198 protein-coding genes, 2 tRNA genes and 2 rRNA genes (2 of these 202 running past the window's edge) are annotated in these 230,686 nt (G+C 32.8%); 102 read left to right on the forward strand and 100 right to left on the reverse strand.

The features are described 5' to 3' along the window. The 4 genes from NNH57_RS08025 to NNH57_RS08040 form a co-directional block, all read right to left on the reverse strand. Positions 1 to 1,332, reverse strand: a 23S ribosomal RNA gene (locus NNH57_RS08025) (it extends 1,495 nt beyond the left edge of the window). A 230-nt stretch (positions 1,333 to 1,562) separates the two neighbouring features. After that, positions 1,563 to 1,636, reverse strand: a tRNA-Ala gene (locus NNH57_RS08030). A 217-nt stretch (positions 1,637 to 1,853) separates the two neighbouring features. Further along, positions 1,854 to 1,927 (reverse strand) — tRNA-Ile (locus tag NNH57_RS08035). 164 nt (positions 1,928 to 2,091) lie between these two features. Beyond that, a 16S ribosomal RNA gene (locus NNH57_RS08040) occupies positions 2,092 to 3,614 on the reverse strand. The 16S and 23S rRNA genes sit together here with 2 tRNA genes alongside, the layout of an rRNA operon. An 813-nt stretch (positions 3,615 to 4,427) precedes the next feature. Between NNH57_RS08040 and thrS the strand changes: the two genes are divergently transcribed. The 11 genes from thrS (at position 4,428) to NNH57_RS08095 (ending at position 17,540) form a co-directional block, all read left to right on the forward strand. Next, complete coding sequence (gene thrS / locus NNH57_RS08045; RefSeq protein WP_108807851.1) at positions 4,428 to 6,374, forward strand: threonine--tRNA ligase; 1,947 nt, start codon at positions 4,428 to 4,430, stop codon at positions 6,372 to 6,374. A 76-nt stretch (positions 6,375 to 6,450) separates the two neighbouring features. Further along, positions 6,451 to 6,960, forward strand: coding sequence for a translation initiation factor IF-3 (gene infC / locus NNH57_RS08050; protein ID WP_074408604.1), 510 nt, complete (start codon positions 6,451 to 6,453; stop codon positions 6,958 to 6,960). A 60-nt stretch (positions 6,961 to 7,020) separates the two neighbouring features. Beyond that, a complete protein-coding gene (rpmI, locus tag NNH57_RS08055; RefSeq protein ID WP_024771193.1) occupies positions 7,021 to 7,218 on the forward strand; it encodes a 50S ribosomal protein L35 in 198 nt (65 codons plus the stop codon). A gap of 141 nt (positions 7,219 to 7,359) precedes the next feature. After that, positions 7,360 to 7,704 carry a 50S ribosomal protein L20 gene (rplT, locus tag NNH57_RS08060; protein WP_108807850.1) on the forward strand — a complete coding sequence of 115 codons (345 nt, stop codon included), beginning with the start codon at positions 7,360 to 7,362 and terminating at the stop codon, positions 7,702 to 7,704. Positions 7,705 to 7,898: 194 nt separating this feature from the next. After that, positions 7,899 to 8,288 carry a hypothetical protein gene (locus NNH57_RS08065; RefSeq protein WP_254504141.1) on the forward strand — a complete coding sequence of 130 codons (390 nt, stop codon included), beginning with the start codon at positions 7,899 to 7,901 and terminating at the stop codon, positions 8,286 to 8,288. A 6-nt stretch (positions 8,289 to 8,294) separates the two neighbouring features. After that, a complete protein-coding gene (locus NNH57_RS08070) occupies positions 8,295 to 11,060 on the forward strand; it encodes a hybrid sensor histidine kinase/response regulator (protein WP_074408606.1) in 2,766 nt (921 codons plus the stop codon). Positions 11,061 to 11,111: 51 nt separating this feature from the next. Beyond that, the gene (locus NNH57_RS08075; RefSeq protein ID WP_108807849.1) at positions 11,112 to 11,921 is read left to right on the forward strand and encodes a TrmH family RNA methyltransferase; all 810 of its coding nucleotides are present in this window, start codon (positions 11,112 to 11,114) and stop codon (positions 11,919 to 11,921) included. Between the two features lie 94 nt (positions 11,922 to 12,015). Further along, entirely contained in the window at positions 12,016 to 13,248 is a 1,233-nt protein-coding gene (locus NNH57_RS08080) for a M48 family metallopeptidase (protein WP_108807848.1), read from the forward strand. A gap of 168 nt (positions 13,249 to 13,416) precedes the next feature. Then, positions 13,417 to 15,624 (forward strand): RelA/SpoT family protein, encoded by a 2,208-nt coding sequence (locus tag NNH57_RS08085; protein WP_074408609.1) that lies wholly within the window; start codon positions 13,417 to 13,419, stop codon positions 15,622 to 15,624. A gap of 177 nt (positions 15,625 to 15,801) precedes the next feature. After that, complete coding sequence (locus NNH57_RS08090) at positions 15,802 to 16,269, forward strand: Fur family transcriptional regulator (RefSeq protein ID WP_024771200.1); 468 nt, start codon at positions 15,802 to 15,804, stop codon at positions 16,267 to 16,269. Beyond that, positions 16,269 to 17,540: an adenylosuccinate synthase gene (locus NNH57_RS08095; RefSeq protein ID WP_074408610.1), complete on the forward strand. Its 1,272-nt coding sequence runs from the start codon at positions 16,269 to 16,271 to the stop codon at positions 17,538 to 17,540. The genes NNH57_RS08090 and NNH57_RS08095 overlap by 1 nt, the downstream gene beginning before the upstream one ends. A gap of 81 nt (positions 17,541 to 17,621) precedes the next feature. Here NNH57_RS08095 and NNH57_RS08100 read toward each other — a convergent pair whose 3' ends face one another. Together NNH57_RS08100 and NNH57_RS08105 are read right to left on the reverse strand one after the other, a co-directional pair. Then, complete coding sequence (locus NNH57_RS08100) at positions 17,622 to 18,326, reverse strand: hypothetical protein (RefSeq protein WP_132065942.1); 705 nt, start codon at positions 18,324 to 18,326, stop codon at positions 17,622 to 17,624. 88 nt (positions 18,327 to 18,414) lie between these two features. Further along, positions 18,415 to 19,776, reverse strand: a complete 1,362-nt coding sequence (locus NNH57_RS08105; RefSeq protein ID WP_108807847.1) for a PD40 domain-containing protein — start codon at positions 19,774 to 19,776, stop codon at positions 18,415 to 18,417. A 490-nt stretch (positions 19,777 to 20,266) separates the two neighbouring features. Between NNH57_RS08105 and NNH57_RS08110 the strand changes: the two genes are divergently transcribed. The 7 genes from NNH57_RS08110 (at position 20,267) to NNH57_RS08140 (ending at position 30,244) form a co-directional block, all read left to right on the forward strand. Further along, positions 20,267 to 22,042: an OstA-like protein gene (locus NNH57_RS08110; RefSeq protein ID WP_108807846.1), complete on the forward strand. Its 1,776-nt coding sequence runs from the start codon at positions 20,267 to 20,269 to the stop codon at positions 22,040 to 22,042. A 64-nt stretch (positions 22,043 to 22,106) separates the two neighbouring features. Beyond that, on the forward strand, positions 22,107 to 23,297 hold the full coding sequence (locus tag NNH57_RS08115) for an aspartate aminotransferase family protein (protein WP_074408614.1): 1,191 nt from the start codon (positions 22,107 to 22,109) through the stop codon (positions 23,295 to 23,297). A gap of 332 nt (positions 23,298 to 23,629) precedes the next feature. After that, positions 23,630 to 25,021, forward strand: a complete 1,392-nt coding sequence (locus tag NNH57_RS08120; protein WP_074408615.1) for a tetratricopeptide repeat protein — start codon at positions 23,630 to 23,632, stop codon at positions 25,019 to 25,021. Positions 25,022 to 25,108: 87 nt separating this feature from the next. Next, positions 25,109 to 26,074 (forward strand): DUF368 domain-containing protein, encoded by a 966-nt coding sequence (locus tag NNH57_RS08125; RefSeq protein WP_074408616.1) that lies wholly within the window; start codon positions 25,109 to 25,111, stop codon positions 26,072 to 26,074. Positions 26,075 to 26,077: 3 nt separating this feature from the next. Further along, positions 26,078 to 27,103 carry a DUF368 domain-containing protein gene (locus NNH57_RS08130; protein ID WP_108807845.1) on the forward strand — a complete coding sequence of 342 codons (1,026 nt, stop codon included), beginning with the start codon at positions 26,078 to 26,080 and terminating at the stop codon, positions 27,101 to 27,103. Beyond that, positions 27,100 to 27,831, forward strand: coding sequence for a shikimate dehydrogenase family protein (locus NNH57_RS08135; protein ID WP_108807862.1), 732 nt, complete (start codon positions 27,100 to 27,102; stop codon positions 27,829 to 27,831). The genes NNH57_RS08130 and NNH57_RS08135 overlap by 4 nt, the downstream gene beginning before the upstream one ends. Positions 27,832 to 27,970: 139 nt before the next feature. After that, positions 27,971 to 30,244 carry a DUF349 domain-containing protein gene (locus NNH57_RS08140; protein ID WP_082994929.1) on the forward strand — a complete coding sequence of 758 codons (2,274 nt, stop codon included), beginning with the start codon at positions 27,971 to 27,973 and terminating at the stop codon, positions 30,242 to 30,244. A 343-nt stretch (positions 30,245 to 30,587) separates the two neighbouring features. On the opposite strand, the gene NNH57_RS08145 is transcribed toward NNH57_RS08140, so the two are convergent. From NNH57_RS08145 to mazG, 7 genes are all read right to left on the reverse strand, one after another. Then, positions 30,588 to 32,027, reverse strand: coding sequence for a RagB/SusD family nutrient uptake outer membrane protein (locus NNH57_RS08145; RefSeq protein ID WP_074408618.1), 1,440 nt, complete (start codon positions 32,025 to 32,027; stop codon positions 30,588 to 30,590). 20 nt (positions 32,028 to 32,047) lie between these two features. Beyond that, positions 32,048 to 34,819 (reverse strand): SusC/RagA family TonB-linked outer membrane protein, encoded by a 2,772-nt coding sequence (locus tag NNH57_RS08150; protein WP_254504143.1) that lies wholly within the window; start codon positions 34,817 to 34,819, stop codon positions 32,048 to 32,050. Continuing rightward, the gene (locus NNH57_RS08155) at positions 34,716 to 35,090 is read right to left on the reverse strand and encodes a carboxypeptidase-like regulatory domain-containing protein (RefSeq protein WP_254504145.1); all 375 of its coding nucleotides are present in this window, start codon (positions 35,088 to 35,090) and stop codon (positions 34,716 to 34,718) included. Before NNH57_RS08155 ends, NNH57_RS08150 begins: the two co-directional genes overlap by 104 nt. A 1,030-nt stretch (positions 35,091 to 36,120) precedes the next feature. After that, positions 36,121 to 37,470 carry a RagB/SusD family nutrient uptake outer membrane protein gene (locus NNH57_RS08160; protein ID WP_074408621.1) on the reverse strand — a complete coding sequence of 450 codons (1,350 nt, stop codon included), beginning with the start codon at positions 37,468 to 37,470 and terminating at the stop codon, positions 36,121 to 36,123. A 13-nt stretch (positions 37,471 to 37,483) separates the two neighbouring features. After that, a complete protein-coding gene (locus NNH57_RS08165; RefSeq protein ID WP_082994931.1) occupies positions 37,484 to 40,522 on the reverse strand; it encodes a SusC/RagA family TonB-linked outer membrane protein in 3,039 nt (1,012 codons plus the stop codon). A 570-nt stretch (positions 40,523 to 41,092) separates the two neighbouring features. Beyond that, positions 41,093 to 42,592 carry a helix-turn-helix domain-containing protein gene (locus NNH57_RS08170; protein WP_159099214.1) on the reverse strand — a complete coding sequence of 500 codons (1,500 nt, stop codon included), beginning with the start codon at positions 42,590 to 42,592 and terminating at the stop codon, positions 41,093 to 41,095. A gap of 437 nt (positions 42,593 to 43,029) precedes the next feature. Next, positions 43,030 to 43,803, reverse strand: coding sequence for a nucleoside triphosphate pyrophosphohydrolase (gene mazG, locus NNH57_RS08175; protein ID WP_074408624.1), 774 nt, complete (start codon positions 43,801 to 43,803; stop codon positions 43,030 to 43,032). Between the two features lie 99 nt (positions 43,804 to 43,902). Here mazG and NNH57_RS08180 point away from each other — a divergent pair, with 99 nt between their 5' ends. After that, positions 43,903 to 45,195, forward strand: coding sequence for a glycosyltransferase (locus NNH57_RS08180; RefSeq protein ID WP_159099213.1), 1,293 nt, complete (start codon positions 43,903 to 43,905; stop codon positions 45,193 to 45,195). Positions 45,196 to 45,204: 9 nt separating this feature from the next. Here the strand turns inward: NNH57_RS08180 and NNH57_RS08185 are convergent, their stop codons facing one another. The 8 genes from NNH57_RS08185 to ruvX form a co-directional block, all read right to left on the reverse strand. Beyond that, a complete protein-coding gene (locus NNH57_RS08185) occupies positions 45,205 to 46,149 on the reverse strand; it encodes an NAD(P)H-dependent flavin oxidoreductase (RefSeq protein ID WP_074408625.1) in 945 nt (314 codons plus the stop codon). 27 nt (positions 46,150 to 46,176) lie between these two features. Then, complete coding sequence (gene mnmA, locus NNH57_RS08190; protein WP_074408626.1) at positions 46,177 to 47,364, reverse strand: tRNA 2-thiouridine(34) synthase MnmA; 1,188 nt, start codon at positions 47,362 to 47,364, stop codon at positions 46,177 to 46,179. A gap of 112 nt (positions 47,365 to 47,476) precedes the next feature. Next, a complete protein-coding gene (locus NNH57_RS08195; RefSeq protein ID WP_074408627.1) occupies positions 47,477 to 48,166 on the reverse strand; it encodes a toxin-antitoxin system YwqK family antitoxin in 690 nt (229 codons plus the stop codon). Positions 48,167 to 48,313: 147 nt separating this feature from the next. Beyond that, a complete protein-coding gene (gene yidC, locus NNH57_RS08200; RefSeq protein WP_074408628.1) occupies positions 48,314 to 50,200 on the reverse strand; it encodes a membrane protein insertase YidC in 1,887 nt (628 codons plus the stop codon). Between the two features lie 91 nt (positions 50,201 to 50,291). Then, positions 50,292 to 51,932, reverse strand: a complete 1,641-nt coding sequence (locus NNH57_RS08205) for a CTP synthase (RefSeq protein WP_074408629.1) — start codon at positions 51,930 to 51,932, stop codon at positions 50,292 to 50,294. A gap of 205 nt (positions 51,933 to 52,137) precedes the next feature. Then, positions 52,138 to 52,560 (reverse strand): DUF5606 family protein, encoded by a 423-nt coding sequence (locus tag NNH57_RS08210; RefSeq protein WP_074408630.1) that lies wholly within the window; start codon positions 52,558 to 52,560, stop codon positions 52,138 to 52,140. Positions 52,561 to 52,766: 206 nt separating this feature from the next. After that, positions 52,767 to 53,357 (reverse strand): peptide deformylase, encoded by a 591-nt coding sequence (def, locus tag NNH57_RS08215; protein ID WP_108807843.1) that lies wholly within the window; start codon positions 53,355 to 53,357, stop codon positions 52,767 to 52,769. A 24-nt stretch (positions 53,358 to 53,381) separates the two neighbouring features. Then, positions 53,382 to 53,792, reverse strand: a complete 411-nt coding sequence (gene ruvX, locus NNH57_RS08220; RefSeq protein ID WP_025667265.1) for a Holliday junction resolvase RuvX — start codon at positions 53,790 to 53,792, stop codon at positions 53,382 to 53,384. 127 nt (positions 53,793 to 53,919) lie between these two features. Between ruvX and NNH57_RS08225 the strand changes: the two genes are divergently transcribed. The 7 genes from NNH57_RS08225 to NNH57_RS08255 all read left to right on the forward strand — a co-directional run bounded on the left by NNH57_RS08225 (position 53,920) and on the right by NNH57_RS08255 (position 61,882). Then, a complete protein-coding gene (locus NNH57_RS08225) occupies positions 53,920 to 54,735 on the forward strand; it encodes a 2,3,4,5-tetrahydropyridine-2,6-dicarboxylate N-succinyltransferase (RefSeq protein ID WP_074408632.1) in 816 nt (271 codons plus the stop codon). Between the two features lie 76 nt (positions 54,736 to 54,811). Continuing rightward, positions 54,812 to 55,873 carry a glycosyltransferase family 9 protein gene (locus tag NNH57_RS08230; protein WP_074408633.1) on the forward strand — a complete coding sequence of 354 codons (1,062 nt, stop codon included), beginning with the start codon at positions 54,812 to 54,814 and terminating at the stop codon, positions 55,871 to 55,873. A 37-nt stretch (positions 55,874 to 55,910) separates the two neighbouring features. Then, on the forward strand, positions 55,911 to 56,678 hold the full coding sequence (locus tag NNH57_RS08235) for a glycosyltransferase family 2 protein (RefSeq protein ID WP_074408634.1): 768 nt from the start codon (positions 55,911 to 55,913) through the stop codon (positions 56,676 to 56,678). A 154-nt stretch (positions 56,679 to 56,832) separates the two neighbouring features. Further along, positions 56,833 to 59,208 (forward strand): TonB-dependent receptor, encoded by a 2,376-nt coding sequence (locus NNH57_RS08240; RefSeq protein WP_108807842.1) that lies wholly within the window; start codon positions 56,833 to 56,835, stop codon positions 59,206 to 59,208. Between the two features lie 12 nt (positions 59,209 to 59,220). After that, complete coding sequence (locus tag NNH57_RS08245) at positions 59,221 to 60,090, forward strand: DUF4249 domain-containing protein (protein WP_074408636.1); 870 nt, start codon at positions 59,221 to 59,223, stop codon at positions 60,088 to 60,090. A gap of 11 nt (positions 60,091 to 60,101) precedes the next feature. Next, the gene (locus NNH57_RS08250; RefSeq protein WP_082994933.1) at positions 60,102 to 61,139 is read left to right on the forward strand and encodes a sensor histidine kinase; all 1,038 of its coding nucleotides are present in this window, start codon (positions 60,102 to 60,104) and stop codon (positions 61,137 to 61,139) included. Further along, positions 61,136 to 61,882 carry a LytR/AlgR family response regulator transcription factor gene (locus NNH57_RS08255; protein ID WP_082994934.1) on the forward strand — a complete coding sequence of 249 codons (747 nt, stop codon included), beginning with the start codon at positions 61,136 to 61,138 and terminating at the stop codon, positions 61,880 to 61,882. The genes NNH57_RS08250 and NNH57_RS08255 overlap by 4 nt, the downstream gene beginning before the upstream one ends. Before the next feature lie 16 nt (positions 61,883 to 61,898). Here NNH57_RS08255 and NNH57_RS08260 read toward each other — a convergent pair whose 3' ends face one another. The 3 genes from NNH57_RS08260 to NNH57_RS08270 all read right to left on the reverse strand — a co-directional run bounded on the left by NNH57_RS08260 (position 61,899) and on the right by NNH57_RS08270 (position 64,777). Beyond that, complete coding sequence (locus tag NNH57_RS08260) at positions 61,899 to 62,678, reverse strand: protein kinase family protein (protein ID WP_074408638.1); 780 nt, start codon at positions 62,676 to 62,678, stop codon at positions 61,899 to 61,901. A gap of 97 nt (positions 62,679 to 62,775) precedes the next feature. After that, positions 62,776 to 63,831, reverse strand: coding sequence for a glycosyltransferase family 4 protein (locus NNH57_RS08265; RefSeq protein WP_074408639.1), 1,056 nt, complete (start codon positions 63,829 to 63,831; stop codon positions 62,776 to 62,778). A gap of 4 nt (positions 63,832 to 63,835) precedes the next feature. Then, positions 63,836 to 64,777 carry a WaaS/CpsH family glycosyltransferase gene (locus NNH57_RS08270; protein ID WP_108807841.1) on the reverse strand — a complete coding sequence of 314 codons (942 nt, stop codon included), beginning with the start codon at positions 64,775 to 64,777 and terminating at the stop codon, positions 63,836 to 63,838. A gap of 108 nt (positions 64,778 to 64,885) precedes the next feature. Between NNH57_RS08270 and NNH57_RS08275 the strand changes: the two genes are divergently transcribed. Together NNH57_RS08275 and NNH57_RS08280 are read left to right on the forward strand one after the other, a co-directional pair. Next, positions 64,886 to 65,548 (forward strand): class I SAM-dependent methyltransferase, encoded by a 663-nt coding sequence (locus NNH57_RS08275; protein WP_074408641.1) that lies wholly within the window; start codon positions 64,886 to 64,888, stop codon positions 65,546 to 65,548. 179 nt (positions 65,549 to 65,727) lie between these two features. Next, a complete protein-coding gene (locus NNH57_RS08280) occupies positions 65,728 to 66,369 on the forward strand; it encodes a class I SAM-dependent methyltransferase (RefSeq protein WP_074408642.1) in 642 nt (213 codons plus the stop codon). Positions 66,370 to 66,537: 168 nt separating this feature from the next. Here NNH57_RS08280 and NNH57_RS08285 read toward each other — a convergent pair whose 3' ends face one another. Further along, positions 66,538 to 67,488 (reverse strand): hypothetical protein, encoded by a 951-nt coding sequence (locus NNH57_RS08285; RefSeq protein ID WP_108807840.1) that lies wholly within the window; start codon positions 67,486 to 67,488, stop codon positions 66,538 to 66,540. A 208-nt stretch (positions 67,489 to 67,696) separates the two neighbouring features. On the opposite strand from NNH57_RS08285, the gene NNH57_RS08290 reads away from it, so the two are divergent. The 7 genes from NNH57_RS08290 to NNH57_RS08320 all read left to right on the forward strand — a co-directional run bounded on the left by NNH57_RS08290 (position 67,697) and on the right by NNH57_RS08320 (position 73,677). Further along, positions 67,697 to 68,266, forward strand: a complete 570-nt coding sequence (locus NNH57_RS08290; protein ID WP_074408644.1) for an L-threonylcarbamoyladenylate synthase — start codon at positions 67,697 to 67,699, stop codon at positions 68,264 to 68,266. 7 nt (positions 68,267 to 68,273) lie between these two features. Beyond that, complete coding sequence (locus tag NNH57_RS08295) at positions 68,274 to 69,716, forward strand: CCA tRNA nucleotidyltransferase (RefSeq protein WP_074408645.1); 1,443 nt, start codon at positions 68,274 to 68,276, stop codon at positions 69,714 to 69,716. 72 nt (positions 69,717 to 69,788) lie between these two features. Then, on the forward strand, positions 69,789 to 70,805 hold the full coding sequence (locus tag NNH57_RS08300; protein ID WP_074408646.1) for a COX15/CtaA family protein: 1,017 nt from the start codon (positions 69,789 to 69,791) through the stop codon (positions 70,803 to 70,805). Positions 70,806 to 70,852: 47 nt separating this feature from the next. After that, positions 70,853 to 71,371, forward strand: coding sequence for an IS1096 element passenger TnpR family protein (locus NNH57_RS08305; protein ID WP_074408647.1), 519 nt, complete (start codon positions 70,853 to 70,855; stop codon positions 71,369 to 71,371). 43 nt (positions 71,372 to 71,414) lie between these two features. Then, a complete protein-coding gene (locus NNH57_RS08310; RefSeq protein ID WP_199915413.1) occupies positions 71,415 to 71,798 on the forward strand; it encodes a four helix bundle protein in 384 nt (127 codons plus the stop codon). A gap of 18 nt (positions 71,799 to 71,816) precedes the next feature. Continuing rightward, positions 71,817 to 72,875, forward strand: a complete 1,059-nt coding sequence (locus tag NNH57_RS08315) for a nucleoid-associated protein (RefSeq protein ID WP_074408648.1) — start codon at positions 71,817 to 71,819, stop codon at positions 72,873 to 72,875. A gap of 28 nt (positions 72,876 to 72,903) precedes the next feature. Next, the gene (locus NNH57_RS08320) at positions 72,904 to 73,677 is read left to right on the forward strand and encodes a sulfite exporter TauE/SafE family protein (protein WP_074408649.1); all 774 of its coding nucleotides are present in this window, start codon (positions 72,904 to 72,906) and stop codon (positions 73,675 to 73,677) included. 339 nt (positions 73,678 to 74,016) lie between these two features. Here NNH57_RS08320 and NNH57_RS08325 read toward each other — a convergent pair whose 3' ends face one another. After that, positions 74,017 to 74,892: a hypothetical protein gene (locus NNH57_RS08325; protein WP_132065935.1), complete on the reverse strand. Its 876-nt coding sequence runs from the start codon at positions 74,890 to 74,892 to the stop codon at positions 74,017 to 74,019. Positions 74,893 to 75,309: 417 nt separating this feature from the next. Between NNH57_RS08325 and NNH57_RS08330 the strand changes: the two genes are divergently transcribed. After that, entirely contained in the window at positions 75,310 to 76,194 is an 885-nt protein-coding gene (locus NNH57_RS08330) for a tail fiber protein (protein ID WP_074408651.1), read from the forward strand. Between the two features lie 83 nt (positions 76,195 to 76,277). On the opposite strand, the gene NNH57_RS08335 is transcribed toward NNH57_RS08330, so the two are convergent. Further along, positions 76,278 to 77,342 (reverse strand): hypothetical protein, encoded by a 1,065-nt coding sequence (locus tag NNH57_RS08335; protein ID WP_074408652.1) that lies wholly within the window; start codon positions 77,340 to 77,342, stop codon positions 76,278 to 76,280. Between the two features lie 364 nt (positions 77,343 to 77,706). Here NNH57_RS08335 and NNH57_RS08340 point away from each other — a divergent pair, with 364 nt between their 5' ends. The 9 genes from NNH57_RS08340 to NNH57_RS08380 all read left to right on the forward strand — a co-directional run bounded on the left by NNH57_RS08340 (position 77,707) and on the right by NNH57_RS08380 (position 90,081). Further along, positions 77,707 to 78,606 (forward strand): ABC transporter ATP-binding protein, encoded by a 900-nt coding sequence (locus NNH57_RS08340; RefSeq protein ID WP_074408653.1) that lies wholly within the window; start codon positions 77,707 to 77,709, stop codon positions 78,604 to 78,606. A 4-nt stretch (positions 78,607 to 78,610) separates the two neighbouring features. Next, positions 78,611 to 79,447: an ABC transporter permease gene (locus tag NNH57_RS08345; protein ID WP_074408654.1), complete on the forward strand. Its 837-nt coding sequence runs from the start codon at positions 78,611 to 78,613 to the stop codon at positions 79,445 to 79,447. A gap of 25 nt (positions 79,448 to 79,472) precedes the next feature. Further along, positions 79,473 to 82,298, forward strand: coding sequence for a T9SS type B sorting domain-containing protein (locus tag NNH57_RS08350; protein ID WP_132065933.1), 2,826 nt, complete (start codon positions 79,473 to 79,475; stop codon positions 82,296 to 82,298). A 72-nt stretch (positions 82,299 to 82,370) separates the two neighbouring features. Further along, positions 82,371 to 84,854: a T9SS type B sorting domain-containing protein gene (locus NNH57_RS08355; protein WP_108807838.1), complete on the forward strand. Its 2,484-nt coding sequence runs from the start codon at positions 82,371 to 82,373 to the stop codon at positions 84,852 to 84,854. A 440-nt stretch (positions 84,855 to 85,294) separates the two neighbouring features. Beyond that, positions 85,295 to 85,765: a DUF6438 domain-containing protein gene (locus NNH57_RS08360; protein ID WP_074408656.1), complete on the forward strand. Its 471-nt coding sequence runs from the start codon at positions 85,295 to 85,297 to the stop codon at positions 85,763 to 85,765. 179 nt (positions 85,766 to 85,944) lie between these two features. Further along, positions 85,945 to 87,951 (forward strand): excinuclease ABC subunit UvrB, encoded by a 2,007-nt coding sequence (gene uvrB, locus NNH57_RS08365; RefSeq protein ID WP_074408657.1) that lies wholly within the window; start codon positions 85,945 to 85,947, stop codon positions 87,949 to 87,951. Between the two features lie 57 nt (positions 87,952 to 88,008). Next, positions 88,009 to 89,028, forward strand: coding sequence for an adenosine deaminase (locus NNH57_RS08370; RefSeq protein WP_175392711.1), 1,020 nt, complete (start codon positions 88,009 to 88,011; stop codon positions 89,026 to 89,028). A 50-nt stretch (positions 89,029 to 89,078) separates the two neighbouring features. Then, entirely contained in the window at positions 89,079 to 89,423 is a 345-nt protein-coding gene (locus NNH57_RS08375; protein ID WP_074408658.1) for a 5-carboxymethyl-2-hydroxymuconate Delta-isomerase, read from the forward strand. 142 nt (positions 89,424 to 89,565) lie between these two features. After that, the gene (locus tag NNH57_RS08380; RefSeq protein WP_074408659.1) at positions 89,566 to 90,081 is read left to right on the forward strand and encodes a flavodoxin family protein; all 516 of its coding nucleotides are present in this window, start codon (positions 89,566 to 89,568) and stop codon (positions 90,079 to 90,081) included. 175 nt (positions 90,082 to 90,256) lie between these two features. Here the strand turns inward: NNH57_RS08380 and NNH57_RS08385 are convergent, their stop codons facing one another. Continuing rightward, a complete protein-coding gene (locus tag NNH57_RS08385) occupies positions 90,257 to 91,504 on the reverse strand; it encodes a TonB-dependent receptor domain-containing protein (protein ID WP_254504147.1) in 1,248 nt (415 codons plus the stop codon). Then, positions 91,437 to 92,642, reverse strand: coding sequence for a TonB-dependent receptor (locus tag NNH57_RS08390; RefSeq protein WP_254504149.1), 1,206 nt, complete (start codon positions 92,640 to 92,642; stop codon positions 91,437 to 91,439). The genes NNH57_RS08385 and NNH57_RS08390 overlap by 68 nt, the downstream gene beginning before the upstream one ends. Positions 92,643 to 92,913: 271 nt before the next feature. Between NNH57_RS08390 and NNH57_RS08395 the strand changes: the two genes are divergently transcribed. The 3 genes from NNH57_RS08395 to NNH57_RS08405 are packed head-to-tail and all read left to right on the forward strand — an operon-like array spanning position 92,914 to position 95,388. Further along, complete coding sequence (locus NNH57_RS08395; RefSeq protein WP_074408661.1) at positions 92,914 to 93,993, forward strand: sensor histidine kinase; 1,080 nt, start codon at positions 92,914 to 92,916, stop codon at positions 93,991 to 93,993. A 1-nt stretch (position 93,994) separates the two neighbouring features. Continuing rightward, on the forward strand, positions 93,995 to 94,753 hold the full coding sequence (locus tag NNH57_RS08400; protein WP_074408662.1) for a LytR/AlgR family response regulator transcription factor: 759 nt from the start codon (positions 93,995 to 93,997) through the stop codon (positions 94,751 to 94,753). Between the two features lie 11 nt (positions 94,754 to 94,764). After that, positions 94,765 to 95,388, forward strand: coding sequence for a DUF2306 domain-containing protein (locus NNH57_RS08405; RefSeq protein WP_199915412.1), 624 nt, complete (start codon positions 94,765 to 94,767; stop codon positions 95,386 to 95,388). Positions 95,389 to 95,459: 71 nt separating this feature from the next. Here NNH57_RS08405 and NNH57_RS08410 read toward each other — a convergent pair whose 3' ends face one another. The 4 genes from NNH57_RS08410 to NNH57_RS08425 form a co-directional block, all read right to left on the reverse strand. Continuing rightward, positions 95,460 to 95,639 (reverse strand): type II toxin-antitoxin system antitoxin, encoded by a 180-nt coding sequence (locus NNH57_RS08410; protein WP_074408664.1) that lies wholly within the window; start codon positions 95,637 to 95,639, stop codon positions 95,460 to 95,462. A 3-nt stretch (positions 95,640 to 95,642) separates the two neighbouring features. After that, a complete protein-coding gene (locus NNH57_RS08415) occupies positions 95,643 to 96,497 on the reverse strand; it encodes an SPFH domain-containing protein (RefSeq protein WP_074408665.1) in 855 nt (284 codons plus the stop codon). A 198-nt stretch (positions 96,498 to 96,695) separates the two neighbouring features. Continuing rightward, a complete protein-coding gene (locus NNH57_RS08420) occupies positions 96,696 to 97,133 on the reverse strand; it encodes an Hsp20/alpha crystallin family protein (RefSeq protein ID WP_025667553.1) in 438 nt (145 codons plus the stop codon). Positions 97,134 to 97,971: 838 nt separating this feature from the next. Further along, positions 97,972 to 98,373, reverse strand: coding sequence for a hypothetical protein (locus NNH57_RS08425; protein ID WP_074408667.1), 402 nt, complete (start codon positions 98,371 to 98,373; stop codon positions 97,972 to 97,974). A gap of 116 nt (positions 98,374 to 98,489) precedes the next feature. Between NNH57_RS08425 and NNH57_RS08430 the strand changes: the two genes are divergently transcribed. The 3 genes from NNH57_RS08430 to NNH57_RS08440 all read left to right on the forward strand — a co-directional run bounded on the left by NNH57_RS08430 (position 98,490) and on the right by NNH57_RS08440 (position 101,185). Next, a complete protein-coding gene (locus NNH57_RS08430) occupies positions 98,490 to 98,756 on the forward strand; it encodes a DUF1456 family protein (protein ID WP_025667551.1) in 267 nt (88 codons plus the stop codon). Between the two features lie 79 nt (positions 98,757 to 98,835). After that, a complete protein-coding gene (locus NNH57_RS08435; RefSeq protein ID WP_108807836.1) occupies positions 98,836 to 100,440 on the forward strand; it encodes a class I SAM-dependent methyltransferase in 1,605 nt (534 codons plus the stop codon). A 22-nt stretch (positions 100,441 to 100,462) separates the two neighbouring features. After that, positions 100,463 to 101,185, forward strand: coding sequence for a hypothetical protein (locus NNH57_RS08440; RefSeq protein ID WP_074408669.1), 723 nt, complete (start codon positions 100,463 to 100,465; stop codon positions 101,183 to 101,185). Between the two features lie 142 nt (positions 101,186 to 101,327). Here the strand turns inward: NNH57_RS08440 and NNH57_RS08445 are convergent, their stop codons facing one another. The 4 genes from NNH57_RS08445 to NNH57_RS08460 all read right to left on the reverse strand — a co-directional run bounded on the left by NNH57_RS08445 (position 101,328) and on the right by NNH57_RS08460 (position 104,388). After that, complete coding sequence (locus NNH57_RS08445) at positions 101,328 to 101,660, reverse strand: hypothetical protein (RefSeq protein WP_074408670.1); 333 nt, start codon at positions 101,658 to 101,660, stop codon at positions 101,328 to 101,330. Positions 101,661 to 101,810: 150 nt separating this feature from the next. Beyond that, a complete protein-coding gene (locus NNH57_RS08450; RefSeq protein WP_074408671.1) occupies positions 101,811 to 102,317 on the reverse strand; it encodes a cupin domain-containing protein in 507 nt (168 codons plus the stop codon). 89 nt (positions 102,318 to 102,406) lie between these two features. Next, positions 102,407 to 103,600: an ADP-forming succinate--CoA ligase subunit beta gene (gene sucC / locus NNH57_RS08455; RefSeq protein WP_108807835.1), complete on the reverse strand. Its 1,194-nt coding sequence runs from the start codon at positions 103,598 to 103,600 to the stop codon at positions 102,407 to 102,409. A 152-nt stretch (positions 103,601 to 103,752) separates the two neighbouring features. Next, positions 103,753 to 104,388, reverse strand: coding sequence for an LON peptidase substrate-binding domain-containing protein (locus NNH57_RS08460; protein WP_108807834.1), 636 nt, complete (start codon positions 104,386 to 104,388; stop codon positions 103,753 to 103,755). A 153-nt stretch (positions 104,389 to 104,541) separates the two neighbouring features. On the opposite strand from NNH57_RS08460, the gene lysA reads away from it, so the two are divergent. Together lysA and NNH57_RS08470 are read left to right on the forward strand one after the other, a co-directional pair. Beyond that, on the forward strand, positions 104,542 to 105,771 hold the full coding sequence (lysA, locus tag NNH57_RS08465) for a diaminopimelate decarboxylase (RefSeq protein WP_074408674.1): 1,230 nt from the start codon (positions 104,542 to 104,544) through the stop codon (positions 105,769 to 105,771). A 126-nt stretch (positions 105,772 to 105,897) separates the two neighbouring features. Then, positions 105,898 to 106,479 carry a hypothetical protein gene (locus NNH57_RS08470; protein WP_108807833.1) on the forward strand — a complete coding sequence of 194 codons (582 nt, stop codon included), beginning with the start codon at positions 105,898 to 105,900 and terminating at the stop codon, positions 106,477 to 106,479. Positions 106,480 to 106,604: 125 nt separating this feature from the next. Here NNH57_RS08470 and NNH57_RS08475 read toward each other — a convergent pair whose 3' ends face one another. Then, positions 106,605 to 108,173 carry an amidohydrolase family protein gene (locus NNH57_RS08475; protein WP_074408676.1) on the reverse strand — a complete coding sequence of 523 codons (1,569 nt, stop codon included), beginning with the start codon at positions 108,171 to 108,173 and terminating at the stop codon, positions 106,605 to 106,607. A 200-nt stretch (positions 108,174 to 108,373) separates the two neighbouring features. Here NNH57_RS08475 and NNH57_RS08480 point away from each other — a divergent pair, with 200 nt between their 5' ends. Next, the gene (locus NNH57_RS08480; RefSeq protein WP_074408677.1) at positions 108,374 to 108,886 is read left to right on the forward strand and encodes an SRPBCC family protein; all 513 of its coding nucleotides are present in this window, start codon (positions 108,374 to 108,376) and stop codon (positions 108,884 to 108,886) included. Here the strand turns inward: NNH57_RS08480 and NNH57_RS08485 are convergent, their stop codons facing one another. The 4 genes from NNH57_RS08485 to guaA form a co-directional block, all read right to left on the reverse strand. Continuing rightward, entirely contained in the window at positions 108,887 to 109,111 is a 225-nt protein-coding gene (locus NNH57_RS08485; protein ID WP_074408678.1) for a DUF3820 family protein, read from the reverse strand. Positions 109,112 to 109,132: 21 nt separating this feature from the next. Continuing rightward, positions 109,133 to 109,669 carry a DUF922 domain-containing protein gene (locus tag NNH57_RS08490; RefSeq protein ID WP_074408679.1) on the reverse strand — a complete coding sequence of 179 codons (537 nt, stop codon included), beginning with the start codon at positions 109,667 to 109,669 and terminating at the stop codon, positions 109,133 to 109,135. A 429-nt stretch (positions 109,670 to 110,098) separates the two neighbouring features. After that, positions 110,099 to 112,264: a LysM peptidoglycan-binding domain-containing protein gene (locus tag NNH57_RS08495; protein ID WP_108807832.1), complete on the reverse strand. Its 2,166-nt coding sequence runs from the start codon at positions 112,262 to 112,264 to the stop codon at positions 110,099 to 110,101. A 50-nt stretch (positions 112,265 to 112,314) separates the two neighbouring features. Continuing rightward, positions 112,315 to 113,844 carry a glutamine-hydrolyzing GMP synthase gene (guaA, locus tag NNH57_RS08500; RefSeq protein WP_074408681.1) on the reverse strand — a complete coding sequence of 510 codons (1,530 nt, stop codon included), beginning with the start codon at positions 113,842 to 113,844 and terminating at the stop codon, positions 112,315 to 112,317. Positions 113,845 to 114,081: 237 nt separating this feature from the next. Between guaA and NNH57_RS08505 the strand changes: the two genes are divergently transcribed. Both NNH57_RS08505 and NNH57_RS08510 read left to right on the forward strand, forming a co-directional pair. Next, complete coding sequence (locus tag NNH57_RS08505; protein WP_074408682.1) at positions 114,082 to 114,408, forward strand: hypothetical protein; 327 nt, start codon at positions 114,082 to 114,084, stop codon at positions 114,406 to 114,408. Positions 114,409 to 115,069: 661 nt separating this feature from the next. After that, positions 115,070 to 116,947, forward strand: coding sequence for a tetratricopeptide repeat protein (locus NNH57_RS08510; protein WP_207948634.1), 1,878 nt, complete (start codon positions 115,070 to 115,072; stop codon positions 116,945 to 116,947). A gap of 16 nt (positions 116,948 to 116,963) precedes the next feature. On the opposite strand, the gene bshC is transcribed toward NNH57_RS08510, so the two are convergent. Next, positions 116,964 to 118,559 (reverse strand): bacillithiol biosynthesis cysteine-adding enzyme BshC, encoded by a 1,596-nt coding sequence (bshC, locus tag NNH57_RS08515; protein ID WP_074408684.1) that lies wholly within the window; start codon positions 118,557 to 118,559, stop codon positions 116,964 to 116,966. 216 nt (positions 118,560 to 118,775) lie between these two features. Between bshC and NNH57_RS08520 the strand changes: the two genes are divergently transcribed. The 10 genes from NNH57_RS08520 to NNH57_RS08565 all read left to right on the forward strand — a co-directional run bounded on the left by NNH57_RS08520 (position 118,776) and on the right by NNH57_RS08565 (position 132,230). Continuing rightward, entirely contained in the window at positions 118,776 to 121,262 is a 2,487-nt protein-coding gene (locus tag NNH57_RS08520) for a M14 family zinc carboxypeptidase (RefSeq protein WP_108807830.1), read from the forward strand. 11 nt (positions 121,263 to 121,273) lie between these two features. Further along, complete coding sequence (locus NNH57_RS08525) at positions 121,274 to 123,448, forward strand: M3 family metallopeptidase (protein WP_074408686.1); 2,175 nt, start codon at positions 121,274 to 121,276, stop codon at positions 123,446 to 123,448. A gap of 157 nt (positions 123,449 to 123,605) precedes the next feature. Then, positions 123,606 to 124,406: a hypothetical protein gene (locus tag NNH57_RS08530; RefSeq protein WP_108807829.1), complete on the forward strand. Its 801-nt coding sequence runs from the start codon at positions 123,606 to 123,608 to the stop codon at positions 124,404 to 124,406. A gap of 15 nt (positions 124,407 to 124,421) precedes the next feature. After that, positions 124,422 to 125,489 carry a ribosome small subunit-dependent GTPase A gene (rsgA, locus tag NNH57_RS08535; protein ID WP_074408688.1) on the forward strand — a complete coding sequence of 356 codons (1,068 nt, stop codon included), beginning with the start codon at positions 124,422 to 124,424 and terminating at the stop codon, positions 125,487 to 125,489. 17 nt (positions 125,490 to 125,506) lie between these two features. Then, entirely contained in the window at positions 125,507 to 126,217 is a 711-nt protein-coding gene (locus tag NNH57_RS08540) for a hypothetical protein (RefSeq protein WP_074408689.1), read from the forward strand. Positions 126,218 to 126,270: 53 nt separating this feature from the next. Next, a complete protein-coding gene (locus NNH57_RS08545) occupies positions 126,271 to 126,747 on the forward strand; it encodes a hypothetical protein (RefSeq protein ID WP_108807828.1) in 477 nt (158 codons plus the stop codon). A gap of 6 nt (positions 126,748 to 126,753) precedes the next feature. Beyond that, a complete protein-coding gene (locus NNH57_RS08550) occupies positions 126,754 to 127,446 on the forward strand; it encodes a hypothetical protein (RefSeq protein ID WP_074408691.1) in 693 nt (230 codons plus the stop codon). Positions 127,447 to 127,496: 50 nt separating this feature from the next. Further along, positions 127,497 to 130,364, forward strand: coding sequence for a M16 family metallopeptidase (locus NNH57_RS08555; RefSeq protein ID WP_108807827.1), 2,868 nt, complete (start codon positions 127,497 to 127,499; stop codon positions 130,362 to 130,364). Between the two features lie 354 nt (positions 130,365 to 130,718). Then, a complete protein-coding gene (locus NNH57_RS08560; RefSeq protein WP_074408693.1) occupies positions 130,719 to 131,498 on the forward strand; it encodes a hypothetical protein in 780 nt (259 codons plus the stop codon). Between the two features lie 18 nt (positions 131,499 to 131,516). Then, a complete protein-coding gene (locus NNH57_RS08565; protein WP_074408694.1) occupies positions 131,517 to 132,230 on the forward strand; it encodes a pirin family protein in 714 nt (237 codons plus the stop codon). 693 nt (positions 132,231 to 132,923) lie between these two features. On the opposite strand, the gene NNH57_RS08570 is transcribed toward NNH57_RS08565, so the two are convergent. Next, positions 132,924 to 133,775 (reverse strand): M57 family metalloprotease, encoded by an 852-nt coding sequence (locus NNH57_RS08570; RefSeq protein WP_074408695.1) that lies wholly within the window; start codon positions 133,773 to 133,775, stop codon positions 132,924 to 132,926. A 547-nt stretch (positions 133,776 to 134,322) separates the two neighbouring features. Here NNH57_RS08570 and NNH57_RS08575 point away from each other — a divergent pair. After that, positions 134,323 to 134,826 (forward strand): hypothetical protein, encoded by a 504-nt coding sequence (locus NNH57_RS08575; RefSeq protein WP_132066095.1) that lies wholly within the window; start codon positions 134,323 to 134,325, stop codon positions 134,824 to 134,826. Here NNH57_RS08575 and rimO read toward each other — a convergent pair. Continuing rightward, the gene (gene rimO / locus NNH57_RS08580; protein WP_108807861.1) at positions 134,823 to 136,124 is read right to left on the reverse strand and encodes a 30S ribosomal protein S12 methylthiotransferase RimO; all 1,302 of its coding nucleotides are present in this window, start codon (positions 136,122 to 136,124) and stop codon (positions 134,823 to 134,825) included. The genes NNH57_RS08575 and rimO overlap by 4 nt on opposite strands. 151 nt (positions 136,125 to 136,275) lie before the next feature. Between rimO and NNH57_RS08585 the strand changes: the two genes are divergently transcribed. Beyond that, the gene (locus tag NNH57_RS08585) at positions 136,276 to 137,379 is read left to right on the forward strand and encodes a serine hydrolase domain-containing protein (protein ID WP_108807826.1); all 1,104 of its coding nucleotides are present in this window, start codon (positions 136,276 to 136,278) and stop codon (positions 137,377 to 137,379) included. 8 nt (positions 137,380 to 137,387) lie between these two features. Here NNH57_RS08585 and NNH57_RS08590 read toward each other — a convergent pair whose 3' ends face one another. The 3 genes from NNH57_RS08590 to NNH57_RS08600 all read right to left on the reverse strand — a co-directional run bounded on the left by NNH57_RS08590 (position 137,388) and on the right by NNH57_RS08600 (position 141,401). Then, positions 137,388 to 139,943, reverse strand: a complete 2,556-nt coding sequence (locus NNH57_RS08590) for a TonB-dependent receptor plug domain-containing protein (protein WP_159099211.1) — start codon at positions 139,941 to 139,943, stop codon at positions 137,388 to 137,390. Beyond that, entirely contained in the window at positions 139,900 to 140,817 is a 918-nt protein-coding gene (locus NNH57_RS08595; protein WP_074408698.1) for a FecR family protein, read from the reverse strand. Before NNH57_RS08595 ends, NNH57_RS08590 begins: the two co-directional genes overlap by 44 nt. Before the next feature lie 65 nt (positions 140,818 to 140,882). After that, positions 140,883 to 141,401 (reverse strand): RNA polymerase sigma factor, encoded by a 519-nt coding sequence (locus NNH57_RS08600; RefSeq protein WP_074408699.1) that lies wholly within the window; start codon positions 141,399 to 141,401, stop codon positions 140,883 to 140,885. Positions 141,402 to 141,503: 102 nt separating this feature from the next. Between NNH57_RS08600 and NNH57_RS08605 the strand changes: the two genes are divergently transcribed. The 4 genes from NNH57_RS08605 (at position 141,504) to NNH57_RS08620 (ending at position 147,808) form a co-directional block, all read left to right on the forward strand. Continuing rightward, the gene (locus NNH57_RS08605; protein WP_074408700.1) at positions 141,504 to 142,556 is read left to right on the forward strand and encodes a hypothetical protein; all 1,053 of its coding nucleotides are present in this window, start codon (positions 141,504 to 141,506) and stop codon (positions 142,554 to 142,556) included. Positions 142,557 to 144,086: 1,530 nt separating this feature from the next. Further along, entirely contained in the window at positions 144,087 to 144,995 is a 909-nt protein-coding gene (locus NNH57_RS08610) for a glycosyltransferase family 2 protein (RefSeq protein ID WP_159099210.1), read from the forward strand. 9 nt (positions 144,996 to 145,004) lie between these two features. After that, positions 145,005 to 146,324 (forward strand): hypothetical protein, encoded by a 1,320-nt coding sequence (locus NNH57_RS08615; RefSeq protein WP_074408701.1) that lies wholly within the window; start codon positions 145,005 to 145,007, stop codon positions 146,322 to 146,324. A 260-nt stretch (positions 146,325 to 146,584) separates the two neighbouring features. Then, positions 146,585 to 147,808, forward strand: coding sequence for a hypothetical protein (locus NNH57_RS08620; RefSeq protein WP_074408702.1), 1,224 nt, complete (start codon positions 146,585 to 146,587; stop codon positions 147,806 to 147,808). Between the two features lie 90 nt (positions 147,809 to 147,898). On the opposite strand, the gene NNH57_RS08625 is transcribed toward NNH57_RS08620, so the two are convergent. The 11 genes from NNH57_RS08625 to NNH57_RS08675 form a co-directional block, all read right to left on the reverse strand. Next, complete coding sequence (locus NNH57_RS08625; protein WP_108807824.1) at positions 147,899 to 149,572, reverse strand: amidase family protein; 1,674 nt, start codon at positions 149,570 to 149,572, stop codon at positions 147,899 to 147,901. A gap of 189 nt (positions 149,573 to 149,761) precedes the next feature. Further along, positions 149,762 to 150,715 carry a signal recognition particle-docking protein FtsY gene (gene ftsY / locus NNH57_RS08630; RefSeq protein ID WP_025667521.1) on the reverse strand — a complete coding sequence of 318 codons (954 nt, stop codon included), beginning with the start codon at positions 150,713 to 150,715 and terminating at the stop codon, positions 149,762 to 149,764. Positions 150,716 to 150,840: 125 nt separating this feature from the next. After that, the gene (locus NNH57_RS08635; protein ID WP_074408704.1) at positions 150,841 to 150,993 is read right to left on the reverse strand and encodes a DUF4295 domain-containing protein; all 153 of its coding nucleotides are present in this window, start codon (positions 150,991 to 150,993) and stop codon (positions 150,841 to 150,843) included. A gap of 6 nt (positions 150,994 to 150,999) precedes the next feature. After that, entirely contained in the window at positions 151,000 to 151,182 is a 183-nt protein-coding gene (rpmG, locus tag NNH57_RS08640; RefSeq protein WP_024771295.1) for a 50S ribosomal protein L33, read from the reverse strand. 26 nt (positions 151,183 to 151,208) lie between these two features. Further along, on the reverse strand, positions 151,209 to 151,448 hold the full coding sequence (rpmB, locus tag NNH57_RS08645) for a 50S ribosomal protein L28 (protein ID WP_074408705.1): 240 nt from the start codon (positions 151,446 to 151,448) through the stop codon (positions 151,209 to 151,211). 354 nt (positions 151,449 to 151,802) lie between these two features. Beyond that, positions 151,803 to 152,549, reverse strand: a complete 747-nt coding sequence (locus tag NNH57_RS08650; protein WP_159099209.1) for a dienelactone hydrolase family protein — start codon at positions 152,547 to 152,549, stop codon at positions 151,803 to 151,805. Positions 152,550 to 152,708: 159 nt separating this feature from the next. Further along, complete coding sequence (locus NNH57_RS08655) at positions 152,709 to 153,956, reverse strand: CinA family nicotinamide mononucleotide deamidase-related protein (RefSeq protein WP_074408707.1); 1,248 nt, start codon at positions 153,954 to 153,956, stop codon at positions 152,709 to 152,711. Positions 153,957 to 153,958: 2 nt separating this feature from the next. Beyond that, positions 153,959 to 154,297 carry an Hpt domain-containing protein gene (locus NNH57_RS08660; RefSeq protein ID WP_074408708.1) on the reverse strand — a complete coding sequence of 113 codons (339 nt, stop codon included), beginning with the start codon at positions 154,295 to 154,297 and terminating at the stop codon, positions 153,959 to 153,961. Then, positions 154,298 to 154,909, reverse strand: a complete 612-nt coding sequence (locus NNH57_RS08665) for a fumarylacetoacetate hydrolase family protein (RefSeq protein ID WP_074408709.1) — start codon at positions 154,907 to 154,909, stop codon at positions 154,298 to 154,300. A 24-nt stretch (positions 154,910 to 154,933) separates the two neighbouring features. Next, positions 154,934 to 155,713, reverse strand: a complete 780-nt coding sequence (locus tag NNH57_RS08670; protein ID WP_074408710.1) for a 3'-5' exonuclease — start codon at positions 155,711 to 155,713, stop codon at positions 154,934 to 154,936. Positions 155,714 to 155,794: 81 nt separating this feature from the next. After that, complete coding sequence (locus NNH57_RS08675; protein ID WP_074408711.1) at positions 155,795 to 156,481, reverse strand: metal-dependent transcriptional regulator; 687 nt, start codon at positions 156,479 to 156,481, stop codon at positions 155,795 to 155,797. A 51-nt stretch (positions 156,482 to 156,532) separates the two neighbouring features. Between NNH57_RS08675 and NNH57_RS08680 the strand changes: the two genes are divergently transcribed. The 8 genes from NNH57_RS08680 (at position 156,533) to NNH57_RS08715 (ending at position 165,155) form a co-directional block, all read left to right on the forward strand. Then, positions 156,533 to 158,758, forward strand: coding sequence for a TonB-dependent receptor (locus tag NNH57_RS08680; RefSeq protein ID WP_074408712.1), 2,226 nt, complete (start codon positions 156,533 to 156,535; stop codon positions 158,756 to 158,758). 12 nt (positions 158,759 to 158,770) lie between these two features. Further along, positions 158,771 to 159,250 (forward strand): thioredoxin family protein, encoded by a 480-nt coding sequence (locus NNH57_RS08685; RefSeq protein WP_074408713.1) that lies wholly within the window; start codon positions 158,771 to 158,773, stop codon positions 159,248 to 159,250. Next, complete coding sequence (locus tag NNH57_RS08690; RefSeq protein ID WP_108807822.1) at positions 159,240 to 160,157, forward strand: metal ABC transporter solute-binding protein, Zn/Mn family; 918 nt, start codon at positions 159,240 to 159,242, stop codon at positions 160,155 to 160,157. Before NNH57_RS08685 ends, NNH57_RS08690 begins: the two co-directional genes overlap by 11 nt. 48 nt (positions 160,158 to 160,205) lie before the next feature. Then, positions 160,206 to 160,946, forward strand: a complete 741-nt coding sequence (locus NNH57_RS08695; protein WP_024771305.1) for a metal ABC transporter ATP-binding protein — start codon at positions 160,206 to 160,208, stop codon at positions 160,944 to 160,946. A gap of 9 nt (positions 160,947 to 160,955) precedes the next feature. Continuing rightward, positions 160,956 to 162,086 carry a metal ABC transporter permease gene (locus tag NNH57_RS08700; RefSeq protein WP_108807821.1) on the forward strand — a complete coding sequence of 377 codons (1,131 nt, stop codon included), beginning with the start codon at positions 160,956 to 160,958 and terminating at the stop codon, positions 162,084 to 162,086. Then, complete coding sequence (locus NNH57_RS08705; protein WP_074408716.1) at positions 162,079 to 163,239, forward strand: metal ABC transporter permease; 1,161 nt, start codon at positions 162,079 to 162,081, stop codon at positions 163,237 to 163,239. The genes NNH57_RS08700 and NNH57_RS08705 overlap by 8 nt, the downstream gene beginning before the upstream one ends. A 100-nt stretch (positions 163,240 to 163,339) precedes the next feature. Next, positions 163,340 to 163,714, forward strand: coding sequence for a hypothetical protein (locus NNH57_RS08710; protein ID WP_074408717.1), 375 nt, complete (start codon positions 163,340 to 163,342; stop codon positions 163,712 to 163,714). A gap of 178 nt (positions 163,715 to 163,892) precedes the next feature. Further along, entirely contained in the window at positions 163,893 to 165,155 is a 1,263-nt protein-coding gene (locus NNH57_RS08715) for an MFS transporter (RefSeq protein ID WP_074408718.1), read from the forward strand. 87 nt (positions 165,156 to 165,242) lie between these two features. Here the strand turns inward: NNH57_RS08715 and NNH57_RS08720 are convergent, their stop codons facing one another. Continuing rightward, on the reverse strand, positions 165,243 to 166,577 hold the full coding sequence (locus NNH57_RS08720) for a dihydrolipoamide acetyltransferase family protein (protein ID WP_074408719.1): 1,335 nt from the start codon (positions 166,575 to 166,577) through the stop codon (positions 165,243 to 165,245). A 138-nt stretch (positions 166,578 to 166,715) separates the two neighbouring features. Beyond that, a complete protein-coding gene (gene recR / locus NNH57_RS08725) occupies positions 166,716 to 167,336 on the reverse strand; it encodes a recombination mediator RecR (RefSeq protein WP_074408720.1) in 621 nt (206 codons plus the stop codon). A gap of 265 nt (positions 167,337 to 167,601) precedes the next feature. On the opposite strand from recR, the gene NNH57_RS08730 reads away from it, so the two are divergent. The 5 genes from NNH57_RS08730 (at position 167,602) to secA (ending at position 172,771) form a co-directional block, all read left to right on the forward strand. Next, positions 167,602 to 167,769, forward strand: a complete 168-nt coding sequence (locus NNH57_RS08730) for a hypothetical protein (protein ID WP_159099208.1) — start codon at positions 167,602 to 167,604, stop codon at positions 167,767 to 167,769. A 14-nt stretch (positions 167,770 to 167,783) separates the two neighbouring features. Further along, complete coding sequence (locus NNH57_RS08735; protein WP_074408721.1) at positions 167,784 to 168,218, forward strand: GNAT family N-acetyltransferase; 435 nt, start codon at positions 167,784 to 167,786, stop codon at positions 168,216 to 168,218. A gap of 30 nt (positions 168,219 to 168,248) precedes the next feature. Beyond that, positions 168,249 to 168,824, forward strand: coding sequence for a cob(I)yrinic acid a,c-diamide adenosyltransferase (locus tag NNH57_RS08740; RefSeq protein ID WP_074408722.1), 576 nt, complete (start codon positions 168,249 to 168,251; stop codon positions 168,822 to 168,824). Between the two features lie 138 nt (positions 168,825 to 168,962). Beyond that, complete coding sequence (locus NNH57_RS08745) at positions 168,963 to 169,184, forward strand: DUF2795 domain-containing protein (RefSeq protein ID WP_008272287.1); 222 nt, start codon at positions 168,963 to 168,965, stop codon at positions 169,182 to 169,184. A gap of 230 nt (positions 169,185 to 169,414) precedes the next feature. Beyond that, positions 169,415 to 172,771, forward strand: coding sequence for a preprotein translocase subunit SecA (gene secA / locus NNH57_RS08750; RefSeq protein ID WP_074408723.1), 3,357 nt, complete (start codon positions 169,415 to 169,417; stop codon positions 172,769 to 172,771). 73 nt (positions 172,772 to 172,844) lie between these two features. Here the strand turns inward: secA and NNH57_RS08755 are convergent, their stop codons facing one another. Beyond that, entirely contained in the window at positions 172,845 to 173,717 is an 873-nt protein-coding gene (locus tag NNH57_RS08755) for a type IV pili methyl-accepting chemotaxis transducer N-terminal domain-containing protein (protein WP_074408724.1), read from the reverse strand. Between the two features lie 850 nt (positions 173,718 to 174,567). On the opposite strand from NNH57_RS08755, the gene NNH57_RS08760 reads away from it, so the two are divergent. Next, on the forward strand, positions 174,568 to 178,329 hold the full coding sequence (locus NNH57_RS08760) for a M43 family zinc metalloprotease (RefSeq protein WP_159099207.1): 3,762 nt from the start codon (positions 174,568 to 174,570) through the stop codon (positions 178,327 to 178,329). 136 nt (positions 178,330 to 178,465) lie between these two features. Here NNH57_RS08760 and NNH57_RS08765 read toward each other — a convergent pair whose 3' ends face one another. Next, positions 178,466 to 178,861 (reverse strand): hypothetical protein, encoded by a 396-nt coding sequence (locus tag NNH57_RS08765; protein ID WP_074408726.1) that lies wholly within the window; start codon positions 178,859 to 178,861, stop codon positions 178,466 to 178,468. Further along, on the reverse strand, positions 178,845 to 179,432 hold the full coding sequence (locus NNH57_RS08770; RefSeq protein WP_074408727.1) for an RNA polymerase sigma factor: 588 nt from the start codon (positions 179,430 to 179,432) through the stop codon (positions 178,845 to 178,847). Before NNH57_RS08770 ends, NNH57_RS08765 begins: the two co-directional genes overlap by 17 nt. A gap of 151 nt (positions 179,433 to 179,583) precedes the next feature. On the opposite strand from NNH57_RS08770, the gene NNH57_RS08775 reads away from it, so the two are divergent. Then, positions 179,584 to 179,931, forward strand: a complete 348-nt coding sequence (locus NNH57_RS08775; RefSeq protein ID WP_074408728.1) for a DUF6249 domain-containing protein — start codon at positions 179,584 to 179,586, stop codon at positions 179,929 to 179,931. Between the two features lie 305 nt (positions 179,932 to 180,236). On the opposite strand, the gene NNH57_RS08780 is transcribed toward NNH57_RS08775, so the two are convergent. The 4 genes from NNH57_RS08780 to NNH57_RS08795 all read right to left on the reverse strand — a co-directional run bounded on the left by NNH57_RS08780 (position 180,237) and on the right by NNH57_RS08795 (position 183,802). Beyond that, on the reverse strand, positions 180,237 to 180,878 hold the full coding sequence (locus tag NNH57_RS08780) for a hypothetical protein (RefSeq protein WP_132066043.1): 642 nt from the start codon (positions 180,876 to 180,878) through the stop codon (positions 180,237 to 180,239). A 504-nt stretch (positions 180,879 to 181,382) separates the two neighbouring features. Then, positions 181,383 to 182,732, reverse strand: a complete 1,350-nt coding sequence (locus tag NNH57_RS08785) for a hypothetical protein (RefSeq protein WP_074408730.1) — start codon at positions 182,730 to 182,732, stop codon at positions 181,383 to 181,385. Beyond that, positions 182,716 to 183,327, reverse strand: a complete 612-nt coding sequence (locus tag NNH57_RS08790) for a hypothetical protein (RefSeq protein WP_108807818.1) — start codon at positions 183,325 to 183,327, stop codon at positions 182,716 to 182,718. The genes NNH57_RS08785 and NNH57_RS08790 overlap by 17 nt, the downstream gene beginning before the upstream one ends. Then, complete coding sequence (locus NNH57_RS08795) at positions 183,311 to 183,802, reverse strand: RNA polymerase sigma factor (protein ID WP_074409105.1); 492 nt, start codon at positions 183,800 to 183,802, stop codon at positions 183,311 to 183,313. Before NNH57_RS08795 ends, NNH57_RS08790 begins: the two co-directional genes overlap by 17 nt. 372 nt (positions 183,803 to 184,174) lie before the next feature. Here NNH57_RS08795 and NNH57_RS08800 point away from each other — a divergent pair, with 372 nt between their 5' ends. Both NNH57_RS08800 and meaB read left to right on the forward strand, forming a co-directional pair. Then, positions 184,175 to 184,729: a DUF2911 domain-containing protein gene (locus NNH57_RS08800; protein WP_074408732.1), complete on the forward strand. Its 555-nt coding sequence runs from the start codon at positions 184,175 to 184,177 to the stop codon at positions 184,727 to 184,729. A 130-nt stretch (positions 184,730 to 184,859) separates the two neighbouring features. Beyond that, on the forward strand, positions 184,860 to 185,918 hold the full coding sequence (meaB, locus tag NNH57_RS08805) for a methylmalonyl Co-A mutase-associated GTPase MeaB (protein WP_074408733.1): 1,059 nt from the start codon (positions 184,860 to 184,862) through the stop codon (positions 185,916 to 185,918). Positions 185,919 to 185,932: 14 nt separating this feature from the next. Here the strand turns inward: meaB and NNH57_RS08810 are convergent, their stop codons facing one another. The 12 genes from NNH57_RS08810 to hpaH all read right to left on the reverse strand — a co-directional run bounded on the left by NNH57_RS08810 (position 185,933) and on the right by hpaH (position 198,579). Then, positions 185,933 to 187,201: an acyloxyacyl hydrolase gene (locus NNH57_RS08810; protein WP_074408734.1), complete on the reverse strand. Its 1,269-nt coding sequence runs from the start codon at positions 187,199 to 187,201 to the stop codon at positions 185,933 to 185,935. Positions 187,202 to 187,445: 244 nt separating this feature from the next. After that, a complete protein-coding gene (locus NNH57_RS08815) occupies positions 187,446 to 188,315 on the reverse strand; it encodes a type 1 periplasmic-binding domain-containing protein (RefSeq protein ID WP_108807817.1) in 870 nt (289 codons plus the stop codon). Between the two features lie 12 nt (positions 188,316 to 188,327). Beyond that, on the reverse strand, positions 188,328 to 189,422 hold the full coding sequence (gene hisC, locus NNH57_RS08820; RefSeq protein ID WP_074408736.1) for a histidinol-phosphate transaminase: 1,095 nt from the start codon (positions 189,420 to 189,422) through the stop codon (positions 188,328 to 188,330). Positions 189,423 to 189,507: 85 nt separating this feature from the next. After that, positions 189,508 to 190,113 (reverse strand): metallophosphoesterase family protein, encoded by a 606-nt coding sequence (locus NNH57_RS08825; protein ID WP_108807816.1) that lies wholly within the window; start codon positions 190,111 to 190,113, stop codon positions 189,508 to 189,510. 19 nt (positions 190,114 to 190,132) lie between these two features. Further along, positions 190,133 to 191,767: a thiamine pyrophosphate-dependent enzyme gene (locus NNH57_RS08830; protein WP_108807815.1), complete on the reverse strand. Its 1,635-nt coding sequence runs from the start codon at positions 191,765 to 191,767 to the stop codon at positions 190,133 to 190,135. Positions 191,768 to 191,770: 3 nt separating this feature from the next. Next, positions 191,771 to 193,276: an aldehyde dehydrogenase family protein gene (locus tag NNH57_RS08835; protein WP_108807814.1), complete on the reverse strand. Its 1,506-nt coding sequence runs from the start codon at positions 193,274 to 193,276 to the stop codon at positions 191,771 to 191,773. Continuing rightward, positions 193,277 to 193,639 carry a hypothetical protein gene (locus NNH57_RS08840; RefSeq protein ID WP_108807813.1) on the reverse strand — a complete coding sequence of 121 codons (363 nt, stop codon included), beginning with the start codon at positions 193,637 to 193,639 and terminating at the stop codon, positions 193,277 to 193,279. It lies immediately after the preceding gene. Position 193,640: 1 nt separating this feature from the next. Then, positions 193,641 to 194,621: a 3,4-dihydroxyphenylacetate 2,3-dioxygenase gene (gene hpaD / locus NNH57_RS08845; protein ID WP_074409106.1), complete on the reverse strand. Its 981-nt coding sequence runs from the start codon at positions 194,619 to 194,621 to the stop codon at positions 193,641 to 193,643. A 22-nt stretch (positions 194,622 to 194,643) separates the two neighbouring features. Next, positions 194,644 to 196,158: a 5-carboxymethyl-2-hydroxymuconate semialdehyde dehydrogenase gene (hpaE, locus tag NNH57_RS08850; protein WP_108807812.1), complete on the reverse strand. Its 1,515-nt coding sequence runs from the start codon at positions 196,156 to 196,158 to the stop codon at positions 194,644 to 194,646. Beyond that, complete coding sequence (locus tag NNH57_RS08855) at positions 196,158 to 196,901, reverse strand: fumarylacetoacetate hydrolase family protein (RefSeq protein WP_108807811.1); 744 nt, start codon at positions 196,899 to 196,901, stop codon at positions 196,158 to 196,160. The genes hpaE and NNH57_RS08855 overlap by 1 nt, the downstream gene beginning before the upstream one ends. A 69-nt stretch (positions 196,902 to 196,970) precedes the next feature. Then, a complete protein-coding gene (locus NNH57_RS08860; protein ID WP_074408743.1) occupies positions 196,971 to 197,771 on the reverse strand; it encodes an aldolase/citrate lyase family protein in 801 nt (266 codons plus the stop codon). A 4-nt stretch (positions 197,772 to 197,775) separates the two neighbouring features. Next, positions 197,776 to 198,579 (reverse strand): 2-oxo-hept-4-ene-1,7-dioate hydratase, encoded by an 804-nt coding sequence (gene hpaH, locus NNH57_RS08865; protein WP_074408744.1) that lies wholly within the window; start codon positions 198,577 to 198,579, stop codon positions 197,776 to 197,778. Between the two features lie 125 nt (positions 198,580 to 198,704). On the opposite strand from hpaH, the gene NNH57_RS08870 reads away from it, so the two are divergent. Continuing rightward, positions 198,705 to 199,616 (forward strand): AraC family transcriptional regulator, encoded by a 912-nt coding sequence (locus NNH57_RS08870; protein WP_074408745.1) that lies wholly within the window; start codon positions 198,705 to 198,707, stop codon positions 199,614 to 199,616. Positions 199,617 to 199,667: 51 nt separating this feature from the next. On the opposite strand, the gene NNH57_RS08875 is transcribed toward NNH57_RS08870, so the two are convergent. Beyond that, the gene (locus NNH57_RS08875; RefSeq protein ID WP_074408746.1) at positions 199,668 to 199,964 is read right to left on the reverse strand and encodes a hypothetical protein; all 297 of its coding nucleotides are present in this window, start codon (positions 199,962 to 199,964) and stop codon (positions 199,668 to 199,670) included. A gap of 513 nt (positions 199,965 to 200,477) precedes the next feature. Here NNH57_RS08875 and NNH57_RS08880 point away from each other — a divergent pair. Further along, on the forward strand, positions 200,478 to 202,712 hold the full coding sequence (locus tag NNH57_RS08880) for a penicillin-binding protein 1A (RefSeq protein ID WP_108807860.1): 2,235 nt from the start codon (positions 200,478 to 200,480) through the stop codon (positions 202,710 to 202,712). Between the two features lie 28 nt (positions 202,713 to 202,740). On the opposite strand, the gene NNH57_RS08885 is transcribed toward NNH57_RS08880, so the two are convergent. From NNH57_RS08885 to NNH57_RS08900, 4 genes are all read right to left on the reverse strand, one after another. Continuing rightward, positions 202,741 to 203,313: a phosphatase PAP2 family protein gene (locus NNH57_RS08885; protein ID WP_074408748.1), complete on the reverse strand. Its 573-nt coding sequence runs from the start codon at positions 203,311 to 203,313 to the stop codon at positions 202,741 to 202,743. A 22-nt stretch (positions 203,314 to 203,335) separates the two neighbouring features. Further along, positions 203,336 to 203,563 carry a hypothetical protein gene (locus tag NNH57_RS08890; RefSeq protein ID WP_074408749.1) on the reverse strand — a complete coding sequence of 76 codons (228 nt, stop codon included), beginning with the start codon at positions 203,561 to 203,563 and terminating at the stop codon, positions 203,336 to 203,338. Positions 203,564 to 203,637: 74 nt separating this feature from the next. Beyond that, the gene (locus NNH57_RS08895) at positions 203,638 to 204,723 is read right to left on the reverse strand and encodes an OmpA family protein (RefSeq protein ID WP_082994939.1); all 1,086 of its coding nucleotides are present in this window, start codon (positions 204,721 to 204,723) and stop codon (positions 203,638 to 203,640) included. A 150-nt stretch (positions 204,724 to 204,873) separates the two neighbouring features. Then, complete coding sequence (locus tag NNH57_RS08900; RefSeq protein ID WP_074408751.1) at positions 204,874 to 206,244, reverse strand: MATE family efflux transporter; 1,371 nt, start codon at positions 206,242 to 206,244, stop codon at positions 204,874 to 204,876. 117 nt (positions 206,245 to 206,361) lie between these two features. On the opposite strand from NNH57_RS08900, the gene NNH57_RS08905 reads away from it, so the two are divergent. After that, entirely contained in the window at positions 206,362 to 206,727 is a 366-nt protein-coding gene (locus NNH57_RS08905; protein ID WP_074408752.1) for a hypothetical protein, read from the forward strand. A gap of 58 nt (positions 206,728 to 206,785) precedes the next feature. Here NNH57_RS08905 and NNH57_RS08910 read toward each other — a convergent pair whose 3' ends face one another. Next, on the reverse strand, positions 206,786 to 208,174 hold the full coding sequence (locus NNH57_RS08910) for a M20/M25/M40 family metallo-hydrolase (protein ID WP_074408753.1): 1,389 nt from the start codon (positions 208,172 to 208,174) through the stop codon (positions 206,786 to 206,788). Between the two features lie 19 nt (positions 208,175 to 208,193). Further along, complete coding sequence (locus NNH57_RS08915) at positions 208,194 to 209,072, reverse strand: PPK2 family polyphosphate kinase (RefSeq protein ID WP_074408754.1); 879 nt, start codon at positions 209,070 to 209,072, stop codon at positions 208,194 to 208,196. Positions 209,073 to 209,488: 416 nt separating this feature from the next. Here NNH57_RS08915 and NNH57_RS08920 point away from each other — a divergent pair, with 416 nt between their 5' ends. Together NNH57_RS08920 and NNH57_RS08925 are read left to right on the forward strand one after the other, a co-directional pair. Next, positions 209,489 to 210,208 carry a class I SAM-dependent methyltransferase gene (locus NNH57_RS08920; protein ID WP_108807810.1) on the forward strand — a complete coding sequence of 240 codons (720 nt, stop codon included), beginning with the start codon at positions 209,489 to 209,491 and terminating at the stop codon, positions 210,206 to 210,208. Between the two features lie 208 nt (positions 210,209 to 210,416). Further along, entirely contained in the window at positions 210,417 to 211,439 is a 1,023-nt protein-coding gene (locus NNH57_RS08925) for a beta propeller repeat protein (RefSeq protein WP_132066074.1), read from the forward strand. A 95-nt stretch (positions 211,440 to 211,534) separates the two neighbouring features. Here the strand turns inward: NNH57_RS08925 and NNH57_RS08930 are convergent, their stop codons facing one another. From NNH57_RS08930 to NNH57_RS08965, 8 genes are all read right to left on the reverse strand, one after another. Further along, a complete protein-coding gene (locus NNH57_RS08930) occupies positions 211,535 to 212,056 on the reverse strand; it encodes a hypothetical protein (RefSeq protein ID WP_132066076.1) in 522 nt (173 codons plus the stop codon). Between the two features lie 116 nt (positions 212,057 to 212,172). After that, entirely contained in the window at positions 212,173 to 213,336 is a 1,164-nt protein-coding gene (locus NNH57_RS08935; protein ID WP_074408758.1) for a sigma-54-dependent transcriptional regulator, read from the reverse strand. Next, positions 213,336 to 214,232, reverse strand: coding sequence for a DUF6268 family outer membrane beta-barrel protein (locus tag NNH57_RS08940; protein WP_074408759.1), 897 nt, complete (start codon positions 214,230 to 214,232; stop codon positions 213,336 to 213,338). Before NNH57_RS08940 ends, NNH57_RS08935 begins: the two co-directional genes overlap by 1 nt. Positions 214,233 to 214,270: 38 nt before the next feature. Further along, positions 214,271 to 215,173: a mechanosensitive ion channel family protein gene (locus NNH57_RS08945; RefSeq protein WP_373419393.1), complete on the reverse strand. Its 903-nt coding sequence runs from the start codon at positions 215,171 to 215,173 to the stop codon at positions 214,271 to 214,273. 4 nt (positions 215,174 to 215,177) lie between these two features. Continuing rightward, the gene (locus NNH57_RS08950; protein WP_074408760.1) at positions 215,178 to 216,476 is read right to left on the reverse strand and encodes an ABC transporter permease; all 1,299 of its coding nucleotides are present in this window, start codon (positions 216,474 to 216,476) and stop codon (positions 215,178 to 215,180) included. Continuing rightward, positions 216,469 to 217,398, reverse strand: coding sequence for an ABC transporter ATP-binding protein (locus NNH57_RS08955; RefSeq protein ID WP_074408761.1), 930 nt, complete (start codon positions 217,396 to 217,398; stop codon positions 216,469 to 216,471). The genes NNH57_RS08950 and NNH57_RS08955 overlap by 8 nt, the downstream gene beginning before the upstream one ends. Before the next feature lie 320 nt (positions 217,399 to 217,718). Then, a complete protein-coding gene (gene dnaJ / locus NNH57_RS08960) occupies positions 217,719 to 218,831 on the reverse strand; it encodes a molecular chaperone DnaJ (protein WP_074408762.1) in 1,113 nt (370 codons plus the stop codon). Between the two features lie 6 nt (positions 218,832 to 218,837). Then, complete coding sequence (locus NNH57_RS08965) at positions 218,838 to 219,383, reverse strand: nucleotide exchange factor GrpE (RefSeq protein ID WP_074408763.1); 546 nt, start codon at positions 219,381 to 219,383, stop codon at positions 218,838 to 218,840. 160 nt (positions 219,384 to 219,543) lie between these two features. Between NNH57_RS08965 and NNH57_RS08970 the strand changes: the two genes are divergently transcribed. Then, entirely contained in the window at positions 219,544 to 220,215 is a 672-nt protein-coding gene (locus NNH57_RS08970) for a YceI family protein (RefSeq protein ID WP_074408764.1), read from the forward strand. Positions 220,216 to 220,268: 53 nt separating this feature from the next. On the opposite strand, the gene NNH57_RS08975 is transcribed toward NNH57_RS08970, so the two are convergent. The 3 genes from NNH57_RS08975 to NNH57_RS08985 all read right to left on the reverse strand — a co-directional run bounded on the left by NNH57_RS08975 (position 220,269) and on the right by NNH57_RS08985 (position 222,517). After that, on the reverse strand, positions 220,269 to 221,186 hold the full coding sequence (locus NNH57_RS08975) for a TIGR01777 family oxidoreductase (RefSeq protein ID WP_074408765.1): 918 nt from the start codon (positions 221,184 to 221,186) through the stop codon (positions 220,269 to 220,271). Between the two features lie 132 nt (positions 221,187 to 221,318). Beyond that, entirely contained in the window at positions 221,319 to 221,999 is a 681-nt protein-coding gene (gene mnmC2, locus NNH57_RS08980) for a tRNA (5-methylaminomethyl-2-thiouridine)(34)-methyltransferase MnmC2 (RefSeq protein WP_108807859.1), read from the reverse strand. Positions 222,000 to 222,010: 11 nt separating this feature from the next. Continuing rightward, complete coding sequence (locus NNH57_RS08985) at positions 222,011 to 222,517, reverse strand: DUF4920 domain-containing protein (protein WP_074408766.1); 507 nt, start codon at positions 222,515 to 222,517, stop codon at positions 222,011 to 222,013. A gap of 322 nt (positions 222,518 to 222,839) precedes the next feature. Here NNH57_RS08985 and NNH57_RS08990 point away from each other — a divergent pair, with 322 nt between their 5' ends. Continuing rightward, the gene (locus NNH57_RS08990) at positions 222,840 to 223,907 is read left to right on the forward strand and encodes a branched-chain amino acid aminotransferase (protein ID WP_108807808.1); all 1,068 of its coding nucleotides are present in this window, start codon (positions 222,840 to 222,842) and stop codon (positions 223,905 to 223,907) included. A gap of 96 nt (positions 223,908 to 224,003) precedes the next feature. Here the strand turns inward: NNH57_RS08990 and NNH57_RS08995 are convergent, their stop codons facing one another. Next, a complete protein-coding gene (locus NNH57_RS08995) occupies positions 224,004 to 224,390 on the reverse strand; it encodes a pyrophosphohydrolase domain-containing protein (protein WP_108807807.1) in 387 nt (128 codons plus the stop codon). A 44-nt stretch (positions 224,391 to 224,434) separates the two neighbouring features. On the opposite strand from NNH57_RS08995, the gene NNH57_RS09000 reads away from it, so the two are divergent. From NNH57_RS09000 to NNH57_RS09025, 6 genes are all read left to right on the forward strand, one after another. Next, a complete protein-coding gene (locus tag NNH57_RS09000) occupies positions 224,435 to 224,626 on the forward strand; it encodes a hypothetical protein (RefSeq protein ID WP_035096817.1) in 192 nt (63 codons plus the stop codon). A 459-nt stretch (positions 224,627 to 225,085) separates the two neighbouring features. After that, the gene (locus NNH57_RS09005) at positions 225,086 to 226,210 is read left to right on the forward strand and encodes a hypothetical protein (RefSeq protein ID WP_108807806.1); all 1,125 of its coding nucleotides are present in this window, start codon (positions 225,086 to 225,088) and stop codon (positions 226,208 to 226,210) included. A 19-nt stretch (positions 226,211 to 226,229) separates the two neighbouring features. Then, positions 226,230 to 226,667 carry a hypothetical protein gene (locus NNH57_RS09010; protein ID WP_108807805.1) on the forward strand — a complete coding sequence of 146 codons (438 nt, stop codon included), beginning with the start codon at positions 226,230 to 226,232 and terminating at the stop codon, positions 226,665 to 226,667. Then, positions 226,667 to 228,472 carry an ATP-binding protein gene (locus NNH57_RS09015; RefSeq protein WP_108807804.1) on the forward strand — a complete coding sequence of 602 codons (1,806 nt, stop codon included), beginning with the start codon at positions 226,667 to 226,669 and terminating at the stop codon, positions 228,470 to 228,472. The genes NNH57_RS09010 and NNH57_RS09015 overlap by 1 nt, the downstream gene beginning before the upstream one ends. Continuing rightward, the gene (locus NNH57_RS09020) at positions 228,469 to 229,095 is read left to right on the forward strand and encodes a response regulator (protein ID WP_108807803.1); all 627 of its coding nucleotides are present in this window, start codon (positions 228,469 to 228,471) and stop codon (positions 229,093 to 229,095) included. The genes NNH57_RS09015 and NNH57_RS09020 overlap by 4 nt, the downstream gene beginning before the upstream one ends. Before the next feature lie 108 nt (positions 229,096 to 229,203). Continuing rightward, positions 229,204 to 230,466, forward strand: coding sequence for a hypothetical protein (locus tag NNH57_RS09025; protein ID WP_108807802.1), 1,263 nt, complete (start codon positions 229,204 to 229,206; stop codon positions 230,464 to 230,466). A gap of 83 nt (positions 230,467 to 230,549) precedes the next feature. Here the strand turns inward: NNH57_RS09025 and NNH57_RS09030 are convergent, their stop codons facing one another. Further along, positions 230,550 to 230,686, reverse strand: the end of a protein-coding gene (locus NNH57_RS09030; protein ID WP_108807801.1) for a dipeptidyl-peptidase 3 family protein. Its footprint extends 1,915 nt past the window's final position; 137 of the gene's 2,052 nt are visible here — the last part of the coding sequence; its start codon lies off the right edge, out of view — the gene reads right to left on this strand; the stop codon is at positions 230,550 to 230,552.

The following is a 230,686-nucleotide window of genomic DNA, read 5'->3' on the forward strand; positions in this document are numbered from 1 at the left end:
CTTAGTCTTTCGGTGTGCGGGTTTCTCGCCCGCATTATCGTTACTTATGCCTACATTTTCTTTTGTAGATACTCCAGCATACCTCACAGTACACCTTCAACGTCACTACAATGCTCCCCTACCCCTCCAAACTAGTTGGAGGCCATAGCTTCGGTAATATGCTTATGCCCGATTATTATCCATGCCGAACCGCTCGACTAGTGAGCTGTTACGCACTCTTTAAATGAATGGCTGCTTCCAAGCCAACATCCTAGCTGTCTAAGCAGTTCAACCGCGTTTTTTCAACTTAGCATATATTTTGGGACCTTAGCTGATGGTCTGGGTTCTTTCCCTCTCGGACATGGACCTTAGCACCCATGCCCTCACTGCTGGTAAACATTTTATAGCATTCGGAGTTTGTCAGGAATTGGTAGGCGGTGAAGCCCCCGCATCCAATCAGTAGCTCTACCTCTATAAAACTATACCAACGCTGCACCTAAATGCATTTCGGGGAGTACGAGCTATTTCCGAGTTTGATTGGCCTTTCACCCCTACCCTCAGGTCATCCCAAGACTTTTCAACGTCAACGGGTTCGGTCCTCCACTTTGGATTAACAAAGCTTCAACCTGCCCAAGGGTAGATCACACGGTTTCGCGTCTACTACTACTAACTTAATCGCCCTATTCAGACTCGCTTTCGCTACGGATCCGATGCTGAACATCTTAACCTTGCTAGTAAAAGTAACTCGTAGGCTCATTATGCAAAAGGCACGCCGTCACACATAAATGCGCTCCGACCGCTTGTAAGCGTATGGTTTCAGGATCTTTTTCACTCCCTTATTCAGGGTTCTTTTCACCTTTCCCTCACGGTACTGGTTCACTATCGGTCTCTCAGGAGTATTTAGCCTTAACGGATGGTCCCGCCAGATTCATACAGGATTACACGTGTCCCGCACTACTCAGGATACTACTAAATCAATGTGCTTTACTTATACCAGGCTATCACTGTCTATGGCTCCTCTTTCCAAAGGATTCTAATTCATTACATATCTTATATTGTAGTCCTACAACCCCTGCATTGCCGTAACAATACAGGTTTGGGCTAATCCGCGTTCGCTCGCCACTACTAACGGAATCACTTTTGTTTTCTTCTCCTCCGGGTACTTAGATGTTTCAGTTCTCCGGGTTCGCCTCCTCGAAAGGATACTATATCTTCAATATAGTGGGTTGCCCCATTCGGATATCTACGGATCAATCAGTATGTGCCTGTCCCCGTAGCTTTTCGCAGCTTATCACGTCCTTCTTCGCCTCTGAGAGCCTAGGCATTCCCCATACGCCCTTAATTAGCTTATGCGTCTTGCTTTAACTTGCTCTTTTAGTTTTTGCCGATACTAATAAAGTAACTAAATTAGTATCAACCTCTTTTATGTTCATTAATTGTAAACAATTAATGCTCGTATTTTTAAATCAATATGTCAATGAACGTTTTTCTTAATAACAATATAAAATCAATGAATATAAAGACTATTTCATTTCATGAATCCTGTGCTTTATAATCTATCAATACTTATACCTAAAGAATCGTGGAGAATATCGGAGTCGAACCGATGACCTCCTGCGTGCAAGGCAGGCGCTCTAGCCAGCTGAGCTAATCCCCCGTATTAGTTGTTAGTTATCAGTTAATAGTTGTTAGAACTTTAACATAACTCCTACTTTCTTAACGTGAACGCTAACTCCTAGAATTTCCTTTCAATATAATATGAACTTAGTTTTTAATCCGTAATTCTAAATCATGAATCACTAATTAAAATCGTAGTCTCAGCCAGACTCCCTTCGATAAACTCAGGATAAACTTCTTGTCTGTCTTTCGACTTGTAGTCTCAGGCAGACTCGAACTGCCGACCTCTACATTATCAGTGTAGCGCTCTAACCAGCTGAGCTATGAGACTTCTTCATAGTTGTGTGTTGGTGGTTAATTGTTGATCGTTGAAACAATCAACTAACAACCAAAAACTAACAACTAAATAATTAATTAACAGCATAAAGACTAAAAACAACTAAGATACATTCCATCGTATCATTTCTTGGTTTCCTTATAAAAGGAAATCTCTAGAAAGGAGGTGTTCCAGCCGCACCTTCCGGTACGGCTACCTTGTTACGACTTAGCCCCAGTTACCAGTTTTACCCTAGGCCGCTCCTAAACGGTGACGGACTTCAGGTACTCCCAGCTTCCATGGCTTGACGGGCGGTGTGTACAAGGCCCGGGAACGTATTCACCGGATCATGGCTGATATCCGATTACTAGCGATTCCAGCTTCACGGAGTCGAGTTGCAGACTCCGATCCGAACTGTGACCGGCTTTATAGATTCGCTCCTATTCACATAGTGGCTGCTCTCTGTACCGGCCATTGTAGCACGTGTGTGGCCCAGGACGTAAGGGCCGTGATGATTTGACGTCATCCCCACCTTCCTCGCGGTTTGCACCGGCAGTCTTGCTAGAGTTCCCGACATGACTCGCTGGCAACTAACAACAGGGGTTGCGCTCGTTATAGGACTTAACCTGACACCTCACGGCACGAGCTGACGACAACCATGCAGCACCTTGTAAATTGTCCGAAGAAAAGTCTATCTCTAAACCTGTCAATCTACATTTAAGCCCTGGTAAGGTTCCTCGCGTATCATCGAATTAAACCACATGCTCCACCGCTTGTGCGGGCCCCCGTCAATTCCTTTGAGTTTCATTCTTGCGAACGTACTCCCCAGGTGGGTTACTTATCACTTTCGCTTAGCCACTCAGACCGAAGTCCGAACAGCTAGTAACCATCGTTTACGGCGTGGACTACCAGGGTATCTAATCCTGTTCGCTACCCACGCTTTCGTCCCTTAGCGTCAATTAATTGTTAGTGATCTGCCTTCGCAATCGGTATTCTGTGTAATATCTATGCATTTCACCGCTACACTACACATTCTAACCACTTCACAATAATTCAAGTCTTGCAGTATCAATGGCAATTTTCCGGTTGAGCCGAAAACTTTCACCACTGACTTACTAAACCGCCTACGGACCCTTTAAACCCAATGATTCCGGATAACGCTTGGATCCTCCGTATTACCGCGGCTGCTGGCACGGAGTTAGCCGATCCTTATTCGTAGAGTACCGTCAGCATTCCACACGTGGAATGGTTTCTTCCTCTATAAAAGTAGTTTACAACCCATAGGGCAGTCTTCCTACACGCGGCATGGCTGGATCAGAGTTGCCTCCATTGTCCAATATTCCTCACTGCTGCCTCCCGTAGGAGTCTGGTCCGTGTCTCAGTACCAGTGTGGGGGATCTCCCTCTCAGGACCCCTATCTATCGTAGCCTTGGTATGCCGTTACCATACCAACTAGCTAATAGAACGCATAGCCATCTTATAGCGATAAATCTTTAATCCTTAGTGAAGGCTCACTTAAGATACTATAAGGTATTAATCCAAATTTCTCTGGGCTATCCCTTACTATAAGGTAGGTACTATACGCGTTACGCACCCGTGCGCCGGTCGTCAGCGAGTGCAAGCACTCCTGTTACCCCTCGACTTGCATGTGTTAAGCCTGCCGCTAGCGTTCATCCTGAGCCAGGATCAAACTCTTCATCGTTTGTCTTTAAATATTATTCAAAACAATACAACGGAATTATAATCGTATCTCAATATGTCTCTAGTCTTTATTCTCTGTATAAACTATCTCTAGCTTTATACGCGCTGTCAATCAATATGTCTATGAACTTCGTTTAATTAATAAAGCAATCTTCATCGCTATTAATTATAGATCGTAAATAAGGAATCGAACCCCATAAATGTTAACTAAAACACCCTAAACCATTACTACTGTTTTTTATGAACTTGTGCTGTTTCTCTAAGCGGGTGCAAATATATAACCCCTTTTATTATTAGCAAAACTTTTTGTGAATTATTTTTAAAAAAAATCAACCCTACTTAATCCTCTAATCCAATCTCAATGAACATACAAAACAATATCCCGTTTTGCGGGCGCAAACATACAACCCTTTTTTATTCTGACAAGATTTTTTTAATAAAGTTTTTAAAACTTTTTCTTAACTATAAAACCAAAAACAAACCTCTCAATGAACTCACAAAACATTATCCCGTTTTGCGGGTGCAAACATACAATCCTTTTTCCTTCTATCAACAAAATTTGGTAACTATTTTGAAACTTTTTTTTAACACTCTGATATCACAAACTTTACATGAACATAAAAAGTATAAACAACATTAGAACTCTTCATTAGATAATCATAACTGATATTACAAAAGTACCGCAGAAACCCAATAAAAATCAACAATACCCTACTCTATACCTCTACTACAATATTAATCTACTAAATTATATCTTATATATATTGTATGGATTTTATTATCGTATTATCTTTACCCCTTTAATTAGAAAAAGATGATCAAGATTACGTTACCAGATGGTTCGATTAGAGAGTACAATAGCGAAGTTACTGCTATGGATGTTGCAAAAGATATTAGTGAAGGTTTTGCCAGAAATGTAATTTCTGCAAAATTTAACGGAACTACTATCGAAACCTCCACAAAATTAACCACAGATGGCAACCTAGTTTTGTTTACATGGAGAGATGATGAAGGTAAAACAGCATTTAGACATTCTACATCTCATGTCCTTGCCCAAGCTCTTGAAGAATTATACCCCGGAGTTAAGTTATCTATTGGTCCAGCTATAGATAACGGGTTCTATTATGATGTAGATCTGGGAGATCAAGTTATTTCTGAAAAAGATTTTAAAGCAATCGAAGATAAAATGCTTGAAATCGCAAGAGGAAAACATGATTTTAAAATGAGGTCTATTTCTAAAGCTGATGCCTTAGCTAAATACAAAGAAGAAAATAATGAGTATAAGGTAGAATTAATTGAAAACCTAGAAGATGGCACAATAACATTTTGTGATCATGATACTTTTACTGATTTATGCCGAGGAGGACACATCCCTAACACCGGGCTTATTAAAGCTGTAAAAATCATGAGTGTTGCAGGTGCATATTGGCGTGGTGATGAGAATAACAAACAATTAACGAGGGTTTACGGAACTTCTTTTCCGAAGCAAAAAGAGCTAAAAGAATATTTAGAATTACTTGAAGAAGCAAAAAAACGTGATCACAGAAAACTAGGTAAAGAACTTGAGCTTTTTACTTTTTCTCAAAAAGTTGGTCAGGGATTGCCGCTTTGGCTTCCCAAAGGAGCTGCTTTGCGTGATCGTTTGGAACAGTTTTTGAAAAAAGCACAAAAGAAAGCTGGTTATGAAATGGTAGTCACACCACATATTGGTCAGAAAGAATTGTATGTCACTTCTGGTCATTATGCAAAATACGGCGAAGATAGCTTCCAACCTATCAATACTCCTGCTGAAGGTGAGGAATTCCTACTAAAACCAATGAATTGCCCTCATCATTGTGAGATATATAATAGTGGACCATGGTCGTATAGAGATCTACCTAAACGATATGCCGAGTTTGGCACTGTATACAGGTATGAACAAAGTGGAGAGCTTCATGGACTTACTCGTGTAAGAGGTTTTACTCAGGATGATGCTCATATTTTTTGTACTCCTGATCAATTAGATCTAGAGTTTAAAAAAGTAATTGATTTGGTTTTATATGTTTTTGGATCTTTAGGTTTTGAAAACTTTACAGCACAAGTATCTGTAAGAGACTTAGAAAAACCGGATAAATATATTGGAGATGTCGAAAATTGGGAAAAAGCAGAAAATGCCATTATAAATGCTGCAAAAGATAAAGGATTAAATTATATAATCGAAAGTGGAGAAGCTGCTTTTTATGGTCCTAAGCTCGATTTTATGGTAAAAGATGCATTAGGAAGAAATTGGCAATTAGGAACCATACAGGTAGATTATAACCTCCCAGAGCGTTTTGATCTTACATATAAAGGCAGTGATAACGAATTACACAGACCTGTAATGATTCATAGAGCTCCTTTTGGTAGTTTGGAGAGGTTTATTGCTATCTTGTTAGAACACACAGGAGGTAATTTCCCTCTGTGGCTAATGCCAGAGCAAGCTATTATACTCTCTATCAGTGAGAAATATGAAAAATACTCTGAAAAAGTTTTAAATTTGTTAGAAAATGACGAAATTCGCGCCCTTGCTGATCATAGAAATGAAACAATAGGTAAAAAGATTAGAGAGGCAGAAATGAATAAATTTCCTTATATTATCATTGTAGGGGAACAAGAAGAGAGAGATAACACCATATCGGTTCGAAAACATGGTGGTGAAGATTTAGGAGCTATATCAATTGAAGAGTTTTCTAAAATAATAAAAGAAGAAATTAATAAAACGCTAAAGCCGTTTAATGGATAACGATAAAATTAAGTTTAATTTAAAATTTTAAGTCATAGCAATAAGAAGAAGAAGGTCTCAAAAACCACTAAGAGTAATCAAAGAAGATGCACACAGAATCAATCATAAAATTCGTGTTGATGAAGTGCGTCTTGTGGGTGACAATGTAGAAGTTGGTGTTTACCCAACAAAAAAAGCGCTACAACTTGCTGAGGAGCAAGAACTTGATCTTGTAGAAATTTCGCCTAAAGCAGTGCCTCCTGTTTGTAAAATAATGGATTATAAGAAATTCCTTTATGAACAGAAGAAAAGAGACAAAGCCTTAAAATCAAAGGCCACTAAGGTTGTTATTAAAGAAATTAGATTTGGCCCTAACACAGATGAGCATGATTATGAGTTCAAGAAAAAGCATGCTATTAAGTTTTTATCAGAAGGAGCCAAATTAAAAGCTTATGTCTTTTTTAAAGGACGTTCAATCATATACAAAGATCAAGGTCAAATTCTACTACTTAGGTTAGCGCAAGAACTAGAAGAGTATGGCAAAGTAGAGCAAATGCCAAAACTTGAAGGTAAACGAATGATTATGTTTATCGCTCCAAAAAAATAAGAAACTCTTGTCAAAAAGAGTTATTAAGATAATAAGTGAGATTATAAAAACAAGGATACAATGCCTAAAATGAAAACAAAATCCAGTGCAAAAAAGCGTTTTAAGCTTACCGGTACTGGTAAAATCAAAAGAAAGCACGCTTTTAAGAGTCATATTTTGACAAAAAAATCTAAAAAGCGTAAGCTTGCTTTAACGCACGCAACATTAGTGCATAAAAGCGATGAAAATAGTATTAAAGAACAATTACGTTTAAAGTAATTTTTTTTAATCAGGTTAGAATTAGTATAAACCCAGGAGTTAGGCCTACATAATTTTAGATTAATAATTTTCGAATTAAGAAATAAAATTTAAATGATCAAGAGTCGATTATCGACCGCCTACTACTAAAAAATTTAAATTATGCCAAGATCAGTAAATTCAGTTGCAAAAAGAGCTAGAAGAAAAAAAGTTCTTAAGCAAGCAAAAGGTTATTTCGGACGTCGTAAAAACGTTTGGACAGTAGCAAAAAATGCGGTTGATAAAGCGATGCAATACTCGTATAGAGACCGTAAAGCAAAAAAGAGAACTTTCCGTGGATTATGGATTACTCGTATTAATGCGGGTGCCCGTTTACATGGTATGTCTTATTCTCAATTTATGGGAAAAGTAAAAGCTAATAATATCGAATTAAACCGTAAGGTTCTTGCCGATTTAGCGATGAACAACCCAGAAGCTTTTCAAGCAATTGTAGAAAAAGTAAAGTAATTCTTTTAGTAAAACAATACAATCTCATTTATAAAAAATCCTGCTTTTGAAGCAGGATTTTTTTTATCTCTAACATTTACGAAGCGCTGTATTTCATCGTCAAAAACAGTATTTAATCCATTAAAAAGAATGTGGATTGGTATTTTTTCATTACTTTTAAGAAAACCGAATAGATATGAAAAAAAAAACACTTTTTGATTATATCAGTATTACTTTTAGTGAGTCAGGGATTATTGGCGCAAGATCATAGTGCACATTCTAACCCTAGCGATTTAGGAGCAGAACAAATTTTTGGTCTTTTAGAAATGCCTTTTCTGGCCATTGCACTTATATTTAGTTTTCTTACGGCTACAAAGTTAAAAGGCGGAAAATTTGGATCGGGAATGACACTACTTGCTTGGGGGTTTGTAGTTATGGCTCTCGGACATCTTCATATGCAAATTGCTCATATCTTTGGCTATAATATTTTCAAGAATATATTTGGAGATACTTTTGGCAACTACATTTGGTTTATCGCACTAATTCTTACATGGGGTTTATCGGCATTAGGTTTTTATAAAATATATAAAGCCAGCAAAATATGACCCTAGATGATCTTAAAATGGTTTAAAAGAATAACGACCGCTAAGAAAACCAGTCCAAAAAAAAGCCAAGAAGAGCAAGAAATTATTGATCTAATTGATTTTCTTTGGAAAGAGATCGACATATCCAAAAATACTTCTAATCTAAAAATAAAAGTAAAAGCTTTTAGAGATTTTTCTTATGTAAAAAAAATTGAGTTTTTACCAGAATTATACTTATTCCTAGAAGAATATATTACAGAAAAAAATGCAATACGACGGCCTAGTAAACAATTTGTACGTAATCAAATTATAGAACGATATAATTCACTATTCAAGCATACATCCTTCAAGTTAATATTCGACCCATTAAAAGAGCAAGAATTAATCTTGTGTAAAGTTTTTCTCTCTAACGTATTAGAGAAATCTTCAGAACTTATTGGTAGCTATAATGATTCTAAAATTATTTATATCAAAAAATACCTGGATACACCATATAATTTTCGCACTATTGACCTGATCAAGGAGAGAAAAAATCTATTAGATTTTTCTAATCAGATTTTTCTTAAAATCAAAAATAGCTTAGGTATAAATGCAATCACCAATATCTATTTACTTATTTATAAAAAACATTTTCAATCTTATCATTTATTAGATTCATTTACTGCAACGCTAAATGTAATTCCCGAAGAAATCCTTGCTAAGGACCTGATCAACTTTCCTAGTAAACAACAAATGCATAAGATGCTGCAGAAACAGCTTTATAGTTTAGAAGAAATTAACGAAAGACTTACCAAAGAAGTTGTAGAAAGAAAAAAAGTAGAGGAAGAATTAAAATATAGCGAACATTTAAATACAACCATATTAGAAACGGCAATGGATGGTGTGGTTTTAGTAAATAGCAAAGGAATTGTATTGAATTGGAATAAACAGGCAGAGAATATACTAGAGCTAAAAAGAGAGGAAACGATTGGATACAGTATCTATTCATTAGTCCCGTATAAACTTAGACAAGAACTAAAAAGAAGTTTTAGTAATTATATACAAACCGGAGATGATGAACTGATCAATAAAAGAGTAGAAACCTCTGTAAACAGGAAAAATGGTTCTATTGTATATATAGAACTTACTGTTATTGCAATTGAAACCAAAGATGACTATCTTTTCAATGGTTTTTTTAGAGATATCACCAATCGAAAGATTATTGATAACGAAATTAGAGAAGCCAAGGTTATAGCAGAGAAATCTACTAAAGCAAAGACCGTTTTTTTGTCTAATATGAGTCACGAAATCAGGACTCCTCTTAATGTTATTTTGGGACTTACAGGTATTTTACAAAAGAGTGATTTTAGTAATCCCCATATAGATAAAAAAAACCTGGATGGAATTCAGTTTTCTGCCGAAAATCTTTTGATATTAATCAACGACATTCTCGATTTCTCTAAAATTGAAGCTGGAAAACTCACATTACACAATACAGATTTTAGCCTTAAAGAATTAATTACTAACATCTCACGTGGTTTTAAAATAAAAGCAGACGAAAAAGGTTTAAAGTACACCATGCTTATTGATCCTTCTGTACCTAAATTTATTATTGGAGATCAACTTAGGTTAAATCAAATTCTAATCAACCTAATAGGTAATGCTATAAAATTTACACAAACTGGTGAGATAACGATACAGGTAAAAACAGAAAAATCAAGCACAGAAGGAATTACTATTAATTTTTCTGTAAAAGATACAGGAGTTGGTATCCCTAAAGATAAACTTAAGAATATTTTCGAAAGTTTTTACCAGGTACATAAGCCAGGAAAAAATAAAATCGAAGGAACGGGGCTTGGTCTCTCAATCTCTAAACAACTTATCGAGTTACAAGGAGGAGTACTTAAAGCCGAAAGTAAACCAGGAGCAGGATCAACTTTTGATTTCTCTATTACATACGCCAAAAGTAATTTTAGATCTACAGAAATAAATAGGAAACACACTACTATGTCTGAAAACAACCATAACCTATCTGGAGTGACAGTACTGGTAGTTGAAGACAACAAAATGAACCAGTTTTTTATAAAGCAATTATTCTCTAATTGGCATATAGATGCACATATTGCAGATAATGGAATGATTGCATTAGAAAAACTTAAAAACTTCACCTATGATCTAATACTTATGGACATGCATATGCCAGTAATGGATGGCCCCGAAACTACAGAAATCATAAGAAACTCTGATGATGATAAGATTAACAAAATACCTATAATAGCTTGCTCGGCAGATGTGTTCCCAGAATCAAAAAAGAAAGCAATAGAATCGGGAATGAATTTTTATCTCACTAAACCATTAAGCGAACAGGCTCTTGAAGAGATACTATTAAGTATTTTATCTAAAAACATACAAAACGATACCACTACTTCTGTTAGTGCAGATAAACCAACATCTTCAGAAGTTAAAAAATTCTGTGACCTGTCCTTTCTAAAAAAGACTTTTGATAATGATATCGAAATTATTCAAGGAGTTTTACAAATATTCATTGATGAAACTCCAAAAGATTACCAAAAACTAAAACAGGCAATTGAAGAAAAAAATTGGGATATTACGCGAGAAACTGCTCACAAACTTAAATCTAGTTTTAAAACTATTGGTTTAAAAAATGAAACAGATATTCTACAAAAAATAGAATATTCATCAAAAGAAAAGTTAGAATTTAGCCTGCTCAAAGAATACTTTATAGAACTAAATCAATCCTACTCTAAAATCATCAAAGAAATCAATAAGTACATCCAAGATTTCCCTTCTTAAATACAGAAAAAAGAAAACACTTTTTTATTCGCTATTATTATCTTTGCGTTTATGCAAAACCAAATAAAAAGTCTTCAGAATGATAAAATAAAATTTCTTAATCAGCTTAAAGAAAAATCAAGAGTTCGCAAAAGAGAAAAACATTTTATTATTGAAGGTAAACGTGAAATTACATTAGCTATACAAGGAAGGTATACAATTACTCAACTTTATTATTGTTCTTCTATTATTTCGTTTAAAGAAATTTCGGCACTACTTACCTCTTCTCAACATCAAATTGAATTGTTTGAAATTACTTTAGAAATCTATCAAAAACTGGCCTATAGAACCACAACCGAAGGAGTTTTAGCGGTGGCTATTTCAAAAGATAATGATATCAAAAATTTTACCTTATCATCAAAAAACTCTTTAATTCTTGTAGCTGAATCTCCAGAAAAACCTGGTAACATAGGCGCTTTATTACGTACCGCAGATGCTGCACAATTAGATGCGGTTTTTATTGCAAACCCAAAAACTGATATATACAATCCCAACATCATACGATCTAGCGTTGGATGTATATTTACCAACAATATTGCAACCGGATCTTCTGCAGCTATTATAGATTTCTTAAAAAAGCACAATATCAATATCTATGGTGCCGCATTACAAAAATCTGTAGATTATCACACTCAGGATTATACCAGACCCACTGCTATAGTGGTTGGTACTGAAGCTACGGGATTAAGTGATATTTTCTTAGAAAGTGCAACTCAAAATATTAAAATACCAATGAGCGGTGTAATCGACTCAATGAATGTTTCGGTTGCTGCTGGAATTCTCATTTTTGAAGCAAAACGCCAACGAGGGTTTGCGGGCTAAAAGATTAAAAATAGTACTGAAAATCAATTAAAAATCATTACCTTACCGTTTCCTACATATCCCAAATCTTTAAACTACTAATTGCTCTAAACCAATGACCCCCAGTTCCCTTTTTTACTTATTAATAGCTATTATCATTATTGTATTTCTAATAGACTCTCTATTAGACATCCTTAATTCTAGACACTATAACAATCAGATTCCCGAAGAACTTACAGACGTTTACCCTGAAGAAGAATATCAGAAATCCATAGCATACAAAGAAGCTAATTTTAAATTTAAATTAGTTTCCTCTACTATTTCATTGTGCATAATGCTTGCATTTTTCTTTTTAGATGGATTTGCCTTAGTTGATACTATATCAAGGAGTATTTCAGATAATTCAATTATAGTTGGTCTTCTTTTTTTTGGAATTATAATGATTGGTAGTGATATTCTCTCTACTCCTGCTACTTACTATAAAATTTTTGTTATTGAAGAAAAATTTGGTTTCAACAAAACCACTACAAAAACCTTTTTTATTGATAAAATGAAAAGCATCATAATGATGATAATTGTCGGCGGAGGACTTTTGGCATTGATTATATGGTTTTACCAAATTACAGGAAGCTCTTTTTGGGTGTATGCCTGGACCTTAGTATCTATATTTACATTGGCAATGAATATGTTTTATGCAAAACTTATTGTTCCAATTTTTAATAAACAAACTCCTTTAGAACCAGGAGAACTAAGAAATACGATTGAAGCTTATTCTAAGAAAGTTGGTTTTCAGTTAAAAGATATTTTTGTTATTGATGGTTCTAAAAGAAGTACTAAAGCAAATGCTTACTTTTCTGGTTTTGGTAGCGAAAAAAGGATCACTCTTTATGACACATTGATTAATGATCTTGATAACGAAGAGATTGTGGCCGTATTAGCTCACGAAGTCGGGCATTATAAAAAAAGGCATGTGATCGTTAATTTGTTTTTATCTATTGCACTTACCGGATTAACATTATGGTTTTTATCGCTTTTTATAGCAAATCCACTCCTATCTGAGGCACTAGGAGTAGCAACTCCTTCGTTTCATATTGGACTTATAGCTTTTGGAATTTTGTATAGTCCGATTTCAGAAATAACCGGATTAATAATGAATATAGTTTCTAGAGCTTTCGAATATCAGGCAGATAACTATGCAAAAGAAACTTATAATAATGAAGCTTTAATTAATAGTTTAAAAAAACTTTCAAAAAACAACCTTAGCAACTTAACCCCTCATCCTGCTATGGTATTTATTCATTACTCGCATCCTACTCTTTTACAAAGAATTAAAAATCTCAGAAAATAAATCCCTTACTCAAGACTTGGTGGTTACATTTCTTAATTGTATTTTTAATTATTAATGACAAAAAATATAGTTTAATCATTAATCTCAAGGCACAATTTTGTCGGTTAATATTACGTAGGGGATATCACACGCGATACTTAATAGGGCTTTCTTAAAAAACTTTATGTTATGACTGAAGCTGCTATAGATAAAGAAAATAAACAGATTGCTAAGCAATACAAAGAATTGCTTCGTATTAGTTATAGAGATCTTACTAAAGAGGATAAGACACTTATACGACAGGCGTTTGATATTGCTGTTGATGCCCATAAAGATCAACGTCGTAAAAGTGGTGAAGCCTACATTTTTCATCCTATTGCGGTAGCAAAAATTGTAGCTAGTGAAATTGGACTGGATGCTACATCAATTGCTGCGGCATTACTTCATGATGTTGTAGAAGACACAGAATATACTCTAGTAGATATTGAGCAAATGTTTGGTGAAACAGTAGCTCGTATTGTAGATGGCCTTACCAAAATTTCTTCTCTAAAAAAAGATAGAGACATTTCTCTACAAGCCGAGAATTTCAGAAAAATGCTTCTTACCCTTAATGATGACGTAAGGGTTATTATCATTAAAATTGCGGATCGCTTGCATAATATGCAAACGATGGATGCTATGAGGCCAGATAAGCAGGTAAAGATTGCATCCGAAACTTTGTATATATATGCCCCTCTGGCTCATCGAATTGGTTTATACAATATCAAAACAGAATTAGAAGATCTGGGATTGAAATATACCGAACCCGAAGTATATAAAGATATCCTGGAAAAAATAAAGGAGAGTAAGGAAGAACAAGATGAATATATCAAAAAATTCTCTGATCAGATTAGAGAAGGTCTTGATAGAGAAGGATTAAATTATGAAATAAAAGGAAGGCCAAAATCCATTTTTTCGATTCGTAGAAAAATGGTAAAGCAAAACATCTCATTCGACGAAGTGTATGACAAATTTGCCATACGAATAATATACAAGTCTGATAATATAGAGAATGAAAAGTTTATTGCCTGGAAAATATATACTGTAGTAACCGATTATTACAGACCAAACCCTATTCGCTTAAGAGATTGGATCTCTCAACCCAAGTCTACTGGTTACGAAGCCTTACATATAACCGTTATCGGCCCAGACAGCAAATGGGTAGAAGTACAAATTCGCAGTGAGCGTATGCATGAAATTGCTGAAAAAGGATATGCAGCACATTATAAATATAAAAATACTGAAGAAAAAGATGATCAAGGGTTAGATGGATGGCTTAATCGATTACAGGAAGCATTAGAAAATTCTGAAACAAACGCTGTAGATTTTGTAGAAGAATTTAAATTAAATCTCTATGCAAAAGAAATATTTGTCTTTACACCTGAAGGAGATTTAAAATCATTACCAAAAGGAGCAACTGCACTCGATTTTGGTTTTAGTGTACATACCGAGGTTGGATTAAGAACAAGAGGAGCTCGAGTGAATGGTAAATTAGTACCACTAAGCCATGAGCTTAAAAGTGGTGATCAGGTAGAAATCATTACCTCGACCAAATCAAAACCTTCTTCTAGCTGGTTGGATTATGCTACTACGGCAAGAGCAAGATCCAAAATTAAATCTGCTTTACGAGACGAGAAAAAACAAATTGCCGAAGACGGAAAAGTCGTTTTAAAACGTAAACTTCGCTCCCAGAAAATAACAATGAGCGAGAAAGTTGTTAATGAACTTGTACTCTATTTTAAACTTAAAACAAGTTTAGATCTATTTTACAGAGTAGGTATAGGAACTATTGACAATCAAAAAATCAAAGAGTTCGCTACCACTCGAAGTAATGTCTTTATGAATTTTATCAAAAATAGAATTCGAAGAGGTAACATTAAAGATGTTAATAAGGAGGAAATTACATCGAAATATGATTTGCTTGTTTTTGGAAAAGATTCAGAAAAACTAGAATACAAATTATCTAATTGTTGTAATCCGATTCCTGGAGATGATGTTTTTGGTTTTATAACGGTTAATGAAGGCATAAAAGTGCATAAAAACAATTGTCCAAATTCGCTACAGCTACAAAGTAACTATGCATATCGTATTATTCCTGCGAAATGGATTGATTCTAGCCAGGAAGAATTTAAGGCTGTAATAAGACTAAATGGTATCGATAATATCGGTGTAGTAAATGAGGTAACACAAATTATCTCAAACAATATGAGTCTTGCAATATATAACATGAATTTTGATACTAATGACGGTGTTTTTACTGGTAAAATAACGGTAGGTGTCAAAAATAAGAATACCCTAAAAACGGTTATGAAAAACCTTTCAAAAATAAGTGGTATTGATAAAGTTGTAAGAGAATAAAAACTTGTTTTTTTGCTCAAAAAGGAATTATGAATTAAGAATCACACTATTTTTTACAAAGATTCTTTTTTATGGTCAAATCGGTTCAAATCAGATAATTTTAAAAAACCTTAAATAATCGTTTTTAAATCAGAGTCTCACTAATAAAAAATAATGTAACTTTGCGTTTTTAAACGTATGAGTACTAAAGCAACTACACAAAACGATCAAATTATCGTTAAAAATGTTTTCACCAGTTTCTTAGAAGAAAATGGTCATAGAAAAACACCCGAAAGATACGCTATACTTCAAGAGATTTACGAAAGTGATGAGCATTTTGATATCGAATCATTATATATCAAAATGAAAAACAAAAATTATAGGGTAAGCCGTGCCACACTTTATAACACTATAGAGCTTTTATTAGAATGTAAATTGGTTAGAAAACATCAATTCGGACAAAATCAAGCTCAATACGAAAAATCATATTTCGATAGACAACATGATCACTTAATTTTAACTGATACCGGGGATGTATTAGAGTTTTGTGATCCTAGAATTCAATCTATAAAAAAAACAATCGAAGAAATTTTTGATGTAGATATTACAAATCATTCTTTGTATTTCTACGGAACTAAAAAAAACCCAACTAATAAAGATAACTAATGGCGGTAAACTTATTACTTGGTCTTCAATGGGGAGACGAAGGGAAAGGAAAAATTGTAGACGTTCTTACAAAAGATTATAATATTATTGCACGATTTCAAGGTGGTCCTAATGCCGGTCACACTTTAGAATTTGATGGAATCAAACATGTGTTACATACTATTCCTAGCGGAATTTTTCATGATAAAGCCATAAATCTGGTTGGAAATGGTGTCGTAATAGACCCTGTGATTTTCAAAAAAGAATTGGATAATCTTAATAAATTTAATTTAGATTATAAATCAAAATTATTGATTTCTAGAAAAGCCCATCTAATTCTTCCTACACATAGGATTCTGGATGCTGCTTCTGAAGCTTCTAAAGGAAAAGCAAAAATTGGTTCTACTTTAAAAGGAATTGGCCCTACATATATGGACAAAACTGGTAGAAATGGTATTCGAGTTGGGGATTTAGAACTAAATGACTGGAAAGAACGTTACCGTGCTTTAGCCAATAAGCATGAAGCAATGATTGATTTTTATGATTCAAAAATAGAATACAATCTGGAAGAGTTAGAGAATGAATTTTTTGAAGCGGTTAAAGTTTTAAAAACACTTACTTTTATTGATAGTGAAGAATACCTTCATCAAGCTCAAAAAGAAGGAAAAACAATTCTGGCAGAAGGTGCTCAAGGGTCTTTATTAGATATCGATTTTGGCACATACCCTTTTGTAACGTCATCAAATACTACAGCAGCAGGAGCATGTACCGGTTTGGGTATTGCACCAAATAAGATCAAAGATGTTTTTGGTATATTTAAAGCATACACTACTCGAGTTGGTAGTGGACCATTTCCGACAGAACTATTTGATAAAGATGGAGAGACAATGGCACAAGTTGGTCATGAATTTGGAGCTACTACAGGTAGACCAAGAAGATGTGGATGGCTAGACCTTGTAGCACTAAAATATGCAGTACATGTAAACGGTGTCACAAAATTAATGATGATGAAAGGCGATGTACTAAGTGGGTTTAATACCTTAAAAATATGTACCGCTTATAAATACCAGGGTAAAACAATTACTCATTTACCTTACAATATAGAACCTGAAAATGTAACTCCTATTTATACTGAGATGAAAGGTTGGTCCGAAGATCTTACAGGAATGACCGATCCTTCTCAATTACCTAAAGAGTTAAATGAATACATTTCGTTTTTAGAGAAAGAGCTGGAAACACCAATTACAATTGTTTCTGTAGGACCAGATAGAACGCAAACCATACACAGGTAAAAAATAGCATTATAAAAAATAAGAGCGGCTGTATTTTACAGCCGCTCTTATTTTTTATATGTATAATGTAAATGTATAGTCTTAATTTCCCAAATAGATAAAAGTATTAATTACCAGATAAGGTTGATAGCGATCAAAAGATTGGTTTGCTCCTCCACTATTTAGTGTTACATTATGGTTGTGATTCCCTGTATTACCAGTATTTGTATTTCCTCCGGCCAATAAAATTCTTCTATTTGTATCTACACCATTTCGCACACGTTGGTTAGAAAAAAAACCTGCAAAACCATGCCTATGATTCCCTGTAGTATTTGTTGTACCTGTAAAATTAACATTAGGTAAATTAGCCTGAACTAAGGTTGTATTCGCTTGTCCCCCTGTATCTCCTATATTTTCTCCTCCTGCAGGATGCTTTAAGACTCTATCTGTTGCATCGGGTAAATTTGTGGTAAATCCTAGACTAGCAGCAACTGCTTGAGCCGTAGCCGAAAGCGTCGCAACACTACGACCATCTAAAATATACCATCCACCATGATCTGCAGTAGCAACATTAAATTTTACATCTCCGTCTGATGCTGATTCATTTGCAGCAACCCACTTTGTTCCATCCCAGTAGTATATTTTATCATCGGTAGTATTATACACTATCGATCCTCGATTAGGAGTTACAATACCATTCATTTGAACAGTAGTAACATTAGGCAATCCTAATATAGAATTCCTGTCGACCTGAGCATAAAAAAAATGATTTATAAAAACGAAAATTAAAAATAGTTTTACTTTCATATAGTTATTTGTTTTACCATAAATATATAAAAGCAAAAACATTTATCAGAAAATAAATCTAAAATATATTCTCTATCAATTCATAATATCATAACGAAGTAGTTCCTTCCTTATTAGGTTTTAACTCTATTACCCTTTCTAATTTTCGCATAATTTCCTGCTTACGATAATAGCCATCTGGAAATGATTTTATCTGCTTAAAACCATAGATATCATCATCACCTTTTCCACCTTTACGATTACTCGCAAAATACCCAGTTTTGCTTTCTTCATTGATAATAAAAGTAAAATCATCTTTCGGGCTGTTAATAGGTTTTCCTAAATTATAAACTTCTGCGACTCCCTCCTTATTTAAAATAGCCATAAAAATATCTAATCCTCCTAGCCCCTTATGACCATCACTTGCAAAAAACAACTTTCCTTTATCACTAATATAAGGGAAAGTTTCACGGCCCGAAGTATTAATTAAATCTCCTAGATTTCTAGGCGTTCCAAAACTTTCATCTTCATTTATTTTTACCACATATAAATCTGATTTCCCCTGAGTTCCTGGCATATCACTTGCAAAATATAAGTATTTGCCATCTGAAGATAATGCGGGATGTGCTATTGAGTACTCATCACTATTAAAAGGCAGTTCTTCTACATCTCCCCATTTTCCGTTATCATAACGTGCTCTATATATTTTTAATAAAACAACGCCTTTTGTATTTGTTTTAGATTTTCTTTTAGAATAATTATTTCTAGTAAAATAGACCGTTTTCCTATCCTTACTAAAAGTTGCAGAAGATTCATGAAACTTCGAATTAATAGTCCCTTTTAATTTTTCAATACTTTTTTCTTCAGAAACATGTGTAGTTGTATACAAATCCAAAAATGGTTGATCATTCCATTCGTGTAATACTTTAGAAAAGTTATTGGTATTTCTCGAAGATGCGAATACTAATTCACCATTATAAAAACTAGGAGCATAATCAGAATATTTCGAATTGATATTTAAGGTATCAATTATAAATTCCTTTGGCTTATCTTTTTTCGATAAAGTATTATCTAGTGAGTCATGTATCTGTTCAACTCCTTCATCATTGCTTGAATACAACCAATGCGCTATATCATCTTCATCTTTATATTCTTCAGTACTTTTAAAGCATTGTGTATACCTGGTTCGGTATTCTGATTTTATCTTTTCTGGATACAAAGAAGACAATACCCGATACCATTGTGCTGCTTTTTCTAACTCACCATTAAAGTAATATGAATCCCCTAATCTTTCATATAACTCTATTGATTTACCTCCTTTTTTTATAGCTTTTAAGTACATTTCCCTTGCCTCTATATAGGCATACTTTTTAAAAGCTTCATTTGCTTTTTCCAACTGCTTTTCCTGAGAAAACACAGCACCCCAAAAAAACAAAAAAAATAGAGCCCCTAAGTTTTTTTTCAAAACCATCTATTATCTTTTTGTTAATAGTATAACGACCTCAACTGTTCTTTTTTTTTTAAAAAAAAAGCAGCTCTATATCTATTCTTAGCAATGGATCAGAATAAACAAATTTGCCTTTGATAAAAAATAAAAGTTAAGATGATGCTATCCCCATAGCATTGATCGTTACCTTTGTTGTTTCCTATCGCAATTTACTGATGCTTAAGTAGATCTAGTGTTAAAAAATTCGAAAATTTCTCTTATTTGCTTCTTTTTATCTGTATTAGTCCTTTGATCGTACAAAACTTACACATTATCCTTTTTTTATGAAACTACAACCCTATACTCATTGTAGAAATTACTTGCTTTTAAAGTATTACAGAGATAAAACATGTTAAAATGCAACATAAGATTAGACATAAAGTTATTAAATGAACATGACTTACTTTTTATTTTACTGCTATAGCGACAATCATTAGATACAATTTTCGTTATTTTGCATACAAATTTGAAACACTTGAAAAACAAATTCCTCTATATACTATTTGCTTTTATATTTTCGGTAGCATCATTTGCACAGGAAGGAAAACAAATCAAAGTTCAATCTGATCGTACTATAAAAGATCAAAATCGGTTTCCTGGGGCAACTATCCTGGCTAAAGTAGACAAACAGGTATATATGCAACATGAAGGGATTGAGATATGGTGTGATCAAGCTATTCACTATGGTGAAGATAAGTTTGTTAAGGCTTTAGGAAATGTAAAAATGAAGCAAGGAGATACTATCATCATGACTAGTAAATATGCTGAGTATAATGGTAATACTAAATTTGCGTATGCAAGCGATGATGTATTTATGGAAACTCCTTCGAATACATTGCGTACCGATACTTTATTCTTTGATCGACTTAGGCAACAGGCTTATTATCGTAGTGGAGGAACAGTTCGGGATTCTTCGAATACATTAACCAGTCAAATTGGACGGTACTTTATGGATAGAAAACAATATTCATTTAATACCACAGTAAAAATTGTAAATCCAGAAAACACGGTCGATTCTGATCGATTGGATTATTATACAGAAAATGGTCATGCATACCTATATGGTCCTTCGACAGTTAAAGGTAAAGAAAGCACATTATATTGTGAACGAGGATTCTATGACACTAAAGTTAAGACTGGATATGCTATCAAAAATGCCAAAATCGACTATGATAAACGCACTGTTTTTGGAGATAGTATTTTTTACAATAGTGCTAGTCAATTTGCTTCGGCTACTAATAATATTAGAGTATTAGATACGGCAAATAATTCTGTGATTACAGGTCATTATGCAGAGGTTTTTAAAGAAAAAGATTCTGTTTTTATCACAAAGAGAGCACTCGCAGCTACTTTGCAGGAAAAAGATTCTATTTTTATTCACAGTGATACACTTATGGTCACCGGTAAACCCGAACGAAGAATAATGAATGGTTTTTATGATGTGAGAATCTATAAGAGTAATATGAGTGGCAAAAGTGATTCTATTAATGTAGATCAGACCACAGGATATACTAAAATGATTGGCCGACCTATTATTTGGTCGCAAAGAAATCAAATGACAGGTGATACCATAAAAATTATCTCGAATACAAAGACAGAAAAGTTAGATTCACTTATCGTGTACCAAAATGCTTTTTTAGTACAAGAAGACACTCTTAAAGCCGGGTTCAATCAAGTAAAAGGCCAAATACTTTATGGTTTATTTAAAGAAAATGAACTCTACCAGGTAGATATAGATAAAAACACAGAAACTATATTTTACCAGAGAGAAAGCGAAGGGGAGCTAAAGCTTATTGGTATTAATAAAGTACTCTCTAGCTCAATCAGATTATTATTAAATAATCGGGAGATTGAAGATGTCTATTATTACCAGAATATTGATGGTACTTTATATCGTGAAATTGACCTACCAGAAAATGCTCGTGAGCTCTCTGGTTTTAATTGGCGTGGTGATGAACGTATTAATAGCAAGGCTGATCTATTTAGAGGAGAATCACCTCCTGAGCTTACCAAAATAACAGGAATCCCATTACCAAAAGATGAAGCAGATTTCTTTGATGAAGAGACTGTTAAACGTTTAGAGGATAATAAGTCTGAAGGTTCTCGATTATTAGAGCAAGAACTTAAAGATGCCGAGCTCAAAGAAACTAACGAACAACTAGATTCTATTCCTTTTAAAAAGAAAGTAAAAGAAGATCTTAATACCGAAAAGAAAAAAAATCAAAAAGATAGTATCAATATAGAGCACTAATATCTTTTTGTGTAAAAATATCGGATAACGCATTCAAACCCGATAATCTAGTAAAAAAACAATCTTGAAACAGGATTTTTTCAAATATCAAGCGCAAACTACTCCACATCCCTTAGCTATAGAAGTTTCATATGCTACTGGTAGTTATATTTATGACACTAATGACAAGAAATATTTGGATTTTGTTGCTGGAGTCTCAGCATGTAGCTTAGGACACAAACATCCCAGAGTTATACGTGCAGTAAAGGATCAGTTAGATAAATATCTACATGTCATGGTGTATGGTGAATACATACAACAACCTGCTGTAGAACTTACCAAACTATTAGCTTCTCACCTACCCCATCCATTAGAAAAAACCTACTTAACCAACTCAGGAACCGAGGCTATTGAAGGGGCTTTAAAATTAGCCCGAAGAGTTACAGGTCGAAGTCAGATTATTGCGGCAAAACTAGCATATCATGGCAACACAATGGGATCTATGAGTGTAATGGGATATGAAGAACGTAAGCAAGCATTTAGGCCATTAATTCCTGACACCTCTTTTATTACATTTAATGACGAAAAAGAGATACAACAAATCACACACAAAACCGCAGCGGTTATCTTAGAAACTATACAAGGAGGAGCGGGATTTATCGAACCTAAATACGAGTATCTAAAAAAAGTAAAAAAGAAGTGTAAAGAAGTTGGAGCATTGTTAATTCTAGATGAGATACAACCTGGATTTGGAAGAACTGGAACCTTATTTGGCTTTCAACATTACGGCATTGTCCCTGATATCGTTGTAATGGGTAAAGGAATGGGTGGTGGACTTCCGATTGGGGCTTTTACCGCTTCGACAACAATGATGGATCAACTACAGGACAATCCTAAATTAGGCCATATTACAACATTTGGAGGAAATCCTGTCATTGCAGCTGCCGCTTTGGCAACATTACAGGAAATTACAGAAAGTGACGTAATGGCAGCTACGCTCGAAAAAGAAAAACTATTCAGGTCACTATTAATTCATCCATTAATTAAAGAAATCAGAGGACTAGGTCTCATGTTAGCTTTTATAACTCCTTCTGTAGAAATAACAAACCAAGTTATTTTAAAATGCCAAGACCATGGATTAATTTTATTTTGGTTACTTTTTGAGCCCCTTGCAGTACGTATTACACCACCACTTACTATATCCGAAAGTGAAATCAGGGAAGGATGTCAAATCATCCTTACTGCTTTAGATCAAATATTAGACAGCAAAATTTAAACGATAATCATTGAAGTTTTATTAAAAAAACCGTATCTTTAATAGACCATCCATTATTTTCACAAATTCATTAATACATTTCGGCTTCTATAAAAGAAAAACTCTATATCATTATCTATATAATGGTACGTATTTTGTTAATTAGTTTGTTAAAAACAATTGGTTTTTGAAGTATTATTATTCAATTTCATTTGTAATTTTAATACTGAGGAAATCAATAATGCGAAAATAGATTAAGTAATGGATTTATTAGATACTTTTATTTGTTGGGGAAGACAAAAAAAGTATTTACATCAATTTTATGATTTATTGAGCATCTTTAATCAACGTGTATGAGATTTAACCACGAAGAAGAAGAAAATAATTTCTCGATTACTCGATACGAGTCTATGCTGAGATCTAATGATGTTAAGTTTTTTGATTCAGATGAATTTGAGTCTATTATTCATCACTATTTAGAAAACGGAAAAATTGCTAAGGCAAAAAAAGCAATTTCTTTGGGACTTTCTCAACATCCGTCATCTGTTAATCTTAAATTATTGCAAGTCGAAATTCTCGTCTTTGAAAATCGCTTAGATAAAGCAGATCATCTTTTGGCTCAGCTACACGCTATAGAGCCAGAAAATGAAGAAATCTACATTCAAAAAGCTAATATTCTTTCTAAACAAAACGATCATATAAAAGCCATAGAGTTATTAATGATGGCACTTAGCTATACAAATGATGCTGCTGATGTGTATTCCCTTATAGGAATGGAATATCTTTTTATGGATGATTTTGAAAATGCAAAAATCAATTTTATGAAATGCCTCGAAGCAGATGATCAGGATTACTCTGCTTTATACAATGTGATATACTGTTTTGATTTTCTTGAGCAACATGAAGAAGCTATCGAATATCTAAACATGTTTCTAAATAAAAATCCATATTGTGAAGTCGCCTGGCACCAGGTTGGCAAACAATATTTTGATCTAGAGGAATATGAAAAAGCTCTAGCAGCTTATGATTTTGCAATTATAAGTGATGAATATTTTATTGGTGCTTATTTAGAAAAAGGAAAAGTATTAGAAAAACTAAAAAGACATAATGAAGCTATAGAAAACTATAGAATAACATTAGAGCTAGATGACCCTACTTCTTTTGCTTTGCTAAGAATAGGAAAATGTTATGAAAAACTAGGTGTAGATGACCTTGCAATTCAACACTATTCCAAAACCGTACATGAAGATCCATTATTGGATAAAGGATGGATAGCCATTACTGATTTCTACATGCGTAAACGCGATTATCAAAAAGCGCTATACTATACAAACAAAGCTATAAACATTGATGGTGAAAATGTTTTATACTGGAAACGTTACGCAAAAATAAACAATAGACTTGCTTTTTTTGAAGAAGCAGAACGAGGATATAGAAAAGCTATCGAGTTAGGGAATTATGAACTAGAAACCTGGTTAAATCGTTCGGATATCCTTAGATTTATAGGAGAATCAAATGCTGCAATACAAAATTTACACCAAGCTATAGAGTTTTATCCCGATAATGCAGAAATTCAATATAGACTTGCTGGTTTATACTATGAACTACAAGATTATCAAAAAGGTGAGTTTCATATAAGAAAAGCCTTAGATCTTGACTATGAATATCATATCGTTCTGGAAGAACTTTTTGAAAAGATTTTTAATCTTACTCTTGTTAGAAACATTATTTCTGAATACCAATAATTCTAAAAAAGACTGTTTTTTTTCTAATCGATTACATTGCAAAAATCCATACATTTGTTTTAACTTAAAACATCAAAAACAATAAGAATGCAAAGAAATCTTAAGGATTACCTTATCATCTCTGCAAAAGGATTAGCAATGGGAGCAGCAGATGTAGTTCCTGGAGTTTCTGGGGGAACTATTGCATTTATATCTGGCATATATGAAGAATTGATTGAAACTATTAATAGACTAGATCTTGGTTTTTTCTCGGTTTGGAAGAAAGAAGGATTTAAAACTTCCTGGAAAAAATATAACCTATCTTTTTTAACAGCTCTTTTTTTAGGTATTGTAACCAGTATTCTTTCTCTTGCAAAACTTATAAAGTGGTTACTTCATAATGAACCTTTATTACTTTGGGGATTTTTCTTTGGATTAGTTCTTGCCAGTATCGTTTATATTGGAAAACAAATCACTGCCTGGAAACCAAAAGTAATCATTGGTATTATTCTGGCAGCAGTACTTTCTTATTTTATCACTATAGCAGAACCTCTGGCTTCACCAGATAGTAACTGGTATCTTATGTTTTGTGGATTCATTGCAATCATTGCCATGATATTACCAGGAGTATCAGGAGCTTTTATACTACTTATCCTTGGAGTTTACCAAACAGCTATTGATATTCTGAACCAATTACGTAACGGAGTTGTACAAATGGATTTTGATATCTTGTGGCAAGCTATTTATAAAATATTAATCATGGCTATTGGTGCCGCTATAGGGTTGAAATTGTTTTCTAAAGCACTTAACTGGATGTTTAAACATCATAAAAATATGACTTTAGCTATACTTACGGGGTTTATGATAGGCTCACTAAATAAGTTATGGCCCTGGAAAAAAGTCGAATCCTGGAGAACAAACTCTGAAGGAATCGAGGTTCCTTTCATAGAAAAGAGCATTCTACCAAGTCAATTTGAAGGTGATGTTAAAATGATTTGGGTTTTACTTTTTATAGTTATAGGTTTTCTATTAATCCTTATCTTAGAACGCCTTTCTGTAAAAAAACCAGACTAACCAATGCAACAAAGTACCCGAACCTTTACTGATAGACTTTTCCTTGTTATTAAAGGTCTTGCAATGGGTGCTGCAAATAAAGTCCCTGGTGTTTCTGGAGGTGTCGTTGCATTTGTTGCCGGGTTTTATGAAGAATTTATCTATTCTCTTCAGAAAATAAATTTTAAAGCATTTAAGCTTTTTATCAATTTTAGGTTTAAAAGCTTTTGGCGATACATAAACGGACGATTTCTTGGCCTTTTAATCTTAGGAATGTTAATTAGCTATTTTAGTGTTTCTAAAATTTTGGATTACCTCATTATTCATTTTGAATTATACGTATGGGCAGCATTTTTTGGGATGATCATTGGCTCTATTTATTATATAGTAAAAGATTTTAACGATTGGAACAGAAGAAACATCTGTCTTATTATTATAGGTATTATAATTGGGGTTAGTATTAGTTTATTGGCTCCTGCAAAAGAAAATGACAATCTTTGGTTTGTATTTATCTGTGGTATTATTGGTGTATCTGGTATGACATTACCTGGATTATCTGGCTCTTTTATTCTTATTTTACTAGGCAATTATGTTCTTTTACTAGTTGATTCTGTAAATGCTTTATATGATACAATAGCCGATCTAATACGTTGGGATCTTTCATTTATAGAAGATACTCACAGAACTAGATTACTAAAAGTACTTATTGTATTTAGTCTTGGTTCATTAACAGGTTTAGTTACCTTATCCCATTTTTTAGGATATGTTTTAAAGCACTATAAAAATGCAACTTTTGCAGCGATCATTGGATTTATAACCGGTTCTCTAGGTGTCGTTTGGCCCTGGAAGAATAAAATTTATAAAGTCGATACTCTAGGAAACACACAAATTGATGCATTGGGTAATCCTATACTCGATAATTACGATCGTTATTTTCCCGATTTTACAACTATCGAAACCTATATTGGGATTTTTTATATTCTCGTAGGTATTGGCATCGTTTTATGGTTAGAATGGTATGGCCAAAAAACGTTAAAAACTTCAAAATGAAAAAAATATACGGTTTATTAGGTAGAAACATTAGTTATTCCTTCTCTAAAGGTTATTTTTCAGAAAAATTTGAAAAAGAAAATCTAGATTGTGAATATAACAACTTTGATCTTACCCAAATTAAAGATTTTATTGAAGTTACCAAAGATCGTGATGTACAAGGTTTAAATGTAACCATACCTTATAAAGAAGAAGTAATTCAGTATATGGATGATCTGGACCCAATAGCCAAAGAAATTGGAGCAATAAACGTTATAAAGTTTGATAAAGATCAAAAATTAAAAGGATATAATAGCGATTATTATGGTTTTACAGAATCTTTAAAGCCTTTACTCAACAAAACGATAAAAAAGGCATTAATTCTTGGTACAGGAGGTGCTTCAAAAGCTATTGCTTATGCATTAAATCATCTAAATATCGATTATACATTTGTATCACGTAATCCTGATTTTAATGAACTAAGTTATAGCGATCTCGATGAAGATATTATACATGCATACAAACTAATAATCAACTGTACCCCTTTAGGAACGCATCCGAACATTCATAATTACCCAGATATCCCTTATGAATATATTACCAAAAATCATGTTTTATACGATTTGATTTATAATCCGGATGAAACTACTTTTATGAGTAAAGGAAAAGAAAAAGGAGCTACTGTTTCTAACGGATTACAAATGTTAATACTGCAAGCAGAAAAGGCCTGGGAAATCTGGAATATGTAATTTTCAGCTCATTTTGTCATAAAATTCTTACCAAAACTCTTTTTAAGTAATCTTAAAACCTTTCAATAACTTTGAGTTTTTCTAATATGTTAGTATCTTAGTCAGGCATTAAACTCAGACAAACAAAAACGCTCACACAATGTCCACACGTGATAACCTGCCTAAGGCAGATGGAAATGAAGAAAATAAGACTAAGATTTTAGATGTAAACTTAGAAACTGAAAATCTGGAAGCTGTTAAATCAGAAGATTCTGATGAAGTAACTACTGAAAAAATAGAAGATTCTGAAAATGAAGAATCTAAAACATCGGTTAATCCACAAATTACAGATGCCATAGAAGAAGATTCTGAAAACGAAGAACCTAAAACATTAGTTAATCCACAGATTACAGATGCTATAGAAGAAGATTCTGAGTCTGAAAATAGTATTACAACTTCAGAAGAAGCATTAAATTCTGACACCGACGTAAAAGAAAATACGCCTACTCCAGATGAAGTTACTGTAGAGAATAGTAATGATGCACCTACTTCAGAAAATGATGCAAAGGAATCTGTAGACGAGAGCAGCGATGCAATTACTATACAAAAAGAAGAATCAAAGCCTAAAACTCCTGCTGGTGAGGATCAAATTCAAGATCAAATGGATGAAGCTGTCGCTGAGCATAGCGAAGATGAGAGCACCATAGAGCGTCATAATATCGAGAAGAAGGATTATCATGCCATGAATAAAGAAGAATTGATCAAAGAATTACGAGAGTTGATCAAAAATGAAAAAATTCAGGCAATTAGAGAACACGTTGAGGAAATCAAAAGTGAGTTTAATGAAAAATTTAATGAAGAAGTAGAGCAAAAAAAGGAAGAATTCTTGGCTGATGGTGGTGATATTATAGATTTCTACTATTCGACGCCAATAAAAAAAGAATTTAATTCTGTTTATTTTGATTATAAAGAAAAACGAAATTCATATTACCAAAACCTTAAAAAAGACCTTCAGGAAAATCTAAAAAGAAGGTTAGAGCTGATTGATGAATTAAAAGGTTTACTTAATGTAGACGAAAACATAAATACAACATACAATCATTTTAAAAGTATTCAGGAAAGATGGCGCAATGCAGGTCCTATACCAAGGGATAAATACAATACTGTATGGAATACCTATCATCATCATACTGAGAATTTTTATGATTTTCTGCATTTAAACAGAGAATTTAGAGATCTTGATTTTAAACATAACCTTGAGCAAAAACTTAAGATTATTGAGCGTGCCACAGAATTAGCACAAGAGACCGATGTTAATAGAGCGTTTAGAGAATTGCAGTTGCTTCATAAAATGTGGAAAGAAGATCTGGGGCCTGTCGGAAAAGAATATAGAGAACCTATCTGGGAAAAATTTAGTGAATTAACAAAAAAAATTCATGAAAATCGCCAGAGGTATTTTAAAGATCAGGATAAAGTCTACGAACAAAATCTAGTAGTAAAAAGAGAGATCATTGCAAAAATTATTGAAGTTAGCCAGGATCATCCTAAAAACCATAATGGTTGGCAACAAAAAATAAAAGAAATTGAGGCGTTAAGGGATCAATTTTTTAAAGCGGGAAAAGTACCTTCTAATCTAAATGAACAAACTTGGAGCGAGTTTAAAACTGCTGTAAGAGATTTTAATCGTAATAAAAATGCGTTTTATAAGGGCCTTAAAAAAGATCAGTTTGATAATTTAAATAAAAAAATGGAACTGATCCAGATAGCAGAAGATAATAAAGACAGTGATGACTTTACTGCTATTACTCCACTTATGAAAAAAATTCAATCTGATTGGAAAAAGATTGGTCATGTCCCTCGAAAAGATAGTGATAGAATCTGGAAAAGGTTTAAAGACGCCTGTAATTCTTATTTTGATAGGCTTCATGCAGAAAGAAATGAAGCTAATAAAGAAGAGCTCGTTTCTTTAGAAAAGAAACAGGAACATATCGAAACTCTTAAAAAACTAGAGCTTTCTGGGGATACCGAAGTCGATCTTAAAACTATAAAAGAAAACATTGCTACCTGGAAAACTTTAGGTAGAGTGCCATATAAAAAGAAAAATATAGAAGCAGAATATAATAAAATTCTGGATGGTTTCTTTCAGCAACTTAATTTGGGCCGTAAAGAAACAGAACTGATTAAATACGAAAATAAACTAAATACTTTATCCGGCCAGAGTGATGATCGAGCTCTTAGAAACGAACAGAGCTTTATTCGCAAAAAAATCGATGAAGTTAATGGCGAAATCCGTCAATTAGAAAACAATCTTCAGTTCTTCAAACATGCCAAAGATGACAATCCAATGGTAAGAGATGTACGAAAGAATATCGAAAAATATAAAGAAAACTTAGATGTTTGGAAAGCCAAACTAAACAAGATCAGGCAACTTTAATCATACAATCTAAGTCATTCGAAAATATTATAGTTATTCTAAAAATACAGGAACGTGTATACATTCACATCCAATTTAAAACTTTTTCTCTCTTTTCGCGTATAGAAAAATAGCAGTAATCAATTGTTTCTAAACAACATAAATAAATCCTGCTTATATATTTCCTAGCGATTTAAGTTGTGGTGATATAAAACTTTGGAAATGCCTTATAGAAGTTTGTTTCAAATTTTACAGATCCCAATTTGAATCAAAGAAATTAAACAGATAAGCTAAAAATAAATTACCCGTCAACTATGAGTTGACGGGTAATTTTGTTTATATAACAAACAGTGTGTATTTCCAATTAATAACCTGGATTCTGTTGTCCCTGTAATGCTGGGTTAGAATTTATTTGAGTCGCAGGTATCGGATATATAGTTTTATTGGCACCAAACGCAGAAGCTGCAAACTGAGCATCTCCTGATTGTCTTAATGGCAATCTGTTTCGTAAAAGATCCATTCTTCTGTGGCCTTCATTTGCGAATTCTTTTAATCTTTCTTCAAGAATATCGTCTAATGTTACCGCTGCCAAATCTACAATACCAGCTCTTCCTCTAATAAGGTTAATATCATTTAATGGAGTATCACCAACGGATAAACCTCCTCTTAAATTAGCTTCAGCTCTAATAAAATACATTTCTGTAATTCTAATTATAGGTAATGGATCATTACCAGTAGCACTAATTTTATTTTGGAAAATTTCTTCTACACCATTTGCATCGTTACCAGGAGCTGATACACCAACCAGTCTTAAATCTTTTCCTTCTGTATTCCCTACAGCTGCAACACCGCTTTCTAGACTATTTACTAAGAAATCTGAATAATAAAGATCTCCTCTACCTGCAGGAGAAGGGTTTGCAAAATTGTGTAGACCACTACCTCCAAAAGCACCATCTGTAGCATTATTTGCTAAGACGAATACACTTTCGTTCGCTAATGTCTTAAAAAATGAGTAATTAGTCCCAAATTGGTAAGAACCTGAATTAATAACTTCATTTGCTAAATTAGCTGCTTCAGACCATTCTTCTCTATATAAGCGAAGTCTTGCCAATAAAGCTTGTGCTGAACCTTTAGAAGCTCTAGTATTATCTGTACCAACCGGTAATCCAGCTATAGCATCTTCTAAGTCCTGAATGATAAAAGCATGTACTTCATTTACTGTCGAACGAGGAAGTTCGAAATCTGTTGGAGATGCATCTCCATCAAAAGGTTTAGTAGAAATAGGAATACAAAGATTATTACCATTATCAAACTGAATTGGTTGCCCATATACTCTAGCCATTTCAAAATACATCACAGCACGCATAAATTTAGCTTCAGCTACTACAAGTGCTTTTTCTTCATCTGTAAAACCTATGATATCTACTTCAGGAACTTTAGTTATTATGAAATTAGCATTATTAATGATTTCATAAGCTTCATCCCAAGATTCTTGGGTAGTAGTATTTGTAGCCTGAGTAGCATATTCAAACAAATCTGCCAATGTAGGAAAAGAACCTACGAACGTTAGTTCGTCTGATTGTATTCCAGAAAGAGCATATCTATTACCATTTAAAGCATCAACTTCTCGAGCTTGTCCATACAACCCAGTAAGTGCTCCTCTAATCGCAAATTCTGAAGAAAAAACTACATTCTCAGTAAGATTATCTTCCGGATCGATTTCAAGTTCATCATCACAGCTATAGGTGAAGCTTAAAACTCCAATTAATAGCAGTATTTTATATTTTTTAAGAATTGTTTTCATTATATCCTATGTATTTAGATTTAAAATGTGATTCTGGTTCCAATTAAGAACTGTCTTGCCTGTGGAGCAGTAAAGAAAGTCTCTCCTTGTACTAATGGATTAATATCATCAGTTACCTCAGGATCAAAGCCATCTAAATTGCTATCTCCTTTTATCACAAATAAGTTATTACCAGTTGCATATACTCTTACCTTTTTGAATAATTTACTGTTTTTCAATAGGCTATCTGGTAGTGTATAACCAAAAGTTAAGTTTCTCATTCTTAAGAAAGATCCATCTCTTAACTGAAATGTAGAAGATTGTCTATAAAGATTTTCTGTTGAACTCCCTAATCTTGGGTACGTTGCGTTATCTCCAGGTTGTTTCCAGTAATCTAATACATCAACCGATTGGTTAAAAGATCCTACTCTATCTGGTGCACCAACAAATCGTAATCCATCAAGGAATATATCATTACCATACGTAAATGACATTAAGAAACTAAGATCAAAGTTTTTATATGTAAATGTATTTGTAATACCTCCATAAAAATCTGGTAAAGCATCTCCTACAACTACCCTATCTGTATCAAAATTTGGTGTAGTTGTAACATTACCATCTCTATCCAGATACTCTGCATCTCCAGTTTGAGGGTTTACTCCTACATATCTTACTAAATAGAAATTATTTGTTGACTGCCCTTCTATTGCTCTTTGTCTTGCTCCTGCAGCTTCAATGAACCTTCCTTCTGGAGAATCATTTGCTCCTGGTAAAGAAATTACCTCTGTCTCAATAAAAGAGATATTAAAATCTGTAGACCATGTAAAGTTATCGGTAATTACATTTTTCGTATTTAATCCAAATTCCCAACCTCTATTTTCTAGTTCACCAGCATTAGCGGTAATGGTAGGGAAACCTGTAATCTCGGTCACCGGTACGTTTAACAGTAAATCTGTAGTCTTCTTATTAAAATAAGTTACATTAAGGTTTATTCTGTTTCTAAACAACCCTAATTCTAAAGCCAAGTCTAATGTTGCACTTTCTTCAAATGTCAAATCAGCATTACCAGCTTGAGTTGGTGCTAGACCACCACTTCCATTATAATTATAGGTTGCAGCTATAGCAGGTACAGCAGAACCAAATAATCCTAACGAAGGAAAAGATCCACCGATTCTATCATTTCCTGAAGTACCATAACTAGCTCTTAACTTTAAAAGACTAATAGCTTCTATTTGTTGTATAAATTCTTCTTCAGAAACTACCCATCCTGCAGCTACCGACCAGAAGTTACCAAACCTGTTATTAACTCCAAATCTTGAGAAACCATCTCTTCTGAAAGAACCTTCAATAAGGTACTTACTCTTATAATCATAGTTAACTCTTCCAAATGCTCCATATAAACTTCTTTTGGCTCTAGACTGAGTCGTTAAAGTTGGAACAGCACCATTTCCGACATTTCTCAAATCGTCAGAAAGGAAATCTTCGGTTGCTACATTTATAGTATTAAAGGTAGTCTCCTGGTATGATATCCCAGCTACTGCACCAACAGTATGGATATCATTAAATGTTTTATTAAAATTTAAAGTATGATCTGTTATAATTCTGTTATCATTTGCTATAAAATTCTGAGCATTACCTCCAGGTGTAGTTCCTCCATCTGCAGAAGGGTCTATTAATTCGGGAACTCTTGTAAAGTTATCAATTTGACTTCGATCAATTCCAAAAGAACCCTTATAATTAAGATTATCTGTAAACTTAATTGTAGCATTCATATTACCAATAACTCTGGTACTCTCTACCTGATTTATTTGCAAAGCTTCAATTGCTTCAATATTTTGAATAAAGTCATTATTTATAAAATTACCTTCATCGTCTCTTGATTGAATGAAAGGTCTAATTAAATATGCAGATGTTAAAGGGGCAAAAGTTGTGTTTTCTGTATTAATACGGTCATTAAGTGTATTAGTTACAGATAAATTTAAACCAAGATCTAACCAACGATTTGCCTTATGGTTTAAATTAACTCTTCCATTAATTCTTCGAAGATCGTTTCCTACAATTCCACCTTCTAATTTAGAATAACCAGTTCCTAAGAAAAAACTTGTTTTTTCTCCACCACCTTGAGCAGATACGTTGTAATTTTGTGAAAATCCAGTTCTAGTTGCTAGATCTAACCAATCTGGACCTTGCAAAGGAAGATCGGTAACAGCACCAATTCCTCCACTCGCTCCTGCTTGTCCTCTTTCAAAACGATATTGAGCATATTGACCTGAGTCTAATATGTCAACCAAATCAGTCACATCTGTAAATGAAGTCCATACATCTGCATTTATTTTAGTGTCTGTATTAGGTTTTCCACTTTTTGTTTTAATCAAGATAACTCCGTTAGCTCCACGAGAACCCCAAATTGCTGTAGCAGCAGCATCTTTAAGTACCGAAAAAGAAGCAATATCTTGAGGATTTAAATCCGAAATTGGATTTAATCCTGTATTTCCTCCATTATTAAATGTATTAATATCATCACTTAACGGTACCCCATCAATAACAATTAATGGTTGAGAACCTCCATTAAGAGAAGAAATTCCTCGAACACGAATTACATTAGCAGCACCAAGTACACCCGAACTTTGAGTAAATTGAACACCACTAGCCTGTCCTTGTAATAACTCTTGTGCTGTAACAGCTGGGATATCTTCAATCGCTGCTGTTCTAATAGTTCCTATACTTTGGATTAGTTTTTTTTTCTGTTGTTGTTCCAAATCCAACAATAACAACCTCTTCCAGTTCTGAAGAAGAAGTAGATAATTGCGCATTAATAGTAGTTTTTTCGTTAACTACAATTTCTTTGGTCTCAAAACCAACATAACTAAAAGAAATTACGGCACCTCTACTAGCAGAGATTGTATAATTTCCATCAAAATCGGTTTGAGTTCCGTTATTTGTATTTTTGATAAGGACATTCACACCCGGAAGAGGTAATCCCTTATCATCTGTAACTGTTCCTGATATGCTTTCTCCTTGTGCAAAAGAAATACTATACACAAAGAAAAATAACATTAGAAACTTGTAATAATGTACTTTCATAGATAAAAAAGTTTTCAAAAAATTAATACTTAACATAGTTATTAGATATAACCATAAAAGGAAGGATTAGAATATTTTGATGGCTAACTCAAATTTACTTTCACAAAACTTGAACAAAGTTTAAATGGAAATAATACATTCATCCCCCCTATTTATGATTATAGCCCAAAGAAACATTTTACAGGCATAAAAAAAGGTAACCCCTATAAGCCTTTACCCTTTACCGAAGAAAGTTTACCCGTAAACAAAACCCTTTACCTTTAGGGTTTAACGCATTCTGATGATGTAATTCGATTGTATTTCTCGAATGACTTACTGAAAGTCACTTTGTTATTAAAACCAACCTCATAAACCACATCAATACTATTGAAATTCTCATATTGATATTGCTTATCTTTTAATATTTTTTTGCCTCTTCAATTCTATACTTATTAATCAATTCAGAAAAGTTAAGATTAAAGTGTTTGTTTATCATTTGGGAAGTATTATGCCTTGAAGTATTAAGTAATTATAAAAGCTTCTGAAGACTCATATCATTTCTTTGATATATTTCATCCTTTTCTAATAATTCTAAGGAGAGGTGTCCTATAAAGCCTGGTTTTTATATATTTCTTCAATCTATTATTTGACCCTTTCTCCGCTCTATTTTTTATCATTTTTAATCCACCAAATACACTTGGTTTGACAAATGCTGTATAGCTAATATATAAGGCCAATAATGTAATTAACAAAGTTTGAAAATTAACAGGAAAATTATGATCAATACGGTACAATATGCTTTTAAAGCCATGATTAATACCTATAGCCATAAAAATTATATTCTTAGTATATTAAAAACAACTTTTTTTGGGTTATAACTATCTCTATCAATAACATCTATGATAGTAAGAACCATCAATTTTATTTTGAAGAATAAGCAGATCATGAAATAACTATCAAAGAAGTGTAAAAATTAAATTGCCCACCAATAGTATTGGTGGGCAATTTTACTTATAAAAATTAAGAGTATTCCTTTATTTTAAAAACCAGTTTAATACCCTGGATTTTGTTCTAACAAATCATTTCTATCCCTTGCTTGTTGAGGCACAGGAAAAACTAATTTATTATCATTATAAGGTAATCCCGCTATATTTCGCTGTGTTCGTTTATAATCATGTAAAACAAACCCTTCAAAACCTAGTTCTAGTTCTCTCTCATTTAAAATGAGATCAATGGTTAAGGCACCAAGTGCAGGAGCAGAAGATCTTGCCCTTAAAGCGTTTATTTCTGCCAATGGAGCCTGGCCAGTAGACGTACCTTCTCTAAAGTTAGATTCAGCTCTTATTAAATGCATTTCTGCCAATCTGATCTGCTGCGTATTAGCAAACTGTCTGACAAACTTAGAGCTTAATGTTAATCCCCCGTCTGTATAGGTATAGTTTCTTCTTTCATCTGCTGCAGAATCAAACTTATCTATATAGGCCTGAGCAATCGATATATCTCCTCCTCTACCTCCTAAAGCTTCGCTTGCAAAGTGCACTACATGCCAATTGGTTCCTTCTTGAGTATTAACGACAAATGAAAAAATACTTTCTGCTGTGTTATCATCAGAATCAAAAACCGCATTAAAATCAGGCATCAAACTATGCCCACTGTTTTGTATCACATCATCTGCAGCATCTCTTGCAGCAGCATAATTACCTTGTTGCAAATATACTCTGGCCAATACTGCCTGAGCTGCATATTTATCGGCTCTGTCTCCATTAGTATCAGGTAGTTTACTATAAGCACTTGTTAAATCCTGTATAATTTGCGTATACACCTCTTCTACAGAGTTTCTAGGAACTAATCGCTCAAGACTTGGAGGATCCAAAACAATAGGAACACCAGCTTGAGTATTCCCTCCACCCGCATTATATTGTTGACCGTACAAACGTATGATATCAAAGTATGCGAGTCCCCTTAAGAATAATGCTTCTCCTTCAACTCTATTTTTTTGATCCTCATCTTCAAACTTATCTAAGTTTGCCATTACTGTATTAACAGCACCAAATAACAAATAAGCATCACGCCACATTCCATTTGCACTAGTATTAACATTATCCAATTCTTTGTTAAACAACTCTCTTAAGTTAGCAAATGTTCCATTCCATTCTATTTGGTCTGTATTACCATACAGGACAGCAATATTTGCCAAATCTCCATCATAATTCCCGCCTCCAAGAGTAGGGTCTCCACTTCTTGCAGAATCATAGGCACCGGTAAGAATAGCTTCAATATTTGCTGCTGTTGATGTGGCTACCTCATTAGAAACACTTTGTTGTGGCTCTATATCCAGTTCATTCTCGCACGATACAGTACTGAATATCACTATTAATATTAAATATTTCAAAAATTTCATAATCTATTTTTTTTTAAAATGTTAAATTAACACCCAGTGTATATACTTTTGCCGGTGGTGCAGAATAAAAAGTACTACCCACGTTAGTATTAGTATTATTATCATCATTAGTTGATTCTGGGTCATACCCTCTAAAATCTGTAAAAGTTAGAAGATTTAATCCAGCCACATAGAGCCTTATCTTACTCATTCCTAATTTATCCAATGCACTTTGTGGTAGAGAATATCCAAGTGTTATATTTCTCAATCTTATAAAATCTGCATCTTGCAAATATCTAGTACTATTAGAGTGTCCATTATTTAAAAATAATCTTGCTTGAGGTACATCTGTTATATCTCCTGGGTTTTGCCATCTATTCTCATAAATATATACATCTTGATTATCTAAACCGTTTCCAAAACCTGTTTCCTGGTACTGTCCAGCACCATTAAATACCTGGGCACCCCATTGTCCTTGAAAAGTAAAAGAAAAATCAATCGTTTTGTAATTCAGTGTACTTGTTAAACCTCCAAACAAATCTGGGTTAGGATTTCCGGCAATAATTCGTTCTGCCTGTGAGAAATCGTTAGTTCTTCCTCTATTTATTGTACCATCGGCATTTGTCGTGTTCAAAATATATTCTGCATCACCATTATCTGGATTTACACCTGCATACTCTACCATATAGAAAGAGTTGATAGCTTCTCCTTCTCGAAGAATATTTTGACCTGTGATCAAATCATCACCATTTGGCACACTAACAATTTCATTTTTATTTGTAGCAATATTAAAACTAGTCTCCCATGTAAGGTTATCGGTCTGAATATTTACTGTATTTAACACAAATTCAAATCCTTTGTTTTCTAGATCTCCGATATTTTTAAGTATTCCAGCATTATTAGGAGCACCTGTTTCATACGGAAGTCGTTGATTAAATATCAAGTCATCTGTCTTTTTAATATAATAATCAACTTCACCAGTTATCCTATTATTAAAAAATCCAAAATCAAGTCCGAAATTTTGTTGCGCGGTTTCTTCCCATTTTAAATCAGGGTTGTCTATTTGCGTAAAAGCAATACCTGAAACACCACCATAATTAGTACCTCCATATAGAGCTAAAGATCCAAAATCCACCGTTGGAGTATTACCATTAACTCCCCAACTGGCTCTAAGTTTTAAATTTGATAGTATACTAGAATCATGTAAAAAGTTTTCTTCAGACACAATCCAACCTACCGAAACTGCAGGGAAAAATGCATTTCTTTTATCTTTACCAAATCGAGAGGATGAATCACGACGAAGAGTAGCGTTTATAAGATATCTCTTTTTAAAATCATATGATGCTCTGGCAAAATAAGCTAGCTGTGCCCAGTTTGTAAAAGTACCAGTACCCGCCGAAATTGTTGCTGCACTAGAGACAGATCTAAAACTATCGGTAGGAAAACCATCCCCTGTTACCGAATTAGCTCTGTTTTTTAGCCTAGTATACGTCATACCTAAAACAAAATTTAGACTAGATGCTCCTCCCGATGAATAATCATAGGTAAAATAATTATTTGTAGATAATATTTCTGTACCATCATCTGAAGCAAAACTTTGACCATTTGTAGATTGAAATGGTGCCAGTCTACCTGTATTTCTATCAACTGTCTGATATAAATAGTCATAACCAAACTCTGATCTCAAAGTTAGGGATGGAAAGATGTCTATGTCCCCAAATACCTTGGCTAAAATCCTTCTAATCGAAGTTTTACGGAAAGAGTGTTTATCTTGCAGTAAGAAATTAGCATATAACGTTCTCGTGCCTGTACCACTGGTACCATTTGGCTCACCACTTAACAGATGAGTTGGTGATGTAGGTACTTGCGCAATAACTTGCAAAGGCGTAACAAATGCATTATCTCCTGCAATCCTGTTAATCACAGTACTTGAATAACTTGCATTCACACCAACGCTAAGGTTTTTGCTAACATTGTGATCTATGTTTGCTCTCATACTATAACGTTTTAAACCGTTACCTCTAATAATACCTTCTGAATCATTGCTTGATCCAGATATAAAGCTTACCGTCTTTTCATTTCCACCAGAAATAGACACATTAATATCATTAACATAGCTATCTTGAAAAGCTTCCTCTTGCCAGTCTGTATCAAGAGTTCTCCAATCCTGATCTCCCTCATATCTTGGCAATCTATTGTCTACCCAATCATCGGCAGCAACCTGATCTCCAAATCTGTTGAATGCAGATTCTCGAAGTAATTCTTCGTACTGGCTAGCATTTAACCAATCTCTTTTGTTAGTTGGTTTTCCAAATGCGGTAGAAAGATCAACAGAAACCTGTGATTTTCCTTCTTTACCTCTTTTGGTTGTAATCAGTATAACTCCGTTCGTTCCTTTTGCCCCATAAATAGCTGTTGCAGATGCATCTTTCAAAATATCAATTGATGCAATATCATTTGGATTTACCGTTAATAAAGGGTTCAAATTCGCACCAATCGAGGACGAATTTCTATTATTCATCTCAATTCCATCAATAACATATAATGGTTCTTGAGAAGCCGATATTGAAGAAAGTCCTCTAATAATTACCTTTACACCCCCTTCTAGCTTACCGTTAATTTGTGTAATTTGTACACCTGGCGCCTTAGCTATTAATGCATTTTGCACACTAGGTGTAGAAATACCTCCAATTTTACCTGCCTCAATTTTTGAAACATTACCAGTTAGTAACCGTTTTGATTGGGTACCGAATCCAACCACAACTACTTCTTCTAATACTCCTACATCTTCTTTCAGTACTACATTAATTTCATTTTGCCCCGATACAGTTATCTGCTGGGTAACAAAACCTAAATATGAATACACAAGCACTTCGCCTATATCGGCATTAATTGCGTATTGCCCGTCAAAATCTGTTTGTGTACCTGTAGATTTACCTTGTATTATAATATTAACCCCAGGTAATGGTAGCCCTCCTTCTCCCTGAACAGTTCCAGAGATTTGTTGTTGAGCAGACATCATGCCCGATATCAAAAAAGCGAGCATAAATAGTTTGTAATGATGTAACCTCATAAATAGAATTTTTAAAAAAGATTAAACTTAAATAGTTAGCTTTATCACAAAAGGAAGAAAAGAATTACATGTATAACTACGCTTACATTTTTACGAATTGATATAAAATTTCATAAAAAAACAACATATACTTAATTTATCCATTCTTTTATTTATGATATCATAAATATAAGCATTGTTTATTAACAATCCTTAAGTTTTTGAAAATACACATATATTGAAAGTGATTTGAGTACTAAAATCAACTTGGCAGATTACAATTTTAATACAAAAAAGATGTTTTTTTACAAGTAAAAAATCAATATTTTTAAAAAAAATGAGAAAAATGAATCATTTGATCTAAAAAAGCGCAGAAAAGAGCATATTCTAAAAAATAAATATCAACACTTAAGCCTTTTAAAGAGAACTAACACCGATAATAGGGCTATTATTTTCTTTTTTTTGGTTCTGAATATCTTTTTTTCAACAGCATATCTTACTGGTTTTCAAATAAATGAACGAGTGAAAATAAGAATAAAAAACGCATTTCAGAAAAGGAAAAAACTTACTTTTCACTTAAAATTTCTTGCACTATGCTACAAATCGTTTTAAATATTCTGAGGGAGTAATTTGGTTGTATTTTTTAAACGATTTGTTAAAAGTAACTTTATTATTAAAGCCTACTTCATAAGCCACATCAATAATATTAAAACCTCTATGCTTCTCTCCTTTTAAAATCTCTTTGGCTTCTTCTATTCTATATTTATTGATTAATTCAAAAAAATTAAGTCCGAAATGTTCATTTATAATCTGAGAAGTATTGTGTCTTGTGGTATCTAGTAATAGTGAAACTTTATGAAGCGTAATATCATTTTGTTTATAAATTTTCTCTTCTTTGAGTAAATACAACAACTTTACTTTAAGCTCTAGTGACAAACTTGGTGTTAGTCCTGATTTTTCGTATTTACTATTTGTATTTTTTAGTATTTTTTCTTCTTTTTCACCTTCAGATTTTACTATTCTTAATTTTCCAAATAGTGAAGGTTGAACAAATGCAGAGTAGCTAATATATAAGACCATAACTGCTAACGAAACTACCTGTACGTTAAACAAGAATCCACTAGCTAAATGCAATACATTTAAAAATGCATATACCGCATATGACAATATATATACAGCACAAAATATCATTATGTTTCGCTGCCAATTAATTAACTGTTTCGAAAAATAGAACTTTTCCTTAACCCTTCGAACATAAACATTAACCATTAAAATACCATAAACTAACAATGATAATAGCTTAGCAACTGAAATTAAAGTAAGGTATGGTCGCTCATAATGTATGACCATTCTAAGTTTTTCTTCTGCGGGTAATAAGTAAACAGGTAACAACAATAGTACCAGAAATACGGTCGGCATCAAGTGTAATAGATCCAAACGTTTGAACTTATAGTTCTGCGAGGCTCTTTTAAAATAAAAATATATAATAGGACCATATAATAGCCCAAACGTAGAAAACATAAATAACGTATGCGGCCAATAATATTCATAATTCATAAAATACAGTCCCAAATGGGCCATGAAACATGAATTCAGGAATACAAAAATACTCATTAACAAACTAGCTGTCTTATCAGTGCCTTTACGAAAATTTAATACTATAGTTATAAAAAAACCTACAAAGGAAATATAAAAACAGAAGAGGGCAAGCCAACCAAATTGTTTTAAATACTTCTCCGCAAGTTGTTTATGGGGTTCTGATGTACTTATTTGGTCAAATTTAATATGATCAACAAAAGTTACATCAAGAGTTGATCTAATATACTTTTCAATAAACTCACAAGCTAATTTGGGCTGATCAATTTTAGCATAAGAAAATGCCAGATCTTTGAATATAGCTGTAGAATCAGTTATTTTTTCTTGTACTATAACTTGATCAGCTTCTGTAGCAAATACAAAATCTGACCTATTAGAAAACTGATCTTTATAAGATAATAATTTATAAGAATTCTCATCCTCATTTCTCTCACTTGTTTCAATAAAGAAACAATATCCTTTTAAAGGAATGAACAAAATAAAGATGAAAAACAAGTATGTTAATATTGTTCTTCTTTGAGTTAGCCTCACGATTGATTGATGATGAATTAAAGCACTAATTTACGATTTCTTTCTGTTAAAAAATTGTTATAGAAGAGTGTCCCGATAATATTTTACCAAAAAAATCAATGTTTACAGGCTTTTTGAGATAATAAAATAAGTAAAAACCATAACAGAAAAGCGCTAAAACAGTATTCGTTAATCTATTTCTTGTCAAAAAACCAGTTATTTTTATGTTCTAACATATAAATAAAAAACTTGGTAAGAATAAATAGGATTAGATAGCTTCATAATCGATTAAACACTTTTTATCCATTAAAAAAACCACATACTTCTAAAAATTTTAATTTTGGTAAACTGTTAAACTGTTCTCAATACTATATATTTTCTTTGATAATAATATATAGGAGTAACAGACCTAATAAATATGACTATAGTTTTTTTGCTTCTTCCCAAAAAACATCCATTTCAGCAAGTGTCATATCTCTAAGGCTTTTATTATTTTCTTTTGCTTTTGACTCTAGATACTGAAACCTTTTTATAAATTTTTTGTTCGTACGTTCTAATGAATCTTCTGGATTCACTTTAAGAAAACGAGCATAATTAATCATAGAAAAAAGAACATCTCCAAATTCTGATTCTATTTTTTCATGATCCTCTACTTCTATTTCGTGTTGTAATTCGTCAAGCTCTTCTTTAAGTTTTTCAAATACCTGATAAGGTTCTTCCCAGTCAAACCCCACTCCGGCCACTTTATCCTGGATCCTACTTGCCTTTACCATTGCTGGTAAAGATTGAGGAACCCCTTCGAGAACGCTGTTTTTTCCTTCTTTAAGTTTTAAATTTTCCCAATTACGCTTTACATCTTCCTCATTATCCACAATAACATCTCCATAAATATGAGGATGCCTATGAACTAATTTTTCACAAATCTCGTTGGCAACATCTGCAATATCAAAAGCCTTTGTTTCACTCCCAATTTTAGCATAAAACACGATATGTAATAGCAAATCTCCAAGCTCTTTTTTTATTTCTTCCAGATCATTATCCAGAATTGCATCACCAAGCTCATAAGTCTCCTCTATAGTTAAATGTCTTAACGACTGAAATGTTTGTTTTTTATCCCACGGACATTGCTCACGAAGCTCATTCATGATAGTTAATAACCTATCAAAAGCTAGAAGCTGATCTTTTCTTGAGTTCATTTATCTTTTTATTTCAAAAGTAATGTTTTATCAAAAATTAGGTTTAGTTTTAATGTATTATAATTTTACCCTCCTAAAAAACATATCTTAATGACACTGATGTCTCAAAAAAAAATCCTTTTCGCGTGTATACCCGCAGATGGACATTTTAATCCTATGACAGCTATAGCAATCCATCTCAAAACAAAAGGATATGATGTAAGATGGTATACAGGAGAGGGGTATAAAAACAAGCTACATCAAATGGGAATACCGTATTTACCATTTCGAAATGCACAGGAACTTAAAATAGAGGAAATAGATCAAATGTATCCTGATCGAAAAAAGCTAAAAGGAATTGCGCATATTAAGTTTGATATCATTAATCTGTTTATTAATAGAATGAAAGGTTACTATGAAGATATAGCAGAAATATATGACGTTTTTCCATTTGACATTTTGGTATGCGACAACACTTTCCCGGGATCTATTGTTAAGAAAAAACTTAATATACCTATTGCTAGCATAGGAGTTGTACCTTTAGCGCTTTCTGCACCCGATATTCCTTTATACGGCATTGGTCATCAGCCCGCTACAACATTTTTTGGCAAGAGAAAACAGAACTTTATAAAGCTAATGGCAGACAAGCTTATTTTTGACGAAACAAGAGTTGCGTATAATCAGTTGTTGCGTTCATTGGATTTACCCGAAGAAGAAAATCTAACTATTTTTGATGTAGCCCCTTTACAATCGGATATCTTTTTGCAAAATGGGATTCCTGAAATCGATTACCCAAGGTATAATCTTCCAGCTTCTATAAAATATGTTGGTGCACTACAAGTTCAAACTAATAACAAAAATCAAAAGATAAAAAAAGATTGGAGTACTATTCTAGACACCTCTAAAAAAGTCATATTGGTATCTCAGGGAACAGTAGAGAAAAATCTAGAAAAACTTATTATTCCATCCCTAGAAGCTTTTAAAGATTCAAATTACATAGTTCTGGTAGCTACAAGCTATACCGACACTAAAGGTTTACAAAAACGATATCCTCAACAACATTATTATATCGAAGATTTTATAGCTTATGATGCTGTAATGCCTCATATAGATGTTTTTATTATGAATGGAGGGTATGGCAGTGCCTTACTTAGTATTAAACACGGTGTACCAATGATTACTGCAGGAGTTAATGAAGGTAAAAATGAGATCTGCTCCAGAATGGATTATTCTGGAATCAGTATCGATCTAAAAACAGAAAAACCTCGAGTAATTACAATACAAAATGCTACCGAGAAAATATTAGGTACAAATAAATATCTAGAAACAATACAAACCATACAGCAACGTATAAATTCTTATAATACACTAAATATCTGCGAGCAACATATTACTTGTCTTATTTCGGAATAAAAAATATTTTTATAGCGAAACATCGTTCATTTCACACTGTACAGTATTGAATTCTGTGATCATATCTTCTATTATGATCCCAGCAGGCTTGATTTCATGAATTAATCCTGACACTTGTCCTATCTCTAATTCTCCTTCATTTAGATCTCCTTCAAACATACCTCTTTTTGCTCTGGCGCGTCCTAATAGTGTTTTTAACTCATCTACCGAAGGTGCTGTAGTATATAGTGCTGCTACATCCTGATAAAACTTATTTTTAAGTAGTCTTACCGGGGCTAACTCCTTTAGAGTAAGTTGCGTATCCCCTTCTTTTGCCTCGACCACCATATTTTTAAAATCGATATGTGAAGATGCTTCCTCACTTGCTACAAAGCGACTTCCTACCTGAACACCATCTGCCCCCAGAGCCATAACAGCATACATAGCTGCACCTGTAGCAATACCTCCGGCTGCGATTAAAGGAACATTTATTCTTTCTTTAACCATAGGAATCAATGCCAGTGTAGTAGTCTCATCTCGTCCATTATGTCCTCCTGCTTCAAACCCTTCTGCTACCACTGCATCAACACCAGCTTCTTGTGCTTTTAAAGCAAATTTAAGACTACTTACCACATGTACTACCGTAATTCCTTTTTCTTTAAGGTAGGGCGTATATATTTTTGGATTCCCGGCAGAGGTAAATACTATTTTTACACCTTCTTCGATAATAATTTGTATAGCTTCTTCCAAATTGGGATATAACATCGGAATATTTACCCCGAAAGGTTTACTAGTTGCTTTTTTACATTTCTGAATATGCTCCCTAAGCACATCTGGATACATAGATCCCGATCCTATAAGCCCCAATCCTCCCGAGTTACTCACTGCACTTGCTAATCTCCAACCACTTGCCCATATCATCCCTCCTTGTATTATTGGGTATTGAATATTAAATAGCTCTTTAATTTTGTTCATACTATATAAATATGTGTAGTTTAATTTTTATGAGATTACTCCAGACCCAACTAATTCATCTTCGATATACCATGCCACAAATTGACCTTCGGTTATTGCGCTTTGATTATTTTCAAAAACCACATACACCCCAGAGTCAACCCTATACAATCTAGCTTTCTCTAACGGTTGTCTATATCGGATTCTTGCCATTACTTCCAACTCTTCATCTATCATTAATTTAAGATCATCTCTCACCCAATGCAGCTCTTCTATAGCTATAAACAAAGCTTTTCTATATAATCCAGGATGTCTTTTTCCCTGACCCGTATAAATAGTATTCGTTTCTACATCGGTTTCTATTACAAAAAGTGGTTCTGGTGTACCTCCAACAGCCAAACCTTTGCGTTGTCCTTTAGTATAAAAATGTGCGCCCTGATGTTTTCCTACTACCTTACCATCATTAATATCATACGTATATTTATTAGATAAAAACTCTAATTCGTCTCTTTTGGATACAAATTGAGGATGTTCTCGTTGATATTTTTTTTCTGAAGGAGATATTTCAATAATATTTCCTTGTTTTGGTTGTAATTTTTGTTGAAGAAATTCTGGCAATCTAACTTTCCCGATAAAGCATAATCCCTGAGAGTCCTTTTTATTTGCGGTTGCTAAACCTTGCGCTTTAGCAATATCCCTAACTTCGGGTTTCAGTAATTCACCTACAGGAAAAAGCGTTTTTGCCAGTTGTTCCTGAGATAATTGACATAAAAAATAGGATTGATCTTTATTAGGGTCTTTTCCTTCTAATAAACGATATACTTCTTTTCCATCTTTTATAATAGTATCCTTTCTACAATAATGCCCTGTAGCCACATAATCTGCTCCAAGAGATAACGCAATTTTTAGGAAAACATCAAATTTAATTTCACGATTACACAATACATCCGGATTTGGTGTACGTCCTTTTTCATATTCGTTGAACATATAATCAACTATACGTTCCTTATACTCTTCACTAAGATCAACTGTCTGAAATGGTATTCCTAATTTTTCTGCTACCAATAATGCATCATTACTATCATCTAACCAAGGACATTCATCAGATATTGTAACGGAGTCATCATGCCAGTTTTTCATAAACAAGCCAATAACTTCATATCCCTGTTCTTTAAGTAAATATGCGGCTACACTAGAATCAACTCCACCCGATAATCCTACGATTACTCTCTTCATCAAAAATGCTGTATTTAATCTTTAAAATTTTATGCAAAAGTAATAAATAAAAAAAGCAATGCTAGCGCAATGCTTTATGGTTTTATCTATACCGATATTTTATATATCAATCTTAAAACCCTCTTTTTTGAACCGGGAATAATTTTTGTTCAGAGAGTTTTCCTTCTTTATAGTATTTCCACATACCATTTTTACGTCCTCTTTTATAATTTCCTTCGATAATCAATACTCCGTTTATGTCATAATACTTAGTAATCCCATGTAATTGATCATTATCATAGGTAAATTCTTTTATAATCACACCTGTATCAGAGTACATAGTTCTTTTTCCGTTTTGCTTGCCATTGATATACGAAGTTTTTTCGGTTAACTGGCCATTTTCAAAATAGGTAAGTTGTTCTCCATCTAATTTTCCAGATTGGTATTGTTCAGTCATCATGATCTTATCGGATCCTTTATGGTAATATTTCCATATTCCTATACGGTTTTTACCAATCATCTGGCCCTCACTTATTACTTTCCTTTTTTGAGTAAAGTATTTAACACTAACAGTATCGCTACTTTTAGAAAACAACTTAATTGCTGTAGGAGAACTACCTCCGTTAGGTTGATAAAATTTAAATTCTCCTATTTCTTTTCCGTGATCAAATTTTCCTTCATAGCGTAGCTGTTCACTACCTTCATATTTTTTTTGCCATTTACCATGTCGTTTACCATTAGCATCAAATGCATTATATTTTTGACCTAAAACAGAGTAACATACAAGAAAAGATAAACTACAAAATAAAAATATACTTCGCATAACTACAATTTAATTTGGGACATTATTTCAACACATCTAATCTCCAAAAAGTATACCAATATTATAAAATCAAATTCACAAAACGAAGGTTAAATTAAAAAAAAGCTCCTTATTCAGGAGCTTTTCTAAAATATATCGACATAAAGGTTATTTCTTTTTTGTCTTTTGTTGTTGTTCTGCCTGCTCCATTAATTCTTTCATCTTTTTCTGGAACTTACCTTGTTTCTTAGGTTTCTTCTTATTTTCTTGAATTTTGGCATGAATCTTATCTTCATCAATAATCACATTTTTAATGACTAACATAATCCCGATAGTAATTAGGTTAGAAATAAAATAGTATAATGATAAACCACTCGCATAGTTATTAAAGAAGAACAACATCATTAATGGGGATAAATACATAATAAATTTCATATTAGGCATCCCTGGTTGTTGTGTTTGCATAGTTTGCCCTGTAGTCATCATCATGTAGATAAAAATAGCTACCGATGCCAGTATAGGAAACAAACTGATATGATCTCCATAAAAAGGTATTGTAAATGGCAGCTCTGCTATAGTATCATAGCTAGATAAATCATCTGCCCACAAGAAACTTTTTTGTCGTAATTGAAATGCACTTGGGAAGAAATTGAATAAGGCATAAAAAACAGGAATCTGCATTACTGCTGGCAAACAACCACTCATCGGGTTAACCCCTGCTTTACCATAAAGAGCCATTGTTTCTTGTTGCCTCTTCATCGCATTATCCTTATGCTTCTCATTAATTTCTGTAATCTCTGGTCGTAAAACTTTCATTTTAGCCTGTGATAAATATGACTTGTATGTAACAGGAGATAAAATGATACGTACAATAATAGTCATCACAATAATAGCGATCCCATAAGGTAGAAAACCACTTAAAAATGCAAAAAACGGTATAAACAAATACTTATTTATTATCCCAAAAATTCCCCAACCTAGAGGTACTATTTCATCAAGATTACGTTCATAAGTATTTAAAATTCTATAATCAGTAGGACCATAATACCAATCCATTGAATAATTAAGCTCTCCTCCTTGTAGTTCTAAAGGCATAGAGGCAGAAAATTCTTTGGTTACTTTTATATCTTTATCATCCAACTCACTTGAATTTGCTATATTTTTAGAAGTAAAAGATGCTTTTTTGAATGGAGCATCTGTTAGCAGCACAGAAGTAAAGAAATGTTGCTTAAAAGCTATCCAACTCACATCTTGCTCTTCGTCATCTGCAAATTCTCCTTGTCCTAAATAGTCATCTTTATCACCATCATATTCATATAAAACCTCGGTATATCGATTTTCATATGCTGCACTTTTAGCATGTCTTATCCCTTGCAGTTGCCAATCTAGGTTTACTGTTTGCCCACTATTAATTACTTGTTGTAACCCTTGAGATCGAACTGTAAAATCAACCATATACTCATCTGGTTTCAGTTCATATCGATACTCTAGAAATTTGGTGTTCGAAACCTTTAGTTTCATAGATAAGATTGTATTCTCTCCGTTTTTGGTTATCGTAGGTTCAAAGAATAAATCTTTTGTATTTAGGATTCTATTATCTGTGGTTCCAAAATTAATATTGAAAGAAGCATTTTTCCCATCCTTAATCAGGTATACAGGAACCGAATCATAGGTTTTAAAGTTTTTTAATAATGCTTCAGAGATATACCCTCCTCTATTATTTACTTTAAGGCTCAAAACTTCATTCTCAATCTTGGTAAATTCATCTTTGGCCGAAGGTAAACTAGCAGAATACGAAAATGCCCCTAATTGTGATTTTGCATTAGATAATGCAACAGAATCTGATGGACTTGCTATGATAGCTTCACTTTCTTTTACAAAATCTGTAGTTTTTTCCTTGTCTGTTTTTGTCTCTGACTCTAACTGTTCTTTTTTAGCTTTTTCTGCCTCAATTTCTTCTGGAGTTGGTTGATTTAGATAGAACATCCAAACGATGATTCCAAAAATAAGTGCAAATCCAATTATCGAATTAAGATCAAATTTCTTTTCTTCCATGTATTGATGTATAAAAAGCCTTTATCTGATTACTCAGAAAGGCTTTTAGAATTATATATTGTTATTTTGTTGTCAATTATCTGGCCAATTGCTATCCTTGTGACACTTTGGCATTCTTATTCTTTTTTGAATATTCTACAGCTGCTCTTATAAAAGCAATAAACAAAGGATGTGGGTTTGCAACTGTACTCTTATACTCTGGATGGTATTGAACCCCAACAAACCAAGGATGATCTGGAATTTCTACAATTTCTACCAATCCTGTTTTTGGATTAACCCCTGTAGTCCTAAGTCCTGCTTTTTCTAATTGTTCTTTATAATTGTTATTATATTCATATCTATGGCGATGACGTTCGGCTATCATAGATTTTCCGTATGCTTCAAACACTTTACTGTTTTCTTTCAATTCACAATCCCAGGAACCTAATCGCATAGTCCCTCCCATATCTATAATATCTTTTTGCTCTTCCATAATATCAATTACTGGGTGTGGTGTATTTTCATCTACTTCTTTAGAAGAAGCTTCTTTAATTCCCATAACATTACGAGAATACTCAATAACTGCCATTTGCATTCCTAAACAAATTCCAAAAAACGGGAGTTTATTTTCTCTTGCAAATTGCACTGCTTTTATTTTTCCTTCTGTCCCACGTTCACCAAATCCCGGTGCAACCAAAATCCCGTCTAAGTGAGCTATTTCATTTTTTATTGTATCGTTAGTAATATATTCTGAATGTATACTTACCACATTTACTTTCACTTCATTCTCTGCGCCTGCATGAATAAAAGATTCTAAAATCGATTTATAAGAATCTTGTAATTCTACATATTTACCTATAAGTCCAATAGTGACCTGGCATTTTGGATTTTTATGTCTTTGTAAAAAATCATTCCATTTCTCCAAATTAGGTTTATCGTCATCTTGAAGAAGTAATTGTTTAAGAACAACTTTATCCAAGCCTTCTTCTAACATCAAATTAGGTACATCATAAATTGTAGATGCATCGATAGATTCTATTACTGCTTCTTGTCTAACATTACAGAAAAGTGCTAATTTTCTTCTTAAATCATCAGAAAGTTCATGCTCTGTTCTACATACTAGAATATCTGCTTTTATCCCGCTTTCCATCAATGTTTTTACACTATGCTGGGTAGGTTTTGTTTTCAACTCTCCTGCTGCCGATAGGTAAGGGATTAAGGTTAAATGAATAACCAAAGCATTAGCATCTCCTAGTTCCCATTTTAACTGCCGTACAGCTTCTATATACGGTAAAGATTCTATATCTCCAACTGTTCCTCCTATTTCGGTAATTACAATATCGTAATTACCGCTTTTTCCCAGAATCTGTATTCTTTCCTTTATTTCGTTTGTGATATGTGGAACAACCTGAACTGTTTTTCCTAAAAATTCTCCTCTTCTTTCTTTTTGAATAACACTTTGATATATTCTTCCTGTAGTTACATTATTGGCTTGAGAGGTTGGTGTATTCAGAAAACGCTCATAATGTCCCAGATCAAGATCAGTCTCTGCTCCATCATCGGTTACATAGCATTCACCATGTTCATATGGATTCAAGGTTCCCGGATCAACATTTATATATGGATCCAGTTTCTGAATTGTAACCCTGTATCCTCTTGCTTGTAATAATTTCGCCAGAGAAGCTGCTATAATCCCTTTTCCTAAAGAAGAAGACACGCCTCCGGTTACAAAAACATATTTGGTATTAGCCATGTAAACTAAATATTTAGTAAGATTGTATTAAAATTTTGCGCAAAAATACAAAGAAGTCATCAAATCATACATCGAAAATCAATCAATATTATGTAACTTATCCATATTCCTTCAACAACTTAAAAATTTGAAAATGAATTCACAACACATATAAAAAAATAAAATCCTGCCTCACGACAGGATTTTATTATAAAAAATTATGTTCTTATTCTTCTTCTTCAGTAACTTTCTCTTCTTCTGCTTCATCAAAATCTGTTAATCCTTTAGATTGTAAAATATTATACCATTGAATTACTTTTTTCATATCGCTAGCATACACTCTATCCTCATCATAATCTGGTAGCACTTCGCTAAAATAAGCTTCTAATTTGTCTTTAGATTCTTTGTGACTTATAGCTTTTTCGCCATTTTCTTTTTCAAAAATCTTTTTAAAGATTTCTCGTAAAGGAACTTCTTCTGTAAATGTATAAATTGCAATTTCGCTAAGCACACTTACATTGTGTCTTATACTTACCGATAATCTTTTTCCATCTAATAAAGATTCTGCTAAAAACCCACTTCGAGTTTGAGTTTTTAACTCATATAAACCAGGTTTACCCGAAATTGCTAATATTTTATCTAAGCTCATATATTTTTATCTATTTATGATATATTTCTTTTTAAAGATCAGATCTGTATTAATGCAGATCGATAAGGAATTTACTCGCCAATTATTTCAATCACTACTAAAATTCTTAAAGCTTGCTCATCTCCCTCACAAAGTTGGCAAATATCAGTAGTTCGTTTTAAAAAATCAAACATTTAACCAACATAAATATCAAAAGTAGCCTGTGATTATCTACCTTTTTTTAGTAAAGGAAATCGCATTCTGTATTCTGAATTAATTTTCCCTTTAGAAATATTTGCTAGTTTTCCTTTTATTAAACGTTTTTTAAGGCTCGATAGTTTGTCTGTGAACAAAACACCTTCGATATGATCATATTCATGCTGAATCACTCTTGCCGCCAGCCCACCATAAGTCTCGGTATGCTCTACAAAATTCTCATCAAAATAGTGAATTTTTATAGTTTCATTACGAAATACATCCTCTCGTATTTCAGGAATACTTAAACACCCTTCGGCAAAAGCCCACTCTTCACCTGTTTCTTCTAAAATAGTAGCATTAATAAATACTTTTTTAAAGTTCTTTAACCGATCTGCTTCTTCTTTAGATAATTCTTCATCTTCAGAAAAGGGTTCTGCATCAACAATAAATAATCGAATAGGAAGTCCAATCTGTGGAGCTGCTAATCCTACCCCATGTGCATTATACATGGTCTCAAACATATTATCCAGCAATTCTGACAATTTGGAATAATCTTTGGTTATCTCTTTTCCTTTTTTCTTCAATACCGGATCTCCGTATGCTACAATGGGAAGTATCATATTTTATTTCTTATTTCTAATTATTTATCGATTATACAAATAATCTTGCAGTATAATCGTCGCACTAATCTGATCTACTAATGCTTTATCTCTTCTTTTCTTTTTTGAAATACCACTAGCAATCATTGTATCAAAAGCAATTTTAGAGGTAAAGCGCTCATCAATTCTTTTTACAGGAATATCTGGAAGTAATTTATTCAATTTTTCTAAAAAAGGTAAAATTAACTGTTCGCTTTCTGAAGCTTCTCCATGCAACCTTTTAGGTTCTCCTACTATAAAAAGCTCGACCTCTTCTTTAGACACATAATCTTTTAACCATAATAATAAATCACCAGTATCTACAGTAGTCAACCCAGAAGCAATAATCTGCAACTCATCTGTAACTGCAATCCCGCAACGTTTTCCTCCATAATCAATCGCTAAAATCCGTGGCATTCCTTTTTTTTTGCAAAAATATAATATTATTACAAAACGACACTTATTTATTAATGGTTTCCTAAAATATCTATAATCGATACTTTTTTCGAAGGAAGCTATTATCTTTACCAAAATTTTTTATTCGATGAACCAACTAAAGGAAACCATAGAAAAAGCCTGGGAAAACAGAGAGCTTTTAAAAGAATCAAATACGCAAAGTGCAATACGTGAAGTAATTAACTTATTGGACTCTGGAAAACTTAGAGTTGCAGAACCTGTAGAAGGTGGCTGGCAAGTAAATGAATGGGTGAAAAAAGGAGTAGTATTATATTTCCCTATTCAAAAAATGGAAACTCTAGAAGCCGGGATTTTTGAATATCACGACAAAATTCCATTAAAAAAAGGATATGAAGCCAAAGGAATTCGTGTAGTTCCTAATGCTGTTGCCCGTCACGGTGCTTACATCTCTCCTGGCACTATCTTAATGCCTAGTTATGTAAACATAGGAGCCTATGTAGGTCAAGGAACTATGGTAGATACATGGGCAACTGTGGGTAGCTGTGCTCAAATAGGAAAAAATGTTCATCTTAGTGGTGGTGTTGGCATTGGTGGTGTTTTAGAGCCATTACAGGCTGCTCCTGTAATTATAGAAGATAATGCATTTATAGGATCCAGATGTATTGTAGTCGAAGGAGTTCGAGTAGAAAAAGAAGCTGTGTTAGGTGCTAATGTAGTATTAACAGCATCTACCAAGATTATTGATGTTACAGGTAATACTCCTGTAGAAAGAAAAGGGGTTGTTCCTGCAGGGTCTGTTGTAATCCCAGGAAGTTATACTAAGAAATTTGCTGCTGGAGAATTTAATGTACCTTGCGCTTTAATTATTGGAAAACGTAAGGAAAGTACAGACAAGAAAACTTCACTTAATGATGCTCTTCGTGAATATGATGTAGCCGTATAGTGTAAAGTATGAAGAAAGAAACTTGAGCTTGTCTTCTCTTTTTTAGGACAAGCTCAATTATTTTGATCAATAGCATATGAAGATTTTGGTTATTCAACAAAAGATGATTGGTGATGTGCTCACAAGTACTATTATTTGTGAAGCATTACGAAAAGAGCACCCTAATGCTACTATTGATTTTTTGGTGAACTCTAATACTAAATCTGTCATAACAGAAAATCCATTTTTTGATCATATTATAGAGTTTAAAAATGAATATCAAAATGACAAAAGGGCCTTTTATGCTTTTCTAAAAGAAATACGAAAGTCTAAATATGATCATGTAATCGATGTATATGGGAAATTAGAAAGCAACCTCATCACTCTATTTTCTGGTGCTTCAAAAAGAGTATCTTTCTATAAATGGTATACTCAGTTTTTTTACACAAAAACCATTAAAAGAAATCTTGTTCCTATTACAAATGCTAGTATAGCAATAGAAAATAGATTACGTTTGGTTTTTCCTGAAAACAGAATCACTTCTGAGATTACAAGACCGAAAATATTTTTAACTAAAGAAGAAAAAGAAAAAGCTCGTGAGTTTTTAGAATCCAACGGGATTGTTACCAAGACGCCGTTAATAATGATTAGTGTTTTGGGAAGTGAAATGAGAAAAACACTTCCTTTCGAGTATATGGCAGAAGCTATAGATGCAATTGTTAAGAATACCGATGCAAATATTCTTTTTAATTACATCCCGAATCAGGAAAAAGATGCCCGTACAATCTACAACCTTACCATGCCTAAAACGCAGAGGCATATTCATTTTGATGTATTTGCCAAAAGTTTACGAGGATTCCTGGCTATTCTCTCTCATTGCGATGCATTAATAGGCAACGAAGGAGGCGCTGTAAATATGGCCAAAGCACTTGATATACCTACTTTTACTATTTTTTCTCCCTGGATTCATAAAAAAGATTGGAATATGTTTGAGGATGGAGAAAGGCAAACATCGGTTCACTTATCTGATTATATGCCTGAATTATTTTTAAACAAAAGCAATAAAGAACTTAAAAAGAATTCTTTAGAACTTTACCCTAATTTTAAAACAGAATTATTCATTAATCAATTGCATAATTTTTTAAGTAAAAACTTGTAATTTGCATTTTTAAAACCAAATCATCATAGAAAAAGAGATTTTACATAGAGAAAAAGTTACCGCTATAGTCCCCTGCTATAACGAAGAACATAATATCAAAGATGTATTAGAATCAGTTTCATTTGCTGATGAAATTATGGTTGTTGATTCTTTTAGCACAGATAAAACGGTCGAAATCGCAAGAGAATATACAGATTTCATTATTCAAAGAAAATTCGATTATCCTTCGTTTCAAAAAAATTGGGCTATTCCTCAAGCTACGCACCAGTGGATATTATTAGTTGATGCTGACGAAAGAGTAACCCCTGAGCTTAAAAATGAAGTGCTGGAGGTATTAAAAGATCCCGGAAAAGATAATTTTGTAGCATACTGGATAAAGCGAATGAATCATTTTATGGGAGAAAGGATACATTATAGTGGATGGAGAAATGATAAAGTTATTCGATTATTTCATAGAGATCAATGTAAATATGATGACAGACATGTACATGAAGAAATTGTTACTCCAGGTAAAATAGGAATATTAAAAAATAAATTTTACCATAACACATACACTACCTTTGACGCTTATATCAATAAATTAAACAGATATGCTTCCTGGCAAGCAGAAGATTACGACAAAAAAACAAAACGATTAACTCCATATCATTTTGTAATAAAACCTTTTTGGGCCTTTTTAAAACATTACATTATACAAAGTGGATTTAGAGATGGTGTTCCTGGTTTAGTTATAGGTTATGTTCAGGCATATGCAGTTTTTATGAGATATGTAAAGCTTTGGTTATTTAGAAAAAATCGAAAATAACATTTAGAGGTTTCTTTATTATTTCTCGGAAAAAAATTCTTCTTTTAAAAAAAACCAGGCTTATCAGGTTTTTTCGAGGTTCTTCTTTATTTTAGAATACATAGTATACAACAGATATAGTTTTGAATAAAAATTGTTTAAAACTATATCAAATATGAAGAAACAACTTGTATACCTATTTTGTCTATTTTGCTTTGGAAGCTATGCCCAGGAAAAATTTTCAATAAGTGGATATGTAAAAGACAATCTTTCTGGAGAAAAGCTACTGGGAGTTAATATTATTATTAATAATACTTACGGAACTACCACAAACGACTATGGTTTTTATTCTATAAACCTAAAAAAAGGCATTCATCAAATTGAAATTAGCTATTTAGGATATAAAACCATTAGTAAAGAGATTAGTATAACTGGCAATCAGAAAATAGACTTCGATCTCACCGAAGAATTGGCAGAATTAGATGAGATTATAATTTCTTCTAATACAACCCGAAAGAATATCGAGTCGACCGAAATGAGTGTGATATCCTTAAAAGGAGAAACCATCAAAAAACTACCTGCTATACTTGGTGAGCCAGATGTATTAAAATCACTTCAATTATTACCTGGCGTATCCAGTGTTAATGAAGCTTCTTCTGGATTTAATGTAAGAGGTGGATCTGTTGACCAAAACCTTATACTTCTTGACGAAGCTACTATTTATAATGCCTCTCATCTGTTTGGTTTTTTCTCTGTTTTTAATTCTAATGCTATTAAAAATGCAAAGCTATACAAAGGAGGAATCCCATCAATATATGGAGGTAGATTATCATCTGTACTAGATATTAAACAACGAGAGGGTAGTACTAAAAAGTTTGGTGGAGAAATAGGAGTTGGTTTAATTTCGGCAAAAGCACTTATAGAAGGGCCTATATTAAAAGGGAATAAAGAAGAAGCTTCTGGAAGCTATATGCTCGCAGGTAGGAGGTCTTATATTGACTTGTTTACTTTTCTTACCGATGATTTTAAAGATAGTTCGCTTTTTTTCTATGACCTCAACCTTAAATCGAATTACAATATTAATACCAACAATCGTTTATTTTTATCAGGATATTTTGGCAGGGATAAATTCGAGCTAGATAAGTTTTTAGGAACCATATGGGGAAACACATCGACATCCTTACGCTGGACTAGTATTCTTAACGAAAAACTCTTTTTGCAAACCTCTGCTATCTACAGCAATTACGATTATAACCTTGATAATTTGAGAACAGGATCTGAGTTTAGATGGAAATCCAGTATTACTAACTATAATTTCAAACCAAGGTTATCCTGGTTTATTAATAACAATAATACTCTTAAGACAGGTATCGATATTACCTATTACAATTTCAAACCAGGAAAAATATCCCCTTTTAAAGGCTCTACTATTAATGAGGAAGAATTTAGTCAGAAATTTGGTTTAGAAAATGGTATTTATGCCGATTTAAAACAAAAACTTTCTAAAGATTTAAGTTTACAATATGGAGTACGTTGGTCAAACTTCTCAAGGTTAGGACAGGAAGATATTCGTGAATATAATACAGGAACTCCTCTTTCCTATAACCCAGAACAAGATATTTATGAAGAAAATGAAGTTACACAGATCACGAATTATAGTTCTGGAAAACGCATTAAAACATTTAATGGTTTTGAACCTAGAATTTCTATTCGATACCTTTTAAACGAATCTAATTCTTTAAAACTAAGTTATAATAAAATGTATCAATATTTACATCTTATTTCTAATACTACTTCTCCTACTCCTCTAGATGTATGGTCGCCCAGTGGCCCGTATTTATCACCACAATCAGCAGATCAGCTCGCACTTGGATATTTTAAATCTTTTAAAAAAGGGAAATATGATCTAAGCCTTGAAACTTATTATAAAAAACTAAAAGATGTAACCGATTTTATTGACGGAGCAGACCTTTTATTTACTGAAGAAATAGAAACTCAGGTCGTACAAGGAAAAGGAAGAGCATATGGACTTGAAGTACAGCTTAACAAAAACGAAGGCAAGCTTACAGGATGGCTGAGTTATACCCTCGCTCGCTCTGAAAACAAAGTACTGGGTATTAACAATAATAAATACTACCCCAGCAATAGTGATCAATTACACGAACTAAACCTGGTTGGTTTCTATAAACTTAATAATAGATGGGATTTTGGAGCAAACTTCATTTTTGGTTCAGGAAGACCAGTTACTTACCCTACAGGACGATATACACAAAATGGACTAGTAGTAGCCGATTATAACAATAGAAATGGCAATCGATTACCTACATATCACAGATTAGATATTTCTGCAACATTAAATCCAAAAAAAGGTAAAAAAGGAAAATGGGTTTTCAGTATTGTTAATCTGTATAACAGGCAAAATGCAGCCTCGATCTATTTCAATGAAATTGGCGAAACTAACAACGTAGAGATCGCTACAGGAATGACACAAGCAACCAAATTATCATTCTTTGGGATCGTACCTAGTATATCATACGAATTTAAATTTTAAAAAATTATTAGCATGAAAAATATAATCACCATACTGTTTACGTTATTAATTATAACCGTTTCTTCTTGTGAAACAGATGTTACTAATGATATCTCTCTAGTCGAAACACCACCTCGACTAGTAATCGACGGAGGTTTGGAACGAAATATCAAAACTCCCGTTACCACACAACAAATAAGATTACTAACCACAGCACCTTTTTTATCTAATAAAGATTTTCCTTTCGTTAGTGATGCTCAGGTTACTATATCTAATGGTACGAATTCCTGGATTTTTGAACATACAAACAATGGATTTTATGAAAACTCAGACATAATCCTCGAAATTGGAAACACCTATACTATCACAATCGTATGGAAAGGAGAAACATACCAGGGAACCGACATATTAAAGGAAGAGGTCCCCAGATTCGATAAGTTTTATTTTGAGTTTGAAGAAGAAACTGTTTTTGCAGACGAAGGATACTTTATAAAATTTGATACAACCGACCCTATTAATGTTCAAAATTTTTACCATTACAGACTCTTCAAAAATAATGAATTCGTCACCGTTCCCGATCCGGGGAATAGCCAAGTACTAATCGTATCTGATGAATTTTTTGATGGGAAACAACGTATTGGGGTTAAACCTAACGAAGATATCTTTTTTGAAATTGGAGATATTGCAACCGCACAGCAATTATCTATATCAGAGCCTTATTTTGATTACCTTAAAGAATTATTTACCCAAACTGGAAATTTAGGAAATCCAATAGTTGGTAATCCTCCTCCGGCATCAATACGAGGAAATTTGATAAATTTAGACAATAGTAACAATCGCGCCCTTGGGTATTTTTATGTAGTAGATGTAGAAGAAGATACTGTAACTATTACTGAAAACTAAAATAGTATACATTGAAAAGTAACAGAATATATTTTTATCTGCTCATCATTCTTTTATTGAATGCTCTTCATCTTATTAGTGAAATCTATGCCGATGGTTTAGAAGAAGGTATCATTGAAACCTTAATTCTGTTACCTGTCAGTTTTTCCTTTACTTTATTTGTCTTTTGGTCAAGATTGTATATCAAAAACACTATTGCAAACAAAATTATAACAAGCAAAAACAAAGTACGCTTTTTAAGTTTTTGGGCTATAGTTATTACAATCAAAACTCTAGTATTAACTTTTATTTTAAAAGGATTTAGTTCTTATTTTTTTAATGATGATGAAGGCCCCGAACCTTTCTTTGATTTAGCTTTTTGGGCAGTATTACTTGCTTGTTTCTCTATAATTGTATTTGTATATTTTATTGAGATTTTTCTTGAGTCTCAAAAAGAAAAACAAGATATTAAAGTAAAGCTAACCCAATACCAAAGTGAAAAATCAATAGCTCAATATTTAGCTTTAAAAAAACAACTAAACCCCCATTTTCTTTTTAATAGTTTCAACAGTCTTCTGGGTTTAATCAGTATTGATAGTAAAAAAGCTGAATATTTTTTACAGGAATTATCTAATATCTACAGGTATAATTTAACCCAAAGTGAAGAAGTTGTAGTAACATTAAAAAAAGAACTTAAATTAATATACTCCTATATGTCCTTACAAAAAATAAGGTTTGGAGAACATATTACTCTTGAAGATCATATCGAAGAAGCTAAGCTTAATTTTTTACTACCTCCTATGACTTTAGAGTTGTTACTAGAAAATGCCATAAAACATAATGTCATTGAGAGTAATAAACCGTTAAAAATATCTATTATAAGTGAAGGTAATAGCATTAAAGTAATGAATAACTTTCAACCTAAAAATCATCATTATGAAAAGTCATTAGGAATAGGGCTTAAAAATCTAATCAATCAATATAAAATGCTGCATCCAGAAGTTCCGCATTTTAAAATAATCAATGGCAATTATATTGCTTATATTCCTTTAATAGAACCTGAATTATGATAAAAAGTATTATTATAGAAGACGAAAGTATTGCTGCCATTAGATTACAAAACTTAATTCAGGAAGTTAATGACCAAATTATAATCACAAAAGTACTTTCTTCTGTAAACGAATCTATACAATACCTATCTACAGAAAATCCCGATCTCATTTTTTTAGATATTAACTTATCTGACGGGTATTCTTTCGAAATTTTTAAAATATTAGATATTAAGATTCCTATAATATTTACAACGGCATACTCTGAATATGCTATCAAAGCTTTTGAACAAAATAGTATTGATTACCTTTTAAAGCCAGTTACCAAAGAAACTCTACAACGTAGTATAAATAAGTTTTTTTCACTTAACAAGAAACAGCTTCCAAAATATAAAGATTTGTTTTTACACAATGAGCATGAATACAAAAAACGATTTTTAGTAAAGATGAATACCAGTTTAAAAACTATAGATATTAATCAGGTTGCCTATTTTTATACAGATGAAAAATTAACTTTCATTAAACTATGGGATGGTAAGAAAATACCTATTGATTTCTCTTTAAAAAAACTAGAACAAGAGTTAGATCCTTTAGATTATTTTAGAATAAACAGAAAATACATTGTTCATTTAAAATCTATTGGAGAAATGTACTATTCTTCTAAGTCGAGGATAAAAGTAGCTTTAAAACCTGCATCGCACGAGAATAATATATTTGTCGCTATTGAAAAGCTAGGGAAATTTAAAAAATGGCTTTCGCTTTAATCGTAACCGTTCATTTTTAATCTTCCCGATATTTTTTCTTCCAGAAAAAGATTTTTCTTTTTAAGGCTATTTTATCATGATATTTCTTTTGAAATGCTGCGGTAAGTCCCCACATCTTTTGATACAGTATTGATTCATCCTCACCGGTTAACTTAGCATATTCATTAGACATGATTGCAACCATTTCCTTTTTGGGTGTTAATCTCGAAAAATTACGAATCCTGGTTTCCATATCTAAATCTCCAAACTCCATCCTATTTAGATCTACCAAATAAAAATCATATCCAGAACTTGTTTTTACAATCAAGGTATTCCCAGGAGAATGATCTAAAAACAGGATTCCTTTTTCATGAAGATCATACGTAAATCTTGTAAAAGCTCTTAAAATAGCTTCATGATCTGGGTAATCTGGCTCATGTACTAATTCGCGATACGTAAGATCATAATTGAGCAATTCACTAACATAATAGCTTTTTCTAAATAAAAAAAAGGTAGTATATAAATCATAGGCTAATGGGAATGGAGTTTTTATTCCCAGTTCTAATAATCTATTTGCATAATTATAAGACCTTTCTGCCTTTGATTTTCTAAAGAATCGATATACAACCTGATTTATAAAATTAGGAATCTTGAATGATTTGATAGTATACTTTTTACCTTCAATCTCTACAATTTTTATAACATTGCGTTCTGCATCTCCCAATATTTCATGATAATCATCAAAATGCGCTATTGTTTTCTGCACTTCGGTTTCAACTGATTTATAATCTGGGTGTATGATAAATTTACGTTGCATTCTTTATGTATAATAATCTAAACAAAAGTAACTTTTTGATACGGTTCCTCGGTAATTAGTATTTGGGGATAAGACAAACTTAGACACTTAGTATAAATTACAGTAAGGATTTGTATATTTCATTGTATTCTAATGCTGCTGTTTGCCAACTAAATTTTTCTAATTGGGTTTTAATTTTTTCCTCCATTATAAGTCTATTAGACTCAAAATAGGCAATTTTTGTTAAAAACACATCAGCCATATATTCAGCCCCTAATTCTTCCCAATAAAAACATGCTTCTCCTCCTATTTCGGGTAAAGAAGTTTTATTATAAAGAAAAATAGGTTTATTAAAGTTTAATGCTTCAACTACTGGTAATCCAAATCCTTCTCTTGAAGAAGGAAATACAAAAGCAAAACAATTAGTAAACAGCTTCACTTTTGTTTCTTCGGATACAATACCTTTCAAAAAAACTCTATCTTCTAAGTTATTTTCTTTAATTACATTTTTTAAATGTAAAACATAATCGCTACTACCTTTTCCTGCAAGAATAAGTTTAAATTTTTCTGGAATGTGATTCATCATCAAAATAAGCTTCTCCAGGTTTTTATACGGTCTCATTTCCGTAATACAAAAAAGATAATCATCTGTATTCTTTTCAGGGTCAATTAACGAGGTTTCTTTTAAAGAATTGCCATTATAGATTACTTTTTGTGTTTTTGACGCAGTAACATCAAAATGCTTATTCACCTCATCTTTGGTAAAGTGCGATACAAAAACAAGCACTTGTGCTCTATCTATTTTTTTTTGAATAAAATCCTTCGTTTTCTGATCTACTGCATCCTCATACATAAAATTAATATCATGAATCGTTAAAACATATGGGATTTTCTTATTTGAAGGTTCTATTTTACTTAGCTGGTTGGTAGAATGAAATATATAATTACGACCAAAGATACCCAACTGGCGATGTATTGAATAATAGTATTTAACAAAAATATTCTTTTGATCAAATATTGATTTATAACCTCCTTTTTTGGGGGTATAAAAAATATAATTTATATCAGTATCAATAGATGAAAAAGCTTTAGATAAATGATATGAAAATTGCCCAAAGCCTTTATTTAAGTTTTTTAAGTAATGAAAATCTACAAATACTCTTTTATTCTTCACCTTATTATAAATTTAGAATTCTCTTTATCCAATTATCTATCAGGTACTTTTGATAGATTTCATTTGGTATTTCTTCATATTCATTCTCAAAAAAAGATTTAGGAATTTGAATATTATTTTTATCTATTATCAAGATATTATTTGGGTTATAAAAATCGTAGCTAGCAATAGCTGCATTGGTCGTTATTAGTTTTTTGCTATTCCCTAAGCTTTCAAAAACTCTAAACGATAATCCATCTTGTCCTTCTCTATGAATATCTAACAATACATTAGAATGAGCTACTAACTCATTAACCTCTTTCATATTTATTCGTTCTGTAACGTACTCTACACTACTTTTGGATTCAATTTTCTTTTTCCCAAAACTGATAATTTTATAGGATACACCTAACCCATCTAATTTTAAAGCTATATCATCTATAAATTTAGATCGTTTGCTAAATGTACTTATATTAAAAACCTCTTGTTCTATCGGTAGGTTATTTTTGTTTTCTTTAAAAATATAATTTGTCGCAAATTTAAAATTATGCTTTTTTGAATCGTTGGGTTCAAAAGTATATACCTCATCAAAAAAAGGAGCTACTAATAATATTTTTGGTATTCTTTCTATATTATCATTAAAAAATGCTGTCAAATTCCCAGTAAATGAGCTTATATTCTTAATAATCTGAGGAAGTAAAAAATTAGCGTTAAGCATTAGGATTTTATCTTGTTTCCCAATTTCGTTCAATCGCTTAAGGATTTCTTTATTTAGGTGATTCTTTTTTATATCGTATTTAAAAAAAGTTTTCCCAATAAAATTAAAAATTCGGTGAAAAACCGTAGGATACTGATACCTAAAAGTGTGAAAGTTTATATGATTAACTTCATATCCCTGCTTTTTTAGACTCTTGGCAATTTCATCGTTAATCCCCAAAACATCTAGACTAATCAGTGTTATTTTCATGTTTTAAATAATAATAGAGACAAACTTACTAAAACTAAAGAATCATATTGCTAAAAAAGTAATTTTTAAAATCAATACATTTGTCAGCATTATATTAAAATTATTATAATGAATTATCTATTTATCATTTTACTTATTGTGCTATTGGGGATTGCATTTCCCAAAATCCTCAAGCTTATTAAACATAAGTCATTATATCCTTTTATGCCCTACAAATATAATTTTAGAAGAAGACGCATAACTTTTTCTAAAACATTGCAGCTTTTAAATGAACGAAATGCAAAAATATTGGTAGAGACAGGAACTTCTAGAAACGGTCTTAAAGCGACTAAAACTGATGGTGGAGCAACAATCGTTTTTGGTAAATGGGCAAAAGAAAATAGTGCAAAAATGCATTCTGTGGATATTAGTAAAGATTCTGTGCAAGGAGCTCAGGAAGCAGTACAAGAAGAAAACTTACAAGATAGTACAACAGTATATCTAGGAGATTCTCTAGACTTCTTAAAGAATTTCAACGAATCTATCGACTTTCTATACTTAGATAGCTATGATTATTCAAAAACCGATATAGAGATTCAAAAAAACAGTCAAGAGCATCACTTACAAGAATTCATCCTGGCTGAAGATAAGCTGCATGATAAATCTATCGTTTTAATAGATGATTGCAGACTTCCCGGAGGCGGTAAAGGAAAAACAGTTGTAGAGTATATGCTAAAAAAAGATTGGGAGATTTTAATTAATGCATATCAAATTTTATTAGTAAAAAAATAATCTTTTTTATAAGGTTTTAAAAAATTATTACACTTCAATTACCTATACTAATTAATGTGATTTTACTATAGATCGATATATTTGCATGATATTTAGTAATTGCACCTTAAAAATAAAGTGATAATTTCTATTCAAAATGTAATTGCAAAAATTATCATTAACTAAAAAATATTATAATAATGGATTATGACAATAAACCCGAGGGGTACTACAATAATATCAGAAATGAAATGTTTTCTTTTTTCCCAAAAGAAGCAAAAACAGTATTAGATGTTGGTTGTGGAGAAGGTACTTTTGCTGCTTTTATTAAAGAAAAACACAATACTGAAACCTGGGGTATTGAATTGATGCCGGAGCATGGAAAAAAGGCCGAAAAAGTGCTCGACAAAGTTTTTATTGGCGAATGTGAAAAATTTATTGATGAGCTACCAGATAATCATTTTGATGTGATCTACTTCAATGATGTATTAGAACATCTTGTAGATCCATATTGGGTGTTAGAAAAAATAAAAAACAAACTATCACAAAACGGTGTCATTATAAGCTCGATACCTAATATGAGATACCATAGTGCTTTAAAAAACCTGGTACTTAAAAAGAATTGGGAATATGAAGAACACGGTATAATGGATAAAACACACTTGCGATTCTTTACTGGTAAGAGTATTGCAAATATGTATACGAGATTAGGGTATAAAATAGTACTTCATAAAGGTATTAATAAAACAAAATCTATTAAGCCATTTCTATATAATATTCCTTTTCTATTTACAGCAATGGATATGAGATATCTGCAGTATGCTACAGTTGTTAAAAAGTAAGATCTAAGAAAGAGATGAATAATCTGCTTTCTTTGGATAATAAGAATATTAAATTAACTTATCACTTACTCCAAAATACAGAAGGCATTTTATATACAAATTAACAAAGGGTTCCAACATTGGAACCCTTTGTTTTTTAAATTCTATCTAATTTTAGCGTTTATCAAACTACCAATTAATTCGATCTCTCCATCGGTTACGTTCTACATCACCATACATCTTCTCTGTTATGGTTCCGCTTACATTAATATCCCAATGAGCACCAGCTATTGGCCCCGGAGCAGTGACAGAATTAAGAAGTAATGTTTGATGGGTAGCACAAGAGGATGAAAATACAACAGAACGATTATTAACATCACTTGGATGAGATGAAACCGGACCATTATGGTTTCTTAAAAAAGAGTTATTACTTAAATTAATTGAAATTTCTCTTCTTTCTCCAGAAAGTCTCCATCTTCTACGTTTAGGATTATATTCTAACTTTACTCGTAAGAATATTCTATAAGTATCTACCCGGAAAGGTCCTCCTGTATTTAAATGTTCTGCATAAACTTCGTGCACATATTTAAAAGCTCGAGGAGAAGTTCCTTGAACGTTACCCGAACCGCAATTCTCTACATATCTTTGTTTTCTAAATTCATATTGATTATCTACAACAACTGTTTTTGCTGCACCTATTCCTGTCTCATTACCAGGTACTCCTTTAGGATCAACTCGGGTGTAAGATACAGAACCAACTTCTTTAAGGTTTTCTATATTAGATTTTTGAGCTGCAATTCCTTCTGCATCAAGTTCATAAAATTTACCATCCTTAAACCAAATGATTTTACCTCCTAATTCAAACTCATTATCATTATTTAAAATTCCTTGAATTGCAGGTGAAACCTCCAGGTCTCTATCAAATGAGAAAAAAGAGTTCATTTCTAACTCCTCCATACCTAATTTTGAAAACTTAGAATAAAGATCATTAAATTCATTCCAATCTTTAAAAGAAAATCTATCCGTTTTTGATTCAATAGTTGACTCGACACTTGCCTCATGTTCAATAGAATTGACATCTCCTTTTTCACAAGAAATGATTACTGTCATTATGAACAGTAAAAAAATGATTTTTTTCATAATATTAAGGTTTTAAGATTATTTTTGCACAAAATAATTTCTGTCATGCATTCAGAATTTGTATAATGAAATTGGCCAATTCATAAATGAATGTTTTCAACAGTAAGCATGTTACCGGCAAAAACAATAATTACAACTACTTTAACTTTTCTTACAAAAAAAGTTTTAAAGTAATACCATTTCATAATCATCTATTAATTCAAAACTAATGTCTGATCAAATCATAGAAACCCAAAATGCAATCAACACACTAAAAAAAGGAGGGATTATCCTCTATCCTACCGATACGATTTGGGGTATTGGTTGTGATGCTACTAATGCAGAAGCAGTTGATAAGGTATATGCCTTAAAAAAACGGGAAGAAAGCAAATCCATGATTTGTTTGGTTAGTGATTTTAAAATGCTGCAACAATACATAGAAGAAGTTCCTGAAGTAGCCTATGATATTCTAAAATATGCTTCAAAACCCACTACTATTATCTATGACAGACCTTTGCATGTTGCAGAAAATATTATTGCAGATGATAACACATTAGGTATTCGAGTGGTAAGAGATCCTTTTTGCGGAAAACTAATTAGGAAGCTTAAAAGACCTATCGTCTCAACTTCTGCTAACATTAGTGGTATGCCTGCTCCAAAAAACTTAAAAGAAATACCTGCTGCAATTTTGGAAGGCGTAGACTATGTCGTAAATTTGCCCCTACAAAAAAAAGGAGCTAAACCTTCTTCGATTATTAAAATAGGAGGAGATAGTACCGTAAAAATTATTAGGAAGTAATTGATTCATGTCGGAAATCAAAAATTATAAAGAAGCATTACAACATCCAATTTTTGATACAATTGCCAAAGCATCAGCAAGTCTAAAACTAGACAGCTATGTTATCGGTGGATTTGTAAGAGATCATATATTGCAAAGAAAAACTGCTAAAGATATTGACATCGTTGCTATTGGCAGCGGTATAGCATTAGCAAAAGAAGTCTCTAATCTTTTACCGGGTAATCCCAAAGTACAGGTTTTTAAAACCTATGGTACTGCAATGCTAAAAGCTGATGATATCGAGGTAGAATTTGTTGGAGCACGAAAAGAATCTTACTCTGAAAATAGTCGCAATCCCATCGTAGAAAACGGAAGTTTAGAAGATGACCAAAATAGACGGGATTTTACGATTAATACTCTTGCTTTACACCTATCACCAGAACATTATGGAGAAATACTGGATCCTTTTAATGGTTTAGAAGATCTTAAATCAAAAATAATTCGTACTCCTCTAGATCCTGATATTACGTATTCTGATGATCCTTTGCGAATGATGAGAGCAATTCGTTTTGCTACACAACTCAATTTCAAAATAGAATCTACCTCGCTAGAGGCTATTGCAAAAAACAAAGATCGAATTAAGATCATTACTAAAGAGCGTATAGTAGATGAGTTACATAAAATTATTTTAAGTAATAAACCTTCAACTGGCTTTATATTACTAGAACAAACCGGTCTTTTGGATTACATACTACCAGAGCTTATTGCGCTAAAGGGTATTGATGAAGTCGAAGGACAACGACATAAAGATAATTTTTATCACACCTTAGAGGTTGTAGATAATATTGCCGAAAATACAGATAATCTCTGGTTGCGTTGGGCAGCTTTACTTCATGATATCGGTAAAGCTCCTACCAAAAAGTTTAGCAAAAAAGTTGGATGGACTTTTCATGGCCATGAATTTGTAGGTTCAAAAATGGTATTCAAACTATTTAAGCGTCTAAAAATGCCGCTAAATGAAAAAATGAAGTTTGTTCAAAAAATGGTATTAATGAGTTCCAGGCCTATAGTAATTGCAACAGAAGTTACAGATTCTGCTGTTCGAAGACTGGTCTTTGATGCAGGAGAGTATATTGAAGAATTAATGACACTTTGTGAAGCCGATATTACAACCAAAAATCCTAAACGTTTTAAAAAATATCATAATAATTTCAAGATTGTAAGGCAAAAAATGATTGAAGTTGAAGAACGAGATCATGTTCGCAACTTTCAACCACCTGTTACAGGGGAAGAGATTATGGAAACCTTTAATATCAAGCCCTCTCGTGAAATAGGAATCATTAAAGAAGCCATTAAAGAAGCAATTCTTGAAGGAGAGATTCCTAATGAACATGAAGCGGCTTATGAATATATGGTAAAGAAAGGTGAAGAATTAGGGTTGATTACAGAAAGTAATGAAAATTCAAAATAAGTATCGTTACACTTTCTTACTATTCAACTTTATAACTCTCAAGTTTTGTCACTTTGAAACTTTGAATAAAAAATGAAAAAAGACAATAAAAAGGTAATATATTGGTTGCTCACAGGTTGCTTATTGATTTTTATTATGGTTATTGTTGGTGGAATTACCAGACTTACTCATTCTGGGCTATCGATCTCTAATTATAAATTAATTTCTGGTACTATTCCTCCTATGAGTGAAACAGAATGGAATGCTGCATTTGATCTATACAAACAATACCCCGAATATCAAAAGATAAACCATCAATTTACTCTCGAAGATTTTAAAGATATTTATTTTTGGGAATGGTTACATCGTGTCATCGGAAGATTTATCGGTATTGTATTTATAGTACCTTTCGTATATTTTTTAATTAGAAAACAACTTACCACACCCACAATAAAAAAATCTATAATACTTATGTTACTCGGAGGTTTTCAGGGTTTCCTTGGTTGGTTTATGGTAAAAAGTGGGTTAATCGACAGACCCGATGTAAGTCATTATCGACTTGCAATGCACCTCACTGCAGCATTTATAACCTTTGCGTATACATTTTGGGTAGCTCTAGATCTTATATATCCAGACAAAAAACAAATTGACACTAAATTTAGAAATCTGATTCGATGGGCCTTATCGATACTTATACTTCAGATTATCTATGGTGCTTTTGTCGCTGGCTTAGATGCTGGTCTATTACATAACCACTGGCCGTTAATGAATGACGGAGCTTTAATTCATGAATCCGTTTATATAGAACAATCTCCTTTAATCAAGAATTTTGTAGAAGGAAAGAGTGGAGTTCAGTTCATACACCGTTATCTGGCTTATATAGTTGTAGGGCTTATTGCCTTTATCTGGTATAGAAGTAAAAGAATTAAAAAAAATAATACTCAATCTAATTCATTAAATACATTAGTAATTATCGTATGTATCCAGTTTTTGCTAGGAATATTTACATTAATTTTTAGAGTGCCCATAGTATTAGGGGTATTACATCAAATTGTTGCTTTTTTCTTATTAGGGGCAATGACTTTTTCATTACATCGTTTTAGTAAATAACAATGCATTTATAGTATCTTTGCATTTCCAAATTAATTAATTTAATAATGATATACCGTTTCAGAATTATCCTGGATACAGAAGAAGATGTATTTAGAGATATTGAAATAGAACAAGATGCTACTTTAGAGCAGTTTCATAATGTAATAACCCAATCTTTTGGTTTTGACGGAACAGAAATGGCTTCTTTTTACATTAGTGATGATCAATGGAATCAAGGAGAAGAAATATCATTATTTGATATGAGTGATGGTAATCAGCCTGTTAGATTAATGAATGAAACTACTCTTATTGATGTGGCTCATGAGGCTTCTCCCAAGTTAATCTATATCTATGACTTCTTAAACATGTGGACGTTTTTGGTAGAACTTGCTGAAATTGCTGAATATGAAAACGGAAGAGAATATCCAAATGTAATGTATATTCATGGTCAAATACCTGATCAGGCACCTGATAAAGAGTTTAAAGCAGAAGAATTAGACGACTTTAATGAAGAAGGTGAAAATAAAGATTTTATGGATCTTGATGAATATGAAGATTTGGGATTTGATGAGAATTGGAATTAATTTAGATAACAAAGTTTCATAGAAGCAAAGCCACAAAGTATATATGAGTACCTTCAGAAATTTAAAAATATGGCAAAAAGCTATAACCCTTGTTACTAAGATATACCAGGAAACTAAAGGTTTTCCTCAGGAAGAAATTTACGGTCTTACATCTCAAATAAAAAGAGCCTCAATTTCTATTCCTAGTAATATTGCCGAAGGCTATGGAAGAGAAGGAAAAAATGATTACTTAAAATTTCTTAATATTGCTATGAGTTCACTTTTTGAGCTACAAACGCAATTAGAAATTGGAAAAAACTTGAATTTTATATCTGAAAACAACTTCATTGCTATTTATGAAGACACTAGGGAATTAGAACGGATGCTTTCAAGCTTTATTAAAACCATTAAAACCTCAAAACAAACTACAAACTCTGCTACTCAGTAGCTTTGAAACTTATAAAAAATGATCAACTTATATAGCACTCAAATCGAATCATTATCGGTTCATCAGGTTGGAAACAAGAATAAAAATGAAAATTTATTCTTGTCAGAATCACCATATGCCCTTAATGATGAATTAACGGCACTTCTAAAAGAGTATTTTTTTAAACCTTTTAGAGAAAAGGAAGAAAATTATTTTCAATTTGCCAATGAGGTAGATATAGAATTTAATCCTCTGTTTAAGATCGTAACCGAAATTTTTGAACATCCTTCTTCAGTTCATGAAAAATCTAAACGAATCGCTTCATTATTGTTTGAACAATCACAACATCCACATATTAAAAGTGGTGAGGTATATGTTACATATTTAGATAACGTAACTATAGATAATGAAAAAGTTGATGCTATTGGTATTTTTAAATCAGAATTAAAACATGATTTCCTTCAGTTTGAAGAAAAAGAAACTGATATCGAATTATTAATTCAACAAGGTGTAAACCTGAATAAACTCGATAAAGGCTGCTTAATTTTTAATCACAAAAAAGAAGAAGGTTATAAGATTCTTTCTGTAGATTCTAATCGATACGATACGAAATACTGGTTAGAACATTTCTTAGGTGTAGAAGCTTTTGCTGATGAGAATTTTTACACTAAAAAATACATGAAATTCTGCCAGGATTTTGCAAAAGATGTAGTGCTTCCTGCCGAAGATAAAAAAGAAGAAGTGATGTTTATGAATCGTGCTGTAAACCACTTTGCCAAAAATGATGAATTTGAAGAGTCTGCATTTTTAAATGATGTAATTGATAATCCTGATTTGATTCCAGAATTTAAGCATTACAAAGTAGAAAAAGCACCAAAATATCAGATCGAGGACCTTACCACCTTTCCTATCGCCAATAATGCAGTAACTGCTGCTCGCAAAAAAATGAAAAATGTCATCAATCTAGACACTAATGTGCAGATAAAGATGGATTTCATCAACCCAGAGTCTGCAGAAAAATTTGTAGAAAAAGGATGGGACGAAGAAAAACAAATGTATTACTACTTAGTATATTTCAATAAAGAACAAAAGACCTAAGAAAGCAAAAAGCTAATAACTATCTATTATGGATTTTATTCTGGTCGGTATTATAGCTTTATTAGGATCAGGATTAACATTTTTTTCTGGTTTTGGGTTAGGTACATTATTGATGCCAGTATTTGCGATATTCTTTCCTATAGATATTGCAATCGCTCTTACGGCAATAGTGCACCTGCTTAACAACCTATTCAAACTAACTCTTGTTGGTAAAAAAGCTAATTTGCAAACCGTAATGCGTTTTGGGTTACCTGCTATTGTATTTGCCTTTTTTGGTGCATATACATTAGGAAAACTCACCTATATGGATCCCTTATTTAGCTACACTATTTCTAATACCCTATATGAAATCACAGCAGTAAAAATATCTATTGCTATAGTATTAATCTTTTTCTCTCTATTTGATCTTATTCCAAAGTTGAAACGATTAGAATTTGATATCAAATATTTACCTTGGGGTGGCGTATTAAGTGGTTTTTTTGGAGGATTATCAGGCCATCAAGGAGCATTACGAACAGCTTTTTTAATTCGGGCAAAACTTAGTAAAGAAGCTTTTATAGCCACAGGAGTTGTTATTGCCTGCTTTATCGATATCTCGAGACTAACTATATATGCCAAAGATCTTATGCAATTGGGTGATCAACTTAATTACCCTATACTTATAGTTGCAACATCAATGGCTTTTATTGGAGCTTATATTGGGAATAAATTTCTTAAAAAAATCACCATACATACGATTCAAATAGTAGTAGGGGTTTTATTAATTGTCTTTGCACTACTTCTGGGAATTGGTATTTTGTAACCTGAGTTCGACCTAAACCAAAATGTTATAAAAAGCGTCAATTCGAATAGTTTTTCAGAATGACCTCTCGACTACGCTCGAGGTGACGTGGAGAAAAACTGTATCGAGAATAGTTTTTTTGGATAGAAAATCACTATTCTCGACACAATCTTCCAACCTGTACTGAGCTATATCGAAGTATCAGATCACCCGAATTGACTTGATTTTCTTACGCCCAACTCAGGTTTGTAAATCTGATCTTAGATCAAACGGCATAGGTCTTACACTTTTTTCGTTTCTTACTCCTGTTCGGAGGACACATTTAAAAAAAGTGTGATTCTATTTTTGTTTCAATCGATGTTAATCAAATGGATTATCAAAAGTATCTGGTCCTTTCTGATAGAAGAGTACTTCTCCTCCTACTTTTCTATTATCATTCCATACATCCCAATCACAATGAAATTCTATCCCCCTTACTCTTTGTTTAAACCACTTATTTGAAATATAACCAGACGATACCTGAGTTCGAGGTGAAAGAGTTATTTGTCTAATCTCTTTGAAATGATTTCCTTCACCTTCAGTTACGCTAAATTTAACCTGTCTGTCATAATCACAGTTTCCAACCTTAAAGCGAAGTCCTCTGCAAGACTTCCTTACAGTCCAATTATTATGTGTATCCGGACCAGCATTCCAATTAAAAGGTGTATAATTAAAGTAATACGCTGTACCTGAATTGGTTGAACTATTGACCCATACTCTTTTCCCTCCTGTAAGGAAGCTATTACATTGCGATAACTGAACAGGAACAGGTGAAGCAGCTCGATTTTTTAATTTTGACATCGTTGATGCTGATATTCTTATGGGGTTTTTATGGTTCTCTATCATTTTTCTGGTAGAGATCAACTTTTGTACATCTTCAGATTCGGGTGAATCCATAAATGCTTTTGGTACTGCAACATGGTCTTCTGTAAGTAATAAAAATCGCTTAAGACAGCCATCGTTCTCGTCAAAATCAATTATTTCATTGTCCATCGAACCTCTTTCTTCGTAATAAAAACCCTCGCCATTAAATTCGAATGTTACAGTATTGTTATTGGGCAGCTGCAATGTTGCCAAGGTTTTCCATCCTAATTCTTCAGTTTCAGGTTCATGCATGATCTCATCGTGATCTGTACAACCCAACAGAAATAAACATACACCCAGGGGTAAGGTGTTTTTAATCAATAATTTTCTCATAGTTTTACCATTGGTAAAGTTTAAAATGTTTGACAACATGGTTAAATTTTTAAAATTAAAATCTCCTAAACTTTTATAGACACTCAGGGATATGTCTTTAAGATTTCACTATCTGTTTTTAAAGTAACATCTAGTTTTCTAATATTTGCCAAACCTAGGGAGCTATCGATATTATATTGTCCTGATTCTTTGAGTTTTCAAGAAATAAGGACAGTTTTGTGAAATTTTATACGGTTCTATTTGGATGAGGTTACCACAGTTACTTGGATAAAAATTTTAAAACTGTTTAATTAATCTACTGACTTCTCTCAACTCTATAAATTCATTAACCTCTTGCAATTACAAACTACATTTATATATATTTACCTTTGAATTCCTACCCTATTACAAAATCTATAATTATTTAATTTTTAAACTATGAAGAAAAATATATTTCTATCAGTATCTTTTGTATTGGTGTCATTAATCAGTACTGCTCAAAACAACACGTTTCCTACTACTGGTAATGTAGGAATTGGAACGACTACTCCAGACCAAGCTCTTGTTGTTAATGGAAGTATTTCATTTGATTATGGCAATGCTAACTCATATAATGGTTTCCGTCTTAAAGGCGGTGTTAAAACTGAATACTACAATATAATAACTGGAGGAACAGGTGTGATTCATGAATTCACTGGCTCACTTGGTGCTATTATGTCTTTAGCAAATGACGGAAAAGTTGGAATAGGAACAACCGCTCCATCATCCAGTGTTGATATTCTTAAAAACAATGCAACATTATTCGTTCGAGATCCAAGAGATGCTTCAGGAGCAGATGCTACACTAAGGTTACAGACAGGTGGTCAGGTTCAAAGGTTTAAATTTATATGGAATGACCGCTTTATAATAGACAGCGGAGATGGGACTAATGAGCAATTTACAATAAAACGTAATGGAAACATTGGTATAGGAACAGCAGCCCCAGATTCAAAACTTGCTGTAAATGGTAAAATACATGCCAAAGAAGTAAAAGTTGATCTAACTGGTTGGCCTGATTATGTATTCGAAAATAATTACAACCTACCTTCTTTACAGGAAGTAGAACATCATATTGTAGAAGAAGGACATTTACCTAATATCCCTTCGGCTTCTGATGTAGAGAAAAATGGTATTCAACTTGGAGAAATGAATGCTAAACTGCTTCAAAAAATTGAAGAGCTTACATTGTATATGATTGCACAAAATAAGAAAACCGAGCAGTTACAGAAAGAAATAGAATTACTTAAACAAAAGAATATCAAACTAGAGAAGAAGATAAAATAGATCAAATGTCTGAGGTGGGAGGTTCGATGTACAATTCCAAGATTGACTTCTAACCTCTAACTACTGACTTAAGACATAATTCGTCACTCTAATAATCGTCTCATATTCACATTCTCATAATTACGTCGTACAAAATCCATTGCCGTTTTAAGAACTTCACCCATTGATTTGCTGCGACGAAATTTTAAATCCAAAGTAAAATTATAGAGGTGTTCTCTAAGTTCTTTCAAGTTTTCTTGGGTAGAGATTCGATCGGCACACATACATTCAACCAAATTTTCATAACGGGATCTCGATGTTAATACTCGTTTTGCCAAAATAGAACGTTCTTCTTTTTTATATTGTTCGATAGAACTCAATTGCAACTTATTCATCACAATATCTACCATATCAAAATTCTCTTTAAAAAACTGAGGTTGATATACTTTTAGTTTCCCTTCATAACATTGCTGATCAAAATCAATAGCTCTTATCTTGTATTCTACATGGTCAAAATCGTGAATAGGAATAATTACATAGTTATAAGATCGCATATCTCCTAGCAATCGCATTTGGCAACGCTCATTAAACTTTACAAATTCTTTTGCTATCTGTGACTTGGCCTGATCGCTTAAATCAGGTAAAAAATCCTTGATAAATACATCCCCTGGAATCCCTGCAATATGTTCTTCTATAAGTGTATTTTTATATACCAAAAAGTTAATTCTATTTGGCGAAAACATATGCTCTAACTCTAATCCATAAATACGTGAAGCATCTGCCTTTTTTACATAGATATATGTATAATTATCATTAAGGATATTTCTAACTTTTATTCTAAAAGGCTTTGAGTTTCCAAAAGTACAATAATCTATAGCATCGATATTAAGAAACTCAATAGCATCTTCATTACCATCAGAATGTAGAATTGTATATACTTTTTTAAGACTGGATTCTATTTCTGGTCGCTCATGTTCTTCGTAATACACCCGTACCCATAACGTATCCTCATCCTTACTATCATAAACAACTATAGAACCCGAAAACCTAAGTAAATCATCATAAAATACCGGAATCTTAATTTTACGATTACATTCTTTCAGATATGCATCCAGTTTATCGTTGATAGGATACGTTGGTTTTTTCTTCGACATTAATTTTTCGTCCATAACAGTCCTTTTTGTAAAAAAGCAATTTACAAATTTCAGATGTACAAATCACTTTTAAAAAAAATTGCTGAATACCGTTTAGTAAGCAATAATTTACAATAAAAAACATATGCGGACATTCAACAAACAACCATCTACATCAAAAAAACATACACTTATATTCAACAAATAACCATCTACATCAAAAAAATATACACTTACATTCAGCAAATAACCATCTACATCAAAAAATATACACTTACATTCAACAAATAACCATCTACATCAAAAAAACATACACTTACAACCAACAACTATCAACTTTCTTGTAACAAAACCCTATACTTGTCGTCTTGTTTTATATAACCACCAAAAACAATTACAATTGGAAAATATCCTCACCTTAAACAATCTCACCAAAAAGTTTGGAGCACTAACAGCTGTCAAAGACCTCTCTTTTACTATAAAAAAGGGAAATGTGTACGGCATTCTTGGTCCAAACGGAAGTGGTAAATCTACTACTTTGGGTATCGTACTTAATGTTGTTAACAGTACCTCTGGTGAGTTTATCTGGTTTGATGGCAATACATCAACTCATGATGCACTAAAAAAAGTTGGAGCTATTATAGAACGCCCAAACTTTTACCCATATATGACTGCGGCCCAAAACCTTAAATTGGTATGCCAAATTAAAGGGGTGGACAGCAGTAAAATTGACGAAAAGCTTGAAGTCGTAGGGTTGTTAGATCGAAAAGATAGTAAGTTTAGAACATTCTCTCTCGGAATGAAACAGCGATTAGCTATTGCTTCTGCTTTGCTGAATGATCCCGAAATATTAATTCTTGATGAACCTACTAATGGGTTAGACCCACAAGGGATACATCAAATTCGTGAAATCATCAAAAAAATAGCCTCTAAAGGAACCACTATTCTTTTAGCATCTCACCTACTCGACGAAGTAGAAAAAGTTTGTAGCCATGTAGTGATTATACGAAAAGGCGTGAAACTGTATTCTGGACGTGTAGATGAAATGAATGCGAGTTACGGGTTTTTCGAATTAAAAAGTGATCAAAAATCTACATTAACAGAGTGGTTATCTAAGCATAATGATTTTAAAAATTTCAAAGAAGAAGATGGAAAAATAATTGCATTTTTAGCACACGAGCTGGATGCAGAAAGTCTTAACAGGCAACTATTTAAAGAGGGAATAGTTCTTACACACCTTGTGAAACGAAAAGAAAGTCTCGAAGAACAATTCTTACAATTAACCAACAATTTAAACTAAAGCCATGTTACGACTACTAAATATAGAATTTCAAAAACTAAAATATAACAAAGCCGCAAAGGTAATTACGATAACGTACTTTATATTAATAACCTTTATCGCTTTAATCGCATCTATAGAATTTAATTTTGCCGGTGTAAAATTTAGAATAGCCGATCAGGGGATTTTCAATTTCCCATATATATGGCATTTTAATACGTATATAGCTGCATGGTCTAAGCTATTTTTGGCTATTGTTATTGTTTCTATGATGGCCAATGAATACAGTCATCGAACCTTAAAACAAAATCTAATCGACGGGCTAAGTAAAAAAGAATTCATTAGTTCTAAGTTTCTAACCGTTGGTGTCTTTGCCTTGATCTCTACCCTATTTTTATTCGTAGTATCTATGATTTTGGGATTAAGCTTCTCTGATTATAATGAGTTTTCTATCATATTCTCTGACCTGGAATATGTTCTAGCGTATTTCATAAAACTAATTGGTTTTTTTGCTTTTTGTATGTTCCTCGGGATTTTTGTAAAGCGTTCTGCCTTTGCCCTTGGGTTTCTATTTATCTGGTGGGTTGTAGAAAATATTATATTCGCATTGCTAAAGTTTAAACTATTTAGAGGAACCGAAATTGCAGATAACATCGTACAGTTTTTTCCTTTAGAATCTATGGCAACCTTGATTAATGAGCCTTTTACGCGTTTAAATTTTATTCAATCGGCTGCAAGTCAATTAGGAGAAACTTTTCAAAGAGATTATACTGTACATTGGTATGAAATCTTAATCGTATTGGTTTGGACAGTTGTTTTTATATATCTATCTTATTACTTGCTTAAAAAGAGAGATTTATAATATATTTGAGCTTCAGAGCTCAACTATGCGATACATTTATGTAGTTTTTTTTGCTTTATTCTTTCATCATTCATTGCTGTATAGTCAAGGAGAAGCTAACAGTTGGTATTTTGGTCAGAATGCAGGTATAAGTTTTAATACAACTCCCCCTACAGCACTTACTAATGGTAGAGTAAACACACTTGAAGGGTGCACTACAATATCTGATGCAACAGGAAATTTATTATTTTATACCGATGGCATTACCGTTTGGGATGGATCGCATGCTATTATGCAAAATGGTACAGGGTTAAAAGGTGATCCTTCCAGTACCTCTTCTGCACTAATTGTTCCTCAACCAAACTCTCCAAATCTGTATATCGTTTTTACTGTAGATGAGCCTCATCATGACAACGCTGATAGTGATCCTACTACTTTTGATGGAGATGGGGTAAACGATGGATTTATGTATTCTATTGTAGATATGTCTTTGAATGGAGGAAATGGAGCTTTAGTAGCAGGACAAAAAAACATTCCCTTAGTTACTTATACCGCGTCAAATAACTTAGAAAGTCTATACAAATGTTCAGAAAAAATTACAGCTGTAAAAAGTGATGATTGTGATTCATTTTGGGTAATTACACATTTTGTAGATACATTCTATGCTTTTAAAGTTGATCAAACCGGAGTTAACACTACACCTGTTACTTCTCGCATTGGGGTTACCGTTCCTCTTTCTGGGTATCGGCGTAATGCTTTAGGGTATATTAAAGCTTCACCAGATGGTGACAAACTAGCTGTAGCACATTTTGGTTTTGCAACTGTCACAGCAGGTAATGGACCAGGAAAAGTTTTACTTTACAATTTTGATAATACCACAGGAACTATTAGTAATGAAATCGAGTTAAGCAATAGCAATTCTCCCTATGGAATAGAGTTTTCTCAAACCGGACAAAGACTATATGCTACTTTCGATATTGGAGATGAAGGAAACGGACAAAGTTTCTTAATGCAATATGATCTCTCATTGCCGGATAATCAAATTGCCGCAAGCGGAAAAAGAATTCTTAATCAAAATAATCAAAGTACTTTTTCTTTTAACGCAGGAGCTATTCAACTCGGTCCTGATGGTAAGATTTATCGATCGTTATATGATTTTAATTCCCAGAGAGGTGATTACCTTGGCGTAATCCAAAATCCCGAAGCAGCTGCAGCCAGTATCGTTTATAATGAGCAAGGCATACTTGTTAATACAGATGGTTCTAGAAATGCTCTTCTTGGACTTCCTCCTTTTATTCAATCTATTTTTGCACAAAATATTGATATCATCAATAATGGAGACCCTAACAACGTTAATCTTGATTTATGTGAAGGAGGTACATACCGATTGTTTTATCAAAATATCCCAGGTGCCAGCTATACCTGGTTTGTAGATAACAATCAGATTGCAAATGTTGTTCACTTTTTAGATATTACAACAACAGCCAACTACAGATTAGAAGTTGATCTTAATGATGGTAGCTGCCCTCTCATTGGCGTTGCTAATGCCACTTTTTTCGAAGTCCCGACTGCTATTGCTTCCACACTAGTGCAGTGTGATGCGTATCAAACTATTGGAGATAATATTACGTTGTTTGATTTACATCTTGCAAACGATCAGCTTACCGGCGGAAATAATCAATATACAACCCAATTCTTTATTGATCAACCTTCTGCACAGGCAGGAACACCAAGAATCAGTAATGAAAATGTATTTCAAAATAATCAAAATAATCAACAGGTATATGTGCGGGTAATTAATAGCAACAATACAAATTGTTTTGACATCACAACTGTTACTTTAGAGGTGAGCTCTACCGATGTAAATGATGCCGAGTTACGAGTTTGCGATGATGATGGTACCGAAGATGGGTTTACCGTTTTTGATCTAACTGAAGCAAATCAACAGGTATTATCAGGCATTACTACCCCCGGATTAACGATTACATATTATGAAAATACAGAAAATGCATTATTAAACAGAAACCCTATTACAACCACTACCAATCGTACACAAAACACTCAAGGTGATGATATTATTTATGCAAAAGCTGAAGAAAATGGAGGAGAATGTTTTGGGATAAGCAGTGTACGTTTATTTGTAGTCCCGTTACCCAATATCGAACCTGATTCTGAGTATTTCTTATGTCAAAACGAAACAAATGTTGAAATCGATGCTGGCCTACCAACTAATGGTAATCTCAATGATCTTACAATCTTATGGTCAACGAATGAATCTACAGAAACAATTTTAGCAAATCAATCCGGAGATTATACTGTAGAAATTACAAACCAACAAACTGGGTGTTCTAAATCCAGAACAGTAACTGTAATTGCATCCAGCTCTGCAATTATACAGTCTATCGATATCAATGATGCAAGAGATAATAATACCGTTACCATTAATGCAGAAGGTTTGGGTAGTTATGAATATGCAATAGAGATAAATGGGGTTTTGAGTGCATATCAGGATGATCCAACCTTTACCAATGTACCTCCAGGGTTTCACAGGGTGTATGTAAGAGACAAAAACGGATGTGTTCCTGTAACCTCTCAGGATATTTCGGTTGTTGGATTTCCAAAATATTTCACTCCAAATGGGGATGGTTTTCATGAAACCTGGAATGTAGAAGGAATATCAAACCAGATTATGGGTAATTCTCTAATTTTTATATTTAATCGCTACGGAAAACTAATCAAGCAGTTAAGAGCAGGTACCCCCGGATGGGATGGGACCTTTAACGGGCAACTAATGCCTTCTAGCGAATATTGGTTTCGTGTAGAATTAGAAGATGGTAGAATTCTTACCGGAAGTTTCTCTCTTATTCGTTAACTATGTTTACCATAGAGTTTATAGAGAATAGTAAACTTATTAGTATCTTGACCGACAATATAAATACCCCAAATGAAAAAAAAATTACTTTTAACTTTACTTCTTACTTCTGTATTTTTTATCGGTTATTCACAAAACGAACCTACCGATTGTGTTAATTCTATTATTGTTTGTGGAGATACTAATCTAGAGTTAAACTCTAACGGTGTAGGTACCAACGATTTTGCATTACCTGGTAACAATGCTCCTGCTTGTTCTTTTACAGAAAGTCAAAGTTTATGGTTACGAGTTAATATTGTTCAATCAGGAACGCTAGCATTCACCATAACACCAGAATCCTCAAGCACTGCCGAAGATTATGATTTTGCAGTTTACGGACCTAATGTTACATGCTCTACTTTAGGTAGTTCTATTCGATGCTCCTCTACCAATCCTCCAGCGGCTGGAGTCTCTACCTTAACAGGGCTCAATAGCACTGAAACGGATCTGAGTGAAGGTCCCGGAAATCTCGGAAATGGGTTTGTACGTGCTATAGATGCCGTAGCAGGAGAAGAGTATTTTATTTTAATTGATAATTTTTCTCAGAACGGAGGTTTTGACCTTACATTTACCGGTACAGCAGTACTTCCAGATAGTCCTGTTAATACTGCAGGCACTACGGCAAATCTTGATCTTACAGAATGTGATGTCATAGGAAACTCTGGTGACGGAAGAACAAATTTTGATTTAAATAGTAATACAGCTGCTATATTAGGAACACAGACCAATACAGCAATCTCATATCATAATACCGAAGAAGATGCCAGTATTAACAACTCACCCTTAGCCAGCCCTTATCTAAGTACTCAAAATAATGAAACCATACATGTACGCATAGAAAATACAATTACTGGTTGTTTTATCATTGATACATTCACATTGATAACCATTCCTGGGCCGCAAATAACCACTCCTTCCCCATTCACGGTATGTGATAATGCCAATGATGGCAATGATACAAATGGATTTGTTTCTTTTTTACTTAGAGATAAAGACAATGAAATTCTTAACGGACTAGATCCTGCTATCAATATCATAACATATCATTCATCTCTTACTGATGCAAATACTGGAACTGGTATTATAGATAAAAACGCTCCTTTTACAAATACTGTGAATCCTCAGACGATTTTTGTTAGAGCACAATATGCAGCAACACAACCATGTATAAATACCATTAGTATTATTCAATTTAATTTAGAAGTAACCCCCTTGCCTGTAGCAAATGCCATTTCTTTAATACAATGTGATGAATTCATGGATCCAACAGATGGCATCACTCTTTTTAATCTTAATGAAGCTAGTAATCAGATTACGGGAAGTACAACAAATAGAACTGTATTATTCTTTGAAGATATTGCATCTGCAAATGCAGGTACTCCGGCTATTACAAATACAACTACATACCAAAATACTGCGATAAATCAGCAATTATTCGTTCGTGTTACAGATGATCTTAATGGATGTTTTAGGGTTTCAACTTTAGACTTGGAAGTAAGTGTTACATCTGCAAATGATGCAATTTTAAGATTATGTGATGATGATGGTACAGAAGATGGGTTTCGTGAATTTGATCTTTCACTGGCTAATCCACAAATACTGCTTGGCATAACTACACCTAATTTAACAGTTATGTATTATCAAACTATAACAGATGCTTTAAGTGAATCTAACCCTATAACAACAACAACTAATACCACTTTATTAACACAAGGACAAGATATAGTATTTGCTAGAGTAGAAAACCTCAATCAATGTTTTGGTATTAATCAAGTACAATTATTTCTTAATCCTTTACCTAATATTGAACCTGAAGCACAATATTTCTTATGCCAAAACCAAGCAAACATTGAAATAGATACAGGTTTATTATTTGGTAGTAATGCTAGTGATTTCACTTTTCTCTGGTCTACTAATGAAACTACTCAAACCATTTTTGTGAACCAGCCAGGAACATATACAGCCCAAGTTATCAGCACACTTACGGGATGCTCTAAATCCAGAACAGTAACTGTAATTGCATCCAGTGTAGCGACTATACAGTCTATCGATATCAATGATGCAAGAGATAATAATACCGTTACCATTAATGCAGAAGGTTTGGGTAATTATGAATATGCAATAGAGATAAATGGGGTTTTGAGTGCATATCAGGATGATCCAACCTTTACCAATGTACCTCCAGGGTTTCACAGGGTGTATGTAAGAGACAAAAACGGATGTCTTCCTGTAACCTCTCAGGATATTTCGGTTGTTGGATTTCCAAAATATTTCACTCCAAATGGGGATGGTTTTCATGAGACCTGGAACGTAGAAGGAATATCAAACCAGATTATGGGTAATTCACTAATCTTTATATTTAATCGCTACGGAAAACTAATCAAGCAGCTAAGAGCAGGTACCCCTGGATGGGATGGGACTTTTAATGGGCAACTAATGCCTTCTAGCGAATATTGGTTTCGTGTAGAATTGGAGGATGGTAGAATTCTTACCGGAAGTTTCTCATTAATTCGATAATAATATTAATATATCCGATTTATTCTTAGAATTGATTAAACCAAAAATTCAATACAAATATTTCCATCAGGAATCACACTACAAAAATGATAATATATGATTCTCTTTTACAGATTTATGTCTGAAAAACACACCTAGAATCTCTAAATTTAAGGATCATCATTATAAAATATTTTTAGGTTCTCTATCTTCTTTTTATTGATAATAATATTACAACAAGGAGTTTCCTTTAAAAAAAATCACTAAAAACTGATTTAAAATCCCATGCCAACAAAAAAAACTTTGTTCCTACAACAACTTTACAGGTTATTTTTTCTACTTATAAAAAAGGAATTTGCAAAAAAATTATGATACTATTTAAAAAGTAAATAAAAAATAGGGTGTTCTAAAAGTTTACTGTTGTATAAAAAGACACCTAATTTTTTAAAACTTATCGCATAATGGTTATACATTATAAAATAATCAAACATAACGCACTACTAATACTAGGTTTAATATTTGTTCTTATCGGTTGTAAAAGTAATAATAGTTATAGCGAACCACATTCTACAATTGCTAATAATTCTATAACATTTATCGCAGGAGAATGTTTTGGAGCATGTCCTGCTTACAAGTTTGTCTTACCTATAAAAGGTAATGCAATATTTATTGGTAAAAAAAATGTAAAAATCATTGGTCATTCCACTGCAGCAATCTCTCAAAAAAAAGTGAATGAAATTTATGACAAGTTTTTTGAGTTAGATTTTAAAACTAAAACATATAATCCAAATTTAAGGGATTTGCCACAAAAGAAATTGATTTATTGTAATGATACTATTAGCATTAAAGGAACTAAAAATATTCCTAAAGAACTTATATTTCTTATTAAAGAAATCGAAAACACTGTCAACAAATACGTATTTAACAAATAAATATTTCCCCAAATTTAAAATCATACTAAAAATATTTTTGTTTAACTTTTAGATTGAATTACTTATGCTTGTAAAAGGTTTCTAAAAAAACAAGCAGCCTTTTAATTGTTAAATGTCATGATTATTTAAAAATAAATGGTTTTGGATTCAGTATCTTTATTGTGAAAAAGAAAAGATACATGAAGTTCGAATTGGAATCAGAATTCAAACCCACTGGGGATCAACCAGAAGCAATACGACAATTGGTTGAAGGTATTGAATCTAACGAAAAATATCAAACGCTTTTAGGCGTAACGGGGTCAGGAAAGACTTTTACTGCTGCTAATGTAATCCAACAAGTACAGCGACCAACTCTAATATTGGCGCATAACAAAACATTGGCCGCCCAGCTTTTTTCTGAGTTTAAACAATTTTTCCCTAAGAATGCTATAGAATATTTTGTTTCATACTATGATTACTATCAGCCAGAAGCTTATATTCCAACTTCGGGGACCTATATCGAAAAAGATTTATCAATCAATGATGAGATTGAAAAACTACGTTTAAGCGCCACTTCTTCGCTCTTATCAGGAAGGAGAGATGTTTTGGTTGTCGCTTCTGTATCTTGCTTGTATGGTATTGGTAATCCTGCAGAATTTAAGAAGAATGTGATTTCGATACAATCAGGACAATTTGTATCCAGAACAGCTCTATTACACCGCTTGGTACAAAGTCTATATTCGAGAACTGAAGCTGAGTTTAAACATGGAAATTTTAGAATAAAAGGAGATACTGTTGATATTTTTCCAAGCTATGCCGATGATGCATTTAGAGTACATTTTTTTGGAGACGAAATTGAAGAGATCGAATCTTTTGATGTACAGACCAATACTATTATTGAGAAATACGATCAATTGAATATTTATCCTGCCAATATGTTTGTAACCTCTCCCGATATATTACATAATGCAATTGATCAAATTGCGCTCGATTTAGGAAAACAGGTAGAATATTTTAAAGAAATTGGAAAACCGCTGGAAGCCAAACGACTAGAAGAACGTACCAATTTTGATCTGGAAATGATTAAAGAACTTGGTTACTGTTCTGGTATTGAGAACTATTCTCGTTACCTCGATGGTAGAAATCCAGGTACACGACCATTCTGCTTACTCGATTATTTCCCCGATGATTATTTAATGATTATTGACGAAAGTCATGTTACTATACCTCAAACTCATGCCATGTATGGTGGGGATCGCTCCAGGAAAGAAAACCTGGTAGAATATGGTTTCAGACTTCCTGCGGCAATGGATAATAGGCCTTTAAAGTTTGAAGAACTTGAAGCGATCCAAAATCAGGTCATGTATATCAGTGCTACACCAGCAGATTACGAACTGCAAAAAAGTGAAGGAACCTATGTAGAACAAATCATTAGACCAACAGGATTATTAGATCCTGTAATAGAAGTTCGCCCTAGCTTAAATCAAATTGACGATCTCATCGAAGAGATGCAAAAGCGAATTGATTTAGACGAGCGTATCCTTGTTACCACACTAACCAAAAGAATGGCAGAGGAATTAACAAAATACCTTACCAGAATTGATATACGTTGTAGATATATCCATAGCGATGTAGATACATTAGAACGGGTAGAAATTATGCAAGATTTACGGAAAGGTATTTTTGATGTATTGATAGGAGTAAACTTATTGCGAGAAGGGTTAGATCTTCCTGAAGTATCATTGGTAGCCATTCTGGATGCTGATAAAGAAGGTTTTTTAAGAAACAAAAGATCATTAGTACAAACCGTTGGTAGAGCAGCAAGGCATGTAAACGGAAAAGCAATTATGTATGCCGATAAAATTACAGATAGCATGCAAAAAACTATTGATGATACAGAATACCGACGACAAAAACAAATAGCTTACAACACTAAACATGGCATTACACCAACTGCAATTAAAAAATCTCTGGATAATGCCTTAGCTGGTAAAAAAGTAGAACCTTATACTTTTGAAAACGCTCCTACCCTACAAGCTGCTGAAGAAGAAACGGCATATTACACCAAAGAACAATTAGAGACACGAATCCGAAATGTTCGTAAGGAAATGGAAAAAGCCGCTAAAGAATTAGATTTCATGACTGCAGCACGATTGCGAGACGAGATCAAAATGTTGCAAAACAAGATACAGGATCAAAAAGTTTAAATCATTTCATAGTGTAAATCTTGAGATGATCATGCTATCAAAAAACATAAGACCATTATGAGTAATATTTCAATTGAAAAATTTATTGAAGGCATACCTAAAGTAGAACTTCATCTACATATCGAAGGAACATTCGAACCTGAGTTGATGTTTAAAATTGCAAAAAGAAACAATAAAGAAATTAAATACTCTACAGTCGATGAATTAAAAAGTGCGTATAGCTTCAACAATCTTCAAGAGTTTCTTGACATCTATTATGCTGGTGCCAATGTATTGATCGAAGAACAGGATTTTTATGATCTTACCTGGGCATATCTTACCAAAGTACATACACAAAACCTTGTACATACAGAGATTTTTTTTGACCCTCAAACCCATACCGATAGAGGTATTTCTTTTGACACTGTTATTAAAGGAATTTATCGTGCATTAGAGGATGGTAAAGAAAAACTAGGGATTACCTACAAATTGATTCTATCTTTTTTACGGCATCTAGATGAAGCTTCGGCTTTTGAAACATTACAACAAGCTTTACCTTACAAAAAATGGATCAGCGGAGTTGGTCTGGATTCTTCTGAAGTAGGAAATCCACCTTCAAAATTCGAACGCGTTTTTGCTAAAGCAAAAGAGGAAGGTTTTATAACAGTAGCTCATGCAGGAGAAGAAGGTCCTGCAGAATATATCTGGGAAGCTATTAATCTATTAAAAGTAACTCGCATTGATCATGGCAACCGATGTTTAGAAGATGATCGATTAGTAAAACAACTAGCAAGTTTACAAATACCACTAACATTATGCCCTTTATCTAATCTTGAACTGAAAGTGATTAACGATTTAAAAAAATATCCTTTACCAGAAATGATGGATAAAGGTTTATTAGTAACCATTAATTCTGATGACCCAGCCTATTTTGGAGGATATATGAACGAGAATTATATAGGCATTGCTCAAGCACTAAATCTTTCTAAAAAACAGATTACAGAATTAGTTAAAAACAGCTTCAAAGCAAGCTGGTTATCCGACAAACAAAAAGAAGAGAAGATTGCACTGGTTGAAGCGTATTTTCAAAATAATTAGATTCCATACGTGTATAGAAAGCAAGAATCAAACCCTTAATAAAATAGTACATGCCGCATTTCATATTAGATTGCTCCGAACACATCATTCAATTAAAATCACCTGAAGAAATCATACAAGCCGTATACAATGCGGCCGATGCTACCGGGCTTTTTACTGCAGGAGATATTAAAGTAAGAATCAACCCCTTTAAACACTACACTGTAGGAAATACCAAAGATGACTTTATTCATGTTTTTGGTAATCTGATGGAAGGTAGAAATGATCATCAAAAAGCTGATCTTTCTAAAAAAATAGTCAGCACGTTAAAAACGATGTTTCCCGATGTACCTATTCTTTCTATTAACCTTAGAGAGTTTGAAAAATCATCCTATTGTAATAAAACAATGGTATAGTCAACTTCAAAGCATAAGTTTTCTTCTGTTTTTACCCCTCTTAGTAAATTAGATTAGCAAATACTATAGGGTAAAATTTGCCCCTTATTTGATAAGTGCTATAAACAAAATAGCTTTGCTCTATAATCTTTAAACCCAGAATATGAGAGGCGTAATACTACAAGGAAGTTCGAAAAGTAATGGAAATACTAACAAAATAGCATTATTTATAAAAGAAAGAACCGGATTCGATATTATAGATTTGAGATCTAAAAACATAGGTCCTTTTGATTATGATTTTAAGAATAGGGATGATGACTTTCTACCCACAATAAAAGAGATCGTTGAGAACTACGATACTCTTATTTTTGCTACACCAGTATATTGGTATGCAATGAGTGGAATCATGAAAACTTTTATGGACAGGATAACGGATTGTATAAAAATTGAAAAGACAACCGGAAAAAAGTTAGTAGGAAAAAAGATGGGAATGATAAGCTGTGGTTCTGGATCAGAATTAAAGACAGGCTTTACAATGCCATTTATAGAAAGTGCACATTATCTCGGTATGGAGTATTTAGGAGATATCCATACATGGATAGAAAACGAGAATATTCCAATGCAATTACAAAATGATATAAATGTTTTTATTTCTGAAAAGATAAAAAAGAGGAGGTAAATAAATAGAGGCTGTCTAAAAAGTAAATTATTAGACAGCCTCTTTGTAAAAAAATCACATACAATACTTGTAGGCAGATTTACTTGGTGTTCAAAATATTCCTCATGATCTCTAAATGATTCCTGTTATACACTTCTATATTATGCATTGCCCTATTAATGAGATATAATTTTGTTTAAAATTGAAAACGATATCCAAAATCAGGAAAGAACCCAATTTGATCAACTTGATCCACCTGGTTAGTTAAACGATTATAACGACGCGTAAAAATATTCTCATTATTCGTTACATTTTGAAGATCAACATAAAACTGGTGAGAACGTTTTTTTGATTTACTATTGATTTTGTATCCAAATTTAACATCCCATCTAAAATAGTCATCATTTTGCTCACTAAAAGCCAAATCTTCTCTTAACACCTGAAAACCTGCTGATTGTGAAGCTTCTAAATTAACAGGGGTAAAATATCTTCCTCCCGATACGGTTAGCTTAGTATCGAAAAATAATACATCTTTCTTGGCCTTGCCAATAGTAAATTCTTTTCCGGCAAGAAGGTTTGCCACATATCCATTATTAAAAGGTGTGTTTCGTTCTACACCATCACTTCCTTCATACTTACTTTCGAATAGCGAAGTGGTTAACAATCCATAATATCCATCACTAAAAAACTTCTCTAAAGTCAGTTCTATCCCCTGATTAAAACCGCTACCTTCATTAACCAGAGATACCCTATCGTTTTCGAATCCAAAATTTGCTCCTTCTGTCAAAGAAGAATAACTTGACGAAAAAGGTTCTACCGCAGCCTTACTAACATCTTGATAATATACCTCAACTTTACCTCTCCAGCCTTTACTAATTCTTACATCATAACCTAATACATAATGATTACTTCTCACAAAATCAAGATCCAGATTGGTCTGTACCAATTCTCCATTAACGTCTTCATTTAAAAACAATAATGGTAAAGGAACTGGTTGATGATGCAATCCATATCCAAAACTAAAACGATGATTCTGATTAACCTTATAAGAAAGTCCTGCTCTGGGTTCAAATACAAATTGTTCATTCAGCGTACTATACTGACCGTGTAATCCAGCGTTTAATGTTAATTTCTCGGTAAGTCTAAACTGCCCCTGAATATAGGGTTGAATGATACTTAGATTTTCGTCTATATCTGTAAATGTAAAAAGATCAGGGTCACCATCACCATCATTATCAGGTTGTTTTGTACGATCTCGTTCTACAGACTTTATTCCAAAATTTTCTACCAAAACTCCTGTTCGTAATGTACTTTTACTACTCAATTTAGAGTTAAAAAGCGTAGAGAACGTGAGGCGTGATTCTGTATTATCAGCTTCAGTATATTTTATAATACGTTCTTGCGGAGTGTTTTTTTTCAATAAAGCGGTCTGCTTTAAATTCATTAGTTGCAAAAGATCCAGCTACTGTTGTTCTTAAAAAAGAGGATGAACCAATATTGATCTGGTGTTTAAGACCAATCACCCCAAAACCAGAATCTGCCTTAGAGTTTTCATCTTCGGCAGCGAATAGATCATCCTCATCGATATCATCTCCAAGAAATTCAATATCAGAAAAACCAATAATCCCAAACAATGAAAAGTTACCTAGTTTACTTTTTCCAAAATCTACATTAAATGAAACATCATAGTAATTTGGTGTGGCCGATGTTCCTCCTGCTCCTATCCCCAGGAGACTTACTAACGAATATCTTCCGGCTACCAAAAACGAACCTTTATTTTTACCTAAAGGCCCTTCTGCCATTGCTTCTACTCCTGTAAAAATCCCTACCTGACCAGTATATTCGTAATCATCAACATTACCTTTTCTAAATCCAAGATCAAATACTCCTCCTATTGCATTTCCATATTCTGCAGGGAAAGCCGAAGTAATAAAATCTGAGTTTTTTAACAGATTAGGATTTAAGGCAGAAACTGGTCCTCCTGTCGTTCCCAGGGTAGAATAATGATTAGGACTTGGAATGGGTACTCCTTCTACCCGCCATAGTAATCCAACAGGAGAATTACCTCGTATCACAATATCATTTCTACTATCATCGGGAGAAGAAACACCTGCAAAATTTGCTGCCAAACGACCAACATCGCTCCTTCCTCCCGAAAAACGGGTTACTTCTTCGACGCCAAACTGTCTCGCTGAAACAGATGTAAGTTTATTTATGGCCTGAGCTTTGCTTGTTTCTGATGTAATAATAACTTCATCTAACCGATCAAAAGCTTCTATTAGTGCTATATTAACTGCTGCATCCTTACCAGAAGTTACTACAATATTCGGTATAGTAATCGATTCGAACCCAATGTAACTTACCCGTATCATTTGACGACCAAGCGGTACATTTTCTAATGTAAAATACCCATCTATATCGGTTATCACCCCGATAGCTTGTTCTACATTTAATAACTCAATTGTAGCTCCGGGTAAAGGGCTTTCTGATTGTTTGTCAACAACAAGACCTTTAATGATTCCTGTTTGTGCATTTGCTATGTATCCTAGTACAATAATAAATACAAAAGTGATTTTTCTCATGATTTGATTCCTATTTTGTTCAAATCTGTGACTTCTTTTTTAACTCTTAAAATTTAAAATACCCAGCTGGTATTTTTACTCTTGAAATGTCAAAAACAAGTCTGAATAGTATAAAATGGAGTAGTACCCTATGTTATCAGATCAAACGTTATTTAAAACAATTCAGCATCTTATCTGACGATTGAATATGTCTAAAAATGATTATTGCATATCAGTTATGTATCTTTACCTGTACTATTAAAAAGGATACATCTATTATTGACTTTTACATATGATATCTGAAGCATACATAAAGAAGTTTACATTTCGCTTTATTGTTATAAACGTGGTTTATTTCCTTATTAAATCGACTATCGACCATAGCGGTGATGTCACAGAATTTGATGCAACTAGCTTATTTTATTATTTGACTGCCTTTTTTCTTTTCATATTCACCTGGGAGACCAATGACTGGTTAATACGAAGGGAGGTTAAATCTAATGAAGGTAAAAGTCTGGATCTAAATAATGGTATGAAGATTATTGCTATAAATATGGCGATTTTTATTCCTATAGCTGCTTCGTTATATTATTTAGCGATTTTTGAATTTAATCATGTTTGCGAAATTAATGCAGATAAACCCTGGTTACGGTTTAGAATAGATTTTTTTAGAGCTACACTCTTAGGCTTTGCCGTTGTTATTTTTAATCTCTTTTATTATTCTCTAAAACAGAAAAAAGAAATGGAAAATACAATGGACAAACTAAAAAAAGAAGTTATGACGTCTAAATATAAGTCCTTAAAAAATCAAATTAGTCCCCATTTTTTATTCAATAGTTTAAATACACTTACGTCATTAATGTATCAAGACAGGGACCTGGCATCTGATTTTGTATCCAGATTAGCAACATGTTATAGATATATTCTGGATAATCGTGAAGAAGATCTGGTTAGCCTGGAAAAAGAATTAAGTTTTCTTGATTCTTTTATATTTATGATGAATGTGAGGCATGAAGGCGCACTTAGTATAACCACTCATATTTCGGTTAATCCAAAAGAATATGTAATTCCTACCTTATCGTTACAAATGCTCGTAGAAAATGCCTTAAAGCATAATTATTACTCTAAAGAAAGACCTTTGGAGATTAGTATTATTTCTATAGAAAAAAGTAGTATTCTTATTCAGAATAATTTACGGGTAAGAAAACAAAAAGAAGAATCAACACAATTAGGGCTTAAAAATATTAAAAAGAGGTACTCCTTTTATACAAATCAAGAAGTATTAATAGAAACAGAGCATGAATACTTTAAAGTTACGCTCCCACTATTGACCAAAGATATAAAAGAAGTTACCATGGTAAAAGTTTCATAAAATGACTGCTGTAATTGTTGAAGACGAAAATATAGCCTCTAAGCGTTTGGCAAATCTCATCGAAGAGTTAGCTCCAGAAATAAAGATTGCCGGTCAAATCACTTCTGTAGAAAACGGAAGACATTGGTTTGAGAATAACCCACTCCCCGATCTAATATTTCTGGACATTCAATTAAATGATGGATATGGATTCGATATTTTAGACACACTAGAAGATCACCCTCCTATTATATTTACTACGGCATATAACGAATATGCCATAAGAGGTTTTAAGTATAATGGATTAGATTACCTTCTAAAACCAATTGATAAAAAAGATTTAAAAAACGCTCTCGCCAAATACAAAAAGAGTTTTACAGAGTCTGGTAAATCGATAGATGATGTAAAGTTCGAACGCATTAAAAACTTGTTTGTAAAAGAATATAAACGTCGTTTTATGGTTAAAGTTGGAAATCAATTTAACACTTTTAATGTTGACGATATTGCTTATTTTAAGTCCCATGAAGGAATTATTTTTTTGCATTCCCACACAGGAAAACAATATCCTATTGAATACACTATAGATCAACTTGAAGAAATTCTAGATCCTGTTCATTTTTTTAGAATTAATAGAAAGTTTATGATTTCTGTTAAAGCTGTGGTTGAGATTCATAGTTATTTTAATAGTAGATTATTATTGAAATTAAAGCCTGTGAATGATGAACAGATTATTGTTTCCCGGGAGAGGACTTCTAATTTTAAAAAGTGGCTGGATCTTTAATTTCACAGATGATGAAAAAAATTATCAAAGTCATTTTAGCTCTATTAAGTACTATAATAGGCCTCTATCCTTTTGTATATCTCTTTGTGAATCGAGAATTTGGTTTATTAAATTCGAAAAGTAGTGACTTACTTGCCGATACCATTTGGAATATTGCTTTTTATAGTCATATCTTTTTTGGGGGTGTCGCACTACTGACAGGTTGGATTCAGTTTAATAAAAAAATAAGAATCTCTCGATCAGAATTACATAAACGTATTGGAAAAACCTATGTGATTATGGTCTTTATAAGTGGAGTTTCGGGAATTTATATTGGCTTCTTTGCTACAGGAGGAATTATTGCATCTCTCGGATTTATATGCTTAGGAATACTTTGGGTATATACTACTGTTAAAGGATACTGGTATGCCAAAACTGTCCGGATATCCCAACATCAAACTATCATGTATTATAGCTATGCAGCCTGTTTTTCTGCAGTAACACTTAGAATATGGTTACCTATACTTCATATATTTATTGGAGATTTTATCATTGCATATCAAATAGTAGCATGGCTTTGCTGGATCCCAAATCTTATTTTCGCATATTATCTTGTAGGCAAAATCAAATCCAGGTTAGTTGTAAGTTCTATTTAAATATCACTATAAAAAATGCTCCCGGTATATCAGGAGCATTTTCACAATAGCAAATATTTAAAATCTATATACTATTCTTCAGAGTCGTTAGATTTTTTTTTAGATTTCAAACGCTTAGCATCTTTAAGGCTTTTATGTATCATCCATTCTAGTTGCCCATTAACACTTCGAAACTCATCATCAGCCCATTTTTCAATCGACTTAAAAGTTTCTGGGTCTATTCTTAGAACAAATGATTTTTTCTTACTCATAAATTACGAATGTAATGTCCCAGTATTAATTACTGGTGTTGCTTCTTTATCACCGCACAGAACCACCATTAAATTACTTACCATAGATGCTTTCTTATCATCATCAAAATCTATAATATCATCTGCAGATAATTTGGTTAAAGCATCTTCTACCATACCAACAGCTCCTTCTACTATTTTTTTACGTGCTGCTACGATAGCTACAGCTTGTTGTCTTTTCAACATCGAATTTGCTATTTCTGGGGCATATGCCAGGTATCCAATTCTGGCTTCGAGAACTTCTATTCCTGCAATAGCCAAACGCTCTGTTATTTCATTTTCTAAAGCTTCATTTACTTCATCCATACCAGATAGTAATGTTACTTCCTGTTTCCCATCAGCAAAATTATCATACGGATAAGAGCCTGCAAGTTTTCTTACGGCTGCATCTGTTTGTACTCTTACAAATTCTTCGTACTGATCAACATCAAAAGCTGCCTTATATGTATCTGCTACTTTCCACACCAAAATTACATTAATCAAAATTGGATTACCAATTTTATCATTCACTTTTACCCGTTCGCTATAGAAGTTTCTGGCTCTCAAAGAAATTCTTTGTCTGGCATAAAAAGGATTCGCCCAAAAGAAACCGTTATTCTTTACTGTTCCTTTATATGCCCCAAATAACACCATTACTTTAGAACTATTAGGGTTTACAATAAAAAAACCTTTAATGATAAACAATATTACCATTATAAGAATTATAAATAAGGGATTGCCACTTAGAAGCAAACCAGTAACCATCCCTATTATAACTAACATAAGTAGACCTAACATTAGATAACCACTACTTGCTTTTATATTTTTCTCGTGTTTCATAATAATATCATTTTGATATCACAATAATACAAATATTTTTTCAATATTCTGAGAAATGACTAAAAATTAACTATTCAAAGAGATCAAAATACCTTAGTTGATTTATTTTATTTTAGACCTGGATTAAAAAACAAAAACACCCTTTACTATAAAGAGTGTTTTTGAAACATTAACTAACTAAATCTCAAATCAATCAAATCATGAAATCTCAATCAACCTTTTTGGTTGTACTTTTGCTTCCTCTTTTTTAGGAAGTTTTACCAATAACACTCCGTTTTCATATGAAGCCCCTATTTTGTTACCATTTACTGCTTCGGGGAGACTAAATGAACGTTTAAATGCATTGTATCCAAATTCTTTTCGCGTGTACTTTCCTTTTTCATCTTTAGTTTCTTTTTCTGATGTACTCTCAGAAGAAATGGTAAGAACATCATTATTCAGTTCAATACTAAAGTCTTCTTTGGTAAGTCCTGGTGCAGCTAATTCTACCACAAAATCTTCATCTGTTTCTTTAACATTAACTGCTGGAGTGTTTACACCTATTTTATTAATATTAGATGTTCCTCCAAGCCAATCGGTAGTAAAGAAATCATCAAAAAGGAAAGGTAATCTGTCTGTTTTTTTTAGTAAACTCATTGTATATTTTTTAAGGTTATTCAAAATTTCAATTACAATGAGTATATAGCAATTTGGGTTCCGTTTTAATTTTTGCGACATTTTGTCATTAAAACACATTCGATTAATGACATTTTGTCAAAACATCCTTTTGTAAGAATGACAAAACATCTTAACCATAGCATCTTGAAGCTTTTTTTTGAGAAGTACGATCATAATCCTTACAAAAGCTTAAATATTTAAAAGATCAACAATCAATCTCTCGATCAGAAAAACATCTAGATAAAAAAGATCCCACTCTACAGCAGGATAATTCGACCTAGTAAACTCAATTCGCTTTCAGCTTTTGAGAGCATCCAGATACAAAAAAAAAAGATCCCACTCTACAGCAGGATAATTCGACCTAGTAAACTCAATTCGCTTTCAGCTTTTGAGAGCATCCAGATACAAAAAAAAAGATCCCACTCTACAGCGGGATAATTCGACCTAGTAAATTCAATTCGCTTTCAGCTTTTGAGAGCATCCTAGATTCAAAAAAAAGATCCCACTCTACAGTGGGATAATTCGACCTAGTAAACTCAATTCGCTTTCAGCTTTTGAGAGCATCCAGATTCAAAAAAAAGATCCCACTCTACAGTGGGATAATTCGACCTAGTAAACTCAATTCGCTTTCAGCTTTTGAGAGCATCCAGATTCAAAAAAAAGATCCCACTCTACAGTGGGATAATTCGACCTAGTAAACTCAATTCGCTTTCAGCTTTTGAGAGCATCCAGATACAAAAAAAAGATCCCACTCTACAGTGGGATAATTCGACCTAGTAAACTCAATTCGCTTTCAGCTTTTGAGTTTACGGTCTCATTAATTATAAAAACGTGTGAAAATAGAGATCAATTCCTTTGGCGGAATAATCTTATTAGGGTATTCATTCATTTTTTCCAGAACTGTATCAATAGCCTCTAGCCTAAGCCCCATATGCAATCCTATTTCTTTTATCTTATGAATTTCTAATTGAGAAGTTTCCTGATCTATATTCATAAGTAGCACCAATCTATGAAATTGAAGAATTCTTTGTGACTCGGGCTGTAAATTCTTTTTTTCTCCCCCTTCTTCTATCAAAGTATCCACCTCTTCTTTTGTTATCTTAAGTTGCGATGCAATGACCATGATAAAATTATATTCCTGTTCTTTAAATTTTTTATCTGCTTTAGCAAACTGTATCATTTCAGAAAGCAAACTTAATTTCTCTTCTTTACTGTACATAAACCAATTACTTTTTGTCGAAAATAGTAATTTTCAACGAAACTTGTATAACATTCTTTACACTCAACTTCTGATTTTAATCCCAATATCAATTCAAAAAAATATACCTTTGCAGTATGGGTTTAACAAATAATGATATTTTTAAAAAATTAAGAGTTGCACATAAATTACGCGATGACGATATTGTAAAAATCTGTGCATTGGTAGATTTTAAAGTAACCAAAAGCGAGCTAGGTGCATTTTTTAGGAATGAAAACCACCCAAAATACATGGAATGTGGTGATCAAATACTACGCAACTTCTTAAATGGGCTAATTATTCATCTTAGAGGTCCGATGCCCGAAAAAAAGAAAGACACTACAAAGAATAAGAACACCAACTAACGTTTTTTACTTCAAAATAAATGCTTAATTTGGTTGAGATTAATAATTTTTACTCAACAATTATTCAACTTAAGTATCTATGCTTACTGCAGCCGAAAAACAATTGTTTAGAGAAGAGCTTTTTTGTCATTTAGACGGGATTGCTGTAGCCCCTGTTGCCTATTCTCTTTATAAAAACAATATTACCGATTATTTAATTAGCAATAAAGAAACATCAGTTTCACAAATTGCAGCATCTCATAAGACCAATGAAGGATATCTAAATATTGCTCTGCGTATACTAAGCGCTCAAGGTTGGCTGGATTACAAAGTAAATAAGGATGATGTAATTATAAAAACCAATGCACTTTCTGAATTGGCTTTTAATCATTTTTATCTATATGAAGACGTGGTTAATCTATTGGAATATTCTGGTAAATTTCACCCTCGAAAGTTTGAATTAGAGCCTTTTCATAAACTAGAACAGCTATTTAAAAAATATCCAAACCGCTTTAGCTTACCCTCTGAAAAAGATAGTACAATTACTCAAATCCAAGATCAAATCCTTAAACATATTGAAGGTATTCTGGTAGGGCCAACTACAGTACATTTGGGTATGGGCGGAATGTTTCATAAATATTTTATGGAAGCATCTTTTAGCGCAGATGAATACCACAAATTTCCAGAAAGCTTTAACACCATTCTTACATTCTTAAGTTATCTGGGGTGGTTTAGCAAATCAAATGGGAACTATACTTTTACCAATAAAGGATTATTTTTTGCAAAAAGGGCTTCTGCCTATGGTGTTACTGTTTCCTACATCCCCATGTTTCGACAAATGGATGCTTTATTATTTGGTGACCCCAATGTATTATGGGAGCCCCAGAGTGATACCGAAATACATGTAGATCGAGAAATGAATGTATGGGGAAGTGGAGGTGCACATACTACCTATTTCAAAAAGATTGATGAAATCATTATTAGTCTGTTTAACAAACCTCTGGATGAGCAACCCAAAGGAATTCTAGACATGGGGTGTGGTAATGGTGCTTTTTTAATTCATCTTTTTGAGGTTATAGAATCCAAAACACTTCGTGGCAAACACTTAGATGATTATCCATTATTTTTGGTCGGTGCAGACTACAATAAAGCGGCTTTAAAAGTTACCAGAGCTAATTTAATTCAGGCAGACATATGGGCCAAAGTTATCTGGGGAGACATCAGCGATCCTGACTTATTAGAAAAAGACCTAAAAGAAAACTATACTATAGCACTAAAAGATTTATTATCGGTAAGAACATTCCTAGATCACAATAGGATCTGGAGCGATCCCATTTCACAACTGGATACTCCTAGCCAATCTACTGGTGCATTTGCTTATCGGGGAAAACGACTGCTTAATAGCGATGTCGAAAGAAATTTAAAAGATCATTTTAAAAAGTGGGCTCCACATATTGAAAAATTTGGATTAATCGTCATAGAACTACATACGATATCTCCAGAATTAACCGCTAAAAACCTTGGTAAAACTGCAGCTACTGCTTATGATGCTACGCATGGATTTTCTGATCAGTATATTTTAGAGATCGATTCTTTCTTAAAAGTAATTGAGGAAGTAGGGTTAAAAAGTGATGACAAATACTTTTCTAAGTTTCCGAATTCTGATCTGGCAACGGTAAGTATTAATTATATTATTGGTAAATAACAATTTAATCAGCTTATAAACTATGAGTGCTTTATATAGTGTAACCCATGTAAAAACAGAAACCAAGCCATTCTATTTCTCTGAAAAGGATTCTGGTTTCAGAGAATCTATTGGTCCAAACTTAAGAATACTTGCGCCATTGTATAACTCTATTAAAGGAGAATTTCCGGAATATGATCATAATGATATCGGTGATTTTTATCCCTGGTTTAAAATAGAACTTACAAAAGCAACAGATACTATTTTGAAAGAAATTATTGCTTTAGCAATAGATGGTATACCTTACAATTGCAATCCTAGTGAAATTTTAATAAAAATGGAGATTCCAGGTTTTAATCTATGGGAATTTTGTGTTCTTGAAAAAACTGAAGATGCATTGTCGTTAGGAAGAGATATTTTAATGCTACAAGGGGTTCTTTGCGATGCTTTCCCAAGACGTTTTGCACCACCAACGCTAGCTTGTGTAGAGCTTTATGGATTTGAAATCCACCCAGATATTGATTCTTTTAAGGTAAAAGATCAAGCAATGGCGGTTAGATTATTAACAGAAACTAATGATCAGCATCCGCTTTATGATTTTTTCCCTGAACCTATAGAAGAAGATTATGATAGCATGATGGATGTAATTTTTAGAATTGAAGAATATAAAGACAAAAATGAAACCTATGCTATATGGTTACCAGTACATTTATCAGGAAACATAAAAAACAATTTTACCTGGGACTCTACAGCTTTTCCTTATTAGCACATCAAGCTTAAAAAGAAGTAAGTAATTCAATCTGAATCCCAAAAATTAATATTCTGTCAAGGAGCTGTACTATTGAAAAATAAAAAAGTCCCGGTTGATGATTCCCAGGACTTTTTATGCATTCACATGTTTTACAACCTTATTCTTCTACGATACGCACAGGCATCTTGAATACTTTAGCTTCAGAACCATATTGTGTTCCTACTTTTTTATAATTTAATCGACTCTTAATAAAACCATCTAAGGTTTCACTTTTAGAATCAACAGATAATACTACGATTTCACCTTTACTATTTAAAGTAAATGTTACATAGGCTGTTAATTCTTTTTTAATCTTAAAAGATGGTTTCTTTAATAATGTTTTAATCTCTTTATTAAGAGCGTTTTCTATTTTTGTTGGATTAGTACCCGCACTTGCGACACTACTTATTGCAAAGGCAACGGCCAAAAGTAATACATTCAATTTTTTCATGATCTATTCGTTTTTATTGATTTATACTTATAAGACCATTGATTATCCAAATTTGTTACACTAAACAGGAATATTTAACACAGATTAACAAACTAATCAAATGCAATTAACATAGAAACTCCCTAAAAAAGGCACCTCCCAGCTCTTGTGTTAATCTCTTGTAAGTTGAGTAATTATATTCTTGTGTTTTGGAAATTGCTGAATTAAGTCTTTTCTTTCTGCCAATTCAAAATCATCGAAATCAAAACCTGGCGATACTGTACACCCTACTAAAGAATAACTACTTTCTTTTTTCACACTAGAAGCAAACCAGCAACCGGCAGGAACCACCAATTGAGGCAGCTCTCCTTCTTCTAAATTCATACCTACAGAATAGCGATGATATTCTCCTTCTAAATCGATAACATGTACAAACAAAGAAGCTCCTTCATAATAATGCCATATTTCATCCTGATTAATTTTATGAAACGCCGAAAAATTGTCTGAGGTAAGAAGAAAGTAGATAGCAGTACAATAATTACGTTCTCCACTATATTCCTTACTTAACACATGTTGAGGAATAACGCCTTCGCTTCTATAGGTTTCTTTATAAAACCCACCTTCAGGATGTGGGTTCATATCTAATTTCTGAACTATTTTTTCTATCCTTGTATTCATGGCATTTATATTTTAGGTGTTTTTTTTATAAAAAAAAGAAGCGATCATCAATAGATCGCTTCTAATATATACTAAAATCTGATTAGTTATTACGCTAATACTGCCTGTACTTTATCGGCAGCTTCCTGAAACTGTACTGCACTTTGTACATCTAACCCACTATTGTCAATTAATTCTTTTGCGATATCAGCATTAGTACCTTGCAAACGAACTATAATTGGCACATTAATCGCATCACCCATATTTTTATATGCGTCTACAACTCCTTGTGCTACTCGATCACAACGAACGATACCACCAAAAATATTGATTAGAATTGCTTTTACATTTGGATCTTTAAGGATGATTCTAAATGCTGTTTCTACACGTTTTGCATCAGCAGTACCTCCTACATCAAGGAAATTTGCTGGCTCTCCTCCTGCTTGCTTAATCAAATCCATTGTTGCCATTGCAAGACCAGCACCATTTACCATACATCCTACATTTCCATCAAGGTCAACATAATTAAGTCCTACTTCTTTTGCTTCAACCTCGATTGCATTTTCCTCTCTGATATCACGCATATCTACATAGTTCTTATGGCGATATAATGCATTATCATCTAAAGTCACCTTGGCATCTACTGCCATAATTTTATCATCACTTGTTTTAAGAACAGGGTTTATCTCGAATAAAGATGCATCTGATTTAACATAAGCTGTATATAATGCCATTACAAATTTGGTCATTTCTTTAAAAGCGGCTCCGCTTAATCCCAAATTGAAAGCAACACGTCTTGCCTGAAAAGGAAGTAACCCAACAGATGGATCAACTTCTTCTGTAAAAATTAGATGAGGAGTTTTTTCTGCTACAGTTTCGATATCCATACCACCTTCTGTAGAATACATAATCATATTACGTCCAGAAGTACGGTTTAGCAATACCGACATATAAAATTCATTCGGTTCGCTATCTCCAGGATAATATACATCTTCTGCAACTAATACCTGGTGAACTTTCTTACCTTCTGCCGAAGTTTGAGGAGTAATCAAATTCATTCCTATGATTTGTTCTGCTACTTCTTCTACTTCCTTAAGGTTTTTAGCAAGTTTTACTCCACCACCTTTTCCTCGTCCACCGGCGTGAACTTGCGCTTTAATTACATGCCATTCTGTTCCGGTTTCTGTAGTAAGTTGTTTTGCCGCAGCTACAGCCTCGTTTGCATTTTGTGCTACAATACCGCGCTGTATACGCACGCCAAAGCTATTTAATATCTCTTTACCCTGATACTCGTGTAAGTTCATACTATTATTTTTTTGCCTTTTTTAGGAGTTCCAAAAATAGGAAAAGTGAAGTTATTGTGCCAATCTTTTTATAGTAAAAAAAACCAACCTCTTTTTACCCCATAATCCATCAAAAAAATGTGTGAATACAGGTAAAGATCGTCTCTTATTCATTACAGTTTAAAATCTTCAAAGTCTAAAGGATCGAAATTTTTAAAATGCCCATTCATTTTGATTGCTTTTTTAGCATTATTCATTTCTCTCACCACCGGAATTGTTTTTTTAAGATGACTAATCAAATATTTTAGTCTTTCTACCTCATTCCGAAGTTTCAACAAATGATATTCTTGATGTAAAGCCAATCCTATTTTATGCGCTACCTGATAACTAACAAAAGGAATATCAAATACAGGAGGGTTATCTATCGTTAATTCTACATATAGAATAGCGATATTTTTAAGCAATTCTTCCTGCAACTCTTCTTCACTACTATCATTATCCCTAAGGAATTCTACCTCTCCTCCTGCGTATAGTTTACCAGGAAATTGCTGGTAAAAGTTTGTGATTCTAAAAATTCTTATCCCTTCGCATATCACATCACTCTCTCCTCCCGGGTATTTCTGAGCTATTTTTTGAAGTTTTACCTCAGTACCATATTCCAATTTTTGGTCAATATATGTGGGTATACCAAACAAACCCCCTTCTTCTTCACAATCATTAATTAATTGTTGATACCTTTTTTCAAAAATATGTAAAGACAATCGCTCCTTGGGATAAACAACGGTTTGTAATGGAAAAAGAGGTAACATAATTTTTTTATTAAATGTACTAATTAAGACTGTTTATATTCCTTAAACGCAAGTTAAAAATCTTAATTTCTCTTATGCGTTATATTTTTTCTTTTCAAGACACAGATATCTCTAATTTTATTGATAATTTCGTAGGCTTAAATTTGTGACACAATGGAAAATGAAAATTTATTAGCAATTGCAAATGAGTTTGGGAGTCCAGTTTATGTATATGACTCCTCAAAAATTATCTCACAGTATGATCGTCTTTCTGATGCTTTTAAGAAAGTCAAACGGTTAAAACTTAATTATGCAGTCAAGGCACTGTCTAATATTGCTATTTTAAAGTTGATGAATTCATTAGGAGCCGGGCTAGACACTGTTTCTGTTCAAGAAGTAGAACTAGGATTAAAGGCTGGTGTCAAACCAGGTAATATTGTTTTTACTCCTAATGGGGTTTCTCTTGAAGAAATAGAAGAAGTTTCTGCCTTAGGCGTACAAATAAATATTGATAATCTTTCTATCCTGGAGCAATTCGGTACAAAACACCCTAATGTCCCAGTATGCATCCGTATGAATCCACATGTCATGGCAGGAGGAAACAGTAAAATATCGGTAGGTCATATAGATAGTAAATTTGGGATATCAATTCATCAAATACCACATATCCTTAGGATTGTAGAAAACACAGGAATGCGTATTAATGGAGTACATATGCATACAGGTAGTGATATTCTGGATATTGAAGTATTTCTACGAGCCTGCGAAATACTTTTTGAAACTGCCATGAATTTCAAAAATCTTGATTTTATCGATTTTGGAAGTGGATTTAAAGTACCTTATAAATTAGGTGATATTGAAACTAATATTGAGGAGTTTGGCAGTAAAATGACTAAACGTTTTAATACTTTTTGCAAAGAATATGGCAAAGAACTAACGCTAGGTTTTGAACCCGGTAAATTTCTGGTGAGTGAAGCGGGATACTTTTTGGCTAAAGTAAATGTAATCAAACAAACTACATCTACTGTTTTTGCCGGAATTGATAGTGGCTTTAATCACTTCATTCGACCGATGTTCTATAATTCTCATCATGAGATTCTTAATATTTCTAATCCAAAAGGAAGAGAACGATTTTATTCGGTAGTTGGATACATTTGCGAAACAGATACTTTTGCTACAAATAGAAGGATTTCTGAAATTAATGAAGGCGATACTATTGCTTTTAAAAATGCAGGTGCTTACTGTTTTTCTATGTCTAGTAATTACAATTCTCGTTATCGCCCGGCAGAAGTATTATGGCATGAAGGAAAAGCGCATTTGATTCGTAAGCGCGAAACATCTGAAGATCTTACAAGAAATCAAGTAGACATTGATGTTTTTTCCAAAGTTGCTGAAACGACATAATAATATCTAATTTAAAATATTATTTCTTTATAAAATCCTTTTGTGATATCATACACAAAAGGATTTTTTTATACACTTAAGATATAATATATTATTTTTAATGACCTAACGGCTAACTAAATAATTATGAATTTCAAAAAAACTATAGCAAAAATATTTCTTGATCTTATACCTGTAGCCATTGGAGTTTATGTTGGGATTTTAGGAAGTAATTGGAATGAAAACCTAAAGACAATAGAATCTAAAGATCGAACTATAGAGAGCATAAAAAAAGAAATAGAAAAAAATAAAAGTTTAATTCTGGAAGTGAAAGACTATCATGTATGGGTAAATGAAAAAATAAAAAAAATGCCGAGAATTGAATCACCTAAAGACACTATAAGTTTAGATTTTTGGAGAGGACTTAGAATACCAAGATTACAAAAATCTGCATACCAAACTGCAATACAAACCGGTATAATCGGTGAAATAAAAATAGATCTTTTAGAAAAAATGAATGAAGTATACCTACAAATAGACCTATACAATCAATTTAGAAATACAGCTATGCAAGGCCTCTATGCCAACGATTTTTCTGACATCAAAAACTTTAATAAGATTGCTTCTTTTTTAGGTGTAACAATGGTAGATTTATATTATCTCGAAAATGAAATAATCGAAAAGTTCAAAACTTGCCTTTCAGAAATTGATAAAACAAGTAAAGAATAATATACATATTATATTAAGCTAAGTATTCAAAAAAAATACCTATTTAAATTTACTATAACTAGTGATGGCATGTAAAGTAAATCTTTTGTATCCAGACAAGGTTTAATTTACACTCTCAACTAGTATTACTCCCTTATTATCCCTGGTTGTAAAATAGTAAACTTCTCTTTTTCTTTTGCTTCATCTACCATTCTTTTTACGTCTGCAAGAAGTGCTTTAGCATCATAAATCACTCCATCTTTAATAGTATACCTAACCCCTCCTGCCCGAATAACTTTATTATCATCTGTTAATCGAATGGCTCCTGTTCCGTAAAGCACTTTTAAGTTCTGAAGTGGGTTTTCTTCTACTACTACAAAATCTGCTAGTTTACCTACTTCGACAGAACCAATTTTATCTGATACTCCTAAAGCTTCTGCTCCATTTAATGTAGCTGCCCTAATTATTTCAAGAGGATGAAAACCAGCTTCTCGAAACAATTCTAATTCTCGTATATAAGCAAAACCATATAATTGAAAAATAAATCCGGAATCTGATCCTACCGTAACACGTCCTCCTCTATTTTTATATTCATTAATAAAGGTCATCCATAGTCGATAATTTTCTCTCCAAACTACTTCTTGTTCTGTTCCCCAGTCGTGCCAATACGAACCATGTGAGATTTTACTAGGTTGATAAAACCTCCATAACGAAGGCAATGTATAAGTCTCATGCCATTCTGCTCTACGAGCTCTTTGTAAATCCCTACTCGCTTCGTAAATATTAAAGGTTGGATCTAATGTAAAATCGAGTTCTATTAACTCATTCATCACTTTATTCCAATGGTCAGAATAGGGTTTCGCTGCTTGTTTCCATAGTTTACCCGCTTCTTCAAATCGGTGTTGTTCATTTTGATAATTATAATCCAAAGGGTAATGCTGAACGGTTTTATCTTCAAACAACGCCTCTGGCAATCCATACCAGTGTTCCATAGAAGTAAGTCCTGCTTTTGCAGAATTTAGGACATTCCATCGGGCCACATCGGTTTGAGAATGATGACAGGCAGAACGTAGTCCCAATTTTTTATTTTCATCTAATGCCGCTGTCATAATTTCTGGAGCTGCTCCAAAGAATTTTATCCCATCTGCTCCTTTCTTTGCATTTTCCTGAACCCATTTTCTTGCCATCTCAGGAGTACTTATTGGCGAAGTACTACCCTGTCCAAATCCCGTGTATGCAAAAATGCGAGGAGCTATAATTTCGTTTTTCTCACTTGCTCTTTTTAACTTCATTGTCCAATCTACACCTCTTCCACTAGGCTCCCTAACAGTGGTTATACCATGTGCCATCCATAATTTAAAAACATAATCAGCATCTGCCCCTTGCGCCACTCCACCAATATGCCCGTGCATATCTACAAAACCCGGCAACACATACATTCCTTCTGCATTAAGCTCCTTACCTCCTGCCTTTAATACAGGACGTTTAACAGCATTAATTGGCATACCTGGATATCCAACAACAATAATGTTTTTAATTATATTATTCTCTACAACAATATCAACTGGTCCTCTTGGGGGCGCACCATTACCATTAATTAGTGTTATACCTCTGATGATTAATTGAGAGAAAGGCCCTTCTTTAAACTCTTGCGCATTGGTTTGCGACACAATAAATACAACAAGAAGGCAAAGTAAGTGTTTTGTGATTTTCATTTTAAAAGATTTGCATGAAACAAGAAAGAAGAATGTCTTTGCTTTACAACTAGAAAACACTCTATCAATAACTGTGATTAAACTTACTCAATTCAAAATAAAATTGAATGATCTCTATGAAGAATTTAACACCAATACATCTCTCAGTATTAAAATTTAATATTCACTATCTTTAATACACTATCAAAATCATTTTAATCATGGAAAAGTTACAATGGGATTCATTTACCAAAAAAATTTACATTCATAAATCTATTGAAGAATTATATGATTTATGGGCAACCTCTAAAGGGATTACTTCCTGGTTTTTAAAGCAAGCTGAATATACCACTATTGATGGACAAATCAGGAAACCATCACAGCGCATCCAAAAAGGTGACACATACACCTGGCAATGGCATAATTGGGATGAGAAAGAAAAAGGAGAAGTACTAGAAGCTAATGGAAACAACTATATTGAAATTAACTTTAGCAGCTCAAAAGTTTCGGTAAAGCTCGAAAAGAAAAACAATGCAACTATGGTAACTTTATCTCAGTTTGATATCCCTTCGGATGATAAAAGTAAGCTACAAATACATTATGGATGTAGTAATGGCTGGACGTTTTGGCTCGCCAACTTAAAAGCTTTTGCAGAGCACGGTATTTTGCTAAATGAAACTGAAATAAATTTACAGGAGAATGAACTTTCGGGGTATGAATTTGTAAATATGTGATTATAAATTTTTAATATTTCTAACTAAGTATTCTAATCCATTAAGTTTTAATTCATATACTGTTTGTAATTGTTGCCCCAGCAGTCCTTTGGGAAAACCTTTGTTGTGATACCATACAACATAATACTCTGGAAGGTCGATCAGATATCTGTCTTTATATTTACCAAATGGCATTTTGGCATGGGCTAGTTTGATTAAAAAATCCTTTTGGAGTTGGATCTCCATGAGGTTGGTTATAACAACAATTTATTTAGTAAAATCTCGGTAATACCACATTAGTGTTTCTACCTTCTTGTTCCACTTCTTTTGAGCTTCTTTATTTCTTGAGTGATCTGTTTCTTCATCATATCTTTCTTGCATATTAACTCTCATTCTCTCTACCAGCTTATACATTTTATTAAGATCTCTTCTTATATTTTTCCCTGCACTATACTCTTTCAATCTTTTTCTCATTATTCGCGCATGCAATTCTGAAATATCAAAATGTAGTTGTTCATGTGAAAGAAGGCCTTCTGACATCTGTCCTCTCTTAACCCAAGATAGAGATGGATAGCAATAGCTATCTACCTGATAATTTAGTTCAATTTCTCCTTTATCTTTACCATAAGACCATTGATAGGTGATTCCTGTATTTACGCTAGCGTCATAATGACTATTCAAATTTGGTTTCCCTCTAAAATCTGACCAGTCTAACTCACTTCTTTCTGCGTACGAGAATTTCCCTACATAACCATTATTACTGGTAAAAAATAAAATTAAAATAATAGTAAAGCACTTACTCATAATTGCAAACAATTATGCCCAAATAAAAGTTATATTTTTATCTATTTCAGAGACGCTGGGGGAACACAATATGGGGCAAATATTGTTTGCTCTCTGCAAAATAGCATTATTTTTTAGTTCTAAATATACACGTATTTTTAAAAAATACATAATTTCTAGAATCTAATTTCGATTTATTTTTCCTTTGTTTTCCTTAATATTCCAATCTAATCAATTATAATGCCAAGAAATCTTTGTTTCAAAAAACAATAATAATAAAAAAGATAACCAATACAGTATCAAATATATATAAAAAATCCTTTTTTTATATATCAAAATGTATTTTTAATCTAGTATTAAAAATATTCCCCAAATAATACTAGTATACTTTATTTTTCTTCAAAAATTGATTTTCCAGGTCAATTCTTAAGGCTCCAAAATTAACAAAAATTATTCAACCAGAGTTAATTTTAACTCATCATCAAACTTAATCAGATATGCGGCACTATTATGATATCCTCCTAATAGTTTCTTAGAATAGTTAAATTTATTCTCGACATATTCTGTTGTTCCTTCATAAGAAGCAGAGTGATATAGATCATCAGCGGTTCCTAATCGCATTAAAATATCATACGTTATATCAAACCCGCGAATAGCCCAATTATTAGGATCGATACCATATTCTCTCTTATATCTTTTAACAAATGGAGATACTTCTTCTCCTTCTTCAACTTCTTTGTTATCAAATTCTTTATCTACAGATGGGTAATGCATGTGCAATTTTGATAAATGTTCATTTTTAATATTATCATTATTAAATGCATTATTTTTATCTGTAGTAAACAATGTTATTTTATGACTTTCTGCTTTGGCATTAAGCAAAGGGATAACATTACTTATCATCGCTACATCATTTGATTCTAGAAAGACCCAATTAGGTTTATTCTTATCTAAAACCTTGTTTAACCTAACTTCATAAAGGTAATTACCTTCTTCAATTTTAGCTATTTTGGCATTAGGGAATTTAGCCATTAGCTTCTCTTTAATTTGTTTATGTTTTTCTCCTTGCTGCACTATAAGTACAATATTTTTATCGATAGAATCTTTTTCTACAAACGAGATTATTTTATCCTGAAGTATTACATTCGTAGGACGGGTTTGAAAAAAATTATCATACAAGCTAGATTCCTTTCTTGATGCAGGTGAAAAAACAGGTGTATTATGTTTTTTAAGTTCTGAAGCTACTATTTCTAAATTTGTTTGGTATAATGGCCCAATCACTACATTTGTTTCGTTAAAATCATTTTCTGCCATTATTTTTTTAATATACTCTTCATTATTACTTTTCTGAGTATCAAAAACATTAAGCTCTGTAGTTATTCCTCTTGTCCTGGCAGAATCTACAGCAATCAATACTCCACTATAAAGATCTAATGCTATTCTAAGGCTTTGCTTACTTTTAAGAAATTCTTCGGTATCTTTTCTAGCTTCAAAGTTTAAAGTATCCAAACCAAAAGGTAACATTACAGCTACTTTTTTAGGAGAGAAATTGTAAAGATTTTTATCTAAATCTATATATTTCTCTTTGGTCATATCAAAATTGGTAACCGCAGTTAATGTGTCTTTAGGAATTGTAATAACCATACCTGCTTTAAGTCCATCTCTTAAATATGGATTCATTTTAAACAAAGAATCGGCAGAAATACCTGTACGTTGTAAAATTCTAAACACAGTTTCTTTTGGTTTTACTTCATATAACTCAAATCCAGGTTGAATTGAATCCTTTAGAGAGACAAAAATAGTCGTAGGTACCGTAATTTGCATTCCGATAGGAAAACTAGGGTTCATATTAGGATTGAGTTTTTCTAACTCTGCTATGGTGATCCCGTGTCTTCTTGCAATATTATATTTAGTATCTTTTGGTTTTATTGTATATCTGGTTGTAGCAGATATTCTAGAATTGGTTGGATCTGTAATTATTTCACCTTGCGAAGGCTTATCTTCATATACTGGTATTCTTATTTTATCTTTCTTCTTTATCTGCTCTGCATACAATCGTTTATTATTCTTTTTTATATCCTCAACTGTAATTTTATATTTCTTCGCTATACCATATAACGTTTCTTTTCTTTTAACTTTATGAGTAATATATCGAATAATTTTTCGCTCTTTAGGAATAATTTTCAAGCTATCAAGTACAGTATCTTTTCCTTTTTCAGGAATCGCATCAATAGCAGTAGGATCCTTTTTTATAATTTTACCTACATTTAGTATTTGTCCTATATTAATCCCTTTATCAGCTTCTGGATTAAGCAAATAAATAGTTTCTATACTGATATTGTATTTTTTAGACAAACTGTATACAGTATCATCTTTTTCTACAACATGGGTATTATACTCCTGATCATCTGTGATTGGAATAGCTAAAATTTCTCCTTCATTAATTCCTTCTTTTGCTGTTGGGTTTATTCTATATATAGCTTCTGGAGTTGTATTATAACGTTTAGCTATTCTATATACATTTTCTCCTTTTTCAACAGTATGACTTTTATATTGCTGTGCAAAAGTTGAACCTGATACTATCAACAACAGAAATATCAATAAGAACTTTTTCATGTATTTATCCGATTTGTTTTTAATTCCCTAACTGTTTAATTTGTATATTTCTATTCCCATTCTATCGTTGCCGGAGGCTTAGAACTAATATCATACACTACTCTATTAACGCCTTTTACTCTGTTTATTATTGCATTAGAGGTTTTTTGTAAAAACTCATAAGGTAGATTTACCCAATCTGCCGTCATCCCATCTGTACTTTCTACAGCTCTTAATGCTACACAATTTTCATAAGTGCGTTCGTCCCCCATTACTCCCACACTTTGCACAGGTAACAAAATAGCCCCTGCCTGCCAAACCTTATTATAAAGTCCATTTTCTTTTAATCCATTAATAAAGATAGCATCTACTTCTTGCAAGATAGCAACTTTCTCTAGTGTAATATCTCCCAATATTCGAATTGCCAATCCAGGACCAGGAAAAGGATGTCTTCCTAATAATTCTGGATCGAGTTCCATCGATGCTCCTACTCTACGCACCTCATCTTTAAATAACATACGTAATGGTTCTACGACTTTTAATTTCATAAAATCTGGTAATCCACCAACATTATGGTGAGATTTAATCGTAGCAGAGGGACCATTAACAGATATAGATTCTATTACATCTGGATAAATTGTTCCTTGCCCTAACCATTTTGCATCTTCTATTTTATGTGCTTCATCATCAAATACTTCTATAAAAATCTTTCCTATAATTTTTCGTTTTCCTTCGGGATCGCTTTCTCCAGCCAATGCATCCAAAAAACGTGCCGAAGCATCAACTCCTTTAACATTAAGCCCCATTCCTTCATACTGTTCTAATACTGCAGAGAATTCATTTTTACGCAACAATCCGTTATTCACAAAAATACAGTGCAAGTTTTCACCAATAGCCTTATGCAACAACACTGCAGCTACTGTAGAATCTACACCTCCGCTTAAACCTAATACAACTTTATCATTACCTATTTTTTCCTTAAGCTCTGCTACCGTAGCATCTACAAAAGAACCTGGTGTCCAATCGGGTCGAACATCTGCTATTTTGATTAGGAAATTCTCTAATAATTGTTTTCCATCGGTAGAATGATATACTTCTGGATGAAATTGAATAGCATAAGTTTGCTCATTTTCTATCCTATATGCTGCATTTTCTACATCTTCTGTACTTGCTAATCTAACAGCTCCGGCAGGAAGTTTCTTTATGGTATCACTATGACTCATCCATACCTGAGAACCTTTTGTAATATTTTCAAAAAACTGTTCTCCCTCCTGTACAAATGATAAATTTGCCCGACCATACTCTCGTGTATTTGATGGGGCCACTTCTCCTCCGCTAAAATGAGCCAGGTACTGAGCACCATAACAAACAGCCAAAAGTGGTTTGCTACCTCGAATTGCAGATAAATCAGGATGAGGAGCATCTTCTCCTCTAACAGAGAAAGGAGAACCAGAAAGGATCACTGCTTTAAAGTCTGATATATTCTCGGGTAAATTATTATAAGGGTGTATCTCACAATATATATTTAACTCTCTAACTCTTCGTGCAATTAGCTGAGTATATTGCGATCCGAAATCTAAAATAAGTACGTTGTTTTGCATAGGCAAAAATAAAATTAAATTACAACCCTCGAAATCCTAAAAGGAATAATTTTTAATATTATTTATTATCTAAGTTTTTAGGCAACATTATTCTTATAATACAAGCAATTACCAAAAACCTTCTATCTAAACCAATTAACCGTTCGTCGACATTTAATCGCACTTCGTCGACTACAGTCATTATAAACGACACAATCATTTTAAATTTACATCAGAAACCTTCTAACGCCCAATACGATGAATAACTTTACTTTGAAACTTGCCATAATTATCATTCTTTTTTCTAATACAAGGTGTTTTGCCAATGACACTGAGCACAGTATAAAGGTTTCTGATCAACAGATATCGAGTCTTATGATAAAAATTCCTAACACCACGATAGATCAAAATATAATATCTAACACTTCACTAAGTAAAAAAAATGAGGTTCTTACCATGTCTATTTTAGAATTTATTAAAGAACATACTGATCCGTATAAAAAGAAAAATGAGGCTCAAGGTAGCTGGATCAAAAGCACTAAATGGATTAAAGATCCTAATTGGATAAAAAAAGAGTTGGTATAGTTAATTATATAAATGTATAAAACGCCTGTAGTTCACCTCCCAAATTAGACAAAAGTATCTGTATGCACTACTTATTATTTCGCAATCAATCGTGTTTTACTTTCACTAGTCTTTCATACGATAAAAAAACCACTACAGTTTCTAATCATAGTATGACATATTATTTCATCTTTATTTTATCATGATAAAACACTCTTAGTAACGTTTTTTATCAATTTACAATTCCAAAACGTACAACGGATAATAATTAAAACCTTTATATCGAAGGTTTAAATAGGTAAACTAAAATTAACAAATCCATACATTCTATTAACATCAAAAAAAATATCCTAGGCTTCAGCTCCTTTTTTTTACTAATCTTACAGAACATGTCCCCTTTTTGTCCCCCTACTTTTTTTTTATTCTATTTCTATCAGTAATAATTTTGAAGAACAAAACTAGTTTCCGACTTTTAATAAAACACACAAAATGAAGAAATACATACCAATAAATTAACAAAATAAAGTTAGCCCTTTTGTCCCAACCTTTTTGTGTACTTCTCTACCAGAATTCTGGTAGAGAAGTATTTCAATAAAACATGAATTATTATTTCACCACCTCTCCTTTAAGCTCTTTTAAACTGCAAATCAAAGCATTACTTTTAACTGCAAAACCACTTTTAATGAAACCCCACTATTCTACTTATATACTTCTAACGATCCTATTTGTTATTAATATACTATCTGCTCAAAACAAAAAAGTCGTAGATAGTTTAGTTTTACTAGTTTCCAACAAAAAAACTGCCGACACTACACTAGTATTAGCCTATAATGATCTTGGCATTCAATATGCAACTTCAAGCCCAAAACAAGCAAAAATCTACATCAACAAAGCACTTATAATAGCTAAACGCATTCAAAAACCAAGAGGTATTGCTGGTGCATATAACTGTATGGGAATTGTATACTATTACCAAAGAGAATTGGATTCTGCACTAGTTTACTTTAAAAAAGCATTGACTATCAATAAAGAGATATCTCACCAATGGGGTCAGGCATCTGCTTTACACCAGATCGGAGCCATTTATAATCTTCAAGGAAATTACCACGAAGCAATACAAAGTTTTCAAGAATCTGGTAAAATTTTTAAATCTAAAAACGATTCTCTTTCTTTTGCTAAATCTATAGAAAACATAGGTGTTTCATATAACCAGATGAGGCATCGACCAAAAGCAATCGAATATTTTCTAAAAGCAATACAACTTCATGAAAAAATCAATGATCCCACAGGAGTAGGTCGTGGATACTATCACATTAGTCACATATTGATAAGTCAACATAAGTACGAAGAGGCATTAGAATATCTAAAGGAAGGATTGTCTAAAATAGAAAAAGATGGAAACAAGCAATCTATAGCCTCAATTTCACAAAATATAGGCAGATGTTATAAAGGTCTAAAACAATATGATAAAGCATTAGATTATCTACAAAGAGTACTGGACTACAAAAAATCGATAGGACTTAAAAAAACAATCGCATCTAACCAATACATCATAGGTAATACGTATTATGAAAAAGGAGAATATTACACTGCTATGCGATACTATGAAAAAGTATTGTCGAATTATCCAACCACAGGAAACAACAAATCAAAGTTATCTATATATAATGCTATTGCGAATACCTATTTAAAATTAAAAAAAACAGATCTGGCAAAACATTACATTTCAAAAGCGATTACTATTAATAAAACAAACAAAGACCTGAAAAGAGAAAAAGAAATCAATCATATCTTATCTCTTATTGCAGAGCAGGAAGGAAAAAGTAGGCAAGCATTACAATTTTACAAAAATTATGAGCGATTAAAAGATTCTTTATACGTTTTAGAAAACCAGAAGCGTGTAGGTGAACTACAAATCATTTTTGAAACCGAGAAAAAAGAGCGTCAAATCACAATGAAAAATACTGAAATTGAATTGCTCGAACAAAAAGCCAAGATGGATAATTTACAACAACTACTCTTGATCATTGGACTTGGGTTATTCATGATTATTTTTGGTTTAAGTTTTTATGTTTTCAGGCTAAAAATAAAACGTTCAATTTTAGAAAAACAAAAACTAAATTCAGAATTGAATTATAAAAAGAATGAATTAACTACTTACGCATTACATATTGCTAAAAAGAATAAAGTCCTGGAGAATTTAAGGAATGAAGTAAACCTTATCAAACATTCTGAGCCTCAAAATGCTCAATACAACTATCAAAAACTAATACAAACCATTAACTTTGATCTGAGAGACGATGAGAACTGGGAGAATTTCAGAAAATATTTTGAACAAGTTCACAAAGGTTTTTATTGCCGAATCAAAAAGAAATATTCTCATGTGACTACAAATGAATTACGATTTTTAGCACTTCTTAAAATGAATTTATCCTCTAAAGAGATCGGTAATATTCTCAATATCTCGCAAGAAGGAGTAAAAAAGGCTCGTTATAGGCTCCGGAAAAAACTAAACCTATCACCCGATTGCTCCTTACAAGATTTGATTTTAAACCTATAGATAGAGGGGCTACCCTCTATTCTTTCAAAATCAAGAACTCTCCTTTTAAAGGATCCAGGTACTTCATTAATCTTGGAATTAAATCAGAACCATACTCCAGATAGAATTCTGCAAAGTTCTTATTACGTTCTTGCAAACTTTGATTAGGAAAAAGCTCATTTTGTAGCGTCGTTAAGCGTTTTACATGATCACCTAATTTGCGTCTTTGTGCTTTCAACAATCGTTTTTCTAAAACATCTAATCCCTTAAGTTGTTTTATTTCTTGCGCTTTTACCGCATTATTAAAAGTTACATCTGTTTGCTCTGCCAGCTTATACATTGCTTCAAACTGCTCTTTTAAATGTTTACGCTGCGGATCAAAATCAATATTTATATTAGAAATACGACGTACCTTAAGGTTAATTAACTCATGTTGTTTCAGAAATAACTCAGTATCAGAAACATTAAGTTTTTCTATTTTTTCGGCTTGCTTTTTGGTTTGAATCAGCACCGAATTACGAAGTAACAACATAGGAAATGGTATATCTACATTTTCAAAATAGTCTTTCAACTCTAACCAATATGCCAATTCTCCACCACCACCAATATAACAAAGGTTAGGTAAAATCACTTCCTGATACAAAGGTCGCATCATTACATTAGGACTAAACCTCTCTGGGAACTCAGAGAGTTCTTTTAATATCTCACTCTTACTCCAAGAGATATCGGTTTCATTAACAAAATATCTTTCTTCTTTTTCAATAATTCTTTCGCGTAATCCATCTGCCAGATAAAACAAATTAATTTCTCTGGGGTTCACCTGCACTTTATATCCTTGTGCTTCTAGTTTTTCTGCTTTTGGCACTACTTTGGTATAGGCAACCTGATCTGTTAATTCTCTTTCGACAAATGGAATAAAAAGTCTTTTTAATTCACGATCATCTCCGTCTATAATTACCAGGCCATACTCTCCAAATAATTCATTAGCCAGATATCGGGTCGCATCTGCAAGATGATTATGTTGCAGATAGGCTTTCTTAAATAAGGTTTTAAGGTATTCTGCATTTTGTCCTGATCCAATTTCTGAAGAAAAAATTTCAAAAACCTTATCTAATCCTTCGGTATCAAAAACTCCTACCGCTCCTCCATCATTACGATTCCACTGTATCTTCTTTCCAAAAAGATTAAAATAATTAATCTCATCAAAATCATGATCTTCTGTTGCCATCCAATATATAGGTACGAAATCATATTGCGGATGCTTCTCTTTTAGCTCATTAGTAAGATTAATCGTAGAGATAATTTTATACAAAAAGTATAATGGTCCCGTAAAAAGATTGAGTTGATGCCCCGTAACAACAGTAAATGTAGTAGGCACATCTAATGATTCTATATTTTGGTTAATAAGATCAGAAGGATCGACACCTTTATATTGTTTGCGTAAAGCTTGCACCAATACTTTTCTATGCTCATTAGAAAAAGAGTGTTGCTTTTCTTTAATTTGATCTTTGAAGTTTCCTAATTCCGGAAAACGATTATAAAAAGGTCGTAATTCAGACTTTTGATCTAAATAATCACAAATAAGAGAAGAAAAGTAATTCGTATTGCTAAACGGAATACAGTCACTAGGCATAAGCAAAATTTTTGGTCGATAAATATACGGCAGATTGTGATCTCATCTACTTTTTTATATTTTTTTTAATAGTTTGAAAGAATTCATATACAAACCTTTATCTAAATACTAAAATTTATCAATATTCTCTATTTCAAATCCTAAATTTTAGTTAATACCGATTAAATCCTAAATTTAACTCGGTATTTTACCCCTTCTAAAAGAATTCACCGATCAATGAAAAAACTAATCATCACACTCTTTGTCGTAACTGTAACGACTTGCTTAACCTATTCTCAAAACAAATTACAATCTCCTGCCGAATTTTTGGGCTATGAAATAGGTGATCAATTTACACGTCATGCCGATGTTGTAAATTATTTTAATCATGTTGCTGGTCATTCTAATATGGTAAGTTATCATACTTATGGAAAAACAAATGAGCGAAGACCCTTAACTTATGCTATTGTTTCTTCTGAAGAAAACTTAAATAACATAGAAAACATAAGAGTAAATAATCTAAAAAATATTGGTATTGCAGAAGGTACAGCTAATCCAGAAATTGCAATTGTATGGTTAAGTTATAACGTACATGGTAATGAAGCCTCTGGTACAGAATCTGCTATGCAGACCATTTATGAATTAATTACTAAGAAAGCTGCATGGTTACAAAATACTGTAGTTATCCTAGATCCTTGTATAAATCCCGACGGTCGTGATCGATATGTAAATTGGTATAATCAAACAAAAGCTACTCCTTATAATACAGATCAAATAGCAACAGAGCATAATGAACCCTGGCCAGGCGGAAGACCAAATCACTATTTATTTGATCTTAACCGTGATTGGGCATGGGCAACCCAAGTAGAATCAAGACAACGTATCAAAGCATACAATACATGGATGCCACATATTCATGTAGATTTTCATGAGCAAGGCATCAATGAACCTTATTATTTTGCTCCGGCAGCAGAGCCTTTTCATGAGATTATAACCCCATGGCAAAGAGATTTCCAAACTCAAATCGGTAAAAACCATGCTCGATATTTTGATGCAGAAGGATGGTTATTCTTTACAAGAGAACGTTTTGACTTACTATATCCTAGTTACGGAGATACCTATCCTACGTTTATGGGAGCCATAGGAATGACATATGAGCAAGCGGGACATGGACGTGCTGGTTTAGGTATTCAAACCGACGAAGGTTATGTATTAACTCTAAAGGATCGTGCGTTACACCACACTACAACAGGATTATCAACAGTAGAGATTTCTTCTAAACAAGCTAAAAAATTAAATACCGAGTTTAAAAAGTTTTTTAATACCTCTGGTCTGAAATATAAAAGTTATGTATTAAATGGAGAAGCTGATAAGATTAATGCATTAGTAAAACTATTAGAAACCCATGACATCAAATATGGGTATACGAATACTGCAAAAATTTCGGGATTCAATTTTAAAGAAAATAAGCAAGGAAGTATTAATGCAAATGGTGCATTGGTAGTAAGTACAAATCAACCAAAAGGTAAAATGGTAAAAGTACTTTTTGAACCCAATGCCAAACTTAGCGACCCACTTACTTATGATATTACTGCCTGGAGTGTACCACATGCATATGGATTAGACGCTATAGCTTCGACTTCGTTAATACCTGCCAATGGGAATAAAAAAGCTAATACTATAAACAATACAGCTAATACATCTGGTGCAGGTTATATCACTAAATGGAATAGTATCGATGATGCTGCTTTTATGGCTGATTTACTTCGACATAATATTAGAGTACGTTTTAGTGAAAAAGATTTTAGTAATGGTACAGAGAACTTTAAAAAAGGTAGTCTTATTATTACCAAAAGTGACAATCGAAAAACTAAAAACTATGATAAAACGGTTATCGATATTGCCAATACTCATCAAAGAAAACTATATACAGCCCCTACCAGTTTTTCTAGTAAAGGGGTAGATTTTGGTTCTCCAGATGTAAAACTCATCAACAACCAACGCATTGCAGTGTTAAAAGGTAGATACACCTCTTCTTTAAGCTATGGAGAGATTTGGTATTTTTTCGAACAACAGCTTAAATTTCCTATTACCTCAATTGACACAGATTATTTTAAGAATATCGATCTTGCCAAGTATGATGTCTTAATTATGCCAAACGGATATTACAACAGTTATTTAGACAAAGGAGCTTTAGATAAATTGAAAGGATGGGTAAGTAGTGGTGGTAAAGTAATAGCGATTGGTAATGCAGTAAGAACCTTTGCCGATAAAAAAGGGTTTGATCTTAAGAAGAATAAGACCGATAAAAAGGAAAAAGACTCTATCGGCAACCTTACTCCATATGATCAACGTGAACGAAAAAGCGTAAAGAATTTTATTACAGGAAGTATTTTTAAAACCAAAGTAGATCATTCACACCCAATGGCTTTTGGATACGATGACACCTATTTTAGTCTAAAATTAGGAAGTAGTTCTTATAAATTTCTTCAGAACGGATACAATATTGCTTATATAGAAAAACCACAAAGTGTTTCTGGATTTGCAGGTGCAGATGCCCTTAAAAACCTAAACAACTCTTTGGTTTTTGGTGAATCAAGAGTGGGTAGCGGAAGCATTATCTATATGGTAGATAATCCATTATTCAGGTCCTTCTGGGAAAATGGAAAGCTTTTCTTTGTTAATGCTATCTTCTTTGCTAACAATAATAAATTTAGAATTTAAATTAAATAATCATGATTAACTCACAACTCTCTACAACTTTTAAGACCGTAGCTTTATCGGCTATTGTGCTTTTAGCCAGTTGTAACCAAAAGAAAGAAACTGTGAAAACTACAGCAGAATCAGAACCTAAAGAGACAACAAATGTCTTATTAGAAGAATGGACTGGACCATATGAGGGTACTCCTGCATTCGATAAAATGAATGTCACCGATATAAAACCAGCTCTCGAAAAAGGAATGGAACTTAATCTTAAAGAAATCGATGAGATTGCGAATAACGCCGAGGCTCCTACTTTTGAAAATACCATTGTTGCTATGGAGAGAGCCGGAGCAGAGCTTGATAGAATTTTTACATACTATGGTATTCTAAGTAGTAATATGTCTTCACCAGAATTTAGAGACGTTCAAAAAGAAATGGCTCCTAAACTATCAGAATTTAGTTCTAAAATATCGCAAAACGAAAAATTGTTTAAACGTATTAAAACCGTTTATGACAATGCTCAAAAAACGCCATTAGAGGCAGATCAACAACGTGTGGTAGAGCTTACTTATAAGTCTTTTGCCATGAATGGGGCAGAATTAGACGAAGAAAAGAAGAAACGTTATGCAGCAATCAACAAAGAATTATCAGAACTGTATACCAATTTTTCAAATAATGTATTAGAAGATGAAGAAGGATATGTTACCTATCTTACTAAAGATCAATTAAGTGGTTTATCAGAACCCTTGATCAAGGCATATGCAAAAGCAGCTACAGATAGAGATCAGGATGGTAAATATGCAATAACTAATACAAGATCTTCTATGGATCCTTTCCTTACGTATTCTGATGAACGTGCTATACGTGAAAAAGTATGGAAGAATTATTATTCTCGTGGAGATAATGGTGATGATAAGGATAATAATGAAAATATCGCCAAAATCCTGAAACTAAGAAAAGAACGTGTTGGATTATTAGGACATGATAACTATGCAGACTGGAGGCTTCAAAACCGTATGGCTAAGAATCCTGACAATGCAATGAAACTTATGAATGCTGTTTGGCCAGCTGCCATAGCCAGGGTAAAAGAAGAAGTAACCGATATGCAGACCGTGGCAGATGCAAACGGAGATAAGATAACAATCGAACCATGGGACTATCGTTACTACGCAGAAAAAGTAAGAAAAAAGAAATACGACCTGGATTCTGATGAAGTAAAACAATATTTACAATTAGATAAATTAAGAGAAGCTATGTTCTTTGTAGCAGGCGAATTATTTAATTTTAAATTTACCCCTGTTGAAGAAGGTAAAGTTCCTGTTTTTCATGAAGATGTAAAAGTATGGGAAGTAAATGACAAAACCTCTGGAGAACATATCGGTCTATGGTATCTCGATCCATTTGCAAGACCTGGTAAGCGATCTGGAGCATGGGCTACTACGTATAGAAGTCATACCACTTTTGATGGTAAAAAGAATGTACTCGCTTCTAATAATTCTAATTTTGTTAAACCAGCTCCGGGAGAAGCAGTTTTAGTATCATGGGATGATGCAACTACTTTTTTCCATGAATTTGGTCACGCTTTACACTTCTTTGCTTCAGAAGTAAGGTACCCAACTCTTAATGGTGGTGTACGTGATTATACAGAGTTTCAATCTCAATTGTTAGAACGTTGGTTATCTACCGATAAAGTCATTGACAATTATCTGGTACATTACAAAACCGGAGAAGCAATCCCAAAAACACTAGTTGATAAAATTAAAAAAGCGGCTACTTTTAATCAAGGGTTTGCTACAACAGAATACCTGGCTTCTGCCTTAATGGATATGAAATTTCATTTAGCAGACCCAACCAATATCGATGTAGATAAATTTGAAAAGGAAACTCTTACAGAATTAAATATGCCAAAAGAATTAGTGATGCGCCATCGCACACCACATTTTGGGCATGTGTTTTCTGGAGAAGGATATGCTACCGCTTATTATGGATATATGTGGGCAGATGTACTTACCTCTGATGCAGCAGAAGCTTTTGCCGAAGCTCCAGGAGGATTTTATGATAAAGAAGTTGCCGCTAAACTGGTAAAATATCTTTTTGCACCACGCAATGCTATGGATCCAGCAGAAGCGTATCGCAAATTTAGAGGACGTGATGCTAAAATCGAAGCCTTAATGAGAGACAGAGGATTCCCGGTTCCTAAGTCGTAACCAAAAATAACATGTAATTAAAATACACATATGCCATTATAACAGAAGGTATATGTGTATTTTTATATAGAAGAGAGTTCTACTTCATTATAAAAATTAAACCATATGAAGTATAGAATAGATATAGTTGTAATAAAAGAACTAATAAGAAGCTTTTATGAAATACATATATAAATCAGCATTTGTACTTTGCGTTCTTGTACTTTTTTTTAATGGAAAAAAATATCAAAAAAAATCATCTATGGATATCGTTAGAGGACTTAAGCCTGCCATTACCGAGTTTACCGATTTAGAGCAAAAACTCGTTATAAAAGTTGCCGAAAAACTAAAAAACAATGGATTTCCGGTTGATGATGTAACAAGAGTTCACCTCAAAAAAAGAATGCTTAATGACAAAGATTATTATGTTAAGAATGAAATCACATTTTTTGTGAACCCCGCAGTTTATAAAGAAGATGAATTTAACTGGGGAATAGAAACAATCACTATAGATTGGGAAGACCCTTCTGTCATAAGAACACCAGATGGAGGTATCGAGTTTGTGGTAGGTAACAAAATAAAACCCGAAGATCTTGTGATGAATCTTTATGGGATGAACGATTCTTATTCATACCATACACTTTTAAAAAATCATGATAGTATTATAAAAAAAACAAATAATGCCTTATTATTCAATAATTTAGAAGAAATTAAGCATTTCACTTCTCAAGGGATTGCAGGGTTACTTAGAAATTATCTAATTGTAATAACGGCATATAATGAAAACGAAAATGTATATGAAATGGCGATAAGAAGAATAGATCATGACCTTATTGATTTGAAGCATTTCAATAAACTCTTTGAGCAGTATCGTTTAAAAATAGATATAAATACATCAAAAATAGAAGTGTTAGATAGTTTTGACCCTACCTTCTTTCCTAACCCAGCTACAGTGCCACCAATTAAAAAGAAATTTTAAAAAACAAAACACAGCATGATAATTCAGGATTTAGGATATACCAATGCCCTAGAGCAATTTAGAATCGAACAAAATTTGGATTCTTTTGAGGTTGGCAGAATACTATCTGAGCATAAAGAAAGATATGTTATTAAGACTCCTACACATGAATTTGATGCCGAACTCATTGGTAATTTAAGATACACAGCAGAAAGTAGGTATGATTTTCCGGCTGTTGGGGATTGGGTTGCTTTTTCTGAATATGATGAAGACAAAGCTCTAATCCATGCTATTTACCCTCGAAACTCTATCATAGAAAGACAAGCCGTTGGTGCATCAGGAAAAGTGCAAATAATTGCAACAAATATTGATTATGGTCTCATTGTTCAGGCTGTTAATAGAGATTTCAATATCAATAGATTAGAAAGATATCTAACGATCTGTAATGCTTCTAAAGTTGAACCTATTATTATTTTAAGCAAGATTGATTTGCTAGATGAGGCCGGTTTGCAGAATATCATAAACCAAATAAAACAACGAATCAAAGACATTACAATACTTACGGTTAGTAACCAAATAGCCAAAGGATATGATACTCTAAATCAAATTATCCAAAAAGGAAAAACGTACTGTTTACTTGGATCTTCTGGAGTTGGAAAATCTACTCTTCTTAATAACCTTGCCGGCAAGCTACAAATGAAGACAGGAGAAATAAGTGCAAGTGTAAACAAAGGAAAGCATATTACAAGTCACCGAGAGTTAATTGTATTGGATGATGGAGGGATTTTGATTGATAACCCCGGAATGCGAGAGGTTGGAATTGCTGATACATCAAGTGGATTAGAGACTACATTCGAAACCATTATCGAATATGCCGAAAATTGTAGATTTAAAGATTGCACACATGTGCATGAGCAAGGCTGTGCCATATTGGAAGCTGTTGAAAATGGCGAAATTGATAAAGATTCGTATCTCAATTTTCGAAAAATGGAAAAAGAAAAAATACATTTCGAGTCAGATGTCAAAGAGAGAAAAAAGAAAGATAAAGACTTAGGAAAAATGATTAGAAATGTTCAAAAGCAGAGAAGAAATAATAAATACTAATAAAATGTAATCAATATATGAATAACAGCATAAACCTGGAACCAGAAAAAATTATTAAAACCATCGATCTACTCGAAAAACGAGTTTCGGATCGATTTCCTGATTCGGGACTTAGAAAAGTTTGCTTTCAATTCCTACATACTGCTCAAAAAAGTAAACAAAATATTGATTGGATCTCTTCTCCAAATATTTTACTTCGCGTATTTTCTCATATGATCATACTAATTGGTTTAGGAGGATTGATCTATAGTATCACTTACATTGATTTACAAATTGAAAATACTACTCTTGCCAATGTTGTTACGATTTCTGAAGCTATTTTTAATGACATTATACTATTAGGAGCTGCAATTTTTTTCCTTTTTTCACTAGAATCCAGACTAAAAATGAAACGAGCACTAAAATCTCTTAACGAACTCAGAGTAATTGCTCATGTTATTGATATGCATCAATTAACAAAAGATCCAAACGTCACTGATGCACCAGAATGTGCTACAGAAAACTCCCCTAAACGAACCTTTACTAACTTTCAGCTTCAGCGATATCTTGATTATTGTTCTGAAGCTACAGCCTTGGTTGGTAAAGTTGCGGCACTATATTCTCAAAGCCTACCCGACGAAAAAGTAGTAAGAGCAGTAAATGAAATCGAAATATTAACAACAGGATTAAGTAGAAAAATATGGCAAAAACTCATCATATTAAACGAACTAAAAGCCAATACACAATAATTAGCTAACACAAAAAACAACCTAAAATCTATTCAAGTAATAAAAATAAAAACATGAATCAAGATACTATAATCAAACAGATAACAACAGATCTTCTAGAAAGCTTTACCTTCTTTGCAGATTCTAATTATACCGGATATGACCCTTTACATCCGGTTTCTAAGATTGTATTTGCCGCACAGGGAGAGATCACAACACCTCCGGATTTAGGCTTTATGGGATATGGTGGTGGATCAGAAGGAGAAGCCTTTAGTGATTGCGGGGTATTAGATTTAGAAGTATTTTTCCCGTTAAATGAAGAAGGTGATTATTATCGTGAAGATAATCACGAGTATAAAGAAAAATGTTTTCATAATGCTTGCCAGGCAGTTTTGCAAGGTCTTACTGCTATTGCTAAGAGTGATAAATTTCAAAAAATACCTAAAGAAGGACCTGTGGTATTTGTCCTAAACTTGATAGATCAATTTAATAAAGTATTATGTCGTATCCATCCTGACGGAGAAGTAGAATTACCACCAAAAAAGGAGTAGTATAAAATGAAAAAAATCAAATTTCTATTCATAATAATGATACTCTTCTCCTGCAATAGCAACAAGGAACATATTCCTATAAAAAAAGATGTTAAACAAGAGAGTAGTAAAAAAGACTTTACTAATTTTATTACTAATGGTTTTGAAATCGCTGTAGTTCAAAATGAAAAGAAGATAGCGTTTGGAGATTTGAATCAAGATGGTTATCAGGATTTTGTGGCTGTACTAGTGAATTCGAATACCAATATAGAGGATGCCGATCCCGAAGAAGTTAGAATTGCTATATACGAAGGATCAGAAAATGATAGGTATACACAAAAAGCCCTAAGCGGAAACTTAACTTCTGCATTTATTTATAATGAAAATCCAACGCTTAAAATAACACCTCTAATACTAAGTGTTAGTCATCAATCTATGCGACACGATTATGAAATAAAATTTAGATTCGAAAAAAAACATAATGATTATATGCTTATTGGCTCAGAATTAAATAACTACGGGAATGCTACTCATGATGGGGCGGGAAACACAAGCATTAATTTTTTAACAAAAACAAAAATTAAGAAGCTATTAGCGTATGATCATGAAAAAGAAAAATTAAAAGAACTACAACCTGTAGTTACAAAAATCGAAGAAAGTCTAATATCAATTACTCAAATTAGTGATCTGAACATATATAAAATCATAGGAAGTGAATAAAAATCAATACTTTATATAAAAATTTCATACTCATCAATACTTTATCAATCATGAAAACAATTAAAATTTTAGTATTCATTCTAGTCATAACAGGAGCCTTGTTTTCCTGTAAAAAGAATACAACAACAAAAGAGGCATCTCAAGAAACCGTTGAGAATAAGGAATTCAAAGTCGATTTTGAGAAATTTACACTCGATAATGGATTACAGGTGATATTACATATTGATCGATCAGACCCTGTTGTTGCTGTTGCCCTAACTGCACACGTAGGTTCTGCACGCGAAAAAGAAGGAAGAACTGGTTTTGCTCACCTATTCGAGCATTTACTTTTTCTAGAATCGGAAAACTTAGGAAAAGGTGGATTAGATAAAATGAGTGCTCGCATTGGTGGATCAGGAGCAAATGGTTCTACAAGTCAGGATCGCACAAACTATTACCAAACTGTACCTAAAGATGCACTTGAAAAAATGATCTGGGCAGAAGCTGATAAATTAGGTTTTTTTATTAATACTGTTACCGATCCCGTTCTCGCCAAAGAAAAGCAAGTGGTTAAAAATGAAAAGCGCCAGAGCGTAGATAATCGCCCTTATGGACATGTCAATTACGTAATCGATAAAAACATGTATCCCGCAGACCACCCATATAGCTGGCAGGTAATTGGGTCATTAGAGGATTTACAAAACGCTACATTACAAGATGTAAAAGATTTCTACAATCATTGGTATGTCCCTAATAATGTTACACTTACTATAGCCGGAGATTTTGATTCAGATCAGGCTAAAGCATGGGTGCATAAATATTTTGATGAAATTAAACGCGGAGAAGATATCCCTGCATTAGAAAAACGTCCTGTGGTTTTGACAGAAACCAAAAAATTACATTATGAAGATAATTTTGCACGTCTTCCGCAATTAACGATGACCTGGCCAACCGTACCAGTATATCATTCCGACTCATATGCTTTAGAAGTACTTTCTACCTATTTATCTGAAGGAAAAAAAGCTCCTTTCAATAAAGTATTGGTAGAAGACAAACAGCTCTCTCCCGAAATTACCATGTTTAATTTTGGATCAGAATTAGCTGGTCAATATCATTTGATCATTCGTGGATTTGAAAAAACAGATCTAAACACTATCGACAGCGCTGTTTCTGAAGCTTTTGCAAAATTTGAAACCGAAGGCATCTCACAAGAAGATCTTGATCGTATTAAAGCAAGCCAGGAAACTGCATTTTACAATGGGTTATCTAGTGTGCTGGGTAAAGGGTTTCAGCTAGCGCAATATGAGATTTTTGCAGGAGATCCCGGTTTTATTAACCAGGATGTAAAAAATATCCTTGCAGTAACTATTGATGATGTAAATAGAGTATATAATCAATATATCAAAGGGAAACATTATGTTGCGACAAGCTTTGTTCCTATCGGACAGAGTAATTTGGCTTTAAAAGATTCTAAACTTGCAGAAGTAGTCGAGGAAAAAATTGTAGCAGGAGCAGAAGAAAATTTTGATGCCAGTATAGTGGCAGATTATAAGAAAACCTCATCTAGTTTTGATCGATCTACAGAACCGCCATATGGAGATACTCCTGAGGTTACCGTACCACAGGTATGGCAAGATCAGTTTTCGTCAGGAATTGAAGTATACGGAATACAAAATGATGAAGTTCCTCTGGTACAATTTAGGATAAACATAAGAGGAGGTTTATTATTAGAAAAACCTGATAAAGTAGGTGTATCAAATTTATTGGCACAACTCATGACTAAAGGCACCCAAAACAAAACTACAGAAGAATTAGAAAATGCGATAGAAAGCCTGGGCGCATTTATTAATATTTCGGCAAGAGACGAAAGTATTATAATAAGTGGGAGTACTTTATCCAGAAACTATAATAAAATTATGGCTTTGGTAGAAGAAATGATTCTTCTGCCAAGATGGGATCTTAAAGAGTTTGAGTTAATCAAACAAAGTGTTATTAGCCAGATTCAACAAGAAAAAGCAAGTCCCATAAGCATTGCTAGTAACGAATATGCTAAACTAAGCTACGGAAAAGATCATATTCTTTCTCATAATAATTTAGGCACAGAAACTTCTGTATCTACTATTACAATAGAAGATCTTAAACACTATTATAACGCTAATATAGTTCCTAATGTTACCAAAATTCATGTGGTAGGTGATATTACAAAAACTATGACAAAAACATCTCTAGCAAACCTCAATACCAAATGGCAGCACAAAGAGGTCAAATTCCCGGCTTTAGACGCACCTAAAGCTCCGCAGCAATCCAAAGTATATTTTTATGATGTACCCGATGCTAAACAATCTCAATTGCGATTTGGGTATCCTGCATTAGCAGCAACAGACTCGGATTATTATCCAGTACAGATTATGAATTATCGCCTGGGTGGTGGTGGTTTTGCTTCACAACTCACACAACAATTACGAGAAGGTAAAGGATACACCTATGGTATACGCTCTGGATTTTCGGGAAGTACTATCCCTGGAATGTTTACGATATCTAGTGGTGTAAGATCTAATGTCACCTATGAATCAGCTGATTTGGTTAAAGAAATTCTGAATAATTACGGAAAAAATTATACTCAAGATGATTTAGATATCACAAAAAGTTCTTTAATAAAAAGTAATGCAAGAGCTTTTGAAACCTTTAATTCTAAATTGAATATGCTAACTAATATGAGTACGTTTCAATATCCAAAAGATTATGTTACACAACGAGAGGCAATTGTAAATAATATGACCGTAGATGAGATCAAAAAACTAACGGGTACATATCTAGACCCTAATAAAATGATTTATCTTGTGGTAGGTGATGCAAAAACACAGCTCAAAAAACTAGAACAGTTAGGTTTTGGCACTCCTGTTTTATTAAATGAAGAAAATACCGCAGTTAAGGATTAAAGTTTCTGATTTATTGTTGTAGAAACTTCTTAAATAGTAAACACAGGCCTATTCTGAAATAAGTTCAGAATAGGCCTGTGTTGTATTCATTGTATTGATAATCGAAATCTATATTTTACCTCTTGTAATCAATCCATAGTCTCTTATCGTATAGCGATTAAAAGGCATTATTTGTAAAACGACTTTTTAACATATACACAGAGTCTTTGAAAATATAATTAACTAAATTTTATCAGTATCCATCAGTGAAACATATCTAATTAACTAAATGATTTTGTATTTTTAAATTAAGGAAATAGAAGAATATAAAAAGAATTTTAACCCGAACGCTACAGCAGCTTATTTTATTCCAAAATGAAACGGATACATGCATTTGAATTTGAGGATTTACATTGGTTTCCTAAGAACTTACGAAACTATATGACCGATTTTTTACAATTTGGATCAAACATATTTGACATCTATAAAAGCGTTGTCCCTATTCTCGAAAGAGGAATAAAAAGTGCAGGAAACAACAAAATAATTGATATTGCTTCTGGCGGTGGAGGCGGTTTAATCAAACTTGCCGGGCACTTAAAAAAGAATAATCTGATATTAAAAATCACTCTTTCTGACTATTATCCCAATCTGCATGCTTTTAAGAGAACAAAATCAAAAATGCCGGATGTTTTTGATTTTATTGACTACCCTGTAGATGCAATGAATGTTCCTTCAGAATTAAAAGGCTTTAGAACACAGTTTACATCACTGCATCATTTTAAGCCAGAAAATGCAAAAGCTATTTTTCAGAATGCTATAGACACCAATCAGTCTATTGGAGTTTTTGAACCACAACAAAGAAATATCAAAAGCATGATTCCTATGCTCCTATCCCCTATTACGGTTATATTAATGACTCCTTTTATAAGACCTTTTAAGCCAGGCAGGATATTATTTACCTATCTCATTCCGGTATTACCACTATTTATACTTTGGGATGGAGTAATTTCTGTATTGAGAACATATACAATTTCTGAGTTGAAACAAATGATTTCTGAATTGAATAACAGCAATAGTTTTGATTGGGAAATTGAAGTAAAAAAAGGAAAACCGAGTGAAATTCTATATGTATTAGGTATTCCAAAAGAAAATTAATTATTGATATCAATGACTATGAAAACAGTTCTACACAAATCAAATACCAGAGGAAAAGCAGAATATGGATGGTTAAATTCTCATCATTCTTTTAGTTTCGCAAATTATTATGATCCAAAAAGAATGAACTTTGGGGTATTACGTGTGCTTAATGATGATATAGTTGCCCCAGGTATGGGTTTTAAGAAACATCCACATGATAATATGGAAATTATATCTATTCCTTTAGAAGGTGACCTCGAGCATAAAGATAGTATAGGAAACACTACGGTTATAAAACAAGGAGATATACAAGTAATGAGTGCGGGTACAGGAGTATTTCATAGCGAGCATAATAAAAATAGGGATCGTGATGTAAAATTTCTACAGATTTGGATCGTCCCTAATAAAAAAGATGTCGAACCCAGGTATGATCAAATTACTTTGAACTCTAAAAACTTACAAAATCAACTATACCAGATTCTCTCTCCTAACACAGACGATTTGGGAGTATGGATACATCAGGATGCCTGGTTTTATATAGGTGAATTAGAAATGGGGAATGTACAGAATTATACACTAAAAGATCCTAAAAGTGGAGTGTACACATTTGTACTAGATGGTGATGTAACAATAGAAAACCAAAACTTACATAAAAGAGATGGATTTGGTTTATGGGAAACAGATCACATTAAAATTAAGGCTGATAGTAATTCAAAAGTATTACTAATGGAAGTACCAATGACTAATTAATTTCGACGATAATGTATTTGTAAAACTTCATTTTTAAGTAAAAACACATATAGTTAAATTAAATTTTTTAATTCTACCTATTAACAAGATATATCTCTTCCTCTTTTTAATAATACATAATAACCAGCAAAAACCGGTTATTGATGATTTTTCGATAACAAACACCCAAAAAAACTCAGTTAATGTTATCTAATTGTTAATTATTAACCTTATTAGAATGACTTCAGTGTTAGCAAATTTTCAATAAAACAGTTTAAAAATTGACAAAGTCATTCTTGTCTTAATAAGATATTGGCAATTAAGAATTCTCTCCGTACTCTTATTGAAAACTCCATAATTTATTCTTTTCAAAACTTCTCATTATCAAATAATTCGTTAGCAAGATTTTAATATTTCCTGTCATTTTTTTAGATACATTTGCCGCCGATTTAAATGAGTAAAATTTTAATCCAAAATAGAATTTAAAACGATGATCAAAAAATAGTTTCTCTTTATACGAGTATAGAGTTAGCCAAAAAACAAAAGAATCTATTTAAAAGAGGCTGTCCTTATAGGCAGCCTCTTTTGCTTTGATTGCTTTTCTTAAATTTTCATCTCCTAAAAAGCATTATTTTTTCTGTGATAATAAAAAAACCATCCCTAGTTAACAGGATGGTTTTTATAAAAAGTTCAAAGCTTTCTAATACCTTATTCTTAGTACATGTACCTTAAAGCTATTCTATCATAATTACTAAATTCTCCATCTTCATTACCACTAAAACAAGCAATCATAACAGAATCGGTATCTAAACCTTGTTGACCTGTTTGATTGGCTGTTGGTGTACCAGGAACGTGAATAGCTCCAATGCTGCCTTGTCCTTCGTTGTTAGAATCTCTGCAATTTCTTCGACCATAATTTGTATGTCTGAAACCAACGGCATGTCCCATTTCATGAGTCATTAAATGTTCTACAACATTAGCACTATAATTATCTATGCCACCATATATTTTGATGAATTTTCCTGGTCGACCTCCACTAGGGAATTCTGCCTGTCCTCCTGCACTTGATCCTCCAAAATTTTGAACTACAATATCACCATTTGTGCTAGCCGAAAAAGTTAGCCTGAAAGTTAACGAAGTACTAACTGCATTATAATTATTTACCGCCCACTGTAAACCAGTACGCATTTTACTCGTTAATGCACGGCCTCTTCCTGTATAACCGATAACATTAATTGTACGTCCTTGACTTACCAGATTTCTAGTTCTATATTGCTTAGTACCATTATCCATTTTTTCTAAAGCCTGTTCTGCTAAATTATCAAGAGCTATAGCTATATCATGTGATTTGATTGCTTTTACTGTTGATCCATCGGGACGTTTCAGAGTTATATATTCTGCCCCATTAGGGTTAACTCCTGCATCTAAAAGTCCTTGAATATGAGCTTTTGATAACGGTTCTTTAACAGCTTCTTCTTGTGTTTCGCTAGAAACCTCTTTTTTCTCGCAAGATGTTGTAAATCCTGCAACGATAGCGCAAAGCGCTAATAATTTGATTTTTTTCATTCTAATTAAATTGAGTTTGTGTAGTTATTAAAACTAAAAAACAGAGTTTTTAAACTCTATTTTCTAAATACAATTATGTAGAAAGCCTTGAACTTTTCTAATTTTTTGCGCTTTGAAGATATGCTATTTTCACAAAAGAATATGTTGTTTTTTTAAACTATTTATTGTAAATATCCCAAAATTATGTGATTCTTCTAAAAAATCATCAAAAAAATAACTTTTAGATGACAAGAAAACCGATCAAATACACAGTTCATAAACGAATAAAGTGTTAAGACAAAAGGCTAATAACGATACTATAGAAAATTGAACCAAAAAGAAGAAAATAAGTGAAAGTTTTTTCCTACGAATTGTAAAATTCAAGTTTTTAAAAATTATTAAATTTTATTTATGTTAAATATTTAACATAAATTATAAAACTATACTTTTATTAAACAAAAAGAAAAAATTAAGGAAACTAAAAAACCAACCACATACTTTTAAGATGACTCTTTTTATAAAAAAAATCAAAACAGTATCTTTAAAAAATAATACCAAAAAAATGAAAATGCTAAATAGAGTTCTTTTTCTTCTTTTTATTGGATTTGGGTGCTTCCAAACCGTTGCTCAAGAATCAATAGATCATAAATACAAAGAATTTAATTTTTGGATTGGAGAATGGAACGTATATAAACACAATACAGATTCTATTGTAGGAAAAAGTAAAATAGAGTCTATTATAGACAATAAGGTAATTAAAGAGACCTATCATTCTACAACATCAAAATATCATGGTACAAGCCTGAATAAGTATAATCCCAGAACCGATAAATGGGAGCAATTTTGGGTAGATAATAGTGGCCTTACTTTACACATTACTGGCAACCTTGAAAAAGGAAAAATGATATTACAAAATGAGGTAATTACAAAAAAGGGAGTCGTATTAAATAAAATTAAGTGGCAAAAAAACAACGATACTACGGTACAACAAACCTGGTATCAAAGCACTGATAAAGGACAAAACTGGGTGGTTGTATTTGATGGCGATTATAAACCTGTAAAAAAGAATTAAATTACCTCGCCATATAAATCAAAATCCTCTGCTTCATTTATTTTTACTGTTGCAAAATCACCTGTTTTAAGGTAATACTTAGATGCATTTATTAGGACTTCATTATCCACATCTGGGGAGTCAAACTCGGTACGACCAACAAAATAATTTCCCTCTTTACGATCCACAATTATTCTAAATTCTTGCCCAATTTTTTGTTGGTTTAGCTCCCATGAGATTTGTGATTGGATCTCCATAATCTCGTTAGCTCTTTCTATTTTTATTTCTTCGGGCACATCATCTTCCAGGTTAAAAGCATGAGTATTTTCTTCATGAGAATATGTGAAGCATCCCAAACGTTCAAAACGCATTTCTTTTACCCAAGCTCTTAAGGTTTCAAAATCTTCCTGCGTTTCTCCTGGATATCCAACAATAAGTGTGGTACGAATAGCCATTTCGGGAACAGCTTCTCTAAACTCTTCGAGAAGTTTTGTTGTTTTTGCTTTGGTAGTTCCTCGTCGCATCGATTTTAGTATCGGGTCAGAAATATGCTGTAATGGTATATCGATATAATTACATACTTTTGGTTCTTCTTTCATTACATTAAGCACTTCCATAGGAAACCCCGTCGGAAACGCATAATGCAAACGTATCCATTCTATTCCGTCAACCTTTACTAATGCTCTTAGTAAATCTGCTAATTTTCTTTCTTTATAAAGATCTAATCCATAATAGGTTAAATCCTGTGCAATCAGAACCAATTCTTTTACTCCATCTGCAGCTAACTTTTCTGCTTCTATCACTAATTCTTCAATAGGTGTAGATTTATGAGTACCTCTCATCAAAGGTATTGCACAGAAAGAGCAAGGGCGGTCACATCCTTCGGCAATTTTGAGATATGCATAATTTTTTGGAGTTGTAGTTAATCGTTCTCCAATCAATTCATGTTTATAATCGGCTCCCAAAGCTTTTAATAATCCAGGAAGCTCTGTAGTACCAAAATATTGATCTACATCAGGAATTTCTTCCTCCAAATCCGGCTTATATCGTTCGGATAAACAACCTGTAACAAAAACCTTATCTACTACTCCTTCTTCTTTTTTCTGTACATACTCTAAAATAGTATTTACAGATTCTTCTTTGGCATTAGCAATAAAACCACACGTATTAATGACAACAATATTTCCTTCCTCTTCATGAACAACTTCTTTATTATTGGCTCGCAGTTGCCCCATTAACACCTCACTATCATATACATTTTTACTACATCCTAGTGTAACTACATTGATTTTGTTCTTCTTTAATGTCTTTGTTCTCATATCTTCCGGATAAAGGTGTGCAAAGATACAAGGATTAACCAAAGTATACGGCATAAATTCAATAACTATATCAGTATAATCCAGATTATACCACAAAACATCAATTAAACCTTTTGTATATTGTAGAGTCCAAGTCTACAAAACCCAACCTATGAAAACGAAATCTATACCATTTCTGGTTTTGATATTGTGCTTTACTCTATCTTGTTCTGATAATGAGTCTATAGAAACAATAGATAATGAAACGATTAATATCGATTCTAACACCTTATATTTTCCGCCTATTGATTCAGATACCTGGGAAACTATATCTACTCAAGAATTAGGATGGAATATCAATAATGAGCAGCCACTATATGATTTCCTTGAAACCAAAAACACTAAAGCGTTTATCATTCTTAAAAATGGAAAAATTGTTATTGAAAAATACTTTAACGGAGGATCAGTTTCTGACAATAACCCCTGGTACTCGGCAGGAAAAACTTTAACTGCATTTACAGTCGGAATAGCCCAACAAGAGAATTTACTAAATATTAATGACATTTCGGCAACGTTCCTGGGGACCGAATGGGCTAATATTACTACCGAACAAGAAAATGCAATAACGGTTAGAAATCATTTAACCATGACAACAGGTTTAGATTATAATGTTTTAAATCAGAACTGTACAGATTCTGCCTGCTTTACCTACCTTAATGATCCTGGTAATTTTTGGTATTATCATAATGCTTCATATACGATACTAAAAGATATCATTTCGGGAGCTACTAATCAGGAGTATAGCACTTATTTTGATTCAAAAATCAAAAATAAAATAGGAATGAACGGTACATGGATTACTCTTGGTTATGTAAACATTTACTATAGTACAGCTAGAAGTATGTCTCGTTTTGGTTTGCTAAACCTAAATAAAGGAACCTGGGATACTACAGAAATTCTTACTGATCAAAATTATTTTACACAAATGACCTCTACTTCTCAGACGTTAAATCAATCCTATGGTTATTTATGGTGGTTAAATGGAAAATCAAGTTATAGGATTCCTGGATTTGAAAATGAATTCATTGGGTCACTAATCCCCGATGCTCCAGAAGATCTTATAGCAGGTCTGGGTAAAAACGATCAAAAACTATATATCGTTCCTAGTCAAAATCTGGTTATCGTAAGAATGGGTGATGATACGGGGGGTTCATTATTAGGGCCTTCTGGATTTGATAATGAATTATGGGAAAAAATTAATCTACTTATAAATTAATTCGGTTTTTAAAAAGAAACTCGAAAAACTACATTAGGAGTAACTCCTAATGTAGTTTTTCGAGTTTCTTGAGGGATCTTTTCTTCATTTAATGAATAATAATTCGTAATGGTATTTTTATTATTAGTAACATTCCAAATGGATACACCAGTATGTGCTTTGATTCTTTTAGTTAAGTTAAAATCATAAACTGCCGAAAAGTCTAATCTAAAATACTCCTGTAATCTATCACTATTAGCTCTGTCATAATTAATTTCTTCTTCAACAACAGGTTCTGATAGTACTGGTCTAGTTGTTGGCAGTCCTGAATTCCAATTAAGTCCTGCCGAAATTTTAAATGCTTTAAATGAATAGGCTCCTCCCCAAGTAATAGAATGTGTAATATCTATATTGTTAGGGAATTCTCTTTCTTTAAAGGTTTCAAAGGCATATTCGTTATTGGTATATGAATAGCTTAGCCACGTACTGATATTTACAAACCGTTTATTAACCAAGAACTCTAATCCACTAACAGTAAAATCACCAATAGATCTTACAAATTCATACTGGTTTTGAAATCCCTGGCTTCTTGAGGTGATACCATCTATCATTTTATGATACCCTTCTGCTGTTACCAACCAACCTTTCCGGTTATATTGTAATCCTAATGAAATCTGCTTACTTTTGATTACAGGTACATCAACATCATTTGCCAAGATCCATCTTCGTTTCTCAATACCCAAAAAATCATTCTGAAAATTAATCACCTGAGAGGTATTTTGATGTTTAAATTCGCCCAACACTTCTAGATTAATATATTTACCTATACGTTGATTATACCTCACTCTAGGTTCAATAAAATGGGTATTAAACTTTTCATTATAAGTATACCGAACACCTAGACTAAGAAATAACCTTTTATCTTTTGTTTTATAATTAGCTTGAGAAAATAAACCATGTGTTCGGATTACTCTAACTTGTTGCTCAATAAAAATGGGAACATCAACATCATTTAAATTCGTGATTCCAGTTTCGATAAATTGATATCCATTTTGAAGAGACATATTTTTATTGAACTTATAAGATGTATTAAGTTTAACTCCTGTTTCAGAAACTTTATTCTCTTGCAAGAACCGCTGTCCTTGTTGAAGATTTGCATTTGTAGATCTTAATTTATAATCTGTTTCGTACAACTGTAAAGAAGAAATAAAATTTTCATTCCAATTTCTTTCATACCAGATACCTCCAGCAATACTATTTTGCGTAATGTTGCTTTGGCGAGAAACTGGCTCCAAATTTATAGCTGTATTTTCAGTAAAGACTAAGCGGTTATTAATCAACAAAAAATTGGCTCTCACTTTATCTCTGTCTGAAAATTCATAATTCCATCTTATATTAGCATCATAAAAGTCAAACTCTATATTAGAGTTTGACACTTCTTCTTCATTATTGTTGTCTAATTCACTATCCTGCGATATCCTATCAAAATAACTAGAATATGTAGGTGTTTTCAAGAATTCATTAATCGATTTTCTAGTAGAAAGTTGTAAAGAAGATTTTTTACCAATCGGAATATCAGTAAAAGCGTCAACATTAATCATATTTACACCTATACTAGCTGAGAAATCATTATTAACTTTAGAGTCTGAATTCATTATAATTGTTCCTGAAATTCCATCTGTATGTTCTGAATGCGTTCCATTTTTTATTAGGGTAGCTTTTGACGTTATATTTGGGTTAAAAACGGATATCAATCCAAAAAAATGACCCGATTGGTACATTTTTATGCCATCCCACATAATCAGGTTTTGATCATGGGTCCCTCCTCTTATATTTATATTTGAAACCGTTTCATCTGCACTTTGAACTCCTGGTAAAGCCTGTATTGTTTGTAATACATCAGTTTCAATAAGTCCTGGAAGAATTCCGAAATTTGAATAATCTATCTTAAACCCTCCTACATTAGTTTTACTTATTCCTTTTGTTATATAATTTTTAAGAATGATTTCTTGTAAATCAACAGTTTTCAGTTCTGGATAAATAGTTAAGCAACTATCGCTGTGAAAAGACGTTATAGAAAGAGTTAAGGTTTGATACCCCAAATGATCGATCGTAATATTTTTTTGATCTTCTTTAACCTCAAGTTCAAAATATCCTTGTTCATTACTAATTGCCGATACATTTTCACTTTGAATTGTAGCACTTTGTATAGGGGTGCCTATGCTGGTTTTAATTTCTCCACAGATTACCAATGATTTATTACGTTTATTAATTGAAACAAAATTATTCGCCAGAATGGTAAAAATAAGATGGGTTTCTTTTTCGAGGTAGCTAAGAGCTTCTTCAAACGTTAGATCACTATGCGGGGATATAACAACTATATTTTCAATAACATCGTTTGCATACGTAAACTGAAATGGATAGCGATATTCTAAATCATAAATAATGGCGGCAAGAGGTTGTTTCTTGATTTCGTTCTGACCATAAATGTTTACACAAAAGGCAAAAAACAATACCCCAATGTAACTGGTATTCTTTACATTACTCTTTACTTTTTTGGAATGTAATATGATTAGACGTATCAATTGAATAGTTTAAATCTAAAGGTAAAGTTATAGATTTTAAACCATCTTGTAAATTATTATGAACGAAACCACCTGTAAAAATACGTTGAGTATCAATATTATCAATTGAAAAGGTCACATTATAATGCCTTTCAAACTCTTTAATTACTTCTACAAAAGGGACACTTTTAAAACTACTTGTATTACTTACCCATGATGGGAAAGAGTTCGAATTCTTCTCAAAAATAATATCATCATTAACAACTCTAATAGAACTACCGGCAGGGATATTCTTGGTGAAATTCTTATTATGTGTTAAACTTACTAAGCCTTCAAGGCAAGTTACTTCAAAATAACCTTCACGGCTTTTTACATTAAATTGAGTCCCCAGTACAGTAATAACCCCAGAAGATGTCACCACATCAAATCTACCACCCTTAGAGACTTTAAAAAAAGCTTCTCCGTCGAGGCTAACGCTACGTATTTTGTTCCACTTCTTCTCATTATAACGTATTGAAGATTTTGAATTAAGAATTACCTCTGAAGCATCCGGAAGCTTAATAGTTGTCTTTTCTCCTATAAAAGTATCTACATGTGTATCTCCAGACAAAAAGAAAAGAGATGTAATTCCTAATATAACAACTATAGTCGCAGCAATTTTAAACAATGGATTATATCTATCTATCTTTTTAACTTTAAGTTGTTTTTTATTGCGGTATTTGGAGTAAAAAGAATCTAAATCGCTAACCTCTGAAACTTCAGAAGCTTTAAACTTTTTAGCACCTTCAAGAATTTTGATATGCGAATCATAATCCTCCAAATTCTCAAAAGCTCTTCTTTCTTCCTCTAACAATTCGTCTGATAACCACTTTTTTATTAGATATTCTTTATCCATTTCTAGGTATTCCTTTTATATATACAACAATCTAAAACCTGTTTTCCCTTTATATTATTCCAAAATTATTTAAATCCGTCTAATGTATTCTTCAATTTATTGTACGCTACATGAATTCGATTTTCAATAGCTTTTCGCGTTGTACCAAGCATTTCGGCTATTTCTGCTTGTTTTTTACCTTCCACTTTATTCAACAAGAATGCAACACGTTGATCTTCGGTCAAAAGACTTAATGCTTTTTGATATCGTTTTAAGAATTGTTCCTGTTCGAGAATGAACTCGGGAGATTCGTTAGTATACTCTTTTGGTTTGATCTCTTTATATCTCAAAACCACTTTTTGGTGCTTGATTTCATTAAGCATCATATTATTGGCAACTGTAAACAGAAAGCCTTTTGCTTTATCTGGAGTAACATCTTTACATTTATCCAGAAGTTTCATAAAAGTATCCTGCATCTTATCATCCGGACTTAAAGATTCTCCGAATTTATAATAGAGATATTTAAATAAATCTTTAGAATATTCTTTATAAATCACAGAAAACACAGCGTCATCGCAAACATTTTCACGTAGTTTTTCTGGCATAAAACAATAAATATTTTTAATAAATGTAAAAAATATAAAATAATTAAGGGATTTTTAAACGTTAGTTGTTTTTATAATAGAAGGCTTTTCTAAAATAAAAACATGAAAACACAACAAAACTTTGTTTTACTTTTTTTGCCCCTGATTATATTAATCGTGTTCTCATCATGTAGAAGTGAGTCTGATATATTTATAGAAGATTTTGAAAATCAACCAATTAAACCTACTTCAAAAGCAGCAGATTTGATGCTAAAAGTTTCTATGAATGATGGATCTACTGATAATATAATTGATAATTCTACTTGTTTTACAGTAAAATTGCCAGTTACTGTAATTGCTAATGGATCAGAAGAAATTATTAACTCCGTTGAAGATTTTCAAATCATTGAAGATATTTTTGCGGAGTTTAATAATGACACAGATGAATTAGAAATTATTTTTCCCATTACAGTTATTTTTAATGATCATACCCAGGTTAGTGTAGAAAACCAAATTGAATTAGAAACCATAAATAGTAATTGCACAACCAACAATGAAAATATAGAATGTGTAGATTTTAAATATCCTTTCTCTATTTCTGTTTTTGATTCTCAAAGTGAACTCCTGCAAACTATCACTTTTAAAAGTGATAAGGAATTATTTAGGTTTTTGAAAAAATTAAAAGAAGAAGACATTGCAACTATCAACTTCCCTATTACGCTCATTTTTTCTGATAATACAGAAACAACAATAACCAGCATAGAAAATTTAGAGCAAACCATTGAAGATACTATCGACAGTTGTGATGATGATGATACCACTACTGATCTATTTACCCAAACTATTACAAAAGGAAAATGGGAAGTTCAAAAATATAAGGATAATCAAAATAATGAAACTCAAAATTACAAAGATTTTGTCTTTACTTTTTCTGAAGACGGCTCTGTATCTATAGAAAACACTGTGACCAATGAGATCATCGTTGGTAGCTGGTCTTTAATTACTAGAGCAGATGGAGGCCTTGATGCTAATTTAGAATTTGGTTCACAACCTCCTCTAGATAAACTTAACAACAGCAATTGGAATGTGAAAAAAACACAAGAAAATAGAATAATGCTAGATGATAGAAAAGATGATGGAATTAGCAAAGACGAGTTATTTTTTAAAAAAATATAATACTTAAAAGGGAAATATAGAAAAGTATTGAGTACAAATAAAATTATAAAGTTATGGTAGCAAAGAATAAAATATTAATAGGAGGAGCTTTAATAATTGTATACTGCATTTTTTTGGTTTACATTTTTATAGTCAAAACGAATATTTACAATTAAGAATAAAAATTTGATATAATTATCGCTGGGAACATAATCGTAATGGAATACATTAAAGGGTTTAATAAATCATCTGACAGGGGTAATTATCAGAAATTAATTAAATCATTACACGTCTCTAAATCAAATATTTAGAGACGTTTTTTTTTTTTAAAACATTCTTCTACTTCGCTTATTTAATTGTAACTCGTTTCAAAAAATCTTTAAAATACTTTTAGTTATAAACATAAGTCTTTTTTAGATATTCTTTATAAATCATAGTAAACATATTATGGTCACAGACATTAGTAAAAAAACATAAAATAATTAAAGGGATTTTTAAAAGTTAGTTGTTTCTATATTATAGGCTTTATCGAAAATACAACCATGAAAATGTAAAAGAACTTTAATTTAATTTTTGTTATCAAACTTTAAAATGAAATACTTTCAGATACAATAACTTACTGATTAAACTTAATAACAATTCTCAAATGTCTAGATTAAAAATAATTCTAAAGCGCAAAACTCTCATTTATGGAGCCTTGATGATAATCTATTGTGTTCTATTATTCTTAATATCTTTAAAAGCAACAGTCATTTAATTGAAAGTACACACAAAAACTGGGATGTGTATATACACATCCCAGTTTTTATAAACCTCTGAAAATAGATTTAATTTTTCATACGTAAGATCATTTTTTTTATTATTTCGGGGGTTTATTATTATATTTTTATTTGGGAAGAAGAGGTTATCTGAAAAGGTAACCTCTTCTTTAAATATAAAAATCCATACCTAAAAGATATCTTCTTTTCTTTTGAAACCTATTCATGAACACACCCTATTTGCAACAATTTAGCTGTAGAAAAAGACTTACTAATAAATATAAATTATTTTTTAACTCTCCTTTACTTGTATATCTTATAGAAATTGGATATTCGGTTATTGTTTCTTACAAGTTGACTCGGTATTCTATTTCAATATAAAACACTACATATACCCATAGTCTTAATCACATTTTTCATTTCCCTGAAAACAGGGGGTACTAAATAATTTACAAGATTTAATTTTCGGTTTTAATAATTGAAGTAATTTAAACTTTTTCGAAAAACAAAGAGGTTGACAATATTTGTGTTATCATACACAAGATATTTAAACACAATTCGTTATATTTTCATCATTAAACGATAACATAATAGCAATTGAACTATTCCTTTTTATGTAAAAAAAGAGTGCTACTCCTGGCATTTCTACAAAGGAATCTTAAATACTCTATTCTTTATAAGCTAAAGACAAGTGTTTAATCAAAGTATTTATATACAAAACCTCTTTTTATAAGAGTGTTTAAAAGAAGAAAATCGAAAAAATTTAAATCACTTCTTGGTTAAAAACACAATTTTGGAAAAAAAAGTAGCAGTTTTATTACCCGCGTATAATGAAGAAGTATCAATAGAAATTACAATTCAAAATTTTAAAAAAGCTTTACCTGAAGCCGATATTTGGGTTTGTGATAATAATAGTACCGATAATACAAGACAATTGGCATTAGATGCGGGAGCTATAGTTATAGATCAACCTTTAAAGGGAAAAGGAAATGCATTTAGAGCATTGCTCTCCCATGTGGATGCAGATGTTTATATATTGGCAGATGCGGATGATACGTATGAAGCAGATGCAGCCCCAAATTTGGTAAAAATACTTATAGAAAAAAATCTGGATATGGTTATTGGTGCCAGAGCAGGTCATAACGAAGGTCAATACAGATCGGGACATAAATTTGGTAATAAATTCTTTAGCAAATTTTTTTCGATCTTGTTTAAAATGAACATTAATGATTTATTTTCTGGTTATAGAGTATTCTCCCGTCGATTTGCAAAAACATTTCCTTGTTTTTCAAAAGGGTTCGAAATAGAGACAGAAATTAACGCACATCTAGTAACTTATCGTTTACCTTTTTATGAGGTTTCTACAAAATATTTTGCTCGCGCAAAAGGCTCCGAAAGCAAATTGAATAAATTAAGTGATGGTTTCCGGATATTATTTTATTTATTACTTTTTCTTCGGGATCATTCACCACTCAAAGTTTTTTCTTTTCTAGGAATATTTTTATTTATTGGTAGTTTGATTTTGTTTTTCCCGGTATATTCCGATTTTTTGAATACAGGAAAAGTTGAAAGATTTCCAACTTTATTCATTTCTTCTATACTAGGCCTCGGAGGCTTTTTATCTATATTCACAGGGCTAATACTTGATGGTATTAAAATTAGCAGACAAGCTAATTTTATGCAGCAGTATAATAATTCTTAAATTAATTCCATGAAAACATTAAAAACAAAATCCGCAGGTATACACTCTTATATGCTATGGTTTTTTGCTTCTGTAACATTCCTTATATTATTAAACATTATTTCTGCATTTATTCCCAGAGACCAACTTGTAAAAAGGACAAAACAGGCATTTGCAAAGTCCCATCTATTAAAATCTGATGTAGGAGGAAACATTTATGGATTAGATGCATGGAGAGGTAACCATCAATACCAGGATTGTCTAGTGCTAATGCAAGCATTACATCTTAGTGATGATTGGAAAGAAAATGCTTTTTTAGGACCTAAATCTGGAGAAGCTAAATGTCAATGGCTATATGATTATGTTTTTGAACAACAAGATCAAGAAGAATTAATGTCTACAGTACATATGTATTGGCAATATAATCATGGAACTGTAGCTGTAACCTCGATATTTTGTTCTGTAATTCCTTTAGAATTATATAGAGCTTTATTAAAATTTATTACCATCCTATTAACTGCCCTTTCTGGAATAGCATTAATTCTAGTTAGTGATAAAAAATTCAAGGGGTCGGGTCTAGCAATTGCTGGAATGGGTGCTGTAATTATGTTACTAACTTTACATGGTTTTGATTTTTTTGGCCAAAACTTAAGTCATGGTCTTGGTGATTGGATCAGTATTGGCTTCTTTGCTATTCTGATGTGGTCAATCCATTGGGGTTTGAGCTATAAAAAAAATGTCATTCTATGTATCATTTTTGGATCATTAAGTGCATATATAGAATATTTAATTGGCATTTTGCCATTTTGCATTATTAGTATTCTAATTTTTGGAGCTATAAAAAATAGAATTGATTCGACATACAACTTTTCTAAAGTTTTTCGACTATTATTTACTTATGGGATTTCTTTTGCAGGCACATTTGTAGTCTTTTTATTAGTTAAATATTTCTTGGTAAATGATTCTATTTTTAAAGTTTTTTATGAAACCTTTACCTATAGAATAAATGGAGAAACATACAGTATAGGCGATGTGTATACTGGACTGATTGATTATCTATATTTCTTAGGATCGGGTAATAAAAAATTTGTATACCTAAGCTTGATTTTTATTGGATTAAGCCTAGTTAGTACCATTATTATTAGGTTTAAACAAATTTTGCTATATAAAACATCCAACTACTTGTTTTTAGCAGCGGCAATATTTCCCTTTTTTTGGTATACAACTTTTATAAATCACACAGCAGGACATCCTTGGTTTATGTTAAGGTTTTCGACATTGTCACTAATCTCTATTTTTATCTTTACCTGTTTATTACTTTTTGAACCTAAAAAAATCTTAAAAAATTAAAATCAGAAGACAGTGATCGTTAATAGTTGTATATATTCATTTATTGAGTTTAACAGACTAGTTATAAATGATCTAAAAACAAGATCTATTCCTGTTATTTTCTTCTTCCTAACTCAAACCAACAATACCATAAACCACTGAATACAAATCTATTACTATCAATTTTTTTATCTCCCTGAAAACAGGGAGAGTAAAACGATTTTCATGATTTAATTTTCGACTATAATTATTAACCGAATATTAAATTCACAAAACAAATCATGAAAAAAACAATTCTTAAAATAATTTCTGTTGTACTACTAGTCACCTTTATAGGTAGCTGCGAAAAACCAGAAACAAATGAAAACATTGAATCTATTGAAAACACAAAACCAATAGATGCATTCGACCAGAAAGCTCCTAATTGTTATGGTCAAACACGATATATTAATCATAATCAAACCATCCCTAAAGGTTGGGTTTTAATAAGCTCTACTGGTAGTACCTGGAAAATTAAATGTACCACAGGAGCTCCTTATGGAGTAGAAATAGATATTGTTCCCAAGTCTGTAATTCCCTCGGGATGGGTATTAATTACAGATAATGATAGATATTGGGAAATTAAATGTGTTATAAAAGGTCGGTATAAAACAAAATTAAATATTGTACCTAATTCTGTAATACCTGCAGATTGGGTGTTAACCGGAACTCGTTCTAATGTATGGGAAATTACTTGTGTAAATAAAGCATTATACAAATCACAATTAGAAATCATTCCCAACTCTACTATACCTAAAGATTGGGTACTAACACGCACAGTGGGTAGTATTTGGAAAATTACCTGTGCAAGTGGTGCATCCTATAGTGATAAATTAGAAATCATTCCTAACTCTACAATACCTAAAGATTGGGTATTAATACATACAGCAGGTAGTAGTTGGAAAATAAAGTGTGCCGGAGGGAATTCAAGATATGGACATGAACTTAGAATTATTCCTAATTCTGTTATACCAGTAGGTTGGGTATTAAAACGCAATGTGGGCAACACATGGCTAATAGCATGTACAAAAAAGGCTACTATTGGTAAAGAATTAGAAATCATTCCTAACTCTACAATACCTAAAGACTGGGTATTATCAAGTGCTAATAATAGTCGCTGGATAATTACATGTATTACAAATGCAGCATTTAATGCTTCTGTAAAAGTTGTACGTAACTCGACCATCCCAAAAGGCTGGGTCTTATCCAAAGTTATTCATGGATACTGGATAATCAAATGTATAAACAAGGCTCCATTTAGAGGAAAAGTAGAAATTGTTGCTAATTCGGTAATACCTTATGGTTGGGTATTTATTGGTCGTACACCTATGCTAAACTGGTACATTGTATGTGCAAAAGGTGCTAAACCCGGAGATTTGTTAACTATTATGCCTAACTCTGTAATTCCTCCCGGTTGGAAACGTATTTCTGCCTCCCCTTCTTCCTGGTTAATAAGATACAAGTAATAGCTTCATTACCTGAAAAGTTGTCAAATCTATACTGTAGATACAAAAAAACAACTTTTCAGGTAATTCTATTTAGCAATTTAACATCATTCAATCTACATAATTAGCAGGTTCTTTTCTTTCTTTCGTAACTTGTTCGTATGCACTGCCCAATTGTAATAGTGAAGCTTCAGAAAAAGGTTTAGCGATAAATGTAAGTCCTTTTGGTTCGCCTTTACTCGTATATCCCATAGGAACTGTAAGAGCTGGATATTTGGCTACAGCAGCATAACCTGCATGATAATTATTTATAGACAGCACTGCATCTAGTTGATGAGTATCAATATGGGTATCAAAATAATTACGCGCAACTGTTTTTAGGTTTTCTTTTATACTATCTAATTCTTCAGTAGTAGTGCTATCTTCAAGAATACCTTCAAATAATTGTTGCCCATAAGGAATTCGGTTTATTGAGTCCTGTTGATTAAATACAATGGCATCTTTTATATTTTTAATAGTAACATCACTCCCTGCCTGAGTACTTATATATGCAGGAAGGTCATTTTTCATATCTATATTTAAAATACTTAAAAAACCTGGCAACTGCACTTGTTTTGGCTCTATCTCAATAATCTCTCCTCCTGCTTTCTTTATTTTTTCTATGGCTATTTTATAGATAGAATCTTCTAAAAGTTCTTTAATTACTCCAAAACGTTTTTCTTTTAGAGAACTCTCTTTTATTGAATTCACAAAATTTACATCAACAGCCTTAGAGGCAACATCATTGTCATCTTTACCAGTAATAGCATTAAGTACAATAGCATTATCGATCACGCTCTTAGTCATAGGTCCTGGAGTATCTAATGTACTCGAAATAGGCACTATTCCTGTTCTACTTAATACTCCTATGGTTGGTTTTAAACCTACAACAGAATTTTGACTAGATGGTGACAAAATAGATCCACTGGTTTCTGTTCCTATCGCAGCAACACAAAAATTAGCTGCCACAGCAACTCCGCTTCCAGAACTCGAACCACCAGTCTCAAAAACCATTCTCCCATAAGGATTAAGTGTTTGCCCTCCTATAGCACTATATCCAACAGGGCACCCCGAACATAAAAAATATGCCCATTCACTCAAATTAGCTTTACCCAGAATTAATGCATTTTTATTTAACAATCTTTCTGTAATAAATGCACTTTTACCTTTGTTATTTTGCAACGCTACAGCTCCTGCTGTAGTTAACATATTTTTTGTTCCTATATTATCTTTTAACAAAATCGGCATTCCGAAAACAGAATTGACATCAATATTTTTTTTATCAATTTTATCCAAATCCCTAGCTTGTTCAACTACTTTTGGATTGAGTGAGATCACCGAATTTAAAGATAAAGCATTATCACTTTCGTACTTTCTGATACGATAAATATAGAAAAGCGTTAAGTCTTCGTAGGTAAGCTTACCATCTTTTATTTGTTGTTGAATGGTAGGAATATCTTTTTCGAGAATATACTTTTTTAAATCATCATATTTTTCTTCAGAAAAGAAATCTAACTCAGGTTCTAAAGTTTCCCAGATATCATTTTTATCCAGTGCCTTAGAATTTATTAGTTTTAAATGCATCCTTGTTTGTTCTAACATTTCTGTAGCTGCCAAATCTGCAGCTTCATCATATGGTTGCCAAACTACTCCTGGTTCTTTTTCTTGTTGTATTTCTGTTTTTTCTTGCTTCTTACAAGAGATAAGCATAAAAACCGAAATTAAGACAAATACTATCTTTCTCATTGCGATATGTTGTGTAAAGGTTATTTTATTTGAGACTATGCGATCATAGCAATTCATACCTGATATTATTTTAAATAACACACCAGAGTATATTTTTTAGATACTATAATTCTTTAAAATATAAAAAAAGGCGATGAGAATACTGCTCACCGCCTTTTTTAACCTTTTTTAACTATTTTGTAACAAATATTATTTGAAGAAAGAATCTACAAATTCATATTTATTAAATACCTGAAGATCTTCTATTCCTTCTCCTACGCCTATATATTTTACCGGAATCTTAAATTGATCACTTATACCTATTACAACCCCTCCTTTTGCAGTTCCATCGAGTTTGGTTACAGCCAACGAAGTAACTTCTGTAGCTGCTGTAAATTGTTTTGCCTGTTCAAAAGCATTCTGGCCTGTAGAACCATCTAAAACCAATAATACATCATGAGGAGCATCATCTATAACTTTTTGCATCACTCGCTTTACTTTTGTTAATTCATTCATCAAATTAACTTTATTATGTAACCTACCTGCTGTATCTATGATGATAACATCTGCGTCTTGGTTTACTCCAGATTGTAAGGTATCAAAAGCCACCGAAGCAGGATCACTCCCCATATCTTGTTTTATGATTGGAATATCTACGCGATCTGCCCATACTTGCAACTGATCGATTGCTGCAGCCCTAAATGTATCTGCTGCACCCAATACCACTTTTAGGCCTTTTTTCTTTAATTGATAGGCCAATTTTCCGATAGTAGTGGTTTTTCCTACTCCATTTACTCCAACCACCATCATCACGTAAGGTTTTTTGTCTTTTGGAATTTCAAAGTCTGTAGCTTCTCCCACATTAGTTTCAGAAAGTAAACCAGCGATTTCTTCACGTAGGATTTGATTTAACTCATCGGTTCCAAGATATTTATCCCGTGCTACCCGGTTTTCTATACGCTCGATAATCTTAATGGTAGTCTTGACTCCTACATCACTTGTAACCAATATTTCTTCCAGATCATCTAAAACATCATCATCTACTTTAGATTTACCAGCTACCGCTTTACTTAATTTAGAAAAAAAGTTGGTTTTGGATTTTTCTAATCCTTTATCTAGTGTTTCTTTTTTTTCTGAAGAAAATATATTTTTAAAAAGCCCCATTTGTACTATTCAATATGCTAGAAATTAAAAACTAAAACCTTTGGTTATATTGCTTAAATATAAAAAGAAAGAGCCATTTCAATACAATTGAAACGGCTTCTTTTTAAAATATCGTGTACAGAGAATTACTTTTTCTTTAAAAAGTCGTTAACCGCTTCTGGCGGCATAATTGACTCTACAAAAGTATAGGCTCCTGTTTTAGGAGATTTTACCATTTTTATGGCTTTAGTTAATCTCTTTGATCCTGTCTGTAATGATGCTACTGATTTCTTTGCCATCTCTTATTATTTTATTTCTTTATGAACCGTCATTTTCTTCAAGATAGGGTTAAATTTCTTTAATTCTATTCTATCAGGAGTGTTCTTTTTGTTCTTGGTTGTAATATATCTTGATGTACCCGGTTTACCAGAAGCTTTATGCTCTGTACATTCTAAGATTACCTGTACTCTATTACCTTTCTTTGCCATTATAAGTATCTTTTAAAATAAAGAGATTATTTATTTAAGAAACCTTTTGCTCTTGCTTCTTTTAAAACAGCAGAGATTCCGTTCTTATTTATATTTTTTAATGCAGTGGTTGACACTTTAAGTGTTATCCAACGATCTTCTTCTGGAATATAAAAACGCTTTTTTATTAAATTCGCATTGAATTTACGTTTCGTTTTATTCATCGCGTGGGAAACATTGTTTCCTACCATTGCTTTTTTACCTGTAAGCTCGCAAACTCTTGACATCTCTTCTTGATTTTGGTATTATTTCAAAACAGGGTGCAAATTAACGAATTATTTACCGAACCACCAATAATAGTTTCGTAATTTTTCTTCTTTTTTTTAGTTTTTTCTTACTGCTTTAGAAAAATGAAAAAACAGGTGTTTTTACGTATTTCAAAAATATGACAATACATCTATCTTTACAATAGTTAGTATTACAATTGTAACTAACTACTTAATATGGGGTAATTAAGTAGTAAACGAAGCGGGTCATTTAAAAATGACCCGCTTTTTTGTTGTGCTTTATATTATAGCAATACAAACACATACTAAACACCAATAAAACCTAACTAACCTAATTTAAACAGAACTTATTTTTTAAAAACTTTGATCTGTATATTCAACACTTTGACTCCATATATTATTTTCTATCTGTGCCATAGAATCATTTAATTCATTTACATATTGTGCAGCACCATAATCATTTTTACCTTCGGCTACTACAAATGTTATATTACATCCCAAATCTTTTGCTGCATTAACATTTTTATACGCTTTCTTTATAGAAAAGTATCTATCTTTTGTCCCGTGAACAACATAGATAGGAGTATTTATTTTATCCGAAACTTCAAAATTAGATGCTACAACAATGAGAGCAGAGAATAAATGATCATTATCTTTTACGAGTTTAATTGATTGTAAGGCTCCATTACTATACCCTATTAGAACAATTTTTTTGTCGTCTATTGGGTAACTATTTCGTGCAGCGTTTATAAAATCAATAATAATATGCTCTAAAGCTTTTTTATCTGGTCTTTTCCATGAAATTTTTGGGCTAAAAACAATCCCTTGCATATGTTCAATTCCCGGAATAATAAAATCCTTTTTAAAATTTGGGTATTTCTTAGTTCCAACCCCTCCCGGAAGTACAATATAGACAGGTAACTTTTCATTCTGATTATTCTTTGGTAGAATAAGATCAAACTCTCCTTTGTATACTGCATTAAAAGTTTCCATTTCTGAACCAAACACCCTGTTATGTGTTTTTCCTGCTATGGTTATAGTTACAAACATCCCCATTAACAAAGAAAGTATCGTTTTAGAAGAAGGAATTAAAGTTTTCATAGGTATCAATATTGTTTTGATTACTGTAAAACTACTTCTGTTTGTCGTTTCAAAACGTGTTTTATCGTTCAATCGCGATTTTTTGTCGATGAATTGCAAAAACATATAGATAAACAATATCGATAGTATAGGTTAGAAAAGAATATCCGAATTAGGTAATTATGATTTAAGTAATGTATTAAGCAAAAGTTCGAAAGATTTATTTACTGCTTTACCAATAGTTCGTTCTCTAAGATTACCAAAGACATATTTCTCTGAAAAAACACCATTTGGGGAGGCTATTGCAATAAAAACGGTCCCTACTTCGACATCTCCATCACCTTTTTCTGGGCCAGCATTACCTGTAGTAGCAATAGCATAATCTGATTTAAACTTTTCTTTTACTGCCAAAGCCATAGCTTCTGCAACCTCAATACTTGTCACAGTATGTTTTTTAATACTCTCGGGATCTATGCCCAATATATCTATTTTGGATTGTGTAGCATAGGTAACAGCTCCACCATTAAAATAAGCAGAAGCACCCGCATTGGCCGTAAACGACTGTGCTATTTTGCCTCCGGTACAACTTTCTGCTACAGAGAGTGTTTTACCTTCCTTAATCAATAGCTGGCCAATTCTCTTCTCTATAGTTTCGCCTTCTTCATACCCAACAATAATATCTCCTATTATAAGGCGTAAGGCTGACACCTTTTTTTCTATAGTATCTTCGAGAAGCTTTTTATCGCTCCCTCTTGCCGAAAGACGAAGTCTTACTCTTCCTAAATTAGGCAAATATGCTAATTTGATATATGAAGGTAAATCATCCTCCCAGTCTTCAATTTTTTCTGCTACTGCACTCTCGCCCATACCATGGGTAAGTATTGTTTTATGAATGATATAGGGTCTATTAAACCTCTTTTGCAACCTAGGTAGCACCTCATCTTTCATTAATCCTTTCATTTCGTAAGGTACTCCAGGCATAGATATAAAAACTTTGTCTTCTTTTTCTAGCCACATCCCTGGAGCTGTACCATAGAGATTCATCAAGACGGTTGATTTACTAGGTACAAGGGCTTGCTGCCTGTTCACATCAGAAATTGGTGTAGAGATATATTTAGCAAATAATTTTTCGACATGCTTAAGCACGTCCTTGTTTTCTACTAATGTATCTTCAAAATATTCGCAAATAGTATGTTTTGTAATATCGTCTTTTGTAGGGCCCAGACCTCCTGTTATTAATACAACATCTACTCTATTACTAGCTTCTGCTATTGCATCGAGAATATGTTGTTTATCATCTTTTACAGATGAGATCTGATGTACATCTATACCAATTTTGTTAAGCTCTTTTCCTATAAATGCAGAATTAGAGTCAATGATTTGCCCAATCAGAATTTCATCTCCTATAGTAATGATTTCTGCAAGCATATTTAGCTAAAATCTGCTTTCAGGTCTTCGAGAGCCCCATTAACTGTAGATACAATATGATCCAGAATAGGTATGATCTGCTCTTTTTCTTTCTTCGTTTTTGACCAAGCTTCTATTTGTTTTATTTGCGCCAAAAGATCTATATCAAATAATTGAAGATTAGGTTTCATCTTATGAGCATATTGATATGCCATCTGTGGATTATCAGAATTTACAGCCTGAACCATACTATCAAGATCAGGCGGTATTTCTTCTAGAAAAGTCTGTACCAGGACAGCTATAAATTCGTTATCGCCTCCTGATAATTCATTTACATGTTTTAAACTATATCCTTTGCTCATTTATTTTACTTTTATTGAAAAAAATTGTTGGTTATTTATATATCCTGTCAAAATATCATTTGGTTTTACAACTCCAACACCAGCTGGTGTACCTGTAAATATAATATCTCCTATCTTTAAAGTAAAATATTTTGACACATATTCTATTAATTCATTGATCTTCCATAGCATAAGCCTTGTATTACCTTGTTGTGCGGTTTCTCCATTTTTCTCTAAACGAAAATCAATAGCATCGACATCTTCATATTCTTCTTTAGACACCCACTTTCCTATTACTGCCGCTCCATCAAAGGCTTTAGCTTTCTCCCAGGGAAGACCTTTTGCTTTAAGTTTAGACTGCAAATCCCGTGCCGTGAAATCTATTCCAAGGCTTACTTCGTTATAATATTTGTGAGCAAATTTTCTATCAATATACTTACCTACCTTATTTATTTTTACCAATACCTCAACTTCATGATGAATATCATCTGAGAAATCTGGAATAAAAAAAGGTTGCTTTTTTAACAAAATAGAAGTATCTGGTTTTATAAAAACTACAGGATCTTCGGGTTTTTCATTTTCTAGTTCCTCGATATGATCTGTATAATTACGACCTATGCAAATAAGTTTCATGATATAAAATGATAAAAGAAAAGATTATAGATTTAGGCTATTATTTAACTTACGAAGTCTAACTGCTGTAAGTACTTTTTTGGTATACAAAGGAAAGTCTGCATTCTGTATCCAGCCAAAATATCCAGGTTCTTCTTCCATTACCTGTTCTACTAATTTCCCTTTGTGTTTCCCAAAAGAAAAAATTTCTTTTTTATTATCGTCATAAGTAATAAAACCAGCAAAATCTGCAAACTGCTTTCTGGAACTAAATTCTGACAAGAACTTGGCGTCATTTTCTAATTCTGGATAACGATCTAATTGTGCTTTTAACACTTCATAAGTAGCAAGTGTATCGGCTTCTGCAGAATGTGCATCTGTTAAATCCTTATCACAGTAAAATTTATATGCAGCAGATAGTGTTCTTTTTTCCATTTTATGATAAATGGTTTGAACATCAATTGCAACGGTATTTTTCATATCAAAATCCAGCTCTGCTCTCAACAATTCTTCTGCTAATAATGGTATATCGAACCGATTAGAATTAAAACCTCCTAAATCGCAACCTTTTATCATTTCACTGACTTTACTCGCTATTTTCTTAAAAACAGGTTCATTAGCTACCTTGGCATCATCGATACCATGCACTGCTGTAGTTTCTGGAGGTATTGGCATTTCGGGATTAACCAACCAGGTCTTGCTTTCCTGGGTACCATTGGGAAATATTTTTAGAATAGAAATTTCTACAATACGATCTTTAGAAATATTTATACCGGTAGTTTCCAGATCAAAAAAACATATCGGTCTTTTTAAATTAAGCTCCATAAATTGATTGTGTGATACTCAAAGATAACAGCTATTCTTTAACATTCTTATAGACTAGCTCTATTTTAACATTTACAAAAACTATACAACCTTATTAACGAATACATTATCCGCAAATTTTCTTGTAACTGTTTCTATTGTATTATCAAATTTAATTCGAATTGATTTATCAAACTCCCGAACTTCAAGAATTTTGATTTCACTACTTAATGCCAAGCCGATTTCTGATACGTATTTTAAAAAATGAACAGAGCCATCATTTACAGCAATAAGTTGGCAAACATCTCCTTCTGATAAGGAAGAAAGTGTTATTTTAGGTACAATCGAATACTCTCCATTAGCATTAGGAATCATCTCACCATGAGGGTCTTTTTTAGGAAAATCCATAAATCGATCTAATTCGTCAATCAACTTACGAGACTTAATATGCTCTAATTGCTCTGCCACATCATGAACCTCATCCCAGGTAAAATTTAGATAGTTACACAAAAAAGTTTCCCATAATCTATGTTTACGAATCAATCGCACCGCAACAGACTTACCTCCTTCTGTTAAATCTAATTTACCATACTTTTCGCTTACTACATAACCTTTGGATTTTAACTTCTTAATCATATTGTTTGTAGAAGCCGGAGAAACTTTAAGATAATCTGCCAATTGATTATTTCCCACTTTTACAGAAGCATCCTCTATAAGTAACTGAAATATAGCTTTTAAGTAATCTTCTTCACTTTTAGTTAAATTATTCAAATTTAATTTGTTAGTCATGGCTAACTTTTTTAGTTTTGTCGAAATAATAAAACAAAATTACTAAACCTAATGCAATTACGTATAACAATCTTATTCACTTTTATTAATTCACTTATTTACAGTTCTTTATATTCACAAGAACTCAATTCTACCGGCACATTAAAAGGTGTAATATACGATGACAATGGAATACTTCCTTTTGCTAATATATATATAGAAGGAACTTCTCTTGGTAGTTCTAGTAATGAAAATGGAGTATTTAGTATTGAAAATGTACCTGTTGGAAATTACAAAGTAGTTGCTTCATTTACGGGTTACACACCAATTAAGAAAAAAGTATCTATAGTAGCTGGAGAAAATAAAATAAATCTGGTTATGTCACAAGGATCATCTCTAGATGAAGTGGTAATCACAGGAACATTGAAAGCCGTAAGTCGATCAGAAAGCCCCGTTCCTGTAGAAATATACTCTCCTACATTTTTCAAAAAAAATCCTACACCAAATTTGTTCGAATCCTTACAAAATGTAAATGGTGTAAGACCACAACTTAACTGTAGTATTTGTAACACTGGAGACATACACATTAATGGTTTAGAAGGGCCTTATACATTGGTAATGATAGACGGAATGCCTATTGTAAGTGGATTATCAACCGTTTATGGATTATCAGGAATACCTAATTCGTTAATCGATAGAATCGAAGTGGTAAAAGGACCTGCTTCATCTCTATATGGAAGTGAAGCTGTTGGAGGCCTTATCAATGTTATTACAAAAAACCCTAATGATGCTCCCGAGGTAAGTACTGATGTTTTTGCTACCAGTTGGGGCGAAACCAATATAGATTTTGGTTTTAAAACCAAATTAGGTAGTGCTACTGCATTATTTGGCGTCAATTATTTTTATTATGATCAAGCTATAGATAACAATGATGATGGGTTTACCGATCTTACATTACAGGATCGCATATCTATATTTAATAAATGGAATTTTAAGCGGAAAAGCGGAAAAAACTTTACGCTTGCCGGTAGGTTTTATTATGAAGATAGATGGGGAGGAGAAAATGAATGGAATTCTGATTTTAGAGGAAGTGATCAAATATATGGTGAGAGTATATATACTGCACGATATGAGATACTGGGTAGTTATGAATTACCAGTAGAAGAACCTTTAACACTCTCTTTTTCTTATACAGATCACGATCAAGACTCGTATTATGGGATCGTATCCTACCAGGCAAAACAACGTATTGGTTTTACGCAGTTAACCTGGGATAAAAAAATAAAATCGCACGATCTACTATTCGGAGCTGCTTACAGGTATCAATATTATGACGATAACACACCAGCAACAACTTCAAACGATCAAAACGATCCTGAAGAAACAAATACTCCCGGTATATTTTTACAAGACGAAATCACACTAGCCCCAAAACATAAACTATTATTAGGAACAAGATTAGATTACCATAATCGGCACGGAACCATTTTTACTCCAAGACTTGCTTATAAATGGAGTATTAATGATAAAAATATTTTTAGATTCAATGCCGGTACAGGATTTAGAGTAGTTAATCTTTTTACAGAAGATCATGCAGCTCTCACAGGTTCTCGAGAGGTCATTATCGAAGAAGATCTTGATCCCGAAGAATCTTATAATGTAAACCTTAATTACATCAAAAAAATATTTTTTGACAACGGGACCTTTATAGGTCTGGATGCTTCAGCCTGGTATACCTATTTTACAAATGCTATCATTCCTGATTATGAAACAAATGCTGAAGAAATACGATATGGCAATTTAGATGGTCATGCAGTATCTACCGGAGTAAGCCTTAATACCAATATTAACTTTTCTAATGGATTAAAATTTACATTAGGAATGAGTGGGCTTAATGTTTCGAATACAGAGAACGGAGTAACTACACGCCAGATACTCACAGAAAGTTTCACAGGAACCTGGGGAGCTACTTATAAAATACAATCTCTTAACCTAACATTAGACTATACAGGGAACATATATGGCCCTATGCGATTGGCAACTCAGGGACCAGACGATCCCAGAAAAGATAAATCACCATGGTGGAGTATCCAAAACATACAATTCTCACACAAAACCAAAAATAACATAGAAATTTACGGAGGCGTTAAAAATTTATTAGACTGGACACCTAGTCGGGGGAATCCTTTTTTAATAGCCGGAGCCGACGACCCTTTTGGACCAGATTTTGATACCACTTACATATATGCTTCTAATCAAGGAATACGAGGTTTTTTAGGCGTTCGTTATTCCTTGTAAATTTAACACAAAATGAAAGCTTTTTATATCATATCATTCTTTATATTATCTCTTCTATATCAAAACGTAACAGCACAATTACAAATTGATTCTTTTGAGTCTATAGAAAACAAAATGACTATTGCCCCCAAACCTTTAGTCGTATTTATTCATACCGATTGGTGCATGTATTGTAAGAATATGGAAAATACAACTTTTAAGAATAATGATATTATACAGCAATTAAACGAAAATTTCTATTTTGCTTCACTAAATGGAGAAAGTCGTGAAACCATACATTTCTTAAACAACTCTTTTCGTTTTCAACCTAATGGAAATAAAACCGGAGTACATCAATTAGCCAAAGAACTTGCTACAGTTAATAACCAAATTGGCTATCCAACACTGGCAATTCTAAATCACAAATACGAAATCATATTTCAACAACAATCTTTTTTAAGTGCTAAAGAACTTATCAAAATATTAAATAAACTTTCTAAAAATGATTCATAAAAAATTAATACTATTACTTCTTATTTTTACGTTTTTCTCCTGTAAAAAAGAAGTAAAAGATAAAAATCAAAAACTACAAGTGGTCACCACCACCTCTATGATCACCGATATGGTTAAAAACATAGGAGGAGATTTAATCGAAGTCCAGGGATTAATGGGAAGTGGTGTCGATCCTCATTTATACAAAGCCAGTGAAGGTGATGTATCTAAATTAGTGAATGCCGATGTAATTTTTTATAACGGTTTACACCTGGAAGGAAAGCTGGTAGAAGTATTTGAAAAAATGAAGCATCAGGACATTAATACTATAGCTATAGGAGAAAGTTTAGACAAAAACACACTAATCGGCTCTGATTATTTTGCTTCTAATTATGACCCTCATATATGGTTTAATGTTGAAAACTGGAAAATCATAACGGCTTTTGTTACGAATAAACTTACCGAGATTGACCCAAAAAATACTGAAGCTTTTAAAGCTAACGGAAATGCATATTTAGCTAAACTTAATGAATTAGAGGCTACATTAAAAAATACTATTGCTACCTTACCAAAAGAAAAGCGAATTCTGGTTACCGCACATGATGCTTTTAGTTATTTTGGAAAAGCTTATGATTTTGATGTGGTTGGTTTACAGGGGTTATCTACTGCTACGGAAGCTGGAGTACAGGATGTTCAAAAATTAGCTAACTTTATTATTGAGAAGAAAGTAAAAGCTATTTTTGTAGAAAGCTCTGTACCTAAACGAACTATTGAAGCTTTACAAGCTGCAGTAAAATCAAAGAATCATGAAGTAACCATAGGCGGAACATTGTTCTCTGATGCACTAGGTAATGCAGGCACAAAAGAAGGTACCTATATTGGGATGTTTGAATATAATGTCAATACTATTATTAATGCGTTGAAGTAATAGCAAGCAAATAATTTGTAGTGATTTTATTGAATAAAAATTGTTTACATGAAAGAACAAAAAATCGCAGTTCAAATAGATGATTTAACTGTAGCTTACAATTACAAACCTGTACTATGGGATATTGACCTCGCTATACCCGAAGGTGTACTTATGGCTATTGTGGGGCCAAACGGAGCAGGAAAATCTACTTTGATAAAATCGATTTTAGATATCATTAAACCCATTGCAGGAAGTACTCAAATTTATGGAAAACCATACAAGAAACAACGCTCACTGGTAGCCTATGTCCCTCAAAAAGGAAGTGTAGACTGGGATTTTCCGACCACTGCACTAGATGTAGTAATGATGGGAACTTATGGGAGTTTGGGATGGATTAAAAGACCAGGGCAAAAACAAAAAAAAGCTGCTCTTGAAGCATTAGAAAAAGTAGGCATGCTTTCTTTTAAAAGCAGACAGATCAGTCAGCTTTCGGGAGGACAACAACAACGTATTTTTTTGGCAAGGGCTTTAGTTCAAAATGCATCTATCTATTTTATGGATGAACCTTTTCAAGGAGTCGATGCTACTACAGAAAAAGCAATTATTAATATCTTAAAAGAACTTAGAAAAGCTGGAAAAACAGTAATTGTAGTACATCATGATTTACAAACTGTACCAGAATATTTTGATTGGGTTACTTTTCTTAATGTAAAAAAGATCGCTACCGGGCCTGTAAAAGACATTTTTAATGATGACAATTTAACCAAAACCTACGGAATTAATTACAAGGTTAGTGTACAACAATAAGAGCTATCTATGGATATAAAAGAATACATAGAACTTGTCTTTACAGATTATACCTTACGCACAATAACACTGGGCACAGCTGTACTTGGCGCTATTTGTGGTATGCTGGGTAGTTTTGCTGTATTGCGTAAACAAAGTTTATTAGGAGACGCAATTTCTCATGCCGCATTGCCTGGAATAGCAATTGCTTTTCTAATTATAGGCACAAAAAATAGCTCGGCATTTCTATTAGGAGCATTGATTAGTGGTTTAATTGGTACTTTTTGGATTCGAGGTATCACTAGTAAAACACACCTGAAATCTGATACAGCTTTAGGCCTTATATTATCATTATTCTTTGGGTTCGGAATGTTATTACTAACCTATATCCAGAAAATGCCCAATGCAAATCAAGCTGGTTTAGAAAGCTACCTTTTTGGGCAGGCAGCTACACTTTTAGAAAGTGATGTATGGCTTATGATCACCGTTACAGGAATCAGTTTGGTTGTTTTATTATTATTCTGGAAAGAACTCAAACTATTATTATTCGATGCTGATTACACTAAGACATTGGGATTTAACACTAAATTCTTAGATATTCTTATCACTACATTTATTGTAATTGCTATTGTATTAGGACTACAAACTGTAGGCGTAGTTTTAATGAGTGCGATGTTATTAGCTCCAGCTGCTGCAGCTAGACAATGGACAAACAATTTAGCTGTAATGGTTGTTTTGGCAGCGATTTTTGGCGCATTCTCCGGAGTTTTCGGGACCGCTATCAGTGCCAGTCACAATAACTTATCTACAGGACCAGTAATTGTATTGGTTGCTGGTGTTTTTGTGTTATTTTCTTTTATTTTTTCTCCCGGTCGAGGGCTATTATTTAGAGAAATACGGTTTAGAAAAAACAGAAATGACCTTCAATTGCATAAAACATTATCTTTTATGTATAATATTGCTTGTACACACGAAAATATTGCGCATCCACATGCTATTAAAATTCTGAATAACTTTCAGGGGTTTACCCGAAAATCACTTCAAAAACTAGAAGATAAAGATTATGTAAAAATCGAAGGCAATATGTGGTCTTTAACCGAGTCTGGGTATAAAACTGCCTCCAATTTATATGATCAATTAACAAAAGAAGAAAATGAGTAGTGCACAGATAGAAATACAATTAATCGCCAGCCTGGTAGCAATAGCTTGTGCTATCCCAGGAACTTTTTTAGTATTGCGAAAAATGGCATTAATCACTGATGCAATCAGTCATTCTATCCTGCCAGGTATTGTAATCGGTTTTTTTATTACTCATGACTTATCATCGCCTTTATTAATTATTCTTGCTGCTGCAAGCGGTGTCATTACCGTAGTATTGGTAGAGTTTATTCAAAAAACAGGCTTAGTAAAAGAAGATACTGCCATAGGCTTAGTTTTTCCTGCGCTGTTTAGTATTGGTATTATACTTATTGCACAGAATGCAAATGATGTACATTTAGATGTTGATGCCGTATTATTAGGAGAACTTGCTTTTGCTCCCTTTGATCGATTACTTATAGGAGGTACAGATGTAGGTCCTAAATCTTTATGGATCATAGGTACCATATTATTAATTACACTAGGTCTATTATTTGCATTTTTTAAGGAACTAAAAGTAAGCACATTCGATGCAGGTTTAGCTTCTGCTCTTGGGTTATCTCCTGTAGTTATGCATTATGGATTAATGACAGTTTCATCAATCACTACGGTAGGTGCTTTTGACGCAGTTGGTGCTATTTTGGTCATTGCATTAATGATTGCACCTGCAGCTACTGCTTATCTATTAACAAATGATTTAAAAAAAATGCTTCTGTTATCTGTTATATTTGGAGTTAGTAGTGCCATTATAGGATATTGGGTAGCACATGCATTAGATACATCTATTTCTGGATCAATGACTACAGTATTAGGATTAGTTTTCTTATTCGTATACTTATTTGCTCCCAGTAAAGGCTTGTTTTCTGTGTTGTATAGACAAAAACAACAACGTATCGAGGTTTCATTACTTACCTTTCTTCTGCACTTGGGAAACCATCAGGAAGAGGAAGAGCGTCATGTAAAACATTTAAATGAACATATCAATTGGCAAAAGGTACAATCAAAATCTGTTTTGAATCTGGCGCTTAAAAACAATATGATCACAATTAATAATGATATTGTTTCTTTAACTAAAAAAGGAAAAAACTTTACAACAGAAGCAATTGATTATATTGTAACTAATAAAAATTCTGAAATCGAAAACATGAAAGATCGATTTTTCTTATTTAGAGGATAAATACATAAATTGTATTTCTTCGATATAAATTGATCGCTTTTAAATTTTTCATTTTTAGTATTTTTCATTTTAAATGTATCTTATAAAGGAAAAAGTAAAAATGTTCGCATCTTTAAAAAAGAGCTTAATACTACTATCTGTTTTATTTTATTTAATAAGCTACACTTCCTATGCTCAGGAAAAACCTGTTCGCCTAGTAGAAGAAAAGCAGAAAAAAAGAACAATTATATATGTTCTAAATGACACCGATACAGATAAGAGTGTATTCTTAAAAATAAATCCGATTGGGTATCGCAAGAGTGCGCAACGACCTATTATTAAAAATATCCCTGCCAAAAGTAAAATACAAATGTTGATCCTTATCCCATTAACAGATGTTGAATCCCATTATACATATAATTTGGTTGTGAATGAAGAATTAGAGACAATAGATGTAAAGCATAGTAAAAATTCAAAAAAGAAAGATAGTATCTGAGTTATAACCACTTAAAAAGTTTGATTTATATATACGAATTCTAAGATTAAGAGGAGGATAAAAAAATGAATCTCTATCTGTCAGTATCCAACTTTTGCAAGCAAAAACAATTATAAAACTTATTTAACATAGAAATCTATATATTTAGACTTAAAAGTCTAATTCACTTCAATACTTTATGAATCAAACAAAACCGCCATGGTACTTTCTTTTTCTGGTTATTTTAGCCGGAGAATCTGTTTTTATTCTTCCATTTGTTCTTTCACGAGTATTTAGACCAACGGTACTTGAGGTATTTAACTTAGACAATATTCAGTTGGGTATATGTTTCTCTATTTATGGAACTGTAGCTCTAATATCCTACCTTTTTGGAGGCGCATTAGCTGATAAGTTTCCGCCAAGAAAATTAATAGCAACGGCACTATGGATGACCGCTTTGGGAGGGTTAATATATGCTAGTTTCCCCAACTATACAGTATTAAAAGTGCTTTATGGTTATTGGGGGTTCACTACTATATTTTTATTCTGGGCTCCCATGATTAAAGCTACTCGCGTTTGGGGCGGCAACACTTCTCAAGGTAAAGCATTTGGATTTTTAGACGGTGGTCGAGGATTAGTTGGTGCTTTATTTGGAGTCTTGGGAGTATTTATTTTTTCACTATTTATTACTTCAGAAATCTCTGAAGCGACTACCGCCGAAAGCAAAGCTGCTTTTAAATATGTAATCTTAGTATCCTCTGGCCTTGTTAGTATTGTAGGAATATTAGTTTGGTTATTTATGAAAATGGATCATGAATTAGAAAAACAAATTACAGTAGAGAAAATCACAATATCTCAAGTGCAAGAGGTACTGCGCTTACCTTCTGTTTGGTTGCTCATGATTATTATCCTATGCGCTTATGTAGGTTATAAAATTACCGATGTATTTTCACTATATGCTCAAGATGTTATGCTATATGATCAAGTGCAATCGGCTCAAGTAGGTACATTTTTGCTATTTATCCGACCCATTATCGGAGTTTTAATAGGAATATTAGCCGACCGTTCACAAACCACTTTTTGGTTACTTATTAGTTTTATAGTTTCATTCTTCGGAGCATTATTGTTTGCCTCTGGTATAATTTCAGATTCTGCAACAATTTTATTTTTTATATCAATTTTAGTAGTAGCGACAGGAGTGTATGCAGCTCGTTCTTTATACTTTGCAGTAATGCAGCGAGGAAAAATTCCATTGATTCTTACAGGAACTGCTGTTGGGATTATTTCTCTTATAGGCTATACTCCTGATATATTTGCGGGACCCGCAATGGGATACCTTCTAGAAAATTCACCAGGACCCAAAGGACACCAACATGTATTCTGGATGTTAGCTTTATTTTCTTTTATTGGTAGCCTAGCTGCTTGGTATTATTACAAATTGTATAACACACAAAAAAAGTAAATACAAGAAAATCTCAAAAAAAATTACTTGCATAAAAAAACCACGACAGTTATTGTCGTGGTTTTACTATTTTAGAACTAATATTTCTTAAAATTCTCTATTCATATCCCAGGCTTCCAGGTAGTCTTTTACACGTTGTACGAACTGTCCTCCTAGTGCTCCATTAACAACTCTGTGATCATAAGAGTGTGATAAGAACATTTTATATCGAATACCGATAAAGTCTCCTTCTGGCGTTTCTATAACGGCAGGAACCTTTCTAATTGCTCCCAAAGCCAAAATACCTACCTGCGGTTGATTAATAATTGGTGTACCCATAATGCTTCCGAATGTCCCCACATTAGTTACTGTATATGTACCACCTTGTATATCATCTGGTTTTAAAGCATTATTACGTGCTCTATTTGCAAGATCATTAACTGCTTTGGTCATTCCTACCAAATTTAATTGATCTGCGTTCTTAATCACAGGTACAATTAAATTACCATCTTGCAAAGCTGCCGCCATACCCAAATTTATATTTTTCTTTTTGATAATTGTATCTCCAGAGATAGAGATATTCATCATCGGGAAATCTTTTAATGCTTTAGCAACTGCTTCCATAAAAATAGGAGTAAACGTAAGGTTCTCTCCTTCTCTCTTCATGAAATCTCCTTTTACTTTCTTTCTCCAGTTCCAGATATTGGTTACATCGGCTTCTATAAATGACTGCACATGAGCAGAAGTCTGTACAGATTCGACCATATGATGTGCAATAAGTTTGCCCATTCTGGTCATTTCTATAATCTCATCTTCTCCTGATGCTACTACCGGTGCTGCTTTAGCTACTTCTTTCTTTTTAGCTGGAGTTGCTTCTGGTTTTGCTTTTATTTCTTCTTTTACAGGCTGCGTTTTTATTTTTCCGTTTTTGCGATCATCTACAAATTGTAAAATATCATTTTTGGTAACACGACCATCCTTACCTGTTCCCGAAATAGCTTCTAATTCATTTAAGGAAACATTTTCTGTCGCAGCAATATTCTTTACTAACGGAGAATAAAACTTATTACTCCCAGAAAAATCGGTTGCATTTCCTGCCACTACTGTTTCTGCGATTTGTGTTTCTAGTACTTCTGCTTCTTTTGGAGTTTCCTCTACTTTGGCAGTAGTTTCTTGCGGAGTTGATTCTATAGCTCCCTCTCCTTCAGTCTCTATTACAGCTATAACCTGGCCTACCTGTACTACATCATCAACATCAAAAAGTTTTTCTACCAGTACACCTTCTACCTCACTAGGTACCTCACTATCTACTTTATCAGTTGCTATTTCAACAACTGCATCATCTAATTCAATAGTATCCCCAACCTCTTTTAACCAAGTTGTTATTGTTGCCTCTGCAACACTCTCACCCATTTTTGGAAGTTTCAGCTCAAATTTTGCCATATTCTTAATCAAAAGTGTTTATAAGTTATGTTTTTTGCGAATTTAATTAAAATTCGGCTTAAAAATTATTTTTTTCGTATTAAAGTTTACTTAACACCTATACCTTCAAGTTTACAGATACTTCTAAATATATGCAAATCAAGGACTCTTTAATGCATTTTCAAAAGGAATTCGATTAAGTATACTTCTTCCCAAAGTAACTTCATCTGCATATTCTAGCTCATCATTAACACCAATTCCCCTGGCAATGGTAGAGGTTTTTATATCTACTCCCTCTAATTGTTTATACATATAGAAATTAGTAGTATCTCCTTCCATGGTAGCACTTAATGCAAATATCAATTCTTTTACTTCGCCAGATTTAACTTTCTCGATCAAAGAACTAATATTTAATTCTTGTGGACCAATACCATCTAATGGACTTATCTTACCTCCCAAAACGTGATACAACCCTCTAAATTGACCCGTACTTTCTATAGCCATTACATCCCTTATATCTTCTACTACACAGATAATTTCACGATTTCTACCTGGGTTACTACAGATATCACAAATGTCTGTATCACTAATACTATGACATGAAGTGCAAAATTTAATATCCTCTCGCAATACTCCCAAAGCTTTGGTTAAGTGTTGGGTCTGGGTTTCTGGCTGTCTAAGTAAATGTAATACTAATCGAAGTGCAGTACGTTTTCCTATCCCTGGTAATTGAGACATTTCATAAACTGCATTCTCTAATAATTTTGAGGAAAATTCCATAACGCAACAAATTTAGCATTTTTAATGATCAACTCCGCCCAGAGTTCTACTCTTTAAACAAAAAATTATGTTTTTATATCATAATGACATTTTTTATCCCTATAACTGCACCAGCTAATTATAAAAAGACAATAACAGAGGGAAAAATGAAAGTTTGCAATGCGTAAGAAAACTTGATATAAATTTAATTTTGGGGTATAAACTATGATAATCTTAACTATGCAATTAAGGCCTTTTTGTTACTTTTACTCCAAAAGTAAAAGTAATGTTAGATACTCTTTCTGAAGAAACACAGCTTATTTTAATGATTATTGTTATTGCCATTTTATTCGTAGCAGTATCCTGGAACACCAAACGAAATAAAAATAAACTGTATGATCGTGACAAACGTAATTTTAGACAGAACTATCAAAAAAAGAAAAAGAGAAAATAACTATATTCTATAAAATGAAAAAAACATTTATTAGAAAGGCTACATCAAAAGATATAGAATGGATAAATAACACTTATCAAAACATAGATTTTGTAGTATCTGATTATACTAGCGAGTATATTGCTATAGCAGAGGTTGAAGGTGCAAAATGCGGACTGGGAAGAGTTGTAAATATTGATCAGAACAACTTAGAGTTAGGAGGAATGTATGTATTGGATCAATTTCGAGGTATGGGAATTGCAGAGAAGATCATATTGCATTTATTAAAAAATCATGAACAACATAAAAAGATATGGTGCCTTCCTTTTGAACATCTTCAGCATTTTTATAATAAGTTTGGTTTTCTAGATCAAAAAACACACAATTACGAAATTCCGGATAAAATACATGCTAAACACAAATGGTGTAATCAAAACTATACTAAGGACGTACTTTTATTAGTTAAGTAGCTATCATCTATTAAACAAACATGCAATTAAATGAAAATATATACTAAAACCGGTGATAAAGGAACCACTGCCCTTTTTGGCGGAACCAGGGTACCTAAACATCATATTCGTATCGACAGTTATGGTACTGTTGACGAGCTTAATTCACATATTGGACTTATCAGGGATCAAAAAATTGATGAATTAAGTAAGAAAATATTAATTAATATACAGGATAAACTTTTTACTGTTGGAGCTGTTTTAGCAACTGATCCTGAAAAAGCTATACTAAAAAGCGGGCAAAAACGGCTAAACATACCTACAATTTCTACAGAAGACATTGAGTTATTAGAAAAAGAAATTGACAGAATGAACGAATCTTTGCCGCCAATGACACATTTTGTATTACCAGGAGGGCACCAAACTGTGTCATTCTGTCACATTGCTCGTTGTGTATGCCGAAGAGCAGAGCGTTTAGCAACGGCACTCTATGAAATAAACCCATTTGAAGAAACAACACTGCATTACTTAAACCGACTATCTGACTATCTTTTTGTACTGGCACGAAAGTTGTCCTTCGATCTTAAGGCAGAAGAAATTGAATGGATTCCTAAAAAGAATTCTTAAAATTTAATAACTGTTAAAATTAGTAAGGGAAACTCCCAAAAAAATCACGTTCTTATAATTATTGTTTAAATAATTAATTTTTTACTTGACTTTTTAAACTAAAAAATTATTTTTGCAAAAAATTAAACCAGTAAACATATGTATTGGACTTTAGAATTAGCATCTTATTTAAGTGATGCGCCTTGGCCTGCTACAAAAGACGAGTTAATAGATTATGCAATTCGTACTGGAGCACCTCTGGAGGTTGTAGAAAATCTACAAGCAATTGAAGATGAAGGAGATTCGTATGACTCTATAGAGGAAATATGGCCTGATTATCCTACAGATGAAGATTATCTTTGGAATGAGGATGAATATTAAATAAATGAAATAGTATTAAAAGTCTCGCAAGAGGCTTTTTTTTTGCGTAAATTATGCCACTTTATGGCTATTTACGGCTTAAAAGTATTGTATAATATGACCTCTTAGGTCCTGAGATAGTGATAGACTTCAGATATTGAGGTCAGATTAGAATGTTACCTTAAGTAGATAAGGAACCAATTAGTTTCGTTTTGAAATTAAAATCTCATTAAACACACAACCATAAAATTATGGGAATTTTAGATTCTGTATTAAAAGTATTTGTTGGAGATAAGTCCAAAAAAGACATCAAAGAAATTCAACCAAAGGTCGAATTGATAAAACAAGCAGAAAAGGCAATTGAAGGCCTTTCTCATGATGAACTGCGCGCTAAAACTGTTGATTTTAAAAATAGAATAAACGAAGCACGCACAGAAATCAATACCAAAATAGAAACACTTAACGAGGAAGCTAATAACACAGAAGATATTGATAGAAAAGAAGATATCTATGGTGAAATCGATAAATTAAAGGAAGAAGCTTATGAAATCACAGAAAAAGCGCTAAACGATATTCTTCCCGAAGCCTTTGCCGTTATAAAAGAGACTGCAAAGCGTTTTACTAATAATGAAAGCATCGAAGTTACCGCTTCTGCTTATGATCGAGAACTCTCTGGTACCAGAGATCACATTACTCTTGATGGTGAACAAGCCATTTGGGCAACAAGTTGGGATGCTGCTGGTAAAGAAGTAAAATGGGATATGATCCATTACGATGTACAGCTTGTTGGTGGTATTACACTACACGAAGGAAACGTAGCAGAGATGCAAACAGGAGAAGGAAAAACCCTGGTTGCAACACTCCCGGTATACCTTAATGCTTTATCAGGTAATGGTGTTCATTTGGTAACAGTAAATGACTACCTTGCTCGTCGAGATAGCGAGTGGATGGCTCCAATTTTTCAGTTTCATGGGCTTACTGTAGATTGTGTTGATAATCACAGGCCTAACTCTGCAGAACGTAGAGCAGCCTATAATGCAGATATTACTTACGGAACCAATAATGAATTTGGTTTTGATTATCTACGTGATAATATGTCTCATGCCCCAGAAGATCTGGTACAACGCCCTCATAATTATGCAATTATAGATGAAGTAGATTCTGTATTAATTGATGATGCACGTACACCATTAATTATTTCTGGACCTATACCAAAAGGAGATGTACACGAATTTGATGAGTTAAAGCCTAAGATTGCTGATATCGTTTCGGTACAACAAAAATATCTTACTACTGTTTTAGCTGAAGCTAAAAAACTAATTAAAGAAGGTGATGCTAAAGAAGGAGGCTTTAAATTACTACAAGTATACCGAGGGATTCCTAAGAATAAAGCTTTAATTAAGTTTTTAAGTGAGGAAGGTGTAAAAATGCTACTTCAAAAAACAGAAAACTTCTATATGCAGGATAATAACAGAGAAATGCATAAAATTGATGCCGATCTGTATTACGTAATAGAAGAGAAAAACAATCAAATAGATCTTACCGATAAAGGTGTAGAATATCTTTCGGGAAAAGATGATCCGGACTTCTTCGTACTACCACAAATTGGTATGGAAATCGCTAAAATCGAAGGTTTTGAATTATCAAAAGAAGAAGAAGCAGAAAAGAAAGAAGATCTTTTTAGAGATTATAGCGTAAAAAGCGAACGTATTCACACTTTACGTCAACTATTAAAAGCATATTCTTTATTCGAAAAGGATGTAGAATATGTTGTGATGGATAATAAAGTAAAAATTGTTGACGAGCAGACAGGCCGTATTATGGATGGGCGTCGATACAGTGATGGATTGCATCAGGCTATTGAAGCCAAAGAAAATGTAAAGATTGAAGATGCAACACAGACTTTTGCTACGGTGACACTTCAGAACTATTTCCGTATGTACGGTAAGTTATCTGGTATGACAGGTACTGCAGTAACAGAAGCAGGAGAGCTTTGGGAAATCTATAAATTGGATGTTATAGAAATACCAACCAACAGACCGATTGCCAGAAAAGACATGGAAGATTTGGTATACAAAACCAAACGTGAGAAATATAATGCCGTAATAGAACAAGTTACAGAGTTATCCCGAGCAGGAAGACCTGTATTAATTGGTACCACTTCTGTAGAAATTTCAGAATTATTAGGACGAATGCTTACAATTCGTAAAGTACCGCATAATGTATTGAATGCAAAGCTTCATAAAAAAGAAGCTGATATTGTTGCCGAAGCTGGTAATGCAGGTGTAGTAACTATCGCTACCAATATGGCTGGTCGTGGTACAGATATCAAATTATCTGACGAAGTAAAAGCTGCAGGAGGACTTGCAATCGTTGGTACAGAGCGTCATGATTCTCGACGTGTAGACAGACAGTTGCGTGGTCGTGCCGGTCGACAAGGAGATCCAGGTAGTTCTCAGTTCTATGTATCATTAGAAGACAACTTAATGCGTTTATTTGGTTCTGAACGTATTGCCAAAATGATGGATAGAATGGGACTAAAAGAAGGTGAAGTAATTCAACATTCTATGATCTCTAAATCTATCGAAAGAGCTCAGAAAAAAGTAGAAGAAAATAACTTTGGCGTTCGTAAACGATTATTAGAATATGATGATGTAATGAATGCACAGCGTGAAGTTGTATATAAACGTCGTTATCATGCTTTATTCGGAGAACGTTTGCGTGTTGATATCGCCAATATGATCTATGACACTGTAGAAGTAATCACAGAAGGAAATAAAGCTGCCCAGGACTTTAAGAATTTCGAATTCGAATTGATCCGATATTTCTCTATGAGTAGTCCGATTTCTGCAGAAGAATTCGAAAAAATGGATGCTTTAAAGATTGCAGGAGAAATTTATAAAATTGCATATGAGCATTACCAGGATAAAATGAAACGTAATGCAGATGCTGCTTATCCTGTTATTAAACAAGTATATGAAGATCCTGCCAGTAAGTATGAAAGAATCTTAGTACCATTTACAGATGGAGTAAAAAGTATAAATGTTGCTACCGATTTGCAAAAAGCATATGAGTCTGAAGGAAAACAACTCATTACCGATTTTGAAAAAAATATTACACTTGCCATTATTGATGATGCCTGGAAAACACATCTTCGTAAAATGGATGAGTTAAAGCAAAGTGTACAGCTAGCTGTTCATGAGCAAAAAGATCCTTTATTAATCTACAAGTTTGAAGCTTTTGAATTATTTAAAGCTATGATCGAAGAGGTAAATAAAGATGTGATTTCATTCTTATTTAAAGGAGAATTACCTACTGGTAATACTCAGGATATTTCTGAAGCTCGCCAGGTGAGAAGAAAAGAGAAGTTAGAAACTTCTAAAGAAGAAATCCCTAATATGGATGAACGTGCGGCACAAAATAGAGCTGCGGGGCAAACACAAGGGAAACCTCAAGTCACTGAAACTATCGTACGAGAACAACCAAAAATAGGACGTAATGATAGAGTAACGATCAAACATGTGATGAGTGGAGAGAATAAAACCGTAAAATACAAACAAGCAATCCCACTAATCGAAAAAGGAGAATGGGTACTTGTAAATGAATAAACCCTTTATTATGTAATACAAAAGCCGGAAGAATAAACTTCCGGCTTTTGTATTTATAACTTTAGAATCTCTATCATATTTTTATTTTCTCGTACAAATATGTCATATCATTAAATAATCGAGTAAGCTCGTTACTCATTTTATAGATTTCTTTATCCGTAAATTCTTGATTATTTAATTTATTTTTATTTTTTTTGATCACGTTCCATTGAGAAAAAGTTAATCCTATTTTTTCATCAATTTCAGGAGTATTAAACTTACAAATCAAAAACTTATTAATTGCTCCGTCTAGTTCATGAAAAGCATTATTAAGCATCTGATAAGAGTTTTTATTTTTCAATTCCATTTGATTTGCATAATAATAAAATGCCAATCGTTGAGAAAGCATTCGTTGTCTTCCTGATATATTTATGATACCTTCTAACTCTAATCTATCTTCAATTAAATGAGCTTCATTTACATCATCCATAACACTTTGAAGAGAGTTTTTAGATTCTAAAATAATAGAAGATACTACTGCATTCGCAGCTTTAAGAAGATCTGTATTTGTTTCTATTACTTTCTTTGCATTCTCATAACTTGGTTGTGTTTCAATGAGTACTTTAAATTCTTTCCATAATTCATTAACCCTGGCTAGTTTTTCAATAGTTCCCTTAAACTGGGTATTTTGTAAAAGAACACGGTTTTGTTCTTCAAAAATAATCTTACTCGATAGTAAATCTCTCTTCACCTTCGCATCATTAGCATTATTAAGTAAGTATAAATATGCTTTAGACATTTTTTGAGTAAGCATACGTTGTTTACCCGAAACATTTATAGCATTGTTAAATGATAATGATCCGTATTTATCGTTTAGTTGTGCATGAAGACTTAATGAGCTGGCATATACTAATCCTATCACAAATAAAATTAGTATTGATCTGGGGGCTTTTCTTTTGCTTTTCATCTGTATTGGCTTTAAGGTTTTGTTATTTAGTTTATAATTCTCAAACAAATCATAAGACGTTAATTTATCTTAGTTTTTTTAGGGATTCTCTTATTGATTTGTAGCGCAAAAATATTTCAGACTATGTTTCGTAAATATGATTTTTATCAGTCTATAAGTGCCCCTAAATAGGTATGTCGATACTTATCTTACTGTTTACCAGTATTAATTTTGATTTTTATTATGACCTTTTATTGAAAAAAAATAAAATCCTTCGATAAGTAGTTTCAAAAACCTGTAGACATAAAGAAAATAGAGTACAGAATATTTTTTTGTTAAGTTGAAATAAGTAATTACCAGCTATAGCAATATGAATATATCTGTTCTTCTTATACTCAAAAATTACTCAAACAGTTTCTACCAATTCGAAAAAATCTCATGCCTATACAAAGAAGTAAATACAGAAAATTAAAATACAATTAATTGTATTCTAAATAGAATCTTCGTTACCTGTTAACTATGATTGATCTCTCATCAATCTGACACAGTTGCCTAACAATCAATTGATTTTTTATAGAAATCAAAAAATTAAACATTTACTAATTTACCAATAAACCATAAAAAATATGTGTTTTTACCATCAAAAATACTGGTAGGTACTAGTTTGACAATCATCCTCATAACTATACATTTAACCAAAAATTAATAATTTATTAACAAACACAAATTTTAACTAATCATGAAAACACAAACTCATTCTAAAAGAAACTATCTAAGTATAAGGTATCTCGTCTTATGCTCTTTATTGCTCTTCTGTTTACACATCAATGCTCAAAATACTGAGCCTAATATGTGTAAAATGGAGGAACAAATGCAAAAACTATATGAGGCCGATCCATATGCAAAAACAGAAATTAAAGCATTAAGACAAAGTGCTTCACGAATGAAAAATAGTCAAAACCCAAAATCATATGTAATACCTGTCGTATTTCATGTATTTGGTACCGAGTTTAACAGTGGAAGCACTGTTACCAAAGCGATTATTGAAGATGCTTTACAAAAAACCAATGAGGATTTCCAGGGGCTTAATGCAGATTATAGCACTATTGATGCTCCTTTCGATGTTATCAAACAACCTCTGGATGTGACATTTAAACTCGCGCAACTTGACCCTAACGGCAACCCTACCACAGGAGTTATATTCTATGATAAGGCTTCGGGAATGGGGAACTACAACTCTCCTGTAGTAGCCAAAGTAGCATGGGACAATTACAAATATTGTAACATATACATTACCAGAGATTTATACGATGATGGGGATTTCTACAATTCGGGGGTAGCATGGTATCCCAATACCACCATGTCTGCTGCCAATATTGCCCGAGTAGTATACAATGGAAGTTATTTGGGAAATAATACTAATGAGAATTTCAGATCAGTATTAACTCACGAATTTGGGCACTACTTTGATCTACCTCATACCTTTGATAAAGGAGTATGTAATAATGATCCTAATGATGGAGATGGTGTTGCCGATACTCCTTCGCACAAAAAAAGTTCTTCAAGAACTAAATGTAATGTTCTAAAAAATTGTCTAGATCAGGAAATCAATAGTGAGAATTTTATGGACTATACAGATTGTTACAAAATGTTTACACAAGGACAAGTTACCCGAATGGTTAATGCTTTGGATAATTCATCGACCAGGAATACATTATGGACAAACACTAATCTAACTGCCACTGGATTGGCTTCTGATTTAGGTGCCCGTATCGCTACCTCTGGAGCAATATTCGAAGAACGTTACCTTAATGATGGGATTGTAGAAAGCACTATTGATATCACTTGTGAGGACTGTACTTTTACAAAAAATTCTGGAAATATGGTCCTTAATACCGATTATACCGTAGCAAATCTACCCGCTGGTTTAACACCTAGAATTGTAGTAAACAGTAACACTTCTGCAACTATACATCTGGATAATACTGCTTCTAATCATAATCTAGCCAACTCTGTAACCAATCTTTCTTTTACTTTCTTAGATCCTATAGTAACTGGTGGGGTAACTCAATTATATAAAAAGAGTTTAGATAACTTAAAAGTAAACTTTAATGATGTATATACAGAATACTGTAATGTAAATATATCATACGCAGTCTATACCCACATTACCAATGTCGAATTTGATGGTAGAACAAATCCATCTGGATATGACGGAATCTCTAATTATACAAAAAGCCTTAAATACCCAGCTAAACAAGGAAAAACTTACCCTCTAACGATTACAACTAACAAAGGTAATGGTGGTGCTGGTGATAATTTAAGAATACAAGGATGGTTTGACTGGAATAATAACTTTATTTATGAAGATAGTGAATTAATAATTTCCCACGCATATGCCAACAGTAGTGTTGATGCTAATGGCGATTACAAATACACAACCAATATTACTATCCCTGCAGGTGCTGTTTTAGGAAATACCGCTTTTAGAATTTTGGCACACTACGCACAAAATAACGATGGCGATACAGCATGTAGTCGTATTGATAGTGGCGAATCTGAAGATTACGGATTAAATATTATAGATCAAAATGCTACTTTTTCTATGGCATTCTCGGGAACTCCTACTGCTGTTAATTTCTCACAAGGTGTAGCTTTCTCTGATCTCACAATAACCGATAATGGAGATTCTATTACCTCGTGGTTATGGACATTTGAAGGAGGACAGCCCGCTACTTCTACTGATAAAAGTCCTTCTAATATCATATTCCCCGAAGGAGGAACCTATGATGTAAGCCTAAAAGTAACAACAGCCAATGGAATAAATAAAACACTTACAAAAACAGATTACATCACTTCAGCATTAAACTATTGCGATAGTGGGCCTAAATTTGGAGGTTATTTCAATGTTAATCACGTTACCTTAAGTACACTAGATCATGCCCCTCTTAAAAGTAGAGCGGGTGATTATTATGATACTGTATTTACAACTTTAGAAACGGGAAAAACCTATCCTATTACTATTAAAACAGAACGCGGCAATGGTGGGACTAGCGATGTAAATAGAGTACGCGTTTGGGCCGATTGGAATTTTGACAGCGTATTTTCAGATAATGAACTAGTGGCTACCCAAGTTGTAAATCATGCAGATTATACAAATGATGAATACTCTTTTACCGCCAATATTACTGTACCAAATAATGCCGCAGTAGGTAAAAAAGTAGGATTAAGGGTAATTGGGCATTTTGTAAAAGGCACCGAAGGTGATACCGCATGCGGTTCATATGATAGTGGAAATACAGCTGATTACGGAATTACAATCTCTGGAGGAACATCTACTACTTGTAATGATGGTATCCAGAATGGTGACGAAACTGGAGTAGACTGTGGAGGTTCTTGTAGCCCTTGTAATACTAATGACACGTATTGTGCAGCATCAAATCAAGATGACCGAGTTCATATCACTCGAGTTGCTTTTGGCGACATAGATAATAGCTCTACACATAGTCCATATTCTGATTACACAAATTTATCAGCTAATTTTACTGTAGGAGATCAATTATCATTAACTATAAATACTGTTAATGAGCATTGGACATATAACGCATTGGGAGCTTGGGTAGATTGGAATAATGATAAGGATTTTGATGACTCTGGAGAGGAGATTCTTCACATTTACAAAGCTGGCCCTTATAGCAGTACGGTTACTGTTCCTACATCTGCAATAACAGGAACTCCCTTAAGAATGCGTGTGCGAATGGGATATGGATCAGAATCTAAAATAACGCCCTGCGGAGATGACACCTATTTTGGTGAGGTAGAAGATTATACCATAGTTATAAAAGCAGTTCCAACCTGTACAGATGGTATTCAGAACGGAAATGAAACAGGAGTAGACTGTGGTGGTTCTTGTACCCCTTGTACTACTAACAATGGAGTGGTTTATGTAGATGTGAATGATATTATTGTAAGCTCTTCAAATACCTGGAATTTCTTTAGAATAGAAGTAGGAGACGATAATGGGTATGGAGCGTGGTTTTCTAGTAATTCGGTTAGACTTGTTACTTATGATAAAGACGTAGTATGCGAAGGTACTAGTCGAAATGCGACCATGATTGGTGAAGGAATACAAGTAGGGGCTTCTAGTAATTTTGTTGCAGAATCTCATAGTTATATTGTAAGTTCTTCCTCATATACGAATTGGAATGGTAAATCAGGCTACATAGGATTTACTTTTAAAATTGGAGGGAATACACATTATGGATGGTTTTATGCTACTGTAGCAAATGATGGATTATCGTATACTATATTGGATTATGCATATAACACTAATGCAGGTCAGGGATTATTAACCAAAAGACCAGCAGCAGCAGGTCCGGAAAAAGCAGAGAATTTGGTTAAGGTATATCCTAATTCATTTACCGAAACTACAAATATTGATCTAACAAAATTAGGGAAAGAAAGGTTTACAATGAGTGTATACGATCTGTTAGGAAGACGTATATATCACAAAAACTATGATAGAAACCCTGGGGTACTTCCTTTTGGAGAAACAATAACCGAAAAAGGAAACTATTTCGTAAAAATAACATCCAAAGGAACTTCAGAAATACATACGATTGTAAAGAAATAATCTAATAAATCTAGTTGTTTTACACTAACTACCTAAAAAATGTATTCTAGAGCATCCCTTGCTTTATTTGATTCATTTTTTAGGTAGTTTTTTTGTGCTTAAAATTTTATTCTTCGAAACAAGACCTACTCAATAATTATAAAGAGAATCGTCTATCAATCCTTCGTTTTAAAATAGTTATTTGTATAAGAAACAGAAGGGCAAGAAATAAAACACCATATATAGTAGTTTTATAAAAAGTAAATCCAGAAAATGGGTTTTTGAAACTTATCTTATTAAAAAAAGAAAAATCAATAGTACCTAAAATCGATTCTTTACTCTCTGATAAAAAAGGTATGGTACACAGTAACATAGCAGTAGCAACTCCAACCATAAACCAAACTTTCTTAGAAATCAAAGGTTTGTATGTAGGTGACACCTCAATAGCCGAAAGTTCTACCTGATCCATAACATTCTTCAGAAAGTTTACTGAAGGAGTCTCTAATCCAGCTTCTTTGACTAAATTCTTAATGTCTTTATATTGCTCTTCCATTTTTACTACTAATTTCTGGAGAAATGTGATACTTCAATATCGAGTATAGTTTTTTTCTACTGCGATATAACTTTATTTTCACATTATCTGCTGTTAAATCTACAATTTCTACAATTTCTTTTACACTTTTTTCCTCAAAATAGTATAGTGTAATAATCGCAGCCTCATCTTCAGGAAGCTTCATTATACTATCTGATATAATTTTTTTTCTTTCTTTTATTTGCAAATAGTTTAATGCATCACCAACCAGTTCCATTTCTCCTTCACTTACTTCTTCTATAAGCTCAGAAGTTATCATTCTTTTACTTGCTTTGATTGCATCTAAGCTTTTTCGGTATGCAATAGTATATAACCAGGTAGAAAACTTGGCATCACCTCTATAGTTGCTTAAGGATTTATATGCCTTGATAAAAGAATCCTGAGCAACTTCTTCTGCCTGTTCTTTATTCTTAATCATACGATACACTACTGTATACACTAAACCCTGGTAACGTTCTACCAGAACCGAAAAAGCATTCACCTGCCCTTCTAGCACTTGATTAATATAATATTGATCTGATTGATGGTTCATTTTTTCATATGACGACACTATATAATTATTGGTTACATAATTTCTATTAAAAAGTACAAAATATTTTTTTTATCTTTTTTGTAACCGCTTCGAATTACTCTTCGTCTTAATTAGAAAACGAACAGTATTAATCTTTTAAACTAAAAACATGATGGGATCAGAAGTAATTATAGTACCCGCAATCTTTGGTGTATTTTTTGGAATTATTTATTTATTTATTTCAGCTAGAAATAAAGAGCGTATGGCTCTTATAGAAAAAGGAGCAGATGCTTCTATATTTTATAGTAGTAAAGAAAAAAGAGTGACTCCGATATGGAAAGTACTTATTCTAAATTTATCTTTATTATTAATGGGTATTGGAGTTGGAATTTTCATAGCCGGAATTCTACATTTATCTGTAGGTGTAGATGAAGATATTGCTTATCCTGGTACGATCTTCTTAATGGCTGGAATTGGTTTATTCACTGGTTTCACTATGACGAAAAACCTAGATAAGTAAACAAAAACATTACTTAACAAAAAAATATCCTGATGTTGATCATCAGGATATTTTTTTATTTGCGTTTTTGACTATCCAACTAGAAAATAGAGAATCTTATCCTGAATTTACAGAAGTATACAATCAAATTTAGGCATGGTATCCTATTAAAATTAGGTCATACATGAGGATTCATAAACAGATCTATAAAACGCTCTAAGAGTTTCTTAAAATCCTTCTCTAATTACCTCGGTTAAATTAAAATAGATTGTATAAAAAAAGCCTCCCAAGTCTGGAAGGCTTTTGTATAATATAAAAATTCTTTATTACATATCTGCTACAAGAACGTCGTTATCTACATATTTTTCAACAACAACAGATTCTCCTCTATTGTTCTCCAAAACATAAACTCCAACCGGTAATTGGCTAAGGTCTACAAAATTTGTCGTTTTTGATAAAATATGTACTGTATTTTTTACTTCAAATAATTTGATTTTATCTCCTTCTTCAAAATTAACTACAGTAACAAAATTTCCTTCTCTTGTTATTTCTAAAAGGTTTGTTTCAGAATTTTCATAATAATGTACAAATTCTTCTTCAACATTAACTTCTGAAGGCATATCTGCTCTTTCGCTATCATATTCTACTACAAAATTACTTTCTACATTTTCTATTGCGCCTTCAATATTAATATCTTCCTCCATACGAACAATAACAACAGATTCTCCTTGATTGTTTTCAAGTAAATAAGATCCCATTGGTAATTGACTCAAATCAATTTCTCCATGAGTTTTAGATAAAATATGATCTCCGCTTTCTACTTCGAATAATTTAATTTTATCTCCATCCTGAAAATCTACAACTACTACAACAAGACCTTCCTTCTCTACTTCCAAGATTTGGTCTAAGTCATTTGCATAACTAGTCAAGAATAAAAATAAGCTAAAAAAACACGCTATTGATTTCATCTTTATAAACTTTATAGTGGGGTTGTTATTATTTTATTACGGTTTTACCATACAATGATATTATATATTTATAGTTAAACAAATTAAAAACCAGACTTTTAGATCAAATGTTTTCGATATTCGACAAATGACACAAAAAATGTTAAATTAAGCTTTATTTAACGTTAACACATTGACAATCAGGTTTTTATTTTTTAAACATTGTTAAAAAACCAGATGAAAAGCAAAAATCAACAGATTAAAAGACTTATTCTGTAATACACTTACGTTTTTCCCCCTGATCCAATAGTAAAAAATATGGTATGTTAAGTTAATGTTGATCTAAAATGAATTCAAAAATCTAACCAATTTCTTAGTAGTATTATTTTGAAATCCACCTCTCTTTTAGGGTAAAGACCAGAATGTGTTTAAATTAATCTCTAGGATTATACTACTAAAAAAGCCCTATCAGTCTAAACCGATAGAGCTTTTCTATAATTAACACTACATTACTATGAAAAAACTTTATTTATTATTTAATACAACTTTGCTATACTTAGCATTAATTGTAATTATTTTGTCTGTACTACGAGTATTTTGGAATCCATTAACAAACACATTACCAAAATTCTTTCTTGTGTTTATTTCCAAAGTTTTAGGCAAAGAAATTATACTTTGCGCCCCACTGTACGATAAATTAAATGCTGTTTCGGGTAAATTTAATTTAAAGTCACTGTTTTGAACTGCTAGATCCAGAGTAGAAAAAGATTCTCCGAGATTAGCTATATTAATTACTCCAAAACTTCCCGAGATTGCTCCATTTTCATCAAGTTGCTGAATAAAAACATTACTAGAATCGGCATTAACAAGAAGGTTTTTAGCATTTTGTATTCTACAATTCTTTACATAATTGATCACTAACCTACCATTGTTCCATTGTCGAACAAAAACGGGAGAATAAGAAGCTTTAATAAATGTTTGTTTACCATCTATAACATTAGCAGATAGTTTAGTATGAGATAGAGAAGCTTTAATATTATTAGATTTTTCTGCTAACTGCACATCTCCATGGCGAATATTAAGTCTTAATTTAGCCTCTTTAGGGATACGTACTTTTATGATTTTACTTGTGCTATTAGTATTAACCCTACTTGTGCTATATCTATAGACTGTAACATTAGCTGTCCCGTTCTGCTGATTACCAATATCTTGTATTAATTGAGACGCCCATGCATCCATTTTTCTTCCATATTGCTCATCCCAGGTTTCTAATTTTATCTTGCTTTTAGGGTCTGCTTCAAATTGTTTAGCCCATTTTTGCTTTTGTTCATCAATAAATTTTTCGCGTATCTGGCTCTCCCACTGTTTAATATATTTTTCATCATTTTCTTTATGGGCTCCGTTATTATAATTAACATTAGCTTGATTTTGAGAAAGAGTACTTGGCATAGGGTTTTTAGCTATGTTTTCCATAAGAGGCCCTAGCATATCAGTAATCATAGGACTTAACATCCTTAATTCCTGTAAGCTTTTTCTATCCATTGTGATACTAGAAGCAGTGACATTTCTACTCCATAAATTTCCCGCTGTAGAATTAATAGTTACTTTCTGACTATCTCCTAATACATCTACTTGCCAACTATCAAGAATATGTTTACTGTTTTCATCAGAAAGGTTACCTTCTAAGTAAGCTTCTACCTCGATTGTATTTTTGTTCCAGGTTTCAAAAACAATATTAGTATGACTCGTATTAAGAACAACAGTAACATCTTCATTTACTGATAGCTTTTCATTTAATTTGTCTTGCCTGTCTTGTGCAAATAAGCCCGCACAACACAATAAGCCAAGAGTCGCTACATTAAGCCTGTACTTCATTGTAATTTTCGTTTTCAATTCTCTCTAATTCTTTTAGTTTATCTTTTAGCCTATTTAAAAGTGATAAGCGTATCGTTAAATTCTCCATCATAGCCTCTACACTTTGAACATTGGGTCCAACTTCTATTAATTCCTTATTAAGTTTTTGGTATTCTTTATCAAGATTATCTAATCTAGCCATAAAACTTTCTACCAACTCTCTATTTGTATCATCAATTGTAATCTGTGATAATTGAAATTTTATACTGGTAAGTATACTATTTTCTACTTCTTGATACTCCGGAGATATTTCTGCCAGAGGGGAAGATTGTTTTGCTAATATTACAGAAGAGTTTTTTACAGGAGTAGTATTCATATCTACTATATCAGGTCCTTCGGTACTGCTACTACCAAGTTGATTATATGTAAGTAAAGAAACTGAAAAAATAACAACAATACTAGCAGCAATATTAAGCCATTTATAATCAAACTTTCTGGTTCTTTTAGGGAGCTCATTCTCTAACCTGGACATAAACCTTTGTTGGTGTCCTTTTCTTAATTGCTCGGCAGGAATCTGTTTATCCTGCTTTAAAAGTTCTCTAATATCCTGTGCCATGTCTCAAATGTTTTAATTCTTCCTGTAGCTGCTTTTTTCCTCTATGTACCAATGTTCTCGAAGAAACTGGTGTAATGTCCAGTACTTCACTAATTTCATTATGATCATACCCTTCTATCAAAAATAGCATGACGGCATATTTATATTTTTCCGGTAATTTTTCAATTGCTTTTTTTACCTCATCTACAGTAACAGAATCAGACACCGACCAATCATTCTGTTCTTCAACACTAGTCATAACCTGCTCATTAATCGCAACCATATTCATTTTCTTAGCTTTTAGCATATCTATGCTTTTATTTATAACAATTCGTTTAAGCCAAGCTCCAAAAGTAACATCTCCAGTAAATTGATGAAGTCGCGTAAAAGCCTTGATGAAAGATTCCTGCATAGCTTCCTCCGCCTCAAATGGATCTTTAAGGAAACGCAACGCTACATAATACATACCATCACAGTATTTATTATAGAGTCTCATTTGTGCTCTACGATCGTTATTCCTACATTGTTCTATTAGCTCGCTTTGTAACAAACTTTCTTAACTTTATGGTTAGTGATTATTATTTAAAACTGTTTTAAATCGTACTCATCTATATAGACGAAAACATATATTCTATGTTGCAAAATTATGCATAAAAATCATAGCACGCCAACAATATACTGTATATCAAATAATTAAAAAACACAATATATATTTATGATCTCTATACCTGTCATGGTATTTGTAGTATAAATGATGTAAATATTCCCCTTCTATTTAGGTACTTGCTAAAGCTTTCTTACTTTTTATGAATATTTAAACATAGACATAAGTAGTAAAAGAAGTATATTTAGGATTAAAAAAATCGTTATGCCAAAACTTTTAAAACGAGCAATATTTATTTTATTAGGATTAATATTGATTGGATTTGCAGGAATGTACTTCATGAAGCAAAGTACCAAAAAACATAGCCCCGAAGAAATCGTTACTCACACGGCAAAGGATGCTACTTTCACTGTTTTTTATAACAGGCCATACAAAAAGGGTAGAGAAATTTTTGGTAACCTGGTTCCGTTTAATGAAGTATGGAGAACCGGCGCCAATGAGGCCACTACATTTACAACAGACAAAGATCTTCTCGTTGATGGTACCGTACTTAAAGCAGGGACCTATACACTATGGACCATCCCAAACCCCAAATCCTGGAAAGTAATTTTTAATAGTAAAGAATATGATTGGGGAGTACATATGGATGGCACTGCAAAACGAGACGCCACATACGATGTACTCACTGTAGAAGTCCCCGTACAACCTTTATTAAATATAGTAGAACAATTTTCTATTTATTTTGAAAATGCAAATGATTTTACCATATTATACCTTGCGTGGGATAGAACTGCAATTGCGGTTCCTATAAAAATATAAATATATTCTTTTTGATAAGCCTGTACTAATTTAAGGTGTATAATGCTGCATATACTCAAAATAGTAGAAGGCCTATATATTAATTACAAGTTTCCAAAAGGAATTTATAACTTTGCCATAAAGTCATTCTGTGTCTAAAGATTCTACCAAACATACTAATACCCCTTCTAGCACGAGTAGTCAAGCAATTGATCGATTTAAAAAATTACAGCAAAAAGAAGTTGTGATTGACACTATTTTTAAAGCAATCATTGCTCAAGACACCGCCGCTTTAAGTAAAGGAATTACATTAATCGAAAGTACCCAGCAAAACCATATTGAAAAAGCGCAGGACCTTATCGAAATGTGCCTTCCTTATGCCAACAACTCTGTAAGAATAGGTATAACAGGAGTCCCTGGAGTAGGCAAAAGCACCTTTATTGAAGCTTTGGGTAATTTGTTATTACAAAAAGGGAAAAAAGTTGCAGTTTTAGCAGTAGACCCTAGTAGTACAATTTCACATGGCAGTATACTAGGTGATAAGACCAGAATGGAATCTTTAGTAAGATCCTCTATGGCTTTCATACGTCCTTCTCCATCTGGAAACTCACTGGGAGGAGTAGCTCAAAAAACACGAGAGTCTATTATCCTTTGTGAAGCTGCAGGGTATGATGTTATTATTATTGAAACTGTAGGTGTAGGACAAAGTGAAACTGCTGTGCATAGTATGGTAGATTTCTTTTTATTACTAAAGTTAGCAGGTGCAGGAGACGAATTACAAGGTATCAAACGAGGGATTATAGAAATGGCAGATGCTCTTGTAATTAATAAGGCCGATGGTGATAACTTAATACGTGCCCGTAAAGCCAAAAATCAATTTAGAAAAGCACTTCACTTATATCCTCTTACACAAAACAGCTGGTCTCCAGAAGTACTAACCTGTAGTGCTATAGAAGGTACTGGTATTGATGATATTTGGAAAATGATCCTAAAATATCTGAAAATCACTTCTGAAAATGGATTTTTTGAAAAAAACAGAATCCAACAAAATAAATTCTGGCTATTACAAACTATTGAAGAACAATTAAAAAACTCTTTTTACAACAACCCAAAAGTTAAAGCTGCTTTAGATTCAAAAATTGAAGCTGTACAACAACACAAAATTACGCCCTTTGCTGCCGCTAGATATTTGTTAGGATTAAATAAATAGTCCAAAAAAATGTATTAGTTTGAATACTCTTTTTTTCTTTCTTTAAAATTAAAACGGTACACATATCCCAAACTAAGTTCAGAAAAGTCGGCCTGTCCTAAATTTGCATTAATATTTGCTCCAAAAAAAATATTGTTTTTGGGTGAGTCATGTGTATTAAACAAATAGTATTTCACTCCTAATCTACTTGAAATCGTTCGTTTTATTTCATAATACCAATCTAACTCTCCCAAAATATATTGATCCCCACGTCTTTCTCCCTGACTCAGCTGCCATTCAATTTTATAAAATGGTTTATATATATTAACTCCAAGTTCAAATTCTACACCAATATGTCCTATAAAAACTTCTGTACTAGAAAAAAAACCATAATTGCTTGCATATGCAACAGGTTTTTCTTTAAAAAAAGGAACTTGCTCCTGTATTAGCATTTCATCATTTTTGATATAATCATAATAGTGCTCATAAAACCTACCATAAAAACCGATTCCAATCTTAAAAATCTTGTTAACTACTTTACCCATGGATAATGCAACAGAATACACTTCTTTTTTATCATTAAATTCTTCCGATAGTACATTTTGACCTATGCCACTGCGAAATGAAAAATAGTTCTGTGAGGATTTGACTCGTTCTTTTCTTAACACTGTTACATCTTCCTCAAGAATAGTTTGAGGTTCTCCAAAAGATGAAGAAGCACTTACCAAAAAAGAGTTAAGTCCCTGATTAGGTAATCTTGTATGTCCGTTAGAATAATGGCCATATCCAAGTCCTAAACGCCATTGAGTTGATTTACCTATTAAAACATCGTAATACAAAAAAGTTTTGTACGACCAATTCAGGCTTGTTGTTACCGCTTTATTAAAAGGGTTTATTTCTGGGTCATACTTTGTATCAATATAGGATGCACCAAACCCCATATTGAGATGCCATCTATTTGTTTTTTTTTGAAACAATCCAATTTCAACAAAAGGCATTGCAATATAGGCTCTACCTACTTTTTCAATATTTCCGAAATCGGTAATCCCTAATGCTAGTCCGGTTTTTGGATATCCCAGTCTAGAGCTCCATTGCGCATCTACCTTTTTGTTGTAACTTCCTATACTAACAAAAATAGATTTAAGCATTTTAGTTTTAGGAAAACCAGTATTAGGTTCTGTCGTTTTTCCTAGTATTACTTCTGGCGAAATAAAAAATGAATTTTTATTTTCATTATCCAATGTCTGCCCCTTTAATTGTGTCCCAATAAGAAATAGGAGTAGATAATATTCTGTTTTCCTCATTTACATCTTTTTTCAAGTATTTGGATTGATTTTCCCCTTCATCCACATGATGCAAAATAGGGTTTTTAAAATAAAAGAACATAACCTATATACGTTTGTAGTTATTCAAAACCACCATATACTCACTATATTTAATGCTAAACAGAGCTTTATAATCGGTTTTTTTCTTTTACTAAACCCCATATAAGAATCCAAATAAATCCCCATGGTTACTTAAAGAAGATAAGAATTCCTATACTTAAGTCTATTTCAATACATACCAATTATTTACTGCTATTTCTAATTGTTCATCTGTTGGATATTTTTCCCGTACAAGTGATATAAAATAAGAGACTTCTTCTGTTGAGGGTGCCAGTTTAGAGAATTTTTGCCGAACATCATATACCGAATTAACCTCGAAAGCTTCATCCACAAATAATGTTTTTACGTGCCTTGCCCGAAGTACCTTTTTATAAAGCGATTCATAAAAAGATGTATCATACTCAAGATTTTCATTTAATTGTTTCTTCATTCCCAACTTTTTACCTACCTCGCATATTTCGCGATATAATGCCATAAGGACATGTGGTTGTGCATCTGCTTTCTCCATTTCATGATTAGGGTTCTTTGCAGTATTTACTCGTTTACTTATTATTAGTTTTCTAAGTTCGTCTGAAGGCACAGGTAGTATAAACTGAGTACTATCACTCGATAATATAGGTTCTAATTCATCTTCTGTTTTTTTTCCTAATTCTATTAACCTGTTTCCTACCAAAGGAGCTTCAAGAATTAACACTTCATTATCGTTTTTGTGTAATTGACACCAATCATAAACCGCTTTTCTAGACCATAGTCCACATGATTTTCTGATACCTGCATGAGTAACTCCATCGATTTCAGGATAAATCTTCAGTACCTGCTCGGTTTCAAAACCCTGGCGTGCACCATCCCATTGCAGTATAGAGATCTTTCTATTTTTTTGTAATGCTATATAGGCAAATTGTTGTACATATAGACTTTTTCCTACTCCGGGTAATCCTGTGAAACATACAATTTTAGCCTCCGAAGCGACTGTATCCAGTATTGAATATATTTCTCCTTCTTTGGGTAAAACAATGTATGATGAGTAGTCCATATTGCAATTCGTTTAAATTGATAGTAATGTCTTTAATACTTCAAAAAACATGGTATTTACAATGGGTGTTGCTACTGTTACTCTAATATGGTCTTTCACTCCAAATTTACTACATGGTCTTACCATGATACCTGCTTTCAGAAATGCGCTTGTTATTTTTTCTTCAGCAATTGGGGATTTAAACAAAATAAAATTAGCTTCGCTTTTCCAATATGTAAGACCCAGCTTCTCAAATTGTGCGTACATCCATTTTTTTTGTTCGCTAATTAATTTTTGAGTGTTTTCTATATGTTCATCATCTGTTAAGGCTCCGACCGCAGCTGCAGTACTTAGTACATTAATCATAAAAGGTCTCCCGATTTTTTGTAGATATGAAGTAATCTTAGGAGTCGAAAATGCATAACCAATACGCATACCAGCTAATCCGTATGCTTTTGAAAAACTATGAATAGCAATTACATTTTTATTTTTCTTAATATAATATGCAGCATTACAAAAATCCGGATCTTCTACAAAATGAAAATATACTTCGTCATAAACTACAATAACGGTATCCGGGATATTATCCAATAAATAATCAACATCTTTTTTAGGAACTATAGTCCCTGTAGGGTTATTAGGTGTAGTTAAAAAAATTAATCGTGTATTTTCATTAATCGCATCAATAATCCCATCTACATTTAAACTAAAATCAGGTGTTTTTAAAGGAACATCAACTACTGTAGCATTTTCTATAGCTGCAAAATTACCATAAGCCTTAAATGTTGGAGACGAAACGATTACTTCACTATCAGAATCTAAAAACCCTCTACAAATAATATCAATAATCTCTACACCACTATTTGCTGTTATGTACTGATCTGCTTCAATACCATTATCATAGTGATCAGCTAAGGCTTTTTTCAACACAGAATCATCTCTATGGTGATATTCAGACAATTCATTTAGTGATTCTTGTATTGCTTTTAACGCTTTTGGAGAAGGGCCTAAAAAATTCTCATTAGAAGAAAGCTTATATATTTTTTGGTCTTCATTTTTGTTTTTACTTTCAGCTTTTGTTGCGCCTACTTTATAAGGTATAGTGTCTAATATATGTTTTTTATACATCGTTTGATTATTTTGGTATAGGCTCTAGAAAAGTAAAAATTAGTTTTTGAAACATAATACATTAAAGTGTTATTATTATAGCACTTTATGTCATCTTTCCCATATTAAAAGCTTTTTCAGAGCGAAGTTTCAATACTTCTTTATTTTTCTTAAAAAAATCAGTTACTAATCCTGTTTTTAATGTTTTACTATTCTCAAGTTCTAAAATGTGTACGTCATTAGCATCTGTATCATAAATGGCTAAAGAGGCTATTCCTGTTTTATGAGCAGAAATCTCTCCGGGATTTACAACCCATGTCTCATTTTCTTTTTGAAGTGACGATATATGAGTATGCCCAAAAAAAACTGCATCATACAATTGGGAAGCAGCCATAGGAATAGCAAGGTCGTCGTAATGAGAAATAAAAATTTTGCGATTATTTATTTCTAAAAAATCATATGTGTTTAGGCTCACACTAAGGTTACCTCCTTGATTATGCGCTACTTTAGTAATCTCTACTTTTTCGCCATCATTATTTCCCCAAATCATGAACACAGGAATCGTAGAGCACGATAATACCTTTGCAATGCCAGCATTTATTAAATCTCCTAGGCAAAGTATTTGTTTGCAATTCTGCCTTTCGATTTCCTCTAATGCAAGAATAAGATTATGGAAATTTTCATGAATATCTGATATAATAGCTATTTTCATCTGTATACATCTTTATAGGTTATTTTACACCTCTCAGCTTAGACATCGATTTAAATTGATCTGTAGAAGGCATATCAATACCTACTTCTATTTCTATTAGCGTTGGTAATTCTTGTTTTTTTGCTTTTTGTATTGCTTGTCTAAAACGATCAAAGTCTGATACCTTTTCTGCATGAGCACCGTATGATTTTGCCATTGCAATAAAGTCTGGGTTTGTCAAATTACTGGCTATCACTTTATTTCCATAATTATTGATCTGCATATTCTGCACATTACCATAGGCACTATTATTAAACAGGCAAATAATTACACCTATCCTGTGCTGTACAGCTGTGGCTAACTCTTGTACAGCAAACATAAACCCTCCATCACCGCAAACCGTAACTACAGGCAATTCTGGTCTTGCCACTTTTGCTCCAAGTGCTGTAGGAAACCCCCATCCCAAAGTCCCCATATATCCAGTAGATAAATAAGTTCTGGGAGCATAAGCTTCCCATAACATTCTGCTGGCAAACCCAACCTGTGTTAACTCATCTACAAAAATCCCGTCGTCGGGTAATTCTTCTCTAATAATTCTTAAATACGTTGCCTGGGGCTCTAAATATGCTGTTTTTTCTTTCCAGCTAGCCTTTAATGCCAACATTTCTTTTTCTCTACTCACTCTTTGAGAAATCTTGTTTTTAAGCGCCTCTAAAATTTCTTTTGATGCTTGCGCGGCATTAGCTGTTAATGTTATATCGGGTGTTGTAATTTTATCATGATCATTGGCATCTATATTAATGCTAATAAATGCCAGATGTTCATCGGTACCCCATTTTAATATAGGCATGCGCACATGACTTCCTATCCCGACAACTACATCTGCTTCTTTCCATAATTCATACGCAGCCGGAACCGGATGACTTAGGTAATTTCTAGAAGAGACAATACCTTTTCCGGTTCGATATGCAAATACCGGTATTTGCATATAATTAGCCAGTGCTGTTATTTCTTTACTAGCATCCATAGCTCCACTTCCTACAAAAATTAATGGATTTTCTGCATGTATTAAAGCCTCTACTATCTTGTTAATTATAGATATATCTATTTCCTTTTCTTGATTTGCTTTCGCGAAAGCCGGAAACGCTATTTCATCAGAACTCATTAATAAATCCATAGAAATTTCTAGTCCCACAGGTTGTGGTCTTCCTGTTTCTATTTCCTGAAAGGATTTCTGTATTTTATCTGGTATTTCTTTAATATCATTCACCTTATCCGAGTATTTGGTAAGGCGTTTCATTATCCCTAATTGATCATTAGATTCATGCAATACTCCCCAGCCTTTTCCCTGGGTTTTTAAAGGAGTTTGACCAACTAATGCCAGTACCTTTGCATTTAATCCATAGGCTGTTAATAAAGCTGCTGAGCTATTAAGGAATCCTGGTCCAGGAACCACATTATAGACTGCTGTTTTACCAGATGCCAGGTGATATCCTAATGCCATATATCCTACTCCCTGCTCATGACGTGTATGTAGTACCGTTATTTCGTCCTGATAGTCATAAAATGCATTGTACAGCCAATCGTTTTGTACTCCTGGTAAACCAAAAACAATTTTAATACCTTGTTTTATTAATGATCGCACTACGACCTGTCCCCCCGTTAATTTTGCCATAGTTTAGTATACTATATTTACTGCTTTTGTTTTTGTAAAAGCATATAATCCCTCTTTTCCCAATTCTTTTCCCATCCCCGATTGTTTAAATCCACCTAAAGGGAAATGAGGATCTGACCGGGCATTAGAATTTACCCATACCCAACCGGCTTCCAGTTCATCTACCATTCTCATAGCCTTAGAGACATCTTTAGTAAAAACAGTAGAAGAGAGACCATAACTAGTCTGGTTAGCTAATTCAATAGCCTCATCAACAGTCTTAAAAGGTACACCAACTAGTACAGGGCCAAAAATCTCTTCTTGTACTACTCTCAGGTTATTATCTGTAGCAGAAAAAATAGCAGGCTCTAAAAAATACCCTTTATCTTTTATCTTTTTTCCACCAGAAATCAAAGTAGCTCCTTCTTCGCTACCTAATTTAATATAATTGGTAACAGTATCTAAATGTGATTTACACACCAAAGGCCCTAAAGCCACATTATCCTCAAATCCATGTCCAATTTTCATTTTTTGAGCACTGTGCATAATATCAGTCATGACTTTATCATAAACTTTTTCCTGTATATATACTCTAGAACCTGAAACACAAATTTGTCCCATGTTTCTAAAAATACCTTGCGATACGCATTGGGATGCCCAATCTAAATCTGCATCTTCAAAAACAACTGCAGGGGATTTCCCTCCCAGTTCTAATGATATTCCTGTAATAGAATCTATTGCAGCTTTTCCTATCGCTTTTCCAGTAGTAGTAGATCCTGTAAAAGTTACTTTATCGATATCAGGATGTGATACTAATGCATTTCCTGTAGTGCTTCCATTACCCAATATAATATTGACTACACCTGCCGGAAAACCAGCTTCTGCTATGAGCTCTGCTAACACCAAAGCATTTAGTGGTGTTTCTCCCGATGGTTTTAGTACTACTGTGCAACCGGCTGCCAGAGCCGGTGCCAATTTCCAGGCCGCAATAGAGAACGGAGTATTCCAGGGAATAACTGCCCCTACTACTCCTATAGGCTCTCTACGTGTAAATGCGAAATTTTGTTTATTACGGGGTTGTGGAATAGAAATATTAAAGGTTTCTCCTTCGATTTTACTACACCATCCGGCATAGTATCGAAACGTTTTGGCCGCTCCTAATACTTCAGATTTTCTGGCTTCTGTAAAGGGCTTCCCATTTTCTAGGGTAATCACTTCGGCAATATGATCTGCATTTTCTTCAATTAAATCTCCCAATTTATAAAGTAGCCGTTCTCGGTCTGCAGGAAGCATTTTTCGCCATTCATAAGTATACAAGGCTTTCTTAGCTGCTCCCACCGCTTTGTTTACATCTTCTGATGAAGAAATAGGAATAGTAGCAATCACCTCTTCATTAGCAGGATTAATTACCTGGCTAACCTCATCGCAATCTGCTAAAACCCACTCATTATTTATAAAATTCTTCTTAGACAGGTCACTAAAAAAAGATGTAGTCTTTGGATCTAACGAAAGTTCTTGTATTGATTTCATTTATCGTATAGCATTTTTGGTTAAGTCTAGTCCCATTATCAATTCTTTTATTTCTGTAGAAAGGATAATCTGTTTTGCATTCATCTCTTTTTGAAAATATTCTTGCAATACTTTCATTCCGATTTCTGATAATTCTTTTCGAATTTCGAGAGAACGACCTTCGCGTAAACGAATCAATAGATTTATCATTTTATAATCTGGATTACCATCAATAATAAAATAATCACTAGATTTTACTACTCTACACTTTACTCCTAGTCGAGGAATATGTCCCGTAGCTACGAGTTCATCGGTTAGAGTTTGAAAAACAGCTCTAAAATCTGCTTCTATATTACCTGAGCATTCTAATGTTATATGTGGCATACTAATCTGCTATTATTGGACGCGCTTCCATGGTTGCTTTTTTTACTTTGGTATTTATAAATGTACTTCCGTTTTCAAACCAACTTCTTGGTGCGGGTGCTCCCCATAGAGTTTGTCTTTGTGGATCACTTAAATCCCAACCCAACGGTTCTAAATCGGGATCAACGGTTAAATAATCACAGGTATAAATTTCTATTCTATGACCATCTGGATCCAAAATATATAAGAAAAAAGCATTGGATACTCCATGTCTTCCAGGTCCTCGTTCGATATTATCTACATACCCCGTAGTAGACATTACATCAAGTAGGTGGATAATATTAAGTGCAGTAGGTACCCAAATAGCTGAATGATGTAATCTAGGTCCATCACCATTGGTTAGTGCCATATCATGAACATTTCCTTTTCGATGCATCCAGGCAGCCCACATTTCTCCTTTTTCTGTAGTAGAATATTCGGTAAGCCTAAACCCCAATTGACTTACAAAAAACTCATATGTTTCTTGCGCATTGGGTGTAAAAACATTAAAATGGTCAAACCGCTGTGGATGCATTCCCCGATAAGCTTTATATTCTCTAAGTTTTTGAGGTACTTTTTTCATACGCGCATAAAACTCTAATATAAATCCTTGTGGCGATACGACTCGTAGTGTTCGGTCCTCGGCATATTTTGAAACCCACTCAGTATCAACATCAATGTTGTCTAAATGTGTTTTTAACGCATCTAAATCTTTTTCAAAAGCGACTTTAAACCCTACTGCCAGTACAGAGGGTTCTTTTGCTTTTTTTAAAATATAAGAGTGATGCTGTTGTTCTTCTAAACCACGCAAGTAAATGGTATCTTTGGTTCTTTCGGTCTCAATTAAACCTAATATATCTACATAAAACCTATGTGATTCTTCTAAATCGGTTACAGCATATTCTACATGGCTACAACGAATAATATTAAAAGGTAAATCGAAGTTATGAGGTACTAGTGCCATACTTATTTTTTTATCATTACTATTATTCAATCCCTAATTTAGGGATATCATGATCTCCTAGTGCTATAGAAATATTTTTGGTTTCCATATAAAAGTCAAAACTATACTCTCCGCCATCTCTTCCTATACCACTGTATTTAACTCCTCCAAAAGGTGTAGGCAGGTGTCTTACATTTTGCGAATTTATCCAAACCATTCCTGCTTCTACTTGATGTGCTATTCGATGTGCACGACCTACATCTTTTGTCCAGATATATGCTGTTAATCCATATTTTACGGCATTAGCTATTTTAATAGCCTCATCTTCAGTTTCAAATGGAATTACAGTTAAGAATGGTCCAAAGACCTCTTCCTGCGCAATACGCATATCTTTTGATGCATCAATAAAAAGTGTTGGATTTATATAACATCCTTTTTCTAACCCATCTGGTTTACCCCCACCTACTGCCAGAGTTGCACCTTCTTTTTTTCCTATTTCTCCATAATTCAATACTTTTTCCTGATGTGTAGGATGAATCATAGGACCAATTTCTGTTACCGGGTCTAATGGATGCCCTACTTTTATAGCAGCGACTCTTTTTTTTAGTTTTTCAACGAAATCAGAATAGATATCTTTTTGTAATAGTAATCTACTGCTTGATGTACATCGTTCTCCATTAAGACTGTATTTCATAAAAATTGCAGCATCTAAAGCACGCTCTACATCAGCATCATTAAAAACAATAATAGGATTTTGCCCTCCTAATTCTAAATGCACTCTTTTTAGTGTTGGTGCTCCTTGTTTCATAATATGGCTACCGGTTGTAGTCTCCCCAATAAACGCCACTGCCTTTATATATTTGTGTTCTGTTAATGATTTCCCTGCTGTTTCTCCAAAACCATGCACAACATTCCATACTCCTTTTGGCAATCCTGCCTCATGTGCTAATTCTGCAAGTCTGTTTGCTGTTACAGGGCTAAATTCTGCAGGTTTATGAACGACAGTGCAACCTGCTGCCAGAGCTGGGGCGATTTTCCATGTACTTAGCATAAACGGAGTATTCCAGGGAGTAATGATACCAACCGGACCTATGGGTTGACGAATGGTATAATTTGCATGATGGGTATCTGGTGTAGATAACCCGTTTTGTGCATCAATGGCTTTATCTGCAAAATACTTAAAGTTTGCAGCACCTCTAATCGCTGCTTTTTTCATAAAGCGAATAGGTTGTCCTGTATCATAACTTTCTAGCACTGCAATTTCGTCTGCATGTTCTTCTATTTTTTCTGCTATGGCATATAAAATATCTCGTCTGTTTTTATGAGACATTGCTTTCCATTCTGCAAAAGCATCCATTGCTGCCTGCGCTGCATTATCGATATCTTCTTTATCACTTTCGGCCACATGGGTTATAAAGTTTCCATCTATAGGTGTCGTATTCTCAAATGTTTTTCCTGAAATTGCTTCAATAGTGTTTCCATTGATAAGATTCTTGATACCTCTTTCTTTTAATTGAGGTAAAAACCGTTGTAATACTTCTAAATTCTTGTCTAACATTATTCTGCTATTAAGTAATTTTCTAATTTTCCGATACCTGCTACTTCACATACTACCGTATCTCCCGGATAAATATGTGATACTCCTTCTGGAGTTCCTGACCATATCATATCACCGGGATTAAGTGTCATAAAACCTGACATATATTCTATTAATTCTGCAATACTATGTCTAATATTTTTGGTATTCCCTTCTTGTCTTAATTCTCCATTTACCCAGGTTTTAAGGGAAACATTATTAGGGTCTATATCTTTGGCATCAACCATCCAAGGTCCACAAGGCCCCCAAGTATCAAATCCTTTTGCTTTAAGTGGTGGTCTGTAATAATTAACTACAAAATCACGAACCGTGATTTCATTACCTACCATATAATACCCAACATAATCTAATGCATCGGTAGCTTTAACTTTTCTACAGGAACGACCAATTACAGCCACAAGTTCACATTCGTAATGCATATAATCTATCCCCGCCGGAACAATAATATTGGATTTATGCCCAATCATAGTGTGGGGCATTTTATGAAACAATATGGGATATTCTGGAATCTCTAATTTTAATTCCTTGGCATGATCTGCATAAGCTAAAGCTACACCTATCGCTTTACCAACTCCCTGTGGATCCACAGGTGAAAGAAACATAACATCATCGGGATTAAACTCTTGTGTACCTTTTAGTATCGTATTGTTTTCATAAACCCCTTGATGGATTCCTCCATTATATGCAAATCTTACGTGTTTCATACATGTATATTTATTGTTTTTATTGCCAAATCAAATTCTCACCATCACAATCGTTGTACTTTTCACAAATTAGTAGTGTGTATTTGACGTATTATTCTTTTGTTCTGGTTTATAATCTTCGGCTAATCCTTTTGCTGCTTTTGCTAATAAAAGAGTATCAATCCCAACTCCAATCATATTAGCACCATGCTCACTATAATAGTTGACAATTTCTTTTGAGACAGACAGGAAACCGGCTGTTTTTCCTTTAGTCTTAATACGCTGAATAGCTTTTACTATTACCTCTTTTACTTTTGGGTGGTTAGGTTGTCCCAAATACCCCATGGATCCAGCTAAATCTGCTGGCCCTATAAATACTCCATCTACTCCATTTACTGCTAAGATTTCTTCTAAATTATTAATTCCCTGAACAGATTCTACCTGGCAGATCAAACACATTTCATTATTAGCATCTAGAAAGTAATCATTGGTTCTATTCCATTTTGATGCTCTTGCCAATGCTGTACCTATACCTCTACATCCTTCAGGGGGATACCGCATTGCCTTTACAAGTTCTTCTGCCTGGGATGCACTTTCTACCATAGGAACTAACAAACTTTGCACTCCCATATCCAAAAGTTGTTTTATAAGTACCGAATCCCCAACAGGTGGGCGAACAACAACCTGCACATCATATGCAGCCATTACTTGCAGTTGTGTCTGAATAGTTCGTAAATCAAATGGAGCATGCTCCCCATCAATTACAATCCAATCAAATCCAGAACCAGCCAAAACCTCTGCTGTAATGGTATCTACAATACCATTCCATATACCATAAATGGTTTCACGATTACATACTGCTTCTTTGAATGTGTTTTTAGAAATTTTCATGGTATTACATAAAATTACAAGTTATTTTTCCCAGTGAATTATAATCAACGGTAATAGTATCCCCGGCTTTTACAATAACCGGACGTGTAAAAGAGCCTGCCAAAATGATTTGTCCTGCGTCTAACGTTATATTATGTCTTGCATATTTTTTTGCTAACCAGATGACCCCTTTGGCAGGATGATCAAGTACCGCTGCAGCAACACCAGACTCCTCGATAGTTCCATTTTTGTATAATAATGCAGCTACCCATCTTAAATCTATATCTCGAGGATTAATTCTGGTATTGCCCAAAATAATCCCTGCATTCGCTGCATTATCCGAAATTGTGTCTTTAACAGTTCTAACATAATTGGTCTTGGGATCTACTCGATAAGTACGTGCTGCAATAAGTTCTAGTACAGGCACTACATAATCTGTTGCATCCAATACATCTTCTACTGTAAGAGTATCGCCAAAAAGTGGTTTTTTTAGTACAAAAGCTAGCTCTACCTCTATTCTAGGGTCCAAAAAATCAGAAGTTTTTATCTCACAACCATTTTCATAAACCATATTGTCTAATAGTGTTCCATAGTCCGGTTCATTGATATTCATGGCGACTTGCATTACCTTTGAAGTAAGCCCAATTTTATATCCAACTACTTTTCTACCTTCTTTTTTTTTGATATTAACCCACTCTTCCTGAATTTGATAGGCATCATTGATATCCATCTCGGGAAAATAATTTGTTGTGGCTACTACCTGTTTTTTATTTTTTTCTGAATCATGTAATCGATTTGCTTCCTCTTTTATTTGTAATGAAGTTAACATAGTATAATTTATTAGTTGCAATCTCGTTTATTTAAAAACAAAGTAGATTCATAAAAGTGCTATAATTGTTGTACTTTTTGTTTTTTCATTATTATTAATGCAGCATAATGAGTTATTTTTGATGTATGAAAGATAAAGATTTGATTCGATTAGATAAATTCTCGGATAAAAAAGATTTACCCTTTTTTATGCGTCCCTTACTTCATGAAAAAAACAGAAATAGAAAAAACAGAGATCCACATCGTCATACATATCATGAGGTTATTTATTTTAAATCTGGTGAAGCACTTCAGAACATAGACGATGAGCTTGTTAATCTAAAAACTCCAAACACTTTTTATTTAATAGAGCGAGGGCAGGTACACGACTTTATTAAAGGAAAAAACATGCAAGGTTTTCTAATTCGTTTTGATAGTGAACTTATTCCTTTTCAAACTACAATCGACAACATCTCTTTTTTATCAATAATTCATAATATATCCAAAGTAAATACAATTGTTTTAGACAAAGATGATGTATCACATTTTGAAGCAATTTTGGATCAACTTCATTATGAGTATTTATGCCCTTTATATTCTTATGGGAGAAGGAATACAATCGTTTTTTTATTACTCACTTTATTAGTGAAATTACAACGAAAATGCAATGAAATCAATAGTGGTAATCAAAATTTAAATCAATCTTATGAGAAAAAGATGTATTATAAATTTCTAGAATTATTAGAACTCAATTTTTCTAGTTATCACGAATGTGATTTTTATGCTCAGGAGTTAGGTTTATCGAATAGAAAACTAACCGAAATTACAATGCTCGTTAATGGGTCCTCAAGCAAGAAAATAATTATTGATCGCATAATTATTGAAGCAAAACGATTACTTCTTTATAGCCAAATCAGCTCGAAAGAAATCTCTTTTATATTAGGCTTCGAAAGCCCTTCATATTTTAGTAGGCTTTTTAAAAACAAAACAGGAGAATCTCCAAATTCTTATAAAAAAAATATCAAAAGTAAAGAGAATGTATACTTCGAAAAAAAATGATCTTTATTTATTCACCATCTTATCTAAAATGATGACATAATAGCCTTAAGATTACTTATCATCAATACCTGCAACCTGGTCTTTACTCACTTCTTCAGGAATATTATCGCCAGCACTTACACTTTCTTCTTCCTCTTCAAAGCTTTCCATAGTATCTGCCAGACGTTTGCTAATTTTAACCAAATAGATCGTCTCTTCTGTTCTTACTTCTACAGCTTCTATTGCTTCATTATGTTGGTTTCTAAAATGAACAATATCTCTATCATTATAGCCATCGGGAAACTTTTCTACTAGTAGGTTTAAAATATCTTTGTTAAGTTTTTTGTAGTCAACAATTACTCTTTTCATAGGACTCACAGGTTTAAGAATTAATTCTATACTTTACATATTTCAAATAGCATTTTTTTTGCTAAATGCTATTATCTCGATTATAAATCTTGGTGTATTTTTTATTCATTTACTCCAAGTAATTTTCAATTGAGCGTATATTATTTCACTGAGTAATTTGTTACTACAAGTCTAAATAAAAAAAATGAAACTTTTAAGAAATCAACTTTAAAAATCAATTATTTTTTTTAAATTTTTACTTGTTAAAAGTTTTAAATTTTTATTTGATTACAGGGTATTTTTAGACAAACTTAAACTTACTATATTTTCTATCGGTATCATTCTACCAGGAAATGCGCCAAAGCAGCTATTAATGTTCTTATTGCAATGCAAAAACTCCTTATTACTATTTCGTTGCCTTTTTCGTTATTCATGATAATATGCGATATTCATTCAAAATTTCAGAAAAAACAAGAAACCTATATCTCCTAATAATATGGCATTTTCGACGTTATGTATGTCGGTATTATGATTATGATAAAGACAATATTTAAGAAAAAATGGGTAAAATGGTTATTCTATACCATTGGTGCGTTCATTTTCTTCAGCATTTGCTTTTATGCTAGTATATATTTTGGTTTTTGGGGTAAATTACCTGATAAAGAAGAATTAGGTTCTTTAAAACAGGCCGAGGCCACTCAAGTACTGGATAAAGATGGTCATATGATTGGTAAATATTATATCTATGATAGACAACCCATATCATACGAGGATTTACCTCAGCACCTTATAGATGCACTAGTAGCTACAGAAGATGTACGTTTTTATGAACATGATGGTGTAGATAACACAAGCTTATTACGTGTGTTTTTTAAGACCATTTTACTTCGGGATAAATCTTCAGGAGGAGGAAGTACCATAACTTTACAATTGGCAAAAAATCTCTTTGGAAGAAAAAAATATAAATTATTTAGTACCGTAATCAATAAATTGAAAGAATCTTTTGTTGCCAAAAGAATAGAAGATATATATTCAAAAAAAGAGATTCTCACACTATATTTTAATACTGTTCCGTTTCCAGATAATACTTACGGAATTGAAAGTGCTGCCCAGAAATTCTTTAATAAATCCACTCATCAATTAACACTCTCTGAAGCTGCCACACTGGTTGGGACACTTAAAGCCAACCATAGTTATAATCCAAGACTGTTTCCCGAAAGAAGCCAGCTAAGAAGAGATGTTGTACTTCAACAAATGGTTAAATATGGATACCTAAGTGCTCATCGATCAAATCAAACTATGAGTCAGCCTATCGTTATGGATTATCAACACTTTAATCACGACCTTGGATTGGCACCTTATTTCAGAGAAGAAGTAAAAAAAGAATTGATCAATATCTTAGAGAAACATAAAAAACCAGACAGCACTGTTTATGATATCTATAATGATGGTTTGATTGTACACACTACGCTAGATTATAAAATGCAGGTTTTGGCAGAAGAAGCTATGAAAGAACATATGCAAGTTTTACAAAACGATTATGAAAAATCTTTTGGTAGTGCTGCTCCCTGGAAGACCGATAAAGATCTTGTTCAAAATGCGATCAAAAGTCTTAAAATCTATTCGATATACAAGGAACAAGGGTTGACAGAAGCACAAATTGAAGATTCTCTTTCTGCAAAGAAAGACATAGAACTATTCGAGTGGAGCGGCAACATTACCAAAAAAATATCTTCTCTGGATAGTATACAACATTATTTAAAATTTCTGAATACCGGAATGATTGCTATCGAACCAACAACGGGTGCAGTACAAGCATATCTGGGAGGGATTGATTATCGTTATTTTAAATATGACCATGTTTCGCAAAGCGAAAGACAAGTCGGATCTACTTTTAAACCTTTTGTATATACCACTGCTATAGAAAATGGCATGAAACCTTGTTCTTATTTCTCGACAAAAGAGATTACCTACACAAATTTAGACAACTGGACCCCTAAAAATGCTTCAGAACGAAATGATCCATATCTTAATTTTACACTAGAAAAAGCACTCAGTAACTCTGTTAATACTATTGCGGTAAAGGTGCTCAATAAGGTTGGTATTCCCAAAGTTGTAGATCAGGTAAGAAAACTGGGGATCACTGCTATACTTTCAGAAGAACCTGCAATGGCATTAGGTACAGATGGTATCAAATTAAAAGAATTGGCCGGAGCATATGCAAGTTATGTAAATGAAGGTAAAAGTGTGAAGCCTTATTATATTTCGAGAATTGAAGATAAAAATGGCCGTTTAATTGCTACTTTCGAACCTGAAATAGCTGAGGCTCCTGCTTATAGTAATTACACCAGGCAGGTGCTTTTAGAAATGATGAAATCTACTGTAGAGCAAGGTACTGCAACCAGACTTAGAGCGACCTATAACCTTAAAAACGATATTGCAGGAAAAACAGGAACTACCCAAGATAATAAGGATGGGTGGTTTGTAGGGATCACCCCAAATCTGGTAACGATCACCTGGGTAGGAAATGATAATTATAATATTGGTTTTAAAACTACTGCTTTGGGACAGGGAGCCAATACTGCACTACCAATTTTCGCCAAATTGTATCAAAAGATGAATCTGGATAGTACATTTGATCCTATTACAAAAAGTAAATTTGAAGAAAGCTCAAAAGAAGTTTTAAAAGATTTGGATTGTAAACCCGAAAAAAGAGATAATTTCTTTAAGCGTCTTTTTGGGAAAAAGAAGAAAAAGAAGAGGTTTTAAACTAGACTATATCTGAGCCTACTTCTGATCATTCGACTTCTCCGTATTTTTTTACCAGAAATGTATGTAGCTTAAACGCTCCCACTCCCAATAAAATACCTATTGCCATACCAGTGACAATATCGCCCGGATAATGTACTCCTATATAAATTCTGCTATAACTAACAACAATTGACCATACCACCATAAATGGAAAGATATATTTTAGGTGTTTTCGTAAGGCTAATCCTGTAAAAAAAGCTAACGCCATAGAGCTAGCTGCATGACCAGAAAAATATCCATGTCGTCCACATCGTTCTGCAATAAAACGTGTAAACTCTGCTACCCCATCTGCTCTACATGGCCGTGGTCGCATAAACAACACATTTTTGAACAAATTTGATAGTTGATCGGTAGCAGTAATTAGTAATGCGACAACCACCAGTGTAATGATCGTACCTCTAATTCCAAAATATTTATAGAAAAAAATAAGTAATACTAGATACAGAGGAATCTGGTACAGTTTCTCTGTCATAAATAACCAAAATCCATCCCATGCAGATGAACCCAGGTTATTGAGATATAAAAAAAGTTCTTTATCTAATTGTATGAGATCTTCCATTGTTATGGTCGTTTATCTATTTTTATTCGTCGTAACGTTCTATTTCACGATCATAAAAATCGTTAGCAGTTTTAAAAAGATTTTCTGTTTCCTCTAACAATTCTTTTTCATCATTTTTGTCAAACTCTTCAAGCCATTCTATTTCATCATTTTCCAGATTGATAATACATCTCGGAAACTCTGTATGAATTACAAAAATAGCATCTGGATAATCAGTATTATCGCCTAGTAAGAATTTTGGGAAGTCCATAATGAATACTTAAAATTTCAAAGTTTCAAAGGTACTATCTTTTTTAAGGAAATCAGAAAATTATTAGGGAACTACTATTCAATTTTAATTTCTACTCTGTTGTTTGATTCTGGATCCAAATTAGAATCTGCAGTAACAACGGGCATAGTATCTCCAGCTCCTACTATTTCGATTAAAGATTGGTCTATACCTTGCTCAACAAAATATTTTTTCACATTACTTGCTCTCATTGCAGACATGATTTCGTTTTCAAAAGATGAACCGGCATCATCTGCATGGCCAATAATTTTAACTTTGTTTACTTTAAATATAGTTACATATTGAATATAAGAATCTAATGCCTCTTTAATTTCTTTGTATGCTTCGCTTTCACCTACCAAGAACTCTACAGGTGAAAAATCAAGAGCCATATCACATACCTGGTTAGATGTAAGGTTTTTGGTATTCTTCATTTCCATTAGCAAGACATCATCTACAAAATAGTAGGCTGTGTCAAACCCTCCTCCTTTTACAGATTTTCCTTTTGGGCTATCTGAGAAATATCCTAAAGAAATAAATTTTTCTGTTCCTTTTGCTCTATATACTCCACAAACTTTAGTCCATCCCTTGGTATTACATACCATTTTGGAGGATTCTATATTTAAAGGAAATCTAGAAGTCGTAGTTATTTTTGGCCTTCTGGCAGTAAAATATGATCCAATAGATGAAGTACAGGAATTCGAGATACCTTCTCCTAAAGAGACATACATATGAAAATAGTAATATTTCCCCTTGGATAATGGTTGTTTTAATTTGGCAGTTACTCCTTCTTTATAAGGGCCACCAGCAATATACATTCCTACTTTACCTTCTCCTGTTCTGGGCTCCTGTGTTCCAAACTGCTTTAAAAAATTTGGCGATTTATGAATAAATCTAATATCTGCTAATCTAGGGTGATAAGCATCCGGAGAATTAATTGTAGCTTTCCAATCCTTAACAATTCCAAAGTTTTGCATCTCCATATCCAGTCGTGAAATAGCTGCATTTGTAGCTTCGAAACTAGGGTTAGGAATAAGATTTTGATTTTTACTATGAACAAAGTTTTGACTTATACTACTCTGTGTAACCAATATGGTAAGCGTTACAAGCAGTAGACAAAATCTAGAATTTGGGACTCTCATATTTTGTATTCTCTTTTTTTGGAAAGATAGTTAATTATTCGTTAATACCAAATAAACGTAATAAGTATGAAAATGGTATTTGGTCTTTATTTTTATTTAAAAATTTATTCCTAAAGCCTTGATTTGACAGGCAAAAAAGAGGTTATAATTTTAATTTTTATGAATTAAACCTTTGGTCAAAGCATTAAATCTAAGGTATAGAAGTAATGCAGAAACAGAAAGACCTGCCAGCAATCCAATCCAAATTCCTGAACTTTTATATTCGGTATATAATCCTAAATAATAGCTAATAGGAAATCCTACTACCCAATATGCAATGAACGTAATTAAAGTAGGAATTTTAACATCTTGCAGACCTCGCAAGGCTCCTAGTACAGTAACTTGTATCCCATCAGAAATTTGAAATAATGCAGCGATAACTAATAGCTTTGCTGCAATGGTAATCACCTCGGTATTATCTGCTATATTTTCTGTATCTTCTATATCAAGATATATTCGGGGTAGTAAATCGTTAAACAGAATAAATAATAAAGCAAACACCACTGCTAATAAAAACGTGAGCAGGAATATTGAAATTGCTATTCTTCTTAGGTCTATAAAATGCTGAAGTCCTTTTTGATTACCTACACGTACCATTGCAGCCACACTTAATCCCATAGCTATCATAAACGTCATAGAAGATAGGTTTAATGCAATTTGATTAGCTGCCTGAGAGTTTTTACCTAAAATACCTGATAACCATATCGCAGCAGTAAAAATTGCCACTTCAAAAAACATTTGTAATGCAGAAGGAAATCCTAAGGCTATTATTCTGTTTATCATTTTTCTCTCTAGTGAGAAAAACTTGATATGAGTAACATACGAGGTAGATTTTTCTTTATTTTTTAGAAAAACCCATAAAAAGATAACCATTACAAACCTTGAAGCTAATGTCCCAACGGCTGCTCCTACTATTCCCATTTGCGGAAAACCAAATTTACCGAAAATCAATACATAATTGAGGGCTATATTTACCAAATTAGCAACCAAAGTTGCATACATAGGATACTTGGTCATAGACAATCCATCTGAAAATTGCTTTAATGCCTGAAAACTTACTAGAGGAATCAAAGAAAAAGCGACCAGATCCAGATATGGTATTGCCAGTTCAACCACCTCTGGAGGTTGTTTCATTAAATACATCAATGGTTTTGCTACAAGTATCAACAAAAATAATGCAATTCCTAATGTAGTACATAGAAATAACCCATGTTTAAATGCAGATTTACCACTAGCAAAATTATTTTCTCCATCTGCCTCTGCTACCAATGGTGTTATTGCAGTAGAAAACCCTATCCCCAAAGACATTGCTATAAACATAAAACTATTACCCAGAGATACAGCTGCCAACTCTGCCGTACCTAACTGTCCCACCATAATATTATCGACTAAGCCTACAAAAGTATGTCCCAACATACCCAACATTACTGGTGTAGCCAACTTTAGATTATATCGAAATTCTTTAGTGTATTGTTGTAGCATTTTACAATTTTGAAGACGCAAAGGTATTAGAACAGAAATAAACTAAATGATTCTTATCGTATATTTAACGTTATTTAACCTGGATTATGTATGGGTTTAGTTTTTTAAGTGAAAAGTATGTTAGAAATTGTAAATCCTGAAAAAGAAGTTAAGCAAAGAAACGGTACCCGGGTTTATCTTATTATAACCAGTATTGTTTTTGGAATATTGATATTACCATCGATCCCTATGATTATGATGTCTGCCATGCTATTTGATAGTCCAGAGTCTGAGAATAGTCTTCCTACTATTATTTTGGCAATAAGCCTGGTTTTTTATCCTATTATTGCTTGTATTAGTATTGCTATCTCCTGGTTTCTATTTGTTAGAAAAAAATATCTTCTTGCCATAGTCTCTGCCAGTTTACCAATTCTAAATATCGGTATTGGTATCATCGCTATTATTTTCCTTTTTGCGCTTTGCGATGGTAATTTAAATTGTTAGACAAAGAAAGTTTCGAATAAAATAACATTTTATTTTTAAAGGAACTATTCTAACCATATCATTTCACACCATATTTATCAAAAAGATATATCAAACTGGTCATTGTAGCAGCACCTAATTCGAGTTCTCGTTTATTAACGGCGTCAAAAGTATCATTCTTTGCATGATGATAATCAAAATAACGTTGTGAATCTGGTCGTAATCCCGCAAGTACAATTCCATCTTTTTTAAGTGGCCCGATATCGGCACCGCTTCCACCTTGAGTGAAAGAATGTATCAGATAGGGTTCGAAAAGAGGTTTCCAGCCTTGTACCTGGGCAAAATTAGCATCATCACAATCAAACGAGAAGCCTCTGGGGGTAAATCCTCCAGCGTCACTTTCTAAAGCAAAAACATGATTTTCGCCTTTATCTTTAGCTACTTTTGCATATTTTTTACCACCCCGTAATCCGTTCTCTTCGTTCATAAATAATACTACGCGAATAGATCGTTTAGGTTTATATCCTATTTCTTTAAATAGTCTCAATACTTCCATAGACTGTACTATTCCTGCCCCATCATCATGAGAACCATCGCCCAGATCCCAAGAATCTAAATGCCCACCAACAACCATATATTCTTTAGGAAATTCACTTCCTGTAATTTCAGCAATCACATTGTATGATTGCACATCTTTCCAGGTGCGGCAGTTCATATTAATATGAAATTTAATTTTAGGATTTAATGTTAACATAGAGCTTAACAAATCTGCCCCATTAGTACTTATTGCTGCAGCAGGAATTTTATCTATATCTTTCAGGTCACCATAACTCATTGATCCTGTATGAGGGAAATCATCTAGCCTCAGGTTCATAGAACGAACAAGTACTCCTACAGCGCCAAACTTAGCTGCTTCTGCTGCTCCAGAATATCGTTGATCTACACATCCTCCGTAAGCTCTAAATGTTTCGATAAGATCTGCTTGCATAGGCCTGTTAAAGAACACTATTTTCCCTTCAATCTGAGCTGTGCCTAGTTTTTTGAGTTCTTCTAATCCTTTAACTTCTACAATAGGTGCTTTAATACCTCCTATTGATGTTGGTACAGAACCTCCTAATGCGCAAATTGGCACATTAGTCGTTATACCTGGTTCTGTTTCGATATAGGCAAATTCTGTTACTCCACGAGTCCATTTTGGTACCATTACTGGTTGTAACCATACTTTATCCAAGCCTAGTTTTTTTAACTCTCTTTCTCCCCATTCTACAGCTAGTTGAGCATTTACAGAACCCGAAAGTCTCCCTCCGATCTGATTAGAGAGGTAATCCAGCCATGCATAACTTTTACCATCAAGTAGTGAGGTATCATATATTTTTTTTAATGTAACGGCATCTTCTTTTACTTCATTCTGTGCAAAGCTATTAAGTGATAAAATTGCAAAAATGATGGGGATTATAGTTCTTACCATAATATTTTCTTAAACTTTTTTATTCGTTCTCTAATTCTTGTTTATACAAATCCAGATTCGCTTTTGTTTTGTTATCTAATTCTGGTTCTTGTATATCATCATATTCTTTTAATGTTGTATATAAAGTTTTTGCTACAATATATCGTGCTACGGGTTTATTATCTGCCGGAATCACATACCACGGGGCATGTGGTAAAGAAGTTCTATTTATAGCATCCTGATAACAATCTTGATATTGATCCCAAAGTTTACGCTCTTTTAGATCGCCTGCAGAAAACTTCCAGTTTTTTTCTTTCTTCTCTAGTCTGCGAAGTAACCTGTTCTTCTGTTCTTCTTTTGATAGATGCAAATAAAATTTATAAATCAAAGTACCATTTTCGGCAATATGTTTTTCAAAATTTCGAATTTGTTCAAAGCGTTGCTCCCAAAATGCATCATTAATATCTTCGACTGTATTGATATGAGGTATATTTTCTCCCATTATATATTCTGGATGTACTCGTGTTACCAAAACATTTTCGTAATGTGTTCTATTGAAGACTCCAAATTTTCCTCGTTGTGGCAAAGCGATATAGTGTCTCCATAAATAGTCATGACCTAGTTCTAACGCTGTAGGCACCTTAAAGCTGTGAACGATAATACCACGAGTATTGAAATCTTTAAATACTTCTCTAATCAAACTATCCTTACCTGCCGTATCCATACCCTGAAGACAAACCAGCACAGCATACTTGCCATGGGCGTATAAAGTATCCTGAAGCTTTCCTAATTTCTCACGTGTTTCTTCGAGTTCTTTCTCTATTTTTTTCTCGCTCTCATTAAGGTCAAAGGTGGTTGGGATTTTGGATAATTCTATGGTATTAGACACCATAAAATCTTTGTGATTTATCTTCTTCATACTATGATTTGTGTTATCACCCGAAAGATACTAAAGTTTTGGGTTTGTAGGAAAATAGTTTAGTCCTATCCTACATTAATTTACTCTACCCATAGAGAATTGATAGAATCTAACGTTTTACCATGTGTTTCTCAATATTGATTCTACATTATCATTCATCAAAATCATATATAGTTAATTAACAACATTTAAAAAAACATTCTCTTAACATTTTTTCACTTTATCTCAATAAAATTTGTTCTTTTTTTAAGATATACAGATGAATAAATTGTATAATAATTTGTAAATTTAAAGATATCTTCAAGATATAATCTTAATTATAATTGAAGTTTATCCGTTTACAAAAATACCTCCTGTTTTTAAATTGCTCATTTATTACATTATTATTTTTCTAAAATTTATTAAGAGTAAGTTGAATGAAAGAAAATAATTTAAATACCATTTGGAATGATTGCACAGAATCTTGGCATGGTAAAACCTATCTGCAACCAATAATTCCGATAATTTCTGATTATTTATTCACAAAGAAAAATTACAATTCTCTATTAGATTTTGGATGTGGTTATGGCAAACAATCTTTTATATTTAACAAATATGGCTATAAGGTAACAGGGTTAGATAGTAGTTTAGAACGAATTACAAAAGCTAAACTCGAATTTCCTCATATCAATTTTCTTTGTTACAAATTTGAGGACAAACTTCCTTTTAAAGATAATTCCTTTGACATTATATATTCTCATAGTGTTCTTCAATATGTTGATCATCCATTATTTCTTAAAGAATGTAATAGAATATTGAAAAAAGATGGCAGTATTATATTAATTGAAAACTTAAAAAATAATCCAATAACAAGGGTTGGTAGGGTATTTTTAAAATTAACAAATTTCAAGTTTCAATCTTATCCTTGGAATCATTTCACAATAAAAGAATTTACTAATACCAAAAAACAATTTGACAACTCAAGTTTTAATGTATTTTATTTATTATCACCATTAGCATACATCAAGCCATTCAAAAAAAAATTCTCTTTTTTTTCTAAAATCGATGATCATCTATTAAAAGTTAAGTGTTTAAGAAATTTTGCTTGGTTAAGCCTTTTTATTGGACAAAAAAAAACTTGTGATGATAGCAAATAAATATTGGTCAAAAAAAAATAAGATAGTATACATTTTTCATTTTTTAATCGATATTTATCGATCAAATAAAATAGTTGAACTTATTTCTTTTATAATTTGGGAACTTAAATATTGTTTATCATTATATGATAAAAATGAAATCATACAGTTTTTAGAAAAAAAACCTTTACTCTACCTTAAAGATATTAACAGTGTTTATATAAATTTATTGAATACAAAGTTATATACCTGTACAAATAATTGGCACATTGTTTTTAAATGTAAATCAAATATTCTTTGGGGATGTTTATATGAGGACAAAGCCACTTTATATAGACTTTCATCAAAAAATGAACTTATAAAATGTTTTACTTTTAGTAATAATCTTGAAGGTTTATTTATTGATAGATCTGATAATATTTTTGTTTGCGTACAAGGAATATTATACAAATCCATAAATAAAGGAATTACTTTTACTAGAGTTCTTAAATTATCAACATCTAAAAGCTATTTTCGTCGGGATGCTATTACTGAAAATCCAAATGGCGAGCTATTCTTAGGAGAATATGCTAACATTATGGTAAAAAACAAATGGAAATTTGTTGGTTACATTTACCACTCTTCTGATCATGGTAATAGTTGGTATAAAATAGATTTTTTAAAGAAAGCTGGGATAAATAAGCATGTACATATATTAAAATGGATCAATCTATATAAAGGTTTGGTATTAACTGAAGGAGATAATAAAAAAGGAATTTGGATAAATAATTCCAAAACTCAATTTAACCATATTTCTAAATTATCTAATTCTGGTTGGAAGAAAGTACATAAATTTCATATTCAAAAAGGTGGATATACAGGAATTACAGAGGTAGGAAATTCTATCTTATTCGGAACAGATTATAATGGTGGTACAAATTATTTGATAAGTACAGAAGACATGAAAAAGTTTAATGCTAAAGTTATACCAAACCCATATAGAAGAGGAACATTTCAACGTATCATTGTTAGAAAGCACGCAAATTCAAACCCTGAAATATGGGCAAATATTAGGTTTAAGAGTAGCGATAAGATAAAAAGTTTAATCATGTTATCCGTTGATTTTGGAAAAACCTGGAGGAAAATAATAGAATATAGCGGTAAACGATTTAAAATTGATATAATTAGTGACTCTGTTCGCATAAGTAAAGAACACTATGTTAGAATAATTGACACTACCAGCAATCAATCTACAACATTGGTAATTACTTAGGGATTTTAAAAAATAACCTGATTTGATGTTACATTTTAATAGCCTTAACTGGATCTAATAAAACTCTTATGTGCAGTATTTTTTTTACAAAAAATCTACCTAGCATAAAAATCATAGCTAAATCCAACCATAAACGTATCATATCTACGTCCTAAACTCTTAACATTAAGTTCTGCAAAAATATGTACAGGGATAGAAATCTGATGTAATGCCCTTATTTTAATTTGTGCTCCATGGTTAAAATTTCCTGTTCTAAACCCCAGAAAAGCATCCTTTTCAATTGCTTCAAATTCGTCTGAATCATTACCTACATATCCTATTCCGGCTGTTATTGTAGTAGGATACCAATTAAATAAAATTAAATTTACTCCAATTCCCAGTTCATTATATCCTTCATATTCTTGATCAGCGCCTATAGCAAATGAACGATTGTATTCTCCTAAAAAAGTAGTGTAACAATTAAAAGCATATTCTATTCTGACTCCTAGTGCTAATTCATTTTCGAGCCCAAAACTTTTTGCTGCTGCAAACCCATAGTTAGTTGCTCCCGGATCATATTGAGCAGAAGACATATAAGGTATACATAACAATGAAGTCAACAATAAAATTCTTCTCATTATTTTGGGCATATACTAGAATTGGTCGTAATATAAGGTGTATTAATTACAACAATTGTTTTCATCAAAAAATATAATCGATTGCTATAACTATATAAAAAGATAAAGATTAATAATTACTTAGTAGCAAATAGTTTTACATCTTCTTCACTTACTTCGTTACCTCCAAGAATAATTAAACGTTCGACCACATTGCGTAGTTCTCTAATATTACCTGTCCAATCATATTGCTGTAATTGTTTTATGGCTTTGGCAGAAAACGTTTTAATAGGTGATCCTTGTTCTCCCGATATTTTTTCAGCAAAATACTCTATCAATAAAGGAATATCATCTCTTCTATCATTTAATGCCGGAACTTTTACCAAAATCACTGCCAATCTGTGATAGAGATCCTCTCTAAATTTATTTTCTGCTATTTCTTTCTTTAAATCTTTATTTGTAGCAGCAACTACACGTACATCTACTTTGATATCTTTATCGCTACCTACTCTTTGTATTTTATTTTCCTGTAGTGCTCTAAGTACTTTTGCTTGTGCAGAAAGGCTCATATCTCCTATTTCATCAAGAAATATCGTTCCTCCATTAGCAGCTTCAAACTTACCGGCACGATCTTTATTCGCCGATGTAAAAGCTCCTTTTACATGTCCAAAAAGTTCACTTTCTATTAATTCCCCGGGTATTGCTGCACAGTTTACTTCTATCATTGGTCCTTTTGAGCGATCGCTTTTTTGATGAATCCAGTGCGCGACTAATTCTTTACCTGTACCATTAGGGCCGGTAATTAATACTCTTGCATCTGTTGCAGCAACTTTTTCGATGATGTTCTTGATATCAGAAATAGCTTTTGATTCTCCAATCATTTCATAATTTTTGGAGACTTTTTTCTTAAGCATTTTATTCTCTACGACCAGTTCCTTACGATCCAAAGCATTACGTACTGTATTGAGTAAACGGTTAAGATCTGGCGGTTTAGAGATATAATCAAAAGCACCTAATCTCATTGTATTTACAGCAGTATCCAGATCTCCATGACCAGAAATCATGACAATAGGAATCTCGGGTTTTATCTTTTTTATAGCCTCTAATACTTCTACCCCATCCATTTTTGGCATTTTGATATCACAAAGTACAAGATCATAATCTTCTGCTTTGATTTTTTCTATACCAGAAAGTCCGTCTTCCGCTTCAAAGACTTCGTATTTATTATTTTCTTCAGATAAAATTTTTACAAGAACCCTACGGATTGCTGCTTCGTCCTCGATTACTAATATTTTTGCCATTATATTTTTAATTTTATTCCGCCACGAAAATAGAATGTATTTTTATCATTGATTGCTAATACATTTTCTTGATTACCATCTCGCAAACGAATTTCATTACTTAATGTATATCCTGCATATGTGTAAAACAATAAGTGTTCCGTAAAATAATATTCATATCCCAATGCTCCCATAACATTAAACATCGATACATTTTCTATTACTTTTGTTTCTCCGTTCTCATCTACATATGCTTTGTTATTTCGCAAATTACCATAAAAACGATCGAACCCCACAAAAGCCTGGAGTGTACTTTTTTCACTAAAAAAATATTTAATATTTGTTTTAGGAGTCCCAATAGCATACGACCAACTTTGATGAAATCTTTTATAATAATTAATGATAGGAAGTGGGAAATTAAGACTAGCGGGATTAGTATACTGCACTCCTACAATTAAACGAGCCGTTTTTGGTTCTTGTACATTTTTATACGTCTTTACAAAATACAAAGATCCTCTATATCTAAAATCATCTCTTTCTACACCAGACCCTTCAAAATTAGATGAAATTCCAACTCCGAATTTAGTACCAAACCTCCAATTATTTTTCATCTTAAATGTATACCCCAACTCTATAGCTGCAGTATGAAAACTATTTAAGTCTCCCTGATCATCAAACCCTAACTCGTCATCTATCTCTATGTTATTAAATCTATATTGTGCACCGATTACCAGATAAGTTCCTTTATCATCCATTTTAATAGGATAATTAGCCGAAATTCTAAACCGACTATAAACATTATCACTATCGGCTTGTGGGATATATGTATATTCGATTCTTGCTAAATCAGTACTCTGACAACGTATACCGTTTAAGCTATAAAGTAGTATGCATATAAAAATCAGGCTCTTTCTCATTTATGGGGCGTATGTTATGCTTTTTTATCCGTTTTTCTTCATTCTTTTATAATCGTAACCTCACGTTGTGGGAAAGGAATATTAATCTTATGTTCTCTAAACAAACGATCTATTTCAAATCTAATCTCACTTTTAGGAACTCCCGATTGAAAACTATCATCAATAGTAAAAATTACTTTAAAATTTAATGAGCTATCTGCAAAATCTGTAAATAAAACCATTGGAGGTGGGTCTTTTAGCACATTTGAATTAGAAGATGCTGCCTTAATCAGTAACTCTTTCACCAATTGTGTATCGCTACCATAAGCAACACCGACAGAAACAGATTCTCTGGTTACTGTTCCGTTTTGAGTCCAGTTATATAAGGACGAGGACATATATTTATGATTAGGGATAATTAAAACTTTATTATCTATGGTTACTGCTCTAGTCGTTCTTAATTTTATTTCTTCTACTCGTCCTACTTTACCATCTAACTCTATAATATCACCTACATGTACCGTTTGATCTATAAAAATAAATATACCGGATAAAATATCCTGAATAAAAGTTTGTAATGCAAGACCTACACCAACTAATAATGCGGCAGAAGCAGCAAATATAGCAGTGATATTAAATCCAATACTATCTAAAGCAAAAAAGATAACAATGAGATAAATAAAATATTTCGAAAAAGAGAATACCGATTCAAACTTAAGTTTATCCTGACTCTGCATTTTACGGGTAAAAACTCTCTTTGTAAGTTTTAAGAAAACCGAAGTAATAACAAAAACCAATATCACAAAAAACAATAAACCTACAGTAAGTACAAAAGGATGTTCGTCTGTTCCGAAATGAAAAATTTCATAACTGAAAAATTCTTGCAGAGTATCCCAAATATTTTTAGGAATAACTTCTTTTACCTGCTCTTTTACTTGTTCTGTAATTTCTTCCTGCATCATAGCGTTAATATTTCATCCACTTAAATAACTCTTTATAGCTTGGTTTTTTACCATACATAAGTATTCCTATCCTATATATTTTTCCTGCCATCCATGTGATAAAGATAATACTTCCTACTAATAGAAGCATAGAAATCAATACTTCCCACCAGGGTACCCCAAAAGGTATACGCATTAACATCACTATTGGAGAAGTTAAAGGAATCATAGAAAATATTGTAGACACTGTACCATGAGGATTTTCTATTACAGAAAAGAACCCTACATAAATCCCCAGCATTAGTGGCAAGATAATAGGTAACATAAATTGTTGCGAATCGGTTTCACTATCTACAGCTGCACCTATGGCAGCATAAATCGAACTGTACAAAAAGTATCCTCCTATAAAATAAATAAAAAAAGACAGCACCAAAGTTCCTAATGGAAGTTTCATGATATCCTGAAGTATTAGTTGTATTTCTTGCTGACTATCTCCTTGCATAGCTATCGATTGATCTATACCTACAGGTTGCGGATCTATCCCAAAAACCGAAGATACTACAGCAAGTAACACTCCGCCCAAAATCACCCAGATGAGAAACTGAAGAATCCCTGCAAAAGAAGTTCCCAGAATTTTACCCATCATAAGCTGTAATGGTTTTACAGAAGAAATGATAATTTCTATAATTCGATTAGATTTTTCTTCGATAACAGATCGCATTACCATATTACCATAAATGATAATAAACATCATTAAGAAATACCCTGCTACACCACCAAAAATCATTTTTATATAACTAGACATCTTTGATGTTTTCTCTCCAGAAAAGTTTTCTATTAGAATATTTACTTTGGCTTTTGAGTTCTCTATAGCATCCAGATCCAACCCTTTTTCTTCAAAATTTTGGTTGGTTAACTTATTGGCTATAATTTTTTCAATTCTATTAAGTATTGAAATACTTGGTGCTTCATCTGCATAAAACTGTATTGATTTAGCAAGTTCACTATTAGAGCTTTTCTTTGGCACATACAATAGTCCATCAAGTTTTTTAATAACTACAGAATCTTTTGCATCGTTTAAAGTTAGATGACTATAATCTATATAGTCGACATCACCAGAATCTTTAAAATCTGTACTAAACAATCCCGTTTCATCATAGAATGCAACTTTACGAATTTCATCATTGTTTAAAGTCGCAAGCCAGGCAATTAAAGAAATCATACCTACCATGATCAAAGGACTTAAAAAAGTCATCACTACAAAGGTCCTATTGCGAACTCGAGCTATAAATTCTCTTTTGATAATTAATTTTAGATTACTCATTCTCTGTAATGGTTTTAATAAATATCTCGTTAACTCCTGGGATCACTTCATTAAATCTCATTACTTGACCTTTATCTGATAAATACTGTAATAATTCATTCGAGGATGTATTATTATCTAAAGTTATTTTCATTTTCAATTGATCATCAATTGTTTTAAAATCTGCGGGGGCCACATCAAATTTACCTTGTAATGTGGTATATAAATCGGTGCTATTTTCGGTTAAAACACCTACTTCAAATGTATTAGATTTATAAGCTCTCTTTATATCGGTTACCTTGCCTTCTAATATTTTTTTAGACTTATTAATTAGAGCAATATGATCACATAATTCTTCTACACTTTCCATTCGGTGAGTAGAAAATATGACTGTTGCTCCTTCATCCCGTAGTTGTAGAATTTCATCTTTAATAACATTAGCATTTATGGGATCAAAACCGCTAAAGGGTTCATCAAAAATTAGCAACTTAGGTTTATGAAGTACCGTGACAATAAATTGTACCTTTTGTGCCATTCCTTTAGAAAGCTCTTGTATTTTTTTGTTCCACCAATGTGAAATATCAAATTTATCAAACCAATATTTCAAACGTTCTTTAGCTTCGGTTTTACTAAGCCCTTTAAGTTGAGCCAAATACAATGCTTGCTCACCTACTTTCATAGATTTATACAAGCCTCTTTCTTCTGGCAGATAACCAATATCTCTAATATGTTGTGGTTTTAGCAGTTCATTATCCAGATATACACTTCCTTTATCAGGCAAAGTGATTTGATTAATGATTCTAATTAGTGTGGTTTTGCCAGCTCCATTAGGTCCAAGTAATCCAAATATACTTCCTTTAGGTACCTGAATTGATACATCTTGCAATGCAGTAAAGTTTCCAAATTGTTTTGTGGCCTGTTGTACCTCTAAAAGATTAGCCATAGATAGTAAAATATGATTGTAGTTTAATATGAAACCCGAATGATACGAAAACTTAAAAACTTATGCTAATTATGTTAATGATTAATAAGATAAAATAGCAATAAATTTGGTCTATCTTTTTTTAGCCTAGATTATGCAAGTACATAATTCTAAAAACAAAACCCACCCTAAATACAAGTATTAAGGATGGGAAAAAAATTGCTATGAAAAAGAAAAATTATCACTAAATGCGCTAGTGATGTCTCAAATATACGAATTTTTCTTAATCAAACGTTAATAGAATTATAATGATTCAAAGTGGGGCGAATCATATAATTTAACTACGAAAACATATCTTTTACTTTTTCAAAAAATGACTTATCCCCACTATCGGGGCTAGGTCTAAAATGATCATCTTTAGCCATTTTTTCAAAAAATTCTCGTTGTTCTTTGCTCAGGGCTTTTGGTGTCCATACATTAACATGTACCAAAAGATCCCCTTTTCCGTAACCGTTAAGACTCGGAATTCCTTTTCCTCTCAATCTCAAAATCTTACCACTTTGCACTCCGTCTTCTATCTTAATTCTCACTTTACCGGATACGGTATCAATTTCTCTGGATGCTCCTAAAACAGCTTCAGAAAAACTAATGTATAGATCATAATGCAAATTATTTCCTTCTCTCTGTAATTCGGGATGTTCCTGCTCTTCTATAGCGACCAAAAGATCTCCTGCGATTCCATTACCAGAAGCTTCATTACCTTTTCCTGCAACTTTAAGCTGCATCCCATCTTCTACTCCTGCGGGTATTTTTATGCTTACCGTTTCTTCTATAGCTTTTAAACCTTGAGCATCTGCATCGGCAGGCCTGTGATCTATTGTCTGGCCGGCTCCTCCACAGGCAGGGCACGGAGAAGACGTTTGCATTCGCCCTAATATTGTATTAGTAATTCTGGTTACTTGTCCTGCTCCGTTACATGTACTACATGTCTTATAGGTAGTACCTGGTGCTTGAATTTTTCGTTTTACCTTAATCTTCTTTTCAACACCATTTGCGATTTCCTCTAATGTAAGTTTAACACGAATACGAAGGTTACTTCCTTTAGCTCTGCGTTGTCTTCCGCCTCCGCCGCCAAAACCGCTAAAGCCACCAAATCCACCGCCAAAAATATCACCAAACTGACTGAATATATCGTCCATATTCATTCCACCACCGCCGCCAAAGCCACCACCTTCAAAAGCCTGGTGCCCATACTGGTCATAACGTGCCTTTTTATCAGGATCGCTCAAAATTTCATATGCCTCTGCAGCCTTTTTAAATTTTTCTTCGGCAGTCTTATCCCCTGGGTTTTTATCGGGGTGATATTCTATAGCTTTCTTACGATACGCTTTTTTTATTTCAGCTTCTGTAGCATTTTTGCTAACACCTAATATGTCATAAAAATCTTCCTTCATAATTTCTTATTGACCAGTCACAACTTTTGGAAAACGAATCACTTTCTCTCCCAACTTATATCCTTTTTCTATAACGTCTACAATCTTTCCTTTTAGATCATCATTTGGAGCAGGTATTTGGGTAATTGCCTCATGATCATCAGCATTAAAAACATCTCCTGCAGACACCTCTACTTCAGATAAACCTTTGTTTTTTAAAGTTTCCTTCAGTTTATTATGGATTAGCCCTACCCCTTTAATAAGCGCTGTATCTTCTGATTTCTCAATTTCTTTTAATGCACGATCAAAATCATCTAATACAGGCAACATCGACTGTATAACATCCTGACTTGCAGTCTTAAACAATTCTAAACGTTCTTTAGAGGTTCTTTTTTTATAATTTTCAAACTCGGCAAAAAGTCTTAAAAACTTATCTTTTTCCTTTTCAAGTTCTTCTTTTAGTAGTGTTTCTGCATCTACTACCTCTTCTTTCTCTGTCTCTTCAACAGGAGCATCAAGTACTTCTTCTACTTGATCTTTTACATCTTCAGTGTTTTTATTTTTCTTACTCATGTAACTCGTACCTTTTATACGTTTTCATTTTGAATCAGCAAAAGTACTGCCATTTTTGAATTAATGTCATAATGTCACAGGATTTTTTTAGTATATATTTAAGAGTATTCTTTATATAAAAAAATAATTTTGACATCATTTTTAACTAAAACTAATATTTATGAAAATTAAATTTGTTAGCACACTTGTTATTACTGTGCTTCTAATAACTGCTTATTCTTGTAAAGGAGAAAAACAAAACGAAACAGAAGCTAATACTCCAGAGGAGGTAAAAGAAGCTCCAATTGAAGCTATTACGTATAATGTAGATGTTGCATCAAGCGCTATAGACTGGGTTGGTTCTAAACCTTTAGAAAAACATACAGGGACATTAAAACTAGCTAGTGGTACACTTGAAACTAAAGACGGAGCTATCACAAGCGGATCTTTTACCATTGATATGACCTCTATAAATGTTACTGATCTTGAAGGAGATGACAAAGCTTATCTAGAAGGACATCTTAAAGGAGAAGGAGAAGGAAAAGAAGATCATTTCTTTAATGTTGCTAAATTTCCGAAAGCTGTTTTTGAAGTAACCGGAATTACAGAAAAAGAAGGAAAAACTTTTATTGATGGAAATCTAACTATAAAAGGCACTAAGAAAAACATCTCATTTCCTGCCACAACTTCTGTTGAAGGTGATGTAATAACATTAAACACTGAAGTGTTTACTATTAATCGCACAGAATGGGGCGTAAATTATGGATCTAAATCGGTTTTTGAGAACCTAGGAGACAAATTCATTAATGATGATATCGAAATAAAGATTAGCCTTAAAGCTAATAAAGCTTAATCCCGTTTTCTTTATAAAAACTATAACCGGTACTCATAAGAGTATCGGTTTTTTTATCTAGTCTCTTCATTAATAAGTACATCTACTGCTGAAGCTATATTATCAAAATTAAAATCAAATCCTGTAGTAGAAATCTTATTACTACTAACTCGCTGACTAGAAAACAAAAGGCTGTGCATTTCTCCAAGAAACAATTTCATTGTTAGTCTTGGTACATTAGGCAAAATTATTTTTTTATTTAATTTCTCTGCTATAGTATTCATTAGTTTTTTGTTAGAAACAGGATTAGGGGCCACAGCATTAAAAACTCCTGTTAACTCTTCTTCTATAACAAACATAAACATGCGAGCCAGATCATTAACATGAATCCAGCTTTGCCATTGTTTACCATTTCCGAAAAAAGCTCCCATTCCAAATCGTATAGGTTTTGCCATTTTAGGAAAAGCTCCTCCTTTCTCAGACAAAACCAATCCAATACGAAGTAAACTAACTTCGACATCTAACGTTTTAAACTGCAAGACAGCATTCTCCCATTGAGTAACTACTTCTCCTAAAAATCCAGTGTCACGCCCTGGAGTATCTTCTGTATAATAATTCTGAAAAGAATCTGGATATATACCAATAGCACTTGCAGAAACAATATGCCTAACCGAATGTTTTATATTTTTTAAGGATTCTAAAATAAGAGAAGCAGTATGTGTTCTGCTTTCTAATATTTCTTTTTTATAAGAAGATGTCCATCGTTTTGCTACAGTCGCTCCAACTAGATTAACAATCACTTCTACATCATTAAAACAATCGGTATCGATTTCTCCTTTTTTTGGATCCCAAAAGTAACCCGTATAATTCGTTTTAGAACTTAGTTTATCTTTACTAGTGGTGAGGTAGTTTACTTCGATTCCAGATTGATGGCACAGATTAACTATTTCCTGACCTACCAAACCTGTTGCACCAGTAATTAAAACTTTCACTTGTCTAAATTTTAGTGATTATTGGATGATTAATTTACTGCAAAATACTACCGACTTACAATAAAACCTATCTCTTTATTATAGCTTTAACATACGTTTAGTATTCTTCTAACTTCCTAATAAATAGTATATTTATGATTTTACTTTTGTAGCTCTAAGCATTTCTCGTTTTCCTGGTGGCCCGGGAAGTCTTTCTACTACAAAACCTACCTCTTGCATTGCACGTCTTACACTACCTTTTGCCGCATAAGTAACCAAAACTCCTCTCGAACGAAGTGCTTCATACATCTTTCTAAAAATCTCTATTGTCCAAAGTTCGGGTTGTACCCTAGCTCCAAAAGCATCAAAATAAATTAAATCAAAATTGTTTTTATCTATTATATCTGCAAAAAACTGCTTACGCTTAACGAGTTTAAAGTTCGAAGTGATGTCTACTGGCAATTCCCATAAAGATTGGTGCATTGTATCAAAAATCTGTTGTTTTTCTTTTACAGCAAGTACTTCGGGGTAATTCATGAGTTTGGCCTCGGGTAGTGCTACCGGATATCCTTCTATTCCAACATAATAAATTGGTAGATTAATTTTTTCTGCTTCAAGAAATGTTATAAAAGCATTTAAACCGGTTCCAAAACCTATCTCCATAATATCTAACGAACTAGGCTTATTTTTACTCAGAATATGATCGAATCCACTTTTAATAAATACATGCTTTGCTTCATTAATTGCACCATGTTTAGAATGGTAATGCTCATTCAATTCTGGTAAATGAATGGTTTTTGAACCATCGGCAGTGGTAATAATTTTACGTTGTATCTCTTCTTGCATTATTCTTGTATCAAAACACCTTCTGCTACAAAAGAATACGTTTTCTTAGGAGTTGTAATACTGGCAATTTCTTCTTCGGTTTTTCCTGCATCACTGGCAAAATGGCGTTGTTCGTCTACAGACATCTCAGTCACAAATGCTTTACCCTGAACAATTATAGTATCATTTTCTATATTCTTTGGTACAAAAAAACCATAATCTTTAAACTTTACCATAGTTTCTTTATCTCCATCCAAAGCTACTTTCACCCAACAACCTTTAGCCTTACAAACAGCATTTACCGTACTCGAAAAAGCAACTACTACGGTATCTCCTTCTTTTAAATTTTCATACTTTTCTGCTATTGCATCTCTATTATAAATATGATCTGAAGATACTTTATCACCAAAACTTTTATAATTTTCACTTGAAATATCCTTAACAGAAAAAAAGTTTTCTGTCTTAGTTGATGAATTACAACCTATTAGTACTAACAATCCTACAAAAAACAGTGCATTTTTTTTCATAATCCTTTATTATCTATATGTTTTACAAAATTAAACATTTTTAAAATTCTTATTTTATAAGAAAAAGGTATTTTTGTAGTGAATTAAAAGGATGTTAGTATTCCTTTGGTTTTGAGACAAAGAATATGATAATGAGCTGTAAAAAAGCCTAATGCTATCATTAACTTTTAAAAGATAAACCAGGTAAAACGAGCATTAAGAAATTTAGATATTCTTTTCTTCAAAGTAACTATTTAAATCTCTTACCATAGCATGTAGTGATTGCACTCATTCTTAACCTTTTAATCAATGTAATGTAAAATAATTAAAACGACTGAAACAAATGAAAAACACAATTTCTCAAGCCTTGAAAATTAGTGAAGTAAGTGAGTCCAAAATTGGACAAGTAGATTTTGAAAATCTTAATTTCGGGAAAATTTTTACAGATCATATGTTTGTCTGTGATTATGTGAATGGAGAATGGCAAACTCCAGAAATTGTTCCTTATGGTCCGCTCACTATGGAACCTTCTGCTCGTGTTTTTCATTATGGCCAAGCAGTTTTTGAAGGGATGAAAGCGTATAAAGATGATAATGGAGATACTTTTTTATTTAGACCCGATGAGAACTTTAAACGTATTAATATATCTGCAGAACGTTTGGCGATACCAGAATTTCCTGAAGATTACTTTTTTGAAGGTTTAAATGCCTTATTAAAGCTAGATGATGAATGGATTAAGCCTGGTTACGGAAATTCATTATACATACGCCCTTTTGTGATTGCAACTCAGGCAAGTGTTTCTGCTTCTGAAGCAGATGAATATAAGTTTATGATCATATGCTCACCTGCTCAATCCTATTATAGTGGAGATGTAAGTGTATTGGTTGCAGAAAAATTTAGTCGTTCTGCCAACGGAGGTTTTGGATATGCAAAAGCTGCCGGAAACTATGCAGGACAATTTTATCCAACAAAACTAGCACAAGAACAAGGATATCAACAAGTGATCTGGACCGACGCTAGTACTCATGAATATATGGAAGAGGCAGGAACGATGAATGTATTCTTTAGAGTTAATGATACTTTGCTTACTGCTCCGGTTAGTGATAGAATTCTTGATGGGGTCACTCGTAAAAGTTTAATTACTATTGCCGAAAAAGAAGGTATTAAAGTAGATGTCCGACCTGTTAAGGTTAGTGAAATTGTAGAAGCTGCAAAAAACGGAAGTCTAAAAGAAGTTTTTGGTGCAGGAACTGCTGCTGTGGTGAGCCCGGTAAAAGCTTTTGGGTATAAAGGAGAGCATTATGAAATCGAAAAGCAAGAAAATTCTTATGCTTCTCATTTCAAAAAAGCACTAATGGATATTCAATACAATAAAGCCGAAGATACTTTTGGATGGAGACAGAAAGTGTAGTCTAGACTGGAGGTCTGAGGTCTGAGGTCTGAAAATTATACCGACTATTTATAAAAGCAAAACTCCCGAAAAATATTTTTCGGGAGTTTTTGTTATTTATCGATCTAAGATTTCTTTAATATTGGGTTTAAAATAATTGGGTCCTTTAAGTACTTTACCATCCTCTCTGTAAATAGGTTGCCCATCTTCGCCCAGTTTACTCATGTTACTACGCTGGATCTCGTTAAATACTTCTTCTATCTTATGCTGCATCCCATGTTCGATAATAGTACCACATAAAATATATAGCATATCGCCCAATGCATCTGCAACTTCTACCAAATCTTTGTTTTGAGCAGCCTCAAAATATTCTTCATTCTCCTCTTTCATCAGGTTAAACCGAAGTGTATTTTTAGCTTCCCCCAAATCTGCTATAGGTTCGTTTTTATATCCTAGTTTAAATGAAGTGTGAAATTCTTGTACCGCAGCAATTTTATCTTTCATCAGTATATTTTTATAGATTATCTTTGCCGTAAAAATAACAATTTATGTTTAGTCAGGGCCAGTTAATATTTGCAGGATTTTTTGTCGTAGCATTTATCATCTTAATGATATTTAGCTATCGAAAAGATATCAAACTACATCGCAAATATTACAAGGGTAGTCTTTTTATTCTCATTGGTTTTATTATCTTTATTTTGTTGCTTTTTGCGTTAAAGACGTATTTACAGCCCGAGTAAACCACATTCACCCCCTAGAATTTCAGTCAAAATAGTTGCATTTTGGTTACTACCGTATTGATCCGTAACCTCCCTATCTTTTGGTTTTTTTCAAACCATTACGACGAAATACCTTGTATTGGGTATGGATTGACGCACTCTTTTTTAAGAGTTTTGGAGTAACTAAATAACTGAAATCATGGATAGAAAAACTACACCTCTTGCTAGACACAGAACAGTACCTAATATTTCTCCCCCATTCTTGTTTATCTTTACAATTCCATCGCACAAAACTTTTGGTTTGTTAGAATTCTCTTGGTAATTACTAAATTACCCATAAGTATATCTATCCTTAAGCTTACAAAATTCAGGAATAATCACTATATGAGAAATGTTTGGATAAGATTTCGAAATTAACATAATTGACAAGATTACTTTTTTTGTTTTTAAACATTTGTATAATCCAATAAATAACCTGTTTTGATTGAATTTAATTATATAAAAGAATCAAGTGCTAATAAAGCTCTTAAGTATTGGGGGAACTTTATAATACAATCTAAAAACGTACACTATGTAGCAGTAATAAAAAAAAACAGATTCCTCTATAGTTTAGAGATCGGCAAGAAAAAAAATAAATCATTTAATATAAATGAATATTTAACAGTTAACATCAATGATTTAAACTCAAAAGAAATAAAAAACCTGTATAAAACGGCACCGATTACCTTAAAAAGAGCTTTCCGTGTAAAGGCCTTGAAAAAAGTAAATTATTTGAAAAACATAAAATTCGCTATTAAAACTAGAGAAACTTCAAAATTTATAGTTGAAGATCCTGTACTAAAAATCAATAAAGACTTTAATGAGAATGAAAATCAAAATAGAAATAGGGTGCTTCAAGGGGGAATTAAAATATGTAATCTAAAAATGTTTACAGGTACATTAGGAGGCATCTTTACTCTCAAAGATTTTCCAAATAGTTACTTTGGAATTTCAAACTGGCATGTTCTTGCAGAAGGAGTTAAATTAGGGAGTGCAATAATTCAACCAAGATCACTAGGCTACAGAACTCAACAAGAAGTTAAAAAACATCAATGTGGTAATTTATTTTGGGGAAGTCTTGATCGAAAAAAAGAAGCAGCATTTGTTCATTTCAATAAGTCAAATATTGAATTTATTAAATCCCACAACTCTTGTGGATATAAGCTCAGCGGAAAAATAGCTAAACCAATTTTAGGAGAGTTAGTTACAAAATGTGGTAGTAAAACAGGATGTAATGGTAATGATCGTCTCTGTGGTTTTAAAACTTTATATTCTACGAATGCAATAATAAAAATTGATGATGCCAGATATAGTGACAACCCAATTTTTGAAAATCAATTATTGATAGAAAATTTTTCCAACTCAGGGGATTCAGGTTCATTAATCGTAAATAAAAAAAAGGATGTTATAGGATTACTCTTTGCTGGAACTATTAATAATTCAAATTTCTCAGTTGCAAATGACATAAATAACATTTTCAACAAAAGATTTAACATAAGCCAAAACATAAAATTTAATAACAACAATCTACATCTCAACAAATTTGAATTAAACGAATTTATTTAATATTAAAAACCAACATACAATGAAAAAAGATCCAAAAATTTATTTAAGTACTTTAAAAGGTCAAGCTTCAACATTTACTTTTTTTAAGGATATTGATCTGGAAATTACAGTCAATGTAAAATGGAAAAACAACCAAATTGATGAAATGGAATTTGTTTCTGACGGGAAAGGGATTATCAAATATAAAATTTTAGATATTAACCCATGTAAAAGTGACACTATACATGATTTTTATATGATTCATTTATACCAACACACGGATGTAACAATACCAGATCCTTCTATATTTAATGCAAGTAGTAAAAGTCACATAAAAGGCTTAAAATTCGTCAAGAAGCACGATTCTGCATTATTCTTTTTTAATGTATATTCCAAACCACCTTCAAAAATCAATAAATGTAAATTTAACCAAGCACAACCAGAAACTAAAGACGGAAGTATAATAGTAAGTATTTAATGATTAACTATAAATATAAAATTTCTAAATTTTTACCAGTAATATTCTGTATTACTGGTTTTTGCTATGGACAAAACGACATTTTTAAACAAGTACAATCACACCTTGATCAATTTCAGTTAGACTCTGCTTCAATCTACCTCCAAAAAGCTAAGTCCCCGTCAAATAATTTTCAAATAGGGTTATATCATTACTATTCTGGAGTAATCCTGAAAAAAAAAGATTTACATGACCTAGGATTTAAAGAATTATTAAAAGCAAAAAATTACTTTATTGTCTCAGATAGTCTCAAACAATTAGCTAATACTAATTATGAAATTTATGAATTATTAATGCATCAACAACATTTAAAAATTGATCCTATTCCATATCTAAACGATTTCATTAGTTATGCGGACTCAATTCAAGATCCGTTATTTCTTGCAAAAAGTTATTCGAAAACTGCAGGAATACACTTGCAACTTAATGATCTTGACAACACTCTGGATTTTTATAAAAAATCAATACAAGAACTTAAAAAAATCAACGACACTTTACGAATAGCATTAATAGAAATGAATATTGGCTTAGCTTTTAATACTATTGAAAAAAAAGCCGATTCTGCTTTTTATTACTTTAAAAAAACTCTTCCTGTTTTCGAAAAACTCGGTATGAAACAATTTATTTCTATTAATTATAATAATCAAGCCAAAACATATGAGAATATTGGAGATAAAGAGACTGCACATTATTATTTCAAGCAAGCAAGCAAAATAAATCTACAAGAAAACATCATTAAAACAAGGGTAATCTATTACGAAAATAGAGTAAAACATTATAAAGATAAGAATGATTGTAAAAATGCCCTTGAATACGCCGAAAAGTTATTAGCTATCAATGACACAATAGACAATCAATCACAAAACAATGCCATTATTGAAGCTGAAAATAAATATAGAGCCGCAGAAAAAGAAAAAGAAATAGTTCAACTCTTAAACACTAATCTTAAAACCGAAGCTAGCAGAGTACAAAACAGAAATCTACTAATAGGGTCACTTTCTCTTATCTTAGTTGGCTCAATATTCGTATTTCTTATATATAAAAACACCAAACGCAAACAACGTATCGCAGAACAAGAACGGGAAATACAAATTCAAAAAACAGAAAAGCTACTTAAAGAACAAGAGCTTACTGCTATCGATGCTATGATATCCGGGCAAGAAAAAGAACGGCAACGCCTGGCTAACGAATTACATGATAACCTAGGAAGCACACTCGCTACGGTGAAACTTCATTTTCAGCATATACAACACAATAAAGACAATCCTAAAGTTGAACATATAGCAGAATTGTATACCAAAACAAATGCACTATTAGATGAAGCCTACCAAAAAGTACGTACCATTGCTCATGAAAAAAATAGTGGAGTTATGGCTAATCAAGGATTGCTACCTGCAGTTAAAAAACTCGCTAAAAAAGTATCTAATGGCGATGGTTTGCATATCGAAGTACAGGATTATGGGCTAGAAGAACGATTGGATAATGCTTTAGAAATATCGATCTTTAGGATGATACAAGAGCTCATTACCAATACTATTAAACATGCCAATGCATCAGAAATCCATATCTCTTTAACCAATCATGATTCGCTTTTAAATATCATTATAGAGGATAATGGTAAAGGGTTTGATGCCAAAATATTACCTAAAAAAGAAGGAATGGGGCTAAGAAACATCGAAAAACGAGTAGAACACCTTCAAGGAACCTTCGAGATTGATTCTACCATAGGAAAAGGAACTAATATTATTATAAATATACCCATATGATCACAGTAGCTATTGCAGAAGACCACCAATCTCTTATCGATGGTGTAGAACTTCTTCTTCGGTATGAAGAAGAAATTAGTATTGTTGGTATGGCAAATGATGGAGAAGAGTTACTTAACATCATAAGAAGAAAACAACCCAAAGTTGTGCTTACCGATATCAGAATGCCTAAAATTGATGGTATCGCGGCCACCAAAATCATTAAAAAAGAATTTCCTCATACCAAAATTATTGCCTTCTCTATGTTTGACCAAGAAGATGCTGTTCGACAGATGATCGACGCAGGAGCTTCTGGATATTTACTTAAAAATTCACCCCTGGAAGAAGTATTAACAGCTATACAACACGTAGCAAAAGGAGAGACTTATTTTGATGCTGATATTGACCCATCACTCTTTTCTAAAGACGCCAAACAAGCTCCTAAAAAGCAACTGTTATCAAAAAGTGAACGGGAAATCTTAAAACTTATCGGACAAGGAAAAACCTCATCAGAGATCGCTGCTATTCGTTTTAATTCGGTTTCTACTGTAGAAACCCACCGTAAAAATATAATACGTAAACTGGGGCTTCATGGTAAAGGAGAATTATTGCGCTATGCCATTGAGAAAAAGTATGATTTTTAGGTAACTCTCCACTTCTTAAAAAGATAAATATACCCTGCCATGGGTATTTTTTTGTGCTCGATTGCGAGGTAGTTTTGGTATGCATTAAATAACTAAAATTATTCAAAAATGAAAAAAATAGTACTATTGCTTTTCGTTACTTTTCTAAGTATTAATGCAAAAGCACAAACCGCTAAAATTAGTCTAACCGCTAAAAAAATAAAAAAAAGCCTATATCTTCGATTAGACAACAAAGATATACTTAGGTATGGAACTAAAGCTGAAGAAATTAATCAAAAAACACCCAAAACCAAAACTTTTGCAAGCAATAATGAAAGTATTACAATATATATAAAACCCTTAAATCCAATCACTAAAGAAATCACCGTAAATAATAAAACAATAGAAAATACAAATTTCAAAGAATCCCAAGAGGTGTTATCACAAATTATAAGTACAATAAATAAAACGGGACAGCTAAGCTTAAAAGCCAATCCAAATCCAAATCAAAACAAACTTACATTTAATGATATTGTGGATAAAACTGTAATTCATATCAACCAAATTAATTATGATAACTATCAAAACATAATAGATTCTATTGAAACCAATATCGGTAAGTTGAAAAAAATTGTTTCGATTAAAAGCAAAACCTTAAACAAAAACAACAATCTGAATAGTAATCTTTTAGAATGGTATAAAGCAACTAAGAATTATGAGAAAGAGGTAGAAATAATAGTCATCATTAAAAACTATTATGATCAACTTAAAACTTGGACTGAAAAAATGAGTAAAAATAATTTTGATGAACTGCAACCAGTGGATGATTTAGCTAAAGATAGTATTAAAGTCGTAGAGATAAGTATTTCAGATAGAATTCTGGAATATGATGCTTCCAAAAAAGTTTTATCACTTAAGAAACAAGAAAAACCAATTACAGAAAATATTTTAAATTTTGAAAAATTTAGTCGGTTTATTCCAGAGGTAGTACCAGCCATTGTATATACTGATCTATCATTTCCTCAATATGGTACTGAAACAAATGATAACGATGAACAAATATTAGTTAAGACTGACGATAAAAGTTTTAATAAAATTAACGTAGGTTTAATGGTCAATTTTAATTACAATATGGGGTACGATGAATTTATCCCCTTTTTTCAAATTGGTGCAGGACCTACCAAAAAATTCCCTATCCTATTTAGCGGAGTCGGTATGAGACTTAATAATCGATTCATGATATCAGGAGGTACTGCATGGACATGGATCAACGAACTTTCTTCATTAAACGTTGGAGATGTAATATCTGGGACAGCTGAAATAGAAAATGATCAGGCTTTTAAATTTAGGACTACGCCCAAGTTTTATTTTAGTCTTCAAATAAAAATATAAAACATCTATACCTGTAGAAAAAAAGCGTCCTTTCAATAATTTACATTGAAAGGACGTTTTTATATTCTTTTTAAAAACAAAGGTTAATTCACCTCTGGTAAGAAGTTATAATTCTTACTGTACCATAACATCTGTTCTTCAAAGGTTTTAGGTTGGAATATTTCAAAACCTATAATCTCATCTGCATCATCCGTTTTTGGTACTAAAACAGGATTTACAA

This window comes from Aquimarina spinulae, from assembly GCF_943373825.1.
Lineage (GTDB): Bacteria > Bacteroidota > Bacteroidia > Flavobacteriales > Flavobacteriaceae > Aquimarina > Aquimarina spinulae.

What these genes read in the sequence shown, in the direction of transcription:
- thrS (WP_108807851.1), top strand. Translation starts at nt 4,428, where the DNA reads ATGATCAAGATTACGTTACCAGATGGTTCGATTAGAGAGTACAATAGC.
- rpmI (WP_024771193.1), top strand. Translation starts at nt 7,021, where the DNA reads ATGCCTAAAATGAAAACAAAATCCAGTGCAAAAAAGCGTTTTAAGCTT.
- rplT (WP_108807850.1), top strand. Translation starts at nt 7,360, where the DNA reads ATGCCAAGATCAGTAAATTCAGTTGCAAAAAGAGCTAGAAGAAAAAAA.
- NNH57_RS08070 (WP_074408606.1), top strand. Translation starts at nt 8,295, where the DNA reads ATGATCTTAAAATGGTTTAAAAGAATAACGACCGCTAAGAAAACCAGT.
- NNH57_RS08075 (WP_108807849.1), top strand. Translation starts at nt 11,112, where the DNA reads ATGCAAAACCAAATAAAAAGTCTTCAGAATGATAAAATAAAATTTCTT.
- NNH57_RS08080 (WP_108807848.1), top strand. Translation starts at nt 12,016, where the DNA reads ATGACCCCCAGTTCCCTTTTTTACTTATTAATAGCTATTATCATTATT.
- NNH57_RS08085 (WP_074408609.1), top strand. Translation starts at nt 13,417, where the DNA reads ATGACTGAAGCTGCTATAGATAAAGAAAATAAACAGATTGCTAAGCAA.
- NNH57_RS08090 (WP_024771200.1), top strand. Translation starts at nt 15,802, where the DNA reads ATGAGTACTAAAGCAACTACACAAAACGATCAAATTATCGTTAAAAAT.
- NNH57_RS08095 (WP_074408610.1), top strand. Translation starts at nt 16,269, where the DNA reads ATGGCGGTAAACTTATTACTTGGTCTTCAATGGGGAGACGAAGGGAAA.
- NNH57_RS08100 (WP_132065942.1), bottom strand. Translation starts at nt 18,326, where the DNA reads ATGAAAGTAAAACTATTTTTAATTTTCGTTTTTATAAATCATTTTTTT.
- NNH57_RS08105 (WP_108807847.1), bottom strand. Translation starts at nt 19,776, where the DNA reads ATGGTTTTGAAAAAAAACTTAGGGGCTCTATTTTTTTTGTTTTTTTGG.
- NNH57_RS08120 (WP_074408615.1), top strand. Translation starts at nt 23,630, where the DNA reads ATGAGATTTAACCACGAAGAAGAAGAAAATAATTTCTCGATTACTCGA.
- NNH57_RS08125 (WP_074408616.1), top strand. Translation starts at nt 25,109, where the DNA reads ATGCAAAGAAATCTTAAGGATTACCTTATCATCTCTGCAAAAGGATTA.
- NNH57_RS08130 (WP_108807845.1), top strand. Translation starts at nt 26,078, where the DNA reads ATGCAACAAAGTACCCGAACCTTTACTGATAGACTTTTCCTTGTTATT.
- NNH57_RS08135 (WP_108807862.1), top strand. Translation starts at nt 27,100, where the DNA reads ATGAAAAAAATATACGGTTTATTAGGTAGAAACATTAGTTATTCCTTC.
- NNH57_RS08140 (WP_082994929.1), top strand. Translation starts at nt 27,971, where the DNA reads ATGTCCACACGTGATAACCTGCCTAAGGCAGATGGAAATGAAGAAAAT.
- NNH57_RS08145 (WP_074408618.1), bottom strand. Translation starts at nt 32,027, where the DNA reads ATGAAAACAATTCTTAAAAAATATAAAATACTGCTATTAATTGGAGTT.
- NNH57_RS08150 (WP_254504143.1), bottom strand. Translation starts at nt 34,819, where the DNA reads ATGCGCAATTATCTACTTCTTCTTCAGAACTGGAAGAGGTTGTTATTG.
- NNH57_RS08155 (WP_254504145.1), bottom strand. Translation starts at nt 35,090, where the DNA reads ATGAAAGTACATTATTACAAGTTTCTAATGTTATTTTTCTTTGTGTAT.
- NNH57_RS08160 (WP_074408621.1), bottom strand. Translation starts at nt 37,470, where the DNA reads ATGAAATTTTTGAAATATTTAATATTAATAGTGATATTCAGTACTGTA.
- NNH57_RS08165 (WP_082994931.1), bottom strand. Translation starts at nt 40,522, where the DNA reads ATGAGGTTACATCATTACAAACTATTTATGCTCGCTTTTTTGATATCG.
- mazG (WP_074408624.1), bottom strand. Translation starts at nt 43,803, where the DNA reads ATGAACTCAAGAAAAGATCAGCTTCTAGCTTTTGATAGGTTATTAACT.
- NNH57_RS08180 (WP_159099213.1), top strand. Translation starts at nt 43,903, where the DNA reads ATGTCTCAAAAAAAAATCCTTTTCGCGTGTATACCCGCAGATGGACAT.
- NNH57_RS08185 (WP_074408625.1), bottom strand. Translation starts at nt 46,149, where the DNA reads ATGAACAAAATTAAAGAGCTATTTAATATTCAATACCCAATAATACAA.
- mnmA (WP_074408626.1), bottom strand. Translation starts at nt 47,364, where the DNA reads ATGAAGAGAGTAATCGTAGGATTATCGGGTGGAGTTGATTCTAGTGTA.
- NNH57_RS08195 (WP_074408627.1), bottom strand. Translation starts at nt 48,166, where the DNA reads ATGCGAAGTATATTTTTATTTTGTAGTTTATCTTTTCTTGTATGTTAC.
- yidC (WP_074408628.1), bottom strand. Translation starts at nt 50,200, where the DNA reads ATGGAAGAAAAGAAATTTGATCTTAATTCGATAATTGGATTTGCACTT.
- NNH57_RS08205 (WP_074408629.1), bottom strand. Translation starts at nt 51,932, where the DNA reads ATGGCTAATACCAAATATGTTTTTGTAACCGGAGGCGTGTCTTCTTCT.
- NNH57_RS08210 (WP_074408630.1), bottom strand. Translation starts at nt 52,560, where the DNA reads ATGAGCTTAGATAAAATATTAGCAATTTCGGGTAAACCTGGTTTATAT.
- def (WP_108807843.1), bottom strand. Translation starts at nt 53,357, where the DNA reads ATGATACTTCCCATTGTAGCATACGGAGATCCGGTATTGAAGAAAAAA.
- ruvX (WP_025667265.1), bottom strand. Translation starts at nt 53,792, where the DNA reads ATGCCACGGATTTTAGCGATTGATTATGGAGGAAAACGTTGCGGGATT.
- NNH57_RS08225 (WP_074408632.1), top strand. Translation starts at nt 53,920, where the DNA reads ATGAACCAACTAAAGGAAACCATAGAAAAAGCCTGGGAAAACAGAGAG.
- NNH57_RS08230 (WP_074408633.1), top strand. Translation starts at nt 54,812, where the DNA reads ATGAAGATTTTGGTTATTCAACAAAAGATGATTGGTGATGTGCTCACA.
- NNH57_RS08240 (WP_108807842.1), top strand. Translation starts at nt 56,833, where the DNA reads ATGAAGAAACAACTTGTATACCTATTTTGTCTATTTTGCTTTGGAAGC.
- NNH57_RS08245 (WP_074408636.1), top strand. Translation starts at nt 59,221, where the DNA reads ATGAAAAATATAATCACCATACTGTTTACGTTATTAATTATAACCGTT.
- NNH57_RS08255 (WP_082994934.1), top strand. Translation starts at nt 61,136, where the DNA reads ATGATAAAAAGTATTATTATAGAAGACGAAAGTATTGCTGCCATTAGA.
- NNH57_RS08260 (WP_074408638.1), bottom strand. Translation starts at nt 62,678, where the DNA reads ATGCAACGTAAATTTATCATACACCCAGATTATAAATCAGTTGAAACC.
- NNH57_RS08270 (WP_108807841.1), bottom strand. Translation starts at nt 64,777, where the DNA reads ATGAAAATAACACTGATTAGTCTAGATGTTTTGGGGATTAACGATGAA.
- NNH57_RS08275 (WP_074408641.1), top strand. Translation starts at nt 64,886, where the DNA reads ATGAATTATCTATTTATCATTTTACTTATTGTGCTATTGGGGATTGCA.
- NNH57_RS08280 (WP_074408642.1), top strand. Translation starts at nt 65,728, where the DNA reads ATGGATTATGACAATAAACCCGAGGGGTACTACAATAATATCAGAAAT.
- NNH57_RS08285 (WP_108807840.1), bottom strand. Translation starts at nt 67,488, where the DNA reads ATGAAAAAAATCATTTTTTTACTGTTCATAATGACAGTAATCATTTCT.
- NNH57_RS08290 (WP_074408644.1), top strand. Translation starts at nt 67,697, where the DNA reads ATGTCTGATCAAATCATAGAAACCCAAAATGCAATCAACACACTAAAA.
- NNH57_RS08295 (WP_074408645.1), top strand. Translation starts at nt 68,274, where the DNA reads ATGTCGGAAATCAAAAATTATAAAGAAGCATTACAACATCCAATTTTT.
- NNH57_RS08300 (WP_074408646.1), top strand. Translation starts at nt 69,789, where the DNA reads ATGAAAAAAGACAATAAAAAGGTAATATATTGGTTGCTCACAGGTTGC.
- NNH57_RS08305 (WP_074408647.1), top strand. Translation starts at nt 70,853, where the DNA reads ATGATATACCGTTTCAGAATTATCCTGGATACAGAAGAAGATGTATTT.
- NNH57_RS08310 (WP_199915413.1), top strand. Translation starts at nt 71,415, where the DNA reads ATGAGTACCTTCAGAAATTTAAAAATATGGCAAAAAGCTATAACCCTT.
- NNH57_RS08315 (WP_074408648.1), top strand. Translation starts at nt 71,817, where the DNA reads ATGATCAACTTATATAGCACTCAAATCGAATCATTATCGGTTCATCAG.
- NNH57_RS08320 (WP_074408649.1), top strand. Translation starts at nt 72,904, where the DNA reads ATGGATTTTATTCTGGTCGGTATTATAGCTTTATTAGGATCAGGATTA.
- NNH57_RS08325 (WP_132065935.1), bottom strand. Translation starts at nt 74,892, where the DNA reads ATGAGAAAATTATTGATTAAAAACACCTTACCCCTGGGTGTATGTTTA.
- NNH57_RS08330 (WP_074408651.1), top strand. Translation starts at nt 75,310, where the DNA reads ATGAAGAAAAATATATTTCTATCAGTATCTTTTGTATTGGTGTCATTA.
- NNH57_RS08335 (WP_074408652.1), bottom strand. Translation starts at nt 77,342, where the DNA reads ATGGACGAAAAATTAATGTCGAAGAAAAAACCAACGTATCCTATCAAC.
- NNH57_RS08345 (WP_074408654.1), top strand. Translation starts at nt 78,611, where the DNA reads ATGTTACGACTACTAAATATAGAATTTCAAAAACTAAAATATAACAAA.
- NNH57_RS08350 (WP_132065933.1), top strand. Translation starts at nt 79,473, where the DNA reads ATGCGATACATTTATGTAGTTTTTTTTGCTTTATTCTTTCATCATTCA.
- NNH57_RS08355 (WP_108807838.1), top strand. Translation starts at nt 82,371, where the DNA reads ATGAAAAAAAAATTACTTTTAACTTTACTTCTTACTTCTGTATTTTTT.
- NNH57_RS08360 (WP_074408656.1), top strand. Translation starts at nt 85,295, where the DNA reads ATGGTTATACATTATAAAATAATCAAACATAACGCACTACTAATACTA.
- uvrB (WP_074408657.1), top strand. Translation starts at nt 85,945, where the DNA reads ATGAAGTTCGAATTGGAATCAGAATTCAAACCCACTGGGGATCAACCA.
- NNH57_RS08370 (WP_175392711.1), top strand. Translation starts at nt 88,009, where the DNA reads ATGAGTAATATTTCAATTGAAAAATTTATTGAAGGCATACCTAAAGTA.
- NNH57_RS08375 (WP_074408658.1), top strand. Translation starts at nt 89,079, where the DNA reads ATGCCGCATTTCATATTAGATTGCTCCGAACACATCATTCAATTAAAA.
- NNH57_RS08380 (WP_074408659.1), top strand. Translation starts at nt 89,566, where the DNA reads ATGAGAGGCGTAATACTACAAGGAAGTTCGAAAAGTAATGGAAATACT.
- NNH57_RS08385 (WP_254504147.1), bottom strand. Translation starts at nt 91,504, where the DNA reads ATGAATTTAAAGCAGACCGCTTTATTGAAAAAAAACACTCCGCAAGAA.
- NNH57_RS08390 (WP_254504149.1), bottom strand. Translation starts at nt 92,642, where the DNA reads ATGAGAAAAATCACTTTTGTATTTATTATTGTACTAGGATACATAGCA.
- NNH57_RS08395 (WP_074408661.1), top strand. Translation starts at nt 92,914, where the DNA reads ATGATATCTGAAGCATACATAAAGAAGTTTACATTTCGCTTTATTGTT.
- NNH57_RS08400 (WP_074408662.1), top strand. Translation starts at nt 93,995, where the DNA reads ATGACTGCTGTAATTGTTGAAGACGAAAATATAGCCTCTAAGCGTTTG.
- NNH57_RS08405 (WP_199915412.1), top strand. Translation starts at nt 94,765, where the DNA reads ATGAAAAAAATTATCAAAGTCATTTTAGCTCTATTAAGTACTATAATA.
- NNH57_RS08410 (WP_074408664.1), bottom strand. Translation starts at nt 95,639, where the DNA reads ATGAGTAAGAAAAAATCATTTGTTCTAAGAATAGACCCAGAAACTTTT.
- NNH57_RS08415 (WP_074408665.1), bottom strand. Translation starts at nt 96,497, where the DNA reads ATGAAACACGAGAAAAATATAAAAGCAAGTAGTGGTTATCTAATGTTA.
- NNH57_RS08420 (WP_025667553.1), bottom strand. Translation starts at nt 97,133, where the DNA reads ATGAGTTTACTAAAAAAAACAGACAGATTACCTTTCCTTTTTGATGAT.
- NNH57_RS08425 (WP_074408667.1), bottom strand. Translation starts at nt 98,373, where the DNA reads ATGTACAGTAAAGAAGAGAAATTAAGTTTGCTTTCTGAAATGATACAG.
- NNH57_RS08430 (WP_025667551.1), top strand. Translation starts at nt 98,490, where the DNA reads ATGGGTTTAACAAATAATGATATTTTTAAAAAATTAAGAGTTGCACAT.
- NNH57_RS08435 (WP_108807836.1), top strand. Translation starts at nt 98,836, where the DNA reads ATGCTTACTGCAGCCGAAAAACAATTGTTTAGAGAAGAGCTTTTTTGT.
- NNH57_RS08440 (WP_074408669.1), top strand. Translation starts at nt 100,463, where the DNA reads ATGAGTGCTTTATATAGTGTAACCCATGTAAAAACAGAAACCAAGCCA.
- NNH57_RS08445 (WP_074408670.1), bottom strand. Translation starts at nt 101,660, where the DNA reads ATGAAAAAATTGAATGTATTACTTTTGGCCGTTGCCTTTGCAATAAGT.
- NNH57_RS08450 (WP_074408671.1), bottom strand. Translation starts at nt 102,317, where the DNA reads ATGAATACAAGGATAGAAAAAATAGTTCAGAAATTAGATATGAACCCA.
- sucC (WP_108807835.1), bottom strand. Translation starts at nt 103,600, where the DNA reads ATGAACTTACACGAGTATCAGGGTAAAGAGATATTAAATAGCTTTGGC.
- NNH57_RS08460 (WP_108807834.1), bottom strand. Translation starts at nt 104,388, where the DNA reads ATGTTACCTCTTTTTCCATTACAAACCGTTGTTTATCCCAAGGAGCGA.
- lysA (WP_074408674.1), top strand. Translation starts at nt 104,542, where the DNA reads ATGGAAAATGAAAATTTATTAGCAATTGCAAATGAGTTTGGGAGTCCA.
- NNH57_RS08470 (WP_108807833.1), top strand. Translation starts at nt 105,898, where the DNA reads ATGAATTTCAAAAAAACTATAGCAAAAATATTTCTTGATCTTATACCT.
- NNH57_RS08475 (WP_074408676.1), bottom strand. Translation starts at nt 108,173, where the DNA reads ATGAAAATCACAAAACACTTACTTTGCCTTCTTGTTGTATTTATTGTG.
- NNH57_RS08480 (WP_074408677.1), top strand. Translation starts at nt 108,374, where the DNA reads ATGGAAAAGTTACAATGGGATTCATTTACCAAAAAAATTTACATTCAT.
- NNH57_RS08485 (WP_074408678.1), bottom strand. Translation starts at nt 109,111, where the DNA reads ATGGAGATCCAACTCCAAAAGGATTTTTTAATCAAACTAGCCCATGCC.
- NNH57_RS08490 (WP_074408679.1), bottom strand. Translation starts at nt 109,669, where the DNA reads ATGAGTAAGTGCTTTACTATTATTTTAATTTTATTTTTTACCAGTAAT.
- NNH57_RS08495 (WP_108807832.1), bottom strand. Translation starts at nt 112,264, where the DNA reads ATGAAAAAGTTCTTATTGATATTTCTGTTGTTGATAGTATCAGGTTCA.
- guaA (WP_074408681.1), bottom strand. Translation starts at nt 113,844, where the DNA reads ATGCAAAACAACGTACTTATTTTAGATTTCGGATCGCAATATACTCAG.
- NNH57_RS08505 (WP_074408682.1), top strand. Translation starts at nt 114,082, where the DNA reads ATGAATAACTTTACTTTGAAACTTGCCATAATTATCATTCTTTTTTCT.
- NNH57_RS08510 (WP_207948634.1), top strand. Translation starts at nt 115,070, where the DNA reads ATGAAACCCCACTATTCTACTTATATACTTCTAACGATCCTATTTGTT.
- bshC (WP_074408684.1), bottom strand. Translation starts at nt 118,559, where the DNA reads ATGCCTAGTGACTGTATTCCGTTTAGCAATACGAATTACTTTTCTTCT.
- NNH57_RS08520 (WP_108807830.1), top strand. Translation starts at nt 118,776, where the DNA reads ATGAAAAAACTAATCATCACACTCTTTGTCGTAACTGTAACGACTTGC.
- NNH57_RS08525 (WP_074408686.1), top strand. Translation starts at nt 121,274, where the DNA reads ATGATTAACTCACAACTCTCTACAACTTTTAAGACCGTAGCTTTATCG.
- NNH57_RS08530 (WP_108807829.1), top strand. Translation starts at nt 123,606, where the DNA reads ATGAAATACATATATAAATCAGCATTTGTACTTTGCGTTCTTGTACTT.
- rsgA (WP_074408688.1), top strand. Translation starts at nt 124,422, where the DNA reads ATGATAATTCAGGATTTAGGATATACCAATGCCCTAGAGCAATTTAGA.
- NNH57_RS08540 (WP_074408689.1), top strand. Translation starts at nt 125,507, where the DNA reads ATGAATAACAGCATAAACCTGGAACCAGAAAAAATTATTAAAACCATC.
- NNH57_RS08545 (WP_108807828.1), top strand. Translation starts at nt 126,271, where the DNA reads ATGAATCAAGATACTATAATCAAACAGATAACAACAGATCTTCTAGAA.
- NNH57_RS08550 (WP_074408691.1), top strand. Translation starts at nt 126,754, where the DNA reads ATGAAAAAAATCAAATTTCTATTCATAATAATGATACTCTTCTCCTGC.
- NNH57_RS08555 (WP_108807827.1), top strand. Translation starts at nt 127,497, where the DNA reads ATGAAAACAATTAAAATTTTAGTATTCATTCTAGTCATAACAGGAGCC.
- NNH57_RS08560 (WP_074408693.1), top strand. Translation starts at nt 130,719, where the DNA reads ATGAAACGGATACATGCATTTGAATTTGAGGATTTACATTGGTTTCCT.
- NNH57_RS08565 (WP_074408694.1), top strand. Translation starts at nt 131,517, where the DNA reads ATGAAAACAGTTCTACACAAATCAAATACCAGAGGAAAAGCAGAATAT.
- NNH57_RS08570 (WP_074408695.1), bottom strand. Translation starts at nt 133,775, where the DNA reads ATGAAAAAAATCAAATTATTAGCGCTTTGCGCTATCGTTGCAGGATTT.
- NNH57_RS08575 (WP_132066095.1), top strand. Translation starts at nt 134,323, where the DNA reads ATGCTAAATAGAGTTCTTTTTCTTCTTTTTATTGGATTTGGGTGCTTC.
- rimO (WP_108807861.1), bottom strand. Translation starts at nt 136,124, where the DNA reads ATGAGAACAAAGACATTAAAGAAGAACAAAATCAATGTAGTTACACTA.
- NNH57_RS08585 (WP_108807826.1), top strand. Translation starts at nt 136,276, where the DNA reads ATGAAAACGAAATCTATACCATTTCTGGTTTTGATATTGTGCTTTACT.
- NNH57_RS08595 (WP_074408698.1), bottom strand. Translation starts at nt 140,817, where the DNA reads ATGGATAAAGAATATCTAATAAAAAAGTGGTTATCAGACGAATTGTTA.
- NNH57_RS08600 (WP_074408699.1), bottom strand. Translation starts at nt 141,401, where the DNA reads ATGCCAGAAAAACTACGTGAAAATGTTTGCGATGACGCTGTGTTTTCT.
- NNH57_RS08605 (WP_074408700.1), top strand. Translation starts at nt 141,504, where the DNA reads ATGAAAACACAACAAAACTTTGTTTTACTTTTTTTGCCCCTGATTATA.
- NNH57_RS08615 (WP_074408701.1), top strand. Translation starts at nt 145,005, where the DNA reads ATGAAAACATTAAAAACAAAATCCGCAGGTATACACTCTTATATGCTA.
- NNH57_RS08620 (WP_074408702.1), top strand. Translation starts at nt 146,585, where the DNA reads ATGAAAAAAACAATTCTTAAAATAATTTCTGTTGTACTACTAGTCACC.
- NNH57_RS08625 (WP_108807824.1), bottom strand. Translation starts at nt 149,572, where the DNA reads ATGAGAAAGATAGTATTTGTCTTAATTTCGGTTTTTATGCTTATCTCT.
- ftsY (WP_025667521.1), bottom strand. Translation starts at nt 150,715, where the DNA reads ATGGGGCTTTTTAAAAATATATTTTCTTCAGAAAAAAAAGAAACACTA.
- NNH57_RS08635 (WP_074408704.1), bottom strand. Translation starts at nt 150,993, where the DNA reads ATGGCAAAGAAATCAGTAGCATCATTACAGACAGGATCAAAGAGATTA.
- rpmG (WP_024771295.1), bottom strand. Translation starts at nt 151,182, where the DNA reads ATGGCAAAGAAAGGTAATAGAGTACAGGTAATCTTAGAATGTACAGAG.
- rpmB (WP_074408705.1), bottom strand. Translation starts at nt 151,448, where the DNA reads ATGTCAAGAGTTTGCGAGCTTACAGGTAAAAAAGCAATGGTAGGAAAC.
- NNH57_RS08650 (WP_159099209.1), bottom strand. Translation starts at nt 152,549, where the DNA reads ATGAAAACTTTAATTCCTTCTTCTAAAACGATACTTTCTTTGTTAATG.
- NNH57_RS08655 (WP_074408707.1), bottom strand. Translation starts at nt 153,956, where the DNA reads ATGCTTGCAGAAATCATTACTATAGGAGATGAAATTCTGATTGGGCAA.
- NNH57_RS08660 (WP_074408708.1), bottom strand. Translation starts at nt 154,297, where the DNA reads ATGAGCAAAGGATATAGTTTAAAACATGTAAATGAATTATCAGGAGGC.
- NNH57_RS08665 (WP_074408709.1), bottom strand. Translation starts at nt 154,909, where the DNA reads ATGAAACTTATTTGCATAGGTCGTAATTATACAGATCATATCGAGGAA.
- NNH57_RS08670 (WP_074408710.1), bottom strand. Translation starts at nt 155,713, where the DNA reads ATGGAGCTTAATTTAAAAAGACCGATATGTTTTTTTGATCTGGAAACT.
- NNH57_RS08675 (WP_074408711.1), bottom strand. Translation starts at nt 156,481, where the DNA reads ATGACTAACAAATTAAATTTGAATAATTTAACTAAAAGTGAAGAAGAT.
- NNH57_RS08680 (WP_074408712.1), top strand. Translation starts at nt 156,533, where the DNA reads ATGCAATTACGTATAACAATCTTATTCACTTTTATTAATTCACTTATT.
- NNH57_RS08685 (WP_074408713.1), top strand. Translation starts at nt 158,771, where the DNA reads ATGAAAGCTTTTTATATCATATCATTCTTTATATTATCTCTTCTATAT.
- NNH57_RS08690 (WP_108807822.1), top strand. Translation starts at nt 159,240, where the DNA reads ATGATTCATAAAAAATTAATACTATTACTTCTTATTTTTACGTTTTTC.
- NNH57_RS08695 (WP_024771305.1), top strand. Translation starts at nt 160,206, where the DNA reads ATGAAAGAACAAAAAATCGCAGTTCAAATAGATGATTTAACTGTAGCT.
- NNH57_RS08700 (WP_108807821.1), top strand. Translation starts at nt 160,956, where the DNA reads ATGGATATAAAAGAATACATAGAACTTGTCTTTACAGATTATACCTTA.
- NNH57_RS08705 (WP_074408716.1), top strand. Translation starts at nt 162,079, where the DNA reads ATGAGTAGTGCACAGATAGAAATACAATTAATCGCCAGCCTGGTAGCA.
- NNH57_RS08710 (WP_074408717.1), top strand. Translation starts at nt 163,340, where the DNA reads ATGTTCGCATCTTTAAAAAAGAGCTTAATACTACTATCTGTTTTATTT.
- NNH57_RS08715 (WP_074408718.1), top strand. Translation starts at nt 163,893, where the DNA reads ATGAATCAAACAAAACCGCCATGGTACTTTCTTTTTCTGGTTATTTTA.
- NNH57_RS08720 (WP_074408719.1), bottom strand. Translation starts at nt 166,577, where the DNA reads ATGGCAAAATTTGAGCTGAAACTTCCAAAAATGGGTGAGAGTGTTGCA.
- recR (WP_074408720.1), bottom strand. Translation starts at nt 167,336, where the DNA reads ATGGAATTTTCCTCAAAATTATTAGAGAATGCAGTTTATGAAATGTCT.
- NNH57_RS08730 (WP_159099208.1), top strand. Translation starts at nt 167,602, where the DNA reads ATGTTAGATACTCTTTCTGAAGAAACACAGCTTATTTTAATGATTATT.
- NNH57_RS08735 (WP_074408721.1), top strand. Translation starts at nt 167,784, where the DNA reads ATGAAAAAAACATTTATTAGAAAGGCTACATCAAAAGATATAGAATGG.
- NNH57_RS08740 (WP_074408722.1), top strand. Translation starts at nt 168,249, where the DNA reads ATGAAAATATATACTAAAACCGGTGATAAAGGAACCACTGCCCTTTTT.
- NNH57_RS08745 (WP_008272287.1), top strand. Translation starts at nt 168,963, where the DNA reads ATGTATTGGACTTTAGAATTAGCATCTTATTTAAGTGATGCGCCTTGG.
- secA (WP_074408723.1), top strand. Translation starts at nt 169,415, where the DNA reads ATGGGAATTTTAGATTCTGTATTAAAAGTATTTGTTGGAGATAAGTCC.
- NNH57_RS08755 (WP_074408724.1), bottom strand. Translation starts at nt 173,717, where the DNA reads ATGAAAAGCAAAAGAAAAGCCCCCAGATCAATACTAATTTTATTTGTG.
- NNH57_RS08760 (WP_159099207.1), top strand. Translation starts at nt 174,568, where the DNA reads ATGCAAAAACTATATGAGGCCGATCCATATGCAAAAACAGAAATTAAA.
- NNH57_RS08765 (WP_074408726.1), bottom strand. Translation starts at nt 178,861, where the DNA reads ATGGAAGAGCAATATAAAGACATTAAGAATTTAGTCAAAGAAGCTGGA.
- NNH57_RS08770 (WP_074408727.1), bottom strand. Translation starts at nt 179,432, where the DNA reads ATGAACCATCAATCAGATCAATATTATATTAATCAAGTGCTAGAAGGG.
- NNH57_RS08775 (WP_074408728.1), top strand. Translation starts at nt 179,584, where the DNA reads ATGGGATCAGAAGTAATTATAGTACCCGCAATCTTTGGTGTATTTTTT.
- NNH57_RS08780 (WP_132066043.1), bottom strand. Translation starts at nt 180,878, where the DNA reads ATGAAATCAATAGCGTGTTTTTTTAGCTTATTTTTATTCTTGACTAGT.
- NNH57_RS08785 (WP_074408730.1), bottom strand. Translation starts at nt 182,732, where the DNA reads ATGAAGTACAGGCTTAATGTAGCGACTCTTGGCTTATTGTGTTGTGCG.
- NNH57_RS08790 (WP_108807818.1), bottom strand. Translation starts at nt 183,327, where the DNA reads ATGGCACAGGATATTAGAGAACTTTTAAAGCAGGATAAACAGATTCCT.
- NNH57_RS08795 (WP_074409105.1), bottom strand. Translation starts at nt 183,802, where the DNA reads ATGAGACTCTATAATAAATACTGTGATGGTATGTATTATGTAGCGTTG.
- NNH57_RS08800 (WP_074408732.1), top strand. Translation starts at nt 184,175, where the DNA reads ATGCCAAAACTTTTAAAACGAGCAATATTTATTTTATTAGGATTAATA.
- NNH57_RS08810 (WP_074408734.1), bottom strand. Translation starts at nt 187,201, where the DNA reads ATGAGGAAAACAGAATATTATCTACTCCTATTTCTTATTGGGACACAA.
- NNH57_RS08815 (WP_108807817.1), bottom strand. Translation starts at nt 188,315, where the DNA reads ATGGACTACTCATCATACATTGTTTTACCCAAAGAAGGAGAAATATAT.
- hisC (WP_074408736.1), bottom strand. Translation starts at nt 189,422, where the DNA reads ATGTATAAAAAACATATATTAGACACTATACCTTATAAAGTAGGCGCA.
- NNH57_RS08825 (WP_108807816.1), bottom strand. Translation starts at nt 190,113, where the DNA reads ATGAAAATAGCTATTATATCAGATATTCATGAAAATTTCCATAATCTT.
- NNH57_RS08830 (WP_108807815.1), bottom strand. Translation starts at nt 191,767, where the DNA reads ATGGCAAAATTAACGGGGGGACAGGTCGTAGTGCGATCATTAATAAAA.
- NNH57_RS08835 (WP_108807814.1), bottom strand. Translation starts at nt 193,276, where the DNA reads ATGAAATCAATACAAGAACTTTCGTTAGATCCAAAGACTACATCTTTT.
- NNH57_RS08840 (WP_108807813.1), bottom strand. Translation starts at nt 193,639, where the DNA reads ATGCCACATATAACATTAGAATGCTCAGGTAATATAGAAGCAGATTTT.
- hpaD (WP_074409106.1), bottom strand. Translation starts at nt 194,621, where the DNA reads ATGGCACTAGTACCTCATAACTTCGATTTACCTTTTAATATTATTCGT.
- hpaE (WP_108807812.1), bottom strand. Translation starts at nt 196,158, where the DNA reads ATGTTAGACAAGAATTTAGAAGTATTACAACGGTTTTTACCTCAATTA.
- NNH57_RS08855 (WP_108807811.1), bottom strand. Translation starts at nt 196,901, where the DNA reads ATGAAACACGTAAGATTTGCATATAATGGAGGAATCCATCAAGGGGTT.
- NNH57_RS08860 (WP_074408743.1), bottom strand. Translation starts at nt 197,771, where the DNA reads ATGAAAATTTCTAAAAACACATTCAAAGAAGCAGTATGTAATCGTGAA.
- hpaH (WP_074408744.1), bottom strand. Translation starts at nt 198,579, where the DNA reads ATGTTAACTTCATTACAAATAAAAGAGGAAGCAAATCGATTACATGAT.
- NNH57_RS08870 (WP_074408745.1), top strand. Translation starts at nt 198,705, where the DNA reads ATGAAAGATAAAGATTTGATTCGATTAGATAAATTCTCGGATAAAAAA.
- NNH57_RS08875 (WP_074408746.1), bottom strand. Translation starts at nt 199,964, where the DNA reads ATGAAAAGAGTAATTGTTGACTACAAAAAACTTAACAAAGATATTTTA.
- NNH57_RS08880 (WP_108807860.1), top strand. Translation starts at nt 200,478, where the DNA reads ATGATAAAGACAATATTTAAGAAAAAATGGGTAAAATGGTTATTCTAT.
- NNH57_RS08885 (WP_074408748.1), bottom strand. Translation starts at nt 203,313, where the DNA reads ATGGAAGATCTCATACAATTAGATAAAGAACTTTTTTTATATCTCAAT.
- NNH57_RS08890 (WP_074408749.1), bottom strand. Translation starts at nt 203,563, where the DNA reads ATGGACTTCCCAAAATTCTTACTAGGCGATAATACTGATTATCCAGAT.
- NNH57_RS08895 (WP_082994939.1), bottom strand. Translation starts at nt 204,723, where the DNA reads ATGAGAGTCCCAAATTCTAGATTTTGTCTACTGCTTGTAACGCTTACC.
- NNH57_RS08900 (WP_074408751.1), bottom strand. Translation starts at nt 206,244, where the DNA reads ATGCTACAACAATACACTAAAGAATTTCGATATAATCTAAAGTTGGCT.
- NNH57_RS08905 (WP_074408752.1), top strand. Translation starts at nt 206,362, where the DNA reads ATGTTAGAAATTGTAAATCCTGAAAAAGAAGTTAAGCAAAGAAACGGT.
- NNH57_RS08910 (WP_074408753.1), bottom strand. Translation starts at nt 208,174, where the DNA reads ATGGTAAGAACTATAATCCCCATCATTTTTGCAATTTTATCACTTAAT.
- NNH57_RS08915 (WP_074408754.1), bottom strand. Translation starts at nt 209,072, where the DNA reads ATGAAGAAGATAAATCACAAAGATTTTATGGTGTCTAATACCATAGAA.
- NNH57_RS08920 (WP_108807810.1), top strand. Translation starts at nt 209,489, where the DNA reads ATGAAAGAAAATAATTTAAATACCATTTGGAATGATTGCACAGAATCT.
- NNH57_RS08930 (WP_132066076.1), bottom strand. Translation starts at nt 212,056, where the DNA reads ATGAGAAGAATTTTATTGTTGACTTCATTGTTATGTATACCTTATATG.
- NNH57_RS08935 (WP_074408758.1), bottom strand. Translation starts at nt 213,336, where the DNA reads ATGGCAAAAATATTAGTAATCGAGGACGAAGCAGCAATCCGTAGGGTT.
- NNH57_RS08940 (WP_074408759.1), bottom strand. Translation starts at nt 214,232, where the DNA reads ATGAGAAAGAGCCTGATTTTTATATGCATACTACTTTATAGCTTAAAC.
- NNH57_RS08945 (WP_373419393.1), bottom strand. Translation starts at nt 215,173, where the DNA reads ATGATGCAGGAAGAAATTACAGAACAAGTAAAAGAGCAGGTAAAAGAA.
- NNH57_RS08950 (WP_074408760.1), bottom strand. Translation starts at nt 216,476, where the DNA reads ATGAGTAATCTAAAATTAATTATCAAAAGAGAATTTATAGCTCGAGTT.
- NNH57_RS08955 (WP_074408761.1), bottom strand. Translation starts at nt 217,398, where the DNA reads ATGGCTAATCTTTTAGAGGTACAACAGGCCACAAAACAATTTGGAAAC.
- dnaJ (WP_074408762.1), bottom strand. Translation starts at nt 218,831, where the DNA reads ATGAAGGAAGATTTTTATGACATATTAGGTGTTAGCAAAAATGCTACA.
- NNH57_RS08965 (WP_074408763.1), bottom strand. Translation starts at nt 219,383, where the DNA reads ATGAGTAAGAAAAATAAAAACACTGAAGATGTAAAAGATCAAGTAGAA.
- NNH57_RS08970 (WP_074408764.1), top strand. Translation starts at nt 219,544, where the DNA reads ATGAAAATTAAATTTGTTAGCACACTTGTTATTACTGTGCTTCTAATA.
- NNH57_RS08985 (WP_074408766.1), bottom strand. Translation starts at nt 222,517, where the DNA reads ATGAAAAAAAATGCACTGTTTTTTGTAGGATTGTTAGTACTAATAGGT.
- NNH57_RS08990 (WP_108807808.1), top strand. Translation starts at nt 222,840, where the DNA reads ATGAAAAACACAATTTCTCAAGCCTTGAAAATTAGTGAAGTAAGTGAG.
- NNH57_RS08995 (WP_108807807.1), bottom strand. Translation starts at nt 224,390, where the DNA reads ATGAAAGATAAAATTGCTGCGGTACAAGAATTTCACACTTCATTTAAA.
- NNH57_RS09000 (WP_035096817.1), top strand. Translation starts at nt 224,435, where the DNA reads ATGTTTAGTCAGGGCCAGTTAATATTTGCAGGATTTTTTGTCGTAGCA.
- NNH57_RS09010 (WP_108807805.1), top strand. Translation starts at nt 226,230, where the DNA reads ATGAAAAAAGATCCAAAAATTTATTTAAGTACTTTAAAAGGTCAAGCT.
- NNH57_RS09015 (WP_108807804.1), top strand. Translation starts at nt 226,667, where the DNA reads ATGATTAACTATAAATATAAAATTTCTAAATTTTTACCAGTAATATTC.
- NNH57_RS09020 (WP_108807803.1), top strand. Translation starts at nt 228,469, where the DNA reads ATGATCACAGTAGCTATTGCAGAAGACCACCAATCTCTTATCGATGGT.
- NNH57_RS09025 (WP_108807802.1), top strand. Translation starts at nt 229,204, where the DNA reads ATGAAAAAAATAGTACTATTGCTTTTCGTTACTTTTCTAAGTATTAAT.